This window comes from Pedobacter sp. R-06 (genome assembly GCF_049913135.1).
In the GTDB taxonomy this organism is placed as follows: domain Bacteria; phylum Bacteroidota; class Bacteroidia; order Sphingobacteriales; family Sphingobacteriaceae; genus Pedobacter.
In genome coordinates this window covers 6,228,317-6,459,002 of sequence record NZ_CP183977.1, presented here as the reverse complement: position 1 = coordinate 6,459,002, position 230,686 = coordinate 6,228,317, and the positions used below count along the sequence as shown (strand labels likewise).

Sequence of the window (230,686 nt, the reverse complement as noted above, 5' to 3'; positions counted from 1 at the left end):
ATTAAAAATCATCTGTGTTAATGTTGTTTTTATCACGTCTTCTTCCATTATTCCAATTATAAAAATGGTCGTCATCTCGACTGGAACACAGTGGAATGGAGAGATCTATTGAAGCAGATTTGGCTTCGCTGAGCACTTCGTGGTTCTCGACTGCGCTACACCCGATAGCTATCGGGTCCGCTCGAAATGACGATGAAGCAAGCCATTTCATTCCCCTGTTAAAACCATCTTTCCCCTTGCCTGCATCTTTTTATTTGTAACCAGCGTTTTTCTTCTAAAATAAATCAACGAAAGTATACTGCACACCCCACCAATTAATGGTATAGCAAACAAACACTGTTTAAAAAAGTGCATCCAGCTGGTACTCGTTTCGCCAAACTCATGAAACAGCAGTATCGAAAAACTACCTACATACCCAATTGAATCTGCCACATACATAATAAAACCGATGTTGCTTTTATAGTGAAAATTGGCAATCATCCGTTCAAAGAAAATGGCGTTATAAGGAATGTAAGCCATATACAGCCCCATACCCAGTAAAGCCATCCAGCTAACCGGCCCAATGTACCCCCTATCGAAAAAGAATGTACTCACCCCGATGAGCAAACAGCCTGAAATAATCATGATGTGGATCACGGTAAAAGCTTTGAGGTTATCTTTTATCAAGATCAAAAGTCCCATCATTACTAATACCACAACTGAAATCAGGGTATCGATCTGCGTATAAATATGGTTATTATGAATGCCTAAGCCATTCCAGATTTCTACTTCGAAATTATCGCGCATATCGCGGATACAGGTAAGCAAGACGTAAATGATTATGGTTAAGATGATACCCGGCAAAAATGTGGTGATAAACTTTCTGCGCTGTTTCGCATCCATCGGCACCCGCTTGGTACGTAACTCCTGATCTTCTTTCGAAGGCGGCGGAATAACTTCCAGGCAAAAAACAAACAGGAATAGCGGAAGAAGGAAAACCAATCCGGTAAGAAAAGGCATCCAATAATCGCTTACCGAAGCAAACGACATCAGCGTACGCGCTACTGTTTTAACAAAACCCGAGGCAAATATTAAACTGATGGACATTAAGGCCCCCATAAATTCGGTTGTTTTTCTTCCTTCCAAATAACTGAATACCAAACCCCAGATCATGCCCAAAGGGAAACCGTTGAGGAAAAGAAATACAATATTGTAAGGGGCGGGCACCAAAGCAAACCCGAGCAGGGCAAGCCAAGAAAAAAGAATCAGAAAAATGATGCTCTTCGCCCGGTTACTTTTCCCCGATTCGGAAATAAAACGGATACCATAAAACTTACTTAAGGTGTAACCTACCATTTGCGCAATAACCAACCAAACTTTATAATCGATATGCAGAAATTCCAGCTGCTCAAAAGTAGCAGAGGCAAAAGCTTTACGAAAGGCATACATACTGGTATAACAGCCAAATGCTGCTATACCACCAAGCATTGTAATTAACCAATAAGGCCAATTAAGTGCTTTTTTGCGGGCAAGATGAAGCAAAGTCATTCTAATATCTGCTGATGTTGTTTATCATGCCGAACACCACTAATTTGATTTGACATATGAATTTTATTTAAACCACAATAGTAAACATTGTTTATTATTAGTAAACAAAATCAAGATTATCAAATTGTTAAGTTTTACCGTGTAGAGCTTATATTTTATTTCGTAAAAGCCTCTAATACCGGTCTCCCTCTCCAGCTTTGCGGCTGCTGTAAACCCATTAACCAGGCCAGCGTAGCTGCTGTATCGTAGGTAATAACCGCATCTTTTAATTCGTGGTTTTTGCGTATACCAGGTCCTGCGATGATCCATGGGATCTGCACTTCATCGAGCGATTTACCACCATGGCCTTTACCTTTACCACCATGATCGGCAGTAACCAGGATAACGGTTTCATCGGCTATGCCTGCATCGTTAACCGCTTTTACAATTTTACCAATCCGCTGATCTACCAACTCCAGTTGTTTATAATATGCAGGTGTACGGTGACCGATTGAATGTCCTGTACCATCAGGTTCATCTAAATGCAGGAAGGTAAAATAAGGTTTTTCTTTTTTGATAATCGCGACAGTAGTATCAGTACAAAAATCATCTTTATCGTTTCCGCTAACGATAATGTTTACCGCTTCTTTTTCAAATAAATAACCAATACCGCTCCAGCTATACACAATAGCGGTTTTAGCCTGTTTTTTTTGATCTCTGATTACACTAAATATACCAGGGAACAAACCATAAGATGTTTTGGTGATAGATGGAATTTCGGGTACTTTACTATCCCATTCGGTATAACCATGTTCGGTTGGCCCAGCGCCCATTAATAAGGAAGCCCAGTTTACAGCACTGGAAGATGGCAATACACAACGCGCCTGTGTAGTCCACGAACCATTGGCCATTAATGCTTTAAGATTAGGCATATTCGCCTCTGGCAAAGCGTAGCCGCCAAAGCCATCGCAACCGATTAAGATAACGTGTTTAATTTTTTTAGATTGCGCGTGGGCAAATACACATAAACAAAGTAACACTAGGGTACTTTTCAAAAATCTTTTCATATTCATATTTCTATTGCCAAACCAAAGGTTGGTTTATAAAGATGAAGATAAACATTTGTTAAGTATTAATAAACTTTGTTTACAAAATATTATTCGAAAAAATAAATTACCAGCATTAGCGCCTTACTATCGCCAACATTAACCGGGGTGTGTGAAAGCCTCCCATCGAAAAGCATAGAGTCTCCTTTTTCGAGTATAATTTTCTTTTTCGAAAACTGATACTCTACTTTGCCTTCTATCATGTATTTAAACTCAAAAGCTTCGGTTTTCACCATTGGGCGATGCGCATTCACCTCGAGCTCGAGCAGTACAAAATCTGCAGTAGAAAATTTAATGTTCTTGGTTAAAATACGCGAGTAGTTAAAACCTGTGGCCTGTTCTTTTTCGAACTTCTGGTACTGATCTTTTCGTTTCACCAGAACGGGGGCATCTTTTTTATGAAAATTGATATCCTTAAAAAAACTGTTCAGATCGATCTGCAGACTTTTAATAATATCCATCAATACCATTAAAGACGGAATGGTACGGCTATTTTCGATTTGAGAGATCAGCCCTTTGCTTACCTCTGCTTTATTTGCAAGCTCCTGAACGGTAATACCCAGCTCTTTACGTCTTTCTTTAATCTTAAGGCTAATCTGTAAAAGAATTTCTTCTTGCATATGCTAAAATCGTGTTAATAACGCTAATGTATTATTTTATTCCTACAATCTAAATCAACAATCGCATAAGTTACCGAATTACATTTTTTAACATCCTTATAAAAACAAATCGCCGCCATAAAAGGCGGCGATAACAAAAATTTAACGGTAATGTCCGGGTACCCAATACCGGCCGCCATGAGGGCCAATATTATAATGCCCGCGTACCCAGTGTGCTCTTGGTGCACGTGCGCTTACCACGCACGCACTAAAATTAACCGCCATAATCAATAAAAGCAATGCATTTACAATCCTTTTCATAACCTAACCTTTTAAGTAAAAAAAATAAATCAAGCTTTACGCTGTGTGTTTTATTTTGACGGAGGAAGGATAAGAAAGGTTTAATTGGTATTGCTTTTACTTATCGTCGTCACCCTAAATTTATTTTACTGCGTAGCTTTCCGCTTCGCTACAGGTCAGGGGCCTATCTAGCAGGAAAGATGCTGACCACAGATTAGCTACTAGGTATTAAAGGCCATGAAGGTGACTAATAAAATAAATTCATGGCGACGCCTCACAAAAACAAAAAACGGCCTGACCTTTATCAGGCCAGACCGTTATATCTATATATTTAAAAAAGATTAGAAACTATATCTCAATCCCAATTGCATCTGGTAACGTGAGGCAAAGAAATCTTTTGAATAAGAGGTTACATCTTTCTGTGCAAAAGTATACACCGGATATGTTGTTGGTGTACCTGCAGTTTGTACTTTAATACCCACACTGGCCATAGAGTTATAGGTATTAGGAGAGAAATACTGAATTCCCCAGTCTTTATTTACCAAATTGGTCAGGTTGATAATATCGTAAGTTAAAGTAAGTACATGCGGGTGTTTTCCTTTTGCCACCTGAATATCCTGAGAGAAACGGAAATCAGCCTGAACATTCCAAGGAGTACGTGCACCGTTACGCTCTGTAAAATCACCACGGCGGGTACTTAAGTATTTATCTCCGTTAATGTAGTTATCAAATGCAGCAGCCTGCGCAATACCATCAGGTGTACTTGCAAAGAACTTGGCAGTTTCTCCTACAGCCGGAATATACATCAAACTTACAGTTTGACCAGTTCCATTGATCCTGGTATTCACTAAGCCCAATGAATATGGCGAACCCGATTGACCGCTGAAGAATAAGGAGAAGTTAGACACATATTTACCGTTTTTAGCCCAATCCAATCTGTAATTGATGGTCGAAATAATCCTGTTACGGATATCAAAATTAGAATAAGCCAAGCCTGGGTTATTTGGACTAAGGGCCTGGTTTAACTGCCAGTTAGATTCCATTGAATTACGGATACCATTGGCAATATCTTTCGATCTTCCATAGGTATAAGCCACCATCATATCTAAGCCCATAGGAAGCGATTTACTTACCTGTGCTGTTAAACTGTATTTGTATCCTTTATCTGTATTTGATAAAAGGTAAGCATTGGTATATAAAGGATTAATTTTAGTACCTGAATAAATCGGCATCTGTTTCTGTGTATCGTAAACCATGTATTTTGGATTATCTACATAATTGATCTGTTGAAACTGCACATCTTTGATCACCTGGCTAAAAATTCCTTCCAATGTAAATTTCCACTGGTCATCAGTTTTATAATCGAAAGCCAAATTACTTCTCCATGCTTTTGGCATTTTAAAGTTATTATCAACCAAATCTACCTGCGTAGCACCACTTGCATCTTTAACATTTATGCCCTGGTTAGTTACATAACCTGCTTCGCCATTACCGGTTAAAGCATCTTTAATCGGGTCAGAACCCGCAACCGGTTTCACGATTTTGCTAGGATCGGCATTTGTATAAACATACGATTTATCAAAAGCACCGTAGTTCACACCGTTATTGTAATACGCATAACCTATCCATGCAAAAGGAACACGGCTGGTAAATAAACCGGTACCGCCACGCATAACCAAACTTTGGTTACCTAATACATCGAAGTTAAAACCAACACGTGGAGAAATCTGTATTTTGTTCAGGAATTTTCCGGTAATTGATGATGGCTGCGTATAAGTATAAGTTGTACCATAGTTGGGATCAACCAGAGAGTTTGTTGTTTTTGAACTCAATGATGGCATATCAGGCAAGTTTGCCATATCAAAACGCAAACCCGGTGTTAATTTAAAACGATCGCCGATACGGATTTCGTCCTGACCATACACACTGTACATGTTTACATTAAATTCTGCAGTTGGGTTTGCAATGATGTTATCACGGCTGTTATCATCATAGTTATAGCTGGTACGTACCCTGTTTGGCTGATTAGCCAGGAAATCGGCAACACTGCTATAAGCCACACGGCCATTCCATGAGTTTACAAAGCCATAATTGATTTTATAAAATTCGTTGTGTGTACCAACGGTAAAAGTATGGTTACCGGTGCTGTACGTAAAGTTATCGGTAAATTCGAAAGTGTTCTGTTTCATATTGAAGATACTTGCCTCACGGTCGGTACCTAAAAACAATGTTCCACCGTTCGAAGCAATCTCAATCTGTGGCAAAGCCGGATTAGAAAGCGGATCACGATAATCGTGAACAGTAGAATAACCCACAATTAAGTTATTGGTAGCTGAATTGCCAAAACGGGTTTTCAGATCTGCAACGGTTGAAGTTTGATTGTTGTTCTGTTTAAAATCGATACCGCCAAACCTGAAGTTAGATTGGTCTCTTTCTAAGTTTGTTGCTTTTGAAATTATGGTGTTATTTCTGATGGTCAACTGATTATTTTCATTGATATTCCAATCTAAACGGTTAAAGAATTTATTAGATTGTGAATAGATATTGTAATCGCCAAACGAACCTGCATCAACACCATAAGCTGTTTTCATGCGATCAGAAATCTGCTGTGCCTCAGTTAAGGTAAGCAATTTCATGTCAGACGATCCTGCACCTAAAATTACCGGATCCTGACGGCGGGTAATCTCTTCGTTGGTAAAGAAGAACAATTTATCTTTTATAATCGGGAAACCCACACGGAAACCGGTTTGATAATCGTGAAAAGCTGAAGGTTCTTTGCTGTTATCGCCAATTTTGTTTCTACCGATCAGTGAAGCGTTACGGCCATAGCCATAAACCGATCCTACAACCTCATTTGTACCACCACGCGTAACGGCGTTAATACTACCACCTAAAAAGTTACCGACTTTAACATCATAAGGAGAAAGCAAAACAGTAACATCCTGGATCGCATCAAGTGAAACCGGGTTGGTACGTGTACTGCTTCCCGGCATGCCCGAGCTTCCGCTCTGACCGCCCAATGAAGGACTAAAACCAATGGCATCGTTATTAATCGCACCATCAATGGTCACGTTGTTATACCTGAAGTTGGTACCGCCAAAGGTATTGTCTTTACTGCCCTGGGGCGTTACGCGGGTAACGTCTTGCAAACTGCGGTTCATGGTTGGAAGGGTTTTAATCTGACCTTCGCCAATACTGGTACCTGCGCCAGATTTTGTTCCGCCTTTTTGGCCTTTAACACTTACTTCGGCCAATTGGTTGCCCTGCTCCTGAAGATCGATATCGAGTTTTACGTCGTTACCCAGAGTTAAATAAATATTTTCTTTAACCACCGGACTATACCCCACAAAGGTTACGGTGATTTTGTACGGCCCACCCGGGTTTAAGTTACCAATGCGGTAAAGGCCGTTCTCGTTTGACGAACCCTTAGATACCGTACCTGTTGGAACGTGCATCATTACAATGGTTGCCCCTGGGATGATACCCTTATTATCCTTAATCTTTCCATTAATACTAGATGTTGTAACCTGCGCCTGAGCAAATGTGACCAAGAGCAGCAGAATACTTACTAGGGATAGTATACGTGATTTCATTTTCTGTTGTTTTATTTTTATGCAAAACAACAGTCTTAATGTTAATTAAATATTAACAATAAATTAAGTTTAACATTGTGTTAACAATATGAAAATCAGAATAATACAATAAGAAAACAATTCCTTAACAACCAATATTTCAGGCCGGAATCTAATGAAGAATAGAAAGTCCAAAGATGAAAACGAAAGATGAAGATTTGATGAAGTTTGGATTAGTCCGAAGTCGATTGACCGGCCATGCATTTGGAGCCGAGCGTTTGGCGTCGATTAACCGATTTGAACAATTAACGAGCTAACCATTGAACGAATGACAAATGAACTAATGAACCTATATATTATCTTTGCAACATGACGATTAGATTAGCCGTAGCCGCAGATATTCCGAAGATAATGAATTTAGTAAGCAAGGTTGTACCATTAATGCGTGCCGTAGGAAATTTCCAGTGGGGAGATGACTACCCTAACCCTGAGGTATTTGCCAATGATATTACTATCGGTCAGTTATGGGTGGCTGAACTGGAAGATAAGCTTGTTGGTGTTTCTGCAATTACTAAAGACCAGGATCCAGAGTATGCCGATGCAGGTTGGGACATTAACGAAAAAGCAATTGTTACGCATCGTTTAGCAGTAGACCCAGACTGCCAGGGCTTGGGTATTGCCAAGGCTTTAATGAACCAGGCCGAAGAGGTAGCAAAAGCTACGGGTATTTCCATCTTAAGGGTGGATACTAATAGCGAAAACATGGCCACCCAAGCGCTTTTCCCGAAGCTCGGCTATCAGTTTAGTGGTGAAATTAGCCTGGCTAAACGGCCTGGACTACGTTTCTTCTGTTATCAAAAGTTATTATAATCATCAGTTTACACTTTTAACAAAGCACGGAATGCTCTTGCAGCATAATACGATTGCGCACCATTATGGTATATAAATACATGATCGTAGCGGCGATCGCCGAAAAGGGCACCACCTAATTTTCTAATCTCGGGAGGAGTAACAATCCAACTCGATGTTTTGACATCGAACTTTCCGAGTTGCTGCAAAAAGCAGTACTGTTCTTCTGTTAAGAGTTCTACACCCATTGTAGCAGCCATATCAATCGCATTATTTTCCGGCTGGTGCTCTTTTCTCGATTCCAATCCTTCCAAATCATAACAAATACTCCTACGGCCTTTAGGACTTTCTGCCGAGCAATCGTAAAAAATATATTCACCCGTTTTTTGATCATAATCAACAACATCTGGTTCGCCACCAGTTACCTCCATTTCGTCAAGCACCCATAGTTTTTCGGGTTTGGCAACTAACCTTTCCTCTACTTTAGCCCATTCAATATCTTTATGGCGGTTCATGTTTTTCTCGAAACGGGCTTTTAAAGTATGGAGAAGTTCTTTGGCCTGATCAGGCGATAACTCTTTTTTATTGTTATTTATTTTGCTCATCAGTTTTATTTTGGTTAAAAATCTTGTCGTCTATAATTCTATCCTAATTAAATATAAGGCTTACCCTGTCTCTCAGTACCACTTTTTTATTAAATAGGTTTGGAGCGCAGTGCCTTTACAAAAAACCAGGTTTCTTCCCGTTTTCTGCTTTACGCTTCGCTTCCTCGTACCTCGTTGCTGCAGGGTAACGCTTCAACCGGGGCTAAATGGCCAATGCAGCATTTCATTTTGGGGGTTGCAAAGTGCACAAACCCCTGCTCCTAAACCGGATTGCAGCGGACACGAAGTGTAACGGAGTAAAGCGAAAAGCCGGACTGAAGGTCTCCAAGAACCACAGACCGCTCATTTCCTAATTTCAAAAAATACTAATCTCTACCTGGACACAATGCCCTACACTACATTAAAAGATTCTGCAACTACGCTTATGACGGCACTCCAATGGTTAATTTACGCACATTTCAGATGACAACATCCGACACCACGAAATGGGAAAACGATTAGTCATTCAACCCTTTGCCACTTAATATCTGTGGCATAAATTTTTCAATTCTTGCCTCACGGGTTTTAGCTTGCTTGGGTGCAGCAAAATGAAGCAAATAAGCTCTTTGTCGGCCAGGCGTTAATGACTCGAATGCCGTTTTTAAATCTGGAATATGATCTAATTTATGCTGAAACTCAACTGGAATGGTATATTCTGCAGTTTTTTTTAAATCTACTTTCAAACCAGCTCTTTCTACCTCAATGGCTTCATAAATGTAGGTCTTCAAAATTGGTTTCAGTTCCACTATTTCGAGGGCATTGGTAAAGCGTGCCTGCCTTGCCGACTGCACATTCCTTGTTTGCTGGATCAAGATCCCGGCGGCATCATTTAATAAAACGCCTTTAAAAAACAAAAATGCGCAGTATTCTTTAAAATCATGTATTAAAACGATGTTGCTATTGTGCAAGGTATAACAAGGTACTCCCCACTTTAATTCTTCGGTAAGTCCACAATCTAAGGCAATTGTCCGCAGCAACAGCAGTTCTTCCTGCCACTTTTTCGCTTTATTAAAATAAAAATCAACTTTTGGATTCGTTTTCATATCAGTCGAATTTGTTTATTCCTTTGCCCGGTACCTTCCTTATGGTTTAAATTATTTTAGTTAACTGAACTAATTTTTCTATCTGCAGGCCTAAAATACCACGAAACAACAGTTAACACAAGTAGCAACGTTGGTCCGAAGTATGCCGAAACACTGGTATCGCCAATTGCAATGTGCGAAAAAACGGCACCAGACATGGCAAAGAAAAAACCTGCATAAGCCCATTCTTTCAATAAAGTAAATTTAGGAATTAACACCGCAACAACGCCCAAAATTTTCCAAATCCCCAATATAGTCAGAAAATAAAGCGGATAACCCAATTGCGTAAATAATGCCACTTCTTCTTTCATTTTTATCAGCTGTACTATTCCTGTTGATAACATGCCTAACGACAGCCAAACAGTGGCAATCCAATAGATAATTTTGTTTCTCTTTGTCATAATGTGTTATTTTAATTGATTTACAATATTTTGTAAACGGTTATGCGCCATATTAATACCTTGAGCAAAAGGCAAAGCGAGTATCTGATCTCTTAAGGCTACTGATCTATAAATCACATGCATGGTAAGTTTACTACGATCATCGGTTAGTTTATCAAACTTTAAAAACTCGAGCTGAACACCAAAAGGTGTATTTTCCATTTCGAATGTCCGCGTTATTTTTTCATCTGGTAAAAACTCATGTATAACTCCGGTGGCTACAAACGCTACGTTCCCTTTAGCATCAGCAGTTTCGAACTGGTAACTGCCATACTTTTTGTTTTCAAGCTTCAGTACTTTTGTCCCCATCCATTGCGCTATAATTTCAGGTTCAACATAAGCCTGAAAAAGCAATGCTACAGGCAGATCAAATTCTCTGGTAATGATCATTTCCTGTTTGCCATTTTCGGCATCAATTTTTGTTTTCTGCTCCATATTATGCTATTTGCTTGGTTTATAGTTTTTCATGATATCTTCCAGTTTATTAAATCTGTCGTCCCACATTTTGCGGAACGGCTCAATAAAATCGGCAATTTCTTTCATTTTTTTTGCGTTAGTGTGGTAATGAATTTCTCTGCCGTTTTGTTTTTGCTCTAACAACTCGCACTCGGTAAGGATCTGCAGGTGCTTTGAAACAGTTGGCCTTGCGGTGTCGAAATTGGTAGCTATTGCACCAGCGGTCATAGACTGCGAGGCCACCAACAACAGGATAGCCCTTCTTGTAGGGTCGGCAATGGCCTGAAATACATCTCTTCTTAAATTCATTATGTAGCTATTTGACTACAAATATACATGTAGCCATTTAACTACGCAAATTTTTATGAAAGTTTTTTTTATAAGGCTTTCTTCAACAGATCGTCATAAGTTTGGTTTCATCCGCTATATCTATTAAAGCATCAGGATCCTGCTTATAAAATTGAATATATTTGATCAGCTAGTAAAAAGAGAGAATAGCCCCTTTAACAAACCTGAAACGACCGATGAAAACGTATAAAATATACCAGATAGATGCTTTTACAAAAGAGAGATTTAGTGGAAATCCGGCGGGTGTAGTTGTGAATGCCGACGGATTGACTGATGCTCAAATGCAACAGATTGCCAAAGAATTAAACAATTCTGAAACAGCCTTTCTTTTTTCTCCCGACGATAATAATTCTGATGGCTTAATCAGGTATTTTACACCAACATCGGAAGTTCCTATTTGTGGCCACGCTACAATTGCCGCGATGTATGCAAAAGCTATTGAATATAATTTAGACTCTTGTATTTTGAGATACAAAACTAAGGTCGGCACGCTGCCTTTTAAGATCGTTAAGAAAAATGAGGATTACCAAATTATAATGACTCAAGGCAAATTTGAACTTAGCCCCGTATTTGATAACATTACAATCAAAGAAATATTATCGGCAATAGGACTTCATAATAATGATATTGATGAAAGATGTCCGGTACAAATTGCTTCTACAGGACATTCAAAAGTGATGATTGGGATAAAAAGCAGAGAAAAGCTGAACAACCTGAACCCTGATTACAATAGTTTGACTGACCTAAGTAAACAGATTAATTGCAATGGCTATTTTGTATTCACATTTGACTCGGATGATGATGACGTATTAACCTACGGAAGAATGTTTGCCCCTGCAATCGGAATAAATGAAGATCCGGTTACGGGTAATGCAAACGGACCATTAGGCGGATACCTCATACAAAATAAAGTTGTTGATTTTAAGGATAGCCTCTTCGAATTCAATGGCAAACAAGGAGAAAAGATAAACAGACTTGGGATGATTAGCGTTAGTGTTGAAATCGCAGATGATCTACCTTCGCTAATTAAGATAAAAGGCAACGCTACGGTTGTATTTAAAACTGAAATTAAAATATAATGATTAACTAAAGGTTTTAAAATTCCCTTTTATACATTCAGGATAAACTTCTCCGTCCAGCTCTAAATGCAAAAAACCCACAACTTTCGTTGCGGGTTTTGGCTCCCTCTGCTGGGCTCCCTTCGCCTGCGCTCAGGATAAACTTCTCGTCCAGCCCTAAAAACGCAAAAAACCCACAACGAAAGTTGTGGGTTTTCGCTCCCTCTGCTGGGCTTCCCGACGAATCGGGATCTTACTCCCCAGCGACCCTCTGATTAATCCCGCACGTGCGGGACGCTAACCAGCTGAGCTAATTCATCTAAATCATTAATTTCCAAAACAATTTTTTCAATTATTAGCCGGCTCTAGGATTAACGAGAATTATCTAGAAAAAAATAATTGATTAATTTAATTATTGCAAAAAAGTTAAAGATTAGAAGCGAGCTTATTATTCTGAAGAATATGAATTAGGTATCTGGTATAAAACTATTGCTCCACAAAAAACTGAGCTGTCATGAAAGATTAAAAGTCTTTAATAAGTGATTATTGGAGCAAGAACTTTAAACAGTTTTTATTTATAAATTTGATGTATAAATATGCTATAAATGTTCGCGATTTTCCAAAAATACCTTACCGATAAGATAGAACTTTCCAACGACGAAATGCAATTAATTGAATCCGTTTGCAAAGTAAAAAAGCTCCGCAAAAAACAATTTCTTTTTCAGGAAGGCGATATTTGGCATTACAATGCATTTATCTGTAGAGGATTGGTAAAAACATTTTCTATCGCTGAGAATGGCACTGAACATATCATCAATTTTGCTCCCGAAAATTATTGGACAGGCGACCGCGAAAGCCTTACTAATGGAACTCCGTCTCGCTTAAATATTGATGCGATAGAACCCACCGAATTACTTCTGATCGACAAGACTGATTTTGAAAAATTATGTTCACAAATTCCACAGCTTAATCAAATGGTAAATCAGATCATTCAGAAAAGTTTTATTGTTTCTCAAAACAGAATTTTGGCTAATATCAGTTTCACCGCAGAGGAAAAATATCAGAATTTCCTTGAAAAATACCCTCATATCGTTAACCGAATTCCTCAGCATATGATTGCTTCTTACATCGGCATTACCCCAGAAACCCTTACCAGACTCCGCAGAAACATGGTGAAGAAATAAAAATCGTCCAATTCATTGACATTTGTTTGCTATTTTTTCAAGCTTTTGTCAATGGAAAACAATCCCCTGTGACTGCATTTTTGTCTTATTAAAATAACAATCAAAATTTAATAAAATGAATAAGACAGTTTTCATCACAGGAACAAGTACAGGATTTGGCAAATTGACCGCAGCTACTCTTGCCAACGCTGGTTATACCGTAATTGCAGGAATGCGTGGCATCAACGAAAAAAATAAAACGGCTGCAAAAGAACTCAGTTCAAAACCTAATATTGAAGTAGTAGAAATAGACGTTACAGATGATTCTTCCGTAACCAACGCTTTTGAGAAAACACTTGAAAAATATGGCAGAATTGATGTATTGATCAATAACGCAGCCGTTTCCGGATTTGGATTATTGGAAGCTTACAGTTTGGATAAAATTCGCCAGATGTTTGAAGTTAATTTTTATGGAGTGATCCGAACTTATCAGGCAGTTCTACCTTCTATGAGAGAACATAAAAGCGGGTTGATTATTAATATAACTTCTGGAGCAAGTGCACATACTTCACCTTTTATGGTTCCTTATTTTGCTTCAAAATTTGGAGTGGAAAGTATTACAGAAGGTTTACAAGATGAATTAAAACAGTTCAATATTGATAATGTTTCCATCCAGCCTGGCGTTTATCCAACCGAAATGAACACAGGTGAAAAAGCAGGAGTTAACTCAGATAAACCTGAAATTTCTGATGCCTATAATCCGGTTGCAACAGAACAGTTTAATGCTATTGGTGCAGCGTTATTTGGAAAAATGAAAGAATTCAATATGAATCCTCAAACCATTGCAGATGGAATTCTGGAATTGATACAAATGAAAGAAGGTTCTCGTCCATTGCGCTTTCCATTAGATGCTGTTGCTCAGGGAACAGATTTAGAGTTCATCAATGCAAGAGCCGAACTTAAAGCTAAATGGCTTGCAAAATACAGCGGATAATTAGAACTTTAAATAATAACTAAAGGTTGGGATATTTTTATTCCAGCCTTTTTTGATTTTAAAATTTTCTCAATGCTATTTTTTTAGGCGCTTAATCCCGCTTTCCACTATATCTTTTGTTCCGCTTTGCTCCACAAAAGGATGCCGTTGCAATCGGGGCTAGAACAATGCTTAATATTAAAAATCATCCATTTCATTGACATTTGTTTGCTTTTTTTTCAAGCTTTTATCAATGGTAGAAGACATTGAAATGTTAGAAATTTGCTTCATCAAACAACAAAAAAATTAAAAAGATGAACAATTTAAAAAACCAAATCAAAGTAAATCTAACTGCAATTGCAAGCGCTATATTATTGTCAATTTCTGTTTCTCAAGTTAAAGCACAGCAAAATGTGGGAATTCTTGGTGTAGATCACATAGGAATTAATGTTCCGAATATGAATCAGGCGGTGAGATTTTTTAAAGATGTATTGGGATTTTCTCCTGTCACTACTTTAGGGCCAATTGCATTGGATCATGCCTGGAAAAAAACAAATCATATGCAGACTGCAACAGGTCCGGTTACAATAAAAATGGTAAAAGCAGGAACTGGTGCCAACATCGAATTATTCGAATATAAAGATAACAAAGGCAGCAATCTACAACCTGGCGGAGACGATATAGGAGCAAGCCATATCGCTTTTTATACTGGTGACATCAAGCAAAGTGTTAATTATTTAAAAAGCAAAGACGTTCAGTTTTTGGGAGAACCTTTTTTAACACCATCCGGAGATACACAAGGAGAGAGCTGGGTATATTTTACAACACCTTGGGGTTCTAAAATGGAACTGGTTTCATATCCAAACGGAAAAGGCTACGAAAAAAATAATCCCGCAACAATCTTATGGTCTCCTAAAAATCCTTCAGAAAAATCAAATACTTCTAAAAATATGAAAACATTATCAGAATCAGAAATCCGTTCATTAGTCGATTTACACTTGGCAATTTGGAACGAGAAAGGCATAACAAAACGTGAAAAATTAATGAAAGAAGTCTATGCAGACAACATCGAAATGGTTGACAGTCATTTTATCGCAGTCGGGCATAAAGAAATCAACGGGTTTGTTGATGATTTGCAAAAGAAAAGTCCAAACTCAAGATTTACTCATGTCAAAGCGATAGACGTTAATCATAATATTGCAAGACTGTATTGGCAAAATGGTACTCCTGAAAAGCCAAATGCCGTAACCGGAATGGATCTTTTTGTTTTCGAAAACGGAAAAGCAATTAAACTTTATGTTTTTGTGGATAACAAATAACCAAATTAAATTATATCTAAAAATAACAATTAACAATTTTTAAAAAATCAATTATGAAAGCTTCAGTAATCAATCAAAATTCAGAGAACGAAAAATTAATCCGTGAGTTATACAGAATCGCAGAAGAACAGGATACACAAGGCTTTGTTAACCTTTTTGCCGGAGACGGATATTTCTGGGATGTATCTGCAGGAACTAAATATTACGGACAAGACATTGGAAAAACAGTAGATATTTATGCAACAGCTTTCCCAGATATGCACAGAGAATTGTATGATTTGTATGTTTTAGAAAATGAAAATACAGTGGTGGTAGAATTATCTTTAAACGGGACTCACAAAGGTCCGCTTCAGTTACCTTCAGGAACGATTCCGGCTACAAACAAAACAATGCAGACACCTTGTTGTGATGTTTTCAAAATCGAAAATGGGAAGATAAAATCATTCCATTGTTACACTGCAGCAACCATACTTTTGGGTCAATTAGGAATTCTTTAATTTAAAATAAATCAAGGTAATTGGATGTTAATTACCTTGATTTATTTTAAATTATAAATCATGGAAAACATTATAGATCTTTTAAATTGGCGATACGCAGTCAAAAGAATGACAGGCGAAAAAGTTTCGGAAGAACTGATCAATACGATTTTAGAAGCAGCACATCTCGCCCCATCGGGAATCGGATTACAGCCTTACGAAATTTTCGTCATCAGCAATCCTGAAATCAAAAAGCAGATTCTGCCGATTGCAATGAATCAAGCTCCGATTGTTGAATCTTCACATCTTTTAGTTTTCACCGTTTGGGACGAATATACAAAGGAAAGAATAGACCACGTTTTTGATCATTTAATTTCAAAACGGAACGCTGAATCTGCATTTTACGAAAGACAAAGACACTTTGCTAAAGCGTTTTTCGGAAAAATGAGCATTGAAGAAAATTTTCATCACGCAGCCAAACAGGCAAATATCGCTTTAGGATTGGCAATGGTTGCTGCCGCATCACAGGGAATTGATACAACGCCAATGGAAGGTTTTGATCCTACCGGTCTTGATGAGTTTCTTAGCTTACCTTCAAAAGGTCTAAGAAGTTCAATGCTTTTGGCAGTCGGTTATCGTGACGACGAAAACGACTGGAATTTGAAGAATGAAAAAGTACGCAAACCGATGGAAGAATTTGTGACTTTTTTTTTATGATAAATTACCACTAATAAAGAGAGCCATTAAAATGTGTATTTTAGTAAAAGCATCCACCTAAGTATTTCACCGCCTATCAGCCTTCTGCTCTTTTGTCTTTTCATAAACCTCTCGATCCGTATTGCATCAACCTCTTGTCCGCCACAAGAAAATACCGCCCTTGGTACCCAAGGCCTGTGTTTAGAATTAAAAGTGGTCTGCTCAGATCTATTGTGCTTACCTAGTCTCCGCACGTAATCATTCGTATAGCCAACATAATAAATATCGGAAGTAAGTGAATACAAGATATAAATGTAAAATTCCTTAGAACGCAAAAAAACCCACAACCTTCGTTGCGGGTTTTGGCTCCCTCTGCTGGGCTCGAACCAGCGACCCTCTGATTAACAGTCAGATGCTCTAACCAGCTGAGCTAAGAAGGAATACTGGTCATTCCCTAAAACGAGGTTCTTTGTACTTTACAGCACACACACCCTCGTTCGTTTTGGGAATGCAATATTAGGGCTTTTAAATTATTTATGCAATATTTGCAGTGAAAAATTTTAAAAAAAAATTAACACATAGATATGAGCCTGATAATCATAGGTACTGTAGCTTTTGATGCTATTGAAACTCCTTTCGGAAAAACAGATAAAATTGTAGGCGGAGCAGCAACTTACGCAAGTTTAGCGGCTTCCTACTTTTATAATAAAGCAAAAATCGTAGCAGTAGTGGGAGATGATTTTCATCAATTAGACATTAACACCTTCACCACTCACGGTATTGATACCGAAGGACTACAGATTAAAGCAGGTGAAAAATCATTTTTCTGGTCTGGAAAATACCATAACGACATGAATAGCCGCGATACTTTAATTACGGAATTGAATGTACTGGAAAATTTCGACCCGATTATCCCGGAGAGCTATCAAGACTGCGAATACCTGATGTTAGGAAATCTAACTCCACAAGTGCAGCAAACAGTAATTAAACGCCTTAAAAACCGCCCGAAATTAATCGTAATGGACACCATGAACTTCTGGATGGATATTATGATGGATGATTTATTGGAAACCATTAAAATGGTAGATGTATTAACGATTAATGATGCCGAAGCGCGTCAGTTATCGGGCGAATACTCGCTGGTTAAAGCTGCTAAAAAAATCCTTGGCATGGGGCCAAAATATTTGATCATTAAAAAAGGTGAACATGGTGCATTGTTATTCCACGAAGATCAGATTTTCTCAGCTCCGGCTTTGCCTTTGGCAGAAGTATTTGATCCAACTGGTGCCGGCGACACTTTCGCAGGAGGCTTTATCGGTTATTTGGCTAAAGTGGGTACAATTAACTTCAATAACATGAAAAACGCAATCATCTATGGCTCTGCACTGGCTTCTTTCTGCGTAGAGAAATTTGGAACGGAAAGGTTATTAAATTTAACCGATGAAGAAGTTGCAGCAAGAATCCAGGAATTTGTAAGCTTAAGTGCTTTCACTATAGAAGTATAGTCAGTTAACGGTTTGCAGTTTTAATTGCAAATAAACGAACCGCAGATTTAGAGATAAATTTCTTTAGATCTGCGGTTTTTTATTTACAGGGGATCGTCATTCCCATAAGCGTAATAACGACCTTTCTATTCATATCTTAAATGCAAAGAAGCTGAGAAATCTGTTTAGATAGATCTCTATAAGCTGTAGGCCAGGCATTCCACTGCGTTCCAGGAGATGACGATTGATTTATGCAAACTGAAAATTGCAAATTGAGAACTAACCTAAAACCCAGCCGCTGAAGGTTGTTTATTCCTCAAGTTAATTACTGTTCTACTAATTACGGGTTGCAAAGCAATAAGGATAATACTTAAGAAACACAATACTGCAATCCATTCGTAATAGCTTACACAAAACTGCAGAAAGGTCTGTTTTTGCACAGCCTTATTCAGCAAACCAATTGCCACTTTACCAGCCTCATCGCGGGGCATTCCCCTACTGCTCAAGGCAGATTGGTACATTTTTATTCTTTCAGGCAGGTTAAAATCCACCAATGTAAGTGTATTACGCAAAGCATCGTGATGTTGCCCTTTGAAATAAAGTTGGTAAAAATTAATGAAAGCTAAACTTAAACTAAAAGTAGAAAAACGTACGAAAACACCTACAGATGATGCAGATTGGCTCATATTCTCTGGCACGGACGACATAATAAACATCACAATCGGCGACATGACCATCCCCGCCCCCACTCCCTGCATAAATAAGGGCAAGTAAAAGTTATCTGTTCCGGCCTCACTGGCAAACAGTTGGCACATCCAGAAGAAAAATGCAAAAAGAAATGCAAAACCAGTTATCCACAGTACCCGTAAATGTTTCTGGCGGATAAGAAAGCGGATCGCGATTATTGATCCTACCATTACCCCAGCGATATTAAAGACCATGATTTCGTTGGCATGCAGCGAATCCATACTCAAAACGTTAATAAAGTATGAGGAAGTTAAACTGAAAGCCCCGCGGATAATATACAGAATAACCAAAAAGACAATCCCGATGGCAAAATTCCGCGACCTGAAAATACTCAGATCAACCGCTGGCCTTTTTAAGGTTCGCTGTCTGGCTATCGAAACCACAAACAAAAACAGAATGGCAAAAATGGAGTACAGAATACTCGAATCATCCAACCAATCGTATTGTTGCCCGTAAACAAGTACATAGGCAATTAACACCAGCATTGTTGCGAAGAGTACAAAACTCATCCAGTCTATTTTGTACAAATGTGTTTTGCGTAAAATATGTACCCTGTTCATTATACTAAAAAGCAGGATGGCACTGGGCAAAAAACAAAATATGATCGCTTTGTATACCACATTATATTCAAAATTTTCGACAATAGGCACAGAGAACAGGGCGGTAACGGGCGATACACACAAAATCATTCCGTAAAAAATGGTATAGCCGGTTTCTTTTGCGTACTCCGATTTTAGCCTGCTAAATAGCAAGTTGAGCGAAATGCTGGTTAGACCGCAGTTTATGATGCCCTGTAAAAACCTTAAGGCAAAAATCAGCCAGATTTCGCGCGTTTGGTAACACCAATAAGCAATCAGGATTTCTAAAATAATACAGATCAAGAGGTAATCTTTAGTAACCACCCGGGCAAAAAAACGTCGCTCTACTACCGCGAAACTGGCCACTGCTGCATAAAACATCAATAACGAAAACTGGATATCAGAAGCACTTGCGCCATAATAACCTGCTGCTGCTGTGGCATCGGCAGTTGACAATGCAAAAAGCAATACCGAAGATAAAAGCACCGCAAAAACGCTCAGTATTACGAACCACTCGGGTACTCTTGCTTTAAAGATGGTCAAATGATCAGTCATTTTTCCCGTCTCTTTTCACTTTAACGCTTGCACTCATTCCTGCACTCAACAAATCGATATCACTACCCTGTTTATCTAAGCGAATACGCACAGGGATACGTTGCGCAATTTTCACAAAGTTCCCGGTCGCATTATCTGGCGGCAGTAACGAAAACCTCGATCCTGTAGCAGCCGAAAGCGATTCAATTTCGCCCATAAACGATTTTCCCGGAAAAGCATCAACTTCAACATTTACCATTTCGCCAACATGCATTTTCGCAATCTGGGTCTCCTTAAAATTAGCCACCACCCATTTCCCTGCGCTTCTGTCTACAATATAGGCAATGGTTTGGCCGGTTTGAACCAATTGACCTGCCTGAATGGTTCTTCTACCCATTTTACCATCATAAGGCGCTAAAATAACGGCGTAAGAGGTGTTTAGGCTATTCCTTTTCATAATAGCTTGTCTTCTTTTTATTTCAGACTGCAACACATCACTTTGCGCTTTAATGTCGTTTGTCCTCGAAATAGCAGTAGCATAATCTTCTTTAGCCGCCTGGTATTCTGCCTGCGCCACCTGCAACAAACTTTCTATAGTTTCTAGCTGTTGGCGAGTAGCCGATTCAGCATCGAACAGTTTTTTATAACGGTTATATTCGGTCTGCTGTTTCCAGAGTTTGGCTTTTGCGGCAGCAATTTTAGCTTCAGCAACAAGTGCAGTGCTCTGGGCGGTTTTAATGTTGCTCTGCTGCACAGAAACCTGTGCCTGGGCATTTAATAAAGATGCCGAGGCCTCATCCTCCTGAACGGTATAGTCATTATCGTCTATCAAAACCAGCGTATCGCCTTTTTTCACATCCCCATTCTCCTCAAACTTTACATCTTTGATATAACCGCTCACCCTTGCCGTTACTGGATTAATATATTCATCCACCTGAGCATCGTTGGTTTCTTCATATTTAATATAGCCAAAGAGTGTTTTTCCACCCCATATCACCAACACCACCAACACGATAAGCGCTATTATGGTAGTGATTCTACTGATGATTTTATCGGCTTTAATTTGTTTCTGTGTGTTCATTTTATAAGTTTCCTACGGCTTTTTGTAATTGATAATATTGTATTTTGGCATTCACTTTTGCAGTGGTGAGTTCGAACCTCGATTGCAATAATTGGGTTTCGGCATCGAGCATATCTGTTAAAAGCGCCAACTGATTGAAATAGGTATTCTGCACAATGCGGTAACTTTCGGCAGCCTGTTTGATATTTTCTTCAGCCAGGGCAATACGTTGTAACGATTCTTTGTAAAGGATGTAATTTTTCCGCACTTCCAATCGGATATGATCTTTCACATCTTGGTCTTCAACCTCCTGCTGATGCACCCTGATCTCTGCTTCTTTTACCTTGTGTTGATTGGTATACCAGGATGAGATTGGGATTTTAAGTTTCAATCCTACCATACCTGTACTGTAAAGTGAAAGTGCATAAGGGTAAAACTGGATCTGCGGATATGCAAAAGCGTACTCGCCAAAGAAACCTAGAGAAGGCATAATGTTCGATTTCACATTTTTCAGTTTCAGCTTGGCCAAAGCTTGCTCTTTTTCCGAAATCTGTATTTTATAAGATGATATTTTGGCATCGTTAAAATATTCGTCAACCTGTTTTAGCGCAATGGCATCTGTTTCATTGTCCAAAATTTGTGGATTCAGCGGTGCATCATCTGTTCTGCCAATCAAAATATTGAGTTTCTGTTTCGCAATTTTAATGCTGTTGTTAATTTCGGTTAATAGCATACGTTGTTTAGAAAGTCGCAACTCAGCCCTTAACACATCACTTTTTAATATCGTACCGTTTTTATAGAGCTGATTGATTTCAGCCAACTGCTTTTCGCCGTCGCGGATGTCTTGTTCCAATAAAACCTGATAAGAGATGTTCCGGAAAACATCATAAAAATAAACTGCTGCAGTATAATGAATTTCCTGCTTGCTCTGCCCCTCTTGTACCCTACTCAATTCACTTTCTACTTTCGATGTATTAATTTCGGCTGTGGTTTTCCCTCCGTTATAAATATTGAAATAGGCATCAGCACCAGCTTTGTAATAAGTGGGCACCACCGGAAACTGGCCAGGTGTATGAAACAATCCGTTTTCGTAAATCGGCAAGGGAAAAACGTGCGCATAAACACCTTCAGCAGCCACCTCTGGTAGTCTCTCTGACTTGCTCACCTTTACATGCGCATCAGTTGCCTGCACATTGAAGCCCTGTATTTGAATCTTTTTATTATTGCTATCTGCTAATGCCCAAATCTGGTTGATGGTAAAATTGCTTTGATCCGGAACAGCTTGTGCATGAACAAAAATTGATGATAAAAGAAAAGGTATACACAACCAAAAGCTTCTTTTATTCTTGTTGAAATTCATATCTGTTAATTAATGATGCAAATTTCGATACAGATTTGTTACTTTGTTTTATCTAAACCGACAGATATTTATTCAAACCAGCCAAATGATAAAAGTTAGCAACGAAGACCTTTTATTTGCAATCGACGAAAAACCAGAAACCATGTATGTTTGGCATAGCAGGTTCGAAGACCGATTTCAAGACCATACGCATTTAAAAGGACAGCTCACTTATGTAGAGGGTGGCATCATTTTTCTATACACTAAGGAGAAATCTTATTTCCTCCCCGCCCGGCATTACGTTTGGATTCCGGCAGGCGTCGAGCACCATTTACAGCACCGTTACCATTCGGCAATTGTGCGGAATATCTATTTCGATACCAATACAGATGAAGAAAATCCATTTTATGAACAGATTGGGATTTACCCTGTAAATAACCTTTTGCTCGAGATGTTTCTCTTTTCTGAACGCTGGAATGGCAATATTGTACCACAGACCAAAGAATACGATTTTTTAAATACGCTTAAAAACATTCTACCAGTAGTAAGCGAACACCCACTCCCTATAGCACTCCCAACCACCGATAACCAGCGGTTAAGACCTGTATTAAAGCACATTGTAGAAGGACTAGCCGATGATGGTATGAGTTTAGAAAGTGTGGGCAAGGCCACAGGTTTTAGCGAACGTACATTATCTAGATTATTTCAATCGGCTTTAGATACCTCTTTCTTTCAGTACCTAAAACTGGCCAGAATGATAAAAGCAATGGAAAAATTATTGGAAAGCGATGCCACCATTAGCGAAATTGCCTATCAGGTGGGTTATAACAGCATCTCTTCTTTCAGCAACACATTTTATAAAATGGTGGGCAAAAGGCCTTCGGAGTTTAAAGAGCTAAAACAATCAACCCTGACTAAAATTAATTTGGTGTAGCTAGTATAGCAATTGGTATAAATTTTTCAAAAACAGCTTCGGTATGGGGTGCATCGGGCAGTTCGTCGGTTAAATCCTGTCCGGCCCAGTGCTCATAATGTTTACCGTTCCGCCACAGCCTGCTATCGGTCATATCATAGATCAAACCTTTATAAGCCACCCATATTTGAGGTTTGTCCTGTCCATTGCGTAAAGCAAGTTGCTGTTTGGTATAGCTGGGTAAATCCATTTAAATTAATTTCGGGTTGAAGATAATTAAAAAGATTGTCCTTCGACTACGCTCAGGGTGACATCTTTTAAAGAAGCCATTGTCAGTCTGAGCGGAACAGCCGACAATATACTGAGGTTATAAGCGTAATTTATTTTAGAAATTGCGAGTTCAAAAAACGCTATTTATAAATCAGGCGATAAACAAAAAGGTTTTTACCATATGAGAAATATAGTGCCATATAAGCTTATATTTTCTTCAATGCCTTATATGGTTGATTAGTTATTCTTTTGAAACCCAAGGTCGGCTGCACAGTGCAAAACCCCTGTTCGTAAACCCGATTGGAGCGAACACGAAGTGCAACGGAGTAAAGCATAAAGCGGGACTGCCAGCCTCCAAGAATCACAGCCCAATCATTTTCTAATCTAAAACACTAATATTATTTGGAGCGCCTGGCCTGTATATCACAAGAAGTTTCTTCCCGTTTTCCGCTTATACGCTTCGCTTCCTCGTGCCTCGTTGCTGCAGGGTAACGCTTCAACCGGGGCCAGGTGGCCACAGCAGTATTTCATTTGTACGGCTGCACGGTGCACAAGCCCTTGTTTCTAAACCCGACTGGAGCGAACACGAAGTGCAACGGAGTAAAGCATAAAGCGGGACTGCCAGCCTCCAAGAATCACAGCCCAATCATTTTCTAATCTAAAACACTAATATTATTTGGAGCGCCTGGCCTGTATATCACAAGAAGTTTCTTCCCGTTTTCCGCTTATACGCTTCGCTTCCTCGTGCCTCGTTGCTGCAGGGTAATGCTGCAACCGGGGCCAGGTGGCCACAGCAGTATTTCATTTGTACGGCTGCACGGTGCACAAGCCCTTGTTTCTAAACCCGACTGGAGCGAACACGAAGTGCAACGGAGTAAAGCATAAAGCGGGACTGCCAGCCTCCAAGTACCGCAGCCCAATCATTTCCTAATTTTAAAACACTACTTTAAGATGTTCTTTTAACGTCCTTGCTTTTAAAAACTTCGTACAGGTAAATATTCATCAGCAACAGTCCCATTAAATAAAAATGATCTTCAAAAGGTATTGTACCCACTCTAAAACCAAGGTTTTGCTTATCGTTATACATCACCACAGGTATAGAAGTTAAAAATCCATTAACGATGTAAAATGGGATAAGCGAAACCAGATAAGCCCTATAGAACTTGTACATAAACCTGAACTCGACATTTACATATTCTACATACGCCAGCACCATAAATAAAAAGCCAAAATTGATCAACGTGTACCACCTGTTATAACCGAAAAACAAAATGGCCACACAAAGCCCCAGGAACAGATTACTTAATGCAAGGCTATACTTTTGCAAGTCGTTTTTTGGGAAATAGGCATTCAAACATTCGTAAATAAACATGCAGGCATAAGGAACCGTTAAAAAGAATAACATCTCTTCCAGAGGCAGCCCCAAAAGATTTACCCCAATAAGGTAATCGGGATTAAAAGACCACACATTGAGTTTGGTAAACAGGATATCCCAAATTAAAAACACCAAACCTGTAATTAATATCGAAGGCAGTACAAACTTCCATTTGCTAAAAAAATGAACCTTTTTATCGAATGATAAAACCAAGGGAAAGAAAATTACAGCAAGATTGATAAGCAGGTAAGTGTAATTCATTTAAAGATGTTTTGTCAAAATTTTAACTTCAGCTGGCGTACATTTTTTACTGTCGATCATAAATTTAGCTACATTTTTAACCAATTCGCGATCAGCTAGACCAAAATTTTCGCTTTGATAATGTTTAATAATCTCCTTTTTATCCTGAGCTAAATCTTTACTGAAGCCGAGAAAAGAAGGCGTATAAAATTCAATTGAAAACCGCATAAAGCGAATCTCCATATTTTCCTTATCCATATCAATTGCTTTTTGCATGGTTTTGAGCGACCGGCCCACATACTTGATCTTGTTATACGGATTCCAAGAGTGTTTGGCCTTAAGCGCCTCTAACGTTCCGGTGTAACCAGTAATTAACGCGGTTTTATTGGTCAGCTTGTCTAACTTGGTAAACAATGAGTCGGTTAGCTTCGAATTTTCTACCGCTTTAACCATATTAGTTTTTAATATCGCAATTTCTTGGGCGGATAACTGGGCGTAAGTAACATTGCTTACTGCAAATAACAGAAAAAAGATAATGCGTAGTTTAATCATGAGATGTTGGCAAAGGTAAGAAATCTATCAAGAGTTCTTTTGACAGATATTCACTCTTTAACATTAAGAAATTAAGAGCATTAAGATCATATCTCTTAACTTTCTTAACTCCTTAATGGTAAAACAGATAAACCGAATTAATCACCTATACTCTACATGCTTTAAAAATTCTTCACTGCGCTCAGAATAACAACCAAACAGAATAACAAAAAACAAAAACAAAACGCAATAAAATTCCTTTATTTACACCATGAAGAAAAAACCCAGGGTTACCATTATTGGTGCTGGCTTTGCAGGTTTGGCTGCTGCAGCTTTATTGGCTAAAGATGGCTGTAATGTTACGGTTATCGAAAAAAACGAAATGGCCGGTGGCAGGGCCAGAACCTGGCAAAAAGACGGCTTTCTTTTCGACATGGGGCCGAGCTGGTACTGGATGCCGGATGTTTTTGAAAACTACTACAATATCTTTAATAAAACTGCTTCCGATTTTTACGAGCTTAAAAGATTAAGCCCATCTTACCGCATTTATTTTGGCAAAAAAGACAGGATCGACGTTCCTGCAACATTAGATGATTTATATGCCTTGTTCGAAAAGCTAGAACCAGGCAGCAGCAAAAACTTAAAACATTTTCTTGATCAGGCCAAATACAAGTACGATGTAGGCATGAATGAGTATGTTTTTAAGCCTTCGCACAGTGTGATGGAATATTTCGATCCTAGATTGGCTGTTAGCGGAATCAAATTGCAGCTTTTAGGCAATATGCGGAAACATGTTTACCAGTTATTCAAGAATGAGCGTCTGAGGAAACTTTTAGAATTCCCGGTTTTATTTTTAGGAGCCACGCCACAAAACACGCCTGCCCTATACAGTTTAATGAACTATGCCGATCTCGTTTTAGGCACATGGTACCCAATGGGCGGCATGCACAAAATTGTGGCGGCTATGCAACAAATAGCCGAAAGTGAGGGTGTAAAATTTATTTTCGATACCGAGGTAACCAAAATAGATGTTAAAAACAATATTGCAGAGGCTGTAATTACCAATAAAGGCAGTTTTAAAAGCGATTTTGTGGTGGGCAATGCCGATTATCACCATATTGATCAACATCTTTTTGATAAACCTTACCGCAACTACAGCGAAAAATATTGGAGTGAAAGAACAATGGCGCCTTCCTGCCTTTTGTTTTATATCGGACTAAATAAAAAGCTAGAAAATATATTACACCACAACTTATTCTTTGACGAGGATTTCGATCAACATGCCGAAGAAATCTACACTAATGCAAAATGGCCATCAAAACCCCTATTTTATGCATGCTGTCCTTCCGTAACCGATAAAAGTGTGGCACCAGAGGGTTGCGAGAACCTTTTCTTTTTAATTCCGCTTGCCCCCGATTTAGCAGATAGCGAAAGTAAAAGGGAAGAATACTTTAATTTATTGATCGAACGCTTTAAAAATTTAACCGGAAACGACATTGGCGACAACATTTTGTTTAAGCGCAGTTATGCCATGAACGATTTTGTAGCAGATTACCATGCCTTTAAAGGAAATGCGTATGGATTAGCAAACACTTTGAAACAGACGGCTTTTTTAAAACCGAAGATGAAAAGTAAGGTAACAAATTTTTTATACACCGGACAATTAACCGTTCCAGGGCCTGGTGTACCACCTGCAATCATCTCTGGGCAAGTGGTAGCAAAAGAAATAAAAAAAAAGTTAAAAAAAGCTTGACAAATTTAAAATTTCCCTTATCTTTATAACCACAAAACAAAAATAGTGCAATAAAGCTTCAAAACAGATAATCGTTCGGGGTTTGCATTTGTTTCGAAATAAGAGAGAAGGCGAATTGTTGAAAGAAAAAATAAGAATCAACTAACCAAATATATGATAAGCAAAAAGGCCTGAATTTTCAGGCCTTTTGCTTTTTACAGCACTTCTAGCTTTTAATTGCCTCAAAAGTAGAAAACTCGATCTCATTCGTTAGTCCAAAGCACTTTAACGGTTATTAATTTCAGTCAGTATAAAAAAAAAGCCCCGGTAAATATACCTGGGCCTTGGTTAAAATGTTTTCAACGGGAATTGAGGATAATCTGATTAACGCTTACATCACTTCTGATGTTGCAATTTCTTTAGAATAAGTTTTTAAATATTTTTTAAGAATACCTCTTGCTACGTGGATACGTGTTTTTACTGTTCCAATCGGAATAGCTAACATATCTGCAATTTCATGGTACTTATATCCTTCAAAATAACGGATAAAAGGCACATAATACTCTTCAGGCAATTGCGAAAGGGCTTTATCAATATCGCCTAACACAAATTTACTCTCTGCCTGATTTTTAGTTGCACTATATGAAAGATTTGCAGAAGATATATCTTCGCTCTGCGTAATTAAAGTATTTGTTTTCACCAGTCGGCGATAGTTATTAATGAAAGTATTTTTCATGATGGTAAACAACCAACCTTTTAAATTCGTACCTTCTTTAAACTTATTGTAATAAGTGATCGCTTTCAGCATGGTATCCTGAACCAAATCATTTGCGTCTTCTGCGTCTTTAGTAAAATTTAAAGCATAAGATCTAAGCGATACCGAGTGATGATTAACCAGATGATTGAATTCAAATTTTGTCATGATATTTAGCTTTAGGTAGATAAAAAACAAATGAATTATTGTTTGTTCGATTAAACCTAAACAAACTTAGTACCAAAATTTTCTGGCATGGTGTTAAAAGCGTACAACTACATAAGGGCGGGCTTTCGTCACAGAATATTTACTTCTCTTTCTAAAGTGACTCCAAAAGTAGACTTTACACTGTCTATAATCTGTTCAGAAAAATTATACACTTCTGTGCCAGTTGCATGTCCATGGTTAACTAAAACCAAAGCCTGGTTTTTCCAGGTACCTGTTTGGCCAACCACTTTACCCTTCCAGCCACATTGTTCAATTAACCATCCAGCCGCCAATTTAATTTTATCATCAGCTGTAGGATAATGTACCACATCGGGGTGTTTCGCCACAATATCAGCAAATTCATATTTTTCGATCACGGGATTTTTAAAGAAACTACCTGCGTTACCAATAGTAGACGGATCGGGCAATTTGTTTACGCGGATATGCGATACAGCGGCAGAAACATCGGCAATATTCGGGTTTTCGATCCCTCTGTTCAACAGCTCGGTTTCAATTGCACCGTAGGAGGTATTAATTTTCGCTTCCGCCGATAAACGGAAAGTAACCGATGTAATAATATACTGGCCTTTCAACTCACCTTTGAAAATACTTTCGCGGTAACCGAAATGGCAATCATCATAAGTAAAGGTTTTGATTTTCCCGGTTTTGATCTCAAAAGCGCTACAGCTTTCGAAAACATCTTTAAGTTCCACCCCGTAAGCACCAATATTCTGTATTGGCGATGCACCCACCGTACCAGGGATTAGGCTTAAATTTTCTACACCAGCATAATGATGCCCAACACAGTAGTTTACAAAATCATTCCATACTTCACCCGCTCCGGCCGTAACCAACACTTTACCCTCAATCATTTCGGATTTGATGCCTTTGATGCTGATTTTAACAACTAATCCCTTATAATCCTGAGTAAATAACACATTACTCCCCCCACCAATAACCAGGAGCTTTTGAGATTTTACGATCTCGTTTTTAAACAGCCTGACTAAATCTGCTTCAGAAAATATCTCGGCAAAGTAGCTTGCCTTAACATCGATACCAAACGAATTATATGGTTTTAACGAAATATTTTCCTGGACTTGAAGCATATTGATTCTGGGTTATGCTGCAAAAGTAAAATAAAAAACAGTTAAGGAACGATTTTGGTAAGCTCCTTATCAAAATTAAAACTTAAAAATTCAGCTTTCTTTCCGTTAACAGCTACGCCCGAAAGTTTCCAGCCGATAAAAGCAGGTTTGGTTTTCGCAAGATCTAAGAGGCGGTACCTTTCTTTTGTTAATTTGGCACTAATCAACCCTACGCTATCTGACTCCGCCTGATTCAAATGTTCTATTTCACTCTCGAGGGCAGCTAAAGTATCATCTAACTCACTTCCCTTTTTGATGCTATCGGCATAAGCCTTTGGTGAGATATTGTAAAGACTATCTAATTTTGAACTATCAAAATTCAAATCATGATTACTGTTTTCGTATTTAGCTTCTACAAGTGCAATAGCACGGTCTTTATCTGTTTTTTTATGGCATGAATATAAGGCTAAGCAAATAATTCCGAAAAGAATAAACAGATAATAATTTTTCATATTATGTAATTTAGTTTTTTAATACCGTTTTCCTCACAAATAATAGCCCAAAAGCCTTACCTTTTTCTTTGCCTCTATTTTTATGATGAATCTTATGTGCTTTTCGTACTGCCTGCAAATAGGTGTTATTGCTTTTAAAAGTTTTAAACCTTCGGTGCACAAACCAATCGTGCACTACAAAATAAATCAGGCCATATAAAGTAATCCCTAAACCAATAGAAAACCGGTAACTTAAAGTACCTCGATCGATATACATTAAAAACAAGGATACTGCAGCAAATAGCACGGCAAACAGATCGTTCCATTCTAAAAATGATTTTGCTTTCTGGTGGTGGCTTTTATGCATAAACCATAGCGGGCCATGGAATAAATACTTGTGTATAAACCACGACAAACACTCCATTGCTATGATGGTAAACAGTACAATAAAGATGTTAATTAGTACGGACAAGTTTTCTAAATGATTGGTTTGTAAAGATATATAAACAGCGCGGGAAACAAAATTATGTCATAAAATTGTAAGCTTAATGCGCTTTTCAACAAACCTTTCATGACAAACCGTTTTTTAGCACTATTTTTGACTAAAATATTAAAAAAGTCAGAAAGTAGAAAAGTAAAATGATTGTAGCCGATAAAAAGAGAGAGCAAATTATTGATGGCGCTATAAAACGCTTTATCCATTTTGGTATTGGTAAAACCACAATGAACGATATAGCAGAAGATCTTTCCGTTTCCAAACCATCGCTTTATTATTATTTCCCGGATAAGAAGCATTTAATTATTGGAGTAATAGAAAGGGTATTTAACGACTTCTTTGAGTTGATCAAAAAGAAATACAATCCAGATCAGCCTTTGGAAGACATCCTTTTTAACACCATAGAAGTGAGGAATACTTTCTTCCAAAAATATTACATGTTAAGGATTACCGAAGGTATTCCTGATTTATTGAACGACGATGTAATTAAAGGAAAGTTACAAACGCTTAAAAGCTCAGAAAAAGATTTCTTCGCAGAAATTTTTAGCCAGGCAAAAACAAAAGGGGAGATAGAGCACGATGATACTGCCCATGTTGCAGAACTTTATCTGGAAAGTTTGATGGGCCTCAGCACCATGTGTATTATGGAAACCGGAAAAGACCTTTTCCCCGATAAAAAAGCATTAAACAAAATGACACTGAAGCAAAAAAACCTCACTACCATATTTGTAAGAGGTTTACGATGTTCAGACTGAAATACGGCGGCCTCAACAGATGACAAACCAATTGTAAACAGGCCACAAATTTTAAATAGATAAGAACCCAAAAACAAAAAACAATACATTATGCTTAGAGTAAAAATGGTAAGGTTAATGCTCATACTGCTAATCGGCTCGGTTTTACCGCAACTGGTATTTGCACAGCAGCAAGTTACCTTAAAAGATGCGCTGACCTACGCGCTCCAAAACAACACCAAGATCCGAAACTCGAAATTGGATATTGAAGGCGGAAGATACAAGGTGGAGGAAGTTAGGGCACAGGCCTTACCTCAAATCACAGGAAATGTTGGTTTAACTTATAATCCTATTATCGGTCAGCTGGTTGCTAATTTCGGCGGACAGACACAGGCGATCAAATTAGGCCAGAACTGGAATTCGACTGCAGGTGTTCAGCTTTCGCAACAATTATTCAACCAACAGGTTTTTACTGGCTTACAGGCTGCGAGATCGAGCGAGGAATATTACAACCTTACTTCAAAGTTAACAGAAGAGCAGATTATCGAGCTGGTGGCCAACAATTATTATCAGGTTTTGGTAAACAGACAACAGTTAAACGTAATTGATACCAATATTAAAAATGTTAAAATTGTAGAAAAAATTGTCTCAAACCAGTTTAAAAATGGTTTGGCAAGAAAAATCGATGTTGACAGGATCAATGTAAACCTAACTAACCTGAATACGCAACGCGAGCAGGTGATCAATGCCATTACCCAATTGGAGAATCAGTTAAAATTCTCAATGGGCATGCCGGTTTCTACACCAATTAGCTTACCTTTTACTGAATTAACAGAGGTAACTACTTTACCTGTATTTACAGACTCTATCGATCTGGCAAACAGAACAGAGGTTAAACTTTTGGATAATCAGGATAAACTTTTATCACTGCAAAGAAAGGCATACGTTGCCGAGTATTATCCATCATTGGCTTTAACAGGTAATTATACCTACTCTAGCCAAAGTGACGGTTTCGATTTCCTAAAATCTAATGCTGCTGCAATCGGATATGGCGCATCGGCAGTTGGACTAACCTTAAAAGTGCCAATTTTTAACGGTTTTTTAACACGCTCAAAAATCCGCCAGGCAGATGTGGATATTAAGAAAGCGAGAGAGAGCAGAAAAGAATCTGTAAACTCGTTAAACCTGGCTTATGAGAACGCAAAAATCCAACTGCGAAACAACATCAACACCATTAAATCGCAACGTAAAAACGCGGATCTGGCGCAGGAAATTTACAAAAGCACACAAAACAATTATAACAATGGCTTAGCTTCTTTAACCGATCTATTGGATACGGAAAATGCACTTACTGAGGCACAGAACAGTTATACACAGGCTTTATTGAATTACAAAATAGCCGAAATACAATTAATCAAATCAAACGGAAATATTAAATCACTAGTACAATAGAAATGAAAAGAGTAATTACCATAATTATCGTAATTGTTGTTGCACTCGGTGCAATAGCTTATGTTTTAAGCAACAATAAAAAGAAGAACGAAGAAAAAACTGCTTTCATTGCTAAAGGTGGTGGTGCTGTTGCCGTTCGTATTGCTCAGGTAGAGAAAAAAGCTGTGAATTTAGATTTCAGTGCAAACGGAAACTTTATTCCTAAACAAGAACTTAACTTCTTATCAGAAAACGCAGGTCGTGTTACGGCTATTTATGTTGATGAAGGTGACCGCGTAAGCAAAGGTCAGGTTTTAGCCCGTATTGATGCTGAAATTATCAATACAGACAGGGAAACTGCTGAAGCCAACTACCAGAATGCAGTAAGAGACGAGGCCAGATACCAAAGCTCATTCTCAACTGGTGGTGTTACACAACAACAGCTAGATCAGGCTAAACTGGCAACAAGAAATGCTAAACTGCGTTTACAGGCTTCGCAACGTAAATTAAGTGATGCAAACATTAAATCACCAATCAACGGTATCGTAAACAAAAGATACATTGAAGTAGGTGCATTTGTAAATACTCAAGGTACACAGATGTTCGAACTTGTTGATGTTTCTAAATTAAAATTAAAAGTAAACGTTAACGAATCGCAGGTTGCAAATCTTAAAATCGGCGATCAGATCAACATTAAATCTTCTGTTTTCCCAACTGATAATTTCTCTGGCAAGGTAACTTTCATCGCTGCTAAAGCCGATGCAACATTAAATTTCCCGATTGAAATTGAAGTAGAGAACAGCCACAAAAACACTTTAAAAGCGGGTATGTACGGAACTGCAATATTCAAGTTCCCTAAACAGGCGCCAAGCATCCTGATTCCACGTACATCGTTTGTAGGTAGTGTGAGCAGTAACCAGGTTTTTGTGTTGGATAAATCTAACAATACCGCTAAAACCCGTAATGTGGTAGCTGGCCGTATTTTAGGAGACAATGTTGAAATTCTTGATGGCTTGAAAGAAGGTGAAACTGTAATCACCAGCGGACAGATTAACTTAACTGAAGGTACTGCCGTTAGTATCGTAAAATAGTCCGGTTGGCTGTTTTCAGTTTAAAGTTTGTCACCCTGAGCTAGCTTGCACCGAGCGAAGTTGTAGTAAAGGGCCAATATTTACGCAAAACGCAATACTAATTAAAATGAAGATAACAGATATATCTATAAAAAGGCCTTCGCTGGTTATTGTGGTTTTTACCGCACTTACCCTGCTTGGGCTATTAAGTTACTTTTCGTTGGGTTATGAATTACTTCCAAAATTCTCTAACAACGTAGTATCTATTTCGACCATCTACCCTGGTGCTTCACCAAACGAGGTTGAAAACACCGTAACCAAAAAGATCGAGGATGCGGTATCATCGATGGAAAACATCAAGAAGATCAATTCTGTATCGTTTGAGAGTTTATCTACAGTTACCATCACCTTAACTGATGCTGCTAACATCGATATTTCCCTAAATGATGCACAAAGAAAGGTAAACGCCATTCTTTCTGATCTGCCTGAGGATGTAAAAACACCATCATTGAGTAAATTCTCCTTGGATGATTTACCAGTTATCACCATGTCGGCATCAGCCAATATGGATGATATTACATTTTACGACTTAATTGATAAACGTATTGCCCCGGTAATTTCGAGGGTGAACGGTATTGCTCAGGTTAACCTGGTTGGTGGTTCAGAACGCGAAATTCAGGTTTCGTTAAATGCTGATAAACTACAAGGTTATAACCTCTCAGTGCCACAGGTGCAGCAATTAATTTTAAGTTCTAACTTAGATTTCCCTACAGGAAGTGTTAAAACCCAAAACCAGGATGTATTGATCCGTTTATCGGGTAAATACAGAAGTATGGAAGAGTTGAGAAACCTGGTTTTAACAACTACTAAAGATGGTGCACAGATCCGTTTAGGTGACGTTGCCGACGTTCAGGATTCGCAAAAAGAAACTGAAAAACTGGCACGTATCGATCGTAAAGCATCTATTGCCATCCAGATCATTAAACAAAGTGATGCAAATGCGGTAGAAGTAAGTAAAGGTGTACATGCCATTATTGCCAAACTTAAAACTGAATACGCAGCAAATAAATTAGACATCAGAATTGTTAACGATAGTTCAATCTTTACCTTAGAATCAGCTGATGCAGTAATCCACGATTTAATCCTCGCGGTTGTCCTGGTAGCTTTCGTAATGCTTTTCTTCTTGCACAGTTTACGTAATGCGTTAATTGTAATGGTATCGATTCCGGTTTCATTAATTGCTACTTTTATAGGGATCAGCTTATTCGGCTTTACCTTAAACTTAATGTCGCTGTTAGGACTATCACTCGTGGTAGGTATCCTGGTGGATGATGCGATTGTGGTACTGGAAAATATCCAGCGACACATGGAGATGGGTAAAAACAAAGTAAGAGCCGCATCTGATGCAACAAGAGAAATTGGTTTTACCGTAGTATCTATTACCTTCGTAATTGTGGTAGTGTTCTTCCCGATTGCGGTAAGTACAGGTTTGGTATCGAATATCCTGCGTCAGTTCTGTATTGTGGTAATTATTGCAACGTTACTTTCGTTAGTAGCTTCATTTACCATTGTACCACTTATCTTCTCTCGTTTCGGTAAGTTAGAACGCATTGAAGGTAAAAACCTCTTTGGTCGTTTCATTCTTTGGTTCGAAAAACAATTAAAGAAATTTACCCTTTGGATCACCAGCATTTTAACATGGTCGTTAAACCACAAGCTCCTAACATTGATTATTGTTGTGGTGATGTTCTTTAGCTCATGTGGATTATTGGTAGGCGGTTTTATCGGATCCGAGTTCTTCCCTAAATCAGATAAAGGTGAGTTCTTGGTGCAATTAGAGTTACCAAAAGATGCTTCTTTAGAGCAAACCAACTTTTTAACACAAAAAGCCGAGGCTTTCTTAGATAAACAACCAGAAATTACACAGTTAATTACTACAGTTGGACAATCGACCGGCGATTTTGGTGGTACACAGGCTACAGCTTATAAATCGGAGATTAATGTTAAGCTGGTTGAACGCGATCAGCGTAAAGGTGTTTCTTCAGATATTTTTGCAACGAAAATGAGCCGTGCACTGGCCAAAGAATTAATTGGAGCAAAAGTTAAAACCGTTCCGATCAGTATTTTGGGTATTGCAGAAAATGCACCGATCCAATTGGTGGTAATGGGTTCTGATTTAGATAGTGCTTTGAAGTATGCTGAAGGTGCGCAGAAAGTGCTTGCCGCTATCCCTGGTGCTACTGAGATTAAATTATCGGTAGAAAAGGGAACTCCTGAGATTAACGTTCAGGTAGACCGCGATAAAATGTCGGCTGTTGGCTTAACTTTACAAACTGTTGGTTCTACCATGCAAACAGCGTTTGCGGGAAATACCGATGGTAAATACCGTAAAGGTGAGTACGAGTACGACATCAATATCCAGTATCAAAACTTCAACCGTCAGAACATTGACGACGTACGTAACCTGATCTTTGTAAACAGCGATGGCAAACAGATCAAGTTATCACAATTTGCAACCATTACAGAAGGTTCAGGTCCAAGTCAGCTGGAGCGTTTAAACAAATCTACTTCGGTATCAGTTAAGGCACAATCAATTGGTAGACCAACCGGAACTGTGGTTGCTGAGTTCCAGGCGAAACTGGAAGAGCTGCAAAAAAATGGTAAACTTAAAGCCCCAATTGGCGTAAGTTATAGCTGGGCGGGTGATCAGGAAAATCAGAGCGAAGGTTTTGGTACTTTGGGTATCGCTTTATTGGCTTCGATCATTTTGGTTTACCTGATTATGGTTGCGCTTTACGATAGTTTTATCTATCCATTGGTGGTAATGTTCTCGCTGCCTTTAGCAGTAATCGGAGCATTATTGGCTTTAGCTTTAACCAATAACTCAATCGGTATCTTTACCATTTTAGGTTTGATTATGTTGATGGGTCTGGTAGCGAAAAACGCGATTATCCTGGTCGATTTTACCAACCACTTAAAGGCCGAAGGTAAAGAAACCAAAGAAGCGCTTGTTTTGGCCAACCATGCGCGTTTACGACCAATCTTGATGACAACCATCGCCATGGTATTCGGTATGCTTCCAATTGCATTGGCAAGCGGTGCCGGCGCCGAATGGAAAAATGGTTTGGCATGGGTTATTGTTGGTGGATTAACCAGTTCATTATTCTTAACCTTAATTGTAGTGCCAGTGGTATACTTAATATTCGACAGAATGTTAGAAAGATTAGGCTTTAACAAAAAAGGAAAAACAATCGATGAGTTAATGGTTGAACCATACGATCATAAAGATGTGAACGAATACGATTTAGATCACGGACATTAATAAACATCCAGATTAACAATCAATTTAGCCCCGACCCCAAATCGGGGCTTTTTTGTGGGATTTCAAAGAACAGACTGTATCTTAAAAACTTTGATTCTATTAAAATTTGTCACGTTGAGCTTGTCGAAACGCTTTACGAGTAATTAAAAGGTCCTTCGACAGGCTCAGGATGACAATTCTATATTTACTTTACAAGCCCTCCTTTCGCATATTACTACGCCGCCATGATTCGTGTCTCCACGAACCATTTCATTTTTCACCAGCCGATACTGATAACTTTTGATGCCCAGATAATTATACAATATTGTCTTCAAACAAATTATGCAGCAAATTGTATATTAGGGATTATGTTCAAAATCATTTTTAGCCTATTTCTGATCTGCACTACCCTCTTAGTAAAAGCTCAACACCCTCCTGTTTTTCCGGCGATGACCACTGATTCGAGCTTCGTTAAGGTTTACAACTTAGATATCACGCTGGTAAAGTATAGTTACAAACCTAATGGCATTAAATTTTTAGTTGTACATGATAATGAAGATACTGGTGTAAAAGCAGGCTTTGATTATATCCGTTGGAGCGGTGGCGAACTCATCGACAGTCAATATGGCGGTGTAAGAGATTATTATTTCACTTATATGGATGATCAATATCGTATAGACCCTAATGCCATTTATACCGAAGTAGGTGTAAATACAAGGTTAAAAAAAGATCTTTTTAGCTCTAACGAAGTCGAAAAAACAATCCTTAATGCGGGCAAACAAATTGTCGATTTTTACGATCCAAAAGCCACGGGCTATTTTTTAACCCTGCATAACAATGCCGATGGTGGTTTTGGTATTTCTTCTTATTTACCAGGTTATGATTTAGCGAGCACCGCTGATTCCGTTTACATCAACTTCCAGATGGATGGCGACGATCTTGTTTACGTAACCGAGCCAAGGTTGTTCAGCAGCTTAAAAAGGGCCAATGTGAATGTAATTCTTCAATCTAAATTTGTTTCTAATGATGGCTCTTTATCGGTTTATGCCATGCAAAATAATATTCCTTATATTAATGTTGAGGTACAGCATGGGCATCAGGACGAAAATTTAAGGTTAATCGAACTGGCTATCGCCGTCCTAAAAGAACATGGATTGGTGAAGAAGGAATAGAATATACAAGCGTCACCCTGAATTTATTTCAGGGTCTTATAACCAGAAAATGCTAACCAAGTAGTAGCTACAAGACAATGGCCAAATGCATATTGATATTCAACCAAGGTTTTTTGCACCCTGCAACCCGTAAAATGAAATACTGCTATAGCCAACTAGCCCCGGTTGCAGCGTTACCCTGCAACAACGAGGTACGAGGCAGCGAAGCGTAAAAGCGTAAAACGAGAGGAAACTTCTTGTTTAGTACAAGCTTTGCGCTTCAATTGAAATCGATAGTTTTTTATAAGGAAAAGAATGGATTGTGGTTCTTGGCGGTTTGCAGTCCCGCCATTCGCTTTACTCCGTTGCACTTCGTGTTCGCTCCAGTCGGGTTTAGAAACAAGGGTTTGTACACCCTGCAACCCGTAAAATGAAATACTGCTATAGCCAACTAGCCCCGGTTGCAGCGTTACCCTGCAGCAACGAGGCACGAGGAAGCGAAGCGTAAAAGCGTAAAATGGGAGGAAACTTCTTGTTTAGTACAAGCTTTGCGCTTCAATTGAAATCGATAGTTTTTTTATAAGGAAAAGAGTGGATTGTGGCTCTTGGCGGTTTGCAGTCCCGCCATTCGCTATAGTCCCGATGAAACCTGTGAAACAAGCAAGCACACCATAAAAAGCAAAAAACAGTGCTTAAATCGGGGGGCTGCCGCTGCTGTCGGGTTTATGAACTAAGTTGCTGTGCACCATGAACCTAAAAATGAAATACTACTGTGGCCACCTAGCCACGGTTGTGGCGTTACCCTGCAGCAACGAGGTACGAGGCAGCGAAGTGTAAAAGCGTAAAACGGGAAGGAACCATCTGCTATTGTACAGGCGCTGCGCTCCAAATGATAAATATATTTTTAACAGTTAAGTTAGCTCCCCTAATATTTAGTTTATCCCTTTTATTTTTGTGATCAGGAAAGTAATCAGCAAACCAAAAACAGAGATGATCCCGAAAGAATAACGCAGGCTTGATAGTTGCGATACATAGCCTATTAATGGCGGGCCAAACAAAAATGCGAAATAACCGATACTCGAAACCATGGTTATTGCTTTACCAGCTGGCACTTTTTTATTGTTACCAGCTATGCTGTATACCATTGGTACAATACTCGAAACACCCAGGCCAATAAGCATAAAACCAAAAATAGCGACAATGAGGTTTGGAAATATTACGGCAAGCGCCATACCTATCGATATAATGGTACCGCTGATCTGAAGGAGGTTTTTCCGGCCGAACTTACCGATTAAAAACACCCCTAAAAACCTTCCGCTTGCCATCATAAACATGAACGATGCGTAGCCGATAATCGCCTTATTATGAGGCAATTTCACAACATCTTCAAAATAAATAGCACTCCAATCGAACATTGTTCCTTCGGTGGCCATACTACAAAATGCGATAACGCCCAATAACACTAAAATACCCTGTGGCATGGTAAAAAACTTCGTTTTCTCCACCACTGTATTAGGTTTATTATAACTCAGCAGCTTTTTCCAGTTAAGCGCAACATTGCTTAAGGATATCAGTGCAATAATCCAAAAATGGGTATACATGCCTAACTTTAGGTTAACCAAACCGAGCGCTATTAATGCACCGGTTAAATTACCAATACTCCAGGCTCCATGAAAAGAACTCATAATGGGCTTGCCGTAATAGTTTTCGCCGGCAACGCCCTGTGTATTTAAGGCGATGTTACAAAGATTACCCGTGATACCAAATAAAACCAAAAAAGCAGCCAACTGCCAGCCAGTGGTAGCCAATGCTAAAAAAGTTAATGCAATTGCATAAAGCGGTGCAGTTGCTACAAGCATTTTTTTACTACCGAAATGAGTGGTCAGTTTTGCCGAAAAAAACATCGTGATAATCTGTCCTGCAGGTAAAGCAAAAAGAATGGAGCCTAACTCTGCATCATTTAAGCCCATCGAAGCTTTAAAAGTTGGAATCCTACTGGCCCAGCTTGCAAAGCACACCCCTTGCATAAAGTAAAAGGCAGATATGGCAAATCGTACTTGTTTCGGAGAGCTTTGCGCTAATACAGGTTTATCTTCTTGTTTACTTAAAATTTCCTGTCCTTGCGTGCTTTCTTCCAAAATGATGTTTTAAATTATAGATTGAACTACAAAGTTCTTTAAATCTATTGGAAATACCGACAAGTTTTTAACATTTTATCAAAATATTTAGAGCTTATGAGGTTAAAATCTTAGATTTTCCATTTTTCCAGTTTATATGCACTATCCCAAAACATCCATTCTAAACGGGTTGCCATTTCAAAAACTGCTAGCATTTTTTGTTGAGTTACTGCATTAGCCTGCGCTGCCATTTGATCGGTAATATCAATCGCTTTTTCTACTGCAGCAGCAAATTCCAGGCCTGCATACATATCGATCCACCTTTTGTAAGGATTCAGGTCGCCATTTTGCTGTGCAAAAATATGATCGCCCACTGCCTTATAAATCCAAAAACATGGTAAAACAGCTGCTATTGCTATTTCTACATTGGCATACGCAGCCTGACTAAGGATATAATTGGTATACAAAAGTGTAGATGGTGTGGGCTGCACTTCGTTAGCCAGACCAAATCCTGCAAAATAACTTTCATGCAAACTACGCTCGGCAAAAATTGCACCTGTAGAAAACCCCGCAAAGGCCATCACCAAATCTGCATCTTGCATACGGCTACTAATGGCGCTTAAGGTTCTGCCAAACTCCAAAAGGTAGTAGGCATCTTGTGCCAAATAAAAGATAAACTTTTCTATAGGCAAGGTGCCATTACTTAATTCGGTATTAAAAGGCATTGCTAAAATCTTGGTATAAATGGGCTGTACCCTTTCCCATGCCTGTTCACTCCATTTCATTGGATAATTAATTTTAAAGGTTCGAAAAAGTGGTTTAATGGCCCATTACCCTCGCCTGTTTTCACTTGACTACCGGCTAGTAGGGCCTGACTGATATAGTTTTTGGCATTTTTAATTGCGATAAGTAAAGTGCTCCCCTTTGCCATTTCAGCGGCTATAGCGGATGAGAGCGTACAACCTGTTCCATGTAGATTTTTAGAAGCAACAAAGGCACTTTCCAAGATAACAGGTGCATCGTTTCCAGAAATAAAAACATCGTAAATGATTGGACCTATTAAATGTCCTCCTTTTATTAAAACGGCTTTTGCACCCTTCTTAATAATTTTTCTACCCGCAGCAATCATATCATCAAGGTTATGAACCCCCTGCCCAGAAAGGATAATGGCCTCGTCTATATTTGGGGTAACCAATGTTACCAAGGGAAATAGTTTTCCAACCAACTGGGTTATGGTATCAGGTTCGATTAAACGATCGCCACTGGTAGCTACCATAACAGGATCTAAAATAACAGGGACATCTTGATTATAGGTTTTTAATTCCTTTTCGATTACCTGCACCACTTCAGCACGATTGATCATTCCGATTTTAATGGCCACTGGCGCTATATCTTCCAATACCGCCTGTAACTGATCTTTAATCATTTCTGCCGGAATGCCATGCACTGAACGCACCCCCATTGTATTTTGTGCCGTTATAGCTGTGATTACCGAGGTACCAAAACAGCCCAAGGCAGAAAAGGTTTTTAAATCGGCCTGGATGCCCGCACCGCCTCCACTATCTGAGCCGGCTATTGTTAATACATTAATATAATTCATTGCTAAAGACTTCATTTTGTTGGTACAACTTCAGGAGTCTTCAAATGCAGTATGCATTTTTACGCAATTTTTGCAGACAAACTAATTTCCTACGCCGGCATTATCCGGATCAGGTTCATTTATACGGTATAGGGTGTAAGGTTTGGGCATATGGTTTCTCACCTTCCGCCTTTTACCTTTTACCTTTCACCTATAAAATGGGTATATTCTCAGCCAAATATTTGAAGGCACCCCTAAAGTTTTATTTTGTTGCAATATAGGGCTTAATCTTGAGAAAATAAAAGTATACATTCATGCGTTAATCGTCATCCCGATTGTAGCGCAGCAGACTAGAGAGATCTTCTAAAGAAGATTGATGTATCGCCTTTCGTAGATTTTTCCATTTCGCCACCGATGAAACCTGTGAAACAAGCAAGCATACCATAAGCGAATAAAAACGGATGCTTAAACCGGCGGCCTTCAGTCGAAATGACGACAAGAGAAAAAACAAAAACCCCGGTATAAAACCGGGGCTAAAACATAATAATTAATAAAGGGATAGAAAGACTATATTTTATCGGGCTGATAGAACCGAACGGTACCATCTGCCTCGTTTGAAACAATTAATAAACTTCTTCCATTGGGGCTATCTTTTGGTTTAACAAATAACAAGCCTTCGGGGGCATCGCCTGTTGAGAATAGTTGAACAAATTTTGGCGAAGCGGGTGTAGTTACATCATAAACAGCAATCATATCTGCACGTTCCATACCAATAAAAGCTAAGGTTTGTCCATTCACCTGCGCAACGGTTACACTTTCTACTTCTACACCTTTATTGTCAGACCGGTCATCATCATATTTACCTGCATCGATTACATGCTGTTCTAAATCTTTACCAATGTTGGCTGCCAAAGCTCCAGTATTTGCATTAATAATACTAACAGATCTCCCACCTGTTGAGTACAATTCCTGATATACTTTATTGGTACCAACCATGGTATAACCAGCGGTATTTGTTACCGTAAGTCTTCCTAAATTAGCATCTAACTGTAGCGTTGCTGCGTTAGGAAATTTAACCGGGTCTAAAACAAGATCCTTTACACGTACTTCTTCCTTTGCATCTTTTGGTGTGTAATCTTGTCTGGTATCGCCTTCATTGGCCAAGGCCAGATAGGCAGTACCACCAGCAGTAAAATACGATATTGCATCTGGCAGATAAAAAGCTTTGATTGGCCATGCACCTAAAACTTTTTTATTGTCTTTATCGCTTACGTCAAAGGCATTGTCGGCCAGACTGATATCTCTTGTGCCTAAAGGATTAATTTTTGTAATCGTTCCTGCAACAATATCTACCTCGGCAACACCATTGTTCTCCTGTAGGGTAACGTATGCTTTTTTAGAATCAGCGCTTACTGCAATATATTCTGGTTCGATATCTTGTGTAAAACTTGCATTTAAACCATAAATCCTGAAACCACCTGCAAGCAAAGTTGTTTTTTGCGATTCAAAAGCGGCGAAATCTAAAGTTTTCACCGAATAGTTGTCTTTGATGTTAATGATCGAAATGGTTCCTTTAGGATCAATGGTATAAGCAAGATTTGGTTCACCTTCGTTAGCCGATAAAATATAGTTTCCATCAGGGCTGAAAGTTACCATATCGGGCATGGCACCTACGGTAATTTTTTTAACTTCTTCCAAAGTAGATGTTTTTAATACCACTACATCACCATTTCCCTGCTTATCTGCACCATCTAAAGCAATTGCCAATAAACCATTACTCACCGCCACGCTATTAATACCAGCGTTATTTGGGTATAATAAGGTTTTCAATTTTGTAACGGTTGGATATTTACTCATATCAACTACATCAACCTTGGTTCCGCCATCGTTACTCACCACAAATAATTGCTTGGTCAAGGGATCATAAGCTGAAATTTCTGAAGCAAATTCTCCGCCCAAATCAATGGAAGCCGTTTCTTTAAAGCTGTCGATTTTTTCAGGAACGATAGCTTCGACCGGAGGATCTACAATCGGATCATCAGTTGGATCTTTTTTGCAGGCAGTAAATGCCAATGAAGCAATAAGGATTGCTCCAAATAGTTTTTTACAGTTCATGGTTTTTTTAATATCTGAACCGCAAAAATAGCCGCGCATAACGCTACTTTTTAGGCGTTGTTTGTTATCATTTTATTAAGAAAATATAAAGAGTAAAGGAGAAAGAGTAAAGCAAAACCCGTCGTCATCTCCGACTGGAACGCAGCGAAATGGAGAGATCTATCTAGACAGATTTAGCTCCGTTGAACCTTCTGGTTCTCGACTTCGCTGCACTCCGCTCGAATGACGGTAGACGCGCTAAAACAAAAAATCCCGGCACAAATACCGGGATTTTCTCTACGCGTCTTGCTGAACTTGCTTCAGCATCTTATTCAAAAAGCAAATACTGAATCAAGTTCAGTATGATGACTGTTTAATAATTAAATATGTATCGCTCTGTTATCAGTTGCAGCAAGTGCTGCTTCTTTTAGTGCTTCGGTATAAGTTGGGTGTGCATGGCAGGTACGTGCAATATCTTCTGCAGATGCGCGGAATTCCATGGCAATAACTGCTTCGGCAATCATATCCGCTGCACGTGGACCTATCATATGTACACCTAAAACTTCATCGGTAGCAGCATCAGCCAAAACTTTAATGAAACCATCGGTATCCATACTCGCCTTTGCGCGTCCGCTGGCTTTGAAAGGGAATGAACCTGCTTTATATTTAATACCTTTTTCTTTTAACTGCTCTTCTGTTAAACCCACAGAAGCAACCTCTGGCCAGGTATAAACCACACCAGGAATTAAGTTATAATTGATATGTGGTTTCTGACCAGCAATCGTTTCGGCAACATAGGTACCTTCATCTTCTGCTTTATGTGCCAACATCGCACCAGTAATTACATCACCGATAGCATAAACACCTTTAACCGAAGTTTCTAAATGCTCGTTAACCGGAATTTTTTTACCTCTTTCTTCAACCGTGATACCGATTTTATCTAAACCTAAACCTTCGCTATAAGCCGTACGTCCAACAGCAACGATACAATAATCAGCTTCTAAAGAAATTGATTCGCCCTTAGGGGTATCAGCAGTAACGGTTACAGTTTTACCTTTAGTGGTAGCGCCGGTAACTTTGTGGCCCATGTAAAACTCCATGCCTAAAGTTTTCTTTAACACACGTTGAAGTTCTTTACCCAAACCAGCATCCATTGTACTAATGATTGATGGTAAAAACTCAACAACAGATACTTTTGTACCTAAGCGGGCGTATACCGAACCTAACTCTAAACCAATTACACCACCACCGATTACCACCATCGTTTTTGGCACCTCTTTAATATTTAAAGCCTCGGTTGAAGTAATAATTCGTTTTTTATCAATCGGCAAAAATGGTAAAGCTGTTGGTTTAGAACCTGTAGCAATAATTACGTTTTTAGCAGATAAGGTTTCTGTAGAACCATCAGCTTTAGTTACCAGAATGGTGTTTTTATCTACAAAAGAGCCAACCCCTTCGAAAGAATCGATTTTATTTTTTTTGAACAAATAAGTGATACCAGCTGTATTTTGGGCAACAACATCGTCTTTACGGGCGATCATTTGTTTCATATCAACCTTTAAATCTTTTAAGTTGATACCATGGGTAGTGAAAGTGTGAGCAGCGTTGTGAAAATGCTCTGAAGAATCTAATAAAGCCTTAGATGGAATACAACCTACATTTAAGCAAGTACCTCCAAAAGTTTTATATTTTTCAACAACTGCAGTTTTTAAACCTAACTGAGCACAACGGATTGCGCCTACATAACCGCCCGGCCCTGAACCGATAACAACGACATCGTATTGCATAATTTCTTGAGAATTTTGATTAGCCAAATGTAGGGAAAAAAGGCGGAAAGCTGAAAGTCGATTAGGGAATAGAAATCGCTTTATTAGTCATTGGTTTATAAGTTATTGGCTGATGGCGCCGGCTGATGGTTCAATATTGAGGCTTAATAGGATATTCTTTAAAAAGTTCAAAAGTCCATAGGTGATGAGCGTATAAAACATTTTACTTTAAGACTATAAAATGTTTTGATTTAACCCAAACAAACCTAATGGACTAATGAACCTCAAAGACCATTATGAATAAACTAATGACCAGTGAACTAATGAACCAACTATAACCCTAACGATGCTGAAGCACTTAAGATTGCACCGCTAGATGTGCCTTCTCTTTTCAATTCTCCATCTACATAAATCTGTGCTTTTAGCGTAGAATTTGCGTTGGCACCAGTGGCATTTGCGGCAATGTTTATAGAAATGGTTCCTGCTGGTACCGTAATTTCCTGACTTGTCCAGGTGGTTCCACTAAGGCTCGTTGCGGTGGTAATCTGCGAATCGTAGCCGTAAACTACAGTGCTAATGTTGCTACCTGCCGATGCTTCGAGTTTAAAAACCACCTTGTGTGAAGATTTTGACGGCGACTCATCCTCATCTTTTTTACACGACATTAAACCTGTAAACAACACTAAGGCAAAAAAAGAAAGTACAAATGTTTTAATTTTGATGTTTTTCATAATTAGATTTAAAAAATAGAACTACAAATTAACAAATGAGCATTTTGCTTTACAATAACCAGATAGTACCATTTTTTTCTACCTGATTTCAGGTATATTCTGTGTTTAATTTCTGGTTGAGAAATAAAGCGTGCATTTTTAGTTTAATGAGAAATTATATTATCTTTCTGGCATTGCTGATTTTCTATTCACTGAATAGCCTAGCCCAGCTGCAACCAGCCGACCAGCAATATACTGACAGTCTAAACCGCATCTTAAATGGAAGCTCGCGCGATAGTCTTAAAGCGGAGGCAGGTTTTAAACTAACTGATTTCTGGGTAGATCATGATAGTACCAAAGCAGTATTGTATTTGAACAAGGCCAGAACCTGGAGCACAAAGTATCCTTTACTTGTGGCCAGATCATATTGGTACGAAGCTTTGATCTACCAAGACCGGAATTATGCAAAGGCTGAAAAACTACTCATCCATGCCGATTCGTTATTGAGCAAGTTTAATACAAAGGGCGTTTATCGGTTAAGGTCGATGGTATGGCATAACTACGCCTTAATTCAACAGCATAAAGACGATCTTAAAGCAACGCTTGATATATTGATCAACCGTGTTTTACCACTTTCTAAAAAAGCTGGAGACAAAGAGTTTTTAGGCACCGAATACCTCTCGATCGGAACGGTATTTACGAACCTTGGCCAATACGAAAAAGCAACACCGTACCTGCAACAAGGCTTAAATGCATTAAAAGATACATCTCCTAATAAATATTATCTGCTGGTTAATGCATATCTAACCACAGCAGGAAACTATTACCATTTAAAAAACCATCAACTCACCAAGAAGCACCTCGACCTTGCCAAAACAATTTTGGATAAATCAGACCATGTTGTTACAGGCTACCCGATGGCCATATTTTGGCTCGACTATTACAAAAGCACTACGCGCTATTTTATTAACACCAAACAATATTCCCTTGCCCTGTTAGATGCAGACAAGGCCATTAAACTGGCCGAAAAGCTGAGCGACAATTATTCTTTGCAGGAAGTAATATTTGAGAAATACAGAATTCTTTTTAAACAGAAAAATTTCGTCATGGCTAAAAAAACATTGCTTCAAATTATCGATCAGCCAGAGATAAATACATTAGCAACGAATAAGCTCAAAATGACCGAAGCACTTGCAGAAGTAAACTATGCTAATGGTGACATTAAAGAGGCTTATAATTGGATAAAAAAGAGCAAAGCATTAAGCGACAGCCTGAATGAAAGTAAACTAAAAGAAGATATTAATGCATTAGAAATTAAATATAAAAATGCAGAGAACCAGAAAAAGATAGCCAGTTTAAATACAGAAAAGAAACAAAATGCATTAATTATTAAGAACAATAAAAAAACAAATTTTCTATTAATCGCAGCATCTTTTTTCCTTTTAATCAGCGTTATCCTTTTATACTTTTACTTTAGAGGCTATAAAAAGCTTGCAGAGCAAAGAACAATAAATTATAAACAAAAAGTGGCCGAGTTAGAACAAAAACAGCAATTGGAAATTAGCAAGGCCATGCTCAATGCTGAAGAAAAAGAAAGGAACAGGGTAGCACGCGATTTACATGATGGCTTGGGTGGAATGTTATCGGGTTTAAAAATTAATTTATCCAACTGGGCAAAACACCGGGAAATGCAATTGCATGATGTAGAGCTACAAAGGATCGTTAATCAGCTGGATAATTCAGTTACCGAATTAAGGTATATCGCCCGGAATATGATGCCACAGACGTTATTAAAATTCGGATTGGAAACGGCATTAAAAGACCTGGCAGAATCGGCGATGAGCAAGCATATGCATATCGATTTTCAAGCACTAAATATCTCTAAACATATTGCACTTGAAGAACAGATAATCATTTACAGGGTTGTACAGGAAATACTAACCAACACACTAAAACATGCTCAGGCTTCTGAAGTAGTTTTACAGTGCAGCGAAAATAAAAAACGTTTTTATATCACGGTTGAGGATGATGGAATTGGCTTTGATACCTCAACCTATAAAAAAGGATTAGGAATAGAAAACATTAAAAATAGAATAGCCTATCTCAAAGGCACTTTCGAAATCGATTCGCACCCTGGCAATGGTACAACTATAAATATCGAAATCCCAATAAGTTATGAGTAACATCATTAAATTAGCCGTTGTTGATGACCATCCGATTGTTATACAAGGAATCGTTTCCTTAATCAACAACCTCGAAAATATGCATGTAGTAGGCAGTTTCCAGTCAGGCAACGCATTAATTTCCTTTTTAAACAACAACGCAATCGATATTATACTGCTCGATATTATGTTACCTGATGGTAATGGTATTGAATTATGCGCACAGGTTAAAAAGTTATCGCCAAAAACGGTCGTTATTGCCATTAGCAACCATACTGAAAGAAGTATCATTATGCAGATTTTACAAAATGGGGCGAGTGGTTACATTTTAAAAAATGCTTCGGTAGAGGAACTAAAAAACGGAATTGAAACTGCGCTTAGAGGAGAACTGGCCTTTAGCAGAGAAGTTATAGAAATTATTGCCAAACCTTCTGTAAATGACTTAAAAGGACGGCCAAAGTTCACCAAACGCGAAAAACAGATCCTCCAATTAATTGCACAGGGAAAAACGACCGCCGGCATAGCGGATGAGCTTTTTCTAAGTCCGCCAACAGTAGAAACGCATCGTCGTAATATGATGCAAAAATTAGATGTTAAAAATTCTATCGAATTGATCAATATCGCTACAGAACAGTTGCTAATTTAGTTTGGAGCTGGGCGTTTGGGGTTTGGAGTAAATTACGCTATTAAACAATCAACGCTTAGCAACGGTCTATAAACTATTGACCAATGAACTAATGAACCCCTTTTAAATCCCTTGACCGAAGGTAAGTAGATTGTTATCCGGATCAAGCATTGCAAATTCTTTCTGCCCCCATGGTTTTGTCTGTAAGCTTCCATTGGGATGAATGCTTTTAGTTTCGAGCATAGATTTATATAACCCATCAATATCGCTTGTACGGATATAAACCTGGCCGTAATTTTCTTTCGGATCAAGTGTTTCAAACAGAAAAAAGTGAATCTGAACCTGATCCTTTTGTACCATCAGGTAATCTTTAAAATCTGCACTTCCAATATCTTTAAAGCCTAATTTATTCACGTAAAAATCTCTGGTGATTGCTTTATCACGCATGGGAAGTTTTGGGTTGATATCTGTAAGCATATTTTTTTTATTTCAAAAATCGCATTTTATTGACTAATGGTTCTTCGGGTTATTACATAGGCAACAATCAAATTCGGAATCCAGCATAACCAGGCAACAACCAGGTAGGCCTTTAAAAAATCGCCATAAACCATTGTCAAAATTGGCAGCCAAATCCTCAATGTTACAGCAGCAAAACAAGCTGCATAACTATAAACCATCATTTTTTGATGTTGCTCAATTTCACCTTGTTTAATGTATAAATAAGCCTTTAAGGTGGTATAAAACCAAATGATGCCTAAACATATAAACCCTGCTGAAGAAATTAACCCACCTGTTGCAAAAAAGCCGATGTAAATACCCGCTAATGCGCTAAGCAGAACCGCAATTACATAAACTTTACCCAGTTTTCGGTGAAGTGCCATACGCCTATTTCTCATTTTCGGACTAAATTGTGTCCAACCGATAAATAAAGCGATTCCTCCGAAAATGATATGCACATAAAAACCAATGCTCCAGAAAGTATCTGTTAACAACTCAATCGACTTTGAATTTAACAATCCAAATTTTCTATCGACCAAAAAGTAAATAATTGGGTAGAGCCCAATCAGCAGTGAAAAGGTTGCAAATAAGATCCATAATCCTTTTTTTACCATACAAAATTCTATTACTTTATACTAAGCTAGTTAATTTTCAAGAACTAAATCAATTCCTTTTGCAACATAAATTCTTTGGCATTCGCAAAGCTGAGGAACAATTCGTCAGCTATTTTTAGTTTTTGATGCGCCCGTACATTACTCTGAATGGCGTAACAGGTAATGCCCGCAGCCAACGCAGATTTAACCCCATTTAAAGTATCTTCAAAAACAAGGCATTCATCTTTTTCAACACCCAATCGCGCTACACAAAGATTGTAACTCTCGGGATCAGGCTTTGACTTACTTACATCTGTTCGGGTAATAAACAAACTGAAATACTTAGCCAGACCGTTACGCTCAAAAACGGCTTCAACATCAATTTTAGGACTAGCGGTAACCACAGCCAGGGTGAGCCCTTTTTCGTAAGCAAACTTGATAAATTCTAATGCAAAGGGCATCAACTGAATATCGGTCGTTCTAAAGCCATCAAAAGTTATCTTTTCTCTCCTATTGATAAAACCTTCTAAGTCTTCTTCAATTTCATACCTGTCTATTATCGTTTTTGCATTCTTAGGCAAAGGGATTCCAGCATAATTTGTTAACCAATCCTTAAAGTCCAACGTAACTTCGTATTCACACAAAAACTTATTCCAACAATCGAAATGAAACTTCTCAGAATCAATTAATGTACCATCTAAATCAAACAGTAATGCTTTTATTTTACTCATTATAATTTTTTAACAGGATGATTCTTATGGAATAATCTCAAATAAGAAAAATTGTTGCACCTGAGATTTACCGAAATTATTATCTACACAAAAAATCAACGATTGGTGCCCATTTGGCAATTTTGGTCCAAAGGTTACACCTTCAAGATTATCGATATGCTGGTTTAAGGAATCAAAATCGAAAAGTAATTTTTTGGTTAATGGTTTTGGAGGGTTTTGCACAAAGGAGCTATTATCGATTTCATTTTCAGCACCACGTAAATCAACCAGATAGAGTTTCACAAAGGTATGATCATCGTGCCCTTTTGCCCAGGCCCTTTCCATTACCAATAGCGTATGATTGTTAATGGCTAATATTTCCGAGATTCCATTTACGTTCCAATCATTCTCAACAGTAGGTTTAACCGGCATTGCACCAAGATTATAAGCATATTGGGCAATATTCTTTTTAGTAGTTACATCAAACTTTAAAATCCGCGTTAAGGCTTTATCATATTCAAAAGCAGCCTGAGGTCCATCCTGATAAAGCGGTTCTTCTAAACTGGCATACAACGTTTTGTACTGATCGGCATAAGTTAAACCCTCAAACAAAGCATTTTTGCGTGGCCCGCTTTCGGTTTTTGTAAAATGGAAGCCCTTAGGCATTGGAATGGTATCGATGAACTTCCCATCTGTAGAAATAAAGGTTAAGCTGGGCTGAACTATCGTAGTATCCCCGTCCTTAAACAACCTTTCACCCTCACTGCTCCAAAGTAATTGTTGGGTTAAGGGGTTATAACGAACCGATTCGCCATCAGGTTTTACACTTTTATCAGTACCGTATTTAGGGTATGGTTTTCCGTTTTCCTGTAAGATATAAGTAACACCAGTTACCCGAACGGTATCTATCTTGTTTTCTTTGATATCAATCTTTGTGGTATAAATCCTCGCCGGACTACGTTGTGATGGATCATCACTGATCATGTAATACTGGTTTTGCTTTACATCGTAATCAATCCCCGACAAACCACCAACAACCGTATTTTGGAAAATTGGATTTAAGGGCATAATGTATTCATCCAGAAACTTTACTGACGAAATACTGGCTTCATTTTGCCTAACCGCAGCATACTTAGTTGCGGAACAAGATGAAAGGACAATAACAAGAATTGAATAAACAAAGAATAGCTGCGATACGGGTTTCAAATCGAAATGTTTAGGCCGTAAAAATATGGATTTTTTGCTGCAAACAGTCTATCATTATGAGATTGAGAGCATTAATAAAGCTACTTTTCCAGTGGTATCAGATGTTACCATCTCACACTATCCATTCAATTTCTTACGGTAGCAACTCCAGAGATAAAACAAAAGCAGTCGGATGGCACATCCAACTGCACATCTAAAACTTAATGATCTTAACTCCTTAATGATAAAAAAACAATAGTTCTACCATTAAGAAATTGAGAACATTACGAAGATAGACTCTTTCTTATAGATATTAAACAATACAGTCGCATGGTAATATCCCAACTGCACATCTATTGGAATTATAAGTGGTGTCAGATGTTACCATCTGACACTGATAAAACTAAGATTAAAACAACTTACCAATTACGCGGTAAGTAATATTTGTTCCATCTACTATTTCTTCATAATAAACATCATCGGGCGAAACAAAATACTTTTCGTTTTTAATGGTTACTTCTCTGCATCCTTCTGGCAGCTGATTTATAATATCGCCTATATTATGCGTATCAACCGGTCCGTCAGTTGTGTTTAAAATACCGTCTTTTCCAGCCACTACATATACGGTTTTACCATCAGAATTTTCTTTTTGAGTGTAATAAACGCCTTTGTATTCGTAATATTCAACACCATTAATGGTTACCTGATTTGCATCCGATGGTAAGTTCGGAACCTCGGCACCAACTGGCGGGGTTACCACTTCGTATTGACTGTTGTTTTGTTGATAGAACAATCCACCAGAGTAATAAAACTGGGTTGGACCATACCAGAATGGATAATAGCCATAAGGCAATACGCCTATCCTGAAACCTAAAAATGGTCTGTAAAAATTGTAATAGCTATAATACGGTCTGTAATAAGGTCTTCCATAACCTGGGCGATAACCATAACCTGGCCTACCATATCCCGGGCGATAACCTGGTCTGTTATAACTGTAATTAGGTCTTGGTGGGCGACCACCATTACCCGGTGCATAACTACCTCTACTTGGCGCATGCATAGATGGTTGACGGGAAATAGAACCACCGCCTCTAGATGGGCTTATCGAACCAGATCTACCACCTCCAGAAAAACCTCCACTCCTACTTGGCCGCTGTGCAGAAACGCTTTCAATACTCAAGGTTGCAATCATCGCTGCTGCAGCGAAAACAACCAATCCTTTATTTAATAACCTATTCATTATTTTGTGTTTATGTCGATTATGTATATGACGGTGAAAATTCCTAAAAGATTATCCCTTAACACTATTTAACTAAATTTTGATAAAGTGATGACGAAGGAAGCTCTTAATGGCAAAATACATCACACGTCATCCATCTCGCATCATTACATCTTTGCTAACAAACCTTTTACGGGCTATTTTTTCTAATCAATCACTAATCACCTATATTTAAATTTTATTCCTAAAAACTAGCTTAAATGAACCTTACAAGAATTTTCAGTCTTTTATTTTGTCTGTTTATTTCTAATGAATTAATAGCCCAACAAACCGATTCGGCATATGTTAGAGAAAACTACACCAAAATAGAACGCCAGATCCCCATGCGCGATGGGGTTAAACTATTCACTTCCATTTATATACCCAAAAATCAAACCAAAAAATATCCATTTTTAATTAATCGAACTCCTTATACCGTTGCGCCTTATGGCGAAGATAAATATAAGCTGAGTTTGGGTAATTTTCCGGCGATGATGCGCGAAGGATTTATTTTTGTATATCAGGATGTGAGGGGCCGATGGATGAGTGAAGGTACATTTGCCGATATCCGCCCCCAGCTGGCTGGAAAAAAGTCTAAAACCGCCATTGATGAAAGTACCGATACTTATGACACCATCGATTGGCTGGTTAAAAACATAAAAGGCAACAATGGTAATGCCGGAATTTATGGTATTTCATACCCTGGTTTTTATTCTACCACTTCATTGCCCAACGCTCACCCGGCTTTAAAAGCCGTCTCGCCTCAGGCGCCAGTTACCGATTGGTTTATGGGTGATGATTTCCACCATCGCGGCACTTTATTTTTAATGGATGCCTTTAGCTTTATGAGCAGCTTTGGTGTGCCGAGGCCTAAACCCATTACACCAGATAAAGGGCCTAAAGGTTTTCAATTCCCTGTTCAGGATAATTATCGTTTTTATTTGGAGGCCGGATCAGTGAAGAACCTGAAAGACCGGTATTTCGCCGACAGCATTAAATTCTGGAATGATTTATTTAAACATCCGAACTTAGATACCTTCTGGAAAGCACGTTTAATTACCCCACACTTAACCAACGTAAAACCTGCAGTGATGGTGGTGGGTGGCTTTTTCGATGCCGAAGATGCCTATGGAACTTTTGACACTTACAAAGCAATTGAGAAACAAAATCCAGGCGCCAATAACATCCTGGTTGCAGGCCCCTGGTTCCATGGCGGCTGGGTACGTAGCGATGGTTCTTACTTCGGCGATATCCCTTTCGGCAAAACCACCAGCATTGATTACCAACAGCAATATGAACTCCCTTTCTTTAAACATTATTTAAAAGGCGAAGGCGATTTCGATGCAGCAGAAGCCAATATTTTTGTAACCGGAAGTAACGAATGGAAAAAATTTAACACCTGGCCACCAAAAGATACCGAAACCAGAAACCTGTATTTGCAACCTAATGGAAAGCTCAGTTTCGAAAAAGTGGGCAGAACCGATAGCTGGGATGAGTATGTGAGCGATCCGAATCATCCTGTACCCTACCAGGATGGGATCCAGGCCAAACGTACCCGCGAATATATGATCGACGACCAGCGTTTCGCTTCCCGCCGTCCGGATGTAAAAACTTACCAAACTGATGCTTTAACAGAAGATATTACCTTAACAGGTCCTGTTTTGGCTAATCTCGTTGTTTCGACTACCGGAACCGATGCCGATTATGTAGTTAAACTGATTGATGTTTATCCAGAAGATGCACCAAATCCAGAACCTAACCCTAAAAACCTGATCATGGGCGGCTATGAAATGCTGGTGCGCGGAGAAATTATGCGTGGGAAATACCGGAACAGTTTTGAAAAACCTGAGCCTTTTGTTCCCGGCAGTATCACTAAAGTAAATTATCCGTTGCCCGATATCGCGCATACCTTTAAAAAGGGACATAAAATTATGATCCAGATTCAAAATTCATGGTTCCCCTTAGCCGATCGCAATCCACAGAAATTTATGGATATCTATCAAGCCGAACCGCAGGATTTCCAAAAAGCCACGCACAAAATTTATCACGATGTGCACAACAGCTCGTTTATTACGGTTTCGGTGTTAAAATAAATAATTTGCGTGTCGTTATGCGATTCGTCATTCCCAACCCGATGGCTATCGGGTTGACTGGGGATTTTAAAGCATTACGATTCTGCCTGCGGGGGAATGACTACTGAGTATAATAAATGGCAAATAACTACGGCCTTGGTTTGTATTACCACGGATCAAACACATAAATAACTAACTTATTAAATAAAATGAAATATTTAAAACTACTGATTATCCTACTTTCAGCATCCTCTGCCTTTGCGCAAAGTGATGCAGGATATCCGAAAGCCAATTACACTAAAAAAGAAGTTTATATCCCAATGCGCGATGGAACTAAGCTTTTTACCGCCATCTACACACCTAAGGATGCAGCCAAGGATAAAAAATACCCAATGATCATGCAACGCACTTGCTATAGCGTTGCCCCATATGGCGAAGATAAATTTCCTGCAAAATTAGGCCCGTCAGAATTGATGATGAAAGAGGGGTATATCGTGGTGTATCAGGATGTACGCGGCCGCTGGAAAAGCGAAGGCACCTGGACCAATATGACCCCGGTTATTGATAACAAAAAAAGCAAGAAAGATGTTGATGAAGGTTCTGACACTTATGATACCATCGATTGGCTTGTTAAAAATGTAGCGAACAACAATGGCAAAGTTGGCCAGTGGGGAATTTCTTATCCGGGCTTTTACACTGCTGCAGGAATTTTGAGCAATCACCCTGCCTTAAAAGCCTCATCGCCACAAGCGCCGATTGCAGATTTCTTTTTTGATGATTTTCACCACAACGGATCATTTTTACAAAGTTATTTTATGACTTTTCCCGTATTTGGCGTGCAGAAAACCGATACTACCTCTAAAGCCTGGTACAACAACCAGCTAATCCTTCCAAAAACAAAAGATGGCTATCAGTTTGCTTTAGATTTAGGCCCATTAAGCAATGCTGACAAATATTACAAGAATAATTTCTTCTGGCAAGAAACCGTTAACCACCCAAACTACGATGAGTTTTGGCAAAAACGTGGCTTATTAAAACACTATAACACCATTAAACCTGCGGTGATGGTAGTTGGCGGATGGTACGATGCTGAAGATTTATCAGGCCCGCTAAACATTTATAAAACCATCGAAAAGAAAAACCCTAATGCCTACAACACAATTGTAATGGGACCATTTGGGCATGGGAGATGGAGCCGCGAAACCGGTCATACCATGCATAGCAATGTGTATTTCGGTGATAGCATTGCAACATTCTACCAGAAAGAAATTGAAGCTAAATTCTTTAATCACTTTTTAAAAGGCAATGGCGATAAGAACTCTGGCCTGCCTGAGGCTTACATGTTCGATACCGGTAAAAAACAATGGGAAACTTTTGCTAAATGGCCAACAGAAAAGGCAACCAAACAAAAATTATATCTGGGTGCCGATGGTAAACTCAGTATGTCTGCGCCTGGTGCAGCTGGTTCAGTAAACTACATCAGCGATCCATTAAAACCTGTTCCATATACCGAAGATTTAACCACTACATTGGGTTTTACGCCACACAATTACATGACCGAAGACCAACGTTTTGCGGGCAGAAGACCAGATGTGTTGGTGTATCAAACCGATGTATTGGATAACGATATTACCTTGGGAGGCGAAATTATGTCGCATCTTAAAATTGCAACCACGGGTACTGATGCAGATTTTATTGTAAAACTGATCGATGTTTACCCAGCCGATGAGCCGAACAACCCTTATATGCCAAACAAGAATATCATTTTGAGCAATTACTGGCAAATGGTACGTTCAGAAGTTATGCCTGCCCGCTTCCGCAATAGTTTCGAAAAACCTGAGGCCTTGGTAGCCAACCAGAAAACAGATGTGAACTTTCAGTTGCAGGATGTACTACACACCTTTAAAAAAGGACACCGGATTATGATCCAGGTGCAGAGCACAGCATTCCCTTTATTTGCACGTAATCCACAAAAATTTGTAGAAAACCCTTATAAAGCAACAGAAGCAGATTATATTAAAGCCACGCAAACTGTATTTAACGATAGTTTTATCGAAGTTGATGTGATAAAATAAGCCTACGCTCGTTTCCTAACGAGCGTATAAATAACCGATCGTTTATAACGATCGACAAAAACATAACAAATGAAAAAGTTACTATTCATCCTTGCCATCAGCACCAGCATTTCGGCTGTAAAGGCACAGATGCTAGGCAAAAACCAGGTAAACTCAAGGGCCGACAGCCTCCGTGGAACACTTACCCCCTTGCGTACCTGTTACGATATTAATTATTACCACTTAGATGTGAAGATCGATATCGACCAGAAAACAGTAAGTGGAAGCAATGAATTTGCTTTTACCGCCACGCAGGACTTCACCAAATTACAGTTCGATCTTTTTGATAACTTAAAAGTAGATAAAGTAGTATATAAGGGTGGCGATTTACCTTTTACCCGAGAATACAATGCGGTTTTTGTAACCTTCCCTAAAGCAGTTAAAAAAGGAAGTAAGGATAAATTCATTGTTTTTTATTCGGGTAATCCTACTGTAGCCAAAACACCACCATGGGATGGCGGTTTTATCTTCAAAAAAGATGAAGCAGGCAATCCTTTTGTTTCTGTGGCCTGCCAGGGTTTAGGCGCTAGCGTATGGTGGCCAAATAAAGATCACCAGAGCGATGAGGTAGATAGTATGTTGATCAGCATTAGTGTTCCTAAAACTTTACAGGAAATATCTAATGGAAGACTGAGAAATACTGTAGATAAACCCGATGGTTACAAACAATACAATTGGTTTGTCGCTAATCCCATCAACAATTACGATGTAACCTTTTACATTGGCAAATATGCTCACTGGCAGGACAGTTACGATGGTGAAAACGGAAAACTCAGCATCGATTACTGGGCGCTTCAAACCGACAGTGCCAAAGCCCGCCCACATTGGGATGCAGATGTTAAACCCATGCTAAAATGTTTCGAATACTGGTTTGGCCCTTACCCATGGTACAACGACGGTTACAAACTGGTTCAGGCACCACATTTAGGCATGGAACACCAAAGTGCAGTAGCTTATGGCAATCAGTTTAAACCAGGTTATCTTGGTAAAGATTTAAGTGGTACCGGCCATGGCTTAAAATGGGATTTCATCACCATCCATGAGAGCGGCCATGAATGGTTCGGTAATAACATCACCTCGAAAGATATTGCCGATATGTGGATTCACGAAGGTTTCACCAATTATTCGGAGGTATTGTTTACCGAATGTACTGAGAACAAAGCGGCTGCAGACGAGTATGTAATCGGATTGCAGAAAATCATCCAAAACGATATTCCAATTATTGGCCCTTATGGTGTAAATAAAGAAGGCTCCGGCGACATGTATCCAAAAGGTGCAAATTTGATTAGTACCATCCGCCAGTTAATTAATAACGATGAAAAGTTCAGACAGATCTTGCGTGGATTAGGTAAAACATTCTATCACAAAACCGTAACCACCGCTGAGATCGAAAATTACATAGCTAAACAAAGCGGACTTAAATTAGATAAAGTTTTCGATCAGTATCTACGTTTTACCAAAATCCCTGTGTTAGAATATAAAATCAACAACGGCAATTTATCTTACCGCTGGGTAACAGATGTAAAAGGTTTTGATATGCCCGTGCGCGTAACATTAAAAGCAGGCGCTTATACCTTAATTAGACCTACAAACGATTGGAAAACCATTAAATTAGACGCCAGCATAAATGCAGATAACTTTAAACATGATCCATTGTTTTATGTTAACTTTAGGAAAGGCTAGTCCCCGCCCAGACTTCGGAAGTTTTATAGGCCCTCTTGTGCAACTTTTCGGCAAAACCATCGTCTTATAAGAAAAGCTCATTATTCATCTAAAAAATAAAATCTATTACCATGAAAAAAGTATTTGCAATATTATTGGCATCCCTAACATTAACCTCTAGTATTAATGTAATTGCTAAAAATCAGATCAGCCACAACATTTCAAAAAATAATGGCGATGACAGAGATGTGAAAAACTTCAATGGAGTTGCTGCAGCAGGCCCAATAAACGTAATTGTAACTTTGGGCAATAGCGAAAGCTGTCGTTTAGAAGGCGATGCTGATGCATTGTCCTCAATTGTTACCGAAGTAAAAGGCAACGTTTTAGTTATCCGCCCGCAAACCAGTATTACAAGCTGGACCAGAAAATACGAAGGGAAAAAAATCACGGCTTACGTAACAGCAAAAGAGTTGGCCAGCTTAACCGTAAGTGGTGATGGCAGCTTAAGCGTTAACGGAAAAATCAGCACAGGTAGCTTAACCACAACTGTAAGTGGCTCGGGAAGCATTAAAGCAACCGCCGATGTAGACAACTACAATGGTGTAATTAGCGGTTCTGGTGCAATAAACATTACAGGCGGCGCAGATCATGCAAAAGTCGTAATCAGCAGCTCAGGTACCTTTGCCGGTAAATCTTTTTCTACAAAAACTTTAACCAGTACCATCAGTGGTTCAGGAACCGTAAACATCGCCGTAAGCGAAAGCATTAGAGCGGTAATCAGCGGATCAGGAAGCGTAAATTACTCTGGTAATCCAAGTGTCGATAAAACTGTAGTTGGCTCAGGTGGAGTAAGAAAAGTATAAATTAAAGCCCTTTTAATAGAGAAACACCTGCAAGAAATTGTAGGTGTTTTTTTATTGGTAAAGGATCAATTTTTAGCTCTTTTCCCCAACGCGATCGTCATGAGGTTGTATCATAAATATGGAATTGTCATCCTGAGCTTATCGAAGGACCTGTTTAAATACCCCTCAAAGCGTTTCGACTACTTGTCCCGATTCTTCGGGAAGCTCAACGTGACAAGTTCGAATGGAATCACAACTATAATACAGCCTCATCTTTTCTCCAAAAGATCTTCGCTCGGACAATGTGCTTTAACATCCTTTTATTTTTATTTGAAAAGCAGATCATTGCTACTATTAAGTGTTAGTCCCGCTATCATTTCAAGTCCTCATCCCGATAATGAATCGGGCTTCCGGGCTTTCCATTTTATCGGGTTTAGATACATAGGTCGGTAGTAATAGGGTAGAAAGATCCCTTTTCAGCTTTAAACTATTATATTCGCTTAACAACATCTCAAATAATCCTTTAAGAATTCTCATATGCTTACTGAAACCTTAAAAACACTTTTCAGCCGTGATTTAAACAAACTAAAATCCGAAATCGCGTCATATAAAAACGATACGAACTTATGGATTATAGATAAAAATATTGCAAACTCAGCAGGGAACCTTTGCCTGCATTTAATCGGGAACCTCAATACTTATATAGGTGCAACTTTGGGTGGCAGCAATTACATCCGCAACCGCGAATTGGAGTTTTCGTTAAAAGATGTCCCAAAACAGCAGCTTATCAACATGATTGAAGCAACTATAATAGTGGTTAACGAAACGCTGGATAAAATAACCGATGAACAGCTCAATAGCCAATACCCAACATTGGTATTTCAGGAGAAAACATCGACCGAATTCTTTCTGGTTCACCTTACCACACATTTAGCCTATCACTTAGGGCAGATCAATTATCACCGAAGGCTATTGGATGATGAACAGTAGTCAGGCGCGCTATGCGACCAGCGAAAAGCATCTACACCAGATCGTCATTGCGAACAGAAGCCTAGGACTCTACGCAAGAGTGAAGCAATCTTTTTATAAAATACATTAATGAAAATAACCAAAGCCGTCATATACCTAACCATCTTATTATTGATCATTTCTACTTTAGCAACATTAAAGCTAGAGGCTGCATCTGACGGATTTGATCAATATGGTTTCCCATTAACTTTTTACGATAGTTTTTCTGGAAAGTGCGATAATTGCTACCAGAATTTTGGTTTTAAACCGTTCAATCTGTTTTTGGATTTTTTATCCGCCTTTATTTGTGCCTATATAATGGTTAGGCTTAAAAGTACATTTAGTAAAAAACAGCGTTAAATAGCCCCCATGATACAACAACTCTTTGCCCAAAACGCAACCAAAATATTAAAAAACGATGAATCTGTTATCGGTTTAGCTGTGGGCGGCTCCTGGCTCAGCAATGAAATCGACGAATTTTCAGACCTCGACCTTATTTTGGTTACCAAAGAAAAAATATCAACAGATAAATCGAAAATGCTGCAATATGCCAGTCTTCTTGGCAATTTAATTTCTGCCTTTACAGGAGAACATGTTGGCGAACCGCGCGTATTGATCTGCCTTTACGACAAGCCATTGCTACATGTTGACATTAAGTTTTTAGTCCTTGATGAATTTGCTTCAAGAGTAGAAAACCCTATCCTATTAATTGACAGAAACAATCAATTACAACAAATCCTCGATCAAACTGAAGCTAAATTTCCCTACCCAGATTACCAATGGATTGAAGATCGCTTTTGGACCTGGATGCATTATGCTCTTTTAAAAATTGGCAGAGGTGAGTATCTGGAAGCCTTAGATTTCTTCGGCTTTTTAAGAATGGTAGTGTTTGGTCCTCTATTGCACATCAAAAACAGCAACCTACCACGAGGTGTGCGTAAAGTAGAATCGCAGCTTCCTACCAAAGATTTCAACTTACTTAAAGGTACCATTGCCGAATACAATAAAACATCTTTAATTACTGCGTTAGAAAATGCGATAGCGCTTTATAAAAACCTAAGAATTGATCTGTTTGATAAAGATATTAAACATAATCACACAGCAGAAGATGCTGTTAAAAGCTACTTAACAATAATTAAAAAGCGAGCAGTTTAGATAAATTTTAGTATCAGTAATATACAGTTATCTAAATCGAAAGATTTATCTTATTATTGAGCAAATTAACGGCCTTCATTTTATAGAAATGCAACGCGATTTAACTGTAAAAAAACTAAACATACTGTTTATCCCATTCCTGCTAATTTCTATATTATTATGCGTTGGTTATACTTTTCTACATTGGCTACTCTTAATCAAACTAGAGCTTTTCTCTCTCGATGATGGTATAATTGAATTTGCAGGGCCAGTTGTGGTATCTCTGCTCATAACTTTGTTCTTTTTTAGACGGAGGATTCGCATTTTAAATTTAAGAACCAATACAAACAAACTGTCCACATTTTATTTTGTAATCATTTTGATTGCCCTGTCTGTTTCCAACATAATTGCACAAAATTACCTTCCAAAAGCTATCGGAAAACTCACACCATTATTTAGCATAAATGAAATCGACCAACACAAGCCATCGAAATATTATACGCTGAAAAAATTTAGTGTCGACAAAAATAATATCGGCGTAAATACCTTTGTTGAAGTTGGTGGAAGAAACAATGAGAATTTTGGCATTTATGTTTTCGTTGTCCTCCCGATTATCGATAAAGATGCAGAAAGCGACCAGTGTAAGGCATTCCTGGGTGTCAAATATTCTAAAAGCATCAGCAACAGGCTCTCACCAAAAGAAAAACAAGAAAACTACGAAACACTACTCTCCATCAGTCAATATGATGTGGAGCACAATAACTTCGACGAATTCAGCTACCTGGAACAGGTTGGAAACAATAGCGATAAAGATGGTTACAAAGATGCAATACTGCACTGTATTAAATATGACCGGAGTACTGCGCCAATACTTATTGCCCGAAAAGAACCTTTTGAAGATAGATTGGGTAATGAATCAGACTGGATCTTTATATCTTTTGGTATTTCATCAGTTATTTGGCTGATCATGGTGCTAATACCCAAAATCGACCGCCCAGCCCTCAGAAAATTTGAAAGTGGAGCACCTACAAAAAATGATGACTTAATTGAATTCCAACGTTTCTTAAAACCCAAAAACGGCTTCTATATCACACCCATTTTAGTTTTCATAAACATTACACTCTTTTTAACAATGATGTTTAGTGGGCTCGGTTTTATGAATTTTGCCGCGGCCGACCTCTTAACCTGGGGTGCAGATTTTGGTCCATTTGTAAAAAACGGAGAATGGTGGAGATTAACTACAAACACCTTCTTACATGGAGGCATCGTCCATATAATTACCAATATGATTGGCCTTATATTTTTAGGCCTTATACTCGAAATGCGCTTGGGCAAAATCAGATTTCTTCTTTCCTATTTATTCACCGGGATAATGGCCAGTTTAGTAAGCATATGGTGGAACCCATCAATGGTTAGTGTTGGCGCCTCTGGGGCAATTTTCGGTTTATCGGGGATATTCCTTGCTTTACTGGTTTCAAAGTTTTATGACGAAAGCTTCACCAAGTCCTTTTTAATCGGAACCTTGATTTTTATTGGCTATAACCTGCTCTATGGTTTAACCGGTGGTATTGATAATGCCGCCCACATCGGAGGACTTATTAGTGGTTTTATTTTAGGTTTGATATTTCGGTTTACACTCGAAAAACCTGCAACAAAAAAGACAAGAAAAAAGCGGGTATATAAGAAAGAAATAACTGCCGAAACAAGTTTATAACTTGCGCATGCTGGTCATGTTAGCCTACGAATCTCCATTCATCCATCTAATATTTAATCCACAACCTCATTGCAGATATTCCTTTTAAATGGATTATAGAAATTACAGGGTTAATTAAAGAAAGGAAGAAGTAATAATTTCATATAAAACAAAAAAGGAGGCTTAAGCCTCCTTTATATCTTTTAAAACTGAACCCCGATCAGCCACATATTTTCGATGTAGTTAATCTTCTGACTAGCCTTGTCGTACTCATCCCAGCCAGTGGTATGCACATTGGTTAAATTGGTAGCGCCAAACTTAGTGGTATTTTGTAGGTAAACGTTTTTCCATACATAAAACTTAAGTCCAACTTTTGCAGAAACACCGTAACCCGAAATACTGAAGTGGTTATTTCTGCCCTGTCCGAACAAACGCACATCTGAACGTGGCACCATTAATCCTCCACCCAAGCCGGTTTCTAAGGTTAAGGAAGTATTGCCGCCCGGAGCCACCCAAATATCATCATAACGCTCAATTTCAATATTTGCATAATTAAACCCATCAGTATGCTCATAGGTTAACATGCTCTCTTTAACATTAATACTTTGTCCGTTGTAATCGCCTGCCAAATTACCTGTAGGGGTATTGGTTGGAGAAATATTTGGGCCGATATGACCAGTGATTGCTACTGTTTGTGGGATGTCCATTACATATTTCATGTGGTCCCAACCGATTGAGATGCTGTAGTTATCTTTGATAAAATAACCTGCACGGATATTGTATTGCGGTACAGTGATAAGCCCGGGGTTTAAATAAGCCCAGCTCAATTTCGATTGTCTATCGTGTGCAACTACATCTTTTAAAGTAAAATCGTAGTTCGGCCCTTGAAACCTGATATCACTTTTCCCATACCACGAGCTGTTGTATCCCCAGTGAAAAAAGAAATCGCCTTTACGCGAAAAATTCCTTTTATGCTCGGGATTAAATAAACTTTTTGAGGTTGGGGTATGATCAGTTGAAGACGTCTGAATCTCTTGAGCCTGCATCCGCTTGCCAAACAAGAGTGCTAAAAATAGGATGGTAAATCTTTTCACGCGGCAAATTGAGCAAAAAGACCAATCATTTACAACAGCTTTAACATTTTGTAAGAGTTGTTGTACAAAAAATGACTTTAAAACATTAAAACCTTGTGTAAACAGCCAACTGAATAATATTATTTACCGTATTATTTGAAACACCATGAGTAGCCTGGTTCATATAACCAGCTTCCAGGTCAAACTGTTTCGAAAAACGGTAACCTGCAGCGAGATATAACCTATTCTGATCAAAAATACTATCGTTAATTTTATCCTTATTCTGAATATTCAAAAATACCTCGTTCTGCAAAGCCACAAATGGCCCTTTTGTAAACGTGGGCTGAGCTTTTTGTAACGGTTGAATCAGCCTGAAGAAATAGCGGAAACGCTGTGAAAATACATCTTCACCCGTACGACCGATGAAACGTTGTTCTACCCTAAACCTATGACTGGCAAAAACCGACTTTATTTTATGACTATAAATGTATTGCTCAAATATGCGGTGCTCATGTAGGGTAAGATCAGGGCTCCCTGCCGATTCTGTATGTGTAGTTTGCCATAAATATCCTAATGCAACATTATGCTTATTGTTAATAAAATATTGTAAAGCCGGGCGCACTAAAGTATTTCTCAAATAACCCCAATCATCAGCCGAACGCAGTTGAACATCGAACTGTAAACCCCATTTATCATTAAACTTGGTGTTATTTAGAAGCATAAACCAACCCGAATTTTGATGTTGGGTTTGCGCATAAAGCTTTCCAGAAGCCATGATGATGAGCACCACGGCAGATAATATTATTTTTTTCATAAGACGATAAACCGGTTTTATCTGTGTGGCGCTAAATTAATAGAAAATGAACAAAGCAAATAATTTAACTTTAAATTAATCCTCAAAAAAGATGTTATACACTTATCTTTAAGTTTTATTCATTGAAATCATATGCGTTTTCTTTTGGGAATTTTGTTACTCATGATTTTGACCGGAGCAAAAGCTCAGAACTTTACGGGTACCTGGGATTTTAAGTATCGTCCTTATCCCACGGCTTTACCAATTAATATGCAATTGAATATAGGCAAAGCAACTGAAAAGATGCTTTATCCAGCCAATTTAAAAATTACAAATGGTGATTTTATATTTAGTTATGAGCTCTTGCTTGTTCAAAAAAATAGTACACAACTGGGCATTGGTCGAAATAAATACCCGATAATAGAAACCCCTTTTAAAATTAAACAGTGGATGCCCTACCTAAATGGCGTACTTACGCTGAGTAGATCCAAAACCGGACAAGCACAATTGAGTTTGCAACGGATGTGGATTGATAACTTTGGGCTTTTTATGCGGGGTTTAGATGAGGGCGATGAAATTTACGAAAGCTCAAAAGTAAATATGAGGAATCTTTTATATCGCGAAAAGATTACCTTAACAAAAACAAATTCAACGCCCTGGACAGATCCTCATATTCCCAGAATAGTGGCTCCTACCGAGAAGAATAATATTTATTATGGAATTTACGATCCAATTACCACAAAAGATACCATTGTTACCTTAGCCATACAGGATGAAGAGCTTATAGATGCAGACACCATAACACTGATTCAAAATGGCAGGGTGATTTTAAACAAACACGCCATTGATGAGAAAAAATTTAGCCATGCGCTACATCTAGATACAGGAATGAATACGCTTGCACTTTTTGCAGATAATTATGGACGCAAGCCACCAAATACAGGAAATTTGATTGTTAAAACTAGCGAAAACATGTATAGTTTTGATTTTTCAAACCGCTCAAACGCTTTTGCAACTTTTCTAGTGGCTAAGTTTTACAGGGCATATTCAAAACCTACGTTATCAGCTAATCAATCCATAGGCAATAAACCTGTAGTAATACAAAAGAAAAAAATTGCTCCGGAAAAACCCATAGACAGAAATACCGATGTTATTGCAAATATGCAAGTTGAAAACCAGCGGATAGAACTTGAAATTTGGGACGGCCAGGTAGAAGATGGAGATAGTGTATCTTTAAAACTTAATGACGAATGGATCCATCAAAAAATTGCAGTTAAAAAGACATCCAAGCGGTTTTATCTAACATTGCAACCAGGCAAAAACACTTTATTGTTTCGGGCAGATAATTTAGGAAGTGTCCCACCAAATACAGCTGTGCTTTGCATTTATTATGGCGATAAAACACGCACAGTTTACCTGGATACCGATATGAAAAGAGATAATATTCTAAATATAGAATTTAGATCTAAAAACAATTAAACAGACGTAAAAGCTTATTATTTAAAATTCATTTAACGTTAAACGATTAAAAATTTATCTTCGTTAAAGATTTGGGCATTACGGTATTTCCAATACCCTTAAAAATTGCGCTTATTTTAACATTACAAAACGTAAATAGAACAAAAATGATTATCGAACCTAGAATGAGGGGCTTTATCTGTTTAACCGCACACCCTGATGGTTGCGCACAAAACGTAAAGAATCAAATTGAATATGTAAAATCTAAAGGAGCCATAGATGGTCCTAAAAAAGTATTGGTAATTGGTGCATCAACCGGTTTCGGTTTAGCTTCGCGTATTACTGCTGCTTATGGGTCTGGTGCTTCAACAATTGGCGTATTTTTCGAAAAAGCACCTTCTGAAGGCAAAACTGCATCACCAGGCTGGTACAATAGCGCAGCTTTTGAAAAAGAAGCCCATGCTGCTGGTTTATATGCAAAAAGTATTAATGGCGATGCTTTCTCAAAAGAAATTAAAGAAAAAACAATTGAATTAATCAAGGCTGATCTTGGTCAGGTTGATTTAGTTATTTATAGTCTGGCATCTCCAGTTAGGAAACATCCTGATACGGAAGTGCTTCACCGTTCCACCTTAAAACCTATCGGTGGAACTTATACCAATAAAACCGTCGATTTCCATACTGGTAATGTGACTGAAATTTCTATCGAGCCCGCTACCGAAGAAGATATTGCCAATACCGTTGCGGTAATGGGTGGCGAAGATTGGGCCATGTGGATTGATGCCCTAAAAGCAGAAAACCTGCTTGCCGATGGTGCAACAACAGTAGCTTATTCGTATATCGGCCCAGCTTTAACCGAGCCAGTATACCGTAAAGGGACCATTGGCAGAGCTAAAGATGATTTAGAAGCAACTGCTTTTAAAATCAGCGATAAATTGAAAGATATTGATGGCAAAGCTTATGTATCGGTTAATAAAGCATTGGTAACACAGGCAAGTTCTGCAATTCCAGTAATTCCGTTGTATATTTCATTGTTGTACAAAGTAATGAAAGCAGAAGGTATTCATGAGGGTACAATTGAGCAGATCCAACGTTTATATGCAGATCGTTTATATACCGGCAGCCCTGTTCCTGTTGATGAAAAAGGCAGAATCAGAATCGACGATTGGGAAATGCGTGAAGATATCCAGGCTAAAGTTGCAGAACTTTGGAAAGAAGCAACAACCGAAACTTTACCGGCAATAGGTGATTTACCAGGTTACAGATCTGATTTCTTAAGCTTATTTGGTTTCGAAATTGATAAAGTTGATTATCAAAAAGATGCTCAGGAAGTGGTAGAAATCGAAGGTTTGGTAGATTAATAAAGGCGTCATTTCGACTGAAGTGCAACGCAATGGAGAAATCTATTATCTTGCCTAAATAATACTATTACAATAAATGGCTGGCCCTTTAGCCAGCCATTTTTATACCCAACCGATATGAATTTCGATTTACAGCCCATATTAGAAAACGATTTAATTAGCGTAGTTCCCCTAAAAGAAGAGGATTTTGAAGCGCTTTTTGCGGTAGCATCCGATCCCTTAATTTGGGAGCAGCACCCTAACAAAGACCGCTATAAAAAAGAGGTCTTCGAAAATTTCTTTAAAGGTGCAATAGAATCGAAGGGCGCTTTTATCGTTTATGAAAAAGAAAGCAACAAAATTGTGGGCAGTTCCAGGTACTACGAATTAAATGAAACAGACCATTCTGTTGCCGTTGGTTACACCTTTATTGCCCGCGAGTTTTGGGGAAAGGGGCATAATAAGGCTTTAAAAACTTTAATGTTTGATTATGCTTTTCAGTTTGTAGATAAAGTAATCTTACATATCGGTGCTACTAATTTCCGTTCACAAAAAGCGACAGAAAAATTAGGAGCCCTTAAAATCGCCGAATTAGAAGTAGCCTATTATGGTGAGCCCTTAAAATGGAATTTTGTTTATCAGGTGGATAAAGATGAGTGGGTAAATAAAGCATCATAAAAAGAATCAATCACAGATATACACGGATGATATCTTTCTTTATCTGTGTTCATCCCCTCATCTGTGGTAACTATACCTTACTACACAAACCCAAATGACAAGAGCATAACCGAATAAAATCGTGTTTATGCTTTAGTATTGTTATCTTTGTATAATTCTCCATTCCACTCACCTTTCAAAATAAAACAATTAAATAAAATATGGCTAAATCTCAGGCAACATACAGTAAAAAAGAGAACGAAAAAAAACGATTAAAAAAACAAAAAGACAAACAAGAGAAAAAAGAAGAGCGTCAGGCTAATGCAAAAAAAGGTTTAGCGCTTGAAGATATGATGGCTTATGTTGATGAAAACGGAAATATATCTTCTACTCCACCAGATCCGAAGAAAAAGAAAGTAATTAATACAGAAGATATTCAGATCGGTATTTCAAGACAAGAGGACATCATCGATGAAAATCCTGTTAAAAAAGGAACAGTTACTTTCTTTAACGACAGTAAAGGTTACGGTTTTATTAAAAACACTGAAACGCAAGACAGTATTTTTGTTCACGCAAACGGTTTAATCACCCAGATTAAAGAAGGTGATAAAGTTACGTTCGAAGTAGAAATGGGTCAAAAAGGACCAACTGCTGTTAAAGTATCAAAGGTTTAACAACCACAATTCAATTCTTTTTGCAATTCCTAATTGCAAAACAATGATTAAAATTCTGCAGAAAACTCTGCTGCGCTAGGTTTTATAACCATTTATAATTCCGTCTATTTAAGCATAAAACCTTGCGCATAATTTTACTCTCTTTCTATTTATTTTAGAAAATCAGGTTTTAATGTGCATTGGTCAATCCAGCCCCGCCATCGCTATTTTCCTCATTCTGCTGCGCTTTCATTCCGGGCTATCCGCTTTGTCGGGTTTAGGTGGCTAAAACAATAGCTTTTATTAACGGATGAAATACCTGAATGAATATTTGTACGATAAGAAGAACAATATTTTTCAGTTAAAACTTATTTCTATAGCAATTGCTAAAGTTTGATAGATCATTTTGATAGCAGCATAATCCTTTGTTAATAAACCCGATAACAACGGCAGCCCCCGATTTTTCTTCGGGGCTAAAGTGTATAGCGGGACAGGTTTTGCCCTGAAATACTGGCGCTCATTTCCAAAAAAATAAAAAAAATGATAATCTCGGTGTGGAATTTGTGCACGGTTTACATCATTACAGTACACACAAAGAAAATAAATTATGAAACCTGCATAAGCAAACAAAAGCTAAATATAAAAAGCTTATGCAAGCTTCATAACAATTAAAAACACTACAAATTATGAAAAAGTTAATAGCACTTGCACTGGTTGCATTTTTAGGATTATCATCAGCGATGGCTCAACAAGTAGATTTACGCAGAAAAATTAATGTTAGCGGAACCGCAGAAACAGAAGTAACACCAGATATTATTTATATCGGTATTTCACTTAAAGAATACTTAAACGGAAAGAAAAAAGTAGAAATTACGGAATTGGAAAAACAATTGTATGCCGCTGTACAAAAAGCGGGCATTGCAAAAGAAAATTTAACCATCAGCAATTTAAGCAGCTGGAATTACGCTACAGAAAAAAAGAAAAACCCCGATTTCTTAGCCAGCAAACAATATCGTCTAAAAGTTAGCGATCTAAATAAGTTTAATGCAATATTAGAGTCGATAGATGCAAAAGGAATAGCCAATACCAATATTGAAAGCTATGATTACTCTAAAATCGAAATCTTAAAAAAAGAGCTTAAAATTAAAGCCTTATTGGCTGCAAAAGAGAAAGCAGCTTACATGGTAGAAGCACTAGGCGATAAATTAGGTGGTGTAATTGAGATACAAGACGGTGGAGACAATGTAATACAACCTGTTTATAGAAATTACGCGATGAAAGCTGAAATGGCTGATGCTGCCGGCGCTCCGGAAATCGATTTCAAAAAAATTAAGCTGAATTTCACAGTAAATGCCATTTTCGAGATCAAATAAGATTTTTAACGGTTAAATCAATGCTTTTTAAAACCTACCAGAACATTTTGGTAGGTTTTTTGTTACGTAGAGGTCGAACACTAAAAAATTAGATATTATGAAAAAATTCATCTACACGTTAGCCTTGGTTTTCTCTCTAGGCATTAGTTTTAATTCAGCTCAGGCAGCTGATAAACCTGCGAAAAACCCAACAGAATTAACTGCAGAACAAGCAGTGAAACTGGAAAGAATTAAAACCCGTGTTGAAGAGATCAGAGACATGGACAAATCTAACTTAACAAGAGCAGAACGTAAAGCTTTACGTAGCGAGTTAAGAGAATTAAAAGGTCAGGCCCGCGCAGTTTCTGGAGGTGTTTACCTTTCAGTTGGTGCAATCATTATCATCATTTTATTGCTGATCTTGATTTTATAATCAATACCGCATTACATCTATCTATATAAAAAACAAAAAGCTTTGCAGCAATGCAAAGCTTTTTTTATGAGAAAATATCATCATTACAATGACGATTTATCTAAGACTAATCAATAATATCAAAACCGGTATACTTCACTAAAGCTTCCGGAATTTTAATCCCATCTTCGGTTTGGTAGTTTTCTAAAATAGAAGCCACAATACGTGGCAATGCCAATGCGCTTCCGTTTAATGAGTGAGCCAGTTGTGCCTTACCTTCTTTTCCTTTAAAACGTAATTTTAAACGGTTAGTCTGATAAGTTTCGAAATTTGATACAGAAGAAACTTCTAACCAACGCTCTTGTGCAGCACTCCAAACTTCCATATCGTAAGTCATGGCAGAAGTAAAGCCCATATCGCCACCGCATAAACGCAACACGCGATAATGTAATCCCAGCTCCTTTAATAAAGACTGAACATATTGGCTCATATCTTCTAAGGTTTCGTAAGATTTATCAGGATGTGTAATCTGCACGACTTCAACCTTATCAAACTGGTGTAAACGGTTTAAACCACGTACATGTGCACCATATGAGCCCGCTTCTCTCCGGAAACAAGGCGTATAAGCGGTATTTTTAATTGGAAGATCTTCTTCTTTAACAATTACATCACGGTATAAATTGGTTACCGGAACTTCGGCTGTTGGAATTAAATATAAATCATCAACAGTTGAATGATACATCTGTCCTTCTTTATCCGGCAACTGCCCCGTACCAAAACCCGAGGCTGCATTAACTAAATGAGGTACCTGCATTTCTTTATACCCTGCTTCAGTAGCATGATCTAAAAAGAAATTAATCAAGGCACGTTGTAACTTTGCTCCTTTTCCTTTATAAACCGGAAAACCAGCGCCAGTAATTTTTACACCCAACTCGAAATCGATAATATCATATTTCGCAGCCAATTCCCAGTGCGGCAAAGCTTTGTTAGGTAATTTAGCAGGTTCTCCATGCGTTAGAACAACTTCATTTTCTTCCGCTGTAGATCCTGGTTTTACCAAATGGTATGGCAAGTTAGGCAATTGAACAATTAAATTATGTTGAGCGGCTTCCAACTCATTCAATTTATCGCTCAAATTTTTGATATTTTCTTTATGAGAAGCTGTTTGGGCCTTAATCGCTTCGGCTTCTTCTTTTTTACCCGTACGCATTAAATCGCCAATTTGTTTGGCAGCTGCATTCGCTTCAGCAGAAATATTATCCAGGGAAGTTTGTGTAGAACGGCGGTCTTCATCAATTTTGATGATTTCATCTACCAGTTCTGGCTGTTTAAAATTACGGATACTTAAACGTTCTAAAACTTTCTCTCTATTTTCGCGGATATAGTTAACTTGCAGCATTATTTAATTTTTTAAGCAAAGATAATAATTAAGTCGTCATTGCGAACGCTTGCGGCAATCTCTCAACAAAAAGATTGCTTCGTCGTTCCTCTCCGAGAAACCGGAGCCAGCTCTCGCAATGACGGACACAGAAAAATATGGATGGCAAACTATTTCTCGTACCAACGCCAATAGGCAATCTGGAGGATATGACCTTTAGGGCAATCCGTATATTAAAAGAATGCGATTTAATCCTCGCCGAAGATACCCGTACCAGTGCACCCATGCTTAAACACTTCGGCATCGATAAAAGGGTTTTCTCACACCATCAGCACAACGAACATAAGGCCACTTCAGAAATTATCAAGTTTTTAAATGAAGGGCAGAAAATTGCCCTGATATCTGATGCCGGAACACCTGCCATTTCCGATCCGGGTTTCTTCCTGGTACGTGAGGCCATTAAAAATGATATTGCCGTAGAATGTTTACCTGGCGCAACGGCTTTCGTGCCTGCTTTGGTTAATTCGGGCTTACCTGCTGATGCCTTTTGTTTCGAAGGTTTTTTACCGGTTAAAAAAGGCAGACAAACAAAGTTCAAAAAATTGGCAGAAGAAGATCGCACCATTATACTTTATGAAAGTCCACACCGTTTATTAAAAACTTTAGAGGAGTTTGCACAATACCTGGGTGCCGATAGGCAGGCATCGGTAAGTAGAGAGCTCACCAAAATGTTCGAGGAAACCGTGCGTGGAACTTTGGTGGAAATAAAATCACATTTTGAAAACAATACTTTAAAAGGAGAATTTGTAATTTGCATAGCGGGGAAACCCAATATTAAAAGCAAAAACAAATATGAGGCTGCTGAAGAGTAGCATCAGAAAACAAACAACACATCAATTTTGAAAACATTATGATTAGCATAGATAGATTTCTGAGTGACGAGCAAGACCCAAAAGCGGTTGAAAAAGTTATTGGAAAATTAAACGACCTTTTAACAACAGGCGAAGAACTTTTATATTTAGCGGTACAGAAAAAACCGGCAGTAAACTTGTTGCCAGATAGCATCGCGATTTCGAACAAGCGCATTTTTTATTGCGAGCCAGGCAATTTAGGTTTAACCATGAATTTCAAAGATATTTCGTGGAAAAGTATAAAAGAGGTGTCGTTTAAAGAAGAATTTTTTGGTTCTAAATTTATTTGTGTACCCCAGCATGGCGAAAATATCGTAACCGAATTTATTCCAAAAGTACAGGCGCGTAAATTACATCAGGCTGCGAACCAGCAATTGGAAGAGTATAAGGAAATGCTTCGTCAGCAAAAACTGGAAGAAAACCGTGCAACGGCGTCTCCCATTAATTTAAATGCTCAACCCCTTGCCGAAATTCCTGCTTACGAACCAACTCCAGAACCCGTTCAACCAGTTATTCAGATTGCTGAAGTAGTTGAAGAGCCAGAAGACGAAACCACATTAAAATTACGCAAGCTAAAAACTTTGTACGATAAACACCTCATTACCCAGGAAGAATACGAAGCTAAAAAAGCAAATATTTTAGATAGTTTGTAAAACTAATCCCCTCAAGTTGTCACGTTGAGCCTGTCGAAACGCCAGATTATAATTAATTAGCCTTCGACAGGCTCAGTACGACAATATTGCGCCAGCACTTAAAATGAATAAGAAACAAACTTACCTCCTCGCCCTCTTAAGTGCATTTTTACTATGGCTAGCCTGGCCACCAATGCCCTTTACTACCCCATTATTATTGATTGGTTTGGTTCCTTTATTTATCGCCCTGGAAGCCATTGGCAATGCTAACATCAAAAAGCAAGGTAAAAGGATTTTCTTAACCGCAGGCCTAACTTTTTTAGTTTGGAATACGGCATCAATTTACTGGGTGTATAACGCCATTAGCGCCTACAATGGGCCAGCAGTAGCCCTCCCTGTTTCTTTAATTCCTTATGGCTTAGGTGCGCTTTTAATGACTTTTGCTTTTTGGCTATACTATCGATTGGGCAAATACGTAAATAAAAAGATTGCGTACCTGGGCTTAATTGCCTTTTATATCGCTTTAGAATATTTGCAGCAAACCTGGGATTTAGCCTTCCCTTGGATGACTTTAGGTAATGGTTTAGCAGGGATGCACCAGCTGGCTCAATGGTATGATTATACTGGCGTTTACGGAGGTTCACTGTGGATTTTAGTGAGCAATATCCTAGCTTTTGAAGCCTACAAGAAATTTAAATCACAAACAGGTTATTTAAGATTTAGAACCGCTGGAATCTGGGCTTTGATAGTGATTATTCCCATCGGCATTTCATTAACCAAATACTTTACTGCCGAACAGAAAGGGACACCAAGCAATGTGGTGGTGGTTCAACCGAATATCGATCCTTATCAGAAACTGGAAAGCATACCGGTTTCTGAGCAGCTCAAAATTTTAACACACCTTTCCGATTCGGTTGGGCAAAGTAATACCGAATATTTTATCTGGCCGGAAACTGCCATACCGAGTCGTGCCGACGAAGATCGCATCAGATCTAACCCTGATTTTTATACCCTCCAAAGTTTTTTAAGCAAATACAAAAACGGAACACTGATTACCGGAATTGAAAGCAAAAAAATCTACCAGACAAAAAAAACACTTTCAGCAAAGTACGATCCGCAAAGTAACCAGTATTGGGATAATTTTAACACGGCCATGCAGGTAGAAAACTCTGCAAATGTTCAGTTTTACCATAAATCTAAATTGGTACCGGGTGTAGAAAAAATGCCTTTCCCTAAAGTGTTTTCATTTTTAGACGGTGTTTTTGCTGAACTTGGTGGAGCTGTTGGTGGATGGGGCTGGCAGGAAAAACCTGGTGTACTTTATGCGCAAAGTGGAATTGGCGCTGCCCCTGTTGTTTGTTATGAAAGCCTATGGGGCGAATGGGTTGCTCAATCGGTTAAAGATGGGGCACAATTTATTGCTATTATCACTAATGATGGCTGGTGGGGAAATACCTCAGGTAAAGACCAGCACATGATGTACGCCAAGCTTAGGGCAATTGAAACCCACCGTGATGTGGCCCGTTCTGCAAATACAGGCATTTCTTGCTTCATCAATCAACGTGGCGACGTAACGCAAAGCACCAAATGGTGGACGAGAACTGCAATAAAGGCCAACATTAACCTAAACGACGAGATTACCTTTTATGTAAAAAGCGGAGACATTATTGCAAAAATATTGAGTGTTTTAGCAATTATCTTAGCCTTGATTATTCCGTTTAGAAAATGGATCAAGAAACCAAATCATGTTTAAACAACAATACGATTTCATTTTATCATCAAGAAATACCCTTTTAGCTTATATTGGGAGTATTTCCGAACACGATTTCTTAACTAACAACAATTCATTCGGCAGAGGTTCTATCAGAAACTTGTTGGTTCATATTTGTCAAACCTATTGTGCGTGGATTGGTGAAAAAGCCTTAGGCATTGAACAAGAGTTTTTACCTTTCGAAAGCTATCAGACCTTACATCACTGCCAAACCTATTTTAACCGGGTAGATGAGTATATTGGCTTATTTACCGAAAAATTTAAAGGGAATGAGCTGAAGGAAAATGAATTAGACAGGAATGGAGAGATTTTAAAAGTAAATCCATTAAAGTTGTTTACCCATGTTATTACGCACGAGTTTCATCACAAAGGGCAAATCATGTCGTTAAGCAGGCATTTAGGCTATATACCGATTGATGCCGATATTATCAGATAAAAATTATGCAAAAAATAAAAAACCTTCGCTGGTCGGTATTGCTCTTGTTATTAACTTTAAATTTTGGCTGCGATCAGATTTCTAAAAAAATTGTGCGTACCGAGATTAGCGATTACGAACATATCAGCATTATAAAAGACCGCTTTACCCTAACCAAAGTAGAAAACAGCGGTGCATTTTTAAGTCTAGGCGATAATATGCCCTATATTTTTAGACTCATTATTCTAACAGGCTTGCCATTACTATTTTTAGGCTATGGATTATATTTCCTCTTTGCCAAACGCAATTTACCAATAAGTATGCAAATTGCTTTGTGTTTTCTGATAGGCGGCGGGATTGGCAACCTATATGATCGGATTGTACACGGATCGGTTACCGATTTTATGCATATGGATTTTTATATCTTCCAAACGGGTGTTTTCAATTTCGCCGATATTTCGATCATGATCGGTGTGGGTATATTGCTTTTCCAATCAATTAGAAGTAATAGACTAAAACACGAGGTAGATTAGGATAGCAGGCAAGATTCGTAATACTAATTAAGAATACAAAAAAATATGTATTTAAAATACAGATTTGTATTTTTTATATTATATTTATTGATATAATACTCAATTGCAGCATATTACGATCTAAACCAAAAACCTAAACTATGAAACACCTATTAACAAAAACTATGCTGATTGCATTGCTCTCAGTAATGGTAATCTCGTGCTCGAAGAAAAATGAGATACCTGCAGATCAGAAAAATGATATTCAAAACCAAAAAGTTCTTGCTTACATCAAAAATCTTGGATTTACAGACGCACAGATTGTAGAAAGTGGCGATAATTACGTTGTAGACGGCGATATCGTATTTAGCAAAACCATGGAAGTTCCTGCCGATAATGGCAAGCCGATAACAGAACAGTATTACAATGGAAATATTGTAACCAATAGCAGTAATATCCGCGTTAAAATCGACCCTTCTATAAACGGGATGATCAGTGAAATCAATTCTGCAATCAACCAATGGAATACAGTACCAAACTCCAAAATCAAATTTGTGATTACAACAGGTACTATTTATGACATCCTAATTAAGGTAGATAATACAATTGGAAGTTCTACCTGTGGGCAGGCTTATTTATCAACTTCTAACGGTAAAGCTGGCAATACGGTTTGGATTAACCAGAATCTGATTCAAAACAATTCTTTTGCACAACGCACAAGAACCATCACACATGAATTTGGACATACCATCTCATTTAAACACACTAACCAATCTACAACCATTAATGTTCCAGGGGTTGGAGGAACCGACGCCTTATCATTAATGAACGGTGGGCAATGTGGAAGTGGCGCTACTGTTTTATCAGCGAAGGATAAACAGGCAACCGCAGTATTGTACCCTCTATAATTAAAAATCAGATAAATACCCTAAAAAGATCGTAATGCAATGGAAGCTGTTTCTTTGAAGCAGCTTCTTTTTTTGAAATAATATTTAGAAATGATTTTAATACAAGGATTTCTTAACAAAGAATTGCCAGCTTTAAACAAACATATTTTTATCTTTAGATGTTAAACAATCTAAAAATAAAATCCAATCATGAAAAGAAATGCAACAGCCGTATGGCAAGGTTCTATTAAAGAAGGTAATGGTAACATCACTACACAAAGTACCACTTTAAATAATACTCAATATTCTTTTAATTCTCGCTTTGCAGAGGGTGTTGGCACAAATCCGGAGGAATTAATTGCTGCTGCGCATGCAGGCTGTTTTACCATGAAATTATCTGCGAACTTAACTGAAGCAGGATTTACAGCAGATAAATTGGAAACCAAATGTGAAATCAACCTAGATCCATCAAAAGGTGAAATTGTAGAATCACATTTAACTTTAACCGCTTCCGTGCCTAACTTAACACAGGAGAAGTTTGATGAGTTAGTAGCCGATGCAGAAAAAAACTGCCCAATCTCTAAATTATTAAACACAACGATTACTGTTGATGCAACTTTAGCGTAATAAGTTTTAAACCTCACGGGTTTTAAAAACCTGTGAGGTTTATAGCTGCTGTTAAACAAGTTAACTAGCGACTAAACAATCAAAACAACTTTCGAACCTTCCAACATTACAAGCCTAGAAACAACCTAGGCCATATATTTTCCAACTATCGGCATTCTTCTGCCCATACCGAATGCTTTTGGCGATACCCTTAAAATAGGTGGTGTTTGATAACGTTTAAATTCGGCAACATTAACCATTTTCAGAATCCGCAGCACTAGTGCCTCATCAAAACCTTGAGCAATAATGGCTTTCGAGCCCTGTTTCTTTTCGATGTGCTGATATAATATTTTATCGAGTATTTCATACTCAGGCAATGAATCAGAATCTTTTTGATCAGGCCTTAACTCTGCCGATGGCGGTTTAACAATGGTATTGATCGGGATAATTTCCTTTTCTTTATTAATGTATCTTGCCAGCTCGAAAACCTGCATTTTATATACATCGCCAATTACCCCAATTGCACCACACATATCGCCGTATAAAGTACCATAACCAACAGCAGACTCGCTTTTGTTCGAGGTATTTAATAAAATATAACCAAACTTGTTACTCATGGCCATATTAATAATTCCACGAATACGGGCCTGGATATTTTCCTCTGCAAGGTTAAAAAGCAGGCCCTTAAAAGCTGGTGCCAGTATATGATCGAAAGCTTCTGCAACTTCTTTAATTGGTACAATTTCATGCATACAACCAATATTGTTAGCCAAATCTAAAGCATCCTGAACGGAATGGTCGGAAGAGAATTTAGAAGGCATTAAAACGGCCATTACATTCTCTGCTCCTAATGCACGACAAGCCAAGGCACAAACCACAGCGGAGTCGATCCCGCCTGATAAGCCTAAAACGGCTTTACTGAAACCAGATTTCCTGAAATAATCTTTTATGCCTAAAATCAATGCGTCGTGAATCTGCTCAATATCGGTTAATCTTTCCGATTGGGGATATTTATTACGCACATTTTCAACTTCTTCCAGATCAAAAACCTGAAGATCCTCTTCAAAATATTTCATCTCTGCTTTCATAGCTCCATCAGCATCGAAAACCAACGAACCACCATCAAAAATAATTTCGGTTTGTGCACCAATCTGATTTACATAAAATACAGGCAACTTATACTTCTTTGCATTATCGGCCAATACTTTAATGCGTTCGTCATCATGGGTATAAGAGAAAGGAGATGCTGCAATATTAATCATTACATCAGGTTGCTCTTTAATCAGCTCATCCATTGGATTAGAAACATATAGTGGATTATCATTGATATTCCATAGGTCTTCGCAAATGGTGAGGGCAATTTTTTTACCCTTAAAATCGATACAGTTAAATTGTGTGGCAGGTTCGAAATAGCGGTATTCATCAAACACATCGTAGGTAGGCAACAGTGCTTTTTTAACGACAGCTTTAACTTTCCCATCTTCGATAAAATAAGCTGCATTAAACAGATCCTTTCCCTGTAATACTTCGTTTTTAATAGGTAGGCCCACAATGCAGGCAATATCTGTACAATGCTTGGCAATCTCCTGAGCTGCAGATTCGCACAATACAATAAACTCATCAAATTCCAAAAAATCTCTTGGTGGATAGCCACAAATAGCCAGTTCGGCAAAAACAACCAAATCTGCACCTTTATCTTTCGCCAATTGAATATTCTCGGTTATTTTTTTAGTGTTGACCTCAAAGTTTCCGATATGGTAATTGAGTTGTGCTAGTGCTATTTTCATATTAATGTATCAAGTAGTGAGTATCAAGTATCAAGACAAATATCCAGATTAGAAGAATACACCGAAATTAAGCGCCAAATAATGATTTCTAACATCTCTGGCTTTATCTGTTACAATATTAGTGAAACCGTTATTAAAAGTTAAACCTGCTACGATGCTGGTATTGCCCGAAATATCAAATTCGCCACCGCCACCGATAATTAATCCGGCGCGGTAAAGTTTAATGTTATCAGATACATTTAAATTATCACCAACAACCGCTCCACCTGTTACAGCATCTTGCTTAGCACTGATGTTGATTGAATTAGACAATCCAAACTGACCATACCAACGTTTTCCATCCGCCTTTACGGTTTTTAGTTTAATGGTTAAAGGCAAGTCTACATATTGTAGTTTATATTTTAAATCGTAAGCTTTCGGTACAGTGCTACTACTAGCGCTATAATAAGGCAGAACATTCGCCTCTGTACTTTTACCATTTATCGAAGTGATGGTCAGCGCAGTAGAAAAACTATAATTCGGGGCAAAATTAAAATCACCAATTAATCCATAAGAAAAGCCCAAAGCTATTCCATCTGTTTTTCCCTGCTCGGGTTTAATCCAACCAAAAGTTGGGGTAGCTGTTAAACCTAACCTAAAACCGTAATTGGTTAAAGGAGAATTTTGCGCCCATGCGCCAATACTTAAAAGAGACAAAATTAAAATGGTCGATATTTTTTTCATGCTATAGGGTGTTTATATATATTTGTTGTACATGATGTATAACGTAAAACACTGGCAAATTTATCTAATTTTTCTTTTTGCCGTCACATTTATTTCCTGCAGGCAAAGCAACAGGCCCGATGTAAGTAATATACAAGTAAACATTAAAATTGAAAGATTTGATAACGAGCTATTTGCCGGAAAAAACAAAAATGTTATTGAGGTAGATAAACAACTTGGTTCGAAATATGGTGTGTTTTACGACGATTTTATCCACCGGATTCTGGACAGCAAATACTCAAACACCGAATCGTTGGCCAATTTGTACCGCGACCAGGCTTATACCGATTTAAGCAAAGAAGTAGACAGTGTTTTTCCAAACTTAAAAGTGCAGGAAGAAGGATTAAGCGAGACTTTTAAATACATTAAATATTATTATCCGAAAGCGAAGATTCCTAAATTTATTTCTTTTGCTTCAGGTTTTGCTTACCAAATGCCAGTGGGCGATAACTATTTGGGGATTGGTTTGGATATGTTTTTGGGTAAAGACAGCAAATTTTATAAGGCTATTGTGCAAAGTGTACCCTTATACCTTTCGAGGAGGTTTACGCCTGAATATATTGTGCCGCGTGTAGCCGAAACATACGCCCACGAAGAACTTTTTCCAGAGCCTGATGACAATAGAACCCTTTTGTCTAAAATGATCTTCCAGGGGAAGGTTTTATATTTCTTAGATCAGGTTTTACCTGAAAACTTAAGCGATTCTACCAAAATTGGATATACCAAACAACAAATAGATTGGGCACAAAATTTCGAAGGTGATATCTGGGCATATTTTTTGGAGAACAATTACCTGTATGAAACCGATTATCAAAAAATCCAGGTGTTTTTATCTGAAGGACCTTTTACGCCAGGTTTAGGTGAAAATAGAGATTCGGCACCAAAATTGGGCGTATGGATGGGTTGGCAAATTGTAAGAAAATATATGAAAGAACACCCTGATGTTACTTTACAGCAATTAATGGCAGATAACGATGCACAGAAAATTTTAAATCAATCGAAGTACAAACCGAAACAACAGAGATAGTTTATTAGTTTGCGGTTTCTAGTTATCAGTTTAAGTTCGCAAGCAAAAACAATTTAACAATACAACAATTAAGCAATAAAATCGATCAGTTGAACTTTATAAAGTAATCATCCCAAATTAAACCTATGAAAGTTGGCATTGTATTATCAGGCGGAGGCATTAGGGGAATAGCACATTTAGGTGTTTTAAAGGCCTTCAGTAATTTGGGCATTACCTTTAGTCACATTAGTGGAACAAGTGCAGGAGCGATAGCCGGGGCCTTTTTTGCCGCTGGCATAGATCCGGAAGAAGGTTTGAATATTTTCCTTAAAACGAAACTCTGGCGCTTCGTTCGTCCGGCGGTGGGTTCTTTAGGTTTAATCAATATCGAAAACACTTCTCTGATTTTAAAGGAATATTTTCCGGAAGATTCAATTGAGAAGCTAAAAATACCCTTAACCATTGCTGCTGTAAATTTTAGCGAAGGCCGATTGGTTTATTTCACAAAAGGACCACTTATTAGGGCTATTCATGCCTCTAGCTGCATACCTGGTATTTTTAAACCCATTATGATTGATGGCCAGATGTATGTGGATGGCGGCATTTTAAATAATTTCCCCGTTGAACCTTTAATGGATGATTGCGATTTCATTATAGGCTCGTCTTGTAACCACCTTAAACCAGTTGATAAAATTACCGGTATTACCAATTTAATGGGGCGTGCAGGCATCATGTCTATTAACCACGATATGGAAAGAAAAGCAAAATTCTGTAACGTATTAATCGAACCAAAAGGTTTAGGGGCCATTAGTACATTCGATATGAAACGTGCTGAAGATATTTATTGGCTGGCTCACGAAGAAGCCTTGATTACGATTAAAAACAGTCCAACAATTTCTGAGTTAATTACAAAATAATACCTAACTCCGTTAATCTATTTCTTTATTTGTAATATTTAAACTACATCATAATAGTTTATATTAATCAAATAAACGAGTGTAAAAAATACACTTATGCAATAAAAATATTACAATTCTCTTGGTGTTGATATAATATTACTTTACTTTAGGATTATACTTTGCAAATGCAGAGGAATTAAACCTAAATGTCTATCTATGTTTTTCAACCTGATTATTCTTTTTCAAAGAAGAAGAATCCCTGTTTTTACGATCTTCTAACTTGATTTGCCAAGTCAAACACAGATCATTAATTTTTACCTAAAAAAACCTAAACATGAAATTCTTAAAATTAAATAAAACCCTATTAACTACCCTGGCGCTAACTACAGTATTATACGCTTGTAAAAAAGAAAGACCAACTGAAACGGCAGATTTAGAAAAACCAGAAATATCAGCTGTTAATCCGCTTGGTAATATCCAGATCTGTACAGAAAGATCATTAGATGGAACTACCCCAAGAGGCGCTGTGCTAAAGTCAACAAAATGGACTCCCGGAACTACGATTAAAGTAAGTTTAAACGGAAGTACCTCCGCCATCAGAGCCAAAGTAATCCAATATGCGAAAGCGTGGGAACAATATGCCAACATCAAATTCAACTTTGTTACAAACGATAATACAGCCAAAATCAGGGTGAGTTTTGTAAGTGGAGATGGATCTTGGTCGTACATTGGAAAATCAACTCCCAGCACTGGTGCGACTATGAATTACGGTTGGTTAACTGCAAGTACAGCAGATTCTGAATATAGCCGAGTGGTCATCCACGAATTCGGTCATGCATTAGGATTAATCCATGAGCACCAACACCCATTAGTGGCTATTCCATGGGATAAACCTGCTGTTTATGCCTATTATGCTGCTGCCCCAAATTACTGGAGCCAGGCAGATGTAGACAATAACTTATTTGCAAAATACAGCACCACACAAACCAATTATAGTGCCTATGATAAATATTCGATCATGCATTATTCGGTTCCAAATGAATTAACCATTGGTGATTTCGAGGTGGGATGGAATACCGTATTATCACCTACTGATAAATCATTTATCGCTTCAGTATATCCATTTTAGAAAATAAATTATTATACATAGTGGTTTTAAATAACCACTATGTATATTTTGCTGTTATAAAATAAAAATAGATATGCTGATCGCTCTGCGGATTTCCTTTATCAAACCATTTTTAGCCTGCTTAACGCTCGTTTTATTTTGCCAAACTGCATCTGCACAAGATAATCTCCATAAATGGGAAGTAAAGCCTTACGTTGGTATTCAGCAATCGAGATTTGATTGGTCTATTGCAGGTAATGCAGCCGGAACCAGTCCGAATGTATTATCAGAACTAATCTGGAAAAATCTAAAAGGGCGTAGTTTTGGGCTAGACATTAAATACAATATTACCGAGCGACTTAGTATTAAAGCCACTAACGAATACAACAGCATAACCAAGGGCGAGGCAGAAGATACCGATTATGCAGAAGATAATCGGCAAAGTGCTTTTTATTTCGATCTGCTCAACGCAAATAAAGGTTATTTATACAATGCCAATTTACAGCTCAGTTACCAACTGCTAAAATTTGGTGATTTTAACATCAATCCAATTGTTGGACTTTCATATAATCAGCAAAAATTTTATTTGTTAGAAAGTGCAAATAACCCTGACAGTAAAGGCTTAAACTCTACGTATGTAGCAAGATATAAAGGATTCGATTTTGGAGCAGAACTTGTTCTTAAAATGCAGAAATTCAGTATAGGCGCTACCGTCTTAAGCGGTTTTTATACTTATTCGGCAAAAGCCAACTGGAATTTAATTCCTGATTTTGCTAAACCCGTAAGCTTTACACACAAGGCAAATTCCTTTTCGTTAAGTGGCGATATCAATCTGGCTGTACCATTGAACAAAAGTTTAGGGGTAGAAGTTGACTATAAGATCAATAACATCAACACTTACTCTGGTGTAGATAAAGCTTATTTTAATAGTAGACCAACAGAGGAAACTCAATTTAATGGCGCCAGCTTTAGAAAAAATGCAGTATTGCTGGGATTAAATTTTAGCTTTTAATTTTTTAAGGCTACGGCACATCGTCCTCGTTTGTAACGAGGATGGAGGAAAATGACGATTTTATCGTCAATAAGAGATTATTGCAACACATTAGAAATATAGTTCTCACTAATCTTCGTTATAAACGAGGACTATATTATAAGTTTTTTAAAGCCACCAAGCGCTCCCCTTCCAATACGGGAATTGTTTTGCAAAGATTTAACTGCAAACAGAAAACAACATCTTCTTCTATATTCAACTGAGCCAAACGATGACTGTGTGATGATTTGTGAAGGTATTTCCTCAGATCTGCCTTAGCTAAGGCATACAAATCTTCTGCAGCCACGCTGGAATCATCAAAATGTTCGAAATTTTGACGGAGATTATTTACCACAGCACCAGCAAAAAGGGTATCTTCTAAATTGAACTGATCTTTCCAACCAGCGCAAAGCAAAAGCACATTTTTATCCTGACTTTTCAAATAACCACAAAGTGCATCTAAGTTCAGGAAAGACCCAATTACAACCTGATAGGCTCTTTTCTGTGCCAAATGTAAGGCCTTGGTTCCATTGGTAGTTGTTAAAACGACCGTTTTTCCGTTTACTTTTTCGTGGGTATAAGAGAATGGCGAGTTGCCGAAATCATAGCCTGCAACTACCTCTCCATTTCGTTCTGCTGCCAATAAAAATCCGCTATCGCGATAGTTTAAACAATCTTCTACCTGAGCTACAGGAATAATCGCTTCAGCACCATTATCTATCCCGTAGGTAATAGATGACGTGGCTCTTAAAATGTCGATAACCACCACAATACTCTGTTCGATATCGTATAAGTCGATCAAGGCCGGAGTTAAACAAACTTCTATTTTTTTTGACATTTGACGAGATATGAGGTATGAGATATGAGATATGAGATTTCAGCGGATCAAACCGTCTCAAATCTCATATCTAACGTCTCAAATCTTATTTATAAAAAGGAAACTTAACCACTTTAGCTTTAATTGGCGTATTGCGGATTAAAATAAAAACTTCAGTTCCTTCTTTAGTGAAATCTTTTGCGATGTAACCCATACCAATCGCTTTTTGCAAAGAAGGTGCCTGGGTACCAGAAGTTACTTTACCGATAATATTTCCTTCGGCATCAGCAATTTCATAATCATGACGCGGAATACCACGGTCGATCATTTCGAAACCGACCAATTTCCTTTGGATACCAGCTTCTTTTTGTGCCAATAATGCCTCCGAATTGGTAAAAGATTTAGAAAACTTAGTAATCCAGCCTAAACCCGCCTCAATAGGCGAGGTCGTATCATCGATATCATTCCCATATAAGCAGAAACCCATTTCTAAACGTAAAGTATCGCGGGCACCTAAGCCAATAGGCTGAATGTTGTACGGCGCACCAGCTTTAAAAATAGCATCCCAAATTTGATCGGCATATTGGTTTTCGAAATAAATTTCGAAACCACCAGCGCCGGTATAACCTGTTGCAGAAATAACTACATTATCAATACCAGCAAAGGTACCTTTAACGAAAGTATAATACTCCATTGATGCTAAATCAACATCAGTTAATGATTGTAAAGCATCTGCAGCTTTTGGCCCTTGAATGGCTAAAAGAGAGGTTTGATCAGAAATATTGTGCATTTCAACATCTTTCGAATTGAATTGTTGAATCCAGTTCCAATCTTTTTCAATGTTTGATGCATTAACTACCAACATATAGGTTTTATCATCTATTTTGTAAACCAAAAGATCATCAACAATACCACCGTCTTGGTTTGGCAAACAAGAGTACTGAACTTTTCCATTGTATAATTTAGCAGCATCGTTACTGGTTACACGTTGAATAAGATCCAATGCGTTTTCACCTTTAAGAATAAATTCGCCCATGTGGCTTACATCAAAAACACCTACGCCATTACGAACAGTTGCATGTTCAGCATTGATACCTTCGTAAGTAACAGGCATATTGTAACCTGCAAATGGAACCATCTTAGCGCCTAAAGCGATGTGTTTTTCTGTTAATGCGGTATTTTTCATCCGTAAATTTTATTTTTTATGATAATGAAGCCAGTATAGCTGATATGCTGTGAATTATGGCGGTTTTATTCGCTATTCTTCTTGGGGTGCAAAAGTACTAAGAAAAAGATAAAATTTTGAGGTTAATTTTAAGGAGTTTTTAGATGATTTTTCTATTCATCCTTAATACTGAACTTGTTTTAGCATCTATTGGAGATACTTACGCACTCACCAATTCTTCGTAAATCTTCAGCATTTTGCTGGAGATCAAATGCACGCCGTGGTCGTTTTCAACTGTCTTACGGGCGTTCTCTCCTATTTCTACCCAACGTTTAGGATTGATGATACATTGTAAAATCGACCGGTAAAATTCATCTGCAGAATCGGCAATTAAAATATCATGTCCGTGCCTGCAATTAATTCCCTCTGCGGCAGTAGTGGTGGCAATAATGCATTTTTTCATGGCCATACCCTCAATAATCTTTACCCGCATTCCGGTGCCAGAGATTAAAGGAACAATCATAATCGCCTTTGAGTTCATAAACTCTACCGCATCGAACACTTCTCCCTCTACGATCAGGTTTTCTGAATCGTATTCGAAGAAGTGTTTTTGCATGTTTTTCCCTGCAATATAAAAACGAAGGTCTTTATTCAGCTTTTCGATATCAGGCCAGATATCATCCAAAAACCATTCTAATCCTTCCTGATTCGGTCGCCAATCCATTGCACCTAAATGAAACAGCGTAGGAAAACTGGTTTTACTTTTATCTACTTTATATTTTTCTAAATCGATGGCAACGGGAAAAACCGACATCGGAATTTCGCAGCCGAACATTAATATACTTTGTCGATCGGGTTCACTAATGGCAAAAATATGGTGGAAACGGTTAATCTGATCGGTTTCATATGCTTTGAGCCGCTGGGCTAAAAAAGCTAAATACTTACGCCGGATGAGAAACTTTTCTGAATGAGAAAGACGTTCCCAAAGGGTAAATTCGATATTGTGTGCCCTATAGATGAGCTTGGCATTACTGTTTGCCTTAACCACATCTAGATAAGGAACAACAAAGAGACCTTCGAATTGGATGATATCAAACACGTTTTCGCGTAAAAGGTTTTCTAACTGCTGGGCAGCATCTTCGCTATAATAACGTGAAACGTTATAAGATTCGTTCGTAAAAATATTAAAAAATGCCGACCATACATTTACATCGGTATCTAAATCGTAGGTATGGTATTTAATCTGTTCAAAAATAGGATCATAGATATCTTCAATATCGATCCGTCCTTTTGTGGGGTTGAGGCTAAACAAAGTAATATCTGCGCCAAGTTGCAGCAAACCTTTTATGGTGTTATAAACCACAATGGGATAACCACTATTTGGCGGAAAGGGAACCCGCTTAGTAATCAACAGAATTTTCACAATGTTGTAAAATACGAAATTTTAAGCGTTTTTTGAAAACAGTTCTAACTGAGGATCGCTCACATTAAAAGTTTTGCGGTGAAAAGGCGACAATCCGATTTCGATCACAGCCTTACGGTGTGCAATTGTTGGATAACCTTTATTCTGCTGCCAATTATAATGTGGATAATCGACGTGTAAGTTAGTCATATATTCATCACGGTGGGTTTTGGCCAATATAGAAGCCGCAGCGATATTTAAATACTTACCATCGCCCTTAACAATACAACTGTGTGGAATCTGCGGATAGGTTTTGAATCGGTTGCCATCAATCACCAGGTATTGTGGTTGGGTTTGCAATTTTTCGATTGCCCTGTGCATGGCCAAAAACGAAGCATTTAGAATGTTGATCCTGTCTATCTCTTCGTGATCACAAGAAGCTACTGCCCAGGCTAGGGCTTCCTGTTCTATTATGGGTCTCAAAGAGGCCCTTTGCTCATGCGATAATTGCTTAGAATCGTTTAAACCTTCCAGTATGAAACCTTTTGGCAATATTACTGCCGCGGCAAAAACAGGACCAGCGAGGCAACCTCTTCCAGCTTCATCACACCCAGCCTCTAATAATTCTTCCTGATAGCAGTTTAACAACATATTGCAAATTTAATTAATTTATTATTTGCGAAAGGAATGTTAAAAGATTAAATTGTTTTAATTAAACCCGCATTACCCTATCTTACTATATGCTCAGATTTCTTAACATAATATGGATGTTATTTATCAGTCATTCGGTGATTGCGCAGTTTGGTCCTCTAAAAAATCTTTCAATAGAGGAGGAATCAAAATTAATGGAGTACAATTCTAAATGTGTACATAGAGACAAATATAGTCCTTCCCAAAGGCAACTGCTTTACCCTTTTAACCAGACAGTATTCATTTCTTTAATATCTTTTCAAGATACAGTATCCGAATTTTCAAGCCATCTGCCAGTTAAAAAAGGAATTTTAGATACCGGAATGGTAAAGGAGGAAATCAAATTATCCAAAGCAGACATTAATAAACTGACAGATTTACTTTTTAATTATGGTTATAGATCTAAAAAGTATGGAGTGATTGAAGATAGAATGTCCTGCTATGACCCTTACAATGCCATCTTATTTTTTAACAATCAGAGAAAAGTAATCGCTTATATCGAAATCTGCTTCGATTGCCTACGTATGAAATTTAGCTCAGAAAAAATAAAAGTGGGAGAAAACTGCACTGAAAAATTTAGTATGCTCAAAAATTTCTTCGTATCAAAAGGAATCAAATTTGTTTCAATAGACCATACGGATTAATTATGAGAGCTTATAACGAAACCTTAGCCCTTCGCGTTGCCGAACGTTTAATGCATATACAAGATGTAGAGGAAAAAGAAATGTTCAGTGGGCTTATTTTTATGGTGAACGGCAAAATGTGTATTGGTGTTTCTAAGAACAGCATGATGGTGAGGCTCGACCCCAATACTTTAGAAAATTTATCCGATAAAGATGGCTGGCAGCAAATGGTTATGGGCGGTAGACCAATGAAGGGCTACATTTCGGTATCAGAAGATGTTTTGGGCCGGAATGATGAACTGGATTTCTGGGTTAACCTTGCTTTAGCTTTCAATCCTTTTGCGAAAGCATCCAAAAAGAAAAATTAAATAACCAGCCACAAGCCCTTAAAAACTAGCAAGAGCCATATTTTTTGATTAATTTTGTTGTTCTAATCAAATTTTATGAAAAAAGGAGCTGCCATAGCGGTATTTCTGCTATCAATTTCATTTACTGTTCTGGCTCAAGTTAAAAGAACTGCAACATCAACAGAAACCAAAGAAACAAACACGCAACAGTTACGAACTCAGGCTCCCGAGGGGCATTATTGTGATTATTGTAAGCTAAATTATCCAGAATCACATTTCCCATGCATCATGAAATCCATCAAAGGTAAACTAGACGTGACCACGGGAGAGGTAAGTTTTATTGCCGGACAACCCATCGGTGGCATTGTGGTTAAAGGTGGTAAAAATCCAGGAGACAATTCAATTAGCCTGGTAACCAATGAAAATGGTGAAATAGAATTTAACAACGCAAATGCCGGAAACTATAAATTTATCATTTCTGTGCCTTCAACCAATTCAAAATCGAGGGTTGCAGGTTCACCAATTGGCGGTATAATCGTTAAAGGTGGCAAAAATCCAGGTGGCAATCTAATTACTTTAATTACGAACGAAAATGGCGAAATAGAACTCAACAACCTTCCTGAGGGCACATACAAATTTACTGCACTAGGGGCTTCGGCAACTGAGAAAAGCAATCCTTTATACAAATCGAGTTATTCGGAAAAGGTAAATCCCCTATCTAAAAACTAAAATCGTTAAATTTACGCTACGTTCCATTTTTGGCACTATTATGGAATCTTTCAAGTCTGTGCATCTTTAAATTGTTATACATTTAAAACACACATTATGAAACGTTTAAATTTAATTTTGAGCCTTGCCTCTCTTTTGATTGGGGTTCAATTGTCTGCCCAAACCAATAAAGAAACTACAGTAAAAATTGTAGCGGATAAGAACTATACTTTTGTTGCCAACACCGCCCTGCCAATGTCCAATAATGATATTAATAAAGTGTTCAGCATGATGCCTGGCGCATTAGGGGGTTCTTCTATAAACCTTACAGGTTCGCAATATGATGTTAGGGTTACTAAAGACAGTATTGTTGCTTACCTACCTTATTATGGAAGATCGTTTTCTGCTCCGATGGATCCTACTCAAGGTGGCATTAAATTTACCTCAAAAGATTTTACCTACACAGAATCGAAGAATAAAAAAGGATCCTATACCATCCAGATTAATACAAAGGATGTAAAAAGAGAAAATTATCGGTTTACCATTAATATCTCGACCAATGGCTATGCCTCATTAACGGCTAGCAGTGTAAATAAACAACCCATCATTTTTAACGGTTACTTAGATGAGCCGAAGAAACAGGATTAGAAGTTTGTCATCCTGAGCCTGTCGAAGGACCTATCTAAATTAATATTAAGGCATTTCGACAAGCTCAATGTGACATATCGATAAATTAAACTACTTTTTAACCAACTCGATCTGAAAAATATGCGGCCATTTTTTACCGGCAACAAAAAGTCTTTTAGTTGCTTTATCATAAGCAATGCCATTTAGCACATTGTTAGCCTTTTCATCTTCGGTTTTAAAATAATCAGCAGGCAGTAGTCCGGATAAATCAATCTTGCTTTCAACGGCACCTGTTTGTGGATTGATAATCAGGATTTCATTCGTAGTATATACGTTTGCATAAATTTTACCGTCGATAATTTCAAGTTCATTCAGGTTTTGGATGGCTCCTTTATTATCAAAAACATCAATCGAACCAATTTTTTGATAGGTATCTTTATTTAAGAAAAAGATGGTGTTCGAACCATCCGTATTCAATACTTTCTCACCATCAAAAGCCAAGCCCCAGCCTTCTCTGCCAGTAGTGTACGAAAATTCAGATAGTTTTTTAAAGGTAGCTTTATCATATACAAAGCCAACTTTTTCTCGGTAGGTTAACTGAATAATTTTGTTTCCTATTACGGTTATACCTTCTCCAAAATATTGTTTATCTAAATCTGCTTTCTGAAGGATTTTTCCTGTAGAAGGTTCTACTTTACGTAAACTGGAATGACCATAATCGCCAGCACTTTCGTAAAAAAAACCATCATGATATTCTAAGCCCTCTACATAAGAAGAGGTATCGTGAGGCAAGGTTTTAAGCACCTTATAGGTATATTCCGTTGGCGCCTGAGCTGCTAAAACATTAATATTGGAGGTTAAATCTTCAGATTTTCCGGCACCAAATATTTTGGCTGTTACCAGATGATTACCCAATTTTAAACCTTCAGTTTTAAGTTTAATGGCTGAAGTATCAGCTTTTGAAACGACTTTAATGGTATCGATTAAGTAAACTACAGAATCTACTTTTTGCTCAGCGCCAAACTGCACTTTAACCTCAAATTCATTTCCTGACGGTACATTAAGACCAGTCATTGGTGAAAGAAAGCTACGGTAAGTTGTGGTAGAACTGTTTTTACACGAACTTACGAATGCAAGCGCGATTCCGATAAATATGAAACTTTTGATGGGGTTAATCTTCAGGCCAAAACGCATCTTCAATATGGTTTAAATTATAATTTATATTTTTTGTAAATGTAATTGCAATAATATCAAAACGGATATCATTTTGATGGTTCATTAATTCAATATAAGCATTAGCGGCCAGTTCCATCTGTATTTGCTTAGCTTTGTGTACAAATTCTTCCGGCTCGCCAAAAGCAACCGAGCTCCGGGATTTAACTTCGACAAAAATCATAATGCCGTTTTTATAAACAATTAAATCTACCTCGGCCTTACCATATGTCCAGTTTTCATCTAAAATCTCGTATCCCTTATCTTCCAGATACCGTTTGGCAATACTTTCTCCTTCTTTACCTAAATCGTTGTGGAGCGCCATACCTAATAGTTGTTGAATGAATTATAGTTTCTTTATCTAGAACGATCGTCATGATTGAAAAGCCGTCATTTCGAGCGGAGTACAGCGCAGTCGAGATGACGAAATCTTTACAGGACTCTATCATTTGCATTTTATTTAACAATAACAGAACCCAGGAACTTGGAAATCTCTCGTTCAACCCCTTTAATTACTCCATAACGTTGCATTAAGATCATTTGGTTATCCTCGTTCTTTTCCTCTTTAATTTCTTTCAACAGATTCATCAATATTTTCTCGACTTTACGTTTTTTAAGGTGAAAAATGCCTCCCAAAATAGTCGCCTTTAAATTCATCGATTCATCTTTAACATAGATAAGATGTTTATTTAACCAATTTTCGCTTAAAGCGTATTCGGAGGTTGAAAGTGTAATGGCTAAATCGGCAATATCTCTATCCTCATGTTTAACAAAGTGGTTCGATGTGGGTAATCTGCCATTATCGATTTCTGATTTATAATAATCGATAATTCTTTTACAAAGTGGATCATCGAATTCTACATCGCTCAGGTTCTGCATGATGAATGAACCGATGTACATGTCATCAATTTTATCCCAGTTTACAAATTCGTGCCCGAAAGCCAATAATAAGCGCACAATTTCTTTTTCCTGATGCTCATTCTCTTCTACGGGTTGTTCGTAACCCATTGGGCCTGCACTGTCATCCCATAAATTATCGGGTGGACCAAGCGGCTCTGGAGGACCAGAAGAATATGGTTTTGGACTTGATGATGGATTTGCACGCTGGTTATTATCAAAGCTTTTTTTAAGCTTAGTCGAACGCATTTTGTTTAATTCGCTCAATAGGATATGCTCATCAATTTCGAGCAAACTGCTACACTCTCGGATAAAAACAGATGCTTTGATCGGGTCAGGGATTTTGGCAATACTCTCCACAATATCGCGGATAATGCCTGCTCTCTTAATCGGATCATTGCCCGCATCTTTAAGTAGCACATTCGCTTTATATAAAATAAAGTCTTTCCTATTCTGCTCGAGATAGGTTTTAAATGCGCCCGCACCAACATGGTGCATATAAGAATCGGGATCATGACCATCGGGAAAGGAAACAATTTTCACGTTCAGCCCCTCTTCCAAAATCATATCCAGACCACGTAGTGAGGCTTTAATACCCGCAGCATCACCATCAAATAAAATGGTAATATTTTGAGTAAAGCGTCCGATCAGTTTAATCTGTTCTACCGTTAACGAAGTACCTGATGAGGCCACTACGTTTTCTATTCCGGCCTGATGCACCGAAAGCACATCGGCATATCCTTCGGCTAAATAACAGTTATCTAAATCGCGGATGGCTTTTTTAGCATGAAACAAACCGTAAAGTACATTCGACTTGTGGTAAATCTCACTTTCAGGTGAGTTTACATATTTCGGAACGTTTTTATCCGTTTTTAGCGTCCTACCACCAAAACCAATAATCCTGCCGGTAAAATTGTGGATTGGAAACATTACCCGACCGCGAAAGCGATCGTAAATTTTGCCGTTATCGTTTTTGATCGATAATCCGGTGGCTTCTAAAAACTCTAATTTATGGCCTGCGTTGATAGCGCTCTGTGTCATCGCATCCCATACGTCAGGAGAATAACCCACCTCGAATTTCTTCAGAATATCTTCTCTAAAGCCGCGTTCTTTAAAATAGCTCAGGCCTATTCCTTTGCCTTCGTCGGTTTCCCAAAGCTGTTTTACAAAAAATGCAGCAGCATATTGTGAAACTACGTAAAGGCTTTCTTTGGCACTTTGCGCTTCTGCATCCTGAGGGCTTAACTCGGCTTCCTCAACTTCTATATTGTATTTATTGGCTAAAAATTTAAGTGCCTCTGGATATGAATACTTTTCATGATCCATAATGAAGCGCACCGAATCACCTCCTTTACCGCAACCAAAACATTTATAAATGCCTTTAGTTACGGATACGTGAAAGGAAGGGGTTTTTTCGCCATGGAAAGGGCAATTACCAATTAAACTGGTTCCGCGTTTTTTTAAGTGCACAAAATCCCCAACTACCTCCTCAATACGGGCGGTATCCATTATCTTATCTATCGTTTCGCGGTTTATCATAACCCCAAACCCCTTAAGGGGCTTTTACCTTTCTTTTAATGTAAAATATATTTTCTTCGGTTCGCAATGACGAATCGGCTTATTTAACTACAAAGATAACAGAGAAAAAACACAAAGAACACAGAGAAAAAATTCTTTGTGTTCTTTGTGGAATACTTTGCCCGCTCTGTGGTTTAGAACCTACTATTTTACCAAAGGCAATAACTGATCGGCGACCAATTTATTACCTGTTTCATTTAAGTGTACCCTATCAACGGTTAAAATGCCTTTTTCTTTATCTTCCGGGTTATTTTTCGCCTCGTATTCGGCAAAAATTTTCCTTAAATCGCATACAGGTAGATTGTTTTTTGCAGCCAATGTTCTAATCCCTTCAGCATATTTATTCAAATCGGCATCTAACTCATTGGTACCATCTTTTTTCTCACCAACAACAGATGGGGTAACCAATACCACTTTGCTGCCTACACCCTGAATTTTATTAATCAAAGCCTGGTAAAACTTTAAATATTTATCGTAATCTGTTCCGGTATGAGAAGATTGTTTATGCCAAACATCGTTAATGCCTACGTAAATCACCACTAAATCAGGTTTTTTATTCAGCACATCATCTTCTAAACGCAGGTATAAATCGTACACCTTGTTACCGCCTATCCCTGCGCCAATTACATCATATTTAGTAGAATCGAGCGATTTTTTGATCAGGGTTACGTAACCATTTTTAGAAACACCCTGTTGGGTAATGGAATCGCCAAAGAAGATAATTCGTTTTGGTTTAAATGTCATTGATGTTAATGCAATTAAGCAAAAGCTTAGTAAAATACTCGTTTTAAATAATGTTTTCATTGTATAATTGGTTAGTGTTATTTTGTATTCGTCTTTTTAAAATCCAGGTCCTGGAAATCGAAACTAAAATCCGTTAGCGGCGAAATCGCTTCTATTTTAAAACTATCGGCCAAAGCATTGTTATCTAAATTAAAATTAACAAAAGCATCGGCATCTAAGCTTCTATCATACCATTTTACAATAAAGGTATTTCCTTTGTAGTAAGTCATGTCGCCTTTCAATTTTGGTGCATTCTTAGCCTGAAAATGCATCTTGCCGTTCACCTCACTAATGGTTACACCGCCAAACCAGGCATCGTGAAAAGTGCCATAATAATTTTTAGCATCTGGCTTTACGGCAGACAATTTTTGTTGAGCCGCAATATCGCTCCAAACTTTGCTTACCATTTCATCGGCCTGTTTTTCATTTTTGAGCCTGTTATCGTTATAGGTTTTAATCCGATCCTGTCCTTTGATTCCTAAATAACCATCTTTAATCGAATTCGTGATTGCATTAAATGCAGCGCCCGACTGCTGGTTGGTTAATACAATAATACCCAATTTCATTTCGGGAAGAATGGTTACCTGCGTTACAATTCCTGAAAGCCCCCCGGTATGTGTCGCCTGAAAATTGCCATTCACATTACTCAGAAACCAACCCAGGCCATAACTACTAAAAGCGGCCGGATTACCGCCTGCAATAATGGTTTGCGGCGTCCAAAGTTCTCTTGCTATAGCAGGGCTGAATAATTTCTTATCCAATGCCTCGCCATACTTACCACCGTTAATCATGGCCATTACCCATTTGCTCATATCGGTAACGTTCGAATAAATCCCCCCAGCAGCATTGGCGATCTCTCCAAAACTTAGTCCTACAGGTAGCAGTTTACCTTCGTAAGGTGCATGGCCATCAATTACATTCGATTTGTCTTTTAAGCGGTACCACGAAGCTGCTGTTTTGGTCATGCCCAGTGGTTTAATGATCCTGCTTTCTATAAAATCTTCATAGGTAATTCCCGAAACCCTTGCTACCACATCGCCCGCAACAATGTACATCAGGTTATCGTAATCGTATTTGGTACGGAATGATGAAACTGGTTTCAAATATCGTAAATTATGGATCAGTTGCTTTTTATTTACTGTTGAAGAATCTGGCCAGATCATTAAATCGCCAGCCCCTAAACCCAAACCACTGCGGTGTGTAAGCAGATCGCGGATGGTAAATTCGCTGGTTACATAAGCATCGTACATTTTAAATTCCGGAATTACATCAGTAACTTTTGTATCCCAAGTGATTTTCTTTTCATCAACTAACATACCCAATGCAGCAGCGGTGAATGCCTTTGTATTTGATGCCACGCCGAAAAGGGTATTCTCATCAACTTTTTTGTTCGTTTTGATGGAACTTACACCATAACCTTTTAAATGGATTACCTTACCATCTTTAATTACAGAAACTGCAATTCCGGGAACATTGAAGGTTGTTAATGTTTTTTCTACAACACTATCGATCTGTTTTGAAGTGAGCACCTGTGCATGCGCATGCAGGGCTAAAAACAGAGATAAAGCTAATGATATCTTAAATTTCAATGAAGAAAAGAGTTGCATATTTATTGGTTTAAATAATCGTTTAAAGATAATAACCTGAATTCGATTAATATTTATTCTCAATGATTAATTTTCATCCCCTCATCTCAACGCGATCGTCATGCTGAATTCATTTTACAAGTAGAATAGTGTTTTCAATTGCTTTGTAGCTACTACGTGGTCAGCATCTTTCATGCAAAATAGGCCCTGAAATGAATTTACTGCGTAGCTTTCCACTGCGCTACAGGTCAGGGTGACGACTCCCTAGATATTAAAGACACCTTAAAACGCGTATTAGAAATTCTATCAATCCCTATTTGCCCTTTTCGAGTTTATAATCTTTATGTACAATTAAAAAACTTGCCCGCTCCTCCTTTTTGAAAGGATAATCCCAGTTGCCCTGATAGGTAATTTTGGTTGGCAATTTATCTTCTCCGAAATAGCCCATTTCTATATTCATCTGCACATCAAAATCAAATAGCATGTTGCTATATTTCATATCTACATAACGACCAAGAATATTAAAATTGCGTTTATCGAAGATTGTAACCAATTCTTTAATCATGATACCGTCTTTTGTCCAGCTGCTTAAATCGGGTTTAACTGAAACCTTAAAACGGTAAACCGGAATAGAATCAAGATAGGTACCACTGGTGAAACCATAATCGTAATACTGTCGCATATTGGCCGAAAATATTTCGGTTTTACTGCCAATAAAAGGAACTTTTACCGGACGGCCAGGATTAAAGATCAGTGTTTTGAGCTTGTCTTTATAACTTTCATTTGTCCCACCCTTTCCGTCAGGTTTAGGTGCGTTGGGTACAAAATCAGTGTTATAGGCATTCATAAAAATGTAATCGAACATCTCTACGGTATAAAGTTGGTATTTGCCGTTTTTCTTATAAATTTTTCCGGTATCCTGTTTTACCAGATACTCCATTTTATAAGGACCGCTATTGTTATGCCGGATTTTACGGTAGATTTTTCCATCAACCTTATTCTTTTTATCGTAACTATAAATCCTGTTTTCAGCAATGAAAGTATAACGTTTCATATCCCTAAACGATTGATAAAAGGAAGTATCGTACATCACCTTTCTGATAAATGTTTCTACATTCAACTTTTCGGCTTTGATATTTACTACCGAATCGAGCGTAATGGTTTTAATTGTATCAGGATTAAAACGGTTGATTTCCTGAGCAAAACCTGTGTAAAAGAGCGACGTTAGCAGTAAAAACAAAAATACTTTTTTCATGGGAAGGTAGATGTAAAAGATAAAATGAATAATGTATCATGAAAGATGTAAAACAGGAGAATGATCAATTCCATCCATCTTACATCCTTCATCTTATCATTAATTCCCGAGTTGTTTTAAAGCAATATAAGCCATTAATCCTGTTGATATTTTCAAAGCATCTTCATCAATATCAAATCGCGGGGTATGTACTGAATATTGTGTGTCTTTTGCGGCATTACCAGTACCTAAACGATAAAAACAAGCATCTGTTACCTGCGAATAGAAAGAAAAATCTTCGGCAGCCATCCAGATATCTAAATCAACCACATTGTCTTTGCCCAAAAAATCTTCAGCAAAAGCCCTTGCATTTGCGGTTAACTTTTCTTCGTTAATTAAAAATGGATAACCTCTATGGATATCAAAATCACAGCTTCCGCCCATGCTTTCGGCCATCCCTTCGGCCATTTTTTTCATGCGTTTGTGTGCTTCATCTCTCCAGTTTTCATCTAAGGTTCTAAACGTTCCTTCAATTTTTACTTCATTCGGGATAATGTTGGTTGCACCATTGGCAATTACTTTACCAAAAGATAAAACGGATGGCAATCTAGGGTCGGCGTTGCGGCTAACAATCTGTTGTAAGGCAACGATGATGTGCGAAGCGATTAATACCGGATCGATATTTTGATGAGGTTGTGCACCATGACCGCCTTTTCCAGTTACAGTAACATACAGCTCATCGGTTGAGGCCATGTAAATCCCAGAGCGGAATCCCACCTTACCTGCATCGATCATTGGCATAACATGCTGGCCGACTATGTAGTTAGGCTTTGGATTCTCCAATACACCTTCTTTAATCATGATACTCGCTCCGCCTGGCAATAACTCCTCTGCGGGTTGGAAGATCAATTTGATGGTTCCACCGAAATCATCTTTCAGTTGATTTAAAATATACGCTGTTCCTAAAAGTGAAGAAGTATGCACATCATGTCCGCAGGCATGCATTACACCATGGTTTTTAGAACGGTAAGGTTTGTCGTTTGCTTCGTAAATAGGTAATGCATCCATATCGGCACGTAAGGCAATTACTTTATCAGATGGCTGGTTACCCTTAATTAAACCTACCACACCTGTATTGGCACAATCGGTATATTCAATTCCCCATTTTTTTAATTTATCCTTGATGAACAATGAAGTTTCGAATTCTTTGAAAGATAATTCAGGATTGGCATGGATATGTTGGCGATAGCCCACTACATCGTTAAAAATGTTCGCGGCTAGTTCTTGTATTTTATTTTTGATCATTACTTGTTGTGGTATCTAAACTTGGTGCATTAATTTTTTCCCTAAAAATAAACAGTGTCGGGAAGTTTGGCCTGAGTTCATTTATAAGGCGTTGCGCTTCTAACCGTGTACGGAAGTCGCCAACCCGAACATAATAGTTTGGTTCTTTATAAACGAGATAGGTATTATATTTAGGGTAAAGCCCTTTAAACCTTGCCTGTTCGTTAAAAACCTCACGCCGGTCTGACCCATAGAAAATCTGTACGCGGTAGCCGTAAGCCGAAACAATGGGCTTGCCCGGTTTTACCTCTCCAGAAGTTTTATAAACTTCCAAACGTTTGGCAATTAAACTATCAATTAAGGGATCTTTTATAACTGTAACTTCTCCTTTTTGTGCAAAAGCAGTGGTAAAAAGGAACAAACAGCCGATAAAAGTTAATATTGTTTTCATGTGTTAAAGACCTTGACATTTAGTGAATAGATGAATAAATATCATCTCATTTCTTCTTAACAACAAGAATGCCGAAATCGTTGCAAAAATCGGCATTCTTTATGGGTTAAGCAAATAGTTATTATTTGGGTAGAAATTCTTACTGGTCGTAGGGATTGGAAACCTTTAATCTAGAAAGCCTATCGAAGTCTTTAGTGTTCCGTGTAATAAGGGTAAGTTTATTTACAATAGCAGTTGCTGCAATTATCGCATCCGGCAATTTGAGATTGTAATGTTTGCGTATTTCTGCAGTTTGATCTTTTACATCTTGATCGAGTTCATACACATAAGAATCTTTAATAAAGTTCCTAAGTGTTAATAAATCATTGTCGTTAGCTGATTTCCAACAAAGAAGTTCAATTTCTGTGATGGCTGAAATGGCAGGCTGAGAGGTTGATATAATACTATCAATAAATTTTTCGGCACTTGGCGTAAATTGCCGCTGAAGGAAATAAATAACTGTATTCGTATCCCAAAGATAGTCTACTCCCACTCGTTACGAATACTGTTTAATTGATCGTCAACATCAGAAATTGGCTGTTTTTGCATCGAACCTTTATATTTTGAGATTAAATCGTTATCTGTTACATTCGATGTAGCAGAATCCTTTCTCAAGCGAATAACTTTGAGAAGCTCCAGGTCCTTTAAAAGACTTAGAGCCTTTTCGTTTAAAATATCTAAGGTTATTGTTCTCATACTCAAAAATACTAAAAATATATCTTGATGTCAAGACGTAAAGACGTCAATACAAAAGCCAGATTCCTTTCGAAATCCGGCTTTAAGAATAATAACCATAGCGATTAATTAATTCGTTTTCTTAGCTTCAAGTGTAAATTCGTAAACTTTTGGATCGTATTTCATCATCGCTCCTGTAGCAGCATCAACAATAAATCCTGGAATAAACAAGAAATTTACCACAGATACGGCATTAAATGTGGATTGGGGCTGAAATGTTTTGGTTTCATAACCGTCTAGTTTCAAACTGATGGTTTGTCCGGTAAATCCCTTTTTTAGCGGTACAGCCATTGGTGTAATACCTGTTTTGGCTCCATCTACTTCGATAGTAGCCGCAGGTGGATTTGAATTGATTTGAACGGTTTGGGTGGTTCCCGTAAAAATGGTGGCGCAGCTCGATAGCAGCAATGTCGCTGAAACAGCGGCAATGTTAAAAACTCTTTTCATTTGTGTGTGTTGTGTGTGTTTTCTTACTCTTATGGCTTTTCAGTTCCGCCCCGTTTTTTTATGGTTTCTGGACTCCATTTTTAAGTTTATTAGTCATTAAGAAATTGCCTACCAATTTCAAATTGATCGTTCCTAAATATAAGTGTTAATTTGAGAATTAAAAATTTAGTTATAAAAAAAGCCTCAACAAATGTTGAGGCTTGGTAAAGTATTATATACCTTGATTATAAATTAGCGCCGTGGCAATTTTTGAATTTTTTACCACTACCGCATGGGCAAGGTTCGTTTCTGCCAACGGTTGCTTCCTTACGGATTGGCTGTTGTGGAACGGGCTCACGTGTATCGCCAAACTCGATGCCTGGTTCTTCTCTTCCAAATTCTTGTTTAGTAGTTTGCAACTTCGGTTGTTTTACCGGGGCTGGTGCTTCTCTAACCTGATCTGGTTCTTGCTGAACCGGTATACCGCCTTTATACAAGAAACTTACTACTTCTTTATTTACTGCATTAAGCATGTTTTTAAATAGGTTGAAAGCTTCCATTTTATAAATTACCAATGGATCTTTTTGTTCGTAAACTGCATTTTGCACCGATTGTTTCAAATCGTCCATTTCACGTAGATGCTCTTTCCAGCTATCATCGATCAAAGCTAAAACAATAGTTTTTTCGAATGAACGAACTACTTCTTTTCCTTTGTTATCAATTGCTTTCTTCAAATCAACCGCTACCTGAATACCACGGATACCATCCGTAAACGGAACCACAATCTGTTCGATGTGCTCGCCGCGTTCCTGATATACCTGGGTTAGAACCGGTAATGATTGCTGGATAATAGCTTCCGATTTACGTGCGTAAAATGCTTCAGCTTCTTCGAATAACCTTTCAGTTAATTGAGGGATGTTGGTCGAAGTAAATTCTTTTTCGGTAATAGCTGTATCTAAAGAGAAATTTTTGATTACTTCCAGTTTGAAGCCATCGTAATTTCCTTCTTGTTTATATTCGCTAACGATATCTTCAGCAACATCGAAAACCATATTGTTCATATCTACATCTAAACGCTCGCCAAATAAAGCATTTTTACGTTTAGCGTAAATTACAGTACGTTGTGAGTTCATCACATCATCGTACTCCAGCAAGCGCTTACGGATACCAAAGTTGTTTTCTTCTACTTTCTTTTGTGCACGTTCGATAGATTTGGTAATCATAGAATGTTGGATCACTTCGCCATCTTCGATACCCATACGTACCATGATACCTGAAATACGCTCTGAACCAAATAAACGCATTAAGTTATCTTCTAATGAAACGAAGAACTGAGATGAACCTGGATCACCCTGACGACCAGCACGACCACGTAACTGTCTATCTACACGGCGGGACTCGTGACGCTCGGTACCTACAATCGCTAAACCACCAGCTTCTTTAACACCTGCACCCAATTTAATATCGGTACCACGACCAGCCATGTTGGTTGCAATGGTTACCGTTCCGGCCTGACCAGCTTCGGCAACAATATCGGCCTCTTTCTGGTGCATTTTGGCGTTTAATACATTGTGTTTAATTCCGCGCAGTTTAAGCATACGGCTTAATAACTCTGAAATCTCTACGGATGTGGTACCCACCAATACCGGGCGACCAGCTTTTGGCTCCAACTGGCCAGTTTCAGGATTAACCGCAGGGATTAAACCACCTTTGGCATCTAATTTAGGTACTGGTCTGCCTGTTTGATCGTATTTGATAACAGGTTTACCATCTTTCTGTTTCACATTACCTTCTTTGTCTGTTTCATATTCAGTTTCGTAATGAGAATACGGGAAAACAAGGTATTGTATCTCTGCAGCAACGGCATTATATTTCTCACGAACGGTACGGTAAACATAATCCTGTTCATCAATCCTGGAAATATTTCTGTTGGTTGGAATTTCTACCACATCTAATTTATAGATCGACCAAAACTCGCCAGCTTCTGTTGTTGCTGTACCCGTCATACCGCAAAGTTTGTGGTACATACGGAAATAGTTTTGCAAGGTTACAGTTGCATATGTTTGAGTAGCATCCTCAACTTTTACATTCTCTTTAGCCTCAATTGCCTGGTGTAAACCATCTGAGTAACGACGGCCATCCATAATACGGCCTGTTTGCTCATCAACGATTTTGATTTTTCCTTCATCGATGATGTATTCCACATCAATCTCAAATAAAGTATAAGCTTTTAACAATTGGTTGACCGAGTGGATACGTTCTGCTTTAACAGAATAATCGCGCATTAAAGCGTCTTTCTGAATAACCTTTTCTTCTAAAGGCAGATCAGACTTCTCTAAGTCTGCCACTTCAGTACCAACATCAGGCAGCACGAAGAAATTCGGATCTTCACCCGATTGGGTAATCAGTTCAATACCCTTTTCAGTTAATTCAACCTGGTTGTTTTTCTCATCGATATAGAAATACAGTTCAGAATCTACCTTAGGCATATTCTTAGATTGATCTGCCATGTAATGGTTTTCTGTTTTCAACAGCAAGCCACGAACACCGCTTTCACTTAAAAACTTAATTAAAGCTTTGTTTTTTGGCAGACCACGGTATGCACGCAATAAGGCCAAACCACCTTCACCCTCTTCGGTTCCGCTGTTGCCTGCATTGATTAATTTTTTCGCTTCGTTTAATGCTTGCGTTACATAAGCTTTCTGTGCATTAACCAAACGTTCGATACGTGGTTTTAATTCATAAAACTCATGTTCGTCGCCGCGTGGAATCGGACCAGAAATAATCAAAGGCGTACGGGCATCATCAATCAAAACTGAATCGACCTCATCTACCATTGCAAAATGCAGCTTGCGTTGCACCAATTGATCCGGTGTCTGCGACATATTGTCACGCAGGTAATCAAAACCGAACTCGTTATTGGTTCCGTAAGTAATATCTGCGGCGTAAGCTTTTCTTCTTTCTTCTGAATTTGGCTCATGTTTGTCGATACAATCAACACTTAAACCATGGAATTCGAATAATGGACCATTCCATTCACTATCACGACGGGCCAGATAATCATTCACGGTAACAATGTGAACGCCTTGACCAGCTAATGCATTTAAATAAGCGGGCAGTGTACTTACAAGGGTTTTACCCTCACCTGTAGCCATCTCGGCAATTTTACCGCTATGCAGAACAATACCGCCAATTAGCTGCACATCATAATGCACCATATTCCAAACCACTTCGGTTCCGGCTGCATCCCACCTGTTCGCCCATTGCGCTTTATCGCCAACAATTTTAACATTGTTTTTTCTGGCGGCGTAGTCTCTATCAAACTGGGTTGCGGTAACCTCTAAATAATCGTTTTCGCTTAAACGGCGAGAAGTTTCTTTAACCACAGCAAAAGCTTCCGGAAGGATTTCCAAAAGTACTTTCTCCAATTCTGTATCACGCTCTTTGCCTAAGGCATCAACCTGATCATAAATAGCTGTTTTTTGGTGAAGATCTAAATCTTCGCTCTCTGCATCAGCTTTTAGTGCTGAAATTTTCTCATCAATCTCTTTTAAAAAGGCTGAGATCTTATCTTTAAATTCCATTGTTTTACCACGTAACTCATCGTTGCTAAGTGCAGACAGTTTACTGTAGTGTTCATTAATTTTAACAACCAATGGCTGGATAGCCTTTATATCTCTTTCTGATTTACTTCCGAAAACCTTCGCTAAAAATCCTAACATTATAATATTTTAAATCGTATTTATTATTAAAAAATCGTGTGTTACAACAACCAAGCCATTGTCTTTCTTAAGTCAGTTTGGCAGTTATTGCGATGAATGGGGGACAAAATCTTGTAAAAGATCTTTTAAGAAAAGAAAGCTAGGGGCTGTTATTCTTCGGTTTTTTTCTGATTGTTAAATCAGCAATTACCTGATTTACGCTCACATATTTTGCAACTTTTAACGGGGCTTGGGTGCCGATTAAAGCCAGCTTGGTATACGATAACAGATAAGGGTTACGGTCTTCATTAAGTTGAATCGAAGCTTTACCACTTGCATTAACACTGATATTATGCTCATTACAATATTCGTTCAATATCCTTAACCCTTCAACGCGTTCGGCTTTTGCCAAATGTGTTAAGCTAAAAAATACAAGCGATATGGTAACCAGGTGTTTCATTAATAGCGGCAAAGCTAGTTTTAATCTTTTATAAAAAGAAATTACATCATTGCAAAAAGCGTACCTCAATTTCCCGGATTTTTTCGCTTTTGCTTTTTAACAGGATTCGAGCTTGCATTTGAGTTAAATGTAAAAGTTCAATATGCTCCTAATAATCGTTTTATTTCATAAAGACGTTAGGATTTCTTAGCGTCTTTTTTAATTTTATGCCATGTGGAGAAAAAACACCAATTAACGATGGAGCGCATATCTGGAAAAATATTTTTAGCTGATGAGCGGGAGTTAACAGAAACTTCGGCACTAAGAAGATACAGCACCTTTAATTTCGAGAAATATTACAGTGAACACAGGACACCTTTTGCCAACTTATTTTTATGTAATGATGAATTGATTGTTGGCGGAAAGGTTACGTTTTTTCTATGCAAGGAAGATTCGCTCCAGATATTTATACCCATTAAAGGTGGGATAGATATTGTTGCCAATGGAAAAGAATTTGCGGTAAAAACCGGGCAAGTACAGGTATTGAACGTGGGTAAGGGCGAAGTATTAGAAATCAGCAATCCCTATCAAAATGACATGATTAATTACATGCAGTTTGGGATTAAAACCGATATGTTTTTAATGAGGGCGAGCGAAATGCTTTTCAACTTCGATTTCGAAAAAGACCAGAACCAACTGCTCGAAATTATTGCTAACCCGAAATTGCCTTTTAAATTAAGTGCAGGTATTTTTGCTGGCCGCGAAGAAGCCGTTTATAAAATGCAAAGTCCAAACCATCAGTTCTATGCTTTTATTATTGATGGGGCTTTTGAAATTGAAGGTCGCTTGATGCACACAAGAGACGGTTTAGCGCTCTGGGGTATTGAACAGGTAGAACTGAAAGCATTGAGTAATAATGCAATTGTGGTGGTTTTAGCGTTTGGATTTTAATGCCCCCACCGCTCTATTTTCCCCGCAGATTTAGAAGATTGTCGCAGAGTTTTTCGATAGGCTTAGGCTGAAAATCCGTCGTCAAGTCAGATGTTACCATCTGACTTAGTACATATCTAAAAAGATTTTGATTCAGCGTAAGATGGTAACATCTTACACCAATAATATTTTATTGACGCTGGGTTTTGCGTTAGGGATTGTAAGGGTTCGGTACCGATTAAGCATCTGCTTTTATTTAGTTACGGTATGCTTGCTTGTTTCACAGGTCTTCATCGGTACCGCGGCGAAGCGTAGCCCTGCAAAGCTCGACCTCTTCCTGATTCTTCATCATGGAGAGGGAACGCCCAAATGATTAAATAAGATAAATTACCTGATTATCCTTCGACAGGCTCAGGATGACATTTTATTTGAAAACCACTTCTGTAGCACCATAGCCAAACTTTTCTTTTCTGGCATCCATGTATGTTTTTACATGTGGATTTTTACTGATCAGTTTATGAATTTTATCCCTCAAAGTGCCATTTCCAGAACCGTGGATAAAAACGATTTTATCGAAATGATGCACAACCGCAGCATCCATCGCAGTTTGAAAATGATTGATCTGTATCTGCAACATTTCATCAGCTTCCAGAAAATGATGATCATCTCTCAGTTTTTCTATATGCAGATCGATTTCTTTTTGAGGAGCTGCCACCGTTTTTTTCTCTTCAGTTGATTTGAAAAAACTTTCCTTTAATTTCTGTGGATCGATGGTTACCGGAACCAGATCATCCAAACGGATTAACCAGCCCTTATTTCTCAATTGAGGTAATTCCTTTTGTTCGGTGCTAAAATCTTTTGCCCTAAACTTCTTACGGATTACCAAAGGATCGATAGGTTTCACATCAGCTTTACTGAACACCAAAACCTGAAAATTAAATTCTGGCCAAAGATCAAGATCAGCCAATGAAGCAGAATAAACTAAAGTAGAACCATAAGATTCGATTGTACCATGAAAAGCACCTGCATACTTCTCTTTCCGTTCGGTGGTTAAGCTTACCAATAAAATATTTGGAGAATGGTTCTGCAGGTGAAAATGCACCACATTACCTGCCTTATCATCGGTAGCAACGGCTATATATATGCCGTTTTCGATTTTGTTAATACCGGGGATATTTACCTGGATGGGCTTTGGGGCATCCAGCTCTTCGTCTACCACACCATGACCATGCACAGAAGTTAAATTACTTACCGCAACAGGTATCTCGAAACCATCTTCATCGGTAACACCCAAAGTTTGGCTATCGATAATTTTAGTTACATAACCTTCACGTTTTTCATCAACAAAACGCACAAAATCTCCCAGTTTAAACTTCATCTTTTTATTTTTTAAGCAAAGGTTTTTAATCTATTTCATTGGTGCAATCAAGAAATGCGCTATCAAACATCATATCTTCGGACTCCGGACTTCCGACTCTATTAATGCCTTGTATCGTTTCCGTGATAAATGCTCAGATAACTTTCATACCTCGAAACGGCAATTTCGCCCTCGTTAACCGCGGCTAAAACAGCACAGCCAGGTTCATTAATGTGCCTGCAGTTGTTAAAACGGCAATTGTGCGAGGTTTTAAATATTTCTCTAAAAAAATGACCTAGTTCTTCTTTTTCGATATCAATAACGCCGAGTTCTCTAATTCCGGGAGAATCGACAATAAAACCGCCCTGTGGCAGCTCGAACATTTCGGCAAAAGTAGTGGTATGCTGTCCTTTATCGCTCCAGTCCGAAACCTCACCCGTTCTTAAATCACGATCGGGCAATAATGCATTAATCAAACTCGATTTCCCTACACCCGAGTGACCAGATATCAGTGTAATTTTATCGGTAATCAATTCCTGAATAACCGGAATATTAATGCCTTTTAAAGCCGAAACTTCGTAGCAGGCATAGCCGATATTCTCGTATATATCTTTAAACTCCTGAAGAATTTCTAAACCCTCTTTACTAAACAGATCGAGTTTATTAAACACTAAAACCGCAGGTACATCGTAAGCCTCGGCCGTAACCAGAAAACGATCGATGAAACCTAAAGATGTACGGGGCGAAGCTAGCGTAACCACCAGCATGGCCATATCCAAATTTGCAGCCAATATCTGCGCCTGCTTACTTAGGTTGATCGATTTGCGGATGATGTAGTTTTTACGTGGCAGCATTTCGTGTATCAAACCCTGGTTGCTATCCCGTTCCAGATCAAATTTCACCATGTCGCCAACCGCAATCGGGTTGGTGGTTTTAAGTCCTTTAATCCTGAATTTTCCTACAATCCGGCAATCATAGCGTTCGCCATTATCGGCCAAAACACTATACCAGCTCCCTGTAGATTTAATAACTAATCCCTGCATATTTGCGGTAAAGGTATGAATATGATTTCATTGGTAGAAGCGGCCGGCCAGGATAAAAATTTGGACATTAAGGATGAATAATAAAAAAATGCGGGCATTTCTGCCATATATTTTGTTATCCATTAAATATCTTACATAAATCCAACGCTTTAAAAGGCAAAAAACCTAAATTTGCGACAACAAAAATCAAAAAATATAATGAGTTTCAGAATAGAACACGATACCATGGGCGAGGTGCAGGTACCAGCCGACAAATACTGGGGTGCACAAACCGAACGCTCACGCAATAACTTCAAAATCGGACCAGAAGGTTCGATGCCAAAAGAAATTATCCATGCTTTTGGATACCTGAAAAAAGCAGCTGCACTTGCCAATACCGAACTGGGTGTATTATCAGCAGAAAAAGCCGATTTAATTGCTAAAGCTTGTGACGAAATAATTGCAGGACAGTTAGATGATCAATTCCCTTTGGTAATCTGGCAAACCGGTTCGGGTACGCAAAGCAACATGAATGGTAACGAAGTGATTGCAAACCGTGCTCACGTAATTAACGGCGGTTCATTAGCTGACGATAAAAAAGTACTTCACCCTAATGATGATGTGAATAAATCACAGTCATCAAACGATACTTACCCAACTGCAATGCACATTGCAGCCTATAAACTTACGGTAGAAAATACCATTCCAGGATTAGAAAAATTAAGAAATACTTTAGCCAAAAAAGTAGAAGAATTCAGTTCGATCGTTAAAACCGGGCGTACACACTTTATGGATGCTACTCCACTTACCTTAGGACAGGAATTTTCGGGTTATGTACAACAGATTGATAACAGCATCAGAGCGATCAAAAACGCCTTGGTTATGGTTGCCGAACTGGCTTTAGGCGGTACCGCCGTTGGTACTGGCTTAAATACACCAAAAGGATACGATGTTTTAGTGGCTAAAAAAATTGCTGATTTAACCGGTTTACCATTTGTTACGGCTCCAAATAAATTTGAAGCCCTGGCAGCTCATGATGCAATGGTAGAACTTTCTGGTGCTTTAAAACGTACTGCGGTTGCCTTAATGAAAGTAGCAAACGATGTAAGAATGTTAAGTTCTGGCCCACGTTGCGGTATTGGCGAAATCGTAATCCCCGATAACGAGCCTGGCTCTTCAATTATGCCTGGTAAAGTTAACCCTACGCAACCAGAAGCTTTAACTATGGTTTGTGCACAAGTAATCGGTAACGATGTTGCCGTTTCAGTAGGCGGGATGAGCGGCCATTTCGAACTTAATGTATTTAAACCGCTTATTGCAGCTAATGTATTACAGTCGGCCCGCTTAATTGGCGATGCCTGTGTTTCTTTCACCGATAAATGTGCAGAAGGAATTACCGCTAACTTGCCAGAAATTGAGAAACATTTGCAAAATTCTTTAATGCTGGTTACGGCTTTAAATCCACATGTGGGTTACGAAAACGCAGCTAAAATTGCAAAGAAAGCACACAAAGAAAATAAAACGTTAAAAGCTGCAGCTGTAGAGCTGGGCTTGTTAACCAACGAACAGTTTGATGAATGGGTTCGCCCTGAAGATATGGTTGGCAGTTTGAAATAATTAATTTTCAAAGATGTTATAAAATATAAACTTTGTCATCCTGAGCCTGTCGAAGGACCCGCTATAAATTTATAATAAAGCGTTTCGACAGGCTCAACGTGACAAATCCAAGTGAAAGTATTTTATGCTACAACCTCTTTGCTAGCTTCAACAATTACAGTTCTAAATCAATACGGTTAATTAAAACATAGGCAAAATGAATTCAATACTCTCTACATTAGTCAACTTGATATCTATCATTTCGCCAGTTATCATATTTGGCACCTGCTGTTATTTTTTATCAAAAAAACCTGCTGTTGAGGCGATTTTAATGACCATTGGTTCAGGAATCGCTTTACTGACAACCTTATTTTATAGTGTTTTAATGCCTTTTTTATTAGGAGATAGACATTTGGCTTATACTGATGTTTCTAAGTATTATACCTTAATTGGCATCATTAGCTTTATAGCTAGTCTTTGTTTCGCAGCCGGCTTTTTAATCCTGGTTTACAATACTGTTAAAAAGAATAAGGTCATTTACGATCAGTTTCCTAAAAGCATCGATTAATAATACAATGAACAAGCTGCACCCAGGTTTAAAAATTTTCTACATCATCCTTTTTACATTATCTATCTTACATGTAGCTTGTAGTCCGCGGCCAAATATACAGGGCAAAGGTGAAGATTTTATGCAAGGCGTTTGGAATGAAGATTCCATCGCTTTTAGCAATAAACTGAGCAACTACACACAGCACCATTTCAAATTTACCTGCGATTCTGTTTATATTGATATGGTTACCCACAGCAAAGTAAATTTTTATGAAGATTCCTGCTACAACAATGGCATTTGGAAAGAATATGCCAAAGGTGTTTATATAGTTAAAGGCGACACCCTATTTGTTGGCGCCACCTTTACACACGCTAACTATAAACAGAAAATATCGGGATGTTACCGCATTGGCCGATATGACAAGAACTTCCTGATCAAAAAGAAATCTGCAGATACATTATTGTTAGAAAGTTTAAGCGACCAACGCGAAATCAAATTAATCCTCAAAGAAAAAATTACCTGCATACAAAAAGAATTATAAAATGATTTTAACATCAATTAAAAAGAAATTAACCATTGCGCTAGTTTTTGGTTTTTTAGCCTATTTACCAATTCAGGCAAATGCCTGGGGTACTATTGGTCATCGGGTAGTTGGCGAAATTGCCGATAGTTACTTAAAAGCTAAAACACGCAAGGCTATTCAGGGCATTTTAGGTTACGAAACTTTGGCCATGAGTGCCAACTGGGGCGATTTTATCAAATCAGACTCTACCTACAATTACATGTATAACTGGCATTTTGTTAATCTTCCGGCAGGACTGAACAAGGATGGCGTTTACAACTTTTTAGAAACTGAAAAATCGCCTAACCTTTACAACAAAATACCTGATCTAATTGCTGTATTAAAGAAAGCAAGCAGTACCCCAGCCGAAAAGAAATTGGCTTTACGCATGTTGGTACACTTGGCGGGCGATTTATGTCAGCCTATGCATGTTGCCCGTAAAGATGATTTGGGTGGTAATCGCATTTCCGTATTATGGTTCAATGAAAAATCGAATGTCCACAGGGTTTGGGATGAACAGCTTATCGAGTATCAGCAGTTAAGCTATACAGAATATGCGAAAGCAATCAATCATCCTTCGGCAATTCAGCTGTATAACTGGCAAAACACAGGCCTAAAAGATTGTATTTACGAATCGTACGGCATATGCAATAAAATTTACGAAAACACTAAACCAGATACTAAATTAAGCTATCGCTATAATTTTGACTGGGTTGATACCCTTAACGAACAGCTATTAAAAGGTGGTGTTCGATTGGCGAAAATGTTAAACGATATCTACGGATAATATTTCAGATAGTCTTCGATGCCCCAACGCTAAAAGCTTGGGGCATTTTTTTTTCCGTTGTAGCATATCAAACATCAGTTTCGTTTATCAGGTATAAACCAAAACCAATTATAAACCGATGAAAAAATTACTACTTATCTTAGCCCTATGCATAGCATTTGCTTGTAAAAAGAAAGAAACTGTTGCAATTGACGATATTACGAGTTACAAATGGCCCTTGCAGTCGGCAACTGTTAGTCCTGTTTTAACGGTAGATGGAAAATCGAGCAGCAATTTCATGACGCTTTCAGGACCTAGTTCTTGTTTAAACAACAATTATGCATTAAGTTTTTCATCAAACGGATCATATGCTTTCACCTCTACAGGCCCATTATGCGACATGATTTCCTTTCAAAATGCCAAATGGACAAAAAATGGAAATGAAATCACGCTAAACGCTGGTTTCGGCAATACAGAAACTGTAAATTTAAACGGCGCAAATATTATTCAAAAATATACTTTCGAGAAGGAAGGAAAAACCTACACCGTTACTTATATATTTACAGCAAAATCTAAATAATATTGAAAATTTTAATGGTTTGCCTTGGTAACATCTGCCGTTCGCCATTGGCCGAAGGCATTATGCGCCAACTGGCAGATAAACAAAACTTAAACTGGGAAATTGCTTCAGCAGGAACGGGCAATTGGCATATTGGCAAAGCCCCGGACCACAGGAGTATTTCGGCAGCGAAAGCGCTAGGTTACGACATCAGCAAACAGCGGGCACAACAATTTAACCACTCCATGTTTGCTGAATACGACCTTATTTTGGTTATGGACCGGAATAATTTAGCGGATGTTAAAAACCTTGCTAAAAGCGAAGAAGAGCGAAAAAAGGTTAAACTTTTTCTTGATAACGGCGAAGTTACAGACCCATATTGGGATAATACCCTATTTAACCCAGTTTGCAGGCAGGTTGAAGAAAGATGTGTAGAAATTATCAAACAACTTTCTTAAATTTAAAGCTCAATATCCATTACTAACCAAGTCAACAAAAATGAAAAAGTATCTGTACCTATGTTTATTAATTGTATCCGTTTTTTTATTCCAAAGCTATACCATTGCTAAGAAATCGGCAAAAGTTTTAGTTTTTTCCAAAACCAAAGGCTTTAGGCACAACTCTATTGAAACCGGAAAAGAAGTTATCCAAAAATTAGGCACCGAGCATCACTTTGATGTAGATACCACAGAAAATGCCGATCTGTTTACAGAAGATAACCTTAAAAAATATGCCGCTGTTATTTTTCTAAATACAACAGGCGATGTTTTAGACAACAAACAACAAGTAGCCTTCGAAAGATATATCCAGGCAGGTGGAGGTTATGTGGGCATCCATGCCGCAACCGATACTGAATATGATTGGCCATGGTACGGCAAATTGGCCGGCGCTTATTTCATCAGTCACCCGGCCGTACAGGAAGCTAAATTTATCATTAAAGACAAAAAACATCCTTCAACCAAATTCTTTACCGATTCAGTTTGGATGAGAAAAGATGAGTTATATAACTTTAAGGATATCAATCCAGATATTAAAGTGCTGATTACCCTAGATGAGAAATCGTATACTGGCGGTAAAAATGGCGATTTCCATCCTTTTAGCTGGTACCACAATTTTGATGGCGGAAGGGCTTTTTACACCTGTATGGGCCATACCAAAGAAGGCTGGACAGAAGATAAATTCCAGAACCATTTATGGGGAGGCATTGAATATGCCATAGGCGGACAAAAGAAACTGGACTACAGTAAGGCCCATTCAAAATTATAAGATCAAGGTTGAGCCTGCTGAACAATTAGCAGCGGGCTCAATCTTTCCTATCTAATAAAACAACTGAGAAAGTACATTGCTTGCACTTGGTGCAGCAGGTTTTAAAGAAGTAAACTTGGCCAATTGCGCAACCGTTAAAGCGGTCCCCAGTTTCGATTTCAATCCAGAAAACAATTTACCAAATTTGCTTTGATAAGCAGCTGGATCTGTTTTTTGAGTAGCCATAATAGTTGCCTTCTGCACCAAAAAATCTTTCACAATTGTAGTTACAGTTGGTTTTTGAGTCGGGGTTAAACTTAAGGCAGGAGTAAGTTTACCAATAATGCCAGAGGTTAAACTTGCCGCATCGAAACCCGTACTTGCTGCAGCAGCGGATCCAACTTTACTTAAAAGACTTTGTGCATGAGACACAAAGTTCAGGCCCAATACCAAGGCAGATAAAATCAATATTTTTTTCATTTCAATAGTTATATATTTAACTAAGATAAACAATTTACACCTTTTAGGAATAAATATTTATGAAGATCTGGCTTTTTTCAGATTAACCAAATAAATATAATTCAGCATACAGAAAGAAGCTACGGCCCCAAAAGTGTGCCATAAAAAGTGAGTACCAATTGTAAACACGTCCCATTTATCGGCAATACGGAAAGTTAGCGCAAATATGAAAGCAATTAGGGCAAAACCAACCCATTTACCATTTTTCCATTCCGTTTTAATCAGGTACCCAAATACCGGAAATAAAACCAGTGCAGCCATAAATGCATAATTGATGTTGATGAAGATCTGAAAATCGCCATTGGTAAAGAGCCGTCGCACGTAAAACTGAAAGAAAGCATAAACGGCTACAATTAAAACGGCAAAATACCACTTGGTTAACTTGGAAAGAAAGTAAACCCCGGCCGAAAGGCATAATAGCATAATCGGCATCCAGTCCATCATAATAAAAATCGGCCAACGCCTTAATCCGTGATAAGTGGTGCCTCCAATTCCGCCTATATAAAGTAAAACCAGAGCTATGGTTAAAAAGGTATGCTGTTTAAAATTTCCCCAAATTTTTATTGTCCAATACACTGCAATAGCTAAAAAAAAGCAACTTGTTATTGTATTAAATGGCTCAGGAAAAAGCTGATTAAGGTTCGTTTCGGTATATATTGTACCTCCATCTGGAGGATTCTCGGTAAAAGCACTCATAATTAATTAACGTAAACTGAAATTAAATGTTTGATGAATCCATGTAACGATCAAGATGTAAAAATAATTTCGTGTTTACATTTTCAACAGGTTAAATATTGATTAACTCTTTTCCTTCAGCAGGTATTTTTTTGTACTTTAGGTAGACCTAAGTTATAATGATGATGAAGCCCATATTAATTCTTTTTCTATTCTTAACAACAACAATTTACGCCCAAACACCGCCTAAACCTTACGGTGCACTACCATCAAAAAGGCAACTGGCCTGGCATGATATTGAAGTTTACGGCCTAATCCATTTTACCCCAACTACATTCGAAAACAAAGAATGGGGCTTTGGCGATGCTGCCCCAAAAACATTTAACCCAACAGATTTCAACGCCGATCAAATTATTAAAGCAGCTAAGGCCGGGGGACTAAAAGGCATTATCTTAGTTGCGAAACACCACGATGGTTTCGCCCTATGGCCAACCAAAACTACTGATTACAACATCAGCAAAAGCCCATTTAGAGCAGGTAAAGGAAATTTAGTTAAAGAAGTGGAGCAGGCTGTACGTAAAAACGGTTTAAAGTTTGGAGTATACTGCTCGCCATGGGACAGGAACAATGCGCTTTATGGTACCGATAAATATCTGGCCATTTACCAGGCCCAGCTGAAAGAACTTTACAGCAATTTTGGCGAACTTTTTATGAGCTGGCACGATGGTGCAAACGGTGGTGATGGCTATTATGGTGGTGCAAAAGAAAAACGTTCGATAGATAACACTACCTATTACGATTGGAAAAATACCTGGGCCATTACCCGTAAAATGCAGCCCATGGCCAATATTTTTAGCGATATCGGTTTGGATATTCGCTGGGTAGGCAATGAAGACGGTCATGCAGCGCCAACCTCTTGGGCTACTTTTACACCAATGGCACCTGACGGAAAAAATGAAGCCGTTCCCGGTCAGGCAAATTATCCGCAAAGCCCCGAAGGAATACGAAACGGTAAATTCTGGATGCCAGCAGAATGCGATGTTCCTTTAAGAAAAGGATGGTTTTACCATGCCAACGAAAAACCTAAAACCCCAGAAACATTGTTCGATCTATATTTAAAAAGTGTTGGCCGTGGCGCAGGCTTTGATCTTGGTTTAGCACCCGATACCCGTGGACAACTTCACGAGGATGACGTTGCTGCACTGAAAACTTTTGGCAACATGGTTAAACATACTTTCGGGAATAACCTGGCCAAAAATGCATCGATTAAAGCGAGCAATACCCGTGGTAAAAAATATGATGTTACTACCCTGCTTGATGGCAAAAGGGAAAGTTACTGGGCCACGCGGGATGATATTCATCAGGCAAGTTTAGAAGTAGATTTAAAAACAGCTAAAACCTTTGATATCATTAGCCTACAAGAGTATATTCCCTTGGGTCAGCGAATAGAGGCTTACACCATTGAGGTATTTGAAAACAATGCTTGGAAAAAAGTTTACGATGGCACTAGCATTGGGGCAAAACGTTTAATTAAACTGGACAACCCAGTTACGGGTAATAAAGTAAAAATCAACATTACCAAATCGCCGGTTTGTATTACTTTAAGTGAAATTGGGCTGTATAAAAAAGCAGTTTAAACTTAATCTGATTTGTAAAGGATTTCGAAAACTTGCGCCAATGCATTAGAAGTCTGTTTGCTATAGCGATAAGTGCTATCGGCCTTAATATCTCTGTACATCAGCATTACGGCACGATGGGATGCTTTACTCAGTTTTATTTTTTCCTCTCGTTCTTTAGCATCTTCAGGCTTTAAATTTAAGGCCTGCATTTGTTTAATTACAACAAGATTCCTTTCCATCGGTATAATGCCATCCTGCTTTATAGAGGTAAGCTTAACATCTTTTGGTAAGGAAATCTTTAAATTCATAATGCTGTTAAGCGAGCCCATATTACCGTTAAAAGTTTCCCTTAATTTGCGGTACTCTTCAGTTCCGTACTTTGGGCTAAAGTGAAGCACTCCGCTAAAAAACATCAGAAATAAAAGTACTGAAACTGCATATCTTGCCCAGCTTTTAATTTCGAAACTTTCATCCCATTTATAGTTAAGCAAATAGGTAAAAATAAAGCCCGAAACAAAACCACCAATGTGCGCTGCATTATCTACCCTTTTGCCAAATGCACCATTTATGAGTACCAGTACGGAGACAATCATGGTACTCATTAATAATGCTTTCGTTGCTTTACGTTCAAAAGAATTAGTAATCAATAAAGCAATAAAAGCGCCATACAAGCCCATAATTGCTCCTGAGGCGCCCATCATCACTCCTTCCTGATGAAAAATCAAACTCACCAAGCCACCACAAATGCCGCTCACCAAATAAATAAAGAGGTATTTTTTCCAGCCCAGTTTATTTTCGATCATTAAACCCAGATAAACCAGGGCATACATGTTAAAAAACAAGTGCGATTTAGATCCGTGAATAAACTGATAGGTAATTAAACGCCAGTATTCGCCGCCCAGCACAAGATTTCGCTGGTTAACGCCAAAGTTTAATGCAATCCTTTTGAGTGCTTCTATAAAATCGGGATCATAACTGCTCCCATTTCTTACAAATTGATACCTTAGGTACACTATTGAGAAAAGAACAAGCGCTATATAATAAAAGATATTTACGAGTATCAGAATTGGCGTTACAGTATAACCTTTTTGAGGAAAAAACAGAAAAAGCACATTTTTGATCTTATTTTTTGTTGCCAAAGGAGCCTTTTCAAAATAACGATCATCCTGCGTTGCTATAAGCTGGTGGAATTTATACAAATTTTCCTCCCAAACATCCTTTAGGTGGAACTCTACATATTCAAATTCGTGAAAAAACTTTTCGAGGTTTAAATCGTTCTTGCCATAATCATTAAATAACATTTGAATCCCTACACACTCACTCTTTACCACTGCGAAATTTCCATGGATACGGATAGATATTTCTTCACTATAGGATTGGAAAGATATTGGTGTATAAGCAATTAATCCACTTTCAGACACATGGCTAAGGCTCCAACCGAGATTTTCAATGGCCTGCCTGGCAACAATTAAATATTTATCTGCCGGAAAATCGGCCAAAGGAATATATTTTTCAATTTTAGGCGAGTACCCCCAACTGATTGACATAGCGCGTTATATTTTTTTCGCTACTAAGATAATATAAGGTGATAGATTTTTGCTTTCGAATGGGATAATCTTTGTAAATACTTTTCCGGTCAGCCAAACTACTTTCTTAAATAGGCGAACGCCTGCCGATTTCTGGCTTTCATTTTCTAGCCATACACTAAAACGACCAAAATAACCTGATTTTACTTCTTTAAGTCCGGCCTGCTCGCAGATTGATCTCAACAACGCTGGGTTCATGCTATCGATATTGTGCTTATCGTAGTTTTCCCTATCAAAATTCTTTTGGAACCAGCCGTTAACCGCCTTAAAATTTGGCAGCGTGATAAATAAAGTGCCACCTGGTTTTACAAAAGCGATATGGCGGTTAATAATATCAGCGGTATCGTTAAAGTGTTCGATTAAACCGCAGCTTAATACCAGATCGTACTGTTTTTCGGGGGTATAATTAAATAGATCGGTTTCAATGATATGGATATCTTTTTCGGTTAATCCATTCTTTTCTAAAAGCTCATTTACAACTGGTGGATGAACAAAATAATCAAGAAGGGTAACATTCAGCTGAAAATATTTTTTCAGGAACACAGCATAATAACCCGGAAAACCACCCAATTCGATAGCTGTTTTAACATTATCCCGCTGAATAACATTGGCCAGTTGCTGATGAAATAAATAGTTTGAAGGTAACTGAACCGCTAGTCCTTTTTTACTTTCCCAATAATTTACCCAAAAAGCCCTGTCGGTTAATAAATTTGCCATGTTTTAAATAATTCCAAGCCCAAAGAAACGGAAAAATTTGGTTAATTGTTAAAGTGGTTAACTGTTTAAACTGTGAAATTGGTTAATCGTAGACAGCAACATGTTATATACAATTAACCGATTTAAACACTTAACCGGTTAACCCTTCTTCCGATTAACCCTATTTAAGGTCCTTCAAAATCTCAGCCACTGCTTTTTCGAGTTGAGGATCTTTATCTGCCAGGCGGTCTTCGAAAGTATTTTTCACAAAAATATCTGGCTTAACGCCTTCCTTTTCGATGTTTTTGCCATCCATGGTATAACAGCCCCACGATGGTAAACGATAAGAAGAACCATCAACCAAACCTTTAGCCGAAGTAAAAATAATCCAACGGTAGGTTTCTGTTCCAATAATCTTACCCAATTTTAATTGTTTAAACCCTGCGGCCGTCATTTCAGCATCACTTAAAGATTGTTCGTTAATAAGCAATACAATTGGCTTTGCTGCCGGGCCAAAATTACTTTGTGGCGCCATTTTACCGCCGCGGTATTTCCATTGTAAATAAGGGCGCTGAGAAAGAAATTTCAACACATCATCATGTACGTTCCCTCCAGTATTGTAACGTAGATCGAGAATAATGGCTTCCTTATTTTCTTCTTGCGCAACCATATCCAAAAGGAAGGTTTCGAGTTCGCCGCCTCCCATATTTTTCATGTAAGAATAAGCAATCCTGTTGTTGCTCCATTTATCAACATTTTTATGGTTTTGAGTGATCCACTCATCGTAAAGGTTTCCACGCAAAGTACCTGAGCTTTCTGGATGTACGTTTACAAAAACATCTTTTCCGTTACGCTTAAAGGTCAAAGTGATTTCTCTGTCTAATGATGGTTTACTAAAATAATAATCGCGGTCTATTTTTTCATCCACCTTAACACCGTTCACTTCTGTTAAAATATCTCCTGCCAAAATATTGGTTCCGGTGCGGGCTGCATTACTTTTAGCGGCAATGCGTTCAACTTTTAAAGGGTTTTCATTATTGAAGATGATTCCCGTTTCGTTGGTAATGTAGACTAAGTTTTTGCGTTCCTCCGCCCCCGTGCTGTTAAAGCCCATGTGCGAAGAATTTAGTTCGCCCAGCATATCATTCAATAAAATCCTGAGGTCGCTGCGGTTGTTCACATAGGGCAGATAAGCGGCATAACGTGTTCTCATTTTATCCCAGTCTACACCATGAAATTTTTCGTCATAAAAATTCTCATCCAAACCTACCCAGGTTTCGTAAAACATCTGGTTAAACTCGGCATTCAGGTTTCTGGTAAATTTATAACTGTGGTCTATGCGGTCAAGCTTGTTCCCTTCCAAGGTATATTTATTAATTACACCTCTTGATAAAACGAAAAATTTATCACCAGCCGATACAATCGAGTAATCACCCCCATCGGCAACTTTTTCTGTTTTATTCGCTTCAAAAGGCTCAATAGTGGTACGATAAAGGCCTGGAGCACCACCTTCGTGGTTAGATGAATAAAAAACATAAGTTTTATCGCCTTTGGCAAAAGCATCTGTTCCAAATTGGCCGCCAAATGCAGGGCCAACCAGTTCTATGCGGTCTAAAATATCCTGTGTATTAATGGTAATTACATTTGCTGGTTTGGGCGTAGGTTTTACCTCAGTCTTCTTTCTAGCTGTATCTGCTTTTGCTTTTTTACCAGGTACCGCTGGTTTTACATCTGTTGGTGCAGGCTTGCTTTCTTTAAACAGATCGTCGAACTTATCAGAGCGATAAGGCTCATCGTAATTGTTCAACGCCATGCGGTAAATGTGTGCATTCTGCATTCCCGTTGGGTAAGATGGCTTGGTGCGGGCACTGGTAAAGAAAATATATTTCCCATCTGGCGACCATGCAGGACCTGTTTCGGTAACACCTGTATTGGTTAAATTGATGGTTTTATTGCTTTTAATGTTGTGTACCATGATATCCTGCTCGAAATTCCGGTACACCGTGAAAAGCACATATTCATCATTTGGCGAAAAGCTTGGTGCTGCACTTTGTATGGCCCAAAACTCGTCGGTTACCAACGTTTTGGCATCAAAAGTTTTAAGATCCATCAGCTTGAGCTCATTTCTACCGCTCAGGTACACCGCCATGGTTTTGGTTTTGTTCAAAGTAATATCGCGAACATTTGCTTTATCCTTTGTAAGCTGTTTTACCGATCCTTTACCATCACCGGTAATGGTAAACCAGTTCTGATATCCGTTTGCCGTTTGACTGAATAGAATTGTTTTGTTATCGGCGAGCCATTTGCATTCTAAAGCACGTTCGCCACTGTTGGTAATCTTACGGATAAATTTTCCGTCTGCATCGCTTACAAATACCTCACCGCGAGAAATAAAAGCCATCTTTTTGCCATCGGTAGAAACATCGAATGCTGAGATATTTCCACGCACATCATACTCCTGCTCTTTACTCAACACCTGGTTACGTGAAGTACTGATATTGATTTTTTCTGTTTTTTTAGAAGCAACATCGTAAGTGTATAACTGGTAATCTTTCTCAAACACAACTGTAGTTCCGTTGGCCGAAACGAAAGGCCGCTTAATAGAGGTATCGAAATTGGTTAAACCTGTTTTCTTTCCGCTAATGAAAGTATATAGGTTATATTCATCATTTCCTTCGTCTGATGCAAAAAACACATTTCCTTTCTGGTCAACACTGGTCCAGAAATCTTTCCCGATATAATCGGTATAACGTTTATAACTTTTCGATTTTGGGTTGTACGATTGGATATCTGGGTTATAGGCCCCTTTGTAGTGTTTACGGTTTGCAAATCGGTAACTCTCCCAGGTATCGTTAAAAAATAGTTCACCGTTTGGCGATTCTGCAATATGGTGTGTAGTGTTGAAATAATTGTCGAATAAACGAACGGCAGTACCACCATTTACACTTACTTTATAACTCGAAAAAGAATTGTACCGCCCTGAGGTGAAATAAATGGTTTTCGAATCCCAGCTCCAATTGTCTACTTCATCGGCAGCGTCGTTAAAAGTTAATTGTTTAATGTCACCACCTGTTAAAGGCATAACGTATACATCATAATTACCAAACTGATTGGATGAAAAAGCCATCCATTTCCCATCAGGAGATATTTTCGGATTAATTTCCTCACCCTGCATGGCCGTAACCCTCGAAGCCACACCTCCTTTTACTGGTACTTTCCAAATATCACCATCGTAGCTGAATACTATTGTTTGTGCATCGGGCGTTAAAGCAGGGTATGCAGCAAAGTAGGTTTGGCCCTGGGCAAATGAATGAATGGGCAGTAAAAATGCTAGTGTCGCAAGCGATTTTAACAGGGATTTGATCATGATTTATTTTGTTTGGCTTTGATGCATGAAAATACACAACAGATTTTATATTCGTAAACAATAAAATGTATTTTTGATTGATTTGAAAGTAGTACACCTAAATACCTATGATGGAAATGGCGGAGCAGGGCGTGCCTGTTTGCGCTTAAGTGATGCCTTAAAGGCGAGTGGAATCGATTCAAAAGTATTGGTTTACTATAAATTTGGTCAAAATCCAAAAATAGATACCTTTAGTAAATCGCCTTTTCAAAAGGCAAAAGCCATTTATAATATTCTTTCAGAAAGATATTTTGCCAAATGGCTCAGTAAGTCGGTAAAAACCCCTTTCAGTCTGCAGTGGTTTGGCCGTTCGGTAATTAACCATCCTGATGTTAAAAATGCTGATATTATCCATTTACATTGGGTAAACCACGGTTTCCTTAACCCTAAGTTTTTGGCTCAGCTTGATGAGCTGGAAAAACCGATTGTATGGACATTTCATGATAGTAATGCTTTTACAGGTGGGTGCCATGTACGTTATGGATGCGAAAATTTTCACCAGCAATGCGGTAATTGCCCGATCTTGAAAATCAGCGGAAAAAATGATATTTCGCACAAAACCTGGGTACGCAAACAGAAAGCTTACACTGAATTAAATTTCCATATTGTAGCACCCAGCAATTGGATGGCAGCATCGGTAAAGTTCAGCAGCTTGTTGGGCACGAGGAAAGCGACAGTTATTCCGAATACAATTGAAACAAAAATTTTTAAACCTTATGTTAAATCAGAGGCGAAAAAAATCCTAAAGATCAATCCTGATAAGTTTGTGTTGATGAGCGGATTTATGCCCTCAAAAAATGACAAACATAAAGGAACGCCTTATTTAATCGAAGCTTTAGAAATCCTTTCACGCAGAAGTGGAATACAAAAAGAAAATATTGAATTGGTTATTTTTGGAAACAAGGAAAATGCAGAAATGCCCGAATTTCCTTTCAAAACCACTTTTTTAGGTACCATTAATAAAGACGAGCATTTAGCAAAATGTTATTCTGCTGCTGATGCCTTTATTACGCCTTCGTTAGAGGACAACCTGCCCAATACAGTAATGGAGAGTTTATCGTGTGCCACACCGGTTATTGCTTTTACCACTGGCGGAATTCCGGATATGGTAAAGCACATGCAGAACGGTTACCTTGCCAAATATCAAAATGCGGAAGATTTAGCAAACGGCATTGAATGGCTGTACCATCGCCCTAATAAAGAAGAAATCCAAAAAGCGGCAAGATTGAGTATTTTAACCGATTTCTCGGAAGAAGTAATCGCTGCGGAGCATATCCATCTTTACGAAACTTTGATTGATTTGCAACCGAAATAAATTAAGCGCCACAAAAACACAGAAATCAAGGGAATTTAGATTGACTACAGCGCGTTTTGATGCAAAATGTTTCCCCAATTTCATTTTCACATTGAGGCAGAAAATTCGCACAATCTTTATTAAATTTACTCCAATCCAAAAAGCCATCCTTTGCCAAAGCTAACAGTCATTACCATTGTGTACAATAACGTTCGCGATATCGAACGTACCATCCAGTCGATCCTTAATCAGACCTATAAAAAAATTGAATATATAGTAATTGATGGGGCCTCTACAGATGGCACTTTGCAGGTTGTTGAGCGTTATAAGGATCAGATTACAAAAATTGTATCTGAACCTGATAAAGGCATTTACGACGCCATGAACAAAGGTTTGGCGCTAGCTACTGGCGATTATGTTTTATTCATGAACTCAGGAGATGAGATTTATGATAAACATACCGTTGAGGATGTTTTTGCTACTGCCCCTGGTGCCGATATTTATTACGGGGAAACGGAAATGTACAATGATAACTGGGAAAATTTAGGCCGTAGAAGGCACGAAGCACCCGAAGAATTCGACTGGACCAGCTTTAAATACGGCATGAACATTAGCCATCAGGCCATTTACATCCGCCGCAGTATTATTACACCATACGATTTAACTTATAAGTACAGTTCAGATATTGATTGGATCATCAAAGCGGCAAAAAAAGCCTCAAATATTGTTAATGTTCACCGTTATGTAGCCAAATATCTGGTTGGTGGCATGAGCAAGAAAAAACATCGCGAGAGCTTAAAAGAACGGTTTAAAATCTTCACCAAATATTATGGCTTAGTACCGAATATCTTTAATCATATTATCATCGCAGGTAATTTAGCTTTGTATTTTGTAAAACACCGCAGAACTAATGATTAGCTTATGAATGAAGAAATTAACGAACTACTCTCTATTTATAAGCAGGAAAAGGAATTGATCGAGTCCTTAATCGAAAGCGATAAGCTGGATAACGATTACAAAGCTATTTACTTGAATTCTAAAATTCTAGCTAAAATCCAACACCAGATCAGATTAATTGAATTGTTGATTGATCCCGGTTTGCAGGAAAAAGAACAACTGAAAAGAAGATCAGATTATTATGCTGAAAGAAGCAAGCTTGGAGGATCTTATGATTATTATACACTTCTGCAAGCACAGCTTGACCAAGAACTTAAACAATTAAACAGTTATAAACCCAGTTACTTTAATGACGGACAAGAGTTTGATGATGCCATTTTCGATCTGGTTGAAAATAAAATCAGTGCTTTTATTTTCCATCTACGGAAAGAAGAAAACCTTTATCTTAAATTTTCGATAAAAAAGAACAAAATCATTATCAGATTAACCCCATTTTCAGATATTCTGGTTAAGAATTATTTTCATAAATCTGCAATAATTGTGCTTAAACAGATCGGCTTTAAGAAAAATAAATCGCTCACCTGTTATCAAATTAAATGCCCCTTAGAAGGCTTTAAAGATGCGGTCGCAATAAAAACAATTGTAAGCCGGGTAGTTTACGAAGCACTTTACAATTATCAGCTAAACAAATTAACAACATTAGAGATCATCCCCTAATCTCAAATTTCTAAAAACAATAATTTCCCCTAACTGTCTTTAATATATCACCTTATTAAAAATTAAAGATTATGGGACAATTAAGTAACCGCATTATTGCTGTACTTACAGAAAGCGGATTTGAAGAAGTAGAATTAACCGAACCAGTTAAAAGGTTAAAAGAAGAGGGCGCAACCGTTCACATTATCTCCTCAAAAAGTGGAAAAATAAAAGCCTGGGACCATGATCATTGGTCGATAGAAGTTGATGTAGACAAAACCATTTCGGAAGCAAATGCCGAAGATTATAATGGTCTGCTGCTACCGGGCGGTGTTATCAATCCCGATCAGCTTCGTGTTAATGAAGATGCGATAGCCTTTGTAAAATCTTTCTTTGCCGATGGGAAACCAGTTGCGGCAATCTGTCATGGGCCTCAAACCCTAATTAATGCAGATGTGGTTCAAGGCAGAAAAATGACCTCAGTAAAAAACATTTCACAGGACTTGATCAACGCAGGCGCACTATGGTCGGATGAGGAAGTGGTGGTAGACCAGGGCTTGGTTACCAGCCGTACACCAAAAGATCTGCCTGCTTTTAACGATAAAATTGTAGAAGAATTTGCAGAAGGTGTTCACGAAGGGCAGCATGCTTAAAAACTTTGGACGCTCTTTCTAGATTCACTCAAAAACGGTTGGCAATTGTCAGCCGTTTTTATTTATTTGTTGCCGTCAGATGCTACCATCTGACGGAGCGTTATTCTCAATAAAATAGAATTACCTTGTTTAATCCTTTTCAGTGTCGGATGGTAACATCCAACACCACGCTAACATCTAACTCCACAGCACTTTACAATTTAACCTGTCTAATAATATTTTTGATGTTCAATTCAATAATGTCGGTCATGGTTTTACAGCGTAAATAATTTGCATCCTTAAAATAATCGCTCATACTCTGTTTTAGCAGCGCGATGTTTTCAGGTGTGGTGAGTTCTTCTTTGTTCGAAACATCGCGGAGATCAGTTAATCGGTGCCTTTCGCTCCTTACACGGTGCACAATAGACGATCGCTCTTCCTGTTGGTATTGCAGTACGGTTTTCTCAGTTAATTGCTCCATGCTCATTTTAACATAAGGCAGATTCTCTTTAAAAAACTGGGGCAGATAAACCTTTAAGTTCCCTTCGTAAAACTGCTGGTCGAAATCTATTGCACGGATACGGAACTGAATATCATCAAAATCGGGTGTTATCTGTACTACAAAATTATAAGCCCGCATATCACCTAAAAGCATAATTAAACAACGTTCGTTAAACTTTACAAATTCTTTTGCTATCCTGGTCGGATTAAACTCAGGTGTATATAACTGCCCTTTTGTAAAAACATCACCTGGAATCCCTGCAATATGTTCTTCCACTAAAGTATTGCCATCAACCAGGTAATTCACCTGATTTGGCGAAAGGATTTCTTCCATTTCCAAGCCATAAATACGCGAAGCATCAGCTTTTTTGATGTAGAAATAATCGTAAACATCATTTAAACGGTTTACAATGCGGATACGAAATGGATGGGTATTTCCGAAAGTACAATATTCAATTTTATCGATGTATTTATGTTCCACAATCCGTAGATTGCCCGATGCTTTTAGGTTCGCATAAATTTCCTTTAAACCATCATGCAGGGTTTCAATTAAATCCTGCGCATAAATCGGCCCTTCCCAGAGCGAGTCTTTACCAAACTTATCCATTAAAGGGAAAGCCTCGTTAAACTGCATTAAATCATTATAACCGATGGGCAATTTCGCTTCGCGTTGATAAGTGCGTAAATATTTCTGTAAAGCAGGCGTTACCGGAAAAATCGGCTTCTTTTTTGAAATTCTTACATCGTTATTTTCCATGTAGAGGCAATGTACTATTTAAAAATTTAACCACAAAGGGTACGAAATTTTCCGCGAAGAATACAAAGTCGTGCATTGCACTGTGCCCTTTGCACCCGTTTCTTAGCGAACTTTGCCGTTAAGACCCAGGGTACTTAAACGGCAAGCCACTCAAATACCTGCTGATTTTCCGGTAAGGATAATTCCCAGCACCATGATCGGCAAACTGCACAATAATGGTATTCGTTTTTGGATCAATGTACAACCTTTGGCCAAGCATGCCTTCTGCAGCATAATCACCGTTATCTCCTTCCTGCGGAATCCACCAAAGGTAGTGATGGGCTGATTTTTGCCAGCCTTTTGCCGATGCAGGTTTTTCGGTACCGATATTTATCGATTGATTTACCCAGCTTTCTGGAACGATCTGTTTGCCGTTGTATTTGCCTTTATTTAAATACAACCGGCCAATTTTAGCGAGATCAATAGCAGTTACCTGAAAACGGCTCGCGGTATTTGTTAAACCGTTAAGCTGATCCAATCCCCAGGTTGCGTTATACTGTGTTCCCATCTTTTTCCATACATTGGCTTCGAAATATTGAGCCACCGATTTACCCGTTGCCTTTTGCAAAACCCAACCCAATAAAATCGGATCGATACTTTTGTACTTCCAAACCGTACCGGGTTTATTTACCAGTTTAACTTTCATCAGTTGGGCTTTCATATCATCCGTATAATAATATTTGGCTTCATCAGAAAAAAAAGCCTTAACAATTCCACCTATAGCATCCTGAAACTCCAGGCCTGATTTCATATCTAAAAGGTTTTTTAATGTAATCTCCTCAAAGGCGGAATTCGGTTTTAATTCCGGAATATACTGAGTTACTTTATCGTTTAAACTTTTAATGCTATGCTCATTTAATGCTTGCCCGATCATAATGGAAATCATGCTTTTGGCACCAGAAAATATGGTGGCTAAGGTGCTATCACGATAACCCTTATCATATTTTTCGTATAAAACACTATCATTCCTGATCACGATAAAAACATTGATCTGCCCATTTTTTAAATACTCCTTCAAGGGAATAGATTGATTGTTTCCGTCCAGGACATGAAGTGTATCTAAATCGTTCCGTTGCTTGCCCGATCTGATGAAATGAAAGGCAGAATCACTTTTATGCGAAGTTTCCTGCGGGAAAATTTTATACGTTTCGGCACCAGGTGTTCTATTTTTTAACACAATTAACAGATAGGGCTTCCAAAGAAATAGTGCAAACAGCGATAAAAAAAATGAATAAATCAGAATTAAGAGTATTTTTTTGAAAGTTTTCATGGGTAGGCGTTATCCCAACAAATATAAAATATTTAGGAAATTATGCCTGCTTAAGAAATTCATTTGTGGTAAAAAGAAGTTGATGTTTAGGTTTATATTTCCACCTTTTATGGCTCCACAACCAATACTCGGGCTTTGCCTTGATAATTTCTTCCAAAAAACGGGTGTGCATTTCAGTAATTTCAAACTCGGCGGTCTCGGCCGGATTTAAACAAAGGGGCACACAATTTACCTCGTAAAAGCCTCGTTTAAGCACATTGATTTTGAAATAAAAGATAGGCTGGTTGGTACGTTTTGCAATTTTTTCAATCCCTAACTGGACAGAACTGGGCTGATGCATAAAACTTGTCCAATAATGCGACTCGTCTTTTGAGGGTGCCTGGTCATTCCCAAAACTAAATATGCTCGGTTTATCTTTACTCGCCTGCAAAGCCCTCATGGTTTGTCGCATGGCAATTAATTTGTTACCGAATTTGCTTCGTACTTTTTTAAACCAAGTATCGAAAACCGGATTGGTTAAGGGCTTATAAATGGGATAATGATCTGCAGAAAAATTGAGCCCGATACCTAAGGTACCCCATTCCCAGTTTCCATAATGTGCTGAACAGACTAATACACTTTCTCCCCGATCTAAATATTCCTGAACCTGCGCTTTGTTTTTAAATACGAAACGCCTTTCGATTTCTTTTTTTGAGATATTGCCCATTTTAATAATCTCGAAGACCAGCGAAGCCAGGTATCGGTAAAAGCGTTTTTCGATAACCAAAATTTCTTCTAATGTTTTATCAGGAAGCGCATTTAATAAATTTTCCCGAACAACTTTACGCCGATAACCGAAAACAAAATACAGTAGTAAATAGGCTCCGTCGGCCAAAATGTATAAAGCAGATAATGGAAGCAGAGATAATACGCCTAAAAAAAATATTCCCAAATGGGAAATCCCCTTTTTAATCATACCAGAAATTTAAAGTGCTAATTTAAAAAGCACCTTAAAAAATTATGCCACGAAAATGTTAGATTTCATATTTAGACAAATGGATTAGCCTAGGCCATGGCATCCATTATATTTTGATCTTTTCTGATGATTTCTGAAATCTTCTGCTCAGGTTTATATTTCCATCTGCGGTGGCTCCATAACCAATAAGCTGGTGCTTCTTTGATCATATCCTCTAAAAAGTGCGTATGCATTTCGGTGATTTCGAACTCAGCAGTTTCTGCTGGCTTTAAACAGATCGGCACACAATCTACTTCGTAATACCCTCTTTTTAAATAATTTATTTTGAGGTAAAACACTGGTCGGTTTGTTTTTCTTGCTATTTTCTCCACCCCTAACTGGATAGAAGATTCCTGATTTAAAAAGGTCGTCCAGTAGTTCGATTCATCTTTTGAAGGTGCCTGATCGCTTCCAAAGGTAAACATGGTCGGTTTATTTTTACTCGATTGAATAGCCCTTAAAGTTTGACGCATAGACACCATATGATTGCCAAATTTGCTTCTCATGGTCAAAAACCACTTATCAAAAGCCTCGCTGCTCAACGGTTTATAAATTGGGTAATGTTTGCCAGAAAAGTTTAAGCCAATAGCCATACACACCCATTCATAATTGCCATAATGTGATGAACAGAAAAGCACACTTTCGTTGTTTTTGAGATAAGCTTCTACCAGATCGGTATTTTTAAATTTTACCCTTTTATTTAATTCCTTTTTAGAAATGCTTTTCATTTTAATCACTTCGATAAAAAGTGAGGAGAAAAATTTATAAAAACGTTTTTCTATGGCATTGATTTCTGGAGTATTCTTCTCGGGGAATGCATTAACCAGATTTTCTCTGACCACTTTCCTACGGTAGCCAAAAACATAAAATATTAACACATAAAAAACATCCGCCAATCTGTATAAAATAAATAACGGCAAAAGAGAGAGCATATTTAATAAAAATATACCCATTTTGGATAACCCTTTATTAATCATGAGGTGGGATGATTAGTTTGCTTGCAAAAACACAAAATTAAGGCTGAACCTAAAATTAATTGCCATATAATTGTTAGTTTTTTATTCCCATAGGTTTTATGAAAATACACTGACAAAAAATGGTGCGCCAGATTAATGATTAAACTGGATTACAAATACTTAATGCAAACGATAGCCTAATTTATACACTTCAGAAAGCCATTTTAAACGCTGTTTCTCAGTTGATTTTTTGATAATCCCTACATAAGTAACTTTTACCGGATCTACCCCACAGAACTGAAGTACACTTTTCTTTAGCTGGTTAACACTTGGTCGGCCAAAAAACAATCGATAATACCAGGATGGCTGGTCTAGTGTAGTGATAATCCTTGCTGTTTTTCCTTTTAACAATTTATCCCACCAAACACTATTTTCGCGATATTGAAAGGCAATCCCAGGAAGAAATAAACGATCGATAAAACCTTTCATTATGGCAGGCATGCCGCCCCACCAAACAGGATGTACCCAAACCAAATGATCAGCAGCTTTGATTTTTTCCAAACTGAATAACAGATCTGGTTCCAATACCATCCGCTGGCGATAGCCAAACTGCAGATTGGGATTGAATGTTAAATCGGCAATATGGATTACCGAAACATTTGCCCCTGCCTTTTCTGCACCGTTATAATAAGCTTCTGATAAAGCAAAATTAATACTGTCTTTATTTGGATGGCCATTGATAATAAGAATATTTTTCATGCTATTTTTATTTAAACCACAAAACTAGCTTTGATTTTACGCTCGATAGGCAGACAAATGTCCTTAAATGATTTCTTTCCGCAATCTGCTTAAATGCCTCGGAGTGATAGCCAGAAAAGATGCGAGATATTTCACCGGAATCCGTTTAATGTAATCGGGATAACTTTTAAAAAGTTCCAGGTAACGTTCTTTGGCAGCATCTTTCTGGTACATAAAAACCCGTTTCTCTAAATGTAAATATTGCTGTTCGGCTATTGTTTTTAAAAGTTTCAATCCATTAATACTTGACTCGGCCAAACCATCTACCACTTCTTTTTTAATGATCAATAAATCCACATTGCTCATGGCCTGAATATTCTCAACGGTGGGATTGCCGGTAATCAATGACGAATAAGCTGTCATAAACTGATTCGGAAAGGTAAGGCAATAGGTATATTCTTCTGCGCTGGCAGATGTATAAAAAGAACGCAGAATCCCCGATTTTATAAAAGCCACTTCCCTACATATTTTATTCTCGGTGATGAAGAATTCTCCTTTTTTTAATGTTCTTGGTGTAGCGTTTGCTTTAAAAACATCAATTTCTGCCGATGAAAGAATATTAAAGGATTGTAGGTAGCTTTGCATGGATATTATATTGTTTTGGAAAGATAAGTAAAACTGAAGAAACCTAATACCACCGCCCCAACGCCCCTAAACCTTATTGCAGCGGTATCCCCCGATTCTTCATCGGGGATTAGCGGAAAGAAGGACTGACTTTAAAAAAGGTATTCAAATTGCTTTCCTAATTATTTTTATCACTCTTAAGAAGCTAACTCTTAGAGTTGACAACTTCCTGGTCCATTTATTATTAAAGTTGTCAACTCAACAAACCATTTAAACGCAAAAAAGCCCCGATTTACATCGGGGCTTTAGTAATCTATATTTTTAAGTCCCCTTTAGGGGATTTAGGGGTTTAAGCGAATTGCTTTCCTTTAACTTTACGTTCTTGTTCTGTTAAGAAGATTTTACGTAAACGCATGCTTTGCGGTGTAACCTCGATATACTCATCAGCCTGGATATATTCCATAGCCTCTTCTAAAGAGAATTTAATTGCCGGTGCAATACGGGTATTATCATCAGTACCAGAGGCACGCATGTTGGTTAATGCTTTACCTTTTACCACGTTTACCACTAAATCGTTATCACGGATGTGCTCACCCATAATCTGACCTTCGTAAACATCAGTTCCCGGATCGATAAAGAAACGACCTCTATCTTGTAACTTATCGATTGAATAAGCAGTAGTTTGTCCTTTTTCCATTGACACCAATACACCGTTTAAACGACCAGGGATTGTACCTTTCCAAGGCTCATAAGCTTTGAAACGGTGTGCCATAATCGCCTCTCCTGCTGTAGCAGTTAAAACGTTGTTACGTAAACCAATGATACCACGGGCAGGGATTTCGAATTCTAAGTGCTGTAAATCGCCTTTTGGCTCCATAATTAACAACTCGCCTTTACGTTGAGTTACCAATTCGATTACTTTACCAGAAACTTCGCCCGGAACATCAACGATTAAAGTTTCAATCGGCTCATGTTTCTTACCATCAATTTCTTTAATGATAACCTGAGGCTGACCTACCTGAATCTCATAACCTTCACGACGCATCGTTTCGATCAGTACAGATAAATGGAGAATACCACGGCCATAAACCAACCAAGCATCAGGAGAAGCTGTTTCAACAACTTTTAATGCTAAGTTTTTCTCCATCTCTTTATACAAACGTTCTTTAATACGCTGAGAGGTTACTAATTTACCTTCTTTACCAAAAAATGGAGAGTTGTTAATGGTAAACAACATGTTCATCGTTGGCTCATCAATGCTGATAACCGGTAATTGTTCTGGTGCCTCAAAATCAGCGATTGTATCGCCAATATCAAAACCATCAATACCTACAACTGCACAAATATCACCTGAACTTACTTCTGTAGTGCGGATTTTACCTAAACCTTCGAAAGTATAAAGTTCTTTTACTCTTGATTTTACGATTTTACCATCGCGTTTGATTAAAGTAACCGGTTGGTTTTCTTTAATTGTACCACGGTGTACACGACCGATTGCGATACGACCTACGAAAGATGAATAATCTAACGAAGTGATCTGCATCTGTAAAGTACCGTCGTTAATTGGTGCAGGTGGAATGTTAGCCACAACCGCATCTAATAAAGCGAAAATATCAGTAGTTGGAACTTTCCAGTCGGTACTCATCCATCCTTGTTTAGATGAACCGTAAATTACAGGGAAATCCAATTGATCTTCAGTTGCTTCAAGGTTAAAGAACAATTCGAAAATCTGCTCATAAACCTCTTCTGGGCGACAGTTTTCTTTATCCACTTTGTTTACTACCACAATTGGTTTTAAACCAAGGGCTAGAGCTTTTTGCGTTACGAAACGCGTTTGAGGCATTGCACCTTCAAAAGCATCGCAAAGTAAAAGTACACCATCTGCCATTTTCAGAACACGCTCTACCTCACCGCCGAAATCCGCGTGACCAGGTGTGTCAATAATGTTAATTTTTACGTCTTTGTATTGAACCGATACGTTTTTAGATACAATCGTGATACCACGTTCACGCTCTAAATCGTTGTTATCCAATATCAAATCTCCTGTTTGTTCGTTGTCACGAAAAATAGAACAAGAATGTAAAATCTTATCAACCAAAGTAGTTTTGCCGTGGTCAACGTGTGCTATAATAGCTATATTTCTAATCTTTTGCATAAAATGCGCCTCAAATTTGGCGCAAAGATAGTGTTTTGAAATGGATTTTCTACTATATCTATCACTATTTAATATGATGATAATGTTGTAATTATCTCATTTTAAACAGAAAAGCGAATGCTATATTTTCACTTTTATTACTCCCTTACCTTTCCGTTGGATTCTTAGAAAATCCTGAACAAGCTTAACTAAATTTAGTTTTAGATTCAGTTAAGCATAATTTTTATATTATGAATATCATTACTTTTACCTGCCTATTAAAATCAACAGATGAAAATTGAATCGCACACCTTAAACAATGCCAATATTGCCGAAGTTCTTTCGGAAGAAATAATTATTAATAATGCAGCCGATGGATTAGACTTATTGGGAAACCTATACTACCAGGGTTTTGATAAAATCATTATACACGAACAGAACATTACACCTGCTTTCTTCGATCTGAAAAACGGAATAGCTGGAGAAATCCTCCAGAAGTTTTCAAATTACCGGGTAAGCCTTGCAATTATAGGCGATTTTAGCCCATATCAAAGCAAAAGCATTAAAGGTTTTATTTACGAAAGCAATAAAGGCAAACACATCAATTTTTTGGGTTCGACGGCTGAAGCCCTGACAAAGCTAGCTGAATGAAGTTTACTGTTTGCTTAACCAATCCTCGTAAGAAATTACGCCTAGCTCTGGCCTTGCCTTTCCTTCTAAAATGGCAATAAATTCTAATGCATGCCCATCAGGATCGTTAAAATAAATAGCTAAAGCGGGCATCCAGGCAAAAACCATTGGTTCGTGATTTCCACTTTTAAGAAAATTATAAGGCTGAAGGTTCTTAGATTCAAGAAATTGAACTGATTTATGCAGTACATCATCTACTTCACAACGAAAGGCAAAATGCCTGATATCGATTTCGTCTTTAGGTTTTTCCCAGATCCCTAACATGGCTTCATGGGGTTTTCCAATCCAGAAAAAGGCAATTTTGCGTCCTTCCTCGTAGTGGCACTGTGTTAAACCCAATGTATTACTGTAAAAATCGATCGATCTTGCTAAATCTTCAACATAAATATGTGTTTCAAACAGTCCTTTTATCATACATTGAAGGTAGAAATAAGTTATTGCCGCAAAAAATCGTGTTTTTCGATACTGCCATCAACAAAATCGATATCTGCAGCCTGATGGGTTACCAAAAACTCAAATGCTGTATTAAGCATAAATAACTGGATTGAAATGAACAAAAGGTTTTTAAAATATGCAGGCAGGTGCAGCATTGCTTTTATCGCGTTGATTGGGCTTTATTTCCTAATCGCCTTTTGTTGCTCACGCATTACCATAAATGCCAGCCCTTCAAATCCCAAAGAGGTTGCCATCTACATCATGACGAACGGCGTACACACCGATATCATCGTTCCAGCTGTTAGTGCAGAAATGAACTGGACAAAAGAAATCAGTTACCAAAATACGCTTGAAGCCGATAGCACCTATCAATACCTGGCTATGGGCTGGGGCGATAAAAAATTCTACCTGGAAACACCAGAATTTTCGGACCTTAAACTCAGTAACGGCTTACGGGCAATCTCTGGACTGAGTACATCTGCCATGCACACCACCTATTACAGAAACATATGGGAAGATGCGAGCTGCAAGAAAATTATCATCAGCAAGGCGCAATACCGACAACTGATCGATTATATTTTAAATAGTTTCAAAAAAGACGAAACCGGACATTTGATCAATGTTAAATCGAACATCCATTATGATATTGGTGATGCCTTTTACGAAGCAAACGGAAGTTACAGTATTTTCAAAACCTGCAATACCTGGGCAAATGCAGCACTTAAAGCTTGCGGGCAAAAAAGCTGTTTGTGGACCATTTTCGACACCGGTATTTTTTTAAAATACCAGTGATAAAATACAGTGAAATAACTATACAGGTGTTTTACACCTTTAAGCAATTCTGCGTACAAATTTACTTGTCATATTAATCGGACAGCACAAAGCGTTAATTTTATTCTTAAACGAAGTATTAACCTTAACGCTATGCTGTTCAACTCTTTTAGCTTTGCTGCTTTTCTGCCCATAGTTTTTATACTTTATTGGGTTTTGGGAAAAGAACGTTTAAGATCTCAAAATATATTATTGCTGGGGGCAAGCTATTTCTTTTATGCCTGCTGGGATTGGCGTTTTATGTTCCTGCTCATTTTTTCCACCCTACTGGATTATTTCACCGGCTTAAAAATGACGGAAAGTAAAAACGGAAGGTCCAAAAAATTTTGGTTCTGGCTGAGCATTTCCATCAATCTGGGCTTTTTAGGGGTATTTAAATACTACAACTTCTTCGCCGGTTCTTTCGCTGATGCTATTGCAAATTTTGGCCTTCAGGTAAATCCATGGACATTAAAAGTCATTTTACCTGTTGGTATATCATTTTACACTTTTCATGGCCTGTCGTACGTAATCGATATTTATAAGAACCGTATACCGGCAGAAAAGAACTTTATTGATTATTCTTTATTTGTGAGTTTTTTCCCGCTGTTGGTTGCCGGGCCGATAGAACGGGCAACACATTTGCTTCCACAGATCAAGAAGGCAAGGTCTTTTGATTATAGTAAAGCCATTGATGGTTTGCGACAGATTTTATGGGGCTTGTTTAAAAAAATCGTCATTGCCGATCAATGTGCCAATTATGCCAATATGATTTTTAATCATTCCGGAGAATACTCGGGGAGCACTTTATTGCTCGGCGCCATTCTTTTTGCCTTTCAGATTTACGGCGATTTCTCGGGCTATTCAGACATTGCCCTGGGTACAGCACGTTTATTTGGGATAGAGCTATTAAGAAACTTTGCCTACCCCTATTTCTCCAGGGATATTGCCGAATTCTGGCGTAGGTGGCATATTTCCCTCTCTACCTGGTTCAGAGATTATTTGTATATCCCATTAGGTGGGAGCAAAGGTGGAACCTGGATAAAAGTACGGAACACATTTATCATTTTTCTGGTGAGCGGTTTTTGGCACGGGGCCAACTGGACATTCATCATCTGGGGCTTATTAAATGCGCTGTACATCATGCCCTCGATTATTTTTAACACTAACCGATCGAACCTGGATACCGTTGCGCAGGGAAAGACACTTCCAAGCTTAAAAGAATTAGCAGCGATTATATTAACCTTTGGGCTAACGGTTTTCGCCTGGATATTCTTTAGGGCAAATTCTGTTCAGCATGCTTTCAATATCATATCAACCATTGGCTCAGAATCGTTTTTCAGTATTCCTCAAATACTGCCAGTTAAACTATTATTGTTACTCGCCTTGTTTCTTTTAATAGAATGGAATGGCAGGATGGAGCAATATGCCATTGCCAAATTTGCCTTATCGTGGCCAAAACCAATAAGATGGAGCATTTATTACGGGCTTGTTCTGGTGATATTCTTTTTCGCAGGAGCCGAACAGCAATTCATTTACTTTCAATTTTAACCATGAAAAAATTCATTAAATATATCACCCTTTTTATATTGCCAATTATGCTTTTGGCTGTTCTTTTCGAAGTTTTGATCAGAAGGATTCCAAACGATTACGAGTATAAAAAAAGCTATCTCGATCACCACGCTAAAGAGGTAAACATTTTATTTATGGGCAGCTCCCATGTGTATTATGGTATTAACCCCAAGTACATTAAATCAAGCTTTAATGCGAGTTATATTTCACAATCTTTCGACTATGATCTGGAGATTTTAAAAAAATATAGCGACCAATGGACCAATTTAAAATACATCGTTATTCCTGTTGATTACTTTTCGTTTTATGGCCGACTAGAGAACAGCCCTGAAGCATGGCGGGCAAAAAATTATCGCATTTATTACGATATCAATACCGATCATAAAATATTCAACAGTACTGAAATATTAAGCAACAAACTCGATATTAATTTGAGTCGATTGTACAATCATTACTTAAAAGGCGAAAATGATATTAGTTGCAGTAGTCTGGGCTGGGGATCGAGCTACAAGTCTATTAACCACAAAGATTTAGTCAAAAGTGGTGCAACTGCCGCTGCAAGACATACTGCGAAAGATAATCTGCAATACCCAACTAACCTGCATTTATTGGATGAAATTATCGCCTTCGCAGAGCACAAGCACATTAAGGTGCTATTATTTACCAGTCCGGCTTATAAATCTTATGTATCGCATTTAAGCAAGAAACAGTTGAATACTACACTTTCTACCATCAAGAAACTGAATACATCGCATAGTACCATCAAGTATTTTAATCTTTTACAGGATAGCTCATTCCATGCCCAGGATTTTTACGATGCAGACCACCTTAACGAAATCGGTGCAAAGAAATTAAGTTTAAAAATGAATGTGCTTTTGGGTAAGATATAAGCTATTAGACCTCAAACGCCCAATCTAAAAAAGCCGGCATTACACTTTCCCATGTTGGAACATCGTGTTTACCACCAACTTTTTCGTAATAAAAAACATTTTCCGGCCGTTTATAGCCTTTATTCAGGAGTATTTTAACAACATCAATCGTATCATCTATAGAATCGATGATCATATTTTTATTCCGATCAGCTTTCTCATCTTCAGTTCCAGTCATTAGCCAGAATTTCATATCCGGCTTGGTAGAAGTAATTTCTAGCTTTGCATGCATAATTCGATCCGCATCAGTATACCCTTCGCTCAGGTCTTTTTTTCTCCACCAAAATGCTCCGGAAAAAACACCAATGGCATCAAAAGCAGAAGGATTATTCCAGGCGATATCAAAGGCAGACAAACCACCCAGAGAAAACCCCGCAAAACCTACTTTACCGGTTATCGGCATCGCAATTTTCTTTTTAACAAAAGGCAGAAGTTCTTTGATCACGAAATCGGCGTATAAACTGGCTTTCGCTCCGCGCCCTTTAAAATCGGGCATACCCGCTACACCATATTCCATAAGGCGGTCTTCTGATGCTTTAATCGCCACAACAATTAACCTGTGGTTCCTTTTGCCATGATGGGCTTCTTCCAAAATCCGGCTAAAATCCATTTTGGCCACATCCTGTCCATCATTTAATAAAAGAAGCTCTATTTTTTCATTCCCCAAAATGCCTTCAGGTGTATAAATATCTATTTCTACCTCATGCTTTAAATAAGCTGAGGGTATTTTAAAGTTGCTGGTATTAACTTTTACCGATAAAATTGTTGTGTACATCATATTCAAAATCCCCTATCACATGGCTATCGCCTCAGAATTAGGGTGCAAAGGTACAAATCTCCGTAAACTATTAATTATCATAGGTTAATTTTTATAATACGCCTTTAATTTGCATCATTTTACTGCTTAAACAATTCTTTTTGTAGATTTTAATTTATACCTTAAATCATTCAATTTTTATTATGGTTAAAGAAGAACATAAGAAATGGTACAGCCCGAATTTAAGTGGCGAAATCGACATGCTCATCTTTGGTCACGGTGGTATCCCTATCCTACTGTTCCCGACAAGCATGGGTCGATATTTTGAAAACAAGGATTTCAAACTTATAGATTCTGTTGAGGGATTTATCAATGAAGGAAAAATTAAAATCTATTGCCCCGATGGCGTTGACAAGTTAAGCTGGTACAACAAAAGTATTCATCCTGCCGACAGGGTTAAAAACCACATCTGGTACGACAAGTATTTATTGGAAGAGGTAGCCCCTCTGGCAAGGCATGAAACCGGGCACAGTAAAATTATTACCGCTGGCTGTAGTTTTGGAGGCTATCATGCTGCTAATTTTGCTTTTCGGCATCCCTGGTTGGTTAGCCATATGTTTAGCATGAGCGGGGCTTTCGATATTTCTGGTCAGTTGGATGGTTTTTATAATGATGATGTTTATTTTAACAACCCTGTAGACAATCTGCTGAACAACAGTAACCCCGAACTGCATTATATGAAAATTGTTTTGGGCACAACAGACCGCGATATGTGCAGGCCAGATAATGAGCGTTTATCCGATATTTTAAACAAAAAGGGCATCGACCACTGGCTTGATATCAGGCAAAATGCCGATCACGATTGGCCCATCTGGAGAGAAATGTTTCCAGATTATATCGCACAGCTTTAGTTTAGTCCAAAGTCGGCATTCTTAAGTCCCGAGTCGATTTAGGATATAATTATCAAACAATTAACCGATTAACCAGTTAAACATTTAAACTAAAATTTACCAATGAAACCATCATGAGCAAACAAGTACAACCAGCAACACTGCTCATGATCGCTTCATCACCATTGAAAGACAAATTTAAAACGATGAAAAAAATAGGGATTTTATTTGGACAGGAACGCTCTTTTCCTGAAGCCGTAATCGAAAGAATCAATCAAAAAGCAGAAAAAGGCATCACTGCTGAAGCGGTTAAAATCGACAAAATATTTCAGAATGTACCGCTTGGTTATTCGGTAATTATAGACCGCATTTCGCAAGATGTGCCATTCTACCGTGCATCTTTAAAAAATGCTGCCATTACCGGAACTGCCGTAATTAACAACCCATTTTGGTGGAGTGCCGACGAGAAGTTTTTTAATAATGCGCTGGCTGAACAGATTGGTGTACCCGTACCTAAAACAGCCTTAATTCCATCTCGTGAGCATCCTACAGGAACGACCGGAGAATCTTTCTCTAATTTAACCATGCCATTAGATTGGGATGCCATTTTCGAATACACTGGTTTTCCCGCCTATATGAAACCCTATGATGGTGGTGGCTGGAGAGATGTTTACAAACTACATGATAAAGAAGATTTCTTTGACAAACATAGTGGCACACAACAATTGGTGATGCTTTTGCAGGAAGAAATCATTTTCGAAGAATATTTCAGGTGTTATTGCATTGGTGGTAAATATGTCCGTATTATGCAGTACGACCCGCGTAATCCGCATCACTTACGTTATGCCACTGAAGGCAAATCGCCAGATGCAAAACTGCTTAAAACTGTAGAAGAATACACCTTAAAACTATGCAAATATTTAGGGTATGATTTTAATACGGTAGAATTTGCTGTGCGTGATGGAGTGCCTATCGCGATCGATTTCTGTAACCCCGCTCCCGATGCCGATATTAAAAGCGTTGGTCAGGAAAATTTTGACTGGGTAGTAGAAACCACAGCCAATTATGCCATTGAAAGGGCAAAAGCACAAAAAGACGGACAAGATAATTTAACCTGGGGCGAATACATTAAATCGTCAGTTGGTGGTAAACCGTTAATTGCTAAGGCTGCACCAAAGGCAGCTAAAGCATCCGCGCCGAAGAAAGTTACTGCTACAGAAAAAACACCTGCAAAACCTAAAAAAGCTGCAGCGAAAAAATAATTGGGATTTAATTTTTAATCAATACAAGGATGAACGAGTTTACGCTGGGCATAGAAGAAGAATACATGGTAATTGATCCCGTTACCAGAGAGCTTACTTCTCACGACCAAAAAATTGTAGAGGCCGCACAGAAGATCCATAAAGATCAGGTTAAGGCTGAAATGCATCAGGCAGTGGTAGAAGTTGGTACCGGAATTTGCAAAACCACCACCGAGGCACGAAAAGAAATTTCCCAGTTGCGTTATACCGTATCGCAACTCGCCGGAGAACAAGGCTTAAGGATTGGCGCTGCTGGTACACACCCTTTCTCACACTGGGAAAAACAATTAATTACAGAACATCCCCGCTATAATGAAATTGTGAACGAACTGCAGGAAGCCGCCCGTTCTAACCTCATTTTTGGCCTGCACGTACACGTAGGCTTCCAATCTCGCGAGCTGGCCATTCATATCGCCAATCAGGTGAGGTATTTTTTACCGCATGTTTTTGCCTTATCTACGAATTCTCCATTCTGGGAATCGCGGAACACGGGTTACAAATCTTTCCGTACAAAAATTTTCGACAAATTTCCCCGCACTGGGATTCCTGATATTTTTAACAGCATTGAGGATTACGATAATTATGTAAAACTGCTCATCAAAACCAATTGCATGGATAATGCGAAGAAAATCTGGTGGGATATCCGTGTGCATCCGTTTTTCGATACCGTTGAGTTCCGCATTTGCGATTGCCCGATGCTGATTGATGAAACGATGGCTTTTACCGCATTATTTCAGGCTTTGTGCGCCAAGCTGTACAAACTGCGTTTGCAGAATATGGAGTTTATCAGCTATTCAAGAGCACTAATTAATGAAAATAAATGGCGTGCTGCGCGTTATGGAATTGATGGGAACCTAATCGATTTTGGAAAAGAAATGGAAGTAAACTGTCGCAACCTTATTTTAGAATTATTGGATTTTGTAGATGATGTGGTGGATGATTTAGGCTGTCGTGATGATATTAATTATGTGCATAAAATACTGGAGCATGGCACAGGCGCAGACCGGCAGTTGGCAGTTTACCAACAAACTGGTAACTTTGAGGCGGTGGTAGATTACATTACTACTCAAACACTTATAGGCGCAAAGTAATTTTATAATGGATAAAAGTAGCTTAAAGGTGGCCGTTATTGACATGAATAACGGCGCACCTAATCAGGGTATGCGGGGAATTCAGGAAATTTTATCCCGTTTTAAAAACGATAACAATATCGATTTAACCTTTGATATATTTGATTTAAGGCAAAAAGGAGAAATACCAGGCATCGGTTATGATGCTTATATTTCTAGTGGTGGCCCAGGTAGTCCGATCGAAAGTAAGGGCGAACAATGGGAAAATGATTTCTTTAATCTCTTAGATCAGATAGAAGCTTTTAACCATAAAAACGACGAACGAAAAAAGTATGCTTTTTTGATCTGTCATTCCTTCCAATTGGCTTGTAGAAAATATGGATTGGGCAACGTAACCGAAAGACGGTCGAATGCTTTTGGCATTTTCCCGATTACCTTAACTGAAGATGGAGAAAAAGACGAGATTTTTAATGGCATCACCAACCCGTTCTTTTCGGTCGACAGCAGAGACTGGCAAGTGATCGAGCCAGATTTTGCTGCTTTTGAGAAAAAAGGCGCCAAATTATTAGCCATCGAAAAAGAACGTAAACATGTCGATTTAGAACGCTGTATGATGTCGATCCGTTTTTCGGATGAAATCATCGGTACTCAGTTTCATCCAGAAGCCGATCCGGTAGGCATGAAAATGTATTTGCTTCAGGAGGAAAAGAAAAAAGCAATAGTTGATATGCACGGGGAACAAAAATACCTGGATATGTTAAACAGTTTAGACGATCCGGCAAGAATTGTGCTTACACAAAGTGTTATTTTACCTAATTTCTTACAAAAAGCAATTGGGAATTTGCAGGAAGTGTAGCACAATGACGAAAACTATATAACTTATGATACCTGCTCAACGCCAAAAATACAATCGGCAATTTACGGATGAGAAGTACAAAAGCTTCCTTACTCAATTGCAAAATGGCTACCCTCCAATTCCTTTCAGGGTTGCAGAAACACCAGTATTTATTCCGAAAGCACTGAAAGAAAAATTGATTGCAGCAGGAGAAGAAATTATAAACCTGATTAAACAACCCAATTTTAAAACGCTTACTCAAAAGGCAATCCCTTCAGACTGGAATGTGCCCAATGAAAATGAGCAACCTCATTTTTTAACTTTTGATTTTGGTATCTGTAAAAATGAAGCCGGAGAACTTACTCCCATGCTCATCGAAATGCAGGGCTTCCCTTCTCTATACGGTTTTCAGCATCATTTAGCCAAAACTTTTCAAGCGAGTTTTGAAATAGATCATTCGGTTAATTATTTCTTAAATGGTTTTAATGAAGAAAATTACATCAGGCTGCTTAAAGAAGTGATTATTGGTACCCATCAACCTGAAGAAGTAGCACTGATGGATGTAGATGCGCCTAACCAAAAAACGGCCATCGATTTTTTGGTTACCCAAAAAATGTTGGGTATTAAAATTTTGGCACTGGAAGACATTAAAAAAGTAGGTAAACAATTATTTTATGAGGAAAATGGCAAACAGATCCAGCTTAAAAGAATTTATAACCGCCTGATATTTGACGAAGTAGCCAATAATACCGAGATTTTCAAAAACAGTTTCGATCCGCGTGAAGAACTTGATGTGGAATGGGTAACACATCCCAACTGGTTTTACCGCATCAGCAAATACACCATGCCATTTCTAAAAAGCGAATTTGTACCCGATACACGTTTTTTAAACGAGGTAAAAATTATCCCTGAAGATTTAGAAAACTACGTACTTAAGCCATTATTCTCTTTCGCAGGGATGGGCGTAATTATCGATGTAAGCGAAACGGACATTACCAGTATAAAAGATCCCGAAAACTGGATTTTACAAAGGAAAGTAAATTACGAGCCAGCAGTACTGGCACCTGATGGTGGTGTAAAAGCAGAAATAAGGATGATGTACCTATGGCCCGATGGCGGTGAGCCTCAGCTTTGCATTAATTTGGCAAGATTAAGCAAGGGAAAAATGATTGGTGTACGCTACAACGCCGATTTCGATTGGGTTGGTGGTACTGTAGGTTTTATGGAAGAATAACTTTTTTTAACCGCAAAGCTCGCGAAGACTAACCACAGAGATCACAAAGAATAAGACATAGAGGAACACACAGATATGATCCTTTAGTGTGTTCTGTGGCAAAACAAAAAGTTCGTGGATACATGAATTATAGCGAAAGGAATAATAATTCACCTATTCTCGGTAAAAAAACTCGGTTTCCTCTGTGGTAAAACCGTACGTCAATAATTTACATTCATCTGAACACCTTCCCCCTAAAACCCTTTATATTTGTAGTATGGATATTCAAACGATTTTAGTCTTTTTACTTTTTGCGGTAGCATTGGTATATGTTGGCCGTTTGGTTTTTAAATCTTTACAGGTAAAAAAAGATGGATGTGGGGGTAATTGTAAATGTGGTGTAGATTTTTCCGATATTAAGCCCGTAAAAAAATAACATCCCACCTTTATGATTCATCAGTTCCAAAAATACTTACAGGAAAAAATAGAGATAACTGATGAGCAGTTCGAAAGCATATCATCTGTTTTAAAGGTTAAAAAATTCGAGAAAAACGAAATAGTTCAATATACTGGCGATAATTTTAAACACGGATATTTTGTAGGCAAAGGCCTATTACGCGCGTACTCAATTGATGCGAAAGGCAAAGAACATATCCTTCAGTTCGCCCCCGAAAACTGGTTGGTTTCTGATCGCAACAATATGAATAATGAGCCGTCAATATTTTTTATCGATGCCATCGAAGCAACCGAAGCCGTGTTAATGCCCAACAATTTCATGGAAGAAGCAGCCAGGCAAGTACCATGTTTGCAACCCATGCAAATTAAACTACTCAACAATTCGATCCGCTTTATGCAGAAAAGAATTAATATGTTGTTAAGTGCTACGGCCGAAGAAAGATACCTCGATTTTATAAAACTTTACCCTAACCTTACCCTCCGCGTACCCCAATGGATGATCGCCTCTTATCTGGGCATTACCCCTGAATCGCTAAGCCGTGTGAGAAAGGAATTGGCCAATAAACATTTCAGACCATAGATTGAATGAGTGAATGGCTTAGTCAAATCTGATCTTTGAACTTTTCAACCTTACAACATTCGATCAATCTCTCATTCAATAACTCAATCATTTCATCTGTCATTACTTACCATACATCAATCTGTAGTAAAAACCTGCGCTGTACTTTTGTGTTGTAAATATTAAACATCTCAAAAAACAAAAGATATGGCAACTACAAAATGGACATTAGATCCAACCCACAGCGAATTACAATTTAAAGTAAAACACTTAATGATTACTACTGTAACTGGTAGTTTAAAATCTTTCTCAGCAGAGTTATCATCTGAAGGTGACGAATTTGAAAATGCAGAAATTTCTTTCAAAGGCGATATCGGTTCGATCGATACCGGAAATACCGACCGCGATAACCATTTAAAAAGTGGCGATTTTTTCGATGCTGAAAAATTTGCACACATCGAATTTAAATCCAATTCAGTAGAAAAAGATGGCAGCGATTATATCGTTAAGGGCGACTTAACCATTAAAGGCGAAACCAAGCCTGTAAAATTAACTGCAGAATTTGGTGGTATTGCTACCGATCCATGGGGAAATACCAAAGCAGGATTTACTTTAAGTGGAAAAATTAACCGTTCCGAATTCGGTTTAACCTGGAACGCTGCATTAGAAACCGGTGGCGTAATGGTAAGTGAAGAAGTTCGCATTTTAGGCGAATTACAGTTTGTAAAAAGTGTATAAGTGATAGGTGTTTGGCGATAAACGTGGATTATCCGCCAAACACTAAACGCATAACAGAAAGGTTCCAATCATGGAAACAAAACAAATAGAAAAAGTACTAAAAGCGCCAGCGCCACATATGGTTGGTGATGGCTTTAGGGTACACAATTTTTTTCCAAGTGGATATAAAATCAACATGAGTCCGTTTTTCTTAATGGATTATGGCTCAAAGATCGAATTTTCTGCCAGGAAAGAACCAAGAGGCGTTGGTGTACATCCACATCGAGGCTTTGAAACGGTAACTATTGCCTACCATGGTGCGGTTGCCCATCACGATAGCTCTGGAAACAGTGGGGTGATCTACCCGGGCGATGTACAATGGATGACCGCTGCAAGTGGTATACTACATAAAGAATACCATGAAACGAACTACAGCTTAGCTGGAGGTCCTTTTCAAATGGTCCAGCTTTGGATTAACCTACCAGCCAAGGATAAAATGGGTAAACCAAGGTATCAGGCAATTAAACAGGCTGATATGGCTCATTTTGATCTTCCTGAAAATGGTGGAAAAATCGAAATTATAGCAGGCAATTATCGAGGCATAAAAGGCAATGCAGATACCTTTACCCCCATAGAACTCTATAATGCCAGGCTAAATAAAGGTGGTGAAGCTACTTTTAACTTTCCTGATCATTTTAACACTGGATTTATGGTGATTGAAGGTTCGATCAAAATTAATGGGTCCGAAACTGCATCCGTAGATGATTTTATCCACTTCAAAAACAAAGGTGAAGAGATTAAGGTCGAAGCCCTAGAAAACAGTGTGGTTTTGGTTTTAAGTGGAGAACCAATAGATGAGCCAATTGTTCAATATGGTCCGTTTTTAATGAATAATGAAGCCGAAATCCATCAGGCTATAGAAGATTACAACCAAGGTAGGTTCGGTTATTTAGAGGAGTAAAAAGGTTTAAATAAATTATATTTTTGAGCCGGCATTTTTTGTAAAATTTGTCGGCTTTTTTGTGGCTTTATATTTCAGGACAATCCCAATGTCATTAAGTAAGGATAAGTGTTGCCAGTTTGAGCATGTCGAAGACCTTTAATTAGTCGAAAACAAAAAATATTTGTCCTTCTACAGGCTCAGGATGACAATGCTTTTTTGTTTTCCTCTTTTGCGCTTTAATTTACGTTAGAAAACCTTAATTCCTGAATGATGAAAAATTTGGAAAGGACATTTATTCCTCTGATAAATAGTATATTAGTGAAGAACTAACGATCTAATCTCACGGCGCTTAATTATCAATCATTCATCCAATCTTCATATTCGTTAGTGACATTTGGTTATTAAATCAGAAAAGAAAAATGTCCGGAAAACAAATATTTCAAACTGAGACCAAAAGACGCTGGCATACATTTACATGGGTAAGCCGTACGTTTTTTTTAGTCTTCATTATCGCAATCATCTGCGTGGTGTACACGCTGTCTTCAGTACAGGCACCTAATTTGCCTTTTATCAACACAAATACACCATTAACACAAAAACAATTAGAGAAGTTAAAAAAATCGCAACAGTATAAGGATTTCACCATCGAAAAATCTAAGCTGCAAAAGATTAAAAGAGATCGTGAATACCGCATTTTAAGCCATCGCGGTAATAGTAAGCGTATCAACATGGCCTTTTACGTAAGCTGGGCAGCAAGTAAAGAATCATCAATATCAGATTTAAAACGCAACATCAGCCATTTGGATATGGTGGCTACAGAATCGTTCTTTTTAAATGGTGATTCTATTGTAGATAAAGTAGATACTGCGGCCTTAAAAGTAATACATACCGGTAAAAAATCGGCTATTGCGGTGGTTTCAAATTACAATAAAGATCATTGGGATGGTGCAGCAGTAAGAAGGTTATTAAACGATGAATCTGCTCAACAAAAATTGATCTACGATCTCATAGCGATTACCAAAAAATACGGTTATAGTGGAATAAACATAGATTTTGAAGAACTCAACCTCCAAAATAGCGATGGTTTTAACGCTTTTATGAAAAATCTATACACTCAGTTTCACGCCGAAAAACTGATTGTTTCTCAGGATATTTCACCCGAAAACGACGATTATAAGCCAGAAATCCTTCAAAAATATAATGATTACCTCGTATTAATGGCTTATGATCAGCATACCGAACAAAGTAATGCAGGCGATATTTCCCATCAGGAATGGGTAGAAGAAAAGCTTGATGATATTTGCAGTAAAGTTGATGCCAGCAAAGTAATCCTTGCCTTGGCTTGCTACGGTTACGATTGGCCCAAAAATAGCATTGGCCAACCGGTTACGTACGAGCAGGCTATGACCATGGCTGTTAATTATAAAAGTAAAATAAACTACAACCCTGCTTCAGCCAATTTAAACTACACTTACAATGATGGCAGTGGAATTAAACATGAAGTTTACTTTACTGATGCCGCAACTTATTTTAATTTAATCCGCAAGGCTGATGATTGGGATATTGCTGGTGTAGCCTTATGGCGTTTAGGCTCGGAAGACAAACGCTTATGGTCGTTTATTTCTAATGACCTTAGTTTGGATACATTGAAGAAAAAACCCTTCGATTTACGCAAAATTGCTTCATTAAATATGGGGGGAATCTCCTATTTAGGCGATGGTGAAATTCTAGACCTGATTTCTACCCCTACACCTGGTAGTGTAAAGTTCACTTTAAATAAAGATAACTTTTCTATTGCCGATCAAAAGTATATCAGGCTTCCAGAGCAATATGTAATTAAAAGGTTTGGAGAGGCCGATAAGAAAATCGCCTTAACCTTTGATGATGGGCCCGATCCGGTTTACACACCACAAGTATTAAATATTTTAAGGCAGGAAAAAGTACCTGGCTGTTTCTTTGTGGTTGGGATTATGGCTGAACAGAACATGGAACTGTTAAGACAGGAATATAATGATGGTTATGAAATTGGAAACCATACTTTCTTCCATCCTGATATGTCGGCCATTGGGCCACGACGGGTAAAATTCGAGCTAAATGCTACCCGTCGCTTAATAGAAGCCGTTACTGGCCACAGCACAATCTTGTTCCGTGCACCATTTAATGCAGATGCCGAACCCCAAAATATTTCTGAAATTCTACCTGTTGCACAAAGCCGTAAAGAAAATTACATCAATATCGGGGAATATATCGACCCTGAAGATTGGGAACCGGGAAAAACTGCTGACCAAATTTTTAACGAAGTGGTAAAACAGCAAGACAATGGCAATATCCTTTTGTTGCATGATGCTGGCGGCAATCGTGAAGCTACCGTGGCTGCTTTACCCCGGATTATAAAATTTTTCAAAGCTAAAGGATATACCTTTACAACAGTTGGCGATTTAATGGGCAAAAAAAGATCAGAACTGATGCCTGCCGTTAAGTCTACTGCAAACAGTGGTTTTTCAGGTTCTGGTGATTACTTTTTCATCAATTTCTTTTACTACGGAAACATGATTTTAAACATCGTATTTTCTGTAGCAATTGTACTTGCTATTTTAAGGACCATATTTATCGCCTATTTAGCCATCAGACAGCGAAAAAGAGCGAAACAGAATGTCAGCAAATTGATAGTAAATCCTTCAGAAAAAGTGAGTATTATCATTCCAGCCTATAACGAAGAGGTTACTGCTGTACAAACCATCAATAGTCTTTTAAAAACCACCTACCCAAATTTTGAACTGATTTTTGTGGATGATGGTTCGAAAGATAAAACCTTCGAAATCATTAATGAACATTTTGGCAACCATCCACAGGTAAAGGTTTTCCGCAAAGCAAATGGAGGCAAAGCATCTGCATTAAATTATGGTATCTCAAAAGCAACTTCTGAATTTGTGGTCTGTATAGATGCAGATACACAGCTAAAAGATGATGCAGTTACCGAACTGATGCGTTATTTTTATAGTGACCAAATTGCAGCAGTAGCTGGCACTGTGAAAGTTGGGAATGCCAACAATATTATTACCAAATGGCAGTCTATTGAATATATCACCGCACAGAATATGGATAGGCGTGCTTTCGACTTATTAAATACAATTACTGTTGTACCTGGAGCAATAGGTGCTTTTAGAAAAAATGTAATTTTAGAAGTTGGCGGGTTTACCATTGATACACTTGCCGAAGATTGCGATTTAACCATGCGTATTTTGAAAGCAGGTTACCGCGTAAAAAACTGTGATACTGCAATTGCTTACACCGAAGCACCAGAAACAGTGAATATGTTGCTTAAACAACGTTTCCGCTGGAGTTTCGGCGTAATGCAGAGTTTCTGGAAAAACAGAAAAACACTGCTAAACAAGAAATACGGTTATTTTGGGATGGTAGGAATGCCAAATATTTTGATCTATCAGATCATTTTGCCGCTATTTTCACCACTTGCTGATCTTTTTATGTTCATCTCGTTAATTAGTGGTCTATTTTCGTTAAGTGCTATAAATAATTTAACCCTAACCGGATTTTCAGGAATTTTAAGCCTGCATAACGGTTTTGGCCAGGTACTTTTCTATTACATTATTTTTATCATTGTAGATATGATCTTTGCTGCAATCGCCTTCCGCATGGAAAAAGAAAAATACACGAATTTACTTTACATATTTCCACAGCGGTTTTTCTGGAGACAATTAATGTATATTGTACTATTCCGTTCGTTCAGAAAAGCTATAAAAGGTGAACTCGAAACCTGGGGAACACTAAAGCGGACAGGAAATGTTAAAGAGCAATTGGCATAATGCTTGTCCTGGAGATTATATTATAAACAATGGATGTCACCCTGAGCCTGTCGAAGGGCTGGCTAAAATGCACTGTAAAGCATTTCGACAAGCTCAATGTGACAGTTTCCGATCAAAATTTACATATTATATCGCACTAAAAAAAAAACATAAACAATTAATAACAAGCTATTTAAAAAAACATTATTATTGTTTATGGAAAAATCTAACCAAACTCCATTTTCCTTTAAACAGGTTTTATTGATTGCACTTATTGCCGGAACATTAGATGGATTGGCAGCAGTTATATTTTTAGGAAAGATGAATTTTATGGGGGTATTTCAATATATCTCCAGCGCTATTATGGGTCCAACTGCTTTTGCCGGAGGTATTAAAACAGCCCTTGTAGGTTTAGCATTCCACTACTTTATTGCTTTTTGCTTCACCTTAATTTTTACAATAGCTACTATGAAAACGGCAATACTACGCAAGCATATAATCCTGTCAGGAATAATTTATGGCATTATTGTTTGGACCATCATGACCCTATTGATCGTTCCGTTAACCAAAATACCAGCTGCACCATTTCATTACGAACGGGCGATTTTAAATGTGGTAATTCTGATTTTTTGCATAGGCTTACCGATTTCTTACTTAACTGCCCGAAAATTCTAATATGAATTAAGGTTTTTCTATCAGGCAAACGGCATAAGAAACAACACCTTCTTCCCTGCCGATAAATCCCATTTGCTCGTTGGTAGTGGCTTTTATTGAAATATCTTCGGTAGAAATTCCAATGGCTTCAGCAATATTTTGCTGCATAGCAGGAATATGAGGGTTAATTTTTGGCGCTTCCAAACAAAGCATCGCATCTATATTGCCAATTTGCCATCCTTTTTCGGCCAGCAATTTAACCGTTTCCTTCAATAAAATGAGGCTACTGATGCCTTTCCACCTATCATCTGTATTCTTGAAATGGAAACCAATATCGCGAAGGTTGGCTGCCCCTAAAAGCGCATCGCAGATGGCGTGAAGCAAAACATCGGCATCCGAATGTCCAAAAGCACCCTTATGATGGTCTAATGTAACTCCGCCAACAACAAAAGGATGCTGATCTTTTAATTGATGTACATCGAATCCGAAACCTACTCTAATTTTCATGGGTATTTAGGTTAATTGTTTAAACTCATTAATCGGTTAATTATAAACTGATAGCTTAAAATTACTTTTTAACAATCTTTTTGTCGCCAAAGTTAAACAATAGACCAAAACGTAAGGTATTTGCAAGTGGACTTGTTTGTGCATTTGCAATTAAATAAGAGAAATCTATATTAAAAACATTGTATTTTAATCCAAGACCCAAGGTAAAGTAGCGGCTATCGCCTTTCATTGGGCTCTGATAGTTGTAACCTGCTCTAACTGCAAACTGTTGGTTATACCAGTACTCTAAGCCTGTTGAAATTCCTACTTCCTTTAATTCTTCACTAAAACCGCCCGGGGCATCACTAAATGAACCAAAAATTCCGGCGGGTACTGAACGGTTAGGATTTTTTCCGCTCACAATATTATTGTTCGAATCGTATATCGGCTGCGTTGGCACCAGCAACTTATTAAAATCAAGGGCAAAAGTTATGGTGCTGAAATCATCTACAGTAATTGTAGACGCGCCTCCTATTTTAAAATTTGTAGGTAAAAAGAAATTTTCTCCTCCATCAGAATAGCTCATTTTTGTTCCAATGTTGGAAATATTAGCGCCAGCAGAAAGAACAGTCTGCCTGCCAAACATTGTAGTTGTTGTTTTGTATAATCCCGACACATCAACAGCTACTGCATTTCCGCTATGAACCTGCCCTGATGATGAAAATTGACCTGAAGCTAAATTTGAATAAATATATCTTAATGAGGTTCCCAATGAAAATTCCTCACCAAAATTACGGGCAAAAGAAACATCAAAAGCCAATTCATTTGGATTGGAAATTCCCAGATCCTGTTGATTGATATCGGTAAGCTGAATAGAGCCTAAAGAAAAATACCTTAATGAGGCACCAATAGTATTACGGTCATCCAATTTATAAAAGCCACTTAAATAAGCCAGATTAATATCAGGTACTAAACTTTTTAACCATGGGCTATAAGAAACTGAAAATCCGTAAGGTTTATCTAAAAATGCAAGTTTAGAAGCATTAATACTGGCTGAATTTACATCACCAGCAACGGCCACGCCAGCATCACCCATTGCACCGGCACGGGCATCGGGTGTAATGAGCAGAAATGGGACTGCTGTTACAATATTGTTTGCCTCGCTACCATTTGTTTGGGTATTGCCTATGGTTACCTGAGCATTTGTTTTACCAAACACCAAGGCCATTGAGAGTGCAGAAAAAGCAAGTTTACTGATGTACTTGAAATTCATCCTTTAAAGGTACGTAATTTTAGATTTTGATATTTAGCAATAACTGGAGAATATATTCTGTAACGCAAAACCAAAACTTATATTTCACCAAATTACGAATTCTATGATTATTTACTAATTAAACCTACGATTTTTACATACGGGTGTGACTACAAAAAACGTAAACCATAATTAATCAAACAGTTAGTGATTAATAATTATTTGTTTTTTGATAACTTCTTTACCTTGAATGATGTGCAGAAAATAAGTTCCATTTTCAATATGCTGAACATTAAACCCTATTCCCTCTCCATTGAGTGACTTCTGTCCATGTAAAATCCTTCCACTTGAGTTATAAAGCTTAACTTCATAAGTCCCAGAAATAGATTCAGATTTTGCATTTTTTGTGTTAGATTTTATATTATACACCTGATTTATTGTTAAATCAGAACTTGCAGGGTTTGGGAATATTGCGAATCGCTCTGGACTAGGGGGTCCATCACTAGTAACAAAAGCATGCGCTTCTCCTAATGCATCGCCGCAGTCTGGAGTAGTTATTATCAAGTTTATATCCAAATATAGCGGCACAGTCGACTGGTTTTGATTGGTTGTAAAAGTAATTGTGGATGTTCCTTGCCCTGATACGATTGTACCTCCATAAACTGTCCAAGTATAATTACTCGCATTCACATAATTACCGCCAGCAGCAACTGTTACACTTTGCCCAGGACCATAACTGGCATTAGTAATTAACCCACCTATCGGAATTTCATCTGGACCTGACTGAATATTTTTACTTACCGAAAAACTACCACAAGCAGTGTTAATATTTGCAATTAAATTGAGCTGGCCAGGTCTTATCTTAGTCAACGTAGCACTATTGCCACTCGATGTTAATGATGCGATATCTGGATTTGGAGATGACCAAGAAACGGTAGCTCCACTTGGTAAATTGGAAATACTATATGCTGCAGAAGTACAAACCTGCAATGGCCCGGTAATTGGGTATTTTACATTACCATCATAATTAGCTCCAACTCCTACTGCGTACCATGCATTTGTTGTATTCACTTCTTGACAAGAGCCACTTCCAAATAGATCAATTGCAGCCTGAATTGTTGCTATTCTCATACTTTGGTAGCCAGAAGTAGAGGTTAAATAATTTACTTCGGCTCTGTAAACAATTTTGGAAGCATCACTTATTCCAATCCCAGTCACGTTGAAGTTAGATGAAATATCATTAGTTCCAGAGCCCCCTTCTGACAAAAGATAAAACCAATAATTGCCAACCCCACTATTAGTATGTACACCACATTTATCATTACTATTATCTGGGGTGCAACTAGATACATTATACCAAAAATTAGAAGTAGCGCCATAAGTAGTGGGCTGAGAGTAGGTTTTTGGGTTACTCATAGATCTAAATGCAGCAAAGCCAACAACGTCTTCTCCTAATAACCATGTTTGTTTTCCAGTTATTCCCCAATGCTCTATGCAAGCACCCCAAATATCAGATAAACTTTCATTTAACGCTCCAGATTCCTTTTCATAAGCTAGTCCCGTTCCATTTCCTATTGATTTAAAGCATACTCCATGGCCGATTTCATGTCCAATGACATCTAAACTAACTGTAGGGCCAAAGGAAGAACCATCGCCGTAAAACATAGAATTGTAAGTACTACTCCAGAAAGCGTTATCCATGTCAATTATCTGACTAATATTATTGGGATTTCTAGTTCTCACATGGACATAATTTGTAATAGTACCGCCATTTCCATCATAACTATTTCTATTATGAACATTTTTAAAATAATCAACAGTTATCTCTGTTGCCCAGTGAACATCTAGGGCTGCATTATCTCTATTCGTATTATTATGCTCCGCTGTCGACCAATTATTATCATTATCAATGAAATCTACTGCGTTTGGTATATTACTCTGAAGGTCACTATTAAAATAGGCAGGAGCTCTTTGGTAATCAAGTGTAGTTATAGAAGTTGATCCGTTTCTTAAAGTTTCTCTCAACCTAAATGTTCCATTATTTGAATCACTAATAATGTTTTGATTGTTAGAATATATTGTAGCTGCAGAGCCAGGTGCATTATTGTCTAAAACCAAAGGTTGTTTAAAAATTTCGTTTCCCGCTATACAATCAACATAAAGTATATTATCTCCTTGCATATTTTCAGTTAGAAGCCAAAATTTGTATACTAAGTGAGGTTTACCTTCTTTTATAAGAATTACAGTTTCATAGTTAGTTGTTGAATATATCTTTTTTTGCTGAGGATCAAAATATTTTTCTTGAGGTAAATCTTTGATTGTAAAGTTTTTGATTTTTTTTTCACGTGTATACTTGTTTAAAATATTAGTAAAAATATTTTTCTTTTCAATATCAAAACTTAATGGGATTTTTTCGAAATCACCATTTAGTGAAATTACATTATTTTCTTTGTCTCTATGAATAATATACTCCTTAAATTCAACCTTTATTCCCTTAAATGTTTGCTGATATTTCTCATGAATCATACCAATATCGTCCTTCTCAACTTTATATAAATAAAAATCAGTTTCCTTATTTGTCTGAAGGATAGTTCTAAGTAATTCTTTTGAATCAATTTGCTTTTTAATAGAACTTTTTTTTATTGAAACAAAGTTAATTTTCCCATTTGAATTGCTGTCTATCACAAACTCATGTTGAGCATAAGCAATTTTGGTAGTTGCAAATAATAAATACAATAAGGATACAGAAAAGAGTTGAGAGCGTTTTTTCATAAAAATTTGATTTTAAACTTATTTGATCTAAAGTTAATATAATAATCAAAAAAAAACAACTCCATTTTTAGTTGACTGTAAAGATCAATCATAGAAGCTATTATTCGATATAAGTTCGCATATTGTTTCGTGAAGATTTAATAAAGACCTTTATGACAAATATTCACAACCTAATGAAAAATCCAATTAACCTGAATATTAATTATTTAGCGTTAATTTCACTTAAAAACCAAACAGACACAATACGCTTTAAAATAATACGTTATCACTCAAAAATATAATCGATATTTTATTACCACATTATTTATATATTCATTTAAAATTGTTTAATTTTATCGGTTGAATCCCTATAGGGACGATTTTCCCAACGAACTATATGAAAAAACTGTTACTATATTCTTTTACTTGTTTGTCATTAGCTGCCCTACTTACGAGCTGTAGCTCAAAAGGAGGAAACAGTTCTAGCAAAACAGGTATCCCTTATGCCGATAGGAAAAGCAAAAACAACCAATCTGGTGCTTTTGCTGTAGCTACTCAATACAAGAGAGCTCCGGGGCCTGGCTTAATTCCAATTGAAGGTGGAGTTTTAGTTGTTGGTGGTAGTGCCATCGAAGTGCCGGGTGTTGAACCAAATATCTACAACTATAAAAGACAGGTTACAGTTCCATCGTTTTATATGGATGAAACTGAAGTATCGAATACCGATTGGTTAGAATACTTACACTGGATCAGATATAACTTCCCTGAAGACCGTGAATATTATTACAATGAGCTTCCTGACACTTTGGTTTGGCGTCAGGCATTATCATATAACGAACCTTACGTAGACAACTATTTAAGGCACCCAGCTTATCGTGATTACCCTGTAGTAGGTGTTTCATGGGAGCAAGCTTCCCGCTATTGCGAATGGAGAACATCCAGGGCAAACGAATTTATTTTACGCGAAAAAGGAATTTTAACAGATTATAAAACTTTAGCCGGTAATGGAAAAGGCAATGCTGCTACTACAGCAGCGGCGACTCCAAAACCAGACAAACCGTTTAATACTGATGCATATTTAAACAATCAGTATGATGATAAAGGTAAAAACGCGCCTATTGATTACAATACCAAATCTGGTGCAGCAACATCAACTGCAGGAGGAACAGCTGCAACTACCGGAGGCAAAAACAATCAGCCTAGAAGAACTGCTACATTAGAAGATGGTGTAATTATGCAACCTTACCGTTTACCAACAGAAGCCGAGTGGGAATATGCAGCTTTAGGCTTAATTGGCAATACGGAATACGAGAATATCAATCAGAATAAAATCTACCCGTGGAATGGTTTAGGCGTTAGTTCAGCCAAAAAGAAAACCAGAGGTATGATTCAGGCCAACTTTAAAAGAGCACCTGGCGATTATATGGGTGTTGGCGGTTCATTGAATGATAAAGGAGATTTAACAGTTCCGGTTATTCAGTACGCACCAAACGATTTTGGTTTATATAACATGGCTGGTAACGTTAACGAGTGGGTTAATGATGTATACAGAACGGCTACATTTAGTGACGCAGATGCATTTAACCCTTATCGTGGTAACTATTTCACCAATAAAAAACTAGAGGATTCTCAAAGCGGAAAAATTGCATTAGATAAATATGGTAATCCGATTAAGGAAAATGCTTACGCCGGAAGAAAACAAACCTGGGCAGAAAAACAGGCACAGGCGAAACGTTCTGATTCTATTTCAAAATCGACTGATCCACAATCGCCAGTAGCATCAACCAGTTATCAGGCCGACCAAAGAGGTTACCGTGATAGACAAAACACTTTGTTAAATGAAGAAGGTGTAACGCTTGTAAACGATAAATCCAGAGTTTATAAAGGTGGCTCCTGGAATGATATGGCTTACTGGTTAAACCCAGCAACACGACGTTTTATGCAACAGGATGAATCATCAGCAGAAGTTGGTTTCCGTTGTGCCATGACTATGCTTGGCGCTCCAGAAATTAGTACTGCAGGTAAAAGAAATTTTAAAAACCCTCCTCAAAAACCTTACCGGGTTAGTAGAGGTAAATAAAAAAGGAAAGTCCCGATTTAATGTCGGGACTTTCCTTTTTTACATTTATATTTTGTTAATCTAACTTGAATAATTCAAACGAAATTCGTCATCTCGACTGAAACGCAGTGGAATGGATAGACTCAGTGATTAGAAAACAAAGCCTTAATATCCTCAACTACTTAAATTGAACCAAGATCTGATTCTTCTCTACTTTATCGCCCTGCTTAATCAAAACTTTCTTGATCACACCATCGGTTGATGATTTTAGGATATTTTCCATCTTCATAGCCTCCAGCACCAATAGGTTATCCCCTTTCTTTACCTCAGCGTTTTCTTCAACCAAAACCTTTAACACCAAACCAGGCATCGGCGCTTTAATTTCTGAAACTTTATTAGCGGTTAAACTATCCAGGCCGAGTTGTTTTAACAAAACATCAAACTGATCTTCGATGCTAATCTGATAAATATTACCGTTAACCTTTATTTTACAGGTTTTATCTACTTTGTTCAGCTCAACCAGCTCTGTATTAAAAGATTTATTCTGGTATAAAACATGCGTACTATTCTTCCCAATTGAACTCAGATCGAATTTAATGGGTTCGCCGTTTACCAAAAAAGATGACTCCTTATTTTCAACCTCGAATAAAAACTGATCGTTAACTTTTACTTTGTACATTTGTTATTGAGTTAAAGCATACTGAACTAAATTTGCACCCATTTTAAGCGCCTTAGTCCTCGTTTCTTGTGTATCTTCAGGATAGGTGCCAAAATCTTCCCAACCGTTCCCTAAATCGCATTCATAGGTGTAATAGCACACAACTCTACCTTTATAAATCAATGCAAACCCCTGAGGTCTTTTATTATCGTGCTCGTGGATTTTTGGCAAGCCGCCCGGAAACCTAAATTTCTGATTATAAAGCGCATGGTTAGCGGGCAGTTCAACAAAACTCAGTTCTGGAAATACCTTTTTCATCTGCGGGCGGATAAATTTATCCAACCCATAATTATCGTCTATATGAAGAAAACCACCACCTGTAAGGTACTGCCTTAAGTTTTTAATTTCCTGATCATTAAAAACTACGTTTCCGTGGCCGGTCATATAAACAAATGGATAATTGAATATTTCTTTCGAGCCTACTTCTACGATACTTTCTTCGGCATAAAAATTAGTCTTCAAATTGGCATTACAGTAGGCAATTAAATTGGGCAAAGCGGTCCTATCTGCATACCAATCGCCGCCACCATTATATTTGAGTTTGGCCATACGATAGGTTGGTGGTAAAGCGCTGAAAGCCGAAAGCACAAAGTTAAAAGCTAAAAGTCCTACGCCAGAAGCAATAAACTTGAATTTCGGAAACTGAAAACTGAAAACTGAAAACTTCAAATTGATTATCGGTTAAGGTAATTGATTTCAAAACAAACAGATAAAGCAGCCGTTTCTGTGCGTAATCTGTTATCACCTAAAGTTAATGCTTTAAAGCCTTTGTTCAAAGCTAAATTAACTTCATCAGGTGTGAAATCTCCTTCAGGACCAATAAGAATTAGATATCTTTGATGTGGAGCAACAAGTTTGGATATGTATTGCTTCTCTCCGTTATCAATACAATGCGCTATTAATTTATCACCGCTAAATGGTTCCTTTAAAAAAGCATCAAAAGAAATAGCATCGTTTAATTTGGGATGATAAGCTTTAATGGATTGTTTTACTGCAGAAGTAATCACCTTATTGAGACGGTCTTCTTTTACTATCCTTCGCTCCGATCGATCGGTAATAATTGGTGTAATTTCATCAATACCCAACTCTGTAGCTTTTTCTAAAAACCATTCGATGCGGTCGATATTTTTAGTTGGTGCAACAGCAATATGCAGGTAATGATTTCTTTTATGAAACTCCGTTTCTACTTTTAAAATGGATAAAGAAACTTTTTTTGGATTATCGGAAGTAATTTCAGCAGTATAAAAGCCACCTTTCCCATCAACCAGGTTAACGATCGAGCCAATGGTAAGGCGAAGCACCCTAACGCAATGTTTGCTCTCTTCCTCGTTAAGTGTGTAAGTATTTTGGGCTATATCTGGTGTATAAAAAATATGCATAGTTGAAATTAATGATTATCAACCATATCTGCTTTATTGATCACCAATTCTAACTTGATTGTTTCGATATTCTGCTCTGTCTTTTTAAGAATAGTAAACAGATAACCATATGATTCGTTGCTTTCTCCTACCTCAGGGATACGTTCAAAAACGTGAGAAACCAATCCACCAATAGTATCGAAATCTTCATCTTCTGGTAAATCGTGAGGTAGATGTTCATTCACATCATATACAGTAGCGAATGCATTTACGATAAACTCATTGTCAGAAACTTTCTCTACAAGTGGTTTTTCTTCATCATATTCATCCTGGATTTCCCCAACAAGCTCTTCAACAATATCTTCTAAGGTAACCATACCAGCTGTACCGCCAAACTCATCTAATACAATTGCAATCTGTATGCGGTTACTTTGCAGTTCGCTCATCAGATCGTTAATTTTTTTGGTTTCTGTAACGAAATATGGTTTTCTGATGATATCGTTTAATGTCCAATGCTGATTACCTGCTGCAACCAATGGCAAAATATCTTTTGCATGAATAATCCCAACAATTTTATCCATAATATCATCGTAAACGGGCAAACGGGAATACCCTTCCTTAATAATTGTATCAATCACTTCTTCTTTTGGAGAAGTTAATTCAATACCCGAAATCTTGGTCCGGGGTACCATGATATTCTTCACCACCCGCTCATTAAAATCGAATACATTTTTAATCAGCTCATGTTCATTATTATCTAGTGCTCCGCTTTCTTTACCCTGATCTAATAAATACTGAAGTTCTTCCGTACTGTGAAGTGATTCGTGCCCTCCGGAGGTATCAATTCCAAATGGCTTTAAAATAATAGCGGCCAAGCTGTTTAATGTCCAGATGAATGGCTTAAATACGACATAAAATAGCTGTAATGGAACAGAAACGAATAAGGTTGTTGCTACCGGTCGTTGGATGGCAAATGATTTCGGAGCCAACTCACCAAATACAATATGCATAATGGTGATCACTGAAAAAGCGACTACGGTTGAGGCCGAATGGATAAAAGCATCGCTAAAACCCCATTGCAAGCTATCGAAAAGGTTTTTGAAAATAGTATGCATAACGCCTTCACCTACCCAACCTAAGCCAAGCGATGCAAGCGTTATACCTAGCTGTGTGGCGGCCAAATATCCATCAAGATTATGAATAATCCCTTTGGCCATTTTGCCTACACGACTGCCTGTTTTTGCTTTAATTTCAATCTGTGATGCCCGAACTTTTACAATTGCAAACTCTGCTGCAACAAAAAATCCGTTAAGTAACACCAAAAATAATGCAAAGAATAATCGCCAGCCTACAGAAGTAGTATCGGGTTCTTGTAAAGCAACCAAAACTACGTTTGTGGGCAGGATTGCACTTAGCTCAAAATTTAAAAACAAACATACCGTGGGTAAATCCATTAAGCCAATTCTCTAAATGTTGTGTTATAAAGTTCTATGCTTTCTTTAATTACTTTATGCGCATAACGAACACCAAGTAAATGTTCGATCGTTACATTTTTATCTTCTAATGCTTTATAATCCTGAAAGAAACGAACAATCTCTTTCATTTGGTGTGGAGGCAATTCGTCTAAATCGTTGATGTAGTTTACCGACATATCGTGAGCAGCAACCGCGATAATTTTATCATCTTGCTCTCCGTTATCTACCATGTGCATTACACCAACCACTTTCGCTTCGATCAATGTCATTGGATAAACATCCACCGAGCAAAGCACCAGAATATCCAATGGATCTTTATCATCGCAATAAGTTTGCGGAATAAAGCCATAATTTGCCGGGTACATTACTGATGAAAAAAGAACCCTATCTAACTTGATCAGACCTGATTCTTTATCTATTTCGTATTTTGCTTTTGATCCTTTTGGAATTTCAATAATTGCGTTTACAATTTCTGGAACATTGTGTCCAGGAGATACGCTATGCCATGCGTGATGATCGTCTTTTGCCATTTTTAATTTAAATCTGTTTTATCCTCTTCAGGACCACTCACTACTTTACTTTTTACAAAGGTAATTAATAATGGTATAGTTGTAATAAGGATAAAGCCAATAATAATATATAATAAATAATCGTTAATTTCTTTTTCAAACCTTCTGCCCAAAAAATAACCGAGCAAAGTTAAGGAGCAGATCCAAAGTACGCCGCCAACAACATTGTATAACGCAAACTTTTTAAACTCTAATTTTACAACCCCCGCAAAAATCGGTGCAAAAGTTCTAACAATTGGTACAAACCTGCCCATAATTAATGCAAAGGCACCTTGTTTATGATAATAATCCTCTGCGGCTTTTAAATATCGCTTCTTAAAAAAGAAACTGTCTTTTCTGGTGTACAATACTGGCCCCGTTTTACGACCGAACCAATAACCCGTAAAATTACCAGAAATTGCTGCAATACATAAACCAGCTAAAAGTACCGCAATGTTCACATCAAGCTTGCCGGTTGCAACAAACATTCCCGCTAAAAACAATAAATAATCTCCGGGAAGAAAAAAACCAAAAAACAGGCCTGTTTCTGCATAGATAACGAATACGACTAGATAGAAACCACCCTCCCTCAATAATTTCTCGGGATCAAGTAGCTGATGCAGGTTATTCCAAAAATCGTGCATATTCAATTATTCGTAAAACTACAAATAATTATTAAACAACAGCATACCTATATCAGGTTTAAAATAATTGCAGGATAAATACCCAAAACTAGTGTTATTGCTACAGAAACCAGTAACACAACTTTGTACTGTGCCGGGGCTGAAAGCTCTGTTTCTGCGCCGTCTTTAAACCACATGGCAACAATTACCCTAAAATAATAATAGAAGCCAACCAGTGCATTTAAAATAGCAAATGCAACAAGTAAAGTTTTGTACTCTGTCATCACATTCAGGAACATTAAATATTTCCCGATAAAACCAGCTGTTAGCGGAATACCGGCTAATGAAAGCATCGCTACAGTTAAACATAATGCTACTAGTGGATTACGTTTAGCTAAACCATTGAAACTTTCGAAGCTATCGCTACCCGTTTTTTGTTTCACTAATATTAATACCGCAAAAGCGATAATTGATGCGAAGGTATAAGCCGCGGCATAAACCAATACGTTGTTTCCAGAGTTTTTGGTTAACACAATAAGCGAAAACAATAGATAACCCGCATGCGAAATACTCGAATATGCCAGCATACGCTTAAAGTTCTTTTGGAACAGCGCAGTTACGTTGCCGATGAATAAGGTTAAACAAACAATCACCATAAGTGGTGCTACCCAAAAATCGTGAAGTGGGGCAAGTGCACCAGCAAATAATCTTAAAAAAGCAGCAAAGCCCGCAGTTTTAACTACAGTACTCATGAAAGTGGTAATTAAAGATGGAGCGCCTTCATATACATCTGGAGTCCAGAAGTGAAAAGGGGCGGCGCCAACCTTAAAGCTTAAACCAATCATCATCAGGATAACACCAGGATAGAATATTGGAGAAATTGTTTGACTATTTACCAAATAAGCCTGTATACGATCTAAATCAAATGAGCCTGTAGCGCCATAAATTAAGGTGATACCAAATAATAAGAAGCCTGTTGAGAAAGCCCCCATCAAGAAATACTTTAAAGAAGCTTCGTTAGAGGCAAAATCCTTTTTACGGATACCAGCCAAAATGTATAAACTCACCGACATGATTTCTAGGCCTACAAATAACATGGCCATATTTTTATACGATACCATCATGATCATTCCGGCAAGTGCGAAAAGAATCAGGGTATAATATTCGGCTATGTTGTCGCTTTTGGCGTGGAAATAGTTCTGTGTTAATAAAAAGATTAAAAGTGTGCCGATAATACAGATCCCGGAAAATGCCAGGGCGAAATTATCTGTCTGCATCATTCCGAAATGAACAGCATTGCCATTCCATGCACAAAAAGTAAATCCTAGTGCAGTAAGTAAGCCAACAACGGTAAGTGGTAGTAATGCTTTATTTGCCTTAAACAAACCTGCATAAAGCACTATAAAAGCTGTTATACTAATGGTTATAATAATATTCATTGCTTAATTTACTGTGTTTAATTTTTGATTTACCTGTTCTAATAAATGTTGTACAGATGCCTCTGTTAAATGCAAAATTGGTTTCGGATAAACACCCAGAACAATAATTAGTGCACAAATTATATAAAGAACCAATTTTTCGGTTCCTTTAATATCGTTAAAAGTGATGGTTAAGCTGTTGGTTTCGCCCAACATTACATTTTGGTACATACGTAACATGTAAACTGCACCAAAGATAATGGTTAATCCTGCAATAGCTGCGGCCCAAATGCCGTAGTTGTAAACGCCCATTAACAATAAAAACTCGCCAATAAATCCGTTTGTTCCCGGCAAAGCTACCGTACCTAAAACAATGATCAGAAAAGTAAGCGCCAACTGTGGTGCTACTTTTGCAATCCCACCTAACTCTTCAATTTTATTGGTTTTAACCCGAGAAAAGATAATATCTAAAACAAAGAATAAACCCACTACGTTAATGCCATGACTCAACATCTGTACCATTGCGCCTTGCATACCTTGCTGGTTAAAAGCGAAGATACCTGCTGATATTAATCCAACGTGAGCAATAGATGAATAAGCTACTAAACGTTTAGCATCCTTTTGTGTAAAAGCAATCAGCGAAGCATAAACAATACCGATAATTGATAAGATAATAACTACCTGGCCCCAATCTTGAACACCTGCGGGAACAATCGGCAACAACCATCTAATTACACCATAAATACCCATTTTTAACATGATACCCGATAACAGCATGGTTCCTTGTGTAGGTGCTGCCGTATACGTATCAGGTTGCCAGGTGTGGAAAGGGAAAATCGGCATCTTAATGGCAAAAGCGATAAAGAAAGCCCAGAAAATCCATCCCTGTTGTGCACTATCCAAGTTTAAAGCATAAAAGGCTTGAATATCAAAATTGTGTGCCGGGTTTTGAAGATATAGATAAATAATACCCATCAACATAAATAATGAACCTGCAATGGTATACACGAAAAATTTCATGTTGATCCGGATGCGGTCTTTTCCTCCCCAGATGGCGCAGATAAAGTAGATTGGAATTAATGCAGCTTCCCACCCAATATAGAACAAGAACGCATCTAATGCCGTAAATACCAATAATAAACCACATTGCATAAACAAAATCAACGCATAAAATGCAGCTGGATTTTTATACTGATGGTTGTAGCTCGATAAAATAATGATCGGCACCAATAAATTGGTTAGCAATACCACAAGCATACTAATGCCATCGATACCAGCGTGGAAATTGATACCTAAATCTGCAATCCATGGCAAATTAACCTCAAACTGAGTACTTGCATTTGGAATGAAATTACCGGCGATAACCAAAGCCAAAACCAAAGAAACAACCGAAAATACGGTCGAAACTATTTTAGCCGACTTACCAGCAAATGCAGTAATAATTGCACCTACAAGCGGAAGAAATATAAGTAGTAAAAGTTGTTCCATTATTTAATTTTGAACCCTTTTTATATGTAATAAAATGTATATGCAAGTAATGCGATGATACCGAATACCATCATAAATATATAGAATCCTACGTTTCCACTTTGTAGTAAACGAATACCCTTACTGGCTTCGCTTGTGCTCCACCCTAGTCCGTTCACAATTCCATCGATAAATTTGTTATCGATAATCCTATAAAAGAATTTCGAAAGTGCATCTAATGGTTTAGTGATCAGGAAATCATAAATCTCATCGAGGTAGAATTTATTGTAGGATAATTTTGCTAAAGCAGAACGCGGTGCTTCATCAGCAACGGGAACGCGTGCTCCTCTTACATATCTGCCATAAGCATAAAATAAAGCTGCTACAGCGGCAGTTACCGATATCGCCATTAAACCTATTTCGGTTGAGTGACTTAAATCCAATTCGTGCTGTGCAACACCTGCTCCAGTTAACCAATGCGCCAACCATTCGTTTCCGCCAAAAATATGCGGTAAGTTGATTGCCCCACCAATTGCAGCAAGGATAGCTAAAATGATTAAAGGCAAGGTCATTGCTGTTGGCGATTCGTGCACATGGCTTTCTTCGTGATGTGTTCCGCGGTATTTGCCAGAGAAAGTCAAGAACATCATTCTGAACATATAGAATGCTGTTAAGAATGCAGTTAAAACCCCAACTCCCCAAAGTATCGGACTAGCCTGGAAAGCATGTGCTAAAATTTCATCCTTTGAGAAGAAACCAGAGAATGGTGGTAAACCTGCTATAGCAATGGTACCGATCAGCATCGTTAAGAAAGTAACTGGAAGTTTCTTTCTCAATCCGCCCATATGACGCATATCTTGCTCGTGGTGCATAGCATGGATTACCGAACCTGCGCCCAAGAATAATAGTGCTTTAAAGAATGCGTGCGTTAATACATGGAAAAACGAACCTGTATAAGCACCAACACCTAAGCCTAAAAACATATATCCCAATTGCGATACGGTTGAATAAGCCAACACTTTTTTAATATCAGTCTGTGTTAAAGCAATAATTGCTGCAACTAAAGCTGTAGCCGCTCCAACAATAGCAATAATGTGCTGTGTAAGTGGAGCAAGATCGAACAATACACTCGAACGTGCAATCATATAAATACCCGCTGTAACCATTGTTGCTGCGTGTATCAAAGCCGAAACTGGTGTTGGTCCGGCCATTGCATCAGGTAACCAGGTAAATAAAGGCAATTGGGCCGATTTACCACAGGCACCGATAAACAACAAGATGGTAATTAAAACCAATGTATCATTACCTGGCAACATATTCGCAGCCTGAGGGAAAACTTTAGCAAACTCTACACTACCAAAAGTGGTGAAGATTAAGAATACCCCTAACAAAAAACCTAAATCGCCGATACGGTTCATTACGAAAGCTTTTTTAGCTGCTGAGGCATAAGCACTGTTTGTATACCAGAAACCGATTAACAGGTAAGAGCATAAACCTACGCCTTCCCAACCGATAAACATCACGATGTAATTTGAGCCCAATACCAACAAAAGCATAAAGAATACAAACAAATTCAGATAAGAGAAAAACTTACCGAATCCTGCATCACCGTGCATGTAGCTGGTAGAATATAAGTGGATCAAGAAACCAATTCCAGTGATAATCAAAAGCATGATCGAGCTTAAAGGATCAACCAGGAAAGATAATGGAATGTGTAGTGCACCCGCGCTGATCCAATCGAATAAAAATACTTCGTGAGATTTTTGTGTGTCGCCTTGTAAACTAAAGAAAATAACTACGCTGATAATAAAAGAAGCTAAGATTACTCCGCTTCCGATGATACCAACAAGTCCTTTAGATAAAGAGTTTCTGCCTAGCCCATTAATTACAAATCCTAAAAAAGGAAGTAACGGAACCAACCAAATCAATTGTTCTATTGTCATTCTTATTATATATTTACCACTTAAGGCGATTTAAAACATTAATATCTACTGATTTTGTATTTCTGTAAACCATTACGATAATTGCCAGGCCTACTGCAACCTCTGCAGCTGCCAAAGCCATAATGAAGAATACGAAAACCTGTCCTGATGGGTCATTGTTATGAACCGAGAATGCTGTTAAAAGTAAGTTAACCGCATTTAGCATCAGCTCAACCGACATAAAAATTACAATGGCATTTCTGCGGGTAAGTACACCTATTACGCCGATAGAAAAAATAATGGCACTTAAATAGATGTAGTGGTTTAGCGGAACGCCTGCTGCTTGTGTGAGTAAATTTTCCATTATGCTTCTACCTCATCTCTTTTAGATAATAAAACGGCTCCAACCATTGCTGCCAATAGTAATAGAGATGACAATTCGAATGGTAATAAGAATGGGCCAAAAAGCTCCTTACCTAGATTTTCTACCAATCCTAATCCTGGATTTTTCAAAATCAATGGACTGGCAATACTTGCTGATTTTAAAGAACCGATTAAGGTTACAACCAAACAACCACCAGCAATTACACCTACAATTTTGATCAGTGGCGATTTGCTTGGTTCAGTTTCTTTGTTCAGGTTAAGTAGCATCAGTACAAAAAGGAACAATACCATTATGGCCCCCATGTAAACGATAAAGTTTACCACCGCTAAAAACTGTGCGTTTAATAACACATAGTGTACAGTGAAGGTAAAAAAGGTAAGAATTAAGTACAAGACACTGTGGATCGGATTTTTTGCAAAAATCACCATCAGCGAAAAGATGATACTTAATGTGGCTACGAAATAGAATACTTGTGTACTCATTAATTGTTTATTTATTTATGTTCCATGGTTTGTGTCTCCACAAACCACTAATTATCTTTCGTTTCGTGAAGACACGAACCGGGGCTTGAAAGCCGTTTAGTTGTTTGGTCCTTCGACAAGCTCAGGATGACAACAATTATTTTTTTACCTGTTATTCGTGTCCTCACGAACCATTATTTTATTTTTTCATTTCCAACGGAGCCTCTACCAACTTATCTTTTCCGTAAATGAAATCCTTACGTAAATAATCAGCAGGTACAATTGGTCCATCTAAGTAAATTGCCTCTTTTGGACAAGCTTCTTCACATAATCCACAGAAAATGCAACGCAACATATTGATTTCGTAAGTTGCTGCATATTTTTCTTCGCGGTATAAATCTTTCTCCTCGGGTTTGCGTTCAGCGGCAATCATGGTAATGGCTTCAGCAGGACAAGATAAAGCACATAAACCACATGCAGTACAACGCTCTCTGCCATTCTCATCGCGTTTTAGCGAGTGCATCCCTCTAAAATTGGTAGAGAATTCCCGTTCTACTTCAGGATATCTTATAGTAGCCTCTTTTTTAAATAAGTGACTGATGGTAATGCCCATACCCTTGGCAATTGCTGGTAGGTACATCCGCTCCATAAAGCTCAATGGCTTTTGTTCCAGTACTTTTTTCTTATTACTTAATGATTCCATAATTAAAACTTCTCAATAATCGCAATCACAACGCCTGTTATTATAATATTGGCAATAGCCAAAGGTATTAAACCTTTCCAACCTAAATTCATCAATTGATCGTAACGGAAACGAGGGATGGTCCAACGTACCCACATGAAGAAAAAGATGAATAACACAATTTTCAAAAAGAATACTCCGGTGCCTATAAGTGGCGCCCAAGTTGGGCCTAAATGTGCTGCAACATAATCCATACCTGGATAGTTATAGCCGCCCCAATATAAAGCTGCCATTACTGCCGATGAAACGAACATATTGATATACTCCGCAAATAGGTAAAAACCTAATTTCATTGACGAATATTCGGTATGATAACCACCGATTAATTCGGTTTCACACTCAGGTAAATCGAATGGAGCACGGTTGGTTTCTGCAAATGAACAAACCATAAAGATTAGAAATCCAAGTGGTTGATATAACACATTCCATCTCCAGCCATGTTGCTGATCAACGATTTCCTTTAAGCTTAAAGTATTGGTCATTAAAAGCAAAGCGATGATCGATAATCCCATCGCAATTTCATAACTGATGTTCTGGGATGCTGCCCTGATAGCACTTAACAAAGAGTATTTGTTGTTTGAGGCCCATCCGCCAATCATTACACCATAAACACCTAAAGAAACAACCCCGAAAATGTATAAAACACCAACATTGATATCTGAAACCTGTAAAGGAATAGTTTTGCCGGCAATTAAAACAGGGCTACCCCATGGAATAACTGCAGTACCAATACAGGCGCAAAGCAAAGCCAAGCCCGGACCAGCGATAAATAAAAACCTGTTTGATGTTGTAGGAATAATTTCCTCTTTCATAAACATTTTAACGCCATCGGCCAATGGTTGTAAAATACCAAAGGGACCCGCTCTATCCGGACCTAAACGATCTTGTAAATATGCAGCAACCTTACGTTCTGCGTAAGTAGAATACATGGCAATAACTAAACTGATGCCGAAAATTACAGCTACCAGGATAAATTTTTCTATAACAAAAGCGCTATCCATTAGTATTTAACTGTTTTATGTAATTCAATTTCATTTGCAGCTTGTAATGCCTCATTCGGCTGGATTACATGCAAAGGAACTAATGTTTCGTAGTGGTTTGATGCAATTACCGAAGTATCATCAATATGGGTTGGGTGTTCGATTACCCAATCTGCAGTCGCTTTTTTATCAAAACGGCAAGTATTGCAAATAAATTCTTCAACTTCGCCAAACTGGTCTTTACGTGCGGTAACACGTAAAACATCTGCTCCTTTGTACCAAAGTGTTACCTTACCGTTGCATTTTTCGTGATCACAATCGCGGTGTGCATCAACTGGTTTGGTAAACCAAACACGGTTTTTAAAACGGAAAGTTTTATCGGTTAAAGCACCTACAGGGCAAACATCGATTACGTTTCCTGAGAAATCGTTATCAACAGCCTGTTGAATATACGTTGAAATTTCAGAGTGATCACCACGGTTTAAGATACCATGAACACGTTTATTGGTAATCTGATCAGCCGTAAAAACACAACGGTAGCACAAAATACAACGATTCATGTGCAACTGGATTTTATCACCTATATCGACACGCTCAAAAGTACGACGCTCAAACTCATAACGTGTTTTTTGCAAACCGTGCTCATAACCCAAGTTCTGAAGATCACATTCACCCGCCTGATCGCAAACAGGGCAATCTAAAGGGTGATTGATCAATAAGATCTCTACAACACCTGCACGTGCTTCCAGAACTTCTGGTGAAGTAATGTTAAGCACTTCCATCCCATCCATTACGGTTGTGCGGCAAGAAGCCACCAACTTCGGCATTGGGCGAGGATCTTTCTCCGAACCTTTAGTCACTTTTACAATACAGGTACGGCATTTACCACCACTGCCTTGTAATTTAGAATAATAGCACATTGCTGGCGGAACAATATCCCCTCCGATCTGCCTTGCAGCGTTCAGAATAGTTGTTCCGTTATCAACCTCTACTGTTATCCCATCTATCGTAACCTTAACTTTTTCACTCATGGTTAATGATATTCTTTTTATTTTTTCTACTTCTACCGTCATTGCGAGGCACGAAGCAATCCTTTTGTACTTATTATTTCTCTTTCGAGATTTTATAACCAATCTCTTTTCTTGGCTTTTCTTTCTGCTCTAGTAGCTCATCAAAATACCTGAAGATCACTTCAATATTTTTATCCTGATTATCTACCTTCTTTTTAATCTTTTCTACTTCTAGTCTTATTTCTGTATTGCTTAAAACCATCGTTCTAAGCTGTACAAACACATCAATAATTTTAATACTTACTTCTACCGCCTGTTTACTTTTTAAAACGTTCGATAGTTGCAAAATACCATGTTCGCTAAATGCAAACGGAAGGTATTTTGAATGTTGTCCGTGTCTTAAGGTCGCAAATTGCGACCTTAAGACTTCATTTTCTTCTTTTGTTAGTTCGAACATAAAATGTTCTGGAAAACGCTCTATATTTCTTCTAACTTGTTCTTTTAATCGTTTAGTATCAACGCCAAAGAGTTCCGCCAAATCAGAATCTAACATCACCTTCACTCCTCTAAAAAGATATATTTTATTAACTATTACTTCATTGGGGATGATTGCTGGTGATATTTGTTCTTTCATTTACATATACTCATTGTGTTAAGTTATTTTTCTAAGGTCGCATTTTGCGACCTTAGAATTTAGTATCACAACCTGTGATACCTTAAATATTTATTTCTCTTCCGTTACCGGAGCTTTTTCAATCGGGGTTGCATAATTTGCGATACCGTAATTTTGGCTCTGGCTTTTAACAGGTTCTTTAATGTGCCATTCAAATTCATCTCTGAAGTGACGAATTGCACTGGCTACCGGCCAGGCCGCTGCATCACCTAGCGGACAAATTGTATTTCCTTCAATTTTGCGTTGAATATCCCACAATAAATCTACATCTTCCATTTTACCATGGCCGTGTTCGATTTTGTGCAACACTTTTTCCATCCATCCTGTACCCTCACGACAAGGAGAACACTGTCCACAGCTTTCGTGGTGATAAAAACGGGCAAAATTCCAGGTATTTCTAACAATACACTGATCTTCATCAAAAGCGATAAAACCGCCTGAACCCATCATGGTACCAGTAGCAAATCCACCTTCTGATAACGATTCGTAACTCATTAAACGAGGTTCGCCGTTAGCATATTTCAAGGTTAAATTAGCAGGTAAAATAGGCACAGATGATCCACCTGCAACCGTTGCCTTTAAACGTTTACCATTGGCAATACCGCCACAATATTCATCCGAGTAGATAAATTCTTCTACCGGTAAACCTAATTCGATTTCGTAAACACCCGGTTTAACTAAATTACCCGATGCAGATATTAATTTTGTACCTGTACTTCTACCGATACCAATTTTTGCATATTCATCGCCACCATCGTTGATAATCGGCACCACCGCAGCAATAGATTCAACATTGTTAACCACTGTAGGGCAACCGTACAAACCTGCAATTGCCGGAAATGGTGGTTTAATACGTGGATTACCTCTTTTACCTTCAAGCGATTCTAACAAAGCAGTTTCTTCGCCACAAATGTAAGCTCCGCCACCTGGCTGAACATATAATTCTAAATCGTAACCTGTTCCTAAAATGTTTTTACCCAACCATCCGGCTGCTTTAGCTTCAGCAATTGCTTTTTCTAAAATGCGGATCTGAGGCATCATCTCGCCACGTACATAGATATAAGAAACCTTAGCGCCTAATGCGAAACTCGATACAATCATTCCCTCAATTAATGCATGGGGAATATAAGTCATCAAATAACGGTCTTTAAAAGTCCCTGGCTCTGATTCATCAGCATTACACACCAAATAACGTGCAACACCTTCTGGTTTAGCCAAAAAGCTCCATTTCATCCCGGTTGGGAAACCCGCACCTCCGCGACCGCGTAAGCCAGATTTCTTAACTTCCTCAACAATCTCTTCGGGTGTTAAAGTTTTAAGGGCTTTTTCCACAGCACGGTACCCGCCTTTTTGACGATAGACTTCAAGTGTATTGATGCCAGGTACGTTTATATGCTCAAGTAATAATTTACGGCTCATTGTTTATAGATATGAGATGTGAGATATAAGATATGAGACTTTAGTAGAGAGATAAAAATCAGGACATTTGCCCTTCTCATATCTCATATCTAGTTTCTCAAATCTCATATACCAAATCTAGTTTCTCAAATCTTATTCTTTAAATCTTCAATCAATTTATCTACACTTGCTTCGGTAAGGTTTTCGTAGAAAGTATATTCTGGGCTAATCTGTAACACCGGACCAAAACCACAGGCGGCTAAACACTCAACTCCTCTAAAGCTGAATAAACCATCGGCAGTAACTTCACCTTCTTTAACACCTAACTTGTTTTCCAAGTGGCTTAATATTTTCTCAGCCCCAACCAGGCAACAAGGACCGGTACGGCAAACCTCTAAGGCATACTTGCCTTGTGGTTTTAAAAAGTACATGGTATAAAATGTTGCCACCTCATACACTTCAATTGGCTGAATATTTAAATATTCGGCAACCTTATCCATCGCTGGTGTACTCACCCAAAGGTATTCAGCCTGTACCAAGTGCAATAACGGCAACAAAGCTGATTTGTGCTTACCTTCCGGATAACGGCTTTTTACATCATCAAATTTGGCCAGCAATTCTGATGAAAACACTACAGGTGTTTGTTCTTCTACTTTAAGCATCTAATTCTCCTGCAATAATATTCATACTACTCATGTTGATAATGGCATCAGACAATAACATGCCCTCGCTCATTGGTGCAAACATCTGGTAGTTTATAAAACTTGGTCTGCGGAAGTGTAAACGGTACGGTGTACGGCCTCCATCGTTAATCAGGTAGAATCCTAATTCACCATTTCCGCCTTCTACTGCGTGATAAACTTCTGCTTTTGGCGCATCAATTTCACCCATCACAATTTTGAAGTGATAAATCAATGCTTCCATATTGTTGTAAACTTCTTGTTTTGGAGGAAGGTAAAATTCAGGAACATCGGCATGAAAAATACCTTTTGGCTCTGTTTTTAATTTCACAATTGCCTGTTCGATGATGCGGACACTTTGCCACATCTCTTCATTACGCACTAAATATCTGTCGTAAATATCGCCACTTGTACCTACCGGAACTTCAAAGTCGAAATCCTGATAGGAAGAATATGGATCGCTTACGCGAACATCATAATCTACACCCGTAGCACGCAAAAGCGGTCCCGTCCAGCTGTATTCTAAAGCCGTTTCTTTAGTTACTTCTGCAACACCGGCCGTTCTATCAATAAAAATACGGTTACGTGTTAACAGATTCTCGAACTCTTTTAACGCATTAGGGAATTCTTTTAAAAACTTATCGATTTTGGCAAAGGCAATATCATTGAAATCTCTTTCGAAACCACCAATACGCCCAATATTTGTAGTTAAACGTGCCCCACAAACTTCTTCGAAGATCTCGTAAATATGCTCACGAAATTGGAATAAGTATAAGAAAGTGGTGGTTGCCCCGGTATCCTGACCAATAATCGTGTTACAGATAATGTGATCGGCAATACGCGAAAGCTCCATAATGATTACCCGAAGATAATCTACACGTTTCGGCATCTGAATATTCAACAACTTCTCAACCGTCATATGCCAGCCCATATTGTTAATAGGCGACGAGCAATAGTTTAAACGGTCGGTAAGCGGTGTAATTTGATAAAATGGGCGATGCTCAGCAATCTTTTCGAAAGCACGGTGGATATACCCAATAGTAGAAACGCCGCTTACAATACGCTCGCCATCTAATTGCAGAACGTTTTGAAAAACGCCGTGTGTTGCAGGGTGCGTTGGGCCTAAGTTTAAGGTTACCAGCTCACTTTGCGGGTCGTTATCTGTAAATACCGGATGGTTATGATTCATAGTTTACCTTCCAAAAAATTCGTCTTTTTTATCTACTCTGTTCGGATCTTCCAATGGATATTGTTTCAACATCGGGTGAACACCCAAGTCGTCCATATTTAAAATACGGCGTAAATCCGGGTGGCCTTCAAATTTAACCCCAAACAGATCATAAGTTTCGCGTTCCATCCAGTTGGCACCTTTCCAAACAGTTGTTGCCGTAGGGATAGTTGGATTTTGTTCCGAGATGAAAACCTTAATCCTAATCCTAACTTTCTCTACCATATTGTGCAAATGGTAAACCACTGCAATACCATGATCTTTACCAGGATAATGAACCGCCGTAATATCGGTCAAGAAATTAAAACTCAAATCGTTTTTAAGGAACGATAATACATTGATGATAACATCTTTGGTGGTTGCAAAAGTTAACAAACCATAAGGTTCAGAAACTCCGGTTACCTTTTCGCCAAACTTATCACTAAGTTTTGCCAGAATATTATTATTTAGTGTCGTTTCTTCCATTACTTAATGCCGTATTGACCTAAAAGTTCTTTGTAATAGTCAGAATTTCTTCTTCTGCCCGATTCACTTTTCACTAAATCCTGAATACGCTGGAAACCGTCTAAAATGGCTTCAGGTCTTGGCGGACAACCCGGAACGTAAACATCTACCGGAATAACCTCATCAATACCTTGTAATACGGAATAAGTATCAAAAATACCGCCACTACTTGCGCAGGCACCAACAGCCATTACCCAACGTGGCTCTGCCATTTGGATATAAACCTGTTTTAATACCGGGGCCATCTTTTTAGCAATAGTTCCCATAACCATTAAAACATCAGCCTGACGGGGAGAAAAGCTTAAGCGTTCGGCACCGAAACGACCAAGATCGTAGTGGGAACCCATGGTTGCCATAAACTCGATTCCACAACAAGAAGTTGCGAAAGGTAAAGGCCATAATGAATTTGAGCGGGCCAAACCAATCACTTTATCAAGAGAAGTGGCAAAAAAGCCAGATCCTTCTATTCCTGGAGGCGCATCAACTATATTAATTTCACTCATGTTTATAAACAAAAAATGCTCATCCCTTTGCAGAATGAGCAACAAATTTACAATATTTTAAAGGCAAACAAACTAGCTTTACTCGATTTAGAACCTTTCTAAATAACCAAAACAACTATGAGTTAGTGTAAGTGATACACATCCAGTTTTCAGTTGGCATTTTTCAGTTTACAGTTTATAAACCGAGAACTATTAACTGCCAATTGTGAATTGATAACTGCGTACTGACTAGTTCCAGTCTAAAACTTTTTTCTTGATAACGTAGATAAAACCTAACAATAATGTACCCATGAAAATGAACATTTCGATCATTCCATCCATCCTTAATGTGCGGAAATTAACCGCCCAGGGATACATAAAGATAACCTCCACATCAAACAGTACAAATAAGATAGCTACTACAAAATATTTGATAGAGAAAGGCTGACGTGCATTACCTACGGATTTAATACCAGCCTCAAAAGTTTCTAATTTATCACTTGTTTTACGTTTTGGACCTAAAAAGTGGGTAGCAACCAATGTGGTTACCACAAAACCTAAAGCAACAATTACTTGAAATATAATTGGTAAAAAATCTATAGAGGAACTTTGCGCTTGCATAATTTTTATTTTGTGATGCAAAAGTAAAAGAAAAAGGCAGAGTAACCAAGTCGCACTGCTCAAAATGTTATTTAGAGTATTTCTTTAGATGAATCTAAAGAATCCAAATATTACGAAAATATATAAATAGTGCCAAATATCTTACGTACACCCAAAAACAAGTCAATTAAATTAGAATAAATATAAATTTGAGTTACCTCCTGATTTTTAACATGCTAAAGAACACTATTCATATTGATTAAAGTTTAATTACTATTTAATATTCTAATCATATTTCTAAAAAATCTCTGTAACAAGGAACTTTCTTCCGTGATGATTTCAGCATCTGCCTGCATGCCAATTTTTAGTATCACTTTTCTAAGGGGATGTTTATTTTCGAAATATTCAAAACTCACTTTGGCTACAAAAACACTGTCACGATAAGCTACGTCAGAAATATAAGTTAATCGGCCGCTAATCATTCCATATTGCTCATAAGGATAACTTCGTAGTTTAACTAAAGTTCTTTCGCCTACATGTATCTTACCCATGTTATATTGAGGAATCTGAATTTCTCCAAAAAAATTAGTATTACCAGGATTGACAATAAAAACTTCTTGATTGGCAATCACATTTTGATTTTGTTGAATAATGCCCGCATAGCTTACTTTGCCATTTATTGGAGATTTCAGAATGTATTGCTGAATCCAATGATCGCTCTCGTTCACACATCGGTTCAGCGCTTGCATAAACTTTGCTTGCTCTTCTGTTATGGTATGCTTCAAATCGAGCAATTCTTTTTCCTTAGCTGAATAACTGCTGGTATTATTTAATATTGATGTCTCGGTTTGCTGTAATGGATATTTAGACGCTAAATATTTATTCTCCTGTTGTACAAATTCACTGCGAGAAATCACCTTGTTTTTATAAAGTTTTTGGTATGCACTATATTCCTGTTCTTGATTAGCATATTCTAGTTTCTGGACTTTCTTTTGTTGAATAATTTGAGATTTTAAAGCATCTATGGATTTAAGATCCTTCTCCAAATAAGCTACCTTATTTAAGTAATACCCATTTTTTTGAGTGGATTGATACTGAAGGTATTGCTGATAAAAACTTTGATAGCTGCTTTGTAGTTCACCTAAATTCAAATTTTTTGGCAATGAAGAATTAAGCTGTGGATTCAGAATGTCTTTCTGTAGTTTCTTTAGCACTGCATTCAACAAAAGAACATCGTTATGATCTCCCGTACTTTCTAAAAAACCAAGTGATTGGTTTTCGCTAACGCCATCTCCATCCTTAACCAAGAGTGTAGTAATTTTACCACTTTGTTTAGCCAATACTTGTTTGGGCGCATTTAAAGAATTTACTTTTAAGTTAGTTTTTACTACATCTGGATATTCGATCAAAGCCGATAACAAAACGATTCCAGCTAATAACGTAAATACCATTGTGATGCCCCAACTTAAAATCCATGAGGGTACGGCAGTGATAATTTCTTGTACCTCTTCACTATTAACTTCCTGATAAAAGATTTCGTTCGGCATATTCAAATCGGTATTAATTCCCCAACTCTAATTGATTTTTAACCAGCTGATAATACTCACCCTTACTTTGAGTTAATTCAGCATGGGTACCTTGCTCGATGATTACTCCTTTATCCAATACCACAATATTATCTGCATTTTTAACGGTACTCAGCCGATGTGCAACTACCACAACCGTTCTGCCTTTGAAAAAACTTTCCAGATTTTCCATAATTACTTTTTCATTATTGGCGTCCAAAGCATTAGTCGCTTCATCAAAAAAGATGTATTCTGGATTTTTATAAACGGCTCTGGCAATCAAAATACGCTGCTTTTGCCCTTGGCTAATTCCATTCCCTTCGGCACCAATTTTGGTATTGAGCTTCAATGGTAAACTATCCACAAAATCAGTGATATTAGCTATATGAATGGCATGTTTTAATTTAATCAGATCAGGATATTCATCACCAACAGCAATATTTTTAGCAATGCTATCTGAAAAGATAAAACCATCTTGCATCACTACACCACATATTCCTCTCCAAAACCTAAAGCTGATTTGATGGAGATAACCATTACCTATTTTAATGTCGCCTTTTTGAGACTCATAAAAACGCAATAATAATTTCAATATGGTAGTTTTGCCGCTGCCACTCATACCTACAATAGCAGTCGTTTTTCCTTCAGGAATGGAAAGGTTAATCTTTGACAAAACAGGTTCATTACCCGCTCCCGGATAGGTGAAGGTTAAATCTTGCAATTCAATACTTTTGTTTATGGGAAGTTCTTTAACAAAAACTTTATTTACAGGTTCTTCATCATCCATTTCTCTGATTTCATTCAATCGCTCCAGTGAAATTTTTGCATCTTGAAGTTGTTGGATAAAACCCAATAGCTGCTCTATCGGACTATTCAATTGCCCAATGATGTACTGAACAGCCATCATAGCGCCTAAGGTTAATTGCCCATCGATAACTGATTTCGCCACCAAAAAGGTAATGAGGATATTTTTGCCTTCGTTAATGAAAAAAGTGCCGGCCTGCTGATATTGACCTAATGCTAAACTCTTTACGTTAAAACGAAATAACCCTGCTTGAATACGCTCCCATTCCCAACGTTTTTGTTGTTCGCAGTTGTTCAGTTTAATTTCTTGCATACCACTGATCAACTGAACAATTTCACTTTGGTTTTTGGCGGAAAGATCAAATCTTTTAAAATCTAATGTCCTTCGTCTTTTAAGGAACAATATCACCCAAATGCTATAAAGTCCGCTGCTGACCAAAAAGATCAAAAACATACTTAAATTATAATAAGCCAACACAAAACTGAAGACTAGCAAATTGAACATGGAGAAAATCACATTTAACGTGGCACCCGTTAAAAATGATTCGATACGGTGCTGGTCGTTCATGCGTTGCATGATATCTCCAGTCATTTTTGAATCAAAGAAATTCATGGGTAGCTTCATGAGTTTGATTAAAAAATCAGTTAAAATAGAGATATTGATTCTAGTACTGATATGCAGCAAAATCCAGGAACGGATAAAATCAACACTCATCCGCCCAACAATTAGCATGGTTTGGGCAATGAGGATAATGTAAATGAAATTTAAATTGCGGGTATTGATGCCAATATCAACAATTGATTGGGTTAAAAATGGCAATATCAATTGCAGCAAACTACCAACACCCAATCCAACGAAAAGTTGAACGATTAAGTTTTTATAACGATAAAGGTATTTTAATAAGTAACTGAAGTTTAATCCCTCCGTTTTGTCTCCTTCTTGAGTATAAAAATCTGGTGTTGGTGATAGAGTTAACAATACGCCTTCGTTACGGCCATTTTGATGGGTGCTTAACCAATTTTTGGAGAATTCGACTTCTCTGTAAGTGATTAATCCCTTAGCAGGGTCGGCGATGTGATACAAAGCCCTCCCCGGTGGGGAGGGCTTGGATGGGACTTTATAAAGTACAACAAAGTGGTTTTGATTCCAATGTAGAATTGCTGGCAACTCACATTCTTTTAATTGTTGCAAAGTAATTTTGGCGCCAACTGTGCGAAAGCCAATTTTCTCTGCAGCTTCACTAACCCCTAAAAGAGATACACCCTCCCTATTGATCCCAGAAATACACCGTAATTTTTGTAAACTGAAATTTTTACCATAATATTTGGCGATCATCCGGAGACAAGTTGGTCCGCAATCCATTTGATCGGGTTGTTTATAAAATGGAAAAGCTTGCATTTTAACCGATTTTGACCAAAGCACCATATCGACCAAATTCGTCTTCCGTGCATATAATTAATTCATGACTTATATTTTTTAAAATATGTGTAACATAATCATAATAATAACTTATGTGCATATCATCTAAATAGATAAATTTTTTAGTCATGAAAATAACAAGTTTAAAATAGTATATTCTTGTTTCAATATCTCCATAATCATAAAAAATAAAATCAAATTTTTCATTCATCATGTTAGACAAGGTGCTAATGCTAATTTCTTTACCTACAACTATTTTCACAAAATCTTGTGTCATTTTTGCCCAAAAACTATCATCATCAACAGTCACTACATTTTTAAACTGAAAATGAAACAAGGCTGAGCTCAAACCGCTACCACAATCCAAAATACTGCTGATACCATTTTCCCTAATTAAATTTGCGCAATATCTTATTGACTGAGGGCTTGCTGCCATTGATTTTTGTCCAGTTCCAAACTTATCAAAATATTGTTCTATAATATCTTCCCTTTTTAAAGTATTCATTGTTGTCGTATTTTTGTGAATAATTGATCTAGTAAATTTTTGTGATCTATTGTCTTAAATATTTGCTCCTTTTGATATTTTGTGATTAACCCTTTATTGAATAAGCGTACTGATAAAGACAATATATATTTAAAAAGATTAGTAGTAAGTTGTTCCGTTTTAATTTTCAAGGCATCATAAAAATGCTTTGGCCGCGGTATTATGTACGTTAATACAATACATTCTAATATTGTCAAATCTTTAGGTTTTTTAGAAAAATAAAAATTACTAGCACTATTAATGCCATAAACATTTGGAGCAAATTCTATTATATTGATATATATTTCCAAAATCCTGCTTTTAGAAATAGCGAAATAATTCTCAATTAAAAGTGCAATAAAAATTTCCTCAACTTTTCTTAACAAATTTTTATGATGATTCAAAAAAAGATTTCTTGATAGTTGCATTGTAATTGTACTTCCACCTCTTGAAAATCGTCTTTTATCAATATTCGAAACAATTGCAACTCCAATAAAATAAGGATCAATGCCTTTGTGAATGTAAAAATTAGGATCTTCTACAAAAATTAAAATATCTAATAACTTAGGGCATATATCGTGAATACAAACATTATCATAAGTATATCTATATGAAACATCACTTGATATTATATGATGAAGAGAATTATTATTTGTTTGATCTAATAATGATAAATCAAATTTACCAAAGTTAAGAATGACAAATTTATCCTTAGCTAGTTTAATATCGAAAAAGTAATTATAGGGATCATTTATTAGAAACATCAACCTACACTCAATAAAAACTGTACCTGAGCAAATAATTGTTCTTAAATTTTCATTATGAAATTTGGGGAATGACTTTAAAAATTTCTCTACATCAGTTTCCATACAAAGAGTTAGTTTAATCAAATCCTTATCACTAACTTCATGAAAAAATTCGAAGCCTAATAGAATATTATTGATTAACATTTTAGAATTTTTCGTTAAAATGAATTTTTCACTGGAAAATTCTAGTTGTAAAATTAAGGACACATCATTTAATGCTGTTTCACTTTCACTTAAAAATTTTTGATTTATCAACAAGTTACATGCATTAATTTCAACTTCTATGACAGTCATTTCACTATATTCTTTTTCTAAATAAGAAAATGAAATAATATCAGCATAAAAGTATTGGCTTTGGGTAAGATTAGATTTAGAAGCCATTGAAACTGACTTATTTTTACGGTCAATTGTACCCTCAAGTAAACATGTTAACATTGTTTTATCAGGCTTAGACAAAGTAAATCCCAATAGAATTGCGTTATTATTATCGCACTTAAAATCCAACTCAAGGCCTACTGGAAAAATAGCTGAAAAATTAATCTTTCTTAAATCAAGGTTAATAGAGATATTGAAAAACAATCTCATGGCTTTATTAAAAAGCGAATAATATTTCACTTCTAATTCTTCATCTATTTTCGATTCTTTAAAATTACCTCCCTGTTTATCAGATTTTTGAGATGCCGTGACTCTAATTTCATTACCAACCACCGTAATTGACCTAAAAAAACCGCTCCCAAATAATAATACTTTAAGACTGAAACTTATTTCTAAGCTTTTAATATCAACATTATATTTCTTAAGCCGTATTTGTATACCAACGACCTCAATAGTATTAAAATTGTGAAAACTAAAATCTTTAATTAAGAGAGTAACATCATACTTTTTTGCAATTTTATTTAATTCAAGCCTTAAAAAAAAAAGTGCTTTTGCTTTCTCTTTTAAAACACTCCAAATAATAATAAGAAAAAAATTTTTGACAGAAATTACCACTATTAATGAAATTTACTTAATTAGATCCTCGAACCTTATCTGCATTTGTAAATCAATATCTTTAATTGATATTAGTTTGTCCGGCCCAGCAATTTCTTTAAGCTGAACATGACAAGCATCTTGAAAATGTGGCCAAAAAAAGCCACAATCCAAGCCCACTTTTCTTGCCTCTTCTGCGTAAACGCGATATCCATTTATATTATCAACTAGTAAATTTAAGTCCCAACATTTCTTTCCTTGAATAACCCAGACACAGTCAGCAGCTTCGCCCCACTGATGCCAAGAAAAGCCAGGTATTGCATTTGTAGCAAATGTTCCATATTGTGAACCAACTGCTTTTATGCAAAAAGATAAAAAAAAAGCCTGTGCTTCATTTAATTCATCTATTTTAGCCTTAATTTCCTTAATTTTCCGAGATTGCCTCCAATAAATTGCTTGCAAAAATGGATTTCTTAATCCTTCAATAATTTGCATCTTAACATTTCTTTTTTCACAATTATCTATGGTCATTTTTAGTTTTGATTGTAACTCAACAGTCAACTCAAAAAATAATTGATTATGCATTTCTAGGTTCATATTTTCTAAATGCTGCGCAAATAGCTGCCATTCGTCTATTACTTTCTTTTTTTTCGCACGGTTTTAAATCGCACTTGACCGAAGTAGAAATAAAAGGATACAGTAACATTTTATGACTACTCAAAATGGATAGCACTTCAAATAATCTATGGCTCGATTTAAATTTATGTGATAATATTTTTTTAAACATCTTTTTGTAAACTATAAAAAACAGTGAGGATTTAATGGGGTTTATCCAATATCTTTCTGCCGAAATGGGCACAATTTGACCAAAACTGTCCGCATCTGCAAATAATATATCCGCTCCTTGCTCATTTGCTTCAATAATATTTCTTAATAAAACATTCTTTGAATAACTACTCGTAAACTTATGATCATCCCTACAAACAACAATTAGATCGTCGTCATTTTGAGATGAATTTAGAATTGCCTTCAGAAGGCCTCCCCATAAAGCAAACTCTTCAGATTTATGCTCTTGTATTTGAATCACATTCAAGTCAAATTCATTTTTATCTCTAAATTGATTTTTGATTTCATTAGATAACACTCTATTTCCAGGATAGGTTAAGATATAGCATGGTAATTCAATTTCATTATATTGTTCCATTGCCAATTGCATAGTTGGAAATCCTTTATAAAATGATTTAACCCTAGACAGCTGATTCAACATTGTTGCAGTCTTATTAAAAATATCACTTACATAACCTCTTTCATTATTTTTCAAAGTAATATCTGAATATCCAAACTCTTTTTGTACTGAAATAAATGGAAAAATAACGAACTTATTAAAACTTAATTCAGAAATTTTATAATCTGAAGCATCACAAGAACGAAAAGAAACATCTAAGATAGCATCAAAAATCCTACTGAAAATAACTGTAAATTGCAACCCAGAGAATTTATCAATCCAAAAAAGATTATCTGATACTTGCATTGCTGTTTTATACCAGCTAACGCCACCCAACAAGACATCCGCCTGTAATTTATCTGCTTCAACAATGTACTGGCCCATATTTTTTGAATTATAATAGTTTGTAAAATGATGATCATCTTCGCAAATAATTATATATTCCCTTTTATCTTTCTTTGCCTTTCTTACAATACTCAATATAGTTTCCCATAATCCAATTGACCCTATATTATGTTCATTGGCCTTTATGAGCTCGAAATCAAATTCACCCCTATATTTAAACTGATTTAATATGTGCCTCTTACGGTCAATTCTTGTTTCCAAGTTTATTGCAAAAGTAGGATGTCCTTTCATTCAAATAAATAATTAGAATTATCTAATTCACACTCATCCTACAAATATATAGGATGAGTGTGAAGCCCTCTGCCTATTGGCAAATGGATATGTAACCACACTTTTCATCTGCATAGGTCACGCATCTCCCTCCCTCGGTAGAAACTGCGCAGTCCCAGTCTGAAGCACATTCATTATCACAATTAGCGTCAATGATTGTACCAGCTCCTCCAATTACTTTTTTTAAAGCTGATCTACTCAAGATTTCCGCTCCAGCAAACTTTGATTCATTTAATTTTAACTTTTTCATGTTTTGTTTTTTTGTGTTTACAAATAAGATATATACTATCTTTCACGCAAGATAATCTAAGCGATATCGATAAACGCCGATATTCGTTTTAGTCCTACGTTTGCAACCGCTCAGACTTTTTTTTGCAAAATCCTTTTACTATCATAATTCAAATAGCTTATTTAAGACATTAAATATCTAATATCATCTAATTTATAAGGAGCAGGAAGTTTGTAACCATTTACAAAAATGGTTGGTGTGGAAGTTATTTCAGTCATTTCACACCAAGCTTTCTGTTTTTCTATTATTAATTTAACCTTATCATCTAGCTTAATAGGATATTTTTTAGCCCAATTTTCATACTCCTTTTTACCCTGCCCGTACCAATCATTTAGCGCTTCCCCTGCAATATTTTCATCATCTAAATTTGCTAACGCTGTTATATGACGGGCAACTTTAGTCCTTCTATCATCATCATTACTACCTGTTACGAACAATATTTTTAACTGTAAATCGTCTCCTGCTTTTATCCAAGAATCTATTATTTTGTGGGCCTTTCCGCAAGGTTCACAGAATGGATTGCTCACCATTGTAATAACTGTCTCCGAATTAGAGTCACCAACTACTATAGGCATTAAGTCTTCATTAATTGCATAACGGGGTTGATTCATTAACGCATGATTAAATAAACTTGCATTATGTTTAAATTTTTTCAGCTGTTGTTTTACGGGGATGAGTTCTGATGCTTTTAAGAAATATGGCTTCAGGAAAAACCAAAATAGAATAGGGATTAAAAAAGATATACTTAAAATTACGTAGTCTGTCAAATTAAGTAAACTAAAATAGGAAAATTGATCAAACATTAGTGAGTTAACAAATTCTAACCAAAGTATCAATTGTATAGCACAACATAATACACACCAATTCTTATTTCTATATTGATAACTTATAGAATAAATAGTGTAAGGTAATGCTAATATATTTAGATCAACTATGATGTTAAGAGAAGAAGGAAGAGCTAGAATTGCTATCAATGAGCCTATAAAATAAAAAAAGCCGATTTCACTCCAACTTATCCAAGAAAATGGTTGTGCTGCGTCAGACTTTAGAATAACATTACAATCATTTTTACCATTCAAACCACACAAATTCTGGACTAACGGGTTTTTATTATCAATGCTTTGTATTAACAATAAAACACTAAACCCAACTCCAATAAATTTTAGTATACTCAAAAACAGATATCCCCAAGAAAATGGATTTGATGAAATTATTAAACTGAAAAGAACGATGCTTAAAATGAGGTTAAAAGGAATAATTAATCCTATCAAAAAGCGATGCAAATATGTTTGCAGATATCCTTTTTCTCCACTACTTTGTTTTTTTTGAGCGTATAGTATTATTCCATCCCAGCGAGTCAAAAAATCCTTTTCATTGATTAATCCATTTTGCTTATTTTCATCTGTGTAATTAACTCCGTCTTCTCCGATCGAATTAATTATTAAAAACTTACCATTATCTTCTTTAAGATGGGCTATGAAAGGAAATGAGAAGTCACTTGTATTATAGTTATCTTTAGAGAGTTTGTAAGCTTTGTTGTCTATGTCCCATTCATTTAAACAATCACTCACAGCCAATAGACTGGGGTATTCTGGGTGCGCTTGCAAACACGCATCGCTAGCGAATTGAGTTACTTTAACATTAATATTTTTTAACAGTTCAATTAAAATACTTTCAAGATTAGGTCGTGTACGTTTATATAGATTCATATTGACAATTACTTCAATAGTTTTTTGAGTTTACTAAGCATAAGTCACTGATTACGCGACCAATACACAAACATAACTACTTTGATGTAAATACAAAAATACAGAAAAGACTTTTACACAGATGGCATCAAATACTACATAGATAGTCATTTTCACCTGATGAATGGGTTTAAATACAAGAAAATAATTCATTTTAAAAAAACATTAAGCTCAGTGAATCAAGTAAAAAGAAAAGTGTGTCGATCATATAAAAAAAGAATGGCATACAAATAAATTTTTGCCTATCAACACTTATTATCTATATATCTCACAATATTAAGTTCCCCAAAATAATCGAATACAATTTTTAGCATTTCATTTATTTATCAGAAAGCTATAAATGCAAAAAGGCAGAGTAACCAAACTCTGCCTTTTCTAAATTATTTAACTTTTTAATTATTTGCCTTTACCTTTTGGAGCCGGAGCTGCTAGTTCTTTTAGTTTAGCTGCTGCGAAAGTTCCAGAAGGATAAACAGCTACACTTTTGTTAAAATATTCTTTAGCTTTTTCTTTGTCTTTGTAGTAATAATAACCACCAATAGTATCATAAGCTTCAGAAAGTTTTTTAGCGTTTGCTGTAGCTAATTCTGGCTTTTCAGTTATCTTTTTGATGTATTCTTCATAGAAAGGAAGCATTAAACCTTTAGGCTCTTTTTCATCATCCAATAAGCTATTAATACGCGCTCTTGTTAAATATGCATCATAAGTTTCAGGAGCTAGTTGTGTTACTTTAGCAATTGACGAATCAGCTCTTACTAAGATATCTTTTGAAGGATTTTGTTTTGCAGTTAATTTTGCTGCATAATCAAAGTAATTCGCCATTGCATTATAGTAATAGTTATATAAAGCTCCCTTTCCATTAGGGTTAGCTTTTATAGCTTTCTCATAAATTTCAGATGATTTTGCATATTTTTTAGCATCGTAAAAACTTTTAGCAACTTCAGCTAGTGCATCAGCATTCGTTGAATCCTTTTCTACAGCTTTAGTGATATTAATTAATGCTAAACTATCTTGACCAGCCTTTAATTGAGCTTTACCTAAATATAAATAATCAAATCCTAAAATTTTATTAGGGTCTTTTTCTTTAGCAAAAAACTCATTCATACTCGTAAGTGCTGCAGGATAGTTTTTATTCTCATAAGCTGCCCAACCTTTCATTCTGGATACAATAGCACTTTTAGGATCATTAGCAGGGGCCTGAATTGTTGATGCCACTTGCTCTAAAGTTGGATAATCTTTAGCATAGAATAAAAACTGAGCATAACGCAATTGAGATTCTAGAGATTTATCCGTTAAATCAAGATATTTCTTATAGTTCTCAACACCTTTTGCTGCTTTTTCTTTGTCAACCCCAAAACTACTCCACCAAAGATATAATTCACCAAGTTCACGGTATGCGGGGCCATAGTTGGCGTCAGCAGCAATTACATCTTGTAATTCTTTTTCACCCTCTGGAAATGCTTTAGATTCTTTATACATTCTACCGATCTGCGTTTTTGCTCTCCTGTTATTTGGATCAATATCACCAACACGCATATAAGGGCCTAATGCCTCTGAATTTTTTTTCTGTAACGCATAAGCATCACCTTGTGCCAAGAAAACTTCTGCATCCTTATCTTTAGAATCTAATTCATCAGCTTTGGTAATGTTAGCCAAAGCATTAGTAAAATCAGGTTTAGATACATCATCACTAGGTTTATCCTGAGCTAAATACGCTTTACCGATATACAAATAAGTTTTGTAATCTTTTGGCGCCAAAGCTACAGCCTTGTCGAAGTTAGTCTTAGCAGAACTTGGGTTATTAGATAACATATCTGCTTCACCTAAACCAATTAAGTTTAAGTTGTTTTTTGGATCAGCGGTAACACCTTTGGTAAATACGGCTCTAGCGGAGTCGATGTAACCGGTTTTCAAATAAACCAAACCAAGATTGTAATAGTTATTACCATCTGATGCTTTTGAGCTCACCAATGACTTAAGCATTGATGATGCTTTCTGATACTGCTCCGCGTCGATGGCTTTTTTCGCGTCATTTAAATCTTGAGCAAAAACTGCAGAACCCATCAACACCAAACCTACATTTAAGGTTATTGCTTTCTTTAAAATTTTCATCGGATATTCTGTTTTTTTATTTAATAAAAATGAAGTGTCTCTTTAGATTTACTTCGTGGTTCAATTTATAATTTTATTTAATTTCCTTTTGTCAGGTTAATTTGTCTTGGCATTAATTTATGCGGGCCAAGTCCAGATTTAAGTACAATCAACTGTCCCCTCTGACTTCTTAACCATGTTGCAAATCCTGTGCCTAAACCATCTCTTCCCTCGCAATCTATGATATTTATATTTCTTAAGAAAGGATAAACACCGTTGATTAAGTTATCTTGAGTTGGTTTATAGAACTGATCGTCTCCTACCTTGCCTTTTACATTCTTTACACCCAGTACTTTTATCTGAGATAGGTATTCGCTCATCTCTGTATCCTTGTCAGTGATCCAATTCATGCCCAAAATACCAATAAAATTTTTATCTTCTGCAATAAGTTTAATTACTTCTTTGCTAGAATTTTTAGAGTAAACACCTGTAGCTGGAAATTGGCTGATATGGGCCAACTCTTTAAAATATTGAAAGGTACTTGAATAAGCGTTATCAAAGACCAATTTTTTATCTGATTTCTTCCCCTGTAATATATCAATCACCTCTTTAACGTTAATTGTACTATCGATATTGCCCTGATTGGTAATTAAAGCAATACCATCAATGGCAAAACGCGAAGAGTTTATTTTAATATTACGCTGGTTATAATACTTCTCTTCTGCCTTGGTTAATAACCTTGGTAAAACAATTACCCTTACACTATCATTAAGAAAGGCAGGCAATAATTTCTCTTCTGGTTTTACGGTTGCCTGAAATTTTGCATCCGGATAATCCAAACTAAAAATATCGATCTGATCTTGAACAATCGGTCCAACGCTTTCATCAACCAATATTTTTAAGGTACCGCTTGTTCTGGTTTCTTTAACTGCATCGGCCTTATTTTTACGTTTGCAGGATACAAGTAAAGCTAATACACAAAATATTAAAAGGAAATTTTTCATTGAGCTGATTAGTCGCGCCTACCAAGGCTTAAAAGTCTTACAAATGCATAAATAATTAAGAAGATACCGATTGCGATGCGCCCCCATTGTGGAATAGTGCTTAAGCGCAAGGCAATTGGTTCGTAAAATATAAATGCAAAGCCTAATACCACATAAAAAACGAACATGACAAGGCCTAAAATGAGCAAAAACCGCTGTTTAGGCGATTTTTGCTTAAAAATATCAAAATTTAACATCTACTATTAGTTCAATGTAAAGTTAACGTTGATGTTGTATTTTACCCTTACCGGCTTACCATTTTGGATACCTGGGTTCCAACGTGGACTAGCTTTTAATACACGGATGGCTTCTTCATCAGTTCCGCTACCCAAACCACGGGTAACTGTGATATCAGTTAATTTACCATCTTTTTCAACAACGAAAGATAAAAATACTTTACCTTGAACATTGTTTTCTTGTGCCATTGGTGGGTACTTTATTGCTTTACTTAAGTATCCATAAAACTTAGAGATACCTCCAGGGAATTCTGGTTGTTTCTCGATACTAACAAAGTCGTAAACTTTATTATCATCAACCGCAACAGCAGCTTCTCTTTTTGGTCCTTCACCCACTGGTTCAGCGATAACAATATCAGCTGTTGGGTCACCTTTGATATCTCTCTGGCCTGGATCTGCTTCCTTCAACTTTTCAACCGTAGGTGGTTCATCACGAACCTCAATATCTGGTTTTACAATTGGAGGTGGCATTTTCACCTGGTCAACTTTTGGTGGAGGTGGCTCTACCGGTGGTGGTGGCGGTGTTTTAGGATCTACTGGTGGTGGTGGCGCTAAAATTACCTCTTGTGCTTTTAATTGCTCATCTTCATGATCCATTGAGCCTTGAATCAGGCTGTAGATTTTAGGAGAGAAAAATAACACAATAAATATAATAGAGCCGATAATTAATGCTCTTGAGGTGTTGGCACCATTGCTTTTACGCAATTGATACGCACCGTAGGTTTTGTTTTTATCTGCAAAAACCACTTCAAGCCATTCTTTTCTGAATATATCTAACTTCGACATAACTATTGGTTTTACTGATTATAAAATTCCTTTTTCTTTCATGAACTGTTTCTCATTGTCAAGGATGTTATCATCATCGATCTGACGAACCTTAACTTTAAGAATTTCCAACTCATCCATCATATCTACAAAGTTTTGGAATGTAGAACCCGATGTTGGTTTTACCAGTACAACAAAGTCTCCAGCAACGCCTGAGGCATCAGCTGCTTTTCTATTTTTAACAATAGCATCTTCGATTTGTGAACCAGATTCTATCGTTGGTGCGCTTTCGCCAGCTACTCCCATATACCATGCTACCTTATTGCTTTTACCCAACAAAATAGTCATTGTTTTACTTGCTTTCAGCTCCAATCTGTTCTCAGGTAACTTTTCGTTTTTATCTGGCTTTGCAATATCCATCGCTTGCGGCGTAGAGATTACTGTTGTTAAGATAAAGAATGTTACCAAAAGAAACATTAGATCCACCATCGGAGTCATATCAACCCTTGGGGTGGCTTTCTTCCCGCCTGTGTTTAATTCTGCCATTTCTTATTTCTTTTTAGCTTCAGAGTTGGTAACCAATAAAAACTTGTTTACACTTTGTTTCTGAAGTACATCAATAATCTTTTTAACTACCGGATATTCTTCTTTTGCGTCACCTTTAATACTGATACGCATATCCTGATTATTAATCTCCTTAGTTGCTCTACGGGCATTTAACACCCATGCATTTAACTGATTGTCAGTCGAATCTGAAGGTATACCAGGTTGTACCCCTGGTTTCATACGGTCAGCCCCGTTCAAGGCAATAAGAGATTTTAAACTCTGGATCGGAACACCGAAACTTCCTATCGCTGAAAAGCGTTGTATTTCTACTGGGGTGAACGATATTTTGTACTGTTCGCCCATTAGCTCTAATGTTTTCGCTCTTACTTTGACCCCTGCTACTTCAAAGAAAACTTTACCCTGCCCAATGGTTAATATCGCATTGTTTTCTACCGGTACCTTAAACTCATATGTAGATGAAGGTGTAGAAACGGCTAGTGGTTCTGGTTGCCTTGCTGTAGCAGTTAAGATGAAGAAAGTAAGTAACAATGAAGCCACATCACACATAGCGGTCATATCTGTTACTGTACTTGTTCTTTTAACTTTAATTCTAGGCATAATATTTTTTACTAGTTTTAATAATGATGATCTTTTTTCCGGTTTTCCATAAAGCCGGTAAAAATTTTTTCAAAATTCTTATTTATGCGAACTAGCGTATGTTTGAACGATGCTGAAACCAGCCTCATCGATAGCGTAAGTTAACTTGTCGATTTTAGAAGTTAATACGTTATACATGATAATTGCCACAGTAGAAACCAAGATACCTGTTGCAGTGTTGATCAATGCCTCAGAAATACCTACCGCTAATGCTGACTGATCTGGAGCACCAGAGTTTGCTAAACCGGCGAATGCACGGATCATACCTGTTACTGTACCCAATAAACCTACTAATGTACCAATTGATACCAAAGTTGCAATTACAGTTAAGTTTTGCTCTAACATTGGCATTTCTAAAGCTGTAGCTTCTTCAACCTCTTTTTGGATTGCAACGATTGATTGCTCAACATCCATATTGGTATCTGCTTCAACTTCACTGTATTTTTTCAAGCCAGATTTAATTACGTTAGCAACTGAACCTTCTTGTTTATCACACTCAGCTTTTGCAGCTTCGATGTTACCTGCGCTTAATAAACCTTGTACTTTGCGAATGAAAGTGTCTAAGCTAGATTTTCCACTTGCTTTACCAATAACGATGAAACGTTCGATAGAGAATACAATTACTACTAATAGTAATCCAACTAAGATCGCTACGATAGGACCTCCTTTGTAAGCTGTTCCAAGATAGTTACCAGGTAATGGTAATTTCTCTCTGTCACCATCGATAAAGTTACTTCCTTCTCCGAATACGAATCTCCAAACACAGAATCCAATGATAATACAAATTGGAATAACGAATGTTGCAAATACATTTGAAGCACTAGAAGAGCTCTCTTTTTTAACAGTTGTTGGTTTTGGTGCGTTTGCCATTTTTTTTGAAATTTTAGTTTTAGTTCTTGTTTTTAATTTTTAGCTGTTTTTTTCTTTTGTACTACACTCAACGTTTCATATCCGAAATTGTTGCGAAAAACAAATTTATAAATTGATTTTAAATTACAAATTAATAAATCAATAAGCAATTAAATCGTTACTTAGAATTTAGTTTCGGTAAATCACCAAGGGTGTATAACAAAAAAATTGCCCCAGCCGAGGCAATTCTTTCACAATAAAAACTAAAAAAAAATCGAATTGCAAATTTTTTGCTCAAAAAATGCATTTTAAAGTGCATTTAACATAATTTTAACGCTTCGTGTCTGCTTTTTGGTACTTTTGTCAGTTCGAACTGCTTGAAATTCTCTGTAAAGGCATCCGACAGTTCGTAGGCTTTCAAAAAGTATTCTTCCTGGTTGCTCCATGTTTTTGAGGGGTCTAAAATTTCGTCCGGTACCCCAGGACAACTTAGTGGCATCATCAATTTAAATACGTGGTGTTGCTTATATTTATTATGATCTAAATCTCCGTTTAAGGCTGCAGTAATCATCGCTCTGGTATAACTTAATTTCATCCTTTTACCTACACCGTAAGCTCCACCGCTCCAACCTGTATTTACTAACCATACGTTTACCTGGTGTTTTTCCATCTTCTCGCCCAATAGTGTGGCATATCTGGATGGATGCAATGGCAAGAAGGCTTTACCAAAGCAGGCCGAAAACGTTAACTGAGGCTCTGTCACCCCTGTTTCTGTTCCTGCAACCTTGGCCGTATAGCCGCTCATAAAGTGGAACATGGCCTGTTCTACATTTAATTTTGAAATTGGAGGCAATACTCCAAATGCATCTGCAGTTAAGAAAAATATATTTTTCGGAACAGCTGCTATTGATGGTAAAATGGCATTGTCAATATAATCTATGGGATAAGCCACGCGGGTATTTTCCGTTTTGACAATATTGCTATAATCAACCTCCTTCGTACCCGGAAAAAAATTAATATTCTCCAGCAATGAGCCAAATTTGATCGCCTTAAAGATCTGAGGTTCTTTCTCTTCGGTTAAATCTACGCATTTTGCATAGCAACCGCCTTCGAAGTTAAACACCGAATCTTTACCCCAGCCATGCTCATCATCACCTATTAATCCTCTTTCAGGATCGGCAGATAAGGTGGTTTTTCCCGTCCCTGACAAGCCGAAAAATATAGCGGTATCGCCATTTTTACCCACATTGGCAGAGCAGTGCATAGATAGCGTATTCTTATATACGGGCAGGATAAAGTTTAAAACAGAAAAAATCCCTTTTTTAATTTCGCCGGTATAGCCAGTTCCCCCGATCAAAATCATTTTTCTGGTGAAATTGATGATGGAGAAGTTTTCCTGTCTGGTTCCGTCGATAGCCGGATCGGCCAAGAAACCCGGTGCAGCAATGATGGTCCACTCTGGTGTGCTCCCTAAACGATCCTCTTCCGGGCGGATAAACAAATGATGAGCAAAAAGATTCTGATAAGCAGTTTCTGTAATTACCCTGATCGAGATCGAATAATCCGGATTGGCACAGGCCGAAGAATCGCGCACATAGATCTTCTTATCTTCAAGGTAATTCGTTAGCTTATAAAACAGCTGATCGAATTTCTCCGGAGAAATTTTAATGTTCACATCGCCCCACCAAACCTGATCTTCGGTTACTTCGTCGCATACAATAAAACGGTCTTTAGGAGAACGTCCGGTAAACTTTCCGGTATCTACCGCCAGCGCTCCTGAAGCAGCCAGCGTACCTTCTTTATTTAATAACGCATCATCAATTAATTCCGTTGGAGATAATTGGTACTTTACAGCAATGTTTCCACCTAGATTTAAATAGCTTAAATCTGGCGTTTGCAGTTTCTTTTTGCTCATAACAATAAGTTAGTTAGTACAGCAAAGGTAAATACTTATCACCCACAAAAACTAGTTTTGAAGCGTAATTTTTTACATATTGTAGCAAATACACTATTATGTAAACATTTTATTTACAGATATTTACAGTCATTTTCACAAGGTAAAAAAAAAATAAAAAATTACACTAAGTAAAATCTGTTAAATGGTTTTAGCTGGTTTAAACTTTTAATTGGATAGGGATTGAAAATCAATGACACATTGTTAAATGATTATGTATTGCCCATCCCGCCCAGTGGGCAGCCTCCAGAGGAGGGGAATTAGACGCTGGAAAGGTAACCAACTTAAATAGTAGTATAAGCCCGCGTTAACTAAACCTGATAAAAGCGGCTCCCGATCTCACCAACAACAAAACAGCACCACCATCGGGACTATAGCGGTTAGCAGGACTGCGGTAGCCGAAGGATTACTGAAGCATCTTTTCTAATGACTACATATTACTAATTAACCACCCCGCCTTAAGGATCCTCTTCTTTACGGGAATGATTTGGTTTCGGGTTCAAAAAATACAGCTATTTCATCCACTTAAACGTTTTAATAGAAATTTCGAAATAAAAATCAAAAAACATTTGCATTTTAAAAAAATAATCTCCTACTTTACGGTGTACAAAGTACACAAAGACAATATGAATTTTAACACTTCAATTATTACAACGATTATTATTACCACCGGTATAAACCAGCGGGGCTAATTTGTTGTAAATTGAAAAAACATAAAACACAGAAAGCGTCCCGATGAAAGTCGGGACGCTTTTTTTTTAAACCATGCTGAATGAAACCTGTACGAGCAACCATGAATTATCCGCACAGCATCAAACAGTTAAAACCAATATAGACTAATGAAAGTACTCAAATTCGGCGGCACATCCGTAGGTTCGGCCGAGAACATTAAAACCCTCTTGCGCCTGGTAGGCGAAGAAAAACAGCAGAACAGCCCGGTAGTTGTATTATCGGCAATGAGTGGTGTAACCAATTTGCTTACCGATATGGCCGAACTGGCCGAGCGTGGAGAAGATTACGATGCCCACTTAAAAGAAATCGAAGCAAAACACTTTGCTGTAATCCGCTCGCTTTTACCTGCGGCTGCACAAAACCCTGTGTTTACACGCCTAAAGATCTTTTTTAACGAATTGGAAGATCTGTTACAGGCTGTGGCCAATCTGCGCGAACTGAGCTTGCAGACCAAAGATCAGATTTTAAGTTATGGCGAACGCTGCTCTACTTTTATGATCAGCCACATTGCTTCTCAAAATTTTGGCGATGCGCTTTATGTTAACGGTTCTGACCTGATTAAAACCGACAGCAACTTCGGTCAGGCGAAAGTAGATACCGAATTGACTGAAATGCTGATCAACAATTTTTACCAGAAAAATAAAGACAAAGTACTTTTTGTTACTGGTTTTATAGCGAGCAATGCGGCAGGCAGGGTAACAACTTTAGGCCGTGGCGGCTCTGATTATACCGCAGCGGTATGGGGTGCAGCTTTAAATGCGGAAGAAATAGAAATATGGACCGATGTAAACGGCATGATGACAGCTGATCCACGCATTGTGAAAAAGGCTTTCTCTTTACCGGAGTTAAGCTATACCGAAGCCATGGAACTGAGTTATTTCGGAGCTAAAGTGATCTATCCGCCAACAATGCTCCCTGCTTTTATGAAGAAAATCCCGATTGTGATCAAAAACACTTTCGAACCTGATTTCGCAGGAACTTATATCAAAAGCGATGTTAAAGCATCAAGTTTACCCATAAAAGGAATTTCCTCTATCGATCATATCAGTATTATTAACCTAACTGGTAGCGGTATGGTGGGTAAGGCAGGTTTTAGCGGAAGATTATTCTCACTTCTTTCGCGCGAACAGATCAATGTAGTATTGATTACCCAGTCTTCATCAGAACATAGCATTACTTTCGCTGTTAAACCAACAGATGCTTCACAGGCGATTTCTTTAATCAAAAAAGAGTTCGAGCTGGAGTTAGACGCTAAAAAACTAGAACTCCCAGAAGTTGAAAATAACCTTTCGGTTTTGGCTATTGTTGGCGAAAACATGAAACGTACACCAGGTATGAGCGGACGTTTGTTCAGCGCTTTAGGCCGCAACGGTATTAATGTAAGGGCTATTGCTCAGGGATCTTCAGAATATAACATCTCGGTAATTATCAGCAAAGACGATTTATCGAAAGCGGTAAATGCAGTGCACGATGCTTTCTTTACTGATCTGAAAAGAACATTAAACGTTTTCTGCCTGGGCACAGGAAACATTGGTAAAACCTTGTTTAATCAACTGAAAGAACAAATGCCTTTCTTAGCGGCCAACAACGATCTGCAGGTTAAGGTAACGGGCATCAGTAATACACGTAAAATGATTTTCAGCGCTGATGGCCTTTCGTTAGAAAATTGGGAAGCGGATTTGAATACAAATGGTGAACAGGCAGATTTAGCTGGTTTTGTTGCTAAAATGAAAGCCTTGAATTTACCAAACTGCGTTTTTGTAGATAACACAGCTGCAGAATCGCCAATAGAATTTTATCAGGGTATATTCGAAAGCAGTATTTCGGTGGTAACCTGCAATAAAAAAGGAAACTCTGCAGATTATGTTCAATATAAATCATTTAAAGATACCGCCCGTAAATTTGGAGTGGATTTTTATTATGAAACCAATGTTGGTGCAGGCCTGCCAATTATCCGTACACTGCGCGAGCTGATGATGAGCGGCGATAAGGTAGCGCGGATTGAAGCGATTTTGTCAGGAACCATTTCTTACATCTTCAATAATTTTAAAGGCGAAGCCGGTTTTTACGAAACCGTAAAGGAAGCGCAGGAATTGGGCTATACTGAACCAGATCCTCGAGACGACTTAAATGGAAAAGATTTTATGCGTAAAATGCTGATCCTTGCCCGCGATGCCGGTTACCCGTTAGAAGCCAGTGATGTGAAAATCGACAACATTTTGCCAGAAGCCTGCTTAAACGCCACATCGGTTGAAGATTTCTATTCTGAATTACAGGCCAATGCGGCTTACTTCGAAAATTTAAAGAATACCGCAACCAACGATGGAAAAGTTTTGCGTTACATCGGTAAGCTTGAAAATGGAAATGTAGAAATCAGTCTACAAATGGTTGATGATAGTCATCCTTTTTATATGCTATCGGGAAGTGATAACATTATCTCTTTTACAACCGATCGTTACAAAACCCGCCCGTTGGTGGTAAAAGGCCCAGGCGCAGGTGCAGAAGTTACCGCTGCAGGAGTTTTTGCAGATATCATTAACGTGGGTACTTTAAATAAGTAGCGAGATGAATTCGGTTTTAGATAAAAAAAACGAAATCCTTCAGCTGGTTGATCAGGCAATGATCGATTTCGAAAATATTTCGGATGAGGCCTGGAATAATAAACCACAGCCTTTAAAATGGTCTAAAAAAGAACTGTTAGGACATTTGGTAGATAGTGCAGTTAATAATATCCGTCGTTTGGTTGTTGGACAATACGAACAAGGGATTAAAATTATTTATCATCAGGACGAATGGGTAAACTACCAAAACTACCAGGACACAGCTATTGCAGAAGTTATCATGCTTTGGAAGTTATTAAACTATCAGATTAGCCGGGTAATTGAAAATATTCCGGAGGAAAAGCTTCAAAATACCTGCGACACAGGAAAAGGGAAAATAGAAATGCATACCCTTTCTTTTTTTATAGATGATTACTTAGTGCATTTGAAATATCATTTAAACCAAATAACAGCATAATAGATATGTTAGGAATCGAAAATCTAGGTGCATTTATCTTGACTGCTATCATAGTGGTTATTACCCCTGGCGTAGATACCATAATGGTTTTAACAAGAAGCATCTCAAAAGGAAAAAATTCAGGTTTATATTCTGCCCTTGGCGTGAGTTTGGGCCTGCTAGTACATACCTGTGCAGCTACATTTGGCCTTTCTCAGATTTTGTCTAAGTCGGCTATAGCCTTTAGTATAGTTAAATACATAGGAGCTGCCTATCTGATTTATCTGGGTTATAAATCTTTTACGAACAAAAGCGAACCCATTGAAATAAAACCCATTGAGACTAAGGTTATAGGAATGAAACAAATGTTTTTCACAGCCTTTTTAAGTGACATCTTAAACCCTAAAATAGCGCTTTTCTTTCTGGCATTTCTTCCTCAGTTTATCAATAGTGATGAGATTAATAATCCTGTGCCTTACCTGATTCTTGGTCTGATTATATTTTTCATCACCTTAATCTGGTGTTCATTTTTAGCATTAACAGGCAGCAATGTGGCTAAACTTTTTAACAAAAATAAGAATATAGAAAGCTGGATAAACAAAACATCTGGGGTAGTTTTTATTCTATTGGGATTAAAAATAGCCTTGACCAAAAAATAATATTTAAGTTTTACAAAATAGCCGACAAGGCAATTAGTATTAAAAAAATGCAAAAGAATACAAATGATAATGAATTAGCTTCAGCGCACTTGGAAGTTGGCACTTCTATTCGAGTTTTCGCTCCGGCAACCGTTGCAAACGTAGTTTGTGGTTTCGATGTACTGGGTTTCGCTGTAAACGAACCTGGCGATGAAGTTGAAATGCGATTTACCGATACACCTGGTGTGGTGATCAAAAGAATTACTGGCGATGATGGTCGTTTGCCCTTAGATGCAGCCAAAAATACCGTAAGTGCCAGCGTTCAACATTATTTAAAGCATATAAACCGTTTGGATGTTGGGGTAGAAATTGAACTGCACAAGAAAATGCCTATTGGTAGTGGATTGGGCTCAAGCTCGGCCAGTACAGTAGCTGGTTTATTTGCCATTAACAAATTAATGGGCGAGTTATTAACCACTAAAGAGCTGGTTCCCTTTGCCATGAAAGGCGAAGAACTTGCCTGTGGTTATGGCCATGCCGATAACGTTGCACCTGCATTATTGGGTGGTTTTGTACTGGTGAGAAGTTACGAACCGCTTGATGTAATTTCTTTACCTACGCCAGCTGGCATGTATGCGGCAATTGTTTATCCAGAAGTAGATGTGCCAACCAAAGATGCACGCCAAATGATCCGCAGTAAAGTAGCATTAAAAGATGCAGTTACCCAATGGGGAAATGTTGCAGGTTTGGTAAGTGGATTGTTCATGAATGATTTTGATTTAATCGGAAGGAGCATGAAAGACGTTCTGGTAGAACCAACACGTTCGATTTTGATTCCTGGTTTTGAAGAAATGAGAAAACTGGCGATGGAAAATGGGGCAATCGGTTTCGGAATTTCAGGTTCGGGCCCATCTGTCTTTGCATTAACTCAAGATGAAGAAACAGCCAGAAAAATAACCAAATCGCAACAGCAACATTTACATAAAATAAATATTAACAGCAAAGCTTTTGTATCTCCGGTTAACGCCGAAGGACCAAAAGTGATATAAATAAGGGCTAAGGTAGAAGGTTTAGGGCGTAGGGTTGTACTCGGCGCCATAACCCTAAACCTTACACCCCTAAACCCTATACCTCAAAATGAAACTATATTCAACTAACAATAAAGATTTACGTGTTTCTTTCAAGGAAGCCGTTTTTAACAGCATGCCGCAGGATAAAGGCTTATATATGCCTGTTGAAATCCCGCAGCTTGACCCCGAATTCACCCAGAATATCGAAAAATATTCTTTACCAGAAATTGCTTATAAGGTAGCTTCCACTTTATTAAAAGATGAGATTCCGGCTGAGGATTTAAAGGCTTTAATTGATGATGCCATTAATTTTGAAGCTCCTGCGGTTAAACTTGATGACAAAACCTTTGTGCTCGAATTATTCCATGGTCCATCTTTGGCCTTTAAAGATTTTGGCGCCCGTTTTATGAGCCGTGTGATGGCTTATTTCTTAAGAGACGGCGAGCAACTTTTAGATGTTCTGGTCGCTACATCGGGTGACACTGGAGGTGCAGTAGCTTTGGGTTTCTTAGGCGTACCGAACACCAGGGTAACTATTCTTTACCCGGAAGGAAAAGTGAGCCCAATACAAGAACTACAGTTAACCACCAATGGCGAAAATATCAGAGCTGTTGAAGTTAAAGGTACTTTTGATGACTGCCAGGCTTTGGTAAAACAGGCCTTTGCTGATGATGAACTGAATGCTAAATTTAGATTGACTTCTGCCAATTCGATTAACATTTCGAGACTAATTCCGCAAACATTTTATTATTTTAATACTTATGCCCAACTGAAAAAACAAGGTTTTAAAGACGTGATATTTTCAGTACCAAGTGGAAATTTCGGAAATATTGGTGCAGGTTTATTGGCCTATAAATTAGGATTGCCTGTTAAACAGTTTATAGCAGCTACCAATGTTAACGATACCGTTCCACGCTTTTTAGAAAGTGGTGTATATGAAACGAAACCATCTACACAAACCTACTCGAACGCCATGGATGTAGGAGCACCTAGCAATTGGGTACGCATTATGGACCTGTTTGATCAGGACATAGAAGCCATAAAAAAAGTGGTTACATCTTACCGTTTTACCGATGATGAAACATTAGAAGGTATCAAAGAAATCGACAGCAAGTTAAATTATGTAGCCTGTCCGCATACCGCGATTGCGTATTTAGCAGTTGAAAAATACAGGAACGAAAATCCTGCAGACGAAAGTGCCGCAGTTTTCTTATCTACTGCACACGCCTGTAAGTTTCCTGATATTTTCCCTGAAGATATCGCGGCTAAAATCGAAATCCCTGAGCAGGTAAAAGCTTTAGAAAGCAAACCAAAACATGCCGATCAGTTGGGAGTGGATTTTGAAGGATTTAAAAGTTATTTGCTTAAAGGGTAGAATTGATCGTCATTTCGAGCGGAGTACAGCGAAGCCGAGAAATCTAACGAGATAGATCTCTCCATTCCGCTGCGCTTCAGTCGAGATGACGACTCCTCTGTATTACTTAGTGTTTTGTGATTTTAATGTTTTCAGCTCTCGCTGTAGTGCTTCAATCTGTTGCTGTTGTTCCTTTATACTGGCAACCAAAAGCGGGACTAAACTTTCGTAATCTACCTTGGTAATAGTAGCATTTTTAAATGCGTTTTTACCTGATGCATAACTTTTTGCCTGTACAGAAACAATTTCAGGGAAAGCGGTTTTAGCATCAGCTCCTACAAAACCATACTGTGGTTTTGCCGATAACTTCAGTTTTTCGGCCCAGGCTTTATCATAACTAAAACTTACGGGTTGCAGCTTAATAACCTGATTTAGGGCATCTTCTACTGGTTTAACATTGTTCTGTACAACTTCTTGTGCACTGATTTTTAAAGAGGCAGCGATTAACAGCACTGCAAATGAAATTGCTCGTTTCATATATATTATTTGTAATTTTTAAAATAGAAAATTGGTTCCGCGTTTACGAAGCGGCGTATAAACATTAAAGGATATGCTTATACGGAAGGTGGAGGTGTTAAAACCTCTGGAAAGTAAGCAAGTTGGAAAGAATGATCAGGAATGAGCACTTTTTTTGAAGTTTGAAGTGGGAAATATAATGCTCCATGAAACACGATCTGCTGCACCGTGTATTCGGTTTCTACTTTCTTTTCTTCCTTCTCCGTTGCGTCATCATTTGTGGATAAAACTTCAACATTATTGGTAGAATAACTTAAATACGAAACCGCATGGCTTACTTTTAAGAAAAAAGCTATCGCAATGCAGGCAATCAATACATATTTAAGGCCATTGAATTTCATTGCTACAAAGATAAATGCTACAGCATTAAAACAAAATTTTAAGGTTAAAGTTCTGTAAGAATTTCGAGCATAGCAGTTGTAGCCAGCTCAACATCACCGGCTGATGTCCGCCAGTTTACAAATGCAGCACGTATTCCTTTCTTCCCGTTATAAAATGTGGGGGTCATGAAGACTTTTCCGCTTGCGTTTAATTTATTCCAGGAATGTAGGAACTAAATTTTCATCTGTCAACGAAAAACAAACGGTATTTAAACGTACGGGCGCCAGGAGCTCGAAGTTTGGATTTTCATTAATGAAATCGGCAAACTGCAAGGCCACTTCAACATTACTTTCCACAATTTCCTGATAACCTTGTTTTCCATAGCTTGTTAAGGTAAACCACGCAGGTAAGGCCTTTAAACGGCGGGAATTTTCTGGCAAGAAATTTAAGTAACTGAAATTTTCCATCGGATTGCCCAAATAAGCCGCATTAGAATTTTGAAACGTTTCTACCTGCAACAATTGATGTTTTTCTTTCACCAAAAACACCGCGCTTTCGTAGGGTACATTTAACCATTTGTGGCAATCTACCGTAATGCTATCAGCGTTTTCCCAACCCTTAACTAAGTGATTATATTTTGGCGAACAAGCTGCGAAACCACCAAAAGCGGCATCGATATGCCACCAGAAATTATATTTCTCTTTTAAAACATTAATGGCTTCAAAATCATCAAAATCAACCGTATTTACCGTCCCAGCACTTGAAATTAGAATGAAAGGCGTACCATTTAATGCCTGGATTTTCAATTCCAGATCGGCAACATCCAATGCTTCGCGATTGCCCTGCATTACGTTTACCTGAATAAAACTACCACTTCCCAAGCCCAGCATCGATAAGGATTTTATGGCTGAAGAGTGTGGTGTAGCCGACAATACTTTTATGGTACCTGAGACCCCTTCTCTGGCAAAATCTTTCCCAAATTGTTTGCCAATCCATTGCCTGGCAACAGCCAGGCAGGTAAAATTAGATAAGGTTGCTCCAGTTACAAAACCACCGAAAAAATCTTTGGGCAGGTTAAACAATGAAAGCAATAACTGGATGGTTTCGAGTTCGATGATGGCTGAAACGTCGCCATTACCTTTTGCACTTTGCGTGTTTTGATCGTAGATAGTCGACAGCCAATCTCCTGCAATAGCGGCCAGTGTGGTTCCGCCGGTTACAAAGCCCCAGTATCTTGGGCCAGATGAAGCCACCATAATCGGTTCGAAACGTTGATTAAATTGTTTTAAGGCTTCAACAGTACCCGTACCTTCCCGGTTTAAATCACGAATGATTACGGCGTTAGTATCGCTGGCAGTAGGCCGTTCATGAATATGGTTTAAATAATCTATTCCCTGTTGTTTAACCTCTGTTAGGATGGCATCAAGGTTTTGCTGGTCGGTATTTAAATTATTCATGATTATTTTCAATTGTCATCATGCTGAATTCATTTTATTAGCAGTCTTTATTATTTTAAATGCCTAATAGCTACTTCGTGGTCAGCATCTTTAAATTAAGACTCTGAAATAAATTCAGAGTGACGGCTCTTTCTTTAAAATATAGCTTTAGCAATCTTTTTGGTCTGTTCTGGACGGCCCATAGTGTAAAAATGTAACACCGGCGCACCAAAATCAATCAGTTCTTTACATTGTTTAATCATGGCTTCGGTACCAATTTCTTTTGCCTCGTTATTGTTTTTAGCATGCGATAGTGCATCCGTTAACTCATCAGGTAAATCAATGTGAAAAATCTTAGGCAGTACATTTAACTGCGATAAGGTACTTATAGGCTTCAAACCCGGTATAATAGGAATATTGATATCGTTTTCCCTGCATTTCTTTACAAAGTCGAAATACTTCTGGTTATCGAAAAACATCTGTGTAACAATAAACTCTGCCCCTGCTTCAACCTTCTTTTTCAGGTATTTGAAATCGGTATTCATGTTAGGTGCTTCGAAGTGTTTTTCCGGATAGCCTGCCACACCGATACAGAAATCGCTTTTAAAGGTTTCTACATCTTCGTGGAGAAATTTACCTTCATTATGGTTCTTGATGTGCTCGATTAAATCTGTAGCATAACAGTGTCCGCCAGGAGTTGGTACGAAATTCCCATCTGCCTTACGGGCATCGCCACGCAAAGCCAAAACATTATCAATACCCAAAAACTGTAAATCGATCAATGCATTTTCGGTTTCTTCTTTGGTAAATCCACCGCAAATAAGATGCGGAACGGCATCAACCTTATATTTATGGATAATGGCTGCACAAATGGCAATGGTTCCCGGACGCTTGCGATAAGATACCTTTTGTAACAAACCATTGGCCTGTTCTTTATAAATGTAATCCTCGCGGAGCGAAGTTACATCAATAAAAGGCGGATTAAACTCTAATAACGGTTCTATTGCGTCATAAATCCATTGTATGCTTTGCCCTTTAATAGGCGGCAATAATTCAAAAGAGAACAAGGTTTTACCCTTTGCGTTTTTTATATGGTCTGTAATCTTCATACCCCTAATCCCGAATAATCGGGACTTTAAATTTTAAATTGTATACAATTCCCTCCCCGTTAGGGGCTGGGGGTTAATAAGCTAAATTAGGACTTAACCACCGCTCCACTTCTTCAATCGGCATATTCTTTCTGATGGCATAATCTTCAATCTGATCTTTGGTAATTTTTCCTAATCCAAAATACCTCGAATCGGGATGTGCGAAATAAAAGCCGCTTACCGCTGCTGTTGGATACATGGCATAACTTTCGGTTAAGTGCAATCCAATTTTATTCTCCGCATCAAGCAATTGGAATAAAGTTCCTTTTTCGGTGTGTTCCGGACATGCAGGATAACCTGGCGCTGGACGGATACCTGCGTATTCTTCCTTAATCAATTCCTGATTGCTCAGATTTTCATCCTGTGCATAACCCCAATATTCTTTACGTACACGTTCGTGCATCCGCTCTGCGAAAGCTTCAGCCAAACGATCGGCCAATGCCTTAGCCATGATACTATTGTAATCATCGTAATTGGATTCGAACTCATTCACCAATTCATCAATCCCGATACCTGCGGTTACGGCAAAACCACCAAAATAATCCTGAATACCACTTTCTTTTGGTGCAATGAAATCAGACAAAGCATAATAAGGCTGCCCATCTACTTTTTCGGCCTGCTGGCGAAGGGTGTGAATAGTTACCAGTTGGGAGTTTTCAGTCCTGAGTCCTGAGTCGCTAGGTTGACTTCGGACTTCAGACTCCGGACTACGGACTTCTAAAACGATATCGTCTCCCACTGCATTTGCTGGCCAGAAACCGATTACGGCTCTTGCTGTTAACAGTTTTTCGTCGAGGATACGTTTTAATAAAGCCTGTGCGTCATCAAAAAGTTTCTTCGCCTCGTCGCCTACATTTTTATCATCGAAAATTTTAGGATAACTGCCACGTAACTCCCAGGTATGGAAAAACGGTGTCCAGTCGATATAGGGAACCAGTTCTTCTAAAGGATAATTATCGAAAACCCTTGTACCTGTAAATTCCGGAACAGGCAGGTTAGGTTGAAAATCGATCTTAAATTTATTTGCACGGGCTTCCTCTAAAGTTTTAAACCGTTTATCCGATCGTTTGTTTAAATGCGCTTCGCGTGCTTTATCATACTCAGCCCTGATACCTGCGATGTACTCATCTCTTGTATCCGGATTCATCAAGGTGCTGCAAACGGTCACACTTCTGGAAGCATCTAACACATGGATAGCCGGGCCTGAATAATTTGGCGCTACTTTTACCGCAGCATGGATCCTTGAAGTAGTTGCTCCACCTATAATTAATGGAATAGTGAAACCTTCACGCTCCATTTCTTTGGCAAAGTGAACCATTTCATCCAATGATGGCGTAATCAATCCACTTAAACCAATAATATCTGCATTTATTTCTTTGGCTTTTTTGATGATTTCCTGTGCAGGAACCATTACGCCCATATCAACAATCTCGAAATTATTACAAGCCAATACCACACCCACAATATTTTTTCCTATATCGTGTACATCGCCTTTTACGGTAGCCATTAATACTCTTCCGGCAGATGAGTTCTGGTCCTGATCGGGGTTATCCAGCTTCTCCTGTTCAATAAATGGCAACAAATAAGCTACAGCTTTTTTCATTACCCTTGCCGATTTTACCACCTGGGGCAAGAACATTTTTCCAGCACCGAACAAATCACCCACAATGTTCATCCCGTCCATCAACGGGCCTTCAATCACTTGAATCGGACGGGCATATTTTTGTCTGGCTTCTTCCACATCATCATCCAGGTATTCTACAATTCCCTTTACTAAAGAATGAGATAATCGCTCTTCAACAGAACCTTTTCTCCACTCTTCATCTTTAACCACCTCTTTACCTTTCGATTTTACAGTATCGGCATATTCTACCAAACGCTCAGTAGCATCATCTCTGCGGTTTAAGAGTACATCTTCTACCCTTTCTAACAATTCGGGTGGAATTTCCTGATAAACCTCTAACATCCCTGCGTTTACAATTCCCATATCTAGACCAGCCTGAATGGCGTGATAAAGAAATGCGGAGTGCATCGCTTCGCGCACGGTATTATTCCCCCTAAAAGAGAAAGAAATATTAGAAACCCCTCCGCTCACTTTAGCATGAGGTAAGTTTTCTTTGATCCACCGGGTAGCATTGATAAAATCGACAGCATAATTATTATGCTCTTCTAATCCGGTTGCAACGGTTAAAATGTTCGGATCGAAAATAATATCCTCTGCCGGGAAACCAATTTCGTGCACCAGAATATCGTAACTTCTTTTACAGATTTCTTTCCTGCGCTCATAATTATCGGCCTGTCCCTGCTCATCAAAAGCCATTACTACTACGGCAGCACCGTATTGCATAATTTTGCGGGCACTTTCGCGGAATTTCTCCTCTCCTTCTTTTAGTGAAATAGAGTTTACAATTCCTTTTCCCTGCAAACATTTTAAGCCATTTTCAATAACCGACCATTTAGATGAATCGACCATGATAGGCAATTTGGCAATATCGGGTTCAGAAGCAATGAGGTTTAAGAACTTGGTCATTGCGGCTTCCGAATCCAACATCCCTTCATCCATGTTCACATCAATTATCTGTGCACCGCCTTCAACCTGTTGCAGGGCAACGGCCAATGCAGCCTCGTAATCGCCACTTAGGATCAATTTGGAGAATTTAGGAGATCCGGTAATATTCGTCCTTTCACCAATATTTACAAAAATACTTTCCGGAGTGATGGTTACTGGCTCCAATCCGCTTAAACGCATGTAAGGCTCAAGCACTGGTACTTTCCGGGGTTCAGCTTTCCTTGCGTTTTTAGCAATACAGCCAATGTGTTCTGGCGTGGTACCACAGCAACCACCCACAATATTCACAAAACCTGAAGCAATAAAATCGTCAACCAAATGTGCCGTTTCATGCGGCTGCTCATCATAAGCACCAAATTCGTTTGGCAAACCCGCATTTGGATAGGCCGAAACATAACAACCTGCTTTTGCAGCAAGCTCCTCAATATGCGGACGCATTTCTTTAGCGCCCAATGCACAGTTAAAACCAATACTTAGTGGTTTTGCATGCATAACCGAGTTTAAGAAAGCTTCGGCAGTTTGACCTGAAAGCGTTCTTCCGGAGGCATCGGTAATGGTACCAGAAATCATAATCTCCAGTTTACGGCCAATTACCTCTTCGTATTTTTTAATGGCTACAATAGCCACTTTAGCATTTAAAGTATCGAAAATAGTTTCGATTAATAATACATCAGAACCACCATCTACCAAACCGCGTACCTGTTCGTAATAAGCAGCTTCCAGCTCATCAAAATAAACCGCCCTAAAACCGGGGTCGTTTACGTTAGGCGACATGGAAAGGGTACGGTTGGTTGGGCCAATAGCACCGGCAACAAAACATTTACGATCTGGATTTGCGGCCATGAACTCATTTACAGCTTCTTTTGCCACACGTGCACCTTCAAAACTCATTTCGTAAGAAAGGTCTTCCATCTGGTAATCGGCCATGGAAATGCGCTGTGTACTGAAGGTATTGGTTTCGATAATATCGGCACCAGCCGCCAGGTACTCCAGGTGTATCGTTTTTATAATATCCGGACGCGTGATATTGAGCAGATCGTTATTGCCTTTTACATCACAGGGATGGTTTTTAAATCGCTCCCCTCTAAAATCTTCTTCGGTTAAGGTATATCGTTGAATCATGGTACCCATTGCACCATCAATCACCAAAATACGTTTTTCTAATTCTTCTCTTATGCTCATTCTTGTTGTAAGATTTGAGATATGAGATGTTAGATATGAACTGTTAGATACAAGAGCTGTAAGATATGAGATTGGGTTAGACGCTATGCCTCAAATCTCAAATCTATTTTCTCAAATCTATTTTCTCAAGTCTATGGTCTCAAGTCTCTAAAAGGCCTATTGAAAAAGTTGGTACGAGAATCGTAATCCTAAACTTATCTGTTTCCGCTATTTGCAGAATAGAATTTAGCACCTTGTATGGTTACAGGTTGCTAAGACTTCGTTGGGTCTAATCCCTCCGTCTTTCTTAATAAGCATACAAAAATGCAACAAAGCTACATCAATTCCAAAATTTATCGCTTTGCAACCAAATAAAATTACAAAGGCCATGCAATTCTGCACGGCCTTAAGAATATTGTTCTGTTAATGATTACTTTCTGCTTCCGAAAATACGAAGCAAGAAAAGGAATATATTTAAGAAATCTAAGTATAGAGACAATGCAGCTACAATAGCCATTTTTTTAGATTCGATCTGAAGAACCTGTTCACCGCTAGCTTCGATCCCTTCGCCAATTCTTTTAATTTTTTGCACATCATAAGCCGTTAATGCCGTAAATATGGCAATACCAATGAATGCCATAAATAAACTGAACTGCTCACTTTGAACAAACATATTAATTACACTGGCAATCACTAAACCAATTACCCCAACCATTAAAATCGGCCCGAATTTACTTAGATCGATATTGGTTGTGTAGCCCATAAATGCCATAATTCCAAATATTCCGGCAGCTCCTGCAAAACAGCTCACTACTGAACCTGAAGTATAAGTTAACAAGATAAAACTTAAACTAACTCCAGTTAATACGGAATAAAGTACAAAAACGCCAATTAACGCAGGTAATGATAATCTACTTAAACCGAATCCCATTAATAAAACCAGTCCAAGTGGTGCAAACATGGCTACGTAACCAAAAATTGACATGCTCACTTTACCGGTTGCTGGATTAATATTTAAAAGGTATTGCATTAACTGCTCATTGGTGCCAAATAAATAGGCAGCTACTGTTGATAAACTCAATGCCACGAACATCCATAAGAAAACGTTTGCAAAGAATTTTTTAGAAACAGATTTTTCCTGTACAAAAACACTGTTATCCTGATATTGATAATTTTGTTGTTCCATTTTAAATTTTGTGTATTTAACTATATAAAAATAAATATTTAGTTTAATCTTTTTGTCAGCAGTTCTTCAACTTTTTTATAGAACTGCAACGGTTTTAATGTACGCCATGGCAGATTGTCAAATGCACCACCAAAGTTAATGTAATAATCGATGTTATTATCGCGAAATTCAGTGATTACGTGTTCCTGAAAATTCACCCCAACAATCCAGCCATCCTCTACTTCCTGAAACCACTCTTCGTAATAACTGTCATCAGAGGCATGAAAATTCAGTACATTTTCACCGATCAGTATAAATTTAGTAATGCCTTCATCCATCATCAGCTCTAAAATATCGCGTTTCAGCAGCATAATGTCGTTGTTAATGGCATCGTTCCACTCTCCTATAAATTCAATAATGGCATAACTGCGATCATAATCGGCGTATAAAACCTTCATGTATAGGGTATTCGAACCAAATTCGTCCCATTGTGGGTGCAGTAAAAAATTGTAAATCTGCTTATCGAAGTAAAGTTCTGAATATTCGGTATTGTAAAATGGCGAACGCTCATCTTCTGCCGAAATATAATCATCTCTCCACTGGTAATAAGGCTCAATTTCGTGCATACTTTTTTCTTAATTATTGAAGGATTGAATTTTGAATGAGAGAATGATTAATGCTAGTCTTACATTCACTCATTCTATCCTTCACTCATTTCTTAGTGTCCTGCTTCAACTGCTTTTCGCACACTTCCATAACGGGTTAACAACTCAGCAGCTTCATCGTAACCTATATTTAGTTCATCAGCCACCATTTGTGTACCACGGTCTACAAGTTTATGATTGGTTAACTGCATATCGACCATTTTATTGCCTACTACACGCCCCAACTGAACCATAACGGTAGTGCTTAACATATTTAACACCATTTTTTGCGCCGTACCAGATTTCATGCGGGTAGAGCCGGTTACAAACTCAGGGCCAACCACCACTTCAACCGGAAAATCCGATTCTGCAGCAATAGGTCCGCCGGTATTACAAACGATACAACCCGTTAAAATACCATGCTTACGTGCCGTGTTTAATCCGCCAATTACATATGGCGTAGTGCCTGATGCCGCAAGGCCGACCAAACAATCTTTTTCATTAATCTCAAATTCCTGAAGATCTTTCCAGGCTTGTTCGGCGTCATCTTCAGCAAATTCTACCGCTCTTCTAATCGCTGTGTCTCCACCGGCAATAATTCCTACAACCCAATCAAAAGGAACGCCATATGTAGGTGGGCATTCTGATGCGTCTACTACACCTAAACGGCCACTTGTGCCTGCACCTATATAAAAAAGACGACCACCTTTTTTCATTCGATCGGCTACTGCCGATGTTAATTTTTCGATCTGAGGCAAACATTTTTCAACTGCAAATGCTACAGTCTTATCTTCGTTATTAATGCCCTGCAAAACCTCTAACACCGACATCTGATCGATGTGGTCATAGTTAGATTCTTGCTCGGTAACTCTATTCATAAATTTAATTTTGATAAAATTCGGTAAATTCTTTCTAAAAACTACCCTAAAAACCCAAAAATATCTGTCATAAATTTCAACCTATTACTCCATTGCGTTAATTAATGTTAAATATTATAAACAAAAGACATGAAAATGCAGTTAAAAAATATATCAACTCGCTAATTTTCATAAATTTGCAGTAACGCTGATGAAAAAAAATACCCGAAATAACGTACTGATCGCTGCAAGCTATTCTGTAATTTTAATAGTGGGTATGTTTTTGGGCATAAAATTCATTAAAGATCAAGGCTTTGGTGTTAAAAAGAGCGCTCAACTCGCCAATAACAGCGATGAGAAGTTAAATGAGATCTTACACATCATCAACGGTAATTATGTTGATGACATCAATACCGATTCGCTTCAAAACTTACCCATAGATAGTGTTTTGCATCAACTCGATCCACATAGTGTTTACCTGCCGCCAACCGATGCACAGGATATGACCGATAACCTGGAAGGGAACTTTGAGGGTGTGGGCATAGAATATTATATGCTCAACGATACGATGATGGTTACCGGGGTGGTTAAAGATGGCCCTGCCTACCAGGCGGGTATAAAATTAGGCGATAAAATTCTGAGTATCGATACGGCAGTTGTAAGTGGAAGAAACTTACCAAAAGAACAACTTACCGGTCGCTTTAAAGGCAGATCAGGAACAGGTGTTAGTGTGGTACTTTTACATCCAGGCGCACCGCAAAGTAACCGCATTATGGTTACACGAGGCAAAGTAAACATCAGCAGTATTGATGCCGCTTATATGATCAATAACGAAACAGGTTATGTGCGGATCAGTAAGTTTGGTGCGAATACCGATAACGATTTCTCTGTTGCAGCCAATAACCTGAAAGCAAGGGGCATGAAAAAGCTGATTCTTGATCTTCGCGACAATGGAGGGGGCTATTTTACGGCAGCTACAGGTTTGGCCGATCAGTTTCTGGCAGAAAATAAACTCATTGTGTATACACAGGGTAAACATGAACCACGTACCGATTATTTTTCTACAGGCACCGGCGCTTTTCAAAATGGCAAACTGGCCATCCTGATTAATGAAAATACTGCTTCAGCAAGCGAAATTGTAGCTGGAGCCATCCAGGATCTGGGACGCGGAATTATTGTTGGCCGCCGCTCCTTTGGAAAAGGATTGGTACAAGAGCAATTTGCTTTTGGCGATGGCTCTGCATTGAACTTAACCATCGCAAGATATTATACACCATCTGGTCGCAGTATCCAAAAATCGTACAAAAAAGGTTACGACGCCTACAAACATGAATTAGACGAACGTATGATGGACGGCGAGCTTACCGGCGACCGTACTTCTTTTCAAGATTCTATTGAGAAAACTGAAGGTGTAAATTTTCAGCCGACAAAAAAAACAAAACCTTTGGGCGGTATCCAGCCAGATGTTTTTGTAAAATTGGACACTAGCGGCTACAATAAATTTTACAGCAATTTAGTGAGCAAAAAAGTACTTTCTGATTATGTATTTAATGTGCTTACCAATAAATACAGTGCTAGTTTTGTAGAACAGAATATCAATATCTTTACTATAAATGATAACGATTTTAAGGATTTTATCGGATTTCTTCAACGCAAAAATGTAGCTATAGATCGTTTTCAATTGTATAATTCGAAAAATGTGATCCTGAATGATTTAAAAGCTTTGCTCTGCCGTTATTATTTGGGCGATGTAGGTTATTATAAGGCTGCAAACCAAACCGACAACGCCGTAAGGCAAGCTTTACTTAACCTTCAATAGCCATATTTTATATTTCAAGACAGATAAATCTAAACGCTGAAAAGAATTTTAATTTCACAAAAACAAAACACAACAATATAATATTCTTAATTAAAAACAAACCATAATACTATATTTTGTTTTGCTAATTTTGCTCGCAAATCATATCTTTATGGAAGCGAGCAAATTAAAAGAAAAGGATCAACAGGTATTGGATGATCTGCTAGAGTATGTTAAGAAACAGACCGATCTATTTTTAGGCTATCCCGTTTCAAAAGACTTCGATTATCAGGCACTTTCTGATTTTTTAAAATATCCGATGAACAACCTGGGCGATCCTTTCGTTACTTCGACCTACGGTGTAGGCTCGCGTGAACTCGAAAAAGAAGTAGTCCAATTTTTTGCCGAACTTTTCCGTGCGCCTGCAGATAACTGGTGGGGTTATGTTACCAATGGTGGCTCAGAAGGAAATCTTTATGGTTTATACCTTGCCCGCGAATTACATCCAAAAGGAATGGTTTATTACTCTGAAGCTACACATTATAGCGTGCAAAAGAACCTGCACTTACTCAATATGTCGAATATCGTTATCCGCACCCAGGAAAATGGAGAAATCGATTACGAAGACCTTGAACACACGATTAGGATGAACCGCCACATGCCTGTTATCATAATGGCCAATATTGGCACCACCATGACCGAAGCACGTGACGATGTGGCCAAAATTAAAAGCATCTTAAAAAAGTTGGCTATCCAACATTATTATATTCACGCTGATGCGGCACTTTCTGGCACGTATAGCGCATTAATTGAACCCAGACCAGCATTCGATTTTGAAGATGGTGCAGACAGCATTGCCATTAGCGGTCATAAGTTTTTTGGTTCCCCGATGCCTTGCGGCGTAGTAGTTGCCAAAAAATCGAACCGTGATCGGATTGCCCGTTCGGTGGCTTACATCGGAAGTGTTGATACCACCATTACCGGATCTAGAAATGGCCATAGCCCCTTATTTTTATGGCACACCATTAAACGTTTGGGTATAACAGGTTTAAAAAACAGGGCCTTGCACAGTTTAGCAACGGCAGCTTATACCGAACAAAAACTTAAAGCGCTGGGCATTGCTGCATGGCGAAATGCAAATGCCATAACCGTAAATTTCCCTACGCCATCGGCAACAATCCGTAAAAAATGGCAACTGGCAGCAGAGCAGGGAAATTCGCATATCATCTGCATGCCTAACGTAACGCAAGCGCATATTGATCTTTTGATTACTGACCTTGAAGCTGAAATTGTGTTGCAGGATTGATGCATGCAAACATTTTAATGACTAGGATGTTAATAACGATGCTAAATAGTATTTACATGTTAAATACACCTAGTGATCAGTTAATTGTAATATAGCTATCAATTTCCTGCTGATCACACAGATTAACGCAAAGTGAAATCACAAATCAGCGTTTTTCTGCGAAATTTGCGGTAGATTATATGGACTTTTTATGTTAAACATAATACTATATGAAAATAATAATTGTAGGCGCGACAGGCACATTGGGCAAAAAAGTAGCTGAAGCTTTTGCACAAAAACATGAGATCATCCGGGTAGGAAATACCAAAGGTGATGTTCAGGTAGATATTACTAATGAAGCATCGATTAAAGCCATGTTCGAGCAGATTGGTGCTTTCGATGCACTGATCAGTACCAGCGGAAAAGGCCCTTTTGTACCAGTAAGCCAGATGACGGGTGAAGTATTTAAGAGTGGTTTGCTGGATAAACTATTGGGTCAGGTTAACCTTGTGCTTATCGGTCAGCATTATATTAATAAAGGTGGCTCATTTACCTTAACTTCAGGCATATTGGCTGATCATCCTGTTGCTGCTGGTGCTGCACTAAGCGCAGTAAATGGAGGATTAAATTCTTTTGTTATCGCTGCTGCTCCAGAACTCGAAAATGGGGTTCGCATAAACGCCATCAGCCCCAACGTGGTTGAAGATTCGCCTGCTTATTTCGATTCTTTTCCTGGCGAAATTCCGGTTACCATGGAGAAAGTGGTTAAAGCTTACGAGAAAAGTGTGCTGGGCATTGTAACAGGACAGGTAATAAAAGTTTATTAATTACGCCCAACACTTTTAAGGCATTGTTTTTTAACAAAAGCTTGTTCTAAAATTTTGGTTATTCAAAACCCAAAGCTTTATATTAGTCTATCTAACAAACTCAAGCATGATAGAAACAGAACGCCTCATTTTAAAACCATTAACACACGATCAGCTTTTAAAATACATTAAAGATGATCATTCTTTAGAACAAGAGTTTGGCCTTTTACCAACCAGAAAAAATATTTCTCCTTCGCTTCACGACGCTTTGGAACAAACGATTTTACCTAACGTTTTCGATAAGGACAAAGATTATCTGTACCATACTTTATGGACAATCATATCCAAACCCGATCATAGAATGGTAGGCGATATCTGTTTTGTTGGTGAGCCTGATCCAAATGGCGAAATTGAAATCGGCTATGGTACTTACGAGGAATTTAGAGGCAAGGGCTTTATGACGGAAGCCGTTGGCCGATTAATAGAATGGGCTAAGGAGCAGCCAAAAGTGAAATCGGTTTTTGCCGCTACCACTAAAGACAATGTAGCTTCATATTCCATTTTAGAAAAAAACAACTTTATCCATATTGGAGAAGTTGATGATATGTTAAGCTGGAAAATTGAACTGAAATGATTTAATCATCGTCCTCGTTTGCAACGAGGATGTACAAGTATGCCGATTGCATCGGCTTAAGTAATTTAAACACATTATAAATGTGTATTTCATTCATCCTCGTTGCAAACGAGGACGATACCAAAAAGATGCTGACCACGAAGTAGCTATTAGGCCTTTAAAATCATAAATAAAGTGCGCTAATAAAACAAGTCAGCATGAAGATCGTTATGGTGATTTTCAGTTGTTACAGTGCAATTTCAAACAAACTTAAACTGATTCCTTCATAGTGTTTTGGTAATCCATCGGTTTTTTCCATACTTACTACCCCAACATAATCAAAACCACAGCCTGTATAATATTCGAGCAGTTTTTCATTATCTGCCCAGGTATCCATTCTGATAAATTTAATGCTGTTTTTTGCTGCGTAATCTTTGGCCCATTTGATAATCTCTTTCACAAAAGAATAGCCTCTAAATTCGGGATGGGTTACAATCCTGTGGATATAAATCGCATCGTGATCCCGTTCTCCCCAAATTAACTGATCGTTAAACGTAACCGCAAATACACAGGCCACCACGCCATCTACAAGAATTTTATATTGCCGGTTTTCATCAATTTCGGTTTGCACCATTTCCCTGCTAAAGCCTTGCCAATGTTTATTAAACACTTTCTTTTGATGGGCAATAGCCATATCGTAAAACTCGAAAATGGTATCGATATCAGCTGCCAGGCTGTTTTGTACTTGTAATTGCATGAAGCAAAGGTAAGGGGATTTTCTGACCACTGACAAGGAGTACCGTCATTTCTCCATTTGTTGCACTCCAGTCGAAATGACGATCGATCAAAAACAAAAACAGGGCTATTTCTCAAAGAAACAGCCCTGTTTAAAAATATTTTCAGGCATACCGACCTTACGCCTTCCACCTTTAAACCCTCAACCTTGCTTATTTCTGTCTGAAATAAATCTGGATCGGTGCACCAGAAAAATCGAAGTTTTCTCTCAATTTATTCTCGATGAAACGTTTATACGGGTCTTTAATGTACTGTGGCAGGTTGCAGAAAAAGGCAAACATTGGTGAGGTAGCATTAATTTGCGTGATGTATTTAATCTTAATGTGTTTTCCTTTTAATGCCGGTGGTGGAAATTTCTCAATCAGCGGCAACATTACATCATTTAATTTAGATGTAGGGATTTTCTTGCTACGGTTTTTATAAACTTCTAAAGCTGCTTCGATGGCTTTAAAAATACGTTGCTTGTTTAATACGGATGTGAAAATGATCGGCACATCGGTAAACGGGCGGATACGCTCATGAATCTGCTCTTCGAAAGCTTTCATCGTTTGTGTATTTTTTTCGATCAGATCCCATTTGTTAACCAGAATTACGATACCTTTTTTGTTCTTCTCGGCCAGATGGAAGATATTGATATCCTGACTTTCGATTCCTTCTACGGCATCGATCATCAATACCACAACATCAGCTTCTTCTAAAGCTTTAATAGTACGCATTACCGAATAAAACTCTAAGTTTTCTTTAACCTTTGTTTTTTTACGTAATCCGGCAGTATCGATCAGCATAAATTCATGACCGAACTGGTTATAATGAATTTTGATCGAATCGCGGGTTGTACCTGCATTTGCAGTAACGATATTACGTTCTTTACCAATTAATGCGTTAACCAGAGAAGATTTGCCCACATTCGGACGACCAGCAATGGTAATCTTAGGTAATTGATTTTCTTCTTCCGGAATATCTTCGAAATTTTTAACAATCTCATCCAACAACTCTCCTGTTCCAGAACCAGTCATTGATGACAAAGGGTATACTTCGCCTAATCCGAAACCATAAAAAGTATGGATTTCGTTGTACAAAGCAGTATTATCTACTTTATTTGCGCAAACAAAAACAGGTTTATTACTTCTGCGCAATACCTGGGCAATATCATCATCTAAATCGGTAATACCAGTGGTTACATCCACCATAAAGATTAGTACACTAGCCTCTTCGATGGCGATCATTACCTGCTCGCGGATTGCAGCTTCGTAAACATCTTCGGAGTTGGCTACATAACCACCGGTATCGATTACGGTAAATTGTCTGTCTGTCCACTCACCCACTCCATAGTGCCTATCGCGGGTTACACCGCTGATATCATCTACAATCGCCTTACGGCTTTCGGTTAATCTATTAAAAAGGGTGCTCTTGCCTACGTTTGGCCTGCCTACGATGGCTATAATATTACTCATGGTGGTCTTTTGATAGTTAATGGCTTATAGTTAATGGTCGTGGTGTTTAGGCAAGCTGCTCAAACTATTTGGCTATCAGCCATTGACTATCAACTACTAACCGATTTATTTCGGGCTGCAAAGGTACGGTTATTTTTCGTAACCTCTATTAATATTAATTTTTATACTTTTCTAAAAGTCCTTTTATTACTTCTTCGGTTAACTGATTTCCCTGCAATAAAGGGAAGCCCTCCCACCTTACAATTCCTTTCGGATCGATAAGGATAGCATGTGGAATACCTTTAACCTGAAGGGAGTCTTTTACGGTCCCCTTAGTATCTATGGCTTCAAAATAGTTGATTTTAGGATTACTAAAAGCTTCTACTTTTTCTGCTGCTTCATCAGAAACGCCAATAATTACAATTTTATCGGCATATTTCTTTTGAATATCGTTTAATGTAGGGATATATGCCCTGCATGGTCCGCACCAGGTTGCCCAAAAATCGATCAGCACAAATTTCCCTTTGGTATCCGGCTGTTTTGAAATCCATTTTTCAACAACCAGGTCTGGTGCTTTTTCGTTCAGGATAGATTTTGCCCACAATTTTTTGCCATTGTTTGATTCCTGAGCAAAAACTGCTGTACCGATCAGCAGCAAGAGAAACGTTAAATTTTTCTTCATATCCTAAAAATCGAAATTAATTATCGTAACCGAAGCTTTTTAAGTAATTCTTTTTACTTCTCCAGTCCGGAATTACCTTCACAAACATTTCCAGGAAAACCTTACTATCTAAAAATTTCTCGATCTCTAAACGCGCTTCAGTACCTACTTTTTTCAACATGCTTCCACCCGTACCGATTAAAATGTTTTTTTGCGAATCGCGTTCAACCACAATTTCTGCAGTAATCCTGATCATGGCACCTTTGCCATTTTTCATCTCTTCCTCTTTAAAACTCTTCACAATTACCTCGGTACTGTAAGGAATTTCTTTCTGATAATTAAGGAAGATTTTTTCGCGGATAATCTCCGAAACGAAGAAACGTTCCGAGCGATCGGTTAAATCTTCTTTGTCGTAATATGGTGGATGTTCCGGCAACATTTCGAGCACGCGATCCAATAATCCGTCGACATTGTGTTTATGTAAAGCCGAAATTGCATAAATAGCAACCGGATTTAGCTTCTCCTGCCAGTAAGCAATCTTCTCATCAACCTGTTCTTGTAATGCTTTGTCTATTTTATTGATGAGTACAATTGTGGGGATATTACGGTTCAGGATTTTCTCCAGAACGTCTTCCTCATCGTGCTCTTCGTTGATGTCAGTTACAAATAAAAGTACGTCGGCATCGGTCAAAGATCCGTTAACAAAGCTCATCATACTCTCTTGTAAACTGTATTTTGGCTTAATTATACCCGGTGTATCAGAGAAAACGATCTGATATTCTTCTTCATTTACGATCCCTAAAATGCGGTGTCTTGTGGTTTGTGCCTTAGGAGTTATAATGCTAAGTCGCTCGCCTACAAGCACATTCATGAGGGTAGATTTACCTACATTTGGTTTACCTATTATACTAACAAAACCTGCTTTATGCGCCATTAAAATATTTTTTAAAAAAAATTTGCAGCACAAAGAAACGAATTATATCTTTGCATTCCAATTCGGAAACAGAGTTAAGGATTTAATTCAAAGAAAAAAACGAGTTGTATAGCGTGCGGGGTGGAGCAGTTGGTAGCTCGTCGGGCTCATAACCCGAAGGTCGCACGTTCGAGTCGTGTCCCCGCTACCAAAGAGTTGAAAGACACTCTAATTTAATGGCCCGTTCGTCTAGGGGTGAGGACGCCAGATTTTCATTCTGGAAACAGGGGTTCGATTCCCCTACGGGCTACGATCCCGCTTTACGATAAGTAGAGCGGGATTTTTGCTTTTATGTATTTTCAAATACAATTATTCATTGCCAATCGGTAGCTTTATTTTGGGGCAATTCCATTCTCCATATAGTAAAATAATTATCTTAGCCAACAGTTAAACTCTTTTATGAAAACCAAACGCTCTTATATCTTCAATTGTATTACCTTCATTATATTTTTATTTAGCAGTTCATGTTCTAATAAAGGCAATGATCTTATACCTAAATCACCCGTAATTACCAGTTTTGCTCCTACTGAGGCAACGATAGGTCAAACGATAACCATTACAGGAAACAATTTTGGAACCAACCCTAGCCAGGTTACTATTACGTTAGAAAATGGCATCAGCCTAAAGCCAAAAACCGTAACAGCAACAATGATAGTTTTTGATGTTCCGCCAGGTACGACAACCAGTAATTTTAACATCAGTATAATCAGTAATGGCAGTATTCTAACCGTAAAAAGCAGCAATGCATTAACAATAAAATACCTCTTAACTATTATTGGATTATCAACTGAGGCGGGCAGTTCAATTGTTAGCAGCGATAAATCGACATTACTTTCTACTGATATCAACAGCGCCACATCAAGGATTATGACGAATAAAGATGCTGCCGGGGAAAACTATCAAACAGAATTAGTGCACGCAGAAAAGGCTAGTCTAAGCTTCCTTGACAATAAACATATTACAGCAACTTTTCCTCCAATGAATCCTGCTGATACAACCACTATTCCCTACATTAGATATACGCATAAGGATGATGCAACAAAAACCATTAAAGAATACCGTGCATACATTAGAAATAATAAAGTAGCTATACCAACTTTGACCAGCTTTGCCAGCAAGGATAAAATTGAAAGCGGCCGAGTTTCTGTAACTGTGATAGGCTATGACGTTGGCATGTTGTTGCTCTCTTCAGATACAGACTTCAGTCCAAACATTACAGTAAGTGATTTTATCAACAAATTCAAGGCTAGCAATCAAAAAATTTCTCAACTTAAAGAAAATTAAACCTGTCAAAGCCTTTAAATCGTTTAAAGTGAAATTTAGAGGCAACGATAATCAGACAGAGATGCACAAATAGGAATTCTAGATATACACTGACCATTTATATTAAAACCAAACTACTACAGATTCAGAATAATTTTTAAATGCTTACCATAAGAAAGAAGCAAATTTAATTACCCAAACTTGCTATATAAAAACAGAAACAGCGCGCTACCTAAAGTATTTAACTCACTCATTATCAAACAAAAATTCACTGATATAAATTAGCAATAGTTTTAAACCTAAATAAACCATCAAAAATATTATCAAATAATCTGCAAATGGTTTTGCAGATATCAAAACAATTTTTACCTTTGCACTCCTTCAAACGAAGAAAATTTGAAGACATAGAGTGCGGGGTGGAGCAGTTGGTAGCTCGTCGGGCTCATAACCCGAAGGTCGCACGTTCGAGTCGTGTCCCCGCTACCAAAGGAGTTGAAAGACACTCTAATTATTTAATGGCCCGTTCGTCTAGGGGTGAGGACGCCAGATTTTCATTCTGGAAACAGGGGTTCGATTCCCCTACGGGCTACGAAAAAGCATCAATCTGATAAAGGTTGATGCTTTTTTTATATATCCAATATGGAGGCTTATGTCTATAATTGCATAGTGAACGCCAGCACAATCAGAGCAATTCCTTTCCCTTCAATTTATTTTAAGCAATGCAGACACTTTATTCCCCTCAACAACTACCTATCTACAGTATAGAACCTGATGAAATAGCAGGCAATAAAAACTTTAGGGTTTACAATTTTGAAGGTACTTTGCCAAACCAGTCGGAATTGCTTATCCCCCACCGGAAAGATCATTATCTGGTTGTTTTGAACAGACAGTCCGATAGCCGTCAATGGATTGATATGACGCCCTATGTCCTAAAAAACAATACCATTTACTTTGCTGGCCCGAGCCACATCATTGTAAAAGAAGGTTTTAAGCAGTTATGGAGCACTGGCATTGCTTTTACCAAAGAATTTCTCTCCCTTCAGGAAAATGCTTCATTAAGTAAACTACCCATTATCGAAAACCTGCACGATGGACATGAATTAGCCTTAACCGCCGCTGATCTTAACTTTGTAGAGGACATCCTCGCCAAAATCAATACCGAATATCAAAAGCCGGGCGAATGGCAACAGCGTATGCTTACGGCCTACCTTACTGTGCTGCTTACCTATTTAAGTCGGCTGTATACCGAACAGTTTAAAGAAAGTGATCATTCCGCAGATAAACTTTTACTGAAAACTTTTCAGGCAAAAATAAATGAAAGTTATCACGAACTGCACGAAGTGGGCGATTATGCCTCGATGTTGAATATTTCTGCCGGACATTTAAGCGAGGTGGTGAAAATACAAAGTGGCAAACCAGCCATTAAACATATCCATGAGCGATTGGTGCTGGAGGCTCAACGGTTGCTCTTTCACACAGAGCATTCTTTAAAAGAAATTACCTTTGACTTAGGTTTCTCTGATACCTCTTATTTTAACCGCTTTTTTAAACGCGAAACCGGTGTAACGCCCGCTACGTACAGAGCTAATATCCGCGAAATGTACCATTAATACCGTTGGATGTGTTCTAGCCGGATAACGCACCCATTATACATTTGTACTATGAAAACAGTACTGATTACAGGAGCAAACAAAAGCATTGGCTTTGAAACAGCCAAACAGTTATTACAGCAGGGATATTACGTATTTCTAGGCTGTAGAGATATCAAAAAAGGTGAACAAGCCATAAATCAACTAAAATCAGCGGGCTTAACTGAGGTAGAGCTCATAGAAATTGACGTAGATAATATCGAATCAATTAAAGCCGCAGGAGAATTGCTTGGCCAGAAAACCAAGGTACTCGATGTATTGATCAACAACGCTGGGATTAGTGGCTCCATGCAAAATGCATTGGAAACCGACATTAGTGTATTTAAACAAGTATTTGAAACCAACTTTTTTGGTGTAATTACCGTAACGCAAACATTTATAAATCTATTGAGACAATCGCCAGAACCAAGAATCGTTAACGTTACCTCCGGTTTAGGCTCGCTTGCCTTGCATAATGATCCTACTTGGAAATATTATAGTGTGAAACCGGCGGGTTACGTTTCTTCGAAAGCCGCTCTTAATGCGTATACCATTGTATTGGCCAATAACTTGCAAGGTACTCCGTTTAAGGTAAATGCAGTCGATCCAGGTTATACAGCAACGGATTTTAACCATCACTCGGGCCCGGGAACTGTACCAGATGCAGCAGCAAGAGTGGTAAAAGCTGCTACATTAGGGGCAGATGGGCCAACAGGGTATTTTTTTAGTGATGACAATGCGCCAGAGACTGGGATTAGTCCGTGGTAAGCACAATTTGCTATTGAGATGTGGCTATTTTTTTAGTAATGTTCTATATAACTTAAAGAGTTTGTATCATAAATATGGAATTTGTCATCCTGAGGGGTAATTTATTGTATAAAAATCAATATGAGTGACGTACAATCGTTTCCCTTTTCCTACTGCTCAGTCTTGCCTCGGCTCGCCGCCGCCGAAGGGCTCTTTCTTTTTGGCATCAAAAAGAAACAAAAACTGCCGGCTGAAAATTTTTCTTTCGAAGCTAGTGGGTTGGCTTGGACAGTGCAGCCCGAAAAATTTGTTAGGCCGGATTTAAGCAGAACGGGGGTATCGTGCTATGGCCTAGCTGGATGGAAATACTAAAGCAGCTAAAGTTTTGATTAATAATGATTTGCAAATAACGTCAATGGTAGCCTGTCGAAGGACTTAGTTAAATATGTTTTACGTGTTTCGACAAGCTCAACATGACAAAAATCTAAGGATAAAATACGTTTATGATACAACCGCTCTAAGTTGTTCTTATTTCATAGCGAGTTGCTGATCATCAGCCTCAGCCATTTCTTTATAAAAAGCCTTAAACTGATCGATCTTATCTAACGGAACATAATCTTTCTTTAATGCAAAACTCCGCTTTAAAACGAGTTTATTTCCTTGTTGTACGCTTTCCAGTTTAAAATCGACAAAATCATTGCTCAGTTGAACCGCTTTAAAAGGCTGAACCATGGCTTTTCCGGCCGGAAGTTCTAATGACAATTCCTGATTAGATTCATCAATACCAAACAGTTGGGTGAGATCGATACCAAATTTCCGCGGTGAAACTACCTGTAAAGCTGTTGCATACGACTTGTTTGACCATGGAATAGAGAATATCGACATGCCTGCTACACTTTTGCTTACATTGAGCAATTTATATGAACAAGCTGTTCCAACAGTATCTGAAGTAGATTTTGAGGTATTGAGGTTGGTAAAACTAAGGTTATAAATCTCGTTTTCCGGATAGATACTGGTTAAATCTTCTTTCATTTTCTTGATTTGATCTGCACTGCTCAAATCGTTAAAAACACTTCTGATATAGCTAGACATTGATCCGGTATTCCAATTGGTTTCCTTAACCGTCATATCGGCATTTTCCAGCTTAACCTCGGTTTTATAACCCATCATATTTCTTCCTCTTATACCTGGATTAAACTTGGCCAGCGCTGTATTCGTTTTATTAATTTCGAGGATATTAGACCCTAAAAAGGTATTGCTGAATGTATTAAAAGGCAAGGTTCCTGAAGTAAGCTCTACCCAGTAATCTTTCCCTCCTATTGTAGATTTGGCAATGCAGTGATTAAATTCGATACTAGGCAACAATAGTGTATTTTGTCCACGATCTCTGGTGTTTGCCAAAGCCAATGTTGCTGTAATTCCAGCTTCTTTGCACATACTCACAAAAAGTGTAGATACATCTTTACAATCGCCAATTCTTGTATTGATAACTGTTGATGGGTTTTGAGGAATGATACCACTCTGCCTGAACGATACTGAGCTGTATGCAATGTTGGTAATGATGTAATTATAAATCATCTTGATTTTGCTTAAATCATCTAAATTACTTTTACCTGCAAACAAATCATTTACTACTGTTTTTATTTCATAACTGCTCCGAGCTTTAGCCGATGCTATATTGTCGTACCAATCTGCAATGAATTTCCAATCGGGAATAGATGATAAATAAAGCATGTTGGTTACATCATCCATTGGAGGCATTTTATCCTCATACCTCAAGGCTTCTTGTTTATTCTTTTCCCATACATACAGGTCAAACTCATCTTTTGCCGTTTTAACAGGTGCAATGTCCTGTTGTGAAAAAACATATTTGAAAGCTTTATCGCGGTGGATTAACAATGAATATTTAATATTAAGGTTATCCAAACCATCGCTAAAATAAAAAGCATCCCAGAAGTGGGTAGACATTGCCCCAACATGGAAATTTTCGATTTTATAGCGGATATTAATTACATCGCCAATTTCGAGATTTGTAAATACCAACTCATTGTTATTGGTTTCGGCAGGAACTTTTGTGCCATTTGCCTTTATTACCTCGGCTATTTCTACAGCATAATTCTGATCATTGTTGTATGAAATAGCATATTCTTTAAAGCTTTCAAGCCCTTTTTGGGTTAATATTTTTGCAGTAAAAAAGTGTTTCTCTTCTGATCCACCGTTTTCATAAACAACTTTCTGTACTTCATTATTTAAAACCACAACCTGCCCATCGGGATATTCGGTTTTAGAAGGCGCTTTACTCACCAGGTCTTTAACATCAGGTTTGTCAAAATAATCAAATACCGCTTTTTTGTCCTGAAGCGTTCTTAACAACTGGATAACTGTGTAATTATTAGGGTTAATCTGTAAACTCTTTTCGTATGCCTTAACACTTTTCTCCTTCTGTTTATTTGCATTGTACAGCGTACCCAACTGAGAATATACAAAGGCATTGTTAGGATCGATCTCGAGTACTTTTAAATATAATTTTTCTGCCTCATCGTATTGTTGCAATTGATAATAAATGCCTGCAAGGTCAGTGTAAATTGCAAATCCGATCGGATCGTTCGCTAATTCTTTTTTGTAAATATCGATACCCGCATCTGTCTCTCCTTTATCCAAATGTAGCTTTGCTACATATTTAGCAGCCTTGTAATCGTTATTTTCATCAATGTATTTTTGCAAAATATCAATCGCCTTAGGGTTTTTCCTAATCTGCACTTCGATCAGGTATTTTAGATTGACAATATCAGCTGAACTTAAATATTGAGGATAAATTTTCTCCACCAGGGCTATAACTTCGGGTTGTTTTTTCTCCTGGCCGAGTATATTGAGTTTTTTCATCAATACAGCCTCATCCTCACCATAAATTTTCTCCAGTTTAGCAAGAACTTCCTTCGCACGCACATAATCATTCTGTTGAAAATGTTCGGTATATACGAGTTCAAGGGCTAGCGAGCATTCCGGATCGTGTGTTTTAATTTCTTCTCTCAGGGTTTCAATACCGGTTCTATTGTCGGCTTTAACAAACAGTTCTATCATCATCAGGTTGAGATAGGTGCTTTCAGGAAAACGTTTTTTAAGTTTCTCCAGGATCAACCTTGCATCGAACACATTTCCTAAACGCAAATAAAGCTTAGCCATCATTAACTGGTTTAAATAGCTCTGTGGTTTTGCTTTCAGGGCATCTTCAAAATATTTAAATCCAACTGGTTTTAGCTGAGCTGGAGCCGGACTCGTCTCTTTTGAATAGGCCTGTGGCGTACTCGTAGTAGAAAGATTGTTTAACGGCGTTCCGTTGGCATCAGTTAACCGCAGCATAAAATTCGATCGGCCAGCATAACTTTCGCCTATCTGTACCAAAACGCGGTTGTAGCCCCGGTTTAATTTAACTGGAACTATGTATGCATCAAGGTCGTTATTTCTTTCTTCAGATTCGCTGATTAAAAGCTGATCGTTTACCCAAACCTTTACCGATCCGGATACACCGATTCTTAATTGTGCTGCTGTACTTGCAGGTGCATTAACAAATGTTTGAGCAAACTGTAATGCATTTTCATAAGTGTTATAATAAGTAAAATCGAACCATTTATCATGCCGTACATAAGGTACCGTTCTCCAGCTAAATTTTCGGTTCTTTTTACCCGTAAAAACATAAGTAAGTTCTGGGTGGGCTAAAATATCATCGTATTGTTTATCGAAACCGCTGGTCGAAATATTTTCATATTCACCCGTGATTAACCAATTTTCGATTTCGCCAATCTTATTGAAATACTGATCGGCTTCGGCATATTGTTTTTTCTCTTCGAAATGCGAACCTAACGATGCGTAGGCCAATGCATTAATGGTGCCATCTACATCTTTTCTGGCTGCCAGTTTTTTATAAAATTCCAACTGATCGGCCGTCTTTATCCTCGAAGCGTTATTGGGCAGATCGCTCCAAAGTGCAACAAGATATGGTTGTGGGTTTTTAGCGGTATTGGATAATTTATTTAAGTAGTTAAAACCTTCTTTGGCTGTCCGGTCCATTTCTGTCATCATCGATAACGCAACATTTGCTTCATCTGAAAATGCAGGTTTAAGTGCTGCCTTGGTAAAAAAATCACGCGCCGCTGTCCGGTTATTTTTAAAAAAATATTCCCAGCCTGGGTTTAAATTTGTTTGTGCCTGAATAGACGAAGAAACAAGAATTGAGAGAATTAATAGTTTAAATTTCATTTTGTAATTATAGAAAAAAAACAAATCTGAATCAAAGCAATTTAGATTAAAAATAAGCAGGAAAAACACTCCTTATTTACGGTGCTAAACGACTGTTAATTGCATAAGGCCCAGGAAGGGCAAAAGGAAAATATGGAAAGACTTGGGGAATACCTTTTGAATATACACAAAATAATTTCTTCATTTCCAGGGGAAATTTTTTCGTGGTGTCAGATGTTACCATCTGACACACTAATTTAAAGATTTCTAGGCATCACTACACCTGTTCGAAATGAGACCTGATATTTAGACCTTAAATTTTCGAGCTACATAGATGCTGACCACGAAGTAGCTATTAGGCCTTTAAAACAATAAAAACTGCTAATAAAACAAGTTCAGCAGGACGACCGCAGCAACCGAAATGACAAGAAATAATTTTAACCCAACCGGATCATTTCACCAGTTTTTACCGATTCATCGCAGGCAAAAGCAATCCTCAGGCTGTTTACCGCATCTTCAGTGGCATGGGTTAAATCGATATCTTCGGTAATGGCTTTTAAGAAATAACGTTGCTCACGGTTGCACAGTTCCTGATGATCGGGCTCATCGGTAAGGTCTAGCCATTCATCGGCTTTGCTGAACTCATCGTTAGCATCTAAATCGGCATGATGTATTTTAATCGATTCGGTTTTGGTATGTGCATCAATGTTATCAGAGTTTCCGGCTGCGCCTGCTTTTTTGGCCGTGATAGATACTGATCCCTTCGGCCCAAAAACATCTTTAATAAAAAAAGCATTATCGCTCACCATCGGACCCCATCCAGCTTCATACCAACCGATAGAACCATCTTCGAAACTGATCTGCAGTTGCCCGTAATTGTAATTCCACTCTGGAATATCGTCAGTAAGCCTGGCACCAATGGCACTTACCTGTACAGGCTTCGATCGGGTCATCTGGCACATAATATCAATATAATGCACGGCACAGTCTACAATGGGACTTAAACTTTTCATCAGATTACGGTGCACTGTCCATTTAGGGCCGTGGCTTTGTTGGTTCAGGTTCATGCGCATCACCAAAGGTTTTCCCATTTCCTGAGCCAGCGATGTAAACTTCTCCCACGATGGATGGTAGCGGAGGATATATCCTACTAATAACTTTTTATTCGCTTTTTTAGCAGCTTCGGCTACCTTTATCGCACCTGCTACACTATCGGCCAATGGCTTTTCGATAAACACATGGCAGCCGCTTTCGAAAGATTTTATGGCATAAGCTTCGTGTGTATCGGGATAAGTAGAAATGCAAACGGCATCGGGTTTGGTTATTTCGAGTGCCTCGTAAAAATCAGTATACAAATCATATTGTCCACCTAATTTTTCATTAAGTTTTTCTTTGCTTTTACCGGTCGAAACCAATCCGCATATTTCAAAACCGGGTAAGGTGTGATAAGCTGTGGCATGGGAAGCGCCCATATTACCACAGCCTACTACTAATACTTTTAAATTCCTATTTCCTGTCGACATACTAAATCTTAAACGCCCAAAGTCCAACCTTTGCGGTATTCGCGTTTCACAAATTGGTTTACTTCATCAAAATTGGTCACCTTCATGTTTACTTTGTCCCAAAGCATTTTGATATCTCTGCCCGGATAACTGATTTTACCTGTTGCATCTCTGCGCTGTACATCTGTTCCCCTGATGGCCAGATTCGCAATTAATAAAGTTTCGGTAAGAGGCCCGGCAATTTCAAATGGCGAACTCAATTCCATTTTTCCATAACCGGCTATGGCGGCTTCGGCAAATTGAGTGTAATGGCCTTCTTCCTGATTAACGATACGTGGAATAGTGATTTTTGTTCTATCTGATGCATTGCGCGAGAGTGGCAATAACTTTGGATTTTTGCCATAGGTTTCACAGATCATTTTACCTTTTGTGCCAATAAAAAGTACACCATTATCGCCGAAACTTTCATTAGGTCCCAATTCTTCCGGACGTTCTGGTTTAATACCTCCATCCATCCAATG

213 protein-coding genes, 5 tRNA genes and 1 riboswitch (1 of these 219 only partly in view) are annotated in these 230,686 nt (G+C 37.9%); of the genes, 91 read left to right on the top strand and 127 right to left on the bottom strand.

Features of this window, described 5'->3' with window-relative positions:
* Window positions 1-207: 207 nt before the first annotated feature.
* From ACN9MR_RS26480 to ACN9MR_RS26460, 5 genes are all read right to left on the bottom strand, one after another.
* Window positions 208-1,527, bottom strand: a complete 1,320-nt coding sequence (locus tag ACN9MR_RS26480) for a DUF5690 family protein (protein ID WP_426327424.1) — start codon at window positions 1,525-1,527, stop codon at window positions 208-210.
* A 155-nt stretch (window positions 1,528-1,682) separates the two neighbouring features.
* Complete coding sequence (locus ACN9MR_RS26475; RefSeq protein WP_426327423.1) at window positions 1,683-2,573, bottom strand: alkaline phosphatase; 891 nt, start codon at window positions 2,571-2,573, stop codon at window positions 1,683-1,685.
* A gap of 89 nt (window positions 2,574-2,662) precedes the next feature.
* Window positions 2,663-3,232 (bottom strand): helix-turn-helix domain-containing protein, encoded by a 570-nt coding sequence (locus tag ACN9MR_RS26470; protein WP_057931281.1) that lies wholly within the window; start codon window positions 3,230-3,232, stop codon window positions 2,663-2,665.
* A gap of 141 nt (window positions 3,233-3,373) precedes the next feature.
* Window positions 3,374-3,532, bottom strand: a complete 159-nt coding sequence (locus ACN9MR_RS26465) for a hypothetical protein (RefSeq protein ID WP_426327422.1) — start codon at window positions 3,530-3,532, stop codon at window positions 3,374-3,376.
* Window positions 3,533-3,852: 320 nt separating this feature from the next.
* A complete protein-coding gene (locus ACN9MR_RS26460; protein ID WP_426327421.1) occupies window positions 3,853-7,104 on the bottom strand; it encodes a carboxypeptidase regulatory-like domain-containing protein in 3,252 nt (1,083 codons plus the stop codon).
* 348 nt (window positions 7,105-7,452) lie between these two features.
* On the opposite strand from ACN9MR_RS26460, the gene ACN9MR_RS26455 reads away from it, so the two are divergent.
* Window positions 7,453-7,953 carry a GNAT family N-acetyltransferase gene (locus tag ACN9MR_RS26455; protein WP_426327420.1) on the top strand — a complete coding sequence of 167 codons (501 nt, stop codon included), beginning with the start codon at window positions 7,453-7,455 and terminating at the stop codon, window positions 7,951-7,953.
* Window positions 7,954-7,961: 8 nt separating this feature from the next.
* Here the strand turns inward: ACN9MR_RS26455 and ACN9MR_RS26450 are convergent, their stop codons facing one another.
* The 5 genes from ACN9MR_RS26450 to ACN9MR_RS26430 form a co-directional block, all read right to left on the bottom strand.
* Complete coding sequence (locus ACN9MR_RS26450) at window positions 7,962-8,537, bottom strand: DUF4256 domain-containing protein (RefSeq protein WP_426327419.1); 576 nt, start codon at window positions 8,535-8,537, stop codon at window positions 7,962-7,964.
* Window positions 8,538-9,034: 497 nt separating this feature from the next.
* A complete protein-coding gene (locus tag ACN9MR_RS26445; RefSeq protein ID WP_426327418.1) occupies window positions 9,035-9,619 on the bottom strand; it encodes a YdeI/OmpD-associated family protein in 585 nt (194 codons plus the stop codon).
* Window positions 9,620-9,675: 56 nt separating this feature from the next.
* The gene (locus ACN9MR_RS26440; RefSeq protein ID WP_426327417.1) at window positions 9,676-10,059 is read right to left on the bottom strand and encodes a DoxX family protein; all 384 of its coding nucleotides are present in this window, start codon (window positions 10,057-10,059) and stop codon (window positions 9,676-9,678) included.
* A gap of 6 nt (window positions 10,060-10,065) precedes the next feature.
* Entirely contained in the window at window positions 10,066-10,533 is a 468-nt protein-coding gene (locus ACN9MR_RS26435; protein ID WP_426327416.1) for an SRPBCC domain-containing protein, read from the bottom strand.
* A 6-nt stretch (window positions 10,534-10,539) separates the two neighbouring features.
* A complete protein-coding gene (locus tag ACN9MR_RS26430; protein WP_057931288.1) occupies window positions 10,540-10,863 on the bottom strand; it encodes an ArsR/SmtB family transcription factor in 324 nt (107 codons plus the stop codon).
* Window positions 10,864-11,078: 215 nt separating this feature from the next.
* Between ACN9MR_RS26430 and ACN9MR_RS26425 the strand changes: the two genes are divergently transcribed.
* The 6 genes from ACN9MR_RS26425 to ACN9MR_RS26400 all read left to right on the top strand — a co-directional run bounded on the left by ACN9MR_RS26425 (window position 11,079) and on the right by ACN9MR_RS26400 (window position 16,608).
* A complete protein-coding gene (locus tag ACN9MR_RS26425) occupies window positions 11,079-11,981 on the top strand; it encodes a PhzF family isomerase (RefSeq protein WP_426327415.1) in 903 nt (300 codons plus the stop codon).
* Between the two features lie 584 nt (window positions 11,982-12,565).
* The gene (locus ACN9MR_RS26420; RefSeq protein WP_426327414.1) at window positions 12,566-13,144 is read left to right on the top strand and encodes a Crp/Fnr family transcriptional regulator; all 579 of its coding nucleotides are present in this window, start codon (window positions 12,566-12,568) and stop codon (window positions 13,142-13,144) included.
* Window positions 13,145-13,259: 115 nt separating this feature from the next.
* Window positions 13,260-14,117 (top strand): SDR family oxidoreductase, encoded by an 858-nt coding sequence (locus tag ACN9MR_RS26415; RefSeq protein ID WP_426327413.1) that lies wholly within the window; start codon window positions 13,260-13,262, stop codon window positions 14,115-14,117.
* A gap of 293 nt (window positions 14,118-14,410) precedes the next feature.
* Entirely contained in the window at window positions 14,411-15,415 is a 1,005-nt protein-coding gene (locus tag ACN9MR_RS26410; RefSeq protein WP_426327412.1) for a VOC family protein, read from the top strand.
* A 53-nt stretch (window positions 15,416-15,468) separates the two neighbouring features.
* Window positions 15,469-15,912, top strand: coding sequence for a nuclear transport factor 2 family protein (locus ACN9MR_RS26405; RefSeq protein ID WP_426327411.1), 444 nt, complete (start codon window positions 15,469-15,471; stop codon window positions 15,910-15,912).
* A 60-nt stretch (window positions 15,913-15,972) separates the two neighbouring features.
* On the top strand, window positions 15,973-16,608 hold the full coding sequence (locus ACN9MR_RS26400) for a nitroreductase family protein (protein ID WP_426327410.1): 636 nt from the start codon (window positions 15,973-15,975) through the stop codon (window positions 16,606-16,608).
* A gap of 26 nt (window positions 16,609-16,634) precedes the next feature.
* Here the strand turns inward: ACN9MR_RS26400 and ACN9MR_RS26395 are convergent, their stop codons facing one another.
* Both ACN9MR_RS26395 and ACN9MR_RS26390 read right to left on the bottom strand, forming a co-directional pair.
* Entirely contained in the window at window positions 16,635-16,922 is a 288-nt protein-coding gene (locus ACN9MR_RS26395) for a GIY-YIG nuclease family protein (protein ID WP_426330245.1), read from the bottom strand.
* Window positions 16,923-16,950: 28 nt separating this feature from the next.
* Window positions 16,951-17,027, bottom strand: a tRNA-Asn gene (locus ACN9MR_RS26390).
* A 144-nt stretch (window positions 17,028-17,171) separates the two neighbouring features.
* Between ACN9MR_RS26390 and ACN9MR_RS26385 the strand changes: the two genes are divergently transcribed.
* Window positions 17,172-18,092 (top strand): PfkB family carbohydrate kinase, encoded by a 921-nt coding sequence (locus ACN9MR_RS26385; RefSeq protein WP_426327409.1) that lies wholly within the window; start codon window positions 17,172-17,174, stop codon window positions 18,090-18,092.
* A gap of 263 nt (window positions 18,093-18,355) precedes the next feature.
* On the opposite strand, the gene ACN9MR_RS26380 is transcribed toward ACN9MR_RS26385, so the two are convergent.
* The 3 genes from ACN9MR_RS26380 to ACN9MR_RS26370 are packed head-to-tail and all read right to left on the bottom strand — an operon-like array spanning window position 18,356 to window position 22,350.
* On the bottom strand, window positions 18,356-19,951 hold the full coding sequence (locus ACN9MR_RS26380) for an MFS transporter (RefSeq protein WP_426327408.1): 1,596 nt from the start codon (window positions 19,949-19,951) through the stop codon (window positions 18,356-18,358).
* The gene (locus ACN9MR_RS26375; RefSeq protein WP_426327407.1) at window positions 19,944-21,011 is read right to left on the bottom strand and encodes an HlyD family secretion protein; all 1,068 of its coding nucleotides are present in this window, start codon (window positions 21,009-21,011) and stop codon (window positions 19,944-19,946) included. Before ACN9MR_RS26375 ends, ACN9MR_RS26380 begins: the two co-directional genes overlap by 8 nt.
* Window position 21,012: 1 nt before the next feature.
* Entirely contained in the window at window positions 21,013-22,350 is a 1,338-nt protein-coding gene (locus ACN9MR_RS26370; RefSeq protein ID WP_426327406.1) for a TolC family protein, read from the bottom strand.
* A gap of 85 nt (window positions 22,351-22,435) precedes the next feature.
* Here ACN9MR_RS26370 and ACN9MR_RS26365 point away from each other — a divergent pair, with 85 nt between their 5' ends.
* Window positions 22,436-23,263, top strand: a complete 828-nt coding sequence (locus ACN9MR_RS26365; protein WP_426327405.1) for a helix-turn-helix domain-containing protein — start codon at window positions 22,436-22,438, stop codon at window positions 23,261-23,263.
* Here the strand turns inward: ACN9MR_RS26365 and ACN9MR_RS26360 are convergent.
* The 3 genes from ACN9MR_RS26360 to ACN9MR_RS26350 form a co-directional block, all read right to left on the bottom strand.
* Complete coding sequence (locus tag ACN9MR_RS26360) at window positions 23,250-23,492, bottom strand: cytochrome b5 domain-containing protein (RefSeq protein ID WP_426327404.1); 243 nt, start codon at window positions 23,490-23,492, stop codon at window positions 23,250-23,252. The genes ACN9MR_RS26365 and ACN9MR_RS26360 overlap by 14 nt on opposite strands.
* Before the next feature lie 966 nt (window positions 23,493-24,458).
* A complete protein-coding gene (locus tag ACN9MR_RS26355) occupies window positions 24,459-25,148 on the bottom strand; it encodes a lycopene cyclase domain-containing protein (RefSeq protein ID WP_426327403.1) in 690 nt (229 codons plus the stop codon).
* Complete coding sequence (locus ACN9MR_RS26350; RefSeq protein ID WP_426327402.1) at window positions 25,149-25,679, bottom strand: hypothetical protein; 531 nt, start codon at window positions 25,677-25,679, stop codon at window positions 25,149-25,151. It lies immediately after the preceding gene.
* A 250-nt stretch (window positions 25,680-25,929) separates the two neighbouring features.
* On the opposite strand from ACN9MR_RS26350, the gene ACN9MR_RS26345 reads away from it, so the two are divergent.
* Window positions 25,930-27,411: a phytoene desaturase family protein gene (locus ACN9MR_RS26345; protein ID WP_426327401.1), complete on the top strand. Its 1,482-nt coding sequence runs from the start codon at window positions 25,930-25,932 to the stop codon at window positions 27,409-27,411.
* A 370-nt stretch (window positions 27,412-27,781) separates the two neighbouring features.
* Here ACN9MR_RS26345 and ACN9MR_RS26340 read toward each other — a convergent pair whose 3' ends face one another.
* From ACN9MR_RS26340 to ACN9MR_RS26325, 4 genes are all read right to left on the bottom strand, one after another.
* Entirely contained in the window at window positions 27,782-28,312 is a 531-nt protein-coding gene (locus ACN9MR_RS26340; RefSeq protein ID WP_057931296.1) for an RNA polymerase sigma factor, read from the bottom strand.
* A gap of 128 nt (window positions 28,313-28,440) precedes the next feature.
* Window positions 28,441-29,457 carry a UDP-N-acetylmuramate dehydrogenase gene (gene murB, locus ACN9MR_RS26335; protein ID WP_426327400.1) on the bottom strand — a complete coding sequence of 339 codons (1,017 nt, stop codon included), beginning with the start codon at window positions 29,455-29,457 and terminating at the stop codon, window positions 28,441-28,443.
* 41 nt (window positions 29,458-29,498) lie between these two features.
* A complete protein-coding gene (locus ACN9MR_RS26330; RefSeq protein ID WP_426327399.1) occupies window positions 29,499-29,948 on the bottom strand; it encodes a hypothetical protein in 450 nt (149 codons plus the stop codon).
* Window positions 29,949-29,958: 10 nt separating this feature from the next.
* Entirely contained in the window at window positions 29,959-30,399 is a 441-nt protein-coding gene (locus ACN9MR_RS26325; protein WP_426327398.1) for a sterol desaturase family protein, read from the bottom strand.
* Between the two features lie 167 nt (window positions 30,400-30,566).
* Here ACN9MR_RS26325 and ACN9MR_RS26320 point away from each other — a divergent pair, with 167 nt between their 5' ends.
* The 5 genes from ACN9MR_RS26320 (at window position 30,567) to ACN9MR_RS26300 (ending at window position 38,131) form a co-directional block, all read left to right on the top strand.
* Entirely contained in the window at window positions 30,567-31,178 is a 612-nt protein-coding gene (locus ACN9MR_RS26320) for a TetR/AcrR family transcriptional regulator (protein ID WP_426327397.1), read from the top strand.
* A gap of 90 nt (window positions 31,179-31,268) precedes the next feature.
* On the top strand, window positions 31,269-32,609 hold the full coding sequence (locus tag ACN9MR_RS26315) for a TolC family protein (RefSeq protein ID WP_426327396.1): 1,341 nt from the start codon (window positions 31,269-31,271) through the stop codon (window positions 32,607-32,609).
* 2 nt (window positions 32,610-32,611) lie between these two features.
* A complete protein-coding gene (locus tag ACN9MR_RS26310; RefSeq protein WP_426327395.1) occupies window positions 32,612-33,679 on the top strand; it encodes an efflux RND transporter periplasmic adaptor subunit in 1,068 nt (355 codons plus the stop codon).
* A 106-nt stretch (window positions 33,680-33,785) separates the two neighbouring features.
* The gene (locus tag ACN9MR_RS26305) at window positions 33,786-36,980 is read left to right on the top strand and encodes an efflux RND transporter permease subunit (protein ID WP_426327394.1); all 3,195 of its coding nucleotides are present in this window, start codon (window positions 33,786-33,788) and stop codon (window positions 36,978-36,980) included.
* A 347-nt stretch (window positions 36,981-37,327) separates the two neighbouring features.
* Window positions 37,328-38,131: a hypothetical protein gene (locus ACN9MR_RS26300; RefSeq protein WP_426327393.1), complete on the top strand. Its 804-nt coding sequence runs from the start codon at window positions 37,328-37,330 to the stop codon at window positions 38,129-38,131.
* Window positions 38,132-39,042: 911 nt separating this feature from the next.
* On the opposite strand, the gene ACN9MR_RS26295 is transcribed toward ACN9MR_RS26300, so the two are convergent.
* The 6 genes from ACN9MR_RS26295 to ACN9MR_RS26270 all read right to left on the bottom strand — a co-directional run bounded on the left by ACN9MR_RS26295 (window position 39,043) and on the right by ACN9MR_RS26270 (window position 46,397).
* Window positions 39,043-40,248, bottom strand: a complete 1,206-nt coding sequence (locus ACN9MR_RS26295; RefSeq protein WP_426327392.1) for an MFS transporter — start codon at window positions 40,246-40,248, stop codon at window positions 39,043-39,045.
* Between the two features lie 110 nt (window positions 40,249-40,358).
* The gene (locus tag ACN9MR_RS26290) at window positions 40,359-41,012 is read right to left on the bottom strand and encodes a TenA family protein (RefSeq protein WP_426327391.1); all 654 of its coding nucleotides are present in this window, start codon (window positions 41,010-41,012) and stop codon (window positions 40,359-40,361) included.
* Window positions 41,009-41,842 carry a bifunctional hydroxymethylpyrimidine kinase/phosphomethylpyrimidine kinase gene (gene thiD, locus ACN9MR_RS26285; protein WP_426327390.1) on the bottom strand — a complete coding sequence of 278 codons (834 nt, stop codon included), beginning with the start codon at window positions 41,840-41,842 and terminating at the stop codon, window positions 41,009-41,011. The genes ACN9MR_RS26290 and thiD overlap by 4 nt, the downstream gene beginning before the upstream one ends.
* Before the next feature lie 531 nt (window positions 41,843-42,373).
* Window positions 42,374-43,960, bottom strand: coding sequence for a choice-of-anchor I family protein (locus tag ACN9MR_RS26280; RefSeq protein ID WP_426327389.1), 1,587 nt, complete (start codon window positions 43,958-43,960; stop codon window positions 42,374-42,376).
* Window positions 43,961-44,280: 320 nt separating this feature from the next.
* Window positions 44,281-45,687 carry a dihydrolipoyl dehydrogenase gene (lpdA, locus tag ACN9MR_RS26275; RefSeq protein ID WP_426327388.1) on the bottom strand — a complete coding sequence of 469 codons (1,407 nt, stop codon included), beginning with the start codon at window positions 45,685-45,687 and terminating at the stop codon, window positions 44,281-44,283.
* Window positions 45,688-45,998: 311 nt separating this feature from the next.
* Window positions 45,999-46,397: a hypothetical protein gene (locus ACN9MR_RS26270; protein ID WP_426327387.1), complete on the bottom strand. Its 399-nt coding sequence runs from the start codon at window positions 46,395-46,397 to the stop codon at window positions 45,999-46,001.
* A gap of 146 nt (window positions 46,398-46,543) precedes the next feature.
* Between ACN9MR_RS26270 and ACN9MR_RS26265 the strand changes: the two genes are divergently transcribed.
* Together ACN9MR_RS26265 and ACN9MR_RS26260 are read left to right on the top strand one after the other, a co-directional pair.
* Window positions 46,544-48,559 (top strand): ATP-binding protein, encoded by a 2,016-nt coding sequence (locus ACN9MR_RS26265; RefSeq protein ID WP_426327386.1) that lies wholly within the window; start codon window positions 46,544-46,546, stop codon window positions 48,557-48,559.
* On the top strand, window positions 48,552-49,184 hold the full coding sequence (locus ACN9MR_RS26260) for a response regulator (protein ID WP_426327385.1): 633 nt from the start codon (window positions 48,552-48,554) through the stop codon (window positions 49,182-49,184). Before ACN9MR_RS26265 ends, ACN9MR_RS26260 begins: the two co-directional genes overlap by 8 nt.
* Before the next feature lie 102 nt (window positions 49,185-49,286).
* Here the strand turns inward: ACN9MR_RS26260 and ACN9MR_RS26255 are convergent, their stop codons facing one another.
* The 5 genes from ACN9MR_RS26255 to ACN9MR_RS26235 all read right to left on the bottom strand — a co-directional run bounded on the left by ACN9MR_RS26255 (window position 49,287) and on the right by ACN9MR_RS26235 (window position 53,389).
* Entirely contained in the window at window positions 49,287-49,640 is a 354-nt protein-coding gene (locus tag ACN9MR_RS26255; RefSeq protein WP_426327384.1) for a bleomycin resistance protein, read from the bottom strand.
* Between the two features lie 26 nt (window positions 49,641-49,666).
* Window positions 49,667-50,275: a DUF2306 domain-containing protein gene (locus ACN9MR_RS26250; RefSeq protein ID WP_426327383.1), complete on the bottom strand. Its 609-nt coding sequence runs from the start codon at window positions 50,273-50,275 to the stop codon at window positions 49,667-49,669.
* Window positions 50,276-50,319: 44 nt separating this feature from the next.
* On the bottom strand, window positions 50,320-50,985 hold the full coding sequence (locus ACN9MR_RS26245) for an HAD family hydrolase (protein WP_426327382.1): 666 nt from the start codon (window positions 50,983-50,985) through the stop codon (window positions 50,320-50,322).
* Window positions 50,986-51,009: 24 nt separating this feature from the next.
* Complete coding sequence (locus tag ACN9MR_RS26240) at window positions 51,010-52,170, bottom strand: esterase-like activity of phytase family protein (RefSeq protein WP_426327381.1); 1,161 nt, start codon at window positions 52,168-52,170, stop codon at window positions 51,010-51,012.
* A 388-nt stretch (window positions 52,171-52,558) separates the two neighbouring features.
* On the bottom strand, window positions 52,559-53,389 hold the full coding sequence (locus ACN9MR_RS26235) for a DUF6515 family protein (RefSeq protein WP_426327380.1): 831 nt from the start codon (window positions 53,387-53,389) through the stop codon (window positions 52,559-52,561).
* A 239-nt stretch (window positions 53,390-53,628) separates the two neighbouring features.
* Between ACN9MR_RS26235 and ACN9MR_RS26230 the strand changes: the two genes are divergently transcribed.
* The 8 genes from ACN9MR_RS26230 to ACN9MR_RS26195 all read left to right on the top strand — a co-directional run bounded on the left by ACN9MR_RS26230 (window position 53,629) and on the right by ACN9MR_RS26195 (window position 63,953).
* Window positions 53,629-55,500 (top strand): CocE/NonD family hydrolase, encoded by a 1,872-nt coding sequence (locus ACN9MR_RS26230; protein ID WP_426327379.1) that lies wholly within the window; start codon window positions 53,629-53,631, stop codon window positions 55,498-55,500.
* A gap of 188 nt (window positions 55,501-55,688) precedes the next feature.
* Window positions 55,689-57,554 carry a CocE/NonD family hydrolase gene (locus ACN9MR_RS26225; RefSeq protein WP_426327378.1) on the top strand — a complete coding sequence of 622 codons (1,866 nt, stop codon included), beginning with the start codon at window positions 55,689-55,691 and terminating at the stop codon, window positions 57,552-57,554.
* Between the two features lie 69 nt (window positions 57,555-57,623).
* Window positions 57,624-59,276: a M1 family metallopeptidase gene (locus ACN9MR_RS26220; RefSeq protein ID WP_426327377.1), complete on the top strand. Its 1,653-nt coding sequence runs from the start codon at window positions 57,624-57,626 to the stop codon at window positions 59,274-59,276.
* 110 nt (window positions 59,277-59,386) lie between these two features.
* Window positions 59,387-60,118 (top strand): head GIN domain-containing protein, encoded by a 732-nt coding sequence (locus tag ACN9MR_RS26215; RefSeq protein ID WP_426327376.1) that lies wholly within the window; start codon window positions 59,387-59,389, stop codon window positions 60,116-60,118.
* A 516-nt stretch (window positions 60,119-60,634) separates the two neighbouring features.
* Window positions 60,635-61,087, top strand: coding sequence for a DUF1572 family protein (locus ACN9MR_RS26210; protein ID WP_426327375.1), 453 nt, complete (start codon window positions 60,635-60,637; stop codon window positions 61,085-61,087).
* A 108-nt stretch (window positions 61,088-61,195) separates the two neighbouring features.
* The gene (locus tag ACN9MR_RS26205) at window positions 61,196-61,465 is read left to right on the top strand and encodes a hypothetical protein (protein WP_426327374.1); all 270 of its coding nucleotides are present in this window, start codon (window positions 61,196-61,198) and stop codon (window positions 61,463-61,465) included.
* A 9-nt stretch (window positions 61,466-61,474) separates the two neighbouring features.
* Window positions 61,475-62,260 carry a hypothetical protein gene (locus tag ACN9MR_RS26200; protein WP_426327373.1) on the top strand — a complete coding sequence of 262 codons (786 nt, stop codon included), beginning with the start codon at window positions 61,475-61,477 and terminating at the stop codon, window positions 62,258-62,260.
* An 88-nt stretch (window positions 62,261-62,348) separates the two neighbouring features.
* A complete protein-coding gene (locus tag ACN9MR_RS26195; protein ID WP_426327372.1) occupies window positions 62,349-63,953 on the top strand; it encodes a rhomboid family intramembrane serine protease in 1,605 nt (534 codons plus the stop codon).
* Between the two features lie 182 nt (window positions 63,954-64,135).
* Here the strand turns inward: ACN9MR_RS26195 and ACN9MR_RS26190 are convergent, their stop codons facing one another.
* Both ACN9MR_RS26190 and ACN9MR_RS26185 read right to left on the bottom strand, forming a co-directional pair.
* Window positions 64,136-65,026: a hypothetical protein gene (locus ACN9MR_RS26190; protein WP_426327371.1), complete on the bottom strand. Its 891-nt coding sequence runs from the start codon at window positions 65,024-65,026 to the stop codon at window positions 64,136-64,138.
* Window positions 65,027-65,111: 85 nt separating this feature from the next.
* Window positions 65,112-65,819 (bottom strand): DUF2490 domain-containing protein, encoded by a 708-nt coding sequence (locus ACN9MR_RS26185; RefSeq protein WP_426327370.1) that lies wholly within the window; start codon window positions 65,817-65,819, stop codon window positions 65,112-65,114.
* 162 nt (window positions 65,820-65,981) lie between these two features.
* Between ACN9MR_RS26185 and ACN9MR_RS26180 the strand changes: the two genes are divergently transcribed.
* The 6 genes from ACN9MR_RS26180 to ACN9MR_RS26155 all read left to right on the top strand — a co-directional run bounded on the left by ACN9MR_RS26180 (window position 65,982) and on the right by ACN9MR_RS26155 (window position 71,691).
* Complete coding sequence (locus ACN9MR_RS26180; RefSeq protein ID WP_426327369.1) at window positions 65,982-67,277, top strand: hypothetical protein; 1,296 nt, start codon at window positions 65,982-65,984, stop codon at window positions 67,275-67,277.
* Window positions 67,278-67,423: 146 nt separating this feature from the next.
* Complete coding sequence (fabV, locus tag ACN9MR_RS26175; protein ID WP_426327368.1) at window positions 67,424-68,617, top strand: enoyl-ACP reductase FabV; 1,194 nt, start codon at window positions 67,424-67,426, stop codon at window positions 68,615-68,617.
* Window positions 68,618-68,734: 117 nt separating this feature from the next.
* A complete protein-coding gene (locus tag ACN9MR_RS26170; protein ID WP_426327367.1) occupies window positions 68,735-69,274 on the top strand; it encodes a GNAT family N-acetyltransferase in 540 nt (179 codons plus the stop codon).
* Between the two features lie 200 nt (window positions 69,275-69,474).
* Window positions 69,475-69,927 carry a cold-shock protein gene (locus ACN9MR_RS26165; RefSeq protein WP_029277369.1) on the top strand — a complete coding sequence of 151 codons (453 nt, stop codon included), beginning with the start codon at window positions 69,475-69,477 and terminating at the stop codon, window positions 69,925-69,927.
* Window positions 69,928-70,592: 665 nt separating this feature from the next.
* A complete protein-coding gene (locus tag ACN9MR_RS26160) occupies window positions 70,593-71,279 on the top strand; it encodes an SIMPL domain-containing protein (protein ID WP_426327366.1) in 687 nt (228 codons plus the stop codon).
* A 97-nt stretch (window positions 71,280-71,376) separates the two neighbouring features.
* On the top strand, window positions 71,377-71,691 hold the full coding sequence (locus tag ACN9MR_RS26155) for a seryl-tRNA synthetase (RefSeq protein WP_029277363.1): 315 nt from the start codon (window positions 71,377-71,379) through the stop codon (window positions 71,689-71,691).
* Between the two features lie 106 nt (window positions 71,692-71,797).
* Here the strand turns inward: ACN9MR_RS26155 and serS are convergent, their stop codons facing one another.
* Window positions 71,798-73,069 carry a serine--tRNA ligase gene (gene serS, locus ACN9MR_RS26150; protein WP_426327365.1) on the bottom strand — a complete coding sequence of 424 codons (1,272 nt, stop codon included), beginning with the start codon at window positions 73,067-73,069 and terminating at the stop codon, window positions 71,798-71,800.
* A gap of 137 nt (window positions 73,070-73,206) precedes the next feature.
* Between serS and rsmI the strand changes: the two genes are divergently transcribed.
* From rsmI to ACN9MR_RS26115, 7 genes are all read left to right on the top strand, one after another.
* Window positions 73,207-73,920: a 16S rRNA (cytidine(1402)-2'-O)-methyltransferase gene (gene rsmI, locus ACN9MR_RS26145; protein ID WP_131533856.1), complete on the top strand. Its 714-nt coding sequence runs from the start codon at window positions 73,207-73,209 to the stop codon at window positions 73,918-73,920.
* A 38-nt stretch (window positions 73,921-73,958) separates the two neighbouring features.
* The gene (locus tag ACN9MR_RS26140) at window positions 73,959-74,612 is read left to right on the top strand and encodes a PH domain-containing protein (RefSeq protein WP_426327364.1); all 654 of its coding nucleotides are present in this window, start codon (window positions 73,959-73,961) and stop codon (window positions 74,610-74,612) included.
* 103 nt (window positions 74,613-74,715) lie between these two features.
* Window positions 74,716-76,344, top strand: coding sequence for an apolipoprotein N-acyltransferase (gene lnt, locus ACN9MR_RS26135; protein ID WP_426327363.1), 1,629 nt, complete (start codon window positions 74,716-74,718; stop codon window positions 76,342-76,344).
* On the top strand, window positions 76,337-76,798 hold the full coding sequence (locus tag ACN9MR_RS26130) for a DinB family protein (protein ID WP_426327362.1): 462 nt from the start codon (window positions 76,337-76,339) through the stop codon (window positions 76,796-76,798). Before lnt ends, ACN9MR_RS26130 begins: the two co-directional genes overlap by 8 nt.
* A 5-nt stretch (window positions 76,799-76,803) precedes the next feature.
* On the top strand, window positions 76,804-77,310 hold the full coding sequence (lspA, locus tag ACN9MR_RS26125) for a signal peptidase II (protein WP_426327361.1): 507 nt from the start codon (window positions 76,804-76,806) through the stop codon (window positions 77,308-77,310).
* 140 nt (window positions 77,311-77,450) lie between these two features.
* Window positions 77,451-78,197, top strand: coding sequence for a M57 family metalloprotease (locus tag ACN9MR_RS26120; RefSeq protein ID WP_426327360.1), 747 nt, complete (start codon window positions 77,451-77,453; stop codon window positions 78,195-78,197).
* Between the two features lie 189 nt (window positions 78,198-78,386).
* The gene (locus tag ACN9MR_RS26115) at window positions 78,387-78,803 is read left to right on the top strand and encodes an OsmC family protein (RefSeq protein ID WP_086548955.1); all 417 of its coding nucleotides are present in this window, start codon (window positions 78,387-78,389) and stop codon (window positions 78,801-78,803) included.
* A gap of 125 nt (window positions 78,804-78,928) precedes the next feature.
* Here the strand turns inward: ACN9MR_RS26115 and ACN9MR_RS26110 are convergent, their stop codons facing one another.
* The gene (locus tag ACN9MR_RS26110; protein ID WP_426327359.1) at window positions 78,929-80,569 is read right to left on the bottom strand and encodes an NAD+ synthase; all 1,641 of its coding nucleotides are present in this window, start codon (window positions 80,567-80,569) and stop codon (window positions 78,929-78,931) included.
* A 48-nt stretch (window positions 80,570-80,617) separates the two neighbouring features.
* Window positions 80,618-81,292 carry a porin family protein gene (locus ACN9MR_RS26105; protein WP_426327358.1) on the bottom strand — a complete coding sequence of 225 codons (675 nt, stop codon included), beginning with the start codon at window positions 81,290-81,292 and terminating at the stop codon, window positions 80,618-80,620.
* Window positions 81,293-81,323: 31 nt separating this feature from the next.
* On the opposite strand from ACN9MR_RS26105, the gene gldB reads away from it, so the two are divergent.
* The 4 genes from gldB (at window position 81,324) to ACN9MR_RS26085 (ending at window position 85,356) form a co-directional block, all read left to right on the top strand.
* Complete coding sequence (gene gldB, locus ACN9MR_RS26100) at window positions 81,324-82,358, top strand: gliding motility lipoprotein GldB (protein WP_426327357.1); 1,035 nt, start codon at window positions 81,324-81,326, stop codon at window positions 82,356-82,358.
* Window positions 82,359-82,483: 125 nt separating this feature from the next.
* The gene (locus ACN9MR_RS26095; protein WP_057931344.1) at window positions 82,484-83,254 is read left to right on the top strand and encodes a patatin-like phospholipase family protein; all 771 of its coding nucleotides are present in this window, start codon (window positions 82,484-82,486) and stop codon (window positions 83,252-83,254) included.
* 316 nt (window positions 83,255-83,570) lie between these two features.
* Complete coding sequence (locus tag ACN9MR_RS26090; RefSeq protein ID WP_426327356.1) at window positions 83,571-84,365, top strand: M12 family metallopeptidase; 795 nt, start codon at window positions 83,571-83,573, stop codon at window positions 84,363-84,365.
* A 73-nt stretch (window positions 84,366-84,438) separates the two neighbouring features.
* Window positions 84,439-85,356: a hypothetical protein gene (locus tag ACN9MR_RS26085; RefSeq protein WP_426327355.1), complete on the top strand. Its 918-nt coding sequence runs from the start codon at window positions 84,439-84,441 to the stop codon at window positions 85,354-85,356.
* 136 nt (window positions 85,357-85,492) lie between these two features.
* On the opposite strand, the gene ACN9MR_RS26080 is transcribed toward ACN9MR_RS26085, so the two are convergent.
* The 4 genes from ACN9MR_RS26080 to ACN9MR_RS26065 form a co-directional block, all read right to left on the bottom strand.
* Window positions 85,493-86,212, bottom strand: coding sequence for a 2-phosphosulfolactate phosphatase (locus ACN9MR_RS26080; RefSeq protein WP_426327354.1), 720 nt, complete (start codon window positions 86,210-86,212; stop codon window positions 85,493-85,495).
* An 85-nt stretch (window positions 86,213-86,297) separates the two neighbouring features.
* Window positions 86,298-87,377 carry a glycine cleavage system aminomethyltransferase GcvT gene (gene gcvT / locus ACN9MR_RS26075; protein ID WP_426327353.1) on the bottom strand — a complete coding sequence of 360 codons (1,080 nt, stop codon included), beginning with the start codon at window positions 87,375-87,377 and terminating at the stop codon, window positions 86,298-86,300.
* Window positions 87,378-87,576: 199 nt separating this feature from the next.
* Window positions 87,577-88,779 (bottom strand): glycosyltransferase family 4 protein, encoded by a 1,203-nt coding sequence (locus tag ACN9MR_RS26070; RefSeq protein WP_426327352.1) that lies wholly within the window; start codon window positions 88,777-88,779, stop codon window positions 87,577-87,579.
* A gap of 21 nt (window positions 88,780-88,800) precedes the next feature.
* Window positions 88,801-89,409: a ribonuclease HII gene (locus ACN9MR_RS26065; RefSeq protein WP_426327351.1), complete on the bottom strand. Its 609-nt coding sequence runs from the start codon at window positions 89,407-89,409 to the stop codon at window positions 88,801-88,803.
* Between the two features lie 116 nt (window positions 89,410-89,525).
* Here ACN9MR_RS26065 and ACN9MR_RS26060 point away from each other — a divergent pair, with 116 nt between their 5' ends.
* The 4 genes from ACN9MR_RS26060 to ACN9MR_RS26045 all read left to right on the top strand — a co-directional run bounded on the left by ACN9MR_RS26060 (window position 89,526) and on the right by ACN9MR_RS26045 (window position 91,774).
* Complete coding sequence (locus ACN9MR_RS26060) at window positions 89,526-90,092, top strand: hypothetical protein (RefSeq protein WP_426327350.1); 567 nt, start codon at window positions 89,526-89,528, stop codon at window positions 90,090-90,092.
* A 2-nt stretch (window positions 90,093-90,094) separates the two neighbouring features.
* Window positions 90,095-90,439, top strand: coding sequence for a TfoX/Sxy family protein (locus ACN9MR_RS26055; protein ID WP_426327349.1), 345 nt, complete (start codon window positions 90,095-90,097; stop codon window positions 90,437-90,439).
* 267 nt (window positions 90,440-90,706) lie between these two features.
* Window positions 90,707-91,147 (top strand): hypothetical protein, encoded by a 441-nt coding sequence (locus tag ACN9MR_RS26050; protein WP_426327348.1) that lies wholly within the window; start codon window positions 90,707-90,709, stop codon window positions 91,145-91,147.
* A gap of 96 nt (window positions 91,148-91,243) precedes the next feature.
* A complete protein-coding gene (locus ACN9MR_RS26045; protein WP_426327347.1) occupies window positions 91,244-91,774 on the top strand; it encodes a DUF4251 domain-containing protein in 531 nt (176 codons plus the stop codon).
* A 90-nt stretch (window positions 91,775-91,864) separates the two neighbouring features.
* On the opposite strand, the gene ACN9MR_RS26040 is transcribed toward ACN9MR_RS26045, so the two are convergent.
* From ACN9MR_RS26040 to ACN9MR_RS25980, 13 genes are all read right to left on the bottom strand, one after another.
* Entirely contained in the window at window positions 91,865-92,947 is a 1,083-nt protein-coding gene (locus ACN9MR_RS26040) for a glutaminyl-peptide cyclotransferase (protein WP_426327346.1), read from the bottom strand.
* Window positions 92,925-93,290: a YraN family protein gene (locus tag ACN9MR_RS26035; RefSeq protein WP_426327345.1), complete on the bottom strand. Its 366-nt coding sequence runs from the start codon at window positions 93,288-93,290 to the stop codon at window positions 92,925-92,927. The genes ACN9MR_RS26040 and ACN9MR_RS26035 overlap by 23 nt, the downstream gene beginning before the upstream one ends.
* A 131-nt stretch (window positions 93,291-93,421) precedes the next feature.
* Window positions 93,422-95,401 (bottom strand): DNA primase, encoded by a 1,980-nt coding sequence (dnaG, locus tag ACN9MR_RS26030; protein ID WP_426327344.1) that lies wholly within the window; start codon window positions 95,399-95,401, stop codon window positions 93,422-93,424.
* 183 nt (window positions 95,402-95,584) lie between these two features.
* Window positions 95,585-96,244: an SGNH/GDSL hydrolase family protein gene (locus tag ACN9MR_RS26025; RefSeq protein WP_230142140.1), complete on the bottom strand. Its 660-nt coding sequence runs from the start codon at window positions 96,242-96,244 to the stop codon at window positions 95,585-95,587.
* Between the two features lie 17 nt (window positions 96,245-96,261).
* Window positions 96,262-97,830 (bottom strand): serine hydrolase, encoded by a 1,569-nt coding sequence (locus tag ACN9MR_RS26020; protein WP_426327343.1) that lies wholly within the window; start codon window positions 97,828-97,830, stop codon window positions 96,262-96,264.
* Between the two features lie 292 nt (window positions 97,831-98,122).
* Window positions 98,123-99,064 carry a hypothetical protein gene (locus tag ACN9MR_RS26015; protein WP_426327342.1) on the bottom strand — a complete coding sequence of 314 codons (942 nt, stop codon included), beginning with the start codon at window positions 99,062-99,064 and terminating at the stop codon, window positions 98,123-98,125.
* 99 nt (window positions 99,065-99,163) lie between these two features.
* Complete coding sequence (locus ACN9MR_RS26010; RefSeq protein ID WP_426327341.1) at window positions 99,164-100,348, bottom strand: M20 metallopeptidase family protein; 1,185 nt, start codon at window positions 100,346-100,348, stop codon at window positions 99,164-99,166.
* Window positions 100,335-100,778, bottom strand: a complete 444-nt coding sequence (locus ACN9MR_RS26005; RefSeq protein ID WP_051691684.1) for an SPOR domain-containing protein — start codon at window positions 100,776-100,778, stop codon at window positions 100,335-100,337. The genes ACN9MR_RS26010 and ACN9MR_RS26005 overlap by 14 nt, the downstream gene beginning before the upstream one ends.
* Window positions 100,779-100,917: 139 nt before the next feature.
* Window positions 100,918-101,310, bottom strand: coding sequence for a type II toxin-antitoxin system VapC family toxin (locus ACN9MR_RS26000; RefSeq protein WP_426327340.1), 393 nt, complete (start codon window positions 101,308-101,310; stop codon window positions 100,918-100,920).
* Window positions 101,301-101,513: a hypothetical protein gene (locus tag ACN9MR_RS25995; RefSeq protein ID WP_426327339.1), complete on the bottom strand. Its 213-nt coding sequence runs from the start codon at window positions 101,511-101,513 to the stop codon at window positions 101,301-101,303. Before ACN9MR_RS25995 ends, ACN9MR_RS26000 begins: the two co-directional genes overlap by 10 nt.
* Window positions 101,514-101,621: 108 nt before the next feature.
* Window positions 101,622-101,999, bottom strand: a complete 378-nt coding sequence (locus tag ACN9MR_RS25990; protein ID WP_426327338.1) for a PEGA domain-containing protein — start codon at window positions 101,997-101,999, stop codon at window positions 101,622-101,624.
* A gap of 224 nt (window positions 102,000-102,223) precedes the next feature.
* Entirely contained in the window at window positions 102,224-105,700 is a 3,477-nt protein-coding gene (locus tag ACN9MR_RS25985) for a preprotein translocase subunit SecA (RefSeq protein ID WP_426327337.1), read from the bottom strand.
* Window positions 105,701-105,839: 139 nt separating this feature from the next.
* Entirely contained in the window at window positions 105,840-106,139 is a 300-nt protein-coding gene (locus ACN9MR_RS25980) for a hypothetical protein (protein ID WP_426327336.1), read from the bottom strand.
* Window positions 106,140-106,376: 237 nt separating this feature from the next.
* Between ACN9MR_RS25980 and ACN9MR_RS25975 the strand changes: the two genes are divergently transcribed.
* Window positions 106,377-107,069, top strand: coding sequence for a hypothetical protein (locus tag ACN9MR_RS25975; RefSeq protein WP_426327335.1), 693 nt, complete (start codon window positions 106,377-106,379; stop codon window positions 107,067-107,069).
* Between the two features lie 403 nt (window positions 107,070-107,472).
* Here ACN9MR_RS25975 and ACN9MR_RS25970 read toward each other — a convergent pair whose 3' ends face one another.
* Together ACN9MR_RS25970 and rsgA are read right to left on the bottom strand one after the other, a co-directional pair.
* Window positions 107,473-108,426: a Smr/MutS family protein gene (locus ACN9MR_RS25970; RefSeq protein ID WP_426327334.1), complete on the bottom strand. Its 954-nt coding sequence runs from the start codon at window positions 108,424-108,426 to the stop codon at window positions 107,473-107,475.
* 101 nt (window positions 108,427-108,527) lie between these two features.
* Window positions 108,528-109,448, bottom strand: a complete 921-nt coding sequence (rsgA, locus tag ACN9MR_RS25965; RefSeq protein ID WP_426327333.1) for a ribosome small subunit-dependent GTPase A — start codon at window positions 109,446-109,448, stop codon at window positions 108,528-108,530.
* A gap of 198 nt (window positions 109,449-109,646) precedes the next feature.
* Between rsgA and fumC the strand changes: the two genes are divergently transcribed.
* The 7 genes from fumC to ACN9MR_RS25930 all read left to right on the top strand — a co-directional run bounded on the left by fumC (window position 109,647) and on the right by ACN9MR_RS25930 (window position 114,726).
* Complete coding sequence (gene fumC, locus ACN9MR_RS25960; protein ID WP_215130068.1) at window positions 109,647-111,044, top strand: class II fumarate hydratase; 1,398 nt, start codon at window positions 109,647-109,649, stop codon at window positions 111,042-111,044.
* 196 nt (window positions 111,045-111,240) lie between these two features.
* Complete coding sequence (locus ACN9MR_RS25955; protein ID WP_426327332.1) at window positions 111,241-111,591, top strand: hypothetical protein; 351 nt, start codon at window positions 111,241-111,243, stop codon at window positions 111,589-111,591.
* A gap of 7 nt (window positions 111,592-111,598) precedes the next feature.
* Window positions 111,599-112,114: a fumarate hydratase gene (locus ACN9MR_RS25950; protein WP_426327331.1), complete on the top strand. Its 516-nt coding sequence runs from the start codon at window positions 111,599-111,601 to the stop codon at window positions 112,112-112,114.
* A gap of 1 nt (window position 112,115) precedes the next feature.
* Complete coding sequence (locus tag ACN9MR_RS25945) at window positions 112,116-112,922, top strand: S1/P1 nuclease (protein WP_426327330.1); 807 nt, start codon at window positions 112,116-112,118, stop codon at window positions 112,920-112,922.
* Window positions 112,923-113,040: 118 nt separating this feature from the next.
* Entirely contained in the window at window positions 113,041-113,481 is a 441-nt protein-coding gene (locus ACN9MR_RS25940; RefSeq protein WP_426327329.1) for a hypothetical protein, read from the top strand.
* A 2-nt stretch (window positions 113,482-113,483) separates the two neighbouring features.
* Window positions 113,484-113,918 carry a low molecular weight protein-tyrosine-phosphatase gene (locus tag ACN9MR_RS25935; protein WP_426327328.1) on the top strand — a complete coding sequence of 145 codons (435 nt, stop codon included), beginning with the start codon at window positions 113,484-113,486 and terminating at the stop codon, window positions 113,916-113,918.
* Window positions 113,919-113,958: 40 nt separating this feature from the next.
* Entirely contained in the window at window positions 113,959-114,726 is a 768-nt protein-coding gene (locus ACN9MR_RS25930; RefSeq protein WP_426327327.1) for a ThuA domain-containing protein, read from the top strand.
* A gap of 51 nt (window positions 114,727-114,777) precedes the next feature.
* On the opposite strand, the gene ACN9MR_RS25925 is transcribed toward ACN9MR_RS25930, so the two are convergent.
* The gene (locus ACN9MR_RS25925) at window positions 114,778-115,185 is read right to left on the bottom strand and encodes a hypothetical protein (protein ID WP_426327326.1); all 408 of its coding nucleotides are present in this window, start codon (window positions 115,183-115,185) and stop codon (window positions 114,778-114,780) included.
* 57 nt (window positions 115,186-115,242) lie between these two features.
* On the bottom strand, window positions 115,243-115,920 hold the full coding sequence (locus tag ACN9MR_RS25920; protein ID WP_426327325.1) for a hypothetical protein: 678 nt from the start codon (window positions 115,918-115,920) through the stop codon (window positions 115,243-115,245).
* A 164-nt stretch (window positions 115,921-116,084) separates the two neighbouring features.
* Here ACN9MR_RS25920 and ACN9MR_RS25915 point away from each other — a divergent pair, with 164 nt between their 5' ends.
* On the top strand, window positions 116,085-117,536 hold the full coding sequence (locus tag ACN9MR_RS25915; protein WP_426327324.1) for an alpha-L-fucosidase: 1,452 nt from the start codon (window positions 116,085-116,087) through the stop codon (window positions 117,534-117,536).
* A 2-nt stretch (window positions 117,537-117,538) separates the two neighbouring features.
* Here the strand turns inward: ACN9MR_RS25915 and ACN9MR_RS25910 are convergent, their stop codons facing one another.
* From ACN9MR_RS25910 to ACN9MR_RS25900, 3 genes are all read right to left on the bottom strand, one after another.
* Window positions 117,539-119,065: a rhomboid family intramembrane serine protease gene (locus ACN9MR_RS25910; protein ID WP_426327323.1), complete on the bottom strand. Its 1,527-nt coding sequence runs from the start codon at window positions 119,063-119,065 to the stop codon at window positions 117,539-117,541.
* A gap of 6 nt (window positions 119,066-119,071) precedes the next feature.
* Complete coding sequence (locus ACN9MR_RS25905; protein ID WP_426327322.1) at window positions 119,072-119,821, bottom strand: methyltransferase domain-containing protein; 750 nt, start codon at window positions 119,819-119,821, stop codon at window positions 119,072-119,074.
* Window positions 119,822-119,981: 160 nt separating this feature from the next.
* A complete protein-coding gene (locus ACN9MR_RS25900) occupies window positions 119,982-123,167 on the bottom strand; it encodes a S41 family peptidase (RefSeq protein WP_426327321.1) in 3,186 nt (1,061 codons plus the stop codon).
* An 82-nt stretch (window positions 123,168-123,249) separates the two neighbouring features.
* Between ACN9MR_RS25900 and ACN9MR_RS25895 the strand changes: the two genes are divergently transcribed.
* The 4 genes from ACN9MR_RS25895 (at window position 123,250) to ACN9MR_RS25880 (ending at window position 126,746) form a co-directional block, all read left to right on the top strand.
* A complete protein-coding gene (locus tag ACN9MR_RS25895; protein WP_426327320.1) occupies window positions 123,250-124,521 on the top strand; it encodes a glycosyltransferase family 4 protein in 1,272 nt (423 codons plus the stop codon).
* Between the two features lie 150 nt (window positions 124,522-124,671).
* Complete coding sequence (locus ACN9MR_RS25890) at window positions 124,672-125,418, top strand: glycosyltransferase family 2 protein (protein ID WP_426327319.1); 747 nt, start codon at window positions 124,672-124,674, stop codon at window positions 125,416-125,418.
* Between the two features lie 3 nt (window positions 125,419-125,421).
* Window positions 125,422-126,114: a hypothetical protein gene (locus tag ACN9MR_RS25885; RefSeq protein ID WP_426327318.1), complete on the top strand. Its 693-nt coding sequence runs from the start codon at window positions 125,422-125,424 to the stop codon at window positions 126,112-126,114.
* 71 nt (window positions 126,115-126,185) lie between these two features.
* Complete coding sequence (locus ACN9MR_RS25880; protein ID WP_426327317.1) at window positions 126,186-126,746, top strand: type 1 glutamine amidotransferase domain-containing protein; 561 nt, start codon at window positions 126,186-126,188, stop codon at window positions 126,744-126,746.
* Between the two features lie 193 nt (window positions 126,747-126,939).
* Here the strand turns inward: ACN9MR_RS25880 and ACN9MR_RS25875 are convergent, their stop codons facing one another.
* The 7 genes from ACN9MR_RS25875 to typA all read right to left on the bottom strand — a co-directional run bounded on the left by ACN9MR_RS25875 (window position 126,940) and on the right by typA (window position 134,759).
* On the bottom strand, window positions 126,940-127,983 hold the full coding sequence (locus ACN9MR_RS25875) for a hypothetical protein (protein ID WP_426327316.1): 1,044 nt from the start codon (window positions 127,981-127,983) through the stop codon (window positions 126,940-126,942).
* 118 nt (window positions 127,984-128,101) lie between these two features.
* On the bottom strand, window positions 128,102-129,292 hold the full coding sequence (locus ACN9MR_RS25870) for a serine hydrolase domain-containing protein (RefSeq protein ID WP_426327315.1): 1,191 nt from the start codon (window positions 129,290-129,292) through the stop codon (window positions 128,102-128,104).
* 40 nt (window positions 129,293-129,332) lie between these two features.
* Entirely contained in the window at window positions 129,333-130,247 is a 915-nt protein-coding gene (locus ACN9MR_RS25865) for a lysophospholipid acyltransferase family protein (RefSeq protein ID WP_426327314.1), read from the bottom strand.
* An 89-nt stretch (window positions 130,248-130,336) separates the two neighbouring features.
* Window positions 130,337-131,263, bottom strand: a complete 927-nt coding sequence (locus ACN9MR_RS25860) for a lysophospholipid acyltransferase family protein (protein WP_426327313.1) — start codon at window positions 131,261-131,263, stop codon at window positions 130,337-130,339.
* Window positions 131,264-131,422: 159 nt separating this feature from the next.
* Window positions 131,423-132,001 (bottom strand): NAD(P)H-dependent oxidoreductase, encoded by a 579-nt coding sequence (locus ACN9MR_RS25855; protein WP_426327312.1) that lies wholly within the window; start codon window positions 131,999-132,001, stop codon window positions 131,423-131,425.
* 63 nt (window positions 132,002-132,064) lie between these two features.
* A complete protein-coding gene (locus ACN9MR_RS25850) occupies window positions 132,065-132,625 on the bottom strand; it encodes a Crp/Fnr family transcriptional regulator (protein ID WP_426327311.1) in 561 nt (186 codons plus the stop codon).
* Between the two features lie 328 nt (window positions 132,626-132,953).
* Window positions 132,954-134,759, bottom strand: coding sequence for a translational GTPase TypA (gene typA / locus ACN9MR_RS25845; RefSeq protein WP_057931394.1), 1,806 nt, complete (start codon window positions 134,757-134,759; stop codon window positions 132,954-132,956).
* 270 nt (window positions 134,760-135,029) lie between these two features.
* Between typA and ACN9MR_RS25840 the strand changes: the two genes are divergently transcribed.
* Entirely contained in the window at window positions 135,030-135,389 is a 360-nt protein-coding gene (locus tag ACN9MR_RS25840; RefSeq protein WP_426327310.1) for a DUF4180 domain-containing protein, read from the top strand.
* Between the two features lie 3 nt (window positions 135,390-135,392).
* On the opposite strand, the gene ACN9MR_RS25835 is transcribed toward ACN9MR_RS25840, so the two are convergent.
* Entirely contained in the window at window positions 135,393-135,842 is a 450-nt protein-coding gene (locus ACN9MR_RS25835; RefSeq protein ID WP_426327309.1) for a VOC family protein, read from the bottom strand.
* Window positions 135,843-135,977: 135 nt separating this feature from the next.
* Here ACN9MR_RS25835 and ACN9MR_RS25830 point away from each other — a divergent pair, with 135 nt between their 5' ends.
* The 3 genes from ACN9MR_RS25830 (at window position 135,978) to ACN9MR_RS25820 (ending at window position 139,135) form a co-directional block, all read left to right on the top strand.
* Window positions 135,978-136,655: a TIGR02117 family protein gene (locus ACN9MR_RS25830; RefSeq protein ID WP_426327308.1), complete on the top strand. Its 678-nt coding sequence runs from the start codon at window positions 135,978-135,980 to the stop codon at window positions 136,653-136,655.
* A gap of 132 nt (window positions 136,656-136,787) precedes the next feature.
* On the top strand, window positions 136,788-138,224 hold the full coding sequence (locus tag ACN9MR_RS25825; protein WP_426327307.1) for an MBOAT family O-acyltransferase: 1,437 nt from the start codon (window positions 136,788-136,790) through the stop codon (window positions 138,222-138,224).
* 2 nt (window positions 138,225-138,226) lie between these two features.
* A complete protein-coding gene (locus ACN9MR_RS25820) occupies window positions 138,227-139,135 on the top strand; it encodes a hypothetical protein (RefSeq protein ID WP_426327306.1) in 909 nt (302 codons plus the stop codon).
* A 4-nt stretch (window positions 139,136-139,139) separates the two neighbouring features.
* Here ACN9MR_RS25820 and ACN9MR_RS25815 read toward each other — a convergent pair whose 3' ends face one another.
* Window positions 139,140-139,952 (bottom strand): alpha/beta hydrolase, encoded by an 813-nt coding sequence (locus ACN9MR_RS25815; RefSeq protein ID WP_426327305.1) that lies wholly within the window; start codon window positions 139,950-139,952, stop codon window positions 139,140-139,142.
* Between the two features lie 182 nt (window positions 139,953-140,134).
* Here ACN9MR_RS25815 and ACN9MR_RS25810 point away from each other — a divergent pair, with 182 nt between their 5' ends.
* The 11 genes from ACN9MR_RS25810 (at window position 140,135) to ACN9MR_RS25760 (ending at window position 152,393) form a co-directional block, all read left to right on the top strand.
* On the top strand, window positions 140,135-140,842 hold the full coding sequence (locus ACN9MR_RS25810) for an esterase family protein (protein WP_426327304.1): 708 nt from the start codon (window positions 140,135-140,137) through the stop codon (window positions 140,840-140,842).
* Window positions 140,843-140,955: 113 nt separating this feature from the next.
* On the top strand, window positions 140,956-142,083 hold the full coding sequence (locus ACN9MR_RS25805; RefSeq protein WP_426327303.1) for an ATP-grasp domain-containing protein: 1,128 nt from the start codon (window positions 140,956-140,958) through the stop codon (window positions 142,081-142,083).
* A 29-nt stretch (window positions 142,084-142,112) separates the two neighbouring features.
* Entirely contained in the window at window positions 142,113-143,213 is a 1,101-nt protein-coding gene (locus ACN9MR_RS25800; protein WP_029274724.1) for a carboxylate-amine ligase, read from the top strand.
* Window positions 143,214-143,220: 7 nt separating this feature from the next.
* Window positions 143,221-144,048 (top strand): type 1 glutamine amidotransferase, encoded by an 828-nt coding sequence (locus tag ACN9MR_RS25795; RefSeq protein ID WP_426327302.1) that lies wholly within the window; start codon window positions 143,221-143,223, stop codon window positions 144,046-144,048.
* 25 nt (window positions 144,049-144,073) lie between these two features.
* Window positions 144,074-145,261, top strand: coding sequence for a hypothetical protein (locus tag ACN9MR_RS25790; RefSeq protein ID WP_426327301.1), 1,188 nt, complete (start codon window positions 144,074-144,076; stop codon window positions 145,259-145,261).
* Between the two features lie 256 nt (window positions 145,262-145,517).
* Window positions 145,518-145,676, top strand: a complete 159-nt coding sequence (locus ACN9MR_RS25785) for a FeoB-associated Cys-rich membrane protein (protein ID WP_082458743.1) — start codon at window positions 145,518-145,520, stop codon at window positions 145,674-145,676.
* A gap of 12 nt (window positions 145,677-145,688) precedes the next feature.
* Window positions 145,689-146,276 carry a Crp/Fnr family transcriptional regulator gene (locus ACN9MR_RS25780; RefSeq protein WP_029274727.1) on the top strand — a complete coding sequence of 196 codons (588 nt, stop codon included), beginning with the start codon at window positions 145,689-145,691 and terminating at the stop codon, window positions 146,274-146,276.
* Between the two features lie 186 nt (window positions 146,277-146,462).
* Window positions 146,463-146,993, top strand: coding sequence for a YceI family protein (locus tag ACN9MR_RS25775; RefSeq protein ID WP_215130003.1), 531 nt, complete (start codon window positions 146,463-146,465; stop codon window positions 146,991-146,993).
* Between the two features lie 70 nt (window positions 146,994-147,063).
* Window positions 147,064-147,933 (top strand): pirin family protein, encoded by an 870-nt coding sequence (locus ACN9MR_RS25770; protein ID WP_426327300.1) that lies wholly within the window; start codon window positions 147,064-147,066, stop codon window positions 147,931-147,933.
* A gap of 401 nt (window positions 147,934-148,334) precedes the next feature.
* Entirely contained in the window at window positions 148,335-151,739 is a 3,405-nt protein-coding gene (locus ACN9MR_RS25765; RefSeq protein WP_426327299.1) for a glycosyltransferase, read from the top strand.
* A gap of 195 nt (window positions 151,740-151,934) precedes the next feature.
* Entirely contained in the window at window positions 151,935-152,393 is a 459-nt protein-coding gene (locus ACN9MR_RS25760; RefSeq protein WP_426327298.1) for a hypothetical protein, read from the top strand.
* Between the two features lie 6 nt (window positions 152,394-152,399).
* Here ACN9MR_RS25760 and ispF read toward each other — a convergent pair whose 3' ends face one another.
* From ispF to ACN9MR_RS25745, 3 genes are all read right to left on the bottom strand, one after another.
* Window positions 152,400-152,879: a 2-C-methyl-D-erythritol 2,4-cyclodiphosphate synthase gene (ispF, locus tag ACN9MR_RS25755; RefSeq protein WP_057931412.1), complete on the bottom strand. Its 480-nt coding sequence runs from the start codon at window positions 152,877-152,879 to the stop codon at window positions 152,400-152,402.
* A gap of 61 nt (window positions 152,880-152,940) precedes the next feature.
* Window positions 152,941-154,131, bottom strand: coding sequence for a type IX secretion system outer membrane channel protein PorV (gene porV / locus ACN9MR_RS25750; RefSeq protein ID WP_426327297.1), 1,191 nt, complete (start codon window positions 154,129-154,131; stop codon window positions 152,941-152,943).
* A 183-nt stretch (window positions 154,132-154,314) separates the two neighbouring features.
* A complete protein-coding gene (locus tag ACN9MR_RS25745) occupies window positions 154,315-156,882 on the bottom strand; it encodes a M4 family metallopeptidase (RefSeq protein ID WP_426327296.1) in 2,568 nt (855 codons plus the stop codon).
* A 376-nt stretch (window positions 156,883-157,258) separates the two neighbouring features.
* Between ACN9MR_RS25745 and ACN9MR_RS25740 the strand changes: the two genes are divergently transcribed.
* Entirely contained in the window at window positions 157,259-158,941 is a 1,683-nt protein-coding gene (locus tag ACN9MR_RS25740; RefSeq protein WP_426327295.1) for an SUMF1/EgtB/PvdO family nonheme iron enzyme, read from the top strand.
* Window positions 158,942-159,098: 157 nt separating this feature from the next.
* On the opposite strand, the gene ACN9MR_RS25735 is transcribed toward ACN9MR_RS25740, so the two are convergent.
* The 37 genes from ACN9MR_RS25735 to pckA form a co-directional block, all read right to left on the bottom strand.
* Window positions 159,099-159,599 carry a biotin/lipoyl-containing protein gene (locus tag ACN9MR_RS25735; protein ID WP_426327294.1) on the bottom strand — a complete coding sequence of 167 codons (501 nt, stop codon included), beginning with the start codon at window positions 159,597-159,599 and terminating at the stop codon, window positions 159,099-159,101.
* A 3-nt stretch (window positions 159,600-159,602) separates the two neighbouring features.
* A complete protein-coding gene (locus ACN9MR_RS25730; protein WP_426330244.1) occupies window positions 159,603-160,187 on the bottom strand; it encodes a DUF4159 domain-containing protein in 585 nt (194 codons plus the stop codon).
* A gap of 125 nt (window positions 160,188-160,312) precedes the next feature.
* Window positions 160,313-161,017: a 16S rRNA (uracil(1498)-N(3))-methyltransferase gene (locus ACN9MR_RS25725; RefSeq protein WP_426327293.1), complete on the bottom strand. Its 705-nt coding sequence runs from the start codon at window positions 161,015-161,017 to the stop codon at window positions 160,313-160,315.
* Between the two features lie 8 nt (window positions 161,018-161,025).
* Window positions 161,026-162,450 carry a hemolysin family protein gene (locus tag ACN9MR_RS25720; RefSeq protein WP_426327292.1) on the bottom strand — a complete coding sequence of 475 codons (1,425 nt, stop codon included), beginning with the start codon at window positions 162,448-162,450 and terminating at the stop codon, window positions 161,026-161,028.
* Window positions 162,450-163,001, bottom strand: a complete 552-nt coding sequence (locus ACN9MR_RS25715; RefSeq protein ID WP_025146339.1) for an inorganic diphosphatase — start codon at window positions 162,999-163,001, stop codon at window positions 162,450-162,452. The genes ACN9MR_RS25720 and ACN9MR_RS25715 overlap by 1 nt, the downstream gene beginning before the upstream one ends.
* 2 nt (window positions 163,002-163,003) lie before the next feature.
* Window positions 163,004-163,663: a VTT domain-containing protein gene (locus ACN9MR_RS25710; protein ID WP_116249029.1), complete on the bottom strand. Its 660-nt coding sequence runs from the start codon at window positions 163,661-163,663 to the stop codon at window positions 163,004-163,006.
* A 47-nt stretch (window positions 163,664-163,710) separates the two neighbouring features.
* On the bottom strand, window positions 163,711-165,081 hold the full coding sequence (locus tag ACN9MR_RS25705) for an NADH-quinone oxidoreductase subunit N (protein ID WP_426327291.1): 1,371 nt from the start codon (window positions 165,079-165,081) through the stop codon (window positions 163,711-163,713).
* Window positions 165,082-165,084: 3 nt separating this feature from the next.
* The gene (locus ACN9MR_RS25700; protein WP_426327290.1) at window positions 165,085-166,548 is read right to left on the bottom strand and encodes a complex I subunit 4 family protein; all 1,464 of its coding nucleotides are present in this window, start codon (window positions 166,546-166,548) and stop codon (window positions 165,085-165,087) included.
* A 20-nt stretch (window positions 166,549-166,568) separates the two neighbouring features.
* Window positions 166,569-168,470, bottom strand: coding sequence for an NADH-quinone oxidoreductase subunit L (gene nuoL, locus ACN9MR_RS25695; RefSeq protein ID WP_426327289.1), 1,902 nt, complete (start codon window positions 168,468-168,470; stop codon window positions 166,569-166,571).
* Window positions 168,471-168,483: 13 nt separating this feature from the next.
* Window positions 168,484-168,813, bottom strand: a complete 330-nt coding sequence (gene nuoK, locus ACN9MR_RS25690; RefSeq protein WP_426327288.1) for an NADH-quinone oxidoreductase subunit NuoK — start codon at window positions 168,811-168,813, stop codon at window positions 168,484-168,486.
* Window positions 168,813-169,316 (bottom strand): NADH-quinone oxidoreductase subunit J family protein, encoded by a 504-nt coding sequence (locus ACN9MR_RS25685; protein WP_426327287.1) that lies wholly within the window; start codon window positions 169,314-169,316, stop codon window positions 168,813-168,815. The genes nuoK and ACN9MR_RS25685 overlap by 1 nt, the downstream gene beginning before the upstream one ends.
* A gap of 178 nt (window positions 169,317-169,494) precedes the next feature.
* Complete coding sequence (locus tag ACN9MR_RS25680) at window positions 169,495-169,998, bottom strand: NuoI/complex I 23 kDa subunit family protein (protein ID WP_426327286.1); 504 nt, start codon at window positions 169,996-169,998, stop codon at window positions 169,495-169,497.
* A 2-nt stretch (window positions 169,999-170,000) separates the two neighbouring features.
* Window positions 170,001-171,038 carry an NADH-quinone oxidoreductase subunit NuoH gene (gene nuoH, locus ACN9MR_RS25675; protein WP_426327285.1) on the bottom strand — a complete coding sequence of 346 codons (1,038 nt, stop codon included), beginning with the start codon at window positions 171,036-171,038 and terminating at the stop codon, window positions 170,001-170,003.
* Window positions 171,038-172,048, bottom strand: a complete 1,011-nt coding sequence (locus ACN9MR_RS25670) for a 2Fe-2S iron-sulfur cluster-binding protein (RefSeq protein WP_426327284.1) — start codon at window positions 172,046-172,048, stop codon at window positions 171,038-171,040. Before ACN9MR_RS25670 ends, nuoH begins: the two co-directional genes overlap by 1 nt.
* Before the next feature lie 73 nt (window positions 172,049-172,121).
* Window positions 172,122-172,661: an ORF6N domain-containing protein gene (locus ACN9MR_RS25665; RefSeq protein WP_426327283.1), complete on the bottom strand. Its 540-nt coding sequence runs from the start codon at window positions 172,659-172,661 to the stop codon at window positions 172,122-172,124.
* Window positions 172,662-172,751: 90 nt separating this feature from the next.
* Complete coding sequence (gene nuoF, locus ACN9MR_RS25660; protein WP_057931423.1) at window positions 172,752-174,119, bottom strand: NADH-quinone oxidoreductase subunit NuoF; 1,368 nt, start codon at window positions 174,117-174,119, stop codon at window positions 172,752-172,754.
* A 125-nt stretch (window positions 174,120-174,244) separates the two neighbouring features.
* Window positions 174,245-174,760 (bottom strand): NADH-quinone oxidoreductase subunit NuoE, encoded by a 516-nt coding sequence (nuoE, locus tag ACN9MR_RS25655; protein WP_426327282.1) that lies wholly within the window; start codon window positions 174,758-174,760, stop codon window positions 174,245-174,247.
* Window positions 174,753-175,967, bottom strand: coding sequence for an NADH-quinone oxidoreductase subunit D (locus ACN9MR_RS25650; RefSeq protein ID WP_426327281.1), 1,215 nt, complete (start codon window positions 175,965-175,967; stop codon window positions 174,753-174,755). The genes nuoE and ACN9MR_RS25650 overlap by 8 nt, the downstream gene beginning before the upstream one ends.
* Before the next feature lie 3 nt (window positions 175,968-175,970).
* Window positions 175,971-176,471 (bottom strand): NADH-quinone oxidoreductase subunit C, encoded by a 501-nt coding sequence (locus ACN9MR_RS25645; RefSeq protein ID WP_215129975.1) that lies wholly within the window; start codon window positions 176,469-176,471, stop codon window positions 175,971-175,973.
* On the bottom strand, window positions 176,471-177,013 hold the full coding sequence (locus tag ACN9MR_RS25640) for an NADH-quinone oxidoreductase subunit B (protein WP_057931427.1): 543 nt from the start codon (window positions 177,011-177,013) through the stop codon (window positions 176,471-176,473). The genes ACN9MR_RS25645 and ACN9MR_RS25640 overlap by 1 nt, the downstream gene beginning before the upstream one ends.
* 228 nt (window positions 177,014-177,241) lie before the next feature.
* On the bottom strand, window positions 177,242-177,613 hold the full coding sequence (locus ACN9MR_RS25635) for an NADH-quinone oxidoreductase subunit A (RefSeq protein ID WP_057931428.1): 372 nt from the start codon (window positions 177,611-177,613) through the stop codon (window positions 177,242-177,244).
* Window positions 177,614-177,858: 245 nt separating this feature from the next.
* Window positions 177,859-179,139: an HlyD family efflux transporter periplasmic adaptor subunit gene (locus ACN9MR_RS25630; RefSeq protein WP_426327280.1), complete on the bottom strand. Its 1,281-nt coding sequence runs from the start codon at window positions 179,137-179,139 to the stop codon at window positions 177,859-177,861.
* A gap of 13 nt (window positions 179,140-179,152) precedes the next feature.
* The gene (locus tag ACN9MR_RS25625) at window positions 179,153-181,360 is read right to left on the bottom strand and encodes a peptidase domain-containing ABC transporter (RefSeq protein ID WP_426327279.1); all 2,208 of its coding nucleotides are present in this window, start codon (window positions 181,358-181,360) and stop codon (window positions 179,153-179,155) included.
* Window position 181,361: 1 nt separating this feature from the next.
* The gene (locus ACN9MR_RS25620; protein ID WP_426327278.1) at window positions 181,362-181,886 is read right to left on the bottom strand and encodes a hypothetical protein; all 525 of its coding nucleotides are present in this window, start codon (window positions 181,884-181,886) and stop codon (window positions 181,362-181,364) included.
* Window positions 181,883-183,700 carry a biosynthetic peptidoglycan transglycosylase gene (locus ACN9MR_RS25615; RefSeq protein WP_426327277.1) on the bottom strand — a complete coding sequence of 606 codons (1,818 nt, stop codon included), beginning with the start codon at window positions 183,698-183,700 and terminating at the stop codon, window positions 181,883-181,885. The genes ACN9MR_RS25620 and ACN9MR_RS25615 overlap by 4 nt, the downstream gene beginning before the upstream one ends.
* Window positions 183,701-183,712: 12 nt before the next feature.
* Window positions 183,713-184,276 carry a M15 family metallopeptidase gene (locus tag ACN9MR_RS25610; protein ID WP_426327276.1) on the bottom strand — a complete coding sequence of 188 codons (564 nt, stop codon included), beginning with the start codon at window positions 184,274-184,276 and terminating at the stop codon, window positions 183,713-183,715.
* The gene (locus ACN9MR_RS25605) at window positions 184,257-185,540 is read right to left on the bottom strand and encodes a hypothetical protein (protein ID WP_426327275.1); all 1,284 of its coding nucleotides are present in this window, start codon (window positions 185,538-185,540) and stop codon (window positions 184,257-184,259) included. Before ACN9MR_RS25605 ends, ACN9MR_RS25610 begins: the two co-directional genes overlap by 20 nt.
* Window positions 185,541-185,613: 73 nt before the next feature.
* Window positions 185,614-185,829, bottom strand: a complete 216-nt coding sequence (locus ACN9MR_RS25600) for a hypothetical protein (RefSeq protein ID WP_426327274.1) — start codon at window positions 185,827-185,829, stop codon at window positions 185,614-185,616.
* A gap of 161 nt (window positions 185,830-185,990) precedes the next feature.
* Entirely contained in the window at window positions 185,991-187,577 is a 1,587-nt protein-coding gene (locus ACN9MR_RS25595; protein WP_426327273.1) for a vitamin K epoxide reductase family protein, read from the bottom strand.
* Window positions 187,578-188,012: 435 nt separating this feature from the next.
* A complete protein-coding gene (locus tag ACN9MR_RS25590; protein ID WP_426327272.1) occupies window positions 188,013-189,728 on the bottom strand; it encodes a tetratricopeptide repeat protein in 1,716 nt (571 codons plus the stop codon).
* A gap of 77 nt (window positions 189,729-189,805) precedes the next feature.
* The gene (locus tag ACN9MR_RS25585; protein ID WP_426327271.1) at window positions 189,806-190,711 is read right to left on the bottom strand and encodes a PstS family phosphate ABC transporter substrate-binding protein; all 906 of its coding nucleotides are present in this window, start codon (window positions 190,709-190,711) and stop codon (window positions 189,806-189,808) included.
* 8 nt (window positions 190,712-190,719) lie between these two features.
* Window positions 190,720-190,947, bottom strand: a complete 228-nt coding sequence (locus ACN9MR_RS25580; protein ID WP_029274767.1) for a hypothetical protein — start codon at window positions 190,945-190,947, stop codon at window positions 190,720-190,722.
* A 6-nt stretch (window positions 190,948-190,953) separates the two neighbouring features.
* The gene (locus ACN9MR_RS25575) at window positions 190,954-191,772 is read right to left on the bottom strand and encodes an energy transducer TonB (protein ID WP_426327270.1); all 819 of its coding nucleotides are present in this window, start codon (window positions 191,770-191,772) and stop codon (window positions 190,954-190,956) included.
* 18 nt (window positions 191,773-191,790) lie between these two features.
* Window positions 191,791-192,297 carry an ExbD/TolR family protein gene (locus ACN9MR_RS25570; protein WP_029274770.1) on the bottom strand — a complete coding sequence of 169 codons (507 nt, stop codon included), beginning with the start codon at window positions 192,295-192,297 and terminating at the stop codon, window positions 191,791-191,793.
* 3 nt (window positions 192,298-192,300) lie between these two features.
* Entirely contained in the window at window positions 192,301-192,915 is a 615-nt protein-coding gene (locus ACN9MR_RS25565) for a biopolymer transporter ExbD (protein ID WP_426327269.1), read from the bottom strand.
* Between the two features lie 78 nt (window positions 192,916-192,993).
* Window positions 192,994-193,824 carry a MotA/TolQ/ExbB proton channel family protein gene (locus tag ACN9MR_RS25560; protein ID WP_057931433.1) on the bottom strand — a complete coding sequence of 277 codons (831 nt, stop codon included), beginning with the start codon at window positions 193,822-193,824 and terminating at the stop codon, window positions 192,994-192,996.
* Between the two features lie 298 nt (window positions 193,825-194,122).
* A complete protein-coding gene (gene pckA, locus ACN9MR_RS25555) occupies window positions 194,123-195,718 on the bottom strand; it encodes a phosphoenolpyruvate carboxykinase (ATP) (RefSeq protein ID WP_426327268.1) in 1,596 nt (531 codons plus the stop codon).
* Window positions 195,719-196,596: 878 nt separating this feature from the next.
* Between pckA and thrA the strand changes: the two genes are divergently transcribed.
* The 5 genes from thrA to thrC all read left to right on the top strand — a co-directional run bounded on the left by thrA (window position 196,597) and on the right by thrC (window position 202,569).
* Window positions 196,597-199,050, top strand: a complete 2,454-nt coding sequence (gene thrA, locus ACN9MR_RS25550; protein ID WP_426327267.1) for a bifunctional aspartate kinase/homoserine dehydrogenase I — start codon at window positions 196,597-196,599, stop codon at window positions 199,048-199,050.
* 4 nt (window positions 199,051-199,054) lie between these two features.
* Window positions 199,055-199,507: a DinB family protein gene (locus tag ACN9MR_RS25545; RefSeq protein ID WP_426327266.1), complete on the top strand. Its 453-nt coding sequence runs from the start codon at window positions 199,055-199,057 to the stop codon at window positions 199,505-199,507.
* A gap of 5 nt (window positions 199,508-199,512) precedes the next feature.
* On the top strand, window positions 199,513-200,145 hold the full coding sequence (locus tag ACN9MR_RS25540) for a LysE family translocator (protein ID WP_426327265.1): 633 nt from the start codon (window positions 199,513-199,515) through the stop codon (window positions 200,143-200,145).
* A 47-nt stretch (window positions 200,146-200,192) separates the two neighbouring features.
* Window positions 200,193-201,173: a homoserine kinase gene (locus ACN9MR_RS25535; protein ID WP_426327264.1), complete on the top strand. Its 981-nt coding sequence runs from the start codon at window positions 200,193-200,195 to the stop codon at window positions 201,171-201,173.
* Between the two features lie 88 nt (window positions 201,174-201,261).
* Entirely contained in the window at window positions 201,262-202,569 is a 1,308-nt protein-coding gene (thrC, locus tag ACN9MR_RS25530) for a threonine synthase (protein ID WP_426327263.1), read from the top strand.
* A gap of 102 nt (window positions 202,570-202,671) precedes the next feature.
* Here the strand turns inward: thrC and ACN9MR_RS25525 are convergent, their stop codons facing one another.
* From ACN9MR_RS25525 to murQ, 9 genes are all read right to left on the bottom strand, one after another.
* Complete coding sequence (locus ACN9MR_RS25525; protein ID WP_426327262.1) at window positions 202,672-203,085, bottom strand: tail fiber domain-containing protein; 414 nt, start codon at window positions 203,083-203,085, stop codon at window positions 202,672-202,674.
* A gap of 77 nt (window positions 203,086-203,162) precedes the next feature.
* Window positions 203,163-203,465: a hypothetical protein gene (locus ACN9MR_RS25520; RefSeq protein ID WP_426327261.1), complete on the bottom strand. Its 303-nt coding sequence runs from the start codon at window positions 203,463-203,465 to the stop codon at window positions 203,163-203,165.
* Between the two features lie 44 nt (window positions 203,466-203,509).
* Window positions 203,510-203,632, bottom strand: coding sequence for a hypothetical protein (locus tag ACN9MR_RS25515; protein WP_426327260.1), 123 nt, complete (start codon window positions 203,630-203,632; stop codon window positions 203,510-203,512).
* Window positions 203,633-203,657: 25 nt separating this feature from the next.
* Window positions 203,658-204,902 (bottom strand): pyridoxal phosphate-dependent decarboxylase family protein, encoded by a 1,245-nt coding sequence (locus ACN9MR_RS25510; RefSeq protein ID WP_426327259.1) that lies wholly within the window; start codon window positions 204,900-204,902, stop codon window positions 203,658-203,660.
* Between the two features lie 134 nt (window positions 204,903-205,036).
* Window positions 205,037-205,990, bottom strand: coding sequence for a methylenetetrahydrofolate reductase [NAD(P)H] (gene metF, locus ACN9MR_RS25505; protein ID WP_057931443.1), 954 nt, complete (start codon window positions 205,988-205,990; stop codon window positions 205,037-205,039).
* Between the two features lie 73 nt (window positions 205,991-206,063).
* Window positions 206,064-209,780 (bottom strand): methionine synthase, encoded by a 3,717-nt coding sequence (metH, locus tag ACN9MR_RS25500; RefSeq protein WP_426327258.1) that lies wholly within the window; start codon window positions 209,778-209,780, stop codon window positions 206,064-206,066.
* A gap of 191 nt (window positions 209,781-209,971) precedes the next feature.
* Window positions 209,972-210,076, bottom strand: a riboswitch (SAM riboswitch).
* A 113-nt stretch (window positions 210,077-210,189) separates the two neighbouring features.
* Window positions 210,190-210,945, bottom strand: a complete 756-nt coding sequence (locus ACN9MR_RS25495; protein ID WP_426327257.1) for a Bax inhibitor-1/YccA family protein — start codon at window positions 210,943-210,945, stop codon at window positions 210,190-210,192.
* A 38-nt stretch (window positions 210,946-210,983) separates the two neighbouring features.
* Window positions 210,984-211,550 (bottom strand): hypothetical protein, encoded by a 567-nt coding sequence (locus ACN9MR_RS25490; protein WP_426327256.1) that lies wholly within the window; start codon window positions 211,548-211,550, stop codon window positions 210,984-210,986.
* A gap of 92 nt (window positions 211,551-211,642) precedes the next feature.
* Entirely contained in the window at window positions 211,643-212,446 is an 804-nt protein-coding gene (gene murQ, locus ACN9MR_RS25485; protein WP_426327255.1) for an N-acetylmuramic acid 6-phosphate etherase, read from the bottom strand.
* A 190-nt stretch (window positions 212,447-212,636) separates the two neighbouring features.
* Between murQ and ACN9MR_RS25480 the strand changes: the two genes are divergently transcribed.
* From ACN9MR_RS25480 to ACN9MR_RS25465, 4 genes are all read left to right on the top strand, one after another.
* Window positions 212,637-214,244: a S41 family peptidase gene (locus ACN9MR_RS25480; protein ID WP_426327254.1), complete on the top strand. Its 1,608-nt coding sequence runs from the start codon at window positions 212,637-212,639 to the stop codon at window positions 214,242-214,244.
* A 151-nt stretch (window positions 214,245-214,395) separates the two neighbouring features.
* Window positions 214,396-215,529, top strand: a complete 1,134-nt coding sequence (locus ACN9MR_RS25475) for a histidine decarboxylase (protein ID WP_426327253.1) — start codon at window positions 214,396-214,398, stop codon at window positions 215,527-215,529.
* A gap of 209 nt (window positions 215,530-215,738) precedes the next feature.
* Window positions 215,739-216,335: a short chain dehydrogenase gene (locus ACN9MR_RS25470; RefSeq protein ID WP_426327252.1), complete on the top strand. Its 597-nt coding sequence runs from the start codon at window positions 215,739-215,741 to the stop codon at window positions 216,333-216,335.
* A gap of 106 nt (window positions 216,336-216,441) precedes the next feature.
* Window positions 216,442-216,948: a GNAT family N-acetyltransferase gene (locus ACN9MR_RS25465; protein WP_426327251.1), complete on the top strand. Its 507-nt coding sequence runs from the start codon at window positions 216,442-216,444 to the stop codon at window positions 216,946-216,948.
* A 226-nt stretch (window positions 216,949-217,174) separates the two neighbouring features.
* On the opposite strand, the gene ACN9MR_RS25460 is transcribed toward ACN9MR_RS25465, so the two are convergent.
* The 4 genes from ACN9MR_RS25460 to era form a co-directional block, all read right to left on the bottom strand.
* Entirely contained in the window at window positions 217,175-217,684 is a 510-nt protein-coding gene (locus ACN9MR_RS25460) for a GNAT family N-acetyltransferase (RefSeq protein ID WP_426327250.1), read from the bottom strand.
* A 190-nt stretch (window positions 217,685-217,874) separates the two neighbouring features.
* Window positions 217,875-219,176, bottom strand: coding sequence for a ribosome biogenesis GTPase Der (der, locus tag ACN9MR_RS25455; RefSeq protein WP_426327249.1), 1,302 nt, complete (start codon window positions 219,174-219,176; stop codon window positions 217,875-217,877).
* 154 nt (window positions 219,177-219,330) lie between these two features.
* Window positions 219,331-219,837, bottom strand: coding sequence for a TlpA family protein disulfide reductase (locus ACN9MR_RS25450; protein ID WP_276903712.1), 507 nt, complete (start codon window positions 219,835-219,837; stop codon window positions 219,331-219,333).
* Window positions 219,838-219,853: 16 nt separating this feature from the next.
* Entirely contained in the window at window positions 219,854-220,750 is an 897-nt protein-coding gene (gene era, locus ACN9MR_RS25445; RefSeq protein WP_086548844.1) for a GTPase Era, read from the bottom strand.
* Between the two features lie 114 nt (window positions 220,751-220,864).
* Between era and ACN9MR_RS25440 the strand changes: the two genes are divergently transcribed.
* The 7 genes from ACN9MR_RS25440 (at window position 220,865) to ACN9MR_RS25410 (ending at window position 224,448) form a co-directional block, all read left to right on the top strand.
* Window positions 220,865-220,940, top strand: a tRNA-Met gene (locus tag ACN9MR_RS25440).
* A 27-nt stretch (window positions 220,941-220,967) separates the two neighbouring features.
* Window positions 220,968-221,039: transfer RNA gene (locus ACN9MR_RS25435), tRNA-Glu, on the top strand.
* Window positions 221,040-221,188: 149 nt separating this feature from the next.
* Window positions 221,189-222,073, top strand: a complete 885-nt coding sequence (locus tag ACN9MR_RS25430) for an IPT/TIG domain-containing protein (RefSeq protein WP_426327248.1) — start codon at window positions 221,189-221,191, stop codon at window positions 222,071-222,073.
* Window positions 222,074-222,462: 389 nt separating this feature from the next.
* Window positions 222,463-222,538: transfer RNA gene (locus ACN9MR_RS25425), tRNA-Met, on the top strand.
* 31 nt (window positions 222,539-222,569) lie between these two features.
* Window positions 222,570-222,641, top strand: a tRNA-Glu gene (locus ACN9MR_RS25420).
* A 130-nt stretch (window positions 222,642-222,771) separates the two neighbouring features.
* Window positions 222,772-223,662 (top strand): helix-turn-helix domain-containing protein, encoded by an 891-nt coding sequence (locus tag ACN9MR_RS25415; protein ID WP_426327247.1) that lies wholly within the window; start codon window positions 222,772-222,774, stop codon window positions 223,660-223,662.
* Window positions 223,663-223,713: 51 nt separating this feature from the next.
* Window positions 223,714-224,448 carry an SDR family oxidoreductase gene (locus tag ACN9MR_RS25410; protein ID WP_426327246.1) on the top strand — a complete coding sequence of 245 codons (735 nt, stop codon included), beginning with the start codon at window positions 223,714-223,716 and terminating at the stop codon, window positions 224,446-224,448.
* A 507-nt stretch (window positions 224,449-224,955) separates the two neighbouring features.
* Here the strand turns inward: ACN9MR_RS25410 and ACN9MR_RS25405 are convergent.
* The 3 genes from ACN9MR_RS25405 to ACN9MR_RS25395 all read right to left on the bottom strand — a co-directional run.
* Window positions 224,956-228,684, bottom strand: a complete 3,729-nt coding sequence (locus tag ACN9MR_RS25405; RefSeq protein ID WP_426327245.1) for a tetratricopeptide repeat protein — start codon at window positions 228,682-228,684, stop codon at window positions 224,956-224,958.
* A 416-nt stretch (window positions 228,685-229,100) separates the two neighbouring features.
* The gene (locus tag ACN9MR_RS25400; RefSeq protein WP_426327244.1) at window positions 229,101-230,186 is read right to left on the bottom strand and encodes a Gfo/Idh/MocA family protein; all 1,086 of its coding nucleotides are present in this window, start codon (window positions 230,184-230,186) and stop codon (window positions 229,101-229,103) included.
* An 8-nt stretch (window positions 230,187-230,194) separates the two neighbouring features.
* Window positions 230,195-230,686: the 3' end of a Gfo/Idh/MocA family protein gene (locus ACN9MR_RS25395; protein WP_426327243.1), read on the bottom strand. It continues 963 nt past the right edge of the window; only the last 492 of its 1,455 coding nucleotides appear in the window; its start codon lies beyond the right edge, outside the window — the gene reads right to left on this strand; it ends in the stop codon at window positions 230,195-230,197.

Coding starts and splice junctions, on each gene's coding strand:
- ACN9MR_RS26480 (WP_426327424.1), bottom strand. CDS start 1,527: ATGACTTTGCTTCATCTTGCCCGCAAAAAAGCACTTAATTGGCCTTAT.
- ACN9MR_RS26475 (WP_426327423.1), bottom strand. CDS start 2,573: ATGAAAAGATTTTTGAAAAGTACCCTAGTGTTACTTTGTTTATGTGTA.
- ACN9MR_RS26470 (WP_057931281.1), bottom strand. CDS start 3,232: ATGCAAGAAGAAATTCTTTTACAGATTAGCCTTAAGATTAAAGAAAGA.
- ACN9MR_RS26465 (WP_426327422.1), bottom strand. CDS start 3,532: ATGAAAAGGATTGTAAATGCATTGCTTTTATTGATTATGGCGGTTAAT.
- ACN9MR_RS26460 (WP_426327421.1), bottom strand. CDS start 7,104: ATGAAATCACGTATACTATCCCTAGTAAGTATTCTGCTGCTCTTGGTC.
- ACN9MR_RS26455 (WP_426327420.1), top strand. CDS start 7,453: ATGACGATTAGATTAGCCGTAGCCGCAGATATTCCGAAGATAATGAAT.
- ACN9MR_RS26450 (WP_426327419.1), bottom strand. CDS start 8,537: ATGAGCAAAATAAATAACAATAAAAAAGAGTTATCGCCTGATCAGGCC.
- ACN9MR_RS26445 (WP_426327418.1), bottom strand. CDS start 9,619: ATGAAAACGAATCCAAAAGTTGATTTTTATTTTAATAAAGCGAAAAAG.
- ACN9MR_RS26440 (WP_426327417.1), bottom strand. CDS start 10,059: ATGACAAAGAGAAACAAAATTATCTATTGGATTGCCACTGTTTGGCTG.
- ACN9MR_RS26435 (WP_426327416.1), bottom strand. CDS start 10,533: ATGGAGCAGAAAACAAAAATTGATGCCGAAAATGGCAAACAGGAAATG.
- ACN9MR_RS26430 (WP_057931288.1), bottom strand. CDS start 10,863: ATGAATTTAAGAAGAGATGTATTTCAGGCCATTGCCGACCCTACAAGA.
- ACN9MR_RS26425 (WP_426327415.1), top strand. CDS start 11,079: ATGAAAACGTATAAAATATACCAGATAGATGCTTTTACAAAAGAGAGA.
- ACN9MR_RS26420 (WP_426327414.1), top strand. CDS start 12,566: ATGTTCGCGATTTTCCAAAAATACCTTACCGATAAGATAGAACTTTCC.
- ACN9MR_RS26415 (WP_426327413.1), top strand. CDS start 13,260: ATGAATAAGACAGTTTTCATCACAGGAACAAGTACAGGATTTGGCAAA.
- ACN9MR_RS26410 (WP_426327412.1), top strand. CDS start 14,411: ATGAACAATTTAAAAAACCAAATCAAAGTAAATCTAACTGCAATTGCA.
- ACN9MR_RS26405 (WP_426327411.1), top strand. CDS start 15,469: ATGAAAGCTTCAGTAATCAATCAAAATTCAGAGAACGAAAAATTAATC.
- ACN9MR_RS26400 (WP_426327410.1), top strand. CDS start 15,973: ATGGAAAACATTATAGATCTTTTAAATTGGCGATACGCAGTCAAAAGA.
- ACN9MR_RS26385 (WP_426327409.1), top strand. CDS start 17,172: ATGAGCCTGATAATCATAGGTACTGTAGCTTTTGATGCTATTGAAACT.
- ACN9MR_RS26380 (WP_426327408.1), bottom strand. CDS start 19,951: ATGACTGATCATTTGACCATCTTTAAAGCAAGAGTACCCGAGTGGTTC.
- ACN9MR_RS26375 (WP_426327407.1), bottom strand. CDS start 21,011: ATGAACACACAGAAACAAATTAAAGCCGATAAAATCATCAGTAGAATC.
- ACN9MR_RS26370 (WP_426327406.1), bottom strand. CDS start 22,350: ATGAATTTCAACAAGAATAAAAGAAGCTTTTGGTTGTGTATACCTTTT.
- ACN9MR_RS26365 (WP_426327405.1), top strand. CDS start 22,436: ATGATAAAAGTTAGCAACGAAGACCTTTTATTTGCAATCGACGAAAAA.
- ACN9MR_RS26360 (WP_426327404.1), bottom strand. CDS start 23,492: ATGGATTTACCCAGCTATACCAAACAGCAACTTGCTTTACGCAATGGA.
- ACN9MR_RS26355 (WP_426327403.1), bottom strand. CDS start 25,148: ATGAATTACACTTACCTGCTTATCAATCTTGCTGTAATTTTCTTTCCC.
- ACN9MR_RS26350 (WP_426327402.1), bottom strand. CDS start 25,679: ATGATTAAACTACGCATTATCTTTTTTCTGTTATTTGCAGTAAGCAAT.
- ACN9MR_RS26345 (WP_426327401.1), top strand. CDS start 25,930: ATGAAGAAAAAACCCAGGGTTACCATTATTGGTGCTGGCTTTGCAGGT.
- ACN9MR_RS26340 (WP_057931296.1), bottom strand. CDS start 28,312: ATGACAAAATTTGAATTCAATCATCTGGTTAATCATCACTCGGTATCG.
- murB (WP_426327400.1), bottom strand. CDS start 29,457: ATGCTTCAAGTCCAGGAAAATATTTCGTTAAAACCATATAATTCGTTT.
- ACN9MR_RS26330 (WP_426327399.1), bottom strand. CDS start 29,948: ATGAAAAATTATTATCTGTTTATTCTTTTCGGAATTATTTGCTTAGCC.
- ACN9MR_RS26320 (WP_426327397.1), top strand. CDS start 30,567: ATGATTGTAGCCGATAAAAAGAGAGAGCAAATTATTGATGGCGCTATA.
- ACN9MR_RS26315 (WP_426327396.1), top strand. CDS start 31,269: ATGCTTAGAGTAAAAATGGTAAGGTTAATGCTCATACTGCTAATCGGC.
- ACN9MR_RS26310 (WP_426327395.1), top strand. CDS start 32,612: ATGAAAAGAGTAATTACCATAATTATCGTAATTGTTGTTGCACTCGGT.
- ACN9MR_RS26305 (WP_426327394.1), top strand. CDS start 33,786: ATGAAGATAACAGATATATCTATAAAAAGGCCTTCGCTGGTTATTGTG.
- ACN9MR_RS26300 (WP_426327393.1), top strand. CDS start 37,328: ATGTTCAAAATCATTTTTAGCCTATTTCTGATCTGCACTACCCTCTTA.
- ACN9MR_RS26290 (WP_426327391.1), bottom strand. CDS start 41,012: ATGAAATGGAGTGAACAGGCATGGGAAAGGGTACAGCCCATTTATACC.
- thiD (WP_426327390.1), bottom strand. CDS start 41,842: ATGAAGTCTTTAGCAATGAATTATATTAATGTATTAACAATAGCCGGC.
- ACN9MR_RS26280 (WP_426327389.1), bottom strand. CDS start 43,960: ATGCGCGGCTATTTTTGCGGTTCAGATATTAAAAAAACCATGAACTGT.
- lpdA (WP_426327388.1), bottom strand. CDS start 45,687: ATGCAATACGATGTCGTTGTTATCGGTTCAGGGCCGGGCGGTTATGTA.
- ACN9MR_RS26270 (WP_426327387.1), bottom strand. CDS start 46,397: ATGAAAAACATCAAAATTAAAACATTTGTACTTTCTTTTTTTGCCTTA.
- ACN9MR_RS26265 (WP_426327386.1), top strand. CDS start 46,544: ATGAGAAATTATATTATCTTTCTGGCATTGCTGATTTTCTATTCACTG.
- ACN9MR_RS26260 (WP_426327385.1), top strand. CDS start 48,552: ATGAGTAACATCATTAAATTAGCCGTTGTTGATGACCATCCGATTGTT.
- ACN9MR_RS26255 (WP_426327384.1), bottom strand. CDS start 49,640: ATGCTTACAGATATCAACCCAAAACTTCCCATGCGTGATAAAGCAATC.
- ACN9MR_RS26250 (WP_426327383.1), bottom strand. CDS start 50,275: ATGGTAAAAAAAGGATTATGGATCTTATTTGCAACCTTTTCACTGCTG.
- ACN9MR_RS26245 (WP_426327382.1), bottom strand. CDS start 50,985: ATGAGTAAAATAAAAGCATTACTGTTTGATTTAGATGGTACATTAATT.
- ACN9MR_RS26235 (WP_426327380.1), bottom strand. CDS start 53,389: ATGAATAGGTTATTAAATAAAGGATTGGTTGTTTTCGCTGCAGCAGCG.
- ACN9MR_RS26230 (WP_426327379.1), top strand. CDS start 53,629: ATGAACCTTACAAGAATTTTCAGTCTTTTATTTTGTCTGTTTATTTCT.
- ACN9MR_RS26225 (WP_426327378.1), top strand. CDS start 55,689: ATGAAATATTTAAAACTACTGATTATCCTACTTTCAGCATCCTCTGCC.
- ACN9MR_RS26220 (WP_426327377.1), top strand. CDS start 57,624: ATGAAAAAGTTACTATTCATCCTTGCCATCAGCACCAGCATTTCGGCT.
- ACN9MR_RS26215 (WP_426327376.1), top strand. CDS start 59,387: ATGAAAAAAGTATTTGCAATATTATTGGCATCCCTAACATTAACCTCT.
- ACN9MR_RS26210 (WP_426327375.1), top strand. CDS start 60,635: ATGCTTACTGAAACCTTAAAAACACTTTTCAGCCGTGATTTAAACAAA.
- ACN9MR_RS26205 (WP_426327374.1), top strand. CDS start 61,196: ATGAAAATAACCAAAGCCGTCATATACCTAACCATCTTATTATTGATC.
- ACN9MR_RS26200 (WP_426327373.1), top strand. CDS start 61,475: ATGATACAACAACTCTTTGCCCAAAACGCAACCAAAATATTAAAAAAC.
- ACN9MR_RS26195 (WP_426327372.1), top strand. CDS start 62,349: ATGCAACGCGATTTAACTGTAAAAAAACTAAACATACTGTTTATCCCA.
- ACN9MR_RS26185 (WP_426327370.1), bottom strand. CDS start 65,819: ATGAAAAAAATAATATTATCTGCCGTGGTGCTCATCATCATGGCTTCT.
- ACN9MR_RS26180 (WP_426327369.1), top strand. CDS start 65,982: ATGATTTTGACCGGAGCAAAAGCTCAGAACTTTACGGGTACCTGGGAT.
- fabV (WP_426327368.1), top strand. CDS start 67,424: ATGATTATCGAACCTAGAATGAGGGGCTTTATCTGTTTAACCGCACAC.
- ACN9MR_RS26170 (WP_426327367.1), top strand. CDS start 68,735: ATGAATTTCGATTTACAGCCCATATTAGAAAACGATTTAATTAGCGTA.
- ACN9MR_RS26165 (WP_029277369.1), top strand. CDS start 69,475: ATGGCTAAATCTCAGGCAACATACAGTAAAAAAGAGAACGAAAAAAAA.
- ACN9MR_RS26160 (WP_426327366.1), top strand. CDS start 70,593: ATGAAAAAGTTAATAGCACTTGCACTGGTTGCATTTTTAGGATTATCA.
- ACN9MR_RS26155 (WP_029277363.1), top strand. CDS start 71,377: ATGAAAAAATTCATCTACACGTTAGCCTTGGTTTTCTCTCTAGGCATT.
- serS (WP_426327365.1), bottom strand. CDS start 73,069: ATGCTGCAAGTTAACTATATCCGCGAAAATAGAGAGAAAGTTTTAGAA.
- rsmI (WP_131533856.1), top strand. CDS start 73,207: ATGGATGGCAAACTATTTCTCGTACCAACGCCAATAGGCAATCTGGAG.
- ACN9MR_RS26140 (WP_426327364.1), top strand. CDS start 73,959: ATGATTAGCATAGATAGATTTCTGAGTGACGAGCAAGACCCAAAAGCG.
- lnt (WP_426327363.1), top strand. CDS start 74,716: ATGAATAAGAAACAAACTTACCTCCTCGCCCTCTTAAGTGCATTTTTA.
- ACN9MR_RS26130 (WP_426327362.1), top strand. CDS start 76,337: ATGTTTAAACAACAATACGATTTCATTTTATCATCAAGAAATACCCTT.
- lspA (WP_426327361.1), top strand. CDS start 76,804: ATGCAAAAAATAAAAAACCTTCGCTGGTCGGTATTGCTCTTGTTATTA.
- ACN9MR_RS26120 (WP_426327360.1), top strand. CDS start 77,451: ATGAAACACCTATTAACAAAAACTATGCTGATTGCATTGCTCTCAGTA.
- ACN9MR_RS26115 (WP_086548955.1), top strand. CDS start 78,387: ATGAAAAGAAATGCAACAGCCGTATGGCAAGGTTCTATTAAAGAAGGT.
- ACN9MR_RS26110 (WP_426327359.1), bottom strand. CDS start 80,569: ATGAAAATAGCACTAGCACAACTCAATTACCATATCGGAAACTTTGAG.
- ACN9MR_RS26105 (WP_426327358.1), bottom strand. CDS start 81,292: ATGAAAAAAATATCGACCATTTTAATTTTGTCTCTTTTAAGTATTGGC.
- gldB (WP_426327357.1), top strand. CDS start 81,324: ATGATGTATAACGTAAAACACTGGCAAATTTATCTAATTTTTCTTTTT.
- ACN9MR_RS26095 (WP_057931344.1), top strand. CDS start 82,484: ATGAAAGTTGGCATTGTATTATCAGGCGGAGGCATTAGGGGAATAGCA.
- ACN9MR_RS26090 (WP_426327356.1), top strand. CDS start 83,571: ATGAAATTCTTAAAATTAAATAAAACCCTATTAACTACCCTGGCGCTA.
- ACN9MR_RS26085 (WP_426327355.1), top strand. CDS start 84,439: ATGCTGATCGCTCTGCGGATTTCCTTTATCAAACCATTTTTAGCCTGC.
- ACN9MR_RS26080 (WP_426327354.1), bottom strand. CDS start 86,212: ATGTCAAAAAAAATAGAAGTTTGTTTAACTCCGGCCTTGATCGACTTA.
- gcvT (WP_426327353.1), bottom strand. CDS start 87,377: ATGAAAAATACCGCATTAACAGAAAAACACATCGCTTTAGGCGCTAAG.
- ACN9MR_RS26065 (WP_426327351.1), bottom strand. CDS start 89,409: ATGTTGTTAAACTGCTATCAGGAAGAATTATTAGAGGCTGGGTGTGAT.
- ACN9MR_RS26060 (WP_426327350.1), top strand. CDS start 89,526: ATGTTATTTATCAGTCATTCGGTGATTGCGCAGTTTGGTCCTCTAAAA.
- ACN9MR_RS26055 (WP_426327349.1), top strand. CDS start 90,095: ATGAGAGCTTATAACGAAACCTTAGCCCTTCGCGTTGCCGAACGTTTA.
- ACN9MR_RS26050 (WP_426327348.1), top strand. CDS start 90,707: ATGAAATCCATCAAAGGTAAACTAGACGTGACCACGGGAGAGGTAAGT.
- ACN9MR_RS26045 (WP_426327347.1), top strand. CDS start 91,244: ATGAAACGTTTAAATTTAATTTTGAGCCTTGCCTCTCTTTTGATTGGG.
- ACN9MR_RS26040 (WP_426327346.1), bottom strand. CDS start 92,947: ATGCGTTTTGGCCTGAAGATTAACCCCATCAAAAGTTTCATATTTATC.
- ACN9MR_RS26035 (WP_426327345.1), bottom strand. CDS start 93,290: ATGGCGCTCCACAACGATTTAGGTAAAGAAGGAGAAAGTATTGCCAAA.
- dnaG (WP_426327344.1), bottom strand. CDS start 95,401: ATGATAAACCGCGAAACGATAGATAAGATAATGGATACCGCCCGTATT.
- ACN9MR_RS26025 (WP_230142140.1), bottom strand. CDS start 96,244: ATGAAAACATTATTTAAAACGAGTATTTTACTAAGCTTTTGCTTAATT.
- ACN9MR_RS26020 (WP_426327343.1), bottom strand. CDS start 97,830: ATGCAACTCTTTTCTTCATTGAAATTTAAGATATCATTAGCTTTATCT.
- ACN9MR_RS26015 (WP_426327342.1), bottom strand. CDS start 99,064: ATGAAAAAAGTATTTTTGTTTTTACTGCTAACGTCGCTCTTTTACACA.
- ACN9MR_RS26010 (WP_426327341.1), bottom strand. CDS start 100,348: ATGATCAAAAATAAAATACAAGAACTAGCCGCGAACATTTTTAACGAT.
- ACN9MR_RS26005 (WP_051691684.1), bottom strand. CDS start 100,778: ATGAAAACAATATTAACTTTTATCGGCTGTTTGTTCCTTTTTACCACT.
- ACN9MR_RS25995 (WP_426327339.1), bottom strand. CDS start 101,513: ATGAGAACAATAACCTTAGATATTTTAAACGAAAAGGCTCTAAGTCTT.
- ACN9MR_RS25990 (WP_426327338.1), bottom strand. CDS start 101,999: ATGAAAAGAGTTTTTAACATTGCCGCTGTTTCAGCGACATTGCTGCTA.
- ACN9MR_RS25985 (WP_426327337.1), bottom strand. CDS start 105,700: ATGTTAGGATTTTTAGCGAAGGTTTTCGGAAGTAAATCAGAAAGAGAT.
- ACN9MR_RS25980 (WP_426327336.1), bottom strand. CDS start 106,139: ATGAAACACCTGGTTACCATATCGCTTGTATTTTTTAGCTTAACACAT.
- ACN9MR_RS25975 (WP_426327335.1), top strand. CDS start 106,377: ATGGAGCGCATATCTGGAAAAATATTTTTAGCTGATGAGCGGGAGTTA.
- ACN9MR_RS25970 (WP_426327334.1), bottom strand. CDS start 108,426: ATGAAGTTTAAACTGGGAGATTTTGTGCGTTTTGTTGATGAAAAACGT.
- rsgA (WP_426327333.1), bottom strand. CDS start 109,448: ATGCAGGGATTAGTTATTAAATCTACAGGGAGCTGGTATAGTGTTTTG.
- fumC (WP_215130068.1), top strand. CDS start 109,647: ATGAGTTTCAGAATAGAACACGATACCATGGGCGAGGTGCAGGTACCA.
- ACN9MR_RS25955 (WP_426327332.1), top strand. CDS start 111,241: ATGAATTCAATACTCTCTACATTAGTCAACTTGATATCTATCATTTCG.
- ACN9MR_RS25950 (WP_426327331.1), top strand. CDS start 111,599: ATGAACAAGCTGCACCCAGGTTTAAAAATTTTCTACATCATCCTTTTT.
- ACN9MR_RS25945 (WP_426327330.1), top strand. CDS start 112,116: ATGATTTTAACATCAATTAAAAAGAAATTAACCATTGCGCTAGTTTTT.
- ACN9MR_RS25940 (WP_426327329.1), top strand. CDS start 113,041: ATGAAAAAATTACTACTTATCTTAGCCCTATGCATAGCATTTGCTTGT.
- ACN9MR_RS25930 (WP_426327327.1), top strand. CDS start 113,959: ATGAAAAAGTATCTGTACCTATGTTTATTAATTGTATCCGTTTTTTTA.
- ACN9MR_RS25925 (WP_426327326.1), bottom strand. CDS start 115,185: ATGAAAAAAATATTGATTTTATCTGCCTTGGTATTGGGCCTGAACTTT.
- ACN9MR_RS25920 (WP_426327325.1), bottom strand. CDS start 115,920: ATGAGTGCTTTTACCGAGAATCCTCCAGATGGAGGTACAATATATACC.
- ACN9MR_RS25915 (WP_426327324.1), top strand. CDS start 116,085: ATGAAGCCCATATTAATTCTTTTTCTATTCTTAACAACAACAATTTAC.
- ACN9MR_RS25910 (WP_426327323.1), bottom strand. CDS start 119,065: ATGTCAATCAGTTGGGGGTACTCGCCTAAAATTGAAAAATATATTCCT.
- ACN9MR_RS25905 (WP_426327322.1), bottom strand. CDS start 119,821: ATGGCAAATTTATTAACCGACAGGGCTTTTTGGGTAAATTATTGGGAA.
- ACN9MR_RS25900 (WP_426327321.1), bottom strand. CDS start 123,167: ATGATCAAATCCCTGTTAAAATCGCTTGCGACACTAGCATTTTTACTG.
- ACN9MR_RS25885 (WP_426327318.1), top strand. CDS start 125,422: ATGAATGAAGAAATTAACGAACTACTCTCTATTTATAAGCAGGAAAAG.
- ACN9MR_RS25880 (WP_426327317.1), top strand. CDS start 126,186: ATGGGACAATTAAGTAACCGCATTATTGCTGTACTTACAGAAAGCGGA.
- ACN9MR_RS25875 (WP_426327316.1), bottom strand. CDS start 127,983: ATGGAAAATAACGATGTAAGAATTTCAAAAAAGAAGCCGATTTTTCCG.
- ACN9MR_RS25870 (WP_426327315.1), bottom strand. CDS start 129,292: ATGAAAACTTTCAAAAAAATACTCTTAATTCTGATTTATTCATTTTTT.
- ACN9MR_RS25865 (WP_426327314.1), bottom strand. CDS start 130,247: ATGATTAAAAAGGGGATTTCCCATTTGGGAATATTTTTTTTAGGCGTA.
- ACN9MR_RS25860 (WP_426327313.1), bottom strand. CDS start 131,263: ATGATTAATAAAGGGTTATCCAAAATGGGTATATTTTTATTAAATATG.
- ACN9MR_RS25855 (WP_426327312.1), bottom strand. CDS start 132,001: ATGAAAAATATTCTTATTATCAATGGCCATCCAAATAAAGACAGTATT.
- ACN9MR_RS25850 (WP_426327311.1), bottom strand. CDS start 132,625: ATGCAAAGCTACCTACAATCCTTTAATATTCTTTCATCGGCAGAAATT.
- typA (WP_057931394.1), bottom strand. CDS start 134,759: ATGCAAAAGATTAGAAATATAGCTATTATAGCACACGTTGACCACGGC.
- ACN9MR_RS25840 (WP_426327310.1), top strand. CDS start 135,030: ATGAAAATTGAATCGCACACCTTAAACAATGCCAATATTGCCGAAGTT.
- ACN9MR_RS25835 (WP_426327309.1), bottom strand. CDS start 135,842: ATGATAAAAGGACTGTTTGAAACACATATTTATGTTGAAGATTTAGCA.
- ACN9MR_RS25830 (WP_426327308.1), top strand. CDS start 135,978: ATGAACAAAAGGTTTTTAAAATATGCAGGCAGGTGCAGCATTGCTTTT.
- ACN9MR_RS25825 (WP_426327307.1), top strand. CDS start 136,788: ATGCTGTTCAACTCTTTTAGCTTTGCTGCTTTTCTGCCCATAGTTTTT.
- ACN9MR_RS25820 (WP_426327306.1), top strand. CDS start 138,227: ATGAAAAAATTCATTAAATATATCACCCTTTTTATATTGCCAATTATG.
- ACN9MR_RS25815 (WP_426327305.1), bottom strand. CDS start 139,952: ATGATGTACACAACAATTTTATCGGTAAAAGTTAATACCAGCAACTTT.
- ACN9MR_RS25810 (WP_426327304.1), top strand. CDS start 140,135: ATGGTTAAAGAAGAACATAAGAAATGGTACAGCCCGAATTTAAGTGGC.
- ACN9MR_RS25805 (WP_426327303.1), top strand. CDS start 140,956: ATGAGCAAACAAGTACAACCAGCAACACTGCTCATGATCGCTTCATCA.
- ACN9MR_RS25800 (WP_029274724.1), top strand. CDS start 142,113: ATGAACGAGTTTACGCTGGGCATAGAAGAAGAATACATGGTAATTGAT.
- ACN9MR_RS25795 (WP_426327302.1), top strand. CDS start 143,221: ATGGATAAAAGTAGCTTAAAGGTGGCCGTTATTGACATGAATAACGGC.
- ACN9MR_RS25790 (WP_426327301.1), top strand. CDS start 144,074: ATGATACCTGCTCAACGCCAAAAATACAATCGGCAATTTACGGATGAG.
- ACN9MR_RS25785 (WP_082458743.1), top strand. CDS start 145,518: ATGGATATTCAAACGATTTTAGTCTTTTTACTTTTTGCGGTAGCATTG.
- ACN9MR_RS25780 (WP_029274727.1), top strand. CDS start 145,689: ATGATTCATCAGTTCCAAAAATACTTACAGGAAAAAATAGAGATAACT.
- ACN9MR_RS25775 (WP_215130003.1), top strand. CDS start 146,463: ATGGCAACTACAAAATGGACATTAGATCCAACCCACAGCGAATTACAA.
- ACN9MR_RS25770 (WP_426327300.1), top strand. CDS start 147,064: ATGGAAACAAAACAAATAGAAAAAGTACTAAAAGCGCCAGCGCCACAT.
- ACN9MR_RS25765 (WP_426327299.1), top strand. CDS start 148,335: ATGTCCGGAAAACAAATATTTCAAACTGAGACCAAAAGACGCTGGCAT.
- ACN9MR_RS25760 (WP_426327298.1), top strand. CDS start 151,935: ATGGAAAAATCTAACCAAACTCCATTTTCCTTTAAACAGGTTTTATTG.
- ispF (WP_057931412.1), bottom strand. CDS start 152,879: ATGAAAATTAGAGTAGGTTTCGGATTCGATGTACATCAATTAAAAGAT.
- porV (WP_426327297.1), bottom strand. CDS start 154,131: ATGAATTTCAAGTACATCAGTAAACTTGCTTTTTCTGCACTCTCAATG.
- ACN9MR_RS25745 (WP_426327296.1), bottom strand. CDS start 156,882: ATGAAAAAACGCTCTCAACTCTTTTCTGTATCCTTATTGTATTTATTA.
- ACN9MR_RS25740 (WP_426327295.1), top strand. CDS start 157,259: ATGAAAAAACTGTTACTATATTCTTTTACTTGTTTGTCATTAGCTGCC.
- ACN9MR_RS25735 (WP_426327294.1), bottom strand. CDS start 159,599: ATGTACAAAGTAAAAGTTAACGATCAGTTTTTATTCGAGGTTGAAAAT.
- ACN9MR_RS25730 (WP_426330244.1), bottom strand. CDS start 160,187: ATGGCCAAACTCAAATATAATGGTGGCGGCGATTGGTATGCAGATAGG.
- ACN9MR_RS25725 (WP_426327293.1), bottom strand. CDS start 161,017: ATGCATATTTTTTATACACCAGATATAGCCCAAAATACTTACACACTT.
- ACN9MR_RS25720 (WP_426327292.1), bottom strand. CDS start 162,450: ATGGATTTACCCACGGTATGTTTGTTTTTAAATTTTGAGCTAAGTGCA.
- ACN9MR_RS25715 (WP_025146339.1), bottom strand. CDS start 163,001: ATGGCAAAAGACGATCATCACGCATGGCATAGCGTATCTCCTGGACAC.
- ACN9MR_RS25710 (WP_116249029.1), bottom strand. CDS start 163,663: ATGCACGATTTTTGGAATAACCTGCATCAGCTACTTGATCCCGAGAAA.
- ACN9MR_RS25705 (WP_426327291.1), bottom strand. CDS start 165,081: ATGAATATTATTATAACCATTAGTATAACAGCTTTTATAGTGCTTTAT.
- ACN9MR_RS25700 (WP_426327290.1), bottom strand. CDS start 166,548: ATGGAACAACTTTTACTACTTATATTTCTTCCGCTTGTAGGTGCAATT.
- nuoL (WP_426327289.1), bottom strand. CDS start 168,470: ATGACAATAGAACAATTGATTTGGTTGGTTCCGTTACTTCCTTTTTTA.
- nuoK (WP_426327288.1), bottom strand. CDS start 168,813: ATGGAAAATTTACTCACACAAGCAGCAGGCGTTCCGCTAAACCACTAC.
- ACN9MR_RS25685 (WP_426327287.1), bottom strand. CDS start 169,316: ATGAGTACACAAGTATTCTATTTCGTAGCCACATTAAGTATCATCTTT.
- ACN9MR_RS25680 (WP_426327286.1), bottom strand. CDS start 169,998: ATGGAATCATTAAGTAATAAGAAAAAAGTACTGGAACAAAAGCCATTG.
- nuoH (WP_426327285.1), bottom strand. CDS start 171,038: ATGGATAGCGCTTTTGTTATAGAAAAATTTATCCTGGTAGCTGTAATT.
- ACN9MR_RS25670 (WP_426327284.1), bottom strand. CDS start 172,048: ATGAGTGAAAAAGTTAAGGTTACGATAGATGGGATAACAGTAGAGGTT.
- ACN9MR_RS25665 (WP_426327283.1), bottom strand. CDS start 172,661: ATGAAAGAACAAATATCACCAGCAATCATCCCCAATGAAGTAATAGTT.
- nuoF (WP_057931423.1), bottom strand. CDS start 174,119: ATGAGCCGTAAATTATTACTTGAGCATATAAACGTACCTGGCATCAAT.
- nuoE (WP_426327282.1), bottom strand. CDS start 174,760: ATGCTTAAAGTAGAAGAACAAACACCTGTAGTGTTTTCATCAGAATTG.
- ACN9MR_RS25650 (WP_426327281.1), bottom strand. CDS start 175,967: ATGAATCATAACCATCCGGTATTTACAGATAACGACCCGCAAAGTGAG.
- ACN9MR_RS25645 (WP_215129975.1), bottom strand. CDS start 176,471: ATGGAAGAAACGACACTAAATAATAATATTCTGGCAAAACTTAGTGAT.
- ACN9MR_RS25640 (WP_057931427.1), bottom strand. CDS start 177,013: ATGAGTGAAATTAATATAGTTGATGCGCCTCCAGGAATAGAAGGATCT.
- ACN9MR_RS25635 (WP_057931428.1), bottom strand. CDS start 177,613: ATGCAAGCGCAAAGTTCCTCTATAGATTTTTTACCAATTATATTTCAA.
- ACN9MR_RS25630 (WP_426327280.1), bottom strand. CDS start 179,139: ATGCCGAACGAAATCTTTTATCAGGAAGTTAATAGTGAAGAGGTACAA.
- ACN9MR_RS25625 (WP_426327279.1), bottom strand. CDS start 181,360: ATGCAAGCTTTTCCATTTTATAAACAACCCGATCAAATGGATTGCGGA.
- ACN9MR_RS25620 (WP_426327278.1), bottom strand. CDS start 181,886: ATGAATACTTTAAAAAGGGAAGATATTATAGAACAATATTTTGATAAG.
- ACN9MR_RS25610 (WP_426327276.1), bottom strand. CDS start 184,276: ATGAACCTAGAAATGCATAATCAATTATTTTTTGAGTTGACTGTTGAG.
- ACN9MR_RS25605 (WP_426327275.1), bottom strand. CDS start 185,540: ATGAAAGGACATCCTACTTTTGCAATAAACTTGGAAACAAGAATTGAC.
- ACN9MR_RS25600 (WP_426327274.1), bottom strand. CDS start 185,829: ATGAAAAAGTTAAAATTAAATGAATCAAAGTTTGCTGGAGCGGAAATC.
- ACN9MR_RS25595 (WP_426327273.1), bottom strand. CDS start 187,577: ATGAATCTATATAAACGTACACGACCTAATCTTGAAAGTATTTTAATT.
- ACN9MR_RS25590 (WP_426327272.1), bottom strand. CDS start 189,728: ATGAAAATTTTAAAGAAAGCAATAACCTTAAATGTAGGTTTGGTGTTG.
- ACN9MR_RS25585 (WP_426327271.1), bottom strand. CDS start 190,711: ATGAAAAATTTCCTTTTAATATTTTGTGTATTAGCTTTACTTGTATCC.
- ACN9MR_RS25580 (WP_029274767.1), bottom strand. CDS start 190,947: ATGTTAAATTTTGATATTTTTAAGCAAAAATCGCCTAAACAGCGGTTT.
- ACN9MR_RS25575 (WP_426327270.1), bottom strand. CDS start 191,772: ATGTCGAAGTTAGATATATTCAGAAAAGAATGGCTTGAAGTGGTTTTT.
- ACN9MR_RS25570 (WP_029274770.1), bottom strand. CDS start 192,297: ATGGCAGAATTAAACACAGGCGGGAAGAAAGCCACCCCAAGGGTTGAT.
- ACN9MR_RS25565 (WP_426327269.1), bottom strand. CDS start 192,915: ATGCCTAGAATTAAAGTTAAAAGAACAAGTACAGTAACAGATATGACC.
- ACN9MR_RS25560 (WP_057931433.1), bottom strand. CDS start 193,824: ATGGCAAACGCACCAAAACCAACAACTGTTAAAAAAGAGAGCTCTTCT.
- pckA (WP_426327268.1), bottom strand. CDS start 195,718: ATGAGCAAAAAGAAACTGCAAACGCCAGATTTAAGCTATTTAAATCTA.
- thrA (WP_426327267.1), top strand. CDS start 196,597: ATGAAAGTACTCAAATTCGGCGGCACATCCGTAGGTTCGGCCGAGAAC.
- ACN9MR_RS25545 (WP_426327266.1), top strand. CDS start 199,055: ATGAATTCGGTTTTAGATAAAAAAAACGAAATCCTTCAGCTGGTTGAT.
- ACN9MR_RS25540 (WP_426327265.1), top strand. CDS start 199,513: ATGTTAGGAATCGAAAATCTAGGTGCATTTATCTTGACTGCTATCATA.
- ACN9MR_RS25535 (WP_426327264.1), top strand. CDS start 200,193: ATGCAAAAGAATACAAATGATAATGAATTAGCTTCAGCGCACTTGGAA.
- thrC (WP_426327263.1), top strand. CDS start 201,262: ATGAAACTATATTCAACTAACAATAAAGATTTACGTGTTTCTTTCAAG.
- ACN9MR_RS25525 (WP_426327262.1), bottom strand. CDS start 203,085: ATGAAACGAGCAATTTCATTTGCAGTGCTGTTAATCGCTGCCTCTTTA.
- ACN9MR_RS25520 (WP_426327261.1), bottom strand. CDS start 203,465: ATGAAATTCAATGGCCTTAAATATGTATTGATTGCCTGCATTGCGATA.
- ACN9MR_RS25515 (WP_426327260.1), bottom strand. CDS start 203,632: ATGACCCCCACATTTTATAACGGGAAGAAAGGAATACGTGCTGCATTT.
- ACN9MR_RS25510 (WP_426327259.1), bottom strand. CDS start 204,902: ATGAATAATTTAAATACCGACCAGCAAAACCTTGATGCCATCCTAACA.
- metF (WP_057931443.1), bottom strand. CDS start 205,990: ATGAAGATTACAGACCATATAAAAAACGCAAAGGGTAAAACCTTGTTC.
- metH (WP_426327258.1), bottom strand. CDS start 209,780: ATGAGCATAAGAGAAGAATTAGAAAAACGTATTTTGGTGATTGATGGT.
- ACN9MR_RS25495 (WP_426327257.1), bottom strand. CDS start 210,945: ATGGAACAACAAAATTATCAATATCAGGATAACAGTGTTTTTGTACAG.
- ACN9MR_RS25490 (WP_426327256.1), bottom strand. CDS start 211,550: ATGCACGAAATTGAGCCTTATTACCAGTGGAGAGATGATTATATTTCG.
- murQ (WP_426327255.1), bottom strand. CDS start 212,446: ATGAATAGAGTTACCGAGCAAGAATCTAACTATGACCACATCGATCAG.
- ACN9MR_RS25480 (WP_426327254.1), top strand. CDS start 212,637: ATGAAAAAAAATACCCGAAATAACGTACTGATCGCTGCAAGCTATTCT.
- ACN9MR_RS25475 (WP_426327253.1), top strand. CDS start 214,396: ATGGAAGCGAGCAAATTAAAAGAAAAGGATCAACAGGTATTGGATGAT.
- ACN9MR_RS25470 (WP_426327252.1), top strand. CDS start 215,739: ATGAAAATAATAATTGTAGGCGCGACAGGCACATTGGGCAAAAAAGTA.
- ACN9MR_RS25465 (WP_426327251.1), top strand. CDS start 216,442: ATGATAGAAACAGAACGCCTCATTTTAAAACCATTAACACACGATCAG.
- ACN9MR_RS25460 (WP_426327250.1), bottom strand. CDS start 217,684: ATGCAATTACAAGTACAAAACAGCCTGGCAGCTGATATCGATACCATT.
- der (WP_426327249.1), bottom strand. CDS start 219,176: ATGAGTAATATTATAGCCATCGTAGGCAGGCCAAACGTAGGCAAGAGC.
- ACN9MR_RS25450 (WP_276903712.1), bottom strand. CDS start 219,837: ATGAAGAAAAATTTAACGTTTCTCTTGCTGCTGATCGGTACAGCAGTT.
- era (WP_086548844.1), bottom strand. CDS start 220,750: ATGGCGCATAAAGCAGGTTTTGTTAGTATAATAGGTAAACCAAATGTA.
- ACN9MR_RS25430 (WP_426327248.1), top strand. CDS start 221,189: ATGAAAACCAAACGCTCTTATATCTTCAATTGTATTACCTTCATTATA.
- ACN9MR_RS25415 (WP_426327247.1), top strand. CDS start 222,772: ATGCAGACACTTTATTCCCCTCAACAACTACCTATCTACAGTATAGAA.
- ACN9MR_RS25410 (WP_426327246.1), top strand. CDS start 223,714: ATGAAAACAGTACTGATTACAGGAGCAAACAAAAGCATTGGCTTTGAA.
- ACN9MR_RS25405 (WP_426327245.1), bottom strand. CDS start 228,684: ATGAAATTTAAACTATTAATTCTCTCAATTCTTGTTTCTTCGTCTATT.
- ACN9MR_RS25400 (WP_426327244.1), bottom strand. CDS start 230,186: ATGTCGACAGGAAATAGGAATTTAAAAGTATTAGTAGTAGGCTGTGGT.